Annotated in this window: 199 protein-coding genes, 3 tRNA genes and 4 pseudogenes (1 of these 206 cut by a window edge); 80 read left to right on the forward strand and 126 right to left on the reverse strand. The window is 71.1% G+C overall.

The window, feature by feature from the left end; genetic code table 11:
* Together ACIF83_RS37390 and ACIF83_RS37395 are read left to right on the forward strand one after the other, a co-directional pair.
* A pseudogene (locus tag ACIF83_RS37390) lies at positions 1-103 on the forward strand (ABC transporter); the annotation flags it as partial.
* A complete protein-coding gene (locus tag ACIF83_RS37395; RefSeq protein WP_399733908.1) occupies positions 100-894 on the forward strand; it encodes an ABC transporter permease in 795 nt (264 codons plus the stop codon). The pseudogene ACIF83_RS37390 and the gene ACIF83_RS37395, both read left to right, overlap by 4 nt.
* Here the strand turns inward: ACIF83_RS37395 and ACIF83_RS37400 are convergent.
* From ACIF83_RS37400 to bldG, 12 genes are all read right to left on the reverse strand, one after another.
* On the reverse strand, positions 872-4,009 hold the full coding sequence (locus tag ACIF83_RS37400) for an ATP-binding protein (RefSeq protein WP_399733911.1): 3,138 nt from the start codon (positions 4,007-4,009) through the stop codon (positions 872-874). The genes ACIF83_RS37395 and ACIF83_RS37400 overlap by 23 nt on opposite strands.
* Positions 4,010-4,167: 158 nt before the next feature.
* Positions 4,168-4,244 (reverse strand) — tRNA-Thr (locus tag ACIF83_RS37405).
* A 109-nt stretch (positions 4,245-4,353) separates the two neighbouring features.
* Entirely contained in the window at positions 4,354-5,985 is a 1,632-nt protein-coding gene (locus tag ACIF83_RS37410; RefSeq protein WP_399733914.1) for an alpha/beta hydrolase, read from the reverse strand.
* A gap of 96 nt (positions 5,986-6,081) precedes the next feature.
* Positions 6,082-7,287 (reverse strand): DNA polymerase III subunit delta', encoded by a 1,206-nt coding sequence (locus tag ACIF83_RS37415; RefSeq protein WP_393484977.1) that lies wholly within the window; start codon positions 7,285-7,287, stop codon positions 6,082-6,084.
* A gap of 125 nt (positions 7,288-7,412) precedes the next feature.
* Positions 7,413-10,727, reverse strand: a complete 3,315-nt coding sequence (gene tmk, locus ACIF83_RS37420) for a dTMP kinase (protein ID WP_399733917.1) — start codon at positions 10,725-10,727, stop codon at positions 7,413-7,415.
* A gap of 135 nt (positions 10,728-10,862) precedes the next feature.
* Positions 10,863-13,724: a type I DNA topoisomerase gene (topA, locus tag ACIF83_RS37425; RefSeq protein ID WP_399733920.1), complete on the reverse strand. Its 2,862-nt coding sequence runs from the start codon at positions 13,722-13,724 to the stop codon at positions 10,863-10,865.
* 257 nt (positions 13,725-13,981) lie between these two features.
* Complete coding sequence (locus ACIF83_RS37430; protein ID WP_399733923.1) at positions 13,982-14,179, reverse strand: hypothetical protein; 198 nt, start codon at positions 14,177-14,179, stop codon at positions 13,982-13,984.
* 280 nt (positions 14,180-14,459) lie between these two features.
* On the reverse strand, positions 14,460-15,980 hold the full coding sequence (locus ACIF83_RS37435; protein ID WP_398141509.1) for a methyltransferase: 1,521 nt from the start codon (positions 15,978-15,980) through the stop codon (positions 14,460-14,462).
* 60 nt (positions 15,981-16,040) lie between these two features.
* Entirely contained in the window at positions 16,041-16,661 is a 621-nt protein-coding gene (locus ACIF83_RS37440; RefSeq protein ID WP_399733926.1) for a small secreted protein, read from the reverse strand.
* Positions 16,662-16,855: 194 nt separating this feature from the next.
* On the reverse strand, positions 16,856-19,261 hold the full coding sequence (locus ACIF83_RS37445) for a sodium-translocating pyrophosphatase (RefSeq protein ID WP_393484700.1): 2,406 nt from the start codon (positions 19,259-19,261) through the stop codon (positions 16,856-16,858).
* A gap of 312 nt (positions 19,262-19,573) precedes the next feature.
* The gene (locus tag ACIF83_RS37450) at positions 19,574-20,011 is read right to left on the reverse strand and encodes an ATP-binding protein (RefSeq protein WP_393484699.1); all 438 of its coding nucleotides are present in this window, start codon (positions 20,009-20,011) and stop codon (positions 19,574-19,576) included.
* A 153-nt stretch (positions 20,012-20,164) separates the two neighbouring features.
* Positions 20,165-20,506: an anti-sigma factor antagonist BldG gene (bldG, locus tag ACIF83_RS37455; RefSeq protein ID WP_010986038.1), complete on the reverse strand. Its 342-nt coding sequence runs from the start codon at positions 20,504-20,506 to the stop codon at positions 20,165-20,167.
* A gap of 82 nt (positions 20,507-20,588) precedes the next feature.
* Between bldG and ACIF83_RS37460 the strand changes: the two genes are divergently transcribed.
* Complete coding sequence (locus ACIF83_RS37460) at positions 20,589-23,057, forward strand: DEAD/DEAH box helicase (protein ID WP_398141511.1); 2,469 nt, start codon at positions 20,589-20,591, stop codon at positions 23,055-23,057.
* Here ACIF83_RS37460 and ACIF83_RS37465 read toward each other — a convergent pair.
* From ACIF83_RS37465 to ssd, 7 genes are all read right to left on the reverse strand, one after another.
* Positions 23,008-23,649, reverse strand: a complete 642-nt coding sequence (locus ACIF83_RS37465; protein ID WP_399733931.1) for an Rv3654c family TadE-like protein — start codon at positions 23,647-23,649, stop codon at positions 23,008-23,010. The two genes, ACIF83_RS37460 and ACIF83_RS37465, sit on opposite strands and share 50 nt — an antisense overlap.
* On the reverse strand, positions 23,646-24,008 hold the full coding sequence (locus ACIF83_RS37470) for a TadE family type IV pilus minor pilin (RefSeq protein WP_399733933.1): 363 nt from the start codon (positions 24,006-24,008) through the stop codon (positions 23,646-23,648). The genes ACIF83_RS37465 and ACIF83_RS37470 overlap by 4 nt, the downstream gene beginning before the upstream one ends.
* Before the next feature lie 22 nt (positions 24,009-24,030).
* The gene (locus ACIF83_RS37475; RefSeq protein ID WP_393484695.1) at positions 24,031-24,246 is read right to left on the reverse strand and encodes a DUF4244 domain-containing protein; all 216 of its coding nucleotides are present in this window, start codon (positions 24,244-24,246) and stop codon (positions 24,031-24,033) included.
* Positions 24,247-24,311: 65 nt separating this feature from the next.
* On the reverse strand, positions 24,312-25,097 hold the full coding sequence (locus ACIF83_RS37480) for a type II secretion system F family protein (protein WP_393484694.1): 786 nt from the start codon (positions 25,095-25,097) through the stop codon (positions 24,312-24,314).
* Positions 25,094-25,939 (reverse strand): type II secretion system F family protein, encoded by an 846-nt coding sequence (locus tag ACIF83_RS37485; protein ID WP_399734221.1) that lies wholly within the window; start codon positions 25,937-25,939, stop codon positions 25,094-25,096. The genes ACIF83_RS37480 and ACIF83_RS37485 overlap by 4 nt, the downstream gene beginning before the upstream one ends.
* A gap of 7 nt (positions 25,940-25,946) precedes the next feature.
* Positions 25,947-27,152 (reverse strand): TadA family conjugal transfer-associated ATPase, encoded by a 1,206-nt coding sequence (locus ACIF83_RS37490; protein WP_398141515.1) that lies wholly within the window; start codon positions 27,150-27,152, stop codon positions 25,947-25,949.
* Positions 27,149-28,255 carry a septum site-determining protein Ssd gene (gene ssd, locus ACIF83_RS37495; protein ID WP_393484685.1) on the reverse strand — a complete coding sequence of 369 codons (1,107 nt, stop codon included), beginning with the start codon at positions 28,253-28,255 and terminating at the stop codon, positions 27,149-27,151. The genes ACIF83_RS37490 and ssd overlap by 4 nt, the downstream gene beginning before the upstream one ends.
* A gap of 580 nt (positions 28,256-28,835) precedes the next feature.
* Here ssd and ACIF83_RS37500 point away from each other — a divergent pair.
* Positions 28,836-29,669: an HAD family hydrolase gene (locus ACIF83_RS37500; protein WP_393484684.1), complete on the forward strand. Its 834-nt coding sequence runs from the start codon at positions 28,836-28,838 to the stop codon at positions 29,667-29,669.
* A 326-nt stretch (positions 29,670-29,995) separates the two neighbouring features.
* Here the strand turns inward: ACIF83_RS37500 and ACIF83_RS37505 are convergent, their stop codons facing one another.
* Positions 29,996-30,859: an oxidoreductase gene (locus tag ACIF83_RS37505; RefSeq protein WP_399733939.1), complete on the reverse strand. Its 864-nt coding sequence runs from the start codon at positions 30,857-30,859 to the stop codon at positions 29,996-29,998.
* Positions 30,860-30,959: 100 nt separating this feature from the next.
* Here ACIF83_RS37505 and ACIF83_RS37510 point away from each other — a divergent pair, with 100 nt between their 5' ends.
* Entirely contained in the window at positions 30,960-31,940 is a 981-nt protein-coding gene (locus tag ACIF83_RS37510) for an ATP-binding protein (RefSeq protein WP_393484682.1), read from the forward strand.
* A 3-nt stretch (positions 31,941-31,943) separates the two neighbouring features.
* On the opposite strand, the gene ACIF83_RS37515 is transcribed toward ACIF83_RS37510, so the two are convergent.
* Positions 31,944-33,206 (reverse strand): hypothetical protein, encoded by a 1,263-nt coding sequence (locus tag ACIF83_RS37515; protein WP_398141518.1) that lies wholly within the window; start codon positions 33,204-33,206, stop codon positions 31,944-31,946.
* A gap of 334 nt (positions 33,207-33,540) precedes the next feature.
* Between ACIF83_RS37515 and ACIF83_RS37520 the strand changes: the two genes are divergently transcribed.
* The 6 genes from ACIF83_RS37520 (at position 33,541) to ACIF83_RS37545 (ending at position 41,360) form a co-directional block, all read left to right on the forward strand.
* Positions 33,541-35,856: a SulP family inorganic anion transporter gene (locus ACIF83_RS37520; RefSeq protein ID WP_399733943.1), complete on the forward strand. Its 2,316-nt coding sequence runs from the start codon at positions 33,541-33,543 to the stop codon at positions 35,854-35,856.
* 74 nt (positions 35,857-35,930) lie between these two features.
* Positions 35,931-37,928 (forward strand): acetate--CoA ligase, encoded by a 1,998-nt coding sequence (gene acs / locus ACIF83_RS37525; protein WP_399733946.1) that lies wholly within the window; start codon positions 35,931-35,933, stop codon positions 37,926-37,928.
* A 205-nt stretch (positions 37,929-38,133) separates the two neighbouring features.
* The gene (gene nhaA / locus ACIF83_RS37530; RefSeq protein ID WP_393484704.1) at positions 38,134-39,576 is read left to right on the forward strand and encodes a Na+/H+ antiporter NhaA; all 1,443 of its coding nucleotides are present in this window, start codon (positions 38,134-38,136) and stop codon (positions 39,574-39,576) included.
* 55 nt (positions 39,577-39,631) lie between these two features.
* Complete coding sequence (locus tag ACIF83_RS37535; RefSeq protein WP_393484678.1) at positions 39,632-40,120, forward strand: phage holin family protein; 489 nt, start codon at positions 39,632-39,634, stop codon at positions 40,118-40,120.
* Positions 40,117-41,052: an alpha/beta fold hydrolase gene (locus ACIF83_RS37540; protein ID WP_393484677.1), complete on the forward strand. Its 936-nt coding sequence runs from the start codon at positions 40,117-40,119 to the stop codon at positions 41,050-41,052. The genes ACIF83_RS37535 and ACIF83_RS37540 overlap by 4 nt, the downstream gene beginning before the upstream one ends.
* Positions 41,053-41,180: 128 nt before the next feature.
* Positions 41,181-41,360 (forward strand): hypothetical protein, encoded by a 180-nt coding sequence (locus tag ACIF83_RS37545; RefSeq protein ID WP_145887608.1) that lies wholly within the window; start codon positions 41,181-41,183, stop codon positions 41,358-41,360.
* Between the two features lie 27 nt (positions 41,361-41,387).
* On the opposite strand, the gene ACIF83_RS37550 is transcribed toward ACIF83_RS37545, so the two are convergent.
* Genes ACIF83_RS37550 through nth form a run of 3 tightly spaced genes read right to left on the reverse strand, consistent with a single transcriptional unit; the run spans position 41,388 to position 44,200 of the window.
* Positions 41,388-42,587 carry a MarP family serine protease gene (locus ACIF83_RS37550; RefSeq protein WP_393484676.1) on the reverse strand — a complete coding sequence of 400 codons (1,200 nt, stop codon included), beginning with the start codon at positions 42,585-42,587 and terminating at the stop codon, positions 41,388-41,390.
* A 13-nt stretch (positions 42,588-42,600) separates the two neighbouring features.
* Positions 42,601-43,296, reverse strand: coding sequence for an NUDIX hydrolase (locus tag ACIF83_RS37555; RefSeq protein WP_393484675.1), 696 nt, complete (start codon positions 43,294-43,296; stop codon positions 42,601-42,603).
* A 52-nt stretch (positions 43,297-43,348) separates the two neighbouring features.
* Complete coding sequence (gene nth, locus ACIF83_RS37560; RefSeq protein ID WP_399733951.1) at positions 43,349-44,200, reverse strand: endonuclease III; 852 nt, start codon at positions 44,198-44,200, stop codon at positions 43,349-43,351.
* Positions 44,201-44,476: 276 nt separating this feature from the next.
* Between nth and ACIF83_RS37565 the strand changes: the two genes are divergently transcribed.
* Entirely contained in the window at positions 44,477-45,151 is a 675-nt protein-coding gene (locus tag ACIF83_RS37565) for a Crp/Fnr family transcriptional regulator (protein WP_023547771.1), read from the forward strand.
* Positions 45,152-45,290: 139 nt separating this feature from the next.
* A complete protein-coding gene (locus ACIF83_RS37570) occupies positions 45,291-46,112 on the forward strand; it encodes a nucleotidyltransferase domain-containing protein (protein ID WP_399733954.1) in 822 nt (273 codons plus the stop codon).
* 30 nt (positions 46,113-46,142) lie between these two features.
* Here ACIF83_RS37570 and ACIF83_RS37575 read toward each other — a convergent pair whose 3' ends face one another.
* The 4 genes from ACIF83_RS37575 to ACIF83_RS37590 form a co-directional block, all read right to left on the reverse strand.
* Entirely contained in the window at positions 46,143-46,973 is an 831-nt protein-coding gene (locus ACIF83_RS37575) for an MBL fold metallo-hydrolase (RefSeq protein ID WP_399733957.1), read from the reverse strand.
* Positions 46,970-47,851: an NUDIX hydrolase gene (locus ACIF83_RS37580; RefSeq protein ID WP_398141523.1), complete on the reverse strand. Its 882-nt coding sequence runs from the start codon at positions 47,849-47,851 to the stop codon at positions 46,970-46,972. The genes ACIF83_RS37575 and ACIF83_RS37580 overlap by 4 nt, the downstream gene beginning before the upstream one ends.
* Before the next feature lie 67 nt (positions 47,852-47,918).
* On the reverse strand, positions 47,919-48,383 hold the full coding sequence (locus ACIF83_RS37585) for a RidA family protein (RefSeq protein WP_393484670.1): 465 nt from the start codon (positions 48,381-48,383) through the stop codon (positions 47,919-47,921).
* Positions 48,380-48,541: a DUF4177 domain-containing protein gene (locus ACIF83_RS37590; protein ID WP_003975360.1), complete on the reverse strand. Its 162-nt coding sequence runs from the start codon at positions 48,539-48,541 to the stop codon at positions 48,380-48,382. Before ACIF83_RS37590 ends, ACIF83_RS37585 begins: the two co-directional genes overlap by 4 nt.
* A gap of 106 nt (positions 48,542-48,647) precedes the next feature.
* On the opposite strand from ACIF83_RS37590, the gene ACIF83_RS37595 reads away from it, so the two are divergent.
* Complete coding sequence (locus tag ACIF83_RS37595; RefSeq protein ID WP_399733961.1) at positions 48,648-49,625, forward strand: ArsA family ATPase; 978 nt, start codon at positions 48,648-48,650, stop codon at positions 49,623-49,625.
* Positions 49,622-51,007, forward strand: coding sequence for an ArsA family ATPase (locus tag ACIF83_RS37600; RefSeq protein WP_393484668.1), 1,386 nt, complete (start codon positions 49,622-49,624; stop codon positions 51,005-51,007). The genes ACIF83_RS37595 and ACIF83_RS37600 overlap by 4 nt, the downstream gene beginning before the upstream one ends.
* Positions 51,008-51,232: 225 nt before the next feature.
* Here the strand turns inward: ACIF83_RS37600 and wblA are convergent, their stop codons facing one another.
* Complete coding sequence (gene wblA / locus ACIF83_RS37605; RefSeq protein ID WP_179851885.1) at positions 51,233-51,571, reverse strand: transcriptional regulator WblA; 339 nt, start codon at positions 51,569-51,571, stop codon at positions 51,233-51,235.
* 456 nt (positions 51,572-52,027) lie between these two features.
* Here wblA and ACIF83_RS37610 point away from each other — a divergent pair, with 456 nt between their 5' ends.
* Positions 52,028-54,334 (forward strand): transglycosylase domain-containing protein, encoded by a 2,307-nt coding sequence (locus ACIF83_RS37610; RefSeq protein WP_393484667.1) that lies wholly within the window; start codon positions 52,028-52,030, stop codon positions 54,332-54,334.
* A gap of 95 nt (positions 54,335-54,429) precedes the next feature.
* Here the strand turns inward: ACIF83_RS37610 and ACIF83_RS37615 are convergent, their stop codons facing one another.
* On the reverse strand, positions 54,430-54,897 hold the full coding sequence (locus ACIF83_RS37615) for a GatB/YqeY domain-containing protein (RefSeq protein ID WP_393484666.1): 468 nt from the start codon (positions 54,895-54,897) through the stop codon (positions 54,430-54,432).
* A gap of 133 nt (positions 54,898-55,030) precedes the next feature.
* On the opposite strand from ACIF83_RS37615, the gene ACIF83_RS37620 reads away from it, so the two are divergent.
* The 3 genes from ACIF83_RS37620 (at position 55,031) to ACIF83_RS37630 (ending at position 57,061) form a co-directional block, all read left to right on the forward strand.
* Entirely contained in the window at positions 55,031-55,957 is a 927-nt protein-coding gene (locus ACIF83_RS37620; protein ID WP_399733965.1) for a metallophosphoesterase, read from the forward strand.
* 205 nt (positions 55,958-56,162) lie between these two features.
* Entirely contained in the window at positions 56,163-56,921 is a 759-nt protein-coding gene (locus ACIF83_RS37625) for a Pr6Pr family membrane protein (RefSeq protein ID WP_399733968.1), read from the forward strand.
* Positions 56,922-56,987: 66 nt separating this feature from the next.
* Positions 56,988-57,061: transfer RNA gene (locus tag ACIF83_RS37630), tRNA-Pro, on the forward strand.
* A 128-nt stretch (positions 57,062-57,189) separates the two neighbouring features.
* Here ACIF83_RS37630 and ACIF83_RS37635 read toward each other — a convergent pair.
* The 3 genes and pseudogenes from ACIF83_RS37635 to ACIF83_RS37645 all read right to left on the reverse strand — a co-directional run.
* Positions 57,190-57,888, reverse strand: a pseudogene (locus ACIF83_RS37635) (LacI family DNA-binding transcriptional regulator); the annotation flags it as partial.
* A 34-nt stretch (positions 57,889-57,922) separates the two neighbouring features.
* Positions 57,923-59,085 (reverse strand): IS3 family transposase gene (locus ACIF83_RS37640; protein WP_399733971.1). Its coding sequence is split into 2 segments (ribosomal slippage): positions 57,923-58,798 and positions 58,801-59,085, totalling 1,161 coding nucleotides; the frame shifts between segments, so codons are not numbered across the junction.
* 46 nt (positions 59,086-59,131) lie between these two features.
* Positions 59,132-59,904, reverse strand: a protein-coding gene (locus tag ACIF83_RS37645) for an IS5 family transposase (RefSeq protein ID WP_399733974.1) whose coding sequence is annotated in 2 segments (ribosomal slippage) — positions 59,132-59,565 and positions 59,565-59,904 — 774 coding nt in all. Because the reading frame shifts where the segments join, the coding sequence is not laid out codon by codon here.
* A gap of 207 nt (positions 59,905-60,111) precedes the next feature.
* On the opposite strand from ACIF83_RS37645, the gene ACIF83_RS37650 reads away from it, so the two are divergent.
* The gene (locus tag ACIF83_RS37650; RefSeq protein WP_398141955.1) at positions 60,112-60,507 is read left to right on the forward strand and encodes a VOC family protein; all 396 of its coding nucleotides are present in this window, start codon (positions 60,112-60,114) and stop codon (positions 60,505-60,507) included.
* Between the two features lie 263 nt (positions 60,508-60,770).
* Here the strand turns inward: ACIF83_RS37650 and ACIF83_RS37655 are convergent, their stop codons facing one another.
* The gene (locus tag ACIF83_RS37655; RefSeq protein ID WP_393484661.1) at positions 60,771-61,010 is read right to left on the reverse strand and encodes a hypothetical protein; all 240 of its coding nucleotides are present in this window, start codon (positions 61,008-61,010) and stop codon (positions 60,771-60,773) included.
* Between the two features lie 116 nt (positions 61,011-61,126).
* Between ACIF83_RS37655 and ACIF83_RS37660 the strand changes: the two genes are divergently transcribed.
* The gene (locus tag ACIF83_RS37660) at positions 61,127-61,540 is read left to right on the forward strand and encodes a hypothetical protein (RefSeq protein ID WP_399733977.1); all 414 of its coding nucleotides are present in this window, start codon (positions 61,127-61,129) and stop codon (positions 61,538-61,540) included.
* Between the two features lie 271 nt (positions 61,541-61,811).
* Here the strand turns inward: ACIF83_RS37660 and ACIF83_RS37665 are convergent.
* Positions 61,812-62,620 (reverse strand): IS5 family transposase gene (locus ACIF83_RS37665; protein WP_399733980.1). Its coding sequence is split into 2 segments (ribosomal slippage): positions 61,812-62,281 and positions 62,281-62,620, totalling 810 coding nucleotides; the frame shifts between segments, so codons are not numbered across the junction.
* A gap of 324 nt (positions 62,621-62,944) precedes the next feature.
* Here ACIF83_RS37665 and ACIF83_RS37670 point away from each other — a divergent pair.
* The 3 genes from ACIF83_RS37670 (at position 62,945) to ACIF83_RS37680 (ending at position 64,967) form a co-directional block, all read left to right on the forward strand.
* Positions 62,945-63,796 carry an IS701 family transposase gene (locus tag ACIF83_RS37670; protein ID WP_399734226.1) on the forward strand — a complete coding sequence of 284 codons (852 nt, stop codon included), beginning with the start codon at positions 62,945-62,947 and terminating at the stop codon, positions 63,794-63,796.
* Positions 63,724-64,293: a DUF4232 domain-containing protein gene (locus tag ACIF83_RS37675; RefSeq protein WP_116152629.1), complete on the forward strand. Its 570-nt coding sequence runs from the start codon at positions 63,724-63,726 to the stop codon at positions 64,291-64,293. Before ACIF83_RS37670 ends, ACIF83_RS37675 begins: the two co-directional genes overlap by 73 nt.
* Before the next feature lie 260 nt (positions 64,294-64,553).
* Positions 64,554-64,967, forward strand: coding sequence for a DUF6233 domain-containing protein (locus ACIF83_RS37680; RefSeq protein ID WP_399733983.1), 414 nt, complete (start codon positions 64,554-64,556; stop codon positions 64,965-64,967).
* Here the strand turns inward: ACIF83_RS37680 and ACIF83_RS37685 are convergent.
* The 3 genes from ACIF83_RS37685 to ACIF83_RS37695 all read right to left on the reverse strand — a co-directional run bounded on the left by ACIF83_RS37685 (position 64,964) and on the right by ACIF83_RS37695 (position 68,959).
* A complete protein-coding gene (locus ACIF83_RS37685; protein ID WP_399734228.1) occupies positions 64,964-65,671 on the reverse strand; it encodes a Ku protein in 708 nt (235 codons plus the stop codon). The two genes, ACIF83_RS37680 and ACIF83_RS37685, sit on opposite strands and share 4 nt — an antisense overlap.
* 119 nt (positions 65,672-65,790) lie before the next feature.
* Positions 65,791-66,288: a GNAT family N-acetyltransferase gene (locus tag ACIF83_RS37690; protein ID WP_393484657.1), complete on the reverse strand. Its 498-nt coding sequence runs from the start codon at positions 66,286-66,288 to the stop codon at positions 65,791-65,793.
* Positions 66,289-66,952: 664 nt separating this feature from the next.
* Positions 66,953-68,959 carry an Ig-like domain repeat protein gene (locus ACIF83_RS37695; RefSeq protein ID WP_399733986.1) on the reverse strand — a complete coding sequence of 669 codons (2,007 nt, stop codon included), beginning with the start codon at positions 68,957-68,959 and terminating at the stop codon, positions 66,953-66,955.
* A 589-nt stretch (positions 68,960-69,548) separates the two neighbouring features.
* Here ACIF83_RS37695 and ACIF83_RS37700 point away from each other — a divergent pair.
* Complete coding sequence (locus ACIF83_RS37700; RefSeq protein WP_399733989.1) at positions 69,549-69,686, forward strand: hypothetical protein; 138 nt, start codon at positions 69,549-69,551, stop codon at positions 69,684-69,686.
* A 492-nt stretch (positions 69,687-70,178) separates the two neighbouring features.
* Here ACIF83_RS37700 and ACIF83_RS37705 read toward each other — a convergent pair whose 3' ends face one another.
* Positions 70,179-71,642, reverse strand: a complete 1,464-nt coding sequence (locus tag ACIF83_RS37705; protein ID WP_399734231.1) for a membrane-associated oxidoreductase — start codon at positions 71,640-71,642, stop codon at positions 70,179-70,181.
* A 577-nt stretch (positions 71,643-72,219) separates the two neighbouring features.
* On the opposite strand from ACIF83_RS37705, the gene ACIF83_RS37710 reads away from it, so the two are divergent.
* Positions 72,220-72,441, forward strand: coding sequence for an SHOCT domain-containing protein (locus ACIF83_RS37710; RefSeq protein ID WP_398141904.1), 222 nt, complete (start codon positions 72,220-72,222; stop codon positions 72,439-72,441).
* 24 nt (positions 72,442-72,465) lie between these two features.
* On the opposite strand, the gene ACIF83_RS37715 is transcribed toward ACIF83_RS37710, so the two are convergent.
* The 3 genes from ACIF83_RS37715 to ACIF83_RS37725 are packed head-to-tail and all read right to left on the reverse strand — an operon-like array spanning position 72,466 to position 74,782.
* Positions 72,466-73,317 (reverse strand): phosphatase PAP2 family protein, encoded by an 852-nt coding sequence (locus ACIF83_RS37715; protein ID WP_399733993.1) that lies wholly within the window; start codon positions 73,315-73,317, stop codon positions 72,466-72,468.
* A complete protein-coding gene (locus ACIF83_RS37720) occupies positions 73,314-74,132 on the reverse strand; it encodes a VTC domain-containing protein (protein WP_399733996.1) in 819 nt (272 codons plus the stop codon). Before ACIF83_RS37720 ends, ACIF83_RS37715 begins: the two co-directional genes overlap by 4 nt.
* Positions 74,129-74,782 carry a DUF4956 domain-containing protein gene (locus ACIF83_RS37725; RefSeq protein ID WP_399733999.1) on the reverse strand — a complete coding sequence of 218 codons (654 nt, stop codon included), beginning with the start codon at positions 74,780-74,782 and terminating at the stop codon, positions 74,129-74,131. The genes ACIF83_RS37720 and ACIF83_RS37725 overlap by 4 nt, the downstream gene beginning before the upstream one ends.
* Positions 74,783-74,935: 153 nt before the next feature.
* Between ACIF83_RS37725 and ACIF83_RS37730 the strand changes: the two genes are divergently transcribed.
* On the forward strand, positions 74,936-75,607 hold the full coding sequence (locus ACIF83_RS37730) for a response regulator transcription factor (RefSeq protein WP_393484650.1): 672 nt from the start codon (positions 74,936-74,938) through the stop codon (positions 75,605-75,607).
* Complete coding sequence (locus tag ACIF83_RS37735) at positions 75,604-76,977, forward strand: ATP-binding protein (RefSeq protein WP_399734002.1); 1,374 nt, start codon at positions 75,604-75,606, stop codon at positions 76,975-76,977. The genes ACIF83_RS37730 and ACIF83_RS37735 overlap by 4 nt, the downstream gene beginning before the upstream one ends.
* Before the next feature lie 22 nt (positions 76,978-76,999).
* On the opposite strand, the gene ACIF83_RS37740 is transcribed toward ACIF83_RS37735, so the two are convergent.
* On the reverse strand, positions 77,000-78,124 hold the full coding sequence (locus ACIF83_RS37740) for an MFS transporter (RefSeq protein WP_399734234.1): 1,125 nt from the start codon (positions 78,122-78,124) through the stop codon (positions 77,000-77,002).
* A 220-nt stretch (positions 78,125-78,344) separates the two neighbouring features.
* Between ACIF83_RS37740 and ACIF83_RS37745 the strand changes: the two genes are divergently transcribed.
* The gene (locus ACIF83_RS37745; protein WP_393484648.1) at positions 78,345-78,584 is read left to right on the forward strand and encodes a hypothetical protein; all 240 of its coding nucleotides are present in this window, start codon (positions 78,345-78,347) and stop codon (positions 78,582-78,584) included.
* Positions 78,585-78,704: 120 nt separating this feature from the next.
* Here ACIF83_RS37745 and ACIF83_RS37750 read toward each other — a convergent pair whose 3' ends face one another.
* The 4 genes from ACIF83_RS37750 to ACIF83_RS37765 form a co-directional block, all read right to left on the reverse strand.
* The gene (locus ACIF83_RS37750) at positions 78,705-80,417 is read right to left on the reverse strand and encodes an LCP family protein (RefSeq protein WP_399734005.1); all 1,713 of its coding nucleotides are present in this window, start codon (positions 80,415-80,417) and stop codon (positions 78,705-78,707) included.
* Between the two features lie 96 nt (positions 80,418-80,513).
* Complete coding sequence (gene mgtA, locus ACIF83_RS37755; RefSeq protein WP_399734008.1) at positions 80,514-83,264, reverse strand: magnesium-translocating P-type ATPase; 2,751 nt, start codon at positions 83,262-83,264, stop codon at positions 80,514-80,516.
* The gene (locus tag ACIF83_RS37760; protein WP_393482682.1) at positions 83,257-83,619 is read right to left on the reverse strand and encodes an ArsR/SmtB family transcription factor; all 363 of its coding nucleotides are present in this window, start codon (positions 83,617-83,619) and stop codon (positions 83,257-83,259) included. Before ACIF83_RS37760 ends, mgtA begins: the two co-directional genes overlap by 8 nt.
* A 78-nt stretch (positions 83,620-83,697) precedes the next feature.
* Positions 83,698-84,198 (reverse strand): hypothetical protein, encoded by a 501-nt coding sequence (locus ACIF83_RS37765; RefSeq protein ID WP_393482685.1) that lies wholly within the window; start codon positions 84,196-84,198, stop codon positions 83,698-83,700.
* A gap of 295 nt (positions 84,199-84,493) precedes the next feature.
* On the opposite strand from ACIF83_RS37765, the gene ACIF83_RS37770 reads away from it, so the two are divergent.
* A complete protein-coding gene (locus tag ACIF83_RS37770) occupies positions 84,494-85,855 on the forward strand; it encodes an alkaline phosphatase (protein WP_399734012.1) in 1,362 nt (453 codons plus the stop codon).
* 57 nt (positions 85,856-85,912) lie between these two features.
* On the opposite strand, the gene ACIF83_RS37775 is transcribed toward ACIF83_RS37770, so the two are convergent.
* The 4 genes from ACIF83_RS37775 to ACIF83_RS37790 are packed head-to-tail and all read right to left on the reverse strand — an operon-like array spanning position 85,913 to position 91,746.
* Positions 85,913-87,217, reverse strand: a complete 1,305-nt coding sequence (locus tag ACIF83_RS37775; RefSeq protein ID WP_399734015.1) for an MFS transporter — start codon at positions 87,215-87,217, stop codon at positions 85,913-85,915.
* Positions 87,214-88,425 (reverse strand): type III PLP-dependent enzyme, encoded by a 1,212-nt coding sequence (locus ACIF83_RS37780; RefSeq protein ID WP_393482692.1) that lies wholly within the window; start codon positions 88,423-88,425, stop codon positions 87,214-87,216. Before ACIF83_RS37780 ends, ACIF83_RS37775 begins: the two co-directional genes overlap by 4 nt.
* Positions 88,422-90,134, reverse strand: a complete 1,713-nt coding sequence (locus tag ACIF83_RS37785; RefSeq protein ID WP_399734018.1) for an IucA/IucC family protein — start codon at positions 90,132-90,134, stop codon at positions 88,422-88,424. Before ACIF83_RS37785 ends, ACIF83_RS37780 begins: the two co-directional genes overlap by 4 nt.
* A gap of 37 nt (positions 90,135-90,171) precedes the next feature.
* Positions 90,172-91,746: an IucA/IucC family protein gene (locus tag ACIF83_RS37790; protein WP_399734021.1), complete on the reverse strand. Its 1,575-nt coding sequence runs from the start codon at positions 91,744-91,746 to the stop codon at positions 90,172-90,174.
* A 407-nt stretch (positions 91,747-92,153) separates the two neighbouring features.
* On the opposite strand from ACIF83_RS37790, the gene ACIF83_RS37795 reads away from it, so the two are divergent.
* From ACIF83_RS37795 to ACIF83_RS37810, 4 genes are all read left to right on the forward strand, one after another.
* Positions 92,154-92,915 (forward strand): response regulator transcription factor, encoded by a 762-nt coding sequence (locus ACIF83_RS37795; protein WP_399734024.1) that lies wholly within the window; start codon positions 92,154-92,156, stop codon positions 92,913-92,915.
* A complete protein-coding gene (locus ACIF83_RS37800) occupies positions 92,912-94,402 on the forward strand; it encodes a sensor histidine kinase (RefSeq protein WP_399734027.1) in 1,491 nt (496 codons plus the stop codon). Before ACIF83_RS37795 ends, ACIF83_RS37800 begins: the two co-directional genes overlap by 4 nt.
* A 383-nt stretch (positions 94,403-94,785) precedes the next feature.
* Entirely contained in the window at positions 94,786-95,601 is an 816-nt protein-coding gene (locus tag ACIF83_RS37805; protein ID WP_399734030.1) for a chaplin family protein, read from the forward strand.
* Between the two features lie 183 nt (positions 95,602-95,784).
* Positions 95,785-97,764, forward strand: a complete 1,980-nt coding sequence (locus ACIF83_RS37810) for a hypothetical protein (protein ID WP_399734033.1) — start codon at positions 95,785-95,787, stop codon at positions 97,762-97,764.
* 18 nt (positions 97,765-97,782) lie between these two features.
* Here ACIF83_RS37810 and ACIF83_RS37815 read toward each other — a convergent pair whose 3' ends face one another.
* The 9 genes from ACIF83_RS37815 to ACIF83_RS37855 all read right to left on the reverse strand — a co-directional run bounded on the left by ACIF83_RS37815 (position 97,783) and on the right by ACIF83_RS37855 (position 108,984).
* A complete protein-coding gene (locus ACIF83_RS37815) occupies positions 97,783-98,892 on the reverse strand; it encodes a PH domain-containing protein (protein ID WP_399734036.1) in 1,110 nt (369 codons plus the stop codon).
* Between the two features lie 109 nt (positions 98,893-99,001).
* A complete protein-coding gene (locus ACIF83_RS37820; RefSeq protein ID WP_399734039.1) occupies positions 99,002-101,548 on the reverse strand; it encodes a DUF4118 domain-containing protein in 2,547 nt (848 codons plus the stop codon).
* Positions 101,549-101,550: 2 nt separating this feature from the next.
* The gene (locus ACIF83_RS37825; protein WP_393482716.1) at positions 101,551-102,234 is read right to left on the reverse strand and encodes a response regulator; all 684 of its coding nucleotides are present in this window, start codon (positions 102,232-102,234) and stop codon (positions 101,551-101,553) included.
* 91 nt (positions 102,235-102,325) lie between these two features.
* Positions 102,326-102,994, reverse strand: coding sequence for a potassium-transporting ATPase subunit C (locus ACIF83_RS37830; RefSeq protein ID WP_399734042.1), 669 nt, complete (start codon positions 102,992-102,994; stop codon positions 102,326-102,328).
* Positions 102,995-102,999: 5 nt separating this feature from the next.
* The gene (gene kdpB / locus ACIF83_RS37835) at positions 103,000-105,126 is read right to left on the reverse strand and encodes a potassium-transporting ATPase subunit KdpB (protein WP_399734045.1); all 2,127 of its coding nucleotides are present in this window, start codon (positions 105,124-105,126) and stop codon (positions 103,000-103,002) included.
* Complete coding sequence (kdpA, locus tag ACIF83_RS37840; protein ID WP_393482725.1) at positions 105,126-106,787, reverse strand: potassium-transporting ATPase subunit KdpA; 1,662 nt, start codon at positions 106,785-106,787, stop codon at positions 105,126-105,128. Before kdpA ends, kdpB begins: the two co-directional genes overlap by 1 nt.
* 8 nt (positions 106,788-106,795) lie before the next feature.
* Entirely contained in the window at positions 106,796-106,885 is a 90-nt protein-coding gene (kdpF, locus tag ACIF83_RS37845) for a K(+)-transporting ATPase subunit F (RefSeq protein WP_067057375.1), read from the reverse strand.
* Positions 106,882-107,070, reverse strand: a complete 189-nt coding sequence (locus tag ACIF83_RS37850) for a hypothetical protein (protein ID WP_393482728.1) — start codon at positions 107,068-107,070, stop codon at positions 106,882-106,884. The genes kdpF and ACIF83_RS37850 overlap by 4 nt, the downstream gene beginning before the upstream one ends.
* 72 nt (positions 107,071-107,142) lie before the next feature.
* On the reverse strand, positions 107,143-108,984 hold the full coding sequence (locus ACIF83_RS37855) for an APC family permease (RefSeq protein ID WP_399734050.1): 1,842 nt from the start codon (positions 108,982-108,984) through the stop codon (positions 107,143-107,145).
* 230 nt (positions 108,985-109,214) lie between these two features.
* Between ACIF83_RS37855 and ACIF83_RS37860 the strand changes: the two genes are divergently transcribed.
* Complete coding sequence (locus ACIF83_RS37860; RefSeq protein ID WP_399734053.1) at positions 109,215-109,718, forward strand: hypothetical protein; 504 nt, start codon at positions 109,215-109,217, stop codon at positions 109,716-109,718.
* Position 109,719: 1 nt separating this feature from the next.
* On the opposite strand, the gene ACIF83_RS37865 is transcribed toward ACIF83_RS37860, so the two are convergent.
* Complete coding sequence (locus ACIF83_RS37865) at positions 109,720-110,520, reverse strand: DUF4118 domain-containing protein (protein WP_399734056.1); 801 nt, start codon at positions 110,518-110,520, stop codon at positions 109,720-109,722.
* Positions 110,520-113,012, reverse strand: coding sequence for an ATP-binding protein (locus tag ACIF83_RS37870; RefSeq protein ID WP_399734059.1), 2,493 nt, complete (start codon positions 113,010-113,012; stop codon positions 110,520-110,522). Before ACIF83_RS37870 ends, ACIF83_RS37865 begins: the two co-directional genes overlap by 1 nt.
* Before the next feature lie 235 nt (positions 113,013-113,247).
* On the opposite strand from ACIF83_RS37870, the gene ACIF83_RS37875 reads away from it, so the two are divergent.
* On the forward strand, positions 113,248-114,822 hold the full coding sequence (locus tag ACIF83_RS37875) for a Na+/H+ antiporter (protein ID WP_393482743.1): 1,575 nt from the start codon (positions 113,248-113,250) through the stop codon (positions 114,820-114,822).
* A 14-nt stretch (positions 114,823-114,836) separates the two neighbouring features.
* Here the strand turns inward: ACIF83_RS37875 and ACIF83_RS37880 are convergent, their stop codons facing one another.
* Positions 114,837-116,249: a hypothetical protein gene (locus tag ACIF83_RS37880; protein WP_393482747.1), complete on the reverse strand. Its 1,413-nt coding sequence runs from the start codon at positions 116,247-116,249 to the stop codon at positions 114,837-114,839.
* 687 nt (positions 116,250-116,936) lie between these two features.
* Here ACIF83_RS37880 and ACIF83_RS37885 point away from each other — a divergent pair.
* A complete protein-coding gene (locus ACIF83_RS37885) occupies positions 116,937-117,746 on the forward strand; it encodes an SDR family NAD(P)-dependent oxidoreductase (protein WP_399734063.1) in 810 nt (269 codons plus the stop codon).
* Positions 117,747-117,901: 155 nt separating this feature from the next.
* Here the strand turns inward: ACIF83_RS37885 and ACIF83_RS37890 are convergent, their stop codons facing one another.
* Positions 117,902-119,719, reverse strand: coding sequence for an amino acid permease (locus ACIF83_RS37890; RefSeq protein WP_399734066.1), 1,818 nt, complete (start codon positions 119,717-119,719; stop codon positions 117,902-117,904).
* Positions 119,720-119,958: 239 nt separating this feature from the next.
* Between ACIF83_RS37890 and ACIF83_RS37895 the strand changes: the two genes are divergently transcribed.
* Positions 119,959-120,801 carry a hypothetical protein gene (locus ACIF83_RS37895; RefSeq protein WP_399734069.1) on the forward strand — a complete coding sequence of 281 codons (843 nt, stop codon included), beginning with the start codon at positions 119,959-119,961 and terminating at the stop codon, positions 120,799-120,801.
* Positions 120,802-120,813: 12 nt separating this feature from the next.
* Here the strand turns inward: ACIF83_RS37895 and ACIF83_RS37900 are convergent, their stop codons facing one another.
* Together ACIF83_RS37900 and ACIF83_RS37905 are read right to left on the reverse strand one after the other, a co-directional pair.
* On the reverse strand, positions 120,814-121,548 hold the full coding sequence (locus ACIF83_RS37900) for a TIGR03943 family putative permease subunit (protein WP_399734072.1): 735 nt from the start codon (positions 121,546-121,548) through the stop codon (positions 120,814-120,816).
* Positions 121,545-122,642: a permease gene (locus tag ACIF83_RS37905; protein WP_399734075.1), complete on the reverse strand. Its 1,098-nt coding sequence runs from the start codon at positions 122,640-122,642 to the stop codon at positions 121,545-121,547. The genes ACIF83_RS37900 and ACIF83_RS37905 overlap by 4 nt, the downstream gene beginning before the upstream one ends.
* Before the next feature lie 164 nt (positions 122,643-122,806).
* On the opposite strand from ACIF83_RS37905, the gene ACIF83_RS37910 reads away from it, so the two are divergent.
* Together ACIF83_RS37910 and ACIF83_RS37915 are read left to right on the forward strand one after the other, a co-directional pair.
* Complete coding sequence (locus ACIF83_RS37910) at positions 122,807-124,663, forward strand: NAD-binding protein (RefSeq protein ID WP_393483045.1); 1,857 nt, start codon at positions 122,807-122,809, stop codon at positions 124,661-124,663.
* 240 nt (positions 124,664-124,903) lie between these two features.
* Positions 124,904-125,734: a hypothetical protein gene (locus tag ACIF83_RS37915; protein ID WP_393482765.1), complete on the forward strand. Its 831-nt coding sequence runs from the start codon at positions 124,904-124,906 to the stop codon at positions 125,732-125,734.
* A 55-nt stretch (positions 125,735-125,789) separates the two neighbouring features.
* Here the strand turns inward: ACIF83_RS37915 and ACIF83_RS37920 are convergent, their stop codons facing one another.
* A complete protein-coding gene (locus ACIF83_RS37920) occupies positions 125,790-127,610 on the reverse strand; it encodes a prolyl oligopeptidase family serine peptidase (protein WP_393482768.1) in 1,821 nt (606 codons plus the stop codon).
* 207 nt (positions 127,611-127,817) lie between these two features.
* Here ACIF83_RS37920 and ACIF83_RS37925 point away from each other — a divergent pair, with 207 nt between their 5' ends.
* Positions 127,818-128,615 carry an SURF1 family protein gene (locus ACIF83_RS37925; RefSeq protein ID WP_399734078.1) on the forward strand — a complete coding sequence of 266 codons (798 nt, stop codon included), beginning with the start codon at positions 127,818-127,820 and terminating at the stop codon, positions 128,613-128,615.
* A 41-nt stretch (positions 128,616-128,656) separates the two neighbouring features.
* Here ACIF83_RS37925 and ACIF83_RS37930 read toward each other — a convergent pair whose 3' ends face one another.
* The 12 genes and pseudogenes from ACIF83_RS37930 to ACIF83_RS37985 all read right to left on the reverse strand — a co-directional run bounded on the left by ACIF83_RS37930 (position 128,657) and on the right by ACIF83_RS37985 (position 138,780).
* Entirely contained in the window at positions 128,657-129,733 is a 1,077-nt protein-coding gene (locus tag ACIF83_RS37930; RefSeq protein ID WP_399734081.1) for a hypothetical protein, read from the reverse strand.
* 143 nt (positions 129,734-129,876) lie between these two features.
* Positions 129,877-130,569 (reverse strand): SigE family RNA polymerase sigma factor, encoded by a 693-nt coding sequence (locus tag ACIF83_RS37935; RefSeq protein WP_393482776.1) that lies wholly within the window; start codon positions 130,567-130,569, stop codon positions 129,877-129,879.
* Positions 130,570-130,892: 323 nt separating this feature from the next.
* Entirely contained in the window at positions 130,893-131,972 is a 1,080-nt protein-coding gene (locus ACIF83_RS37940; RefSeq protein ID WP_393482779.1) for an aspartate-semialdehyde dehydrogenase, read from the reverse strand.
* Positions 131,972-133,243, reverse strand: a complete 1,272-nt coding sequence (locus ACIF83_RS37945) for an aspartate kinase (protein WP_393482782.1) — start codon at positions 133,241-133,243, stop codon at positions 131,972-131,974. The genes ACIF83_RS37940 and ACIF83_RS37945 overlap by 1 nt, the downstream gene beginning before the upstream one ends.
* A gap of 253 nt (positions 133,244-133,496) precedes the next feature.
* Entirely contained in the window at positions 133,497-134,651 is a 1,155-nt protein-coding gene (locus ACIF83_RS37950) for an NUDIX domain-containing protein (RefSeq protein WP_393482785.1), read from the reverse strand.
* Entirely contained in the window at positions 134,651-135,229 is a 579-nt protein-coding gene (locus tag ACIF83_RS37955) for a Uma2 family endonuclease (protein WP_393483048.1), read from the reverse strand. Before ACIF83_RS37955 ends, ACIF83_RS37950 begins: the two co-directional genes overlap by 1 nt.
* A gap of 50 nt (positions 135,230-135,279) precedes the next feature.
* Complete coding sequence (locus ACIF83_RS37960; RefSeq protein ID WP_399734086.1) at positions 135,280-136,275, reverse strand: hypothetical protein; 996 nt, start codon at positions 136,273-136,275, stop codon at positions 135,280-135,282.
* 276 nt (positions 136,276-136,551) lie between these two features.
* Positions 136,552-136,650: pseudogene (locus ACIF83_RS37965) on the reverse strand (DUF397 domain-containing protein); the annotation flags it as partial.
* 14 nt (positions 136,651-136,664) lie between these two features.
* The gene (locus ACIF83_RS37970; protein WP_399734089.1) at positions 136,665-137,039 is read right to left on the reverse strand and encodes a Scr1 family TA system antitoxin-like transcriptional regulator; all 375 of its coding nucleotides are present in this window, start codon (positions 137,037-137,039) and stop codon (positions 136,665-136,667) included.
* Positions 137,040-137,119: 80 nt separating this feature from the next.
* Positions 137,120-137,788: a DUF5063 domain-containing protein gene (locus tag ACIF83_RS37975; protein ID WP_393482793.1), complete on the reverse strand. Its 669-nt coding sequence runs from the start codon at positions 137,786-137,788 to the stop codon at positions 137,120-137,122.
* Positions 137,781-138,380 carry a recombination mediator RecR gene (gene recR, locus ACIF83_RS37980; protein ID WP_053664569.1) on the reverse strand — a complete coding sequence of 200 codons (600 nt, stop codon included), beginning with the start codon at positions 138,378-138,380 and terminating at the stop codon, positions 137,781-137,783. The genes ACIF83_RS37975 and recR overlap by 8 nt, the downstream gene beginning before the upstream one ends.
* 55 nt (positions 138,381-138,435) lie before the next feature.
* Positions 138,436-138,780, reverse strand: coding sequence for a YbaB/EbfC family nucleoid-associated protein (locus ACIF83_RS37985; RefSeq protein WP_145886284.1), 345 nt, complete (start codon positions 138,778-138,780; stop codon positions 138,436-138,438).
* 271 nt (positions 138,781-139,051) lie between these two features.
* Between ACIF83_RS37985 and ACIF83_RS37990 the strand changes: the two genes are divergently transcribed.
* Entirely contained in the window at positions 139,052-139,801 is a 750-nt protein-coding gene (locus ACIF83_RS37990) for an SLATT domain-containing protein (protein WP_393482797.1), read from the forward strand.
* A gap of 77 nt (positions 139,802-139,878) precedes the next feature.
* Here ACIF83_RS37990 and ACIF83_RS37995 read toward each other — a convergent pair whose 3' ends face one another.
* Positions 139,879-141,948, reverse strand: coding sequence for a serine/threonine-protein kinase (locus ACIF83_RS37995; protein ID WP_399734094.1), 2,070 nt, complete (start codon positions 141,946-141,948; stop codon positions 139,879-139,881).
* A 278-nt stretch (positions 141,949-142,226) separates the two neighbouring features.
* Between ACIF83_RS37995 and ACIF83_RS38000 the strand changes: the two genes are divergently transcribed.
* From ACIF83_RS38000 to ACIF83_RS38010, 3 genes are all read left to right on the forward strand, one after another.
* Positions 142,227-143,582, forward strand: a complete 1,356-nt coding sequence (locus ACIF83_RS38000; protein ID WP_393482802.1) for an aspartate aminotransferase family protein — start codon at positions 142,227-142,229, stop codon at positions 143,580-143,582.
* Between the two features lie 111 nt (positions 143,583-143,693).
* Positions 143,694-144,389, forward strand: a complete 696-nt coding sequence (locus ACIF83_RS38005) for a GntR family transcriptional regulator (protein WP_393482805.1) — start codon at positions 143,694-143,696, stop codon at positions 144,387-144,389.
* Positions 144,390-144,536: 147 nt separating this feature from the next.
* Complete coding sequence (locus tag ACIF83_RS38010) at positions 144,537-145,187, forward strand: hypothetical protein (protein WP_393482807.1); 651 nt, start codon at positions 144,537-144,539, stop codon at positions 145,185-145,187.
* Here ACIF83_RS38010 and ACIF83_RS38015 read toward each other — a convergent pair.
* Positions 145,180-145,608 carry a hypothetical protein gene (locus ACIF83_RS38015; RefSeq protein WP_393482809.1) on the reverse strand — a complete coding sequence of 143 codons (429 nt, stop codon included), beginning with the start codon at positions 145,606-145,608 and terminating at the stop codon, positions 145,180-145,182. The genes ACIF83_RS38010 and ACIF83_RS38015 overlap by 8 nt on opposite strands.
* Before the next feature lie 125 nt (positions 145,609-145,733).
* On the opposite strand from ACIF83_RS38015, the gene ACIF83_RS38020 reads away from it, so the two are divergent.
* Positions 145,734-146,570, forward strand: coding sequence for a helix-turn-helix transcriptional regulator (locus ACIF83_RS38020; RefSeq protein WP_399734237.1), 837 nt, complete (start codon positions 145,734-145,736; stop codon positions 146,568-146,570).
* Positions 146,567-146,776 (forward strand): DUF397 domain-containing protein, encoded by a 210-nt coding sequence (locus ACIF83_RS38025; protein WP_393482812.1) that lies wholly within the window; start codon positions 146,567-146,569, stop codon positions 146,774-146,776. The genes ACIF83_RS38020 and ACIF83_RS38025 overlap by 4 nt, the downstream gene beginning before the upstream one ends.
* On the opposite strand, the gene ACIF83_RS38030 is transcribed toward ACIF83_RS38025, so the two are convergent.
* From ACIF83_RS38030 to ACIF83_RS38055, 6 genes are all read right to left on the reverse strand, one after another.
* Positions 146,733-148,556 carry a bifunctional metallophosphatase/5'-nucleotidase gene (locus ACIF83_RS38030; protein WP_399734099.1) on the reverse strand — a complete coding sequence of 608 codons (1,824 nt, stop codon included), beginning with the start codon at positions 148,554-148,556 and terminating at the stop codon, positions 146,733-146,735. The genes ACIF83_RS38025 and ACIF83_RS38030 overlap by 44 nt on opposite strands.
* Positions 148,557-148,686: 130 nt before the next feature.
* Positions 148,687-149,181 (reverse strand): DUF6114 domain-containing protein, encoded by a 495-nt coding sequence (locus ACIF83_RS38035; protein ID WP_399734102.1) that lies wholly within the window; start codon positions 149,179-149,181, stop codon positions 148,687-148,689.
* Positions 149,172-149,795, reverse strand: a complete 624-nt coding sequence (locus tag ACIF83_RS38040) for a DUF6230 family protein (protein WP_393482820.1) — start codon at positions 149,793-149,795, stop codon at positions 149,172-149,174. The genes ACIF83_RS38035 and ACIF83_RS38040 overlap by 10 nt, the downstream gene beginning before the upstream one ends.
* Before the next feature lie 220 nt (positions 149,796-150,015).
* Positions 150,016-150,504 (reverse strand): hypothetical protein, encoded by a 489-nt coding sequence (locus ACIF83_RS38045; protein ID WP_393482822.1) that lies wholly within the window; start codon positions 150,502-150,504, stop codon positions 150,016-150,018.
* A 127-nt stretch (positions 150,505-150,631) separates the two neighbouring features.
* The gene (locus ACIF83_RS38050) at positions 150,632-150,844 is read right to left on the reverse strand and encodes a hypothetical protein (RefSeq protein WP_393482824.1); all 213 of its coding nucleotides are present in this window, start codon (positions 150,842-150,844) and stop codon (positions 150,632-150,634) included.
* Positions 150,845-150,937: 93 nt separating this feature from the next.
* Entirely contained in the window at positions 150,938-152,221 is a 1,284-nt protein-coding gene (locus ACIF83_RS38055; RefSeq protein WP_393482827.1) for an adenylosuccinate synthase, read from the reverse strand.
* A 197-nt stretch (positions 152,222-152,418) separates the two neighbouring features.
* Here ACIF83_RS38055 and ACIF83_RS38060 point away from each other — a divergent pair, with 197 nt between their 5' ends.
* Positions 152,419-153,273 (forward strand): diacylglycerol kinase, encoded by an 855-nt coding sequence (locus tag ACIF83_RS38060; RefSeq protein WP_399734107.1) that lies wholly within the window; start codon positions 152,419-152,421, stop codon positions 153,271-153,273.
* A gap of 284 nt (positions 153,274-153,557) precedes the next feature.
* Positions 153,558-155,066, forward strand: coding sequence for an APC family permease (locus tag ACIF83_RS38065; RefSeq protein ID WP_399734110.1), 1,509 nt, complete (start codon positions 153,558-153,560; stop codon positions 155,064-155,066).
* A gap of 130 nt (positions 155,067-155,196) precedes the next feature.
* Here ACIF83_RS38065 and ACIF83_RS38070 read toward each other — a convergent pair whose 3' ends face one another.
* Positions 155,197-155,688, reverse strand: coding sequence for a GbsR/MarR family transcriptional regulator (locus ACIF83_RS38070; protein WP_393482836.1), 492 nt, complete (start codon positions 155,686-155,688; stop codon positions 155,197-155,199).
* Positions 155,689-155,762: 74 nt separating this feature from the next.
* Between ACIF83_RS38070 and ACIF83_RS38075 the strand changes: the two genes are divergently transcribed.
* Positions 155,763-156,665 (forward strand): ATP-binding cassette domain-containing protein, encoded by a 903-nt coding sequence (locus ACIF83_RS38075; protein WP_399734114.1) that lies wholly within the window; start codon positions 155,763-155,765, stop codon positions 156,663-156,665.
* Complete coding sequence (locus ACIF83_RS38080; RefSeq protein ID WP_393482842.1) at positions 156,662-158,230, forward strand: ABC transporter permease; 1,569 nt, start codon at positions 156,662-156,664, stop codon at positions 158,228-158,230. The genes ACIF83_RS38075 and ACIF83_RS38080 overlap by 4 nt, the downstream gene beginning before the upstream one ends.
* An 18-nt stretch (positions 158,231-158,248) precedes the next feature.
* On the opposite strand, the gene ACIF83_RS38085 is transcribed toward ACIF83_RS38080, so the two are convergent.
* The 17 genes from ACIF83_RS38085 to ACIF83_RS38165 form a co-directional block, all read right to left on the reverse strand.
* A complete protein-coding gene (locus tag ACIF83_RS38085; RefSeq protein WP_399734117.1) occupies positions 158,249-159,469 on the reverse strand; it encodes a cytochrome P450 in 1,221 nt (406 codons plus the stop codon).
* Positions 159,470-159,555: 86 nt separating this feature from the next.
* Positions 159,556-160,017 carry a hypothetical protein gene (locus ACIF83_RS38090; protein WP_393482847.1) on the reverse strand — a complete coding sequence of 154 codons (462 nt, stop codon included), beginning with the start codon at positions 160,015-160,017 and terminating at the stop codon, positions 159,556-159,558.
* Between the two features lie 31 nt (positions 160,018-160,048).
* Positions 160,049-164,779, reverse strand: coding sequence for an RHS repeat-associated core domain-containing protein (locus tag ACIF83_RS38095; RefSeq protein ID WP_393482850.1), 4,731 nt, complete (start codon positions 164,777-164,779; stop codon positions 160,049-160,051).
* Positions 164,780-164,888: 109 nt separating this feature from the next.
* The gene (locus ACIF83_RS38100; protein ID WP_393482853.1) at positions 164,889-165,554 is read right to left on the reverse strand and encodes a response regulator; all 666 of its coding nucleotides are present in this window, start codon (positions 165,552-165,554) and stop codon (positions 164,889-164,891) included.
* On the reverse strand, positions 165,551-166,906 hold the full coding sequence (locus tag ACIF83_RS38105) for a sensor histidine kinase (RefSeq protein ID WP_399734122.1): 1,356 nt from the start codon (positions 166,904-166,906) through the stop codon (positions 165,551-165,553). The genes ACIF83_RS38100 and ACIF83_RS38105 overlap by 4 nt, the downstream gene beginning before the upstream one ends.
* A gap of 124 nt (positions 166,907-167,030) precedes the next feature.
* Positions 167,031-167,711 carry a response regulator gene (locus tag ACIF83_RS38110; RefSeq protein ID WP_398141259.1) on the reverse strand — a complete coding sequence of 227 codons (681 nt, stop codon included), beginning with the start codon at positions 167,709-167,711 and terminating at the stop codon, positions 167,031-167,033.
* The gene (locus ACIF83_RS38115) at positions 167,708-169,087 is read right to left on the reverse strand and encodes a sensor histidine kinase (protein ID WP_399734240.1); all 1,380 of its coding nucleotides are present in this window, start codon (positions 169,085-169,087) and stop codon (positions 167,708-167,710) included. Before ACIF83_RS38115 ends, ACIF83_RS38110 begins: the two co-directional genes overlap by 4 nt.
* A 175-nt stretch (positions 169,088-169,262) precedes the next feature.
* Complete coding sequence (locus ACIF83_RS38120) at positions 169,263-170,477, reverse strand: acyltransferase (protein ID WP_399734125.1); 1,215 nt, start codon at positions 170,475-170,477, stop codon at positions 169,263-169,265.
* Positions 170,470-171,570: an alpha/beta hydrolase gene (locus ACIF83_RS38125; RefSeq protein WP_399734128.1), complete on the reverse strand. Its 1,101-nt coding sequence runs from the start codon at positions 171,568-171,570 to the stop codon at positions 170,470-170,472. The genes ACIF83_RS38120 and ACIF83_RS38125 overlap by 8 nt, the downstream gene beginning before the upstream one ends.
* A gap of 147 nt (positions 171,571-171,717) precedes the next feature.
* The gene (locus ACIF83_RS38130; RefSeq protein WP_399734131.1) at positions 171,718-172,620 is read right to left on the reverse strand and encodes an alpha/beta hydrolase; all 903 of its coding nucleotides are present in this window, start codon (positions 172,618-172,620) and stop codon (positions 171,718-171,720) included.
* 195 nt (positions 172,621-172,815) lie between these two features.
* On the reverse strand, positions 172,816-174,000 hold the full coding sequence (gene kynU / locus ACIF83_RS38135; protein WP_398141261.1) for a kynureninase: 1,185 nt from the start codon (positions 173,998-174,000) through the stop codon (positions 172,816-172,818).
* Positions 173,993-174,841: a tryptophan 2,3-dioxygenase family protein gene (locus tag ACIF83_RS38140; RefSeq protein ID WP_399734135.1), complete on the reverse strand. Its 849-nt coding sequence runs from the start codon at positions 174,839-174,841 to the stop codon at positions 173,993-173,995. The genes kynU and ACIF83_RS38140 overlap by 8 nt, the downstream gene beginning before the upstream one ends.
* 152 nt (positions 174,842-174,993) lie before the next feature.
* The gene (locus tag ACIF83_RS38145) at positions 174,994-175,407 is read right to left on the reverse strand and encodes a DUF3151 domain-containing protein (protein WP_393482881.1); all 414 of its coding nucleotides are present in this window, start codon (positions 175,405-175,407) and stop codon (positions 174,994-174,996) included.
* A gap of 56 nt (positions 175,408-175,463) precedes the next feature.
* Entirely contained in the window at positions 175,464-176,927 is a 1,464-nt protein-coding gene (locus ACIF83_RS38150) for an MFS transporter (protein ID WP_398141263.1), read from the reverse strand.
* Positions 176,928-176,993: 66 nt separating this feature from the next.
* Complete coding sequence (gene fbaA / locus ACIF83_RS38155) at positions 176,994-178,025, reverse strand: class II fructose-bisphosphate aldolase (RefSeq protein WP_393482887.1); 1,032 nt, start codon at positions 178,023-178,025, stop codon at positions 176,994-176,996.
* 145 nt (positions 178,026-178,170) lie between these two features.
* Complete coding sequence (gene pyrE, locus ACIF83_RS38160; protein ID WP_399734140.1) at positions 178,171-178,719, reverse strand: orotate phosphoribosyltransferase; 549 nt, start codon at positions 178,717-178,719, stop codon at positions 178,171-178,173.
* A gap of 10 nt (positions 178,720-178,729) precedes the next feature.
* Positions 178,730-179,536: an aldose 1-epimerase gene (locus ACIF83_RS38165; protein ID WP_393482893.1), complete on the reverse strand. Its 807-nt coding sequence runs from the start codon at positions 179,534-179,536 to the stop codon at positions 178,730-178,732.
* Positions 179,537-179,599: 63 nt separating this feature from the next.
* Between ACIF83_RS38165 and ACIF83_RS38170 the strand changes: the two genes are divergently transcribed.
* Complete coding sequence (locus ACIF83_RS38170; RefSeq protein WP_399734144.1) at positions 179,600-179,974, forward strand: YciI family protein; 375 nt, start codon at positions 179,600-179,602, stop codon at positions 179,972-179,974.
* A 12-nt stretch (positions 179,975-179,986) separates the two neighbouring features.
* Here ACIF83_RS38170 and ACIF83_RS38175 read toward each other — a convergent pair whose 3' ends face one another.
* The 3 genes from ACIF83_RS38175 to ACIF83_RS38185 form a co-directional block, all read right to left on the reverse strand.
* Positions 179,987-180,772: an SRPBCC family protein gene (locus ACIF83_RS38175; protein ID WP_399734147.1), complete on the reverse strand. Its 786-nt coding sequence runs from the start codon at positions 180,770-180,772 to the stop codon at positions 179,987-179,989.
* Positions 180,773-180,830: 58 nt separating this feature from the next.
* Positions 180,831-182,471, reverse strand: a complete 1,641-nt coding sequence (locus tag ACIF83_RS38180; protein ID WP_393482901.1) for a polyamine aminopropyltransferase — start codon at positions 182,469-182,471, stop codon at positions 180,831-180,833.
* Between the two features lie 110 nt (positions 182,472-182,581).
* Entirely contained in the window at positions 182,582-183,106 is a 525-nt protein-coding gene (locus ACIF83_RS38185) for a DUF2617 family protein (RefSeq protein ID WP_393482904.1), read from the reverse strand.
* 805 nt (positions 183,107-183,911) lie between these two features.
* Here ACIF83_RS38185 and ACIF83_RS38190 point away from each other — a divergent pair.
* Positions 183,912-185,105, forward strand: coding sequence for a pyridoxal phosphate-dependent aminotransferase (locus ACIF83_RS38190; RefSeq protein WP_393482910.1), 1,194 nt, complete (start codon positions 183,912-183,914; stop codon positions 185,103-185,105).
* A 42-nt stretch (positions 185,106-185,147) separates the two neighbouring features.
* Here the strand turns inward: ACIF83_RS38190 and ACIF83_RS38195 are convergent, their stop codons facing one another.
* Positions 185,148-185,678 (reverse strand): YbjN domain-containing protein, encoded by a 531-nt coding sequence (locus ACIF83_RS38195; protein ID WP_393482913.1) that lies wholly within the window; start codon positions 185,676-185,678, stop codon positions 185,148-185,150.
* A gap of 139 nt (positions 185,679-185,817) precedes the next feature.
* Between ACIF83_RS38195 and ACIF83_RS38200 the strand changes: the two genes are divergently transcribed.
* Positions 185,818-186,288 carry a hypothetical protein gene (locus ACIF83_RS38200; protein ID WP_399734152.1) on the forward strand — a complete coding sequence of 157 codons (471 nt, stop codon included), beginning with the start codon at positions 185,818-185,820 and terminating at the stop codon, positions 186,286-186,288.
* Between the two features lie 149 nt (positions 186,289-186,437).
* On the opposite strand, the gene clpB is transcribed toward ACIF83_RS38200, so the two are convergent.
* Positions 186,438-189,035 (reverse strand): ATP-dependent chaperone ClpB, encoded by a 2,598-nt coding sequence (gene clpB / locus ACIF83_RS38205; protein ID WP_393482919.1) that lies wholly within the window; start codon positions 189,033-189,035, stop codon positions 186,438-186,440.
* 162 nt (positions 189,036-189,197) lie between these two features.
* Between clpB and ACIF83_RS38210 the strand changes: the two genes are divergently transcribed.
* On the forward strand, positions 189,198-189,611 hold the full coding sequence (locus ACIF83_RS38210; protein ID WP_393482921.1) for a pyridoxamine 5'-phosphate oxidase family protein: 414 nt from the start codon (positions 189,198-189,200) through the stop codon (positions 189,609-189,611).
* 156 nt (positions 189,612-189,767) lie between these two features.
* Here ACIF83_RS38210 and ACIF83_RS38215 read toward each other — a convergent pair whose 3' ends face one another.
* Positions 189,768-190,103 carry a hypothetical protein gene (locus ACIF83_RS38215; RefSeq protein WP_393482924.1) on the reverse strand — a complete coding sequence of 112 codons (336 nt, stop codon included), beginning with the start codon at positions 190,101-190,103 and terminating at the stop codon, positions 189,768-189,770.
* A gap of 319 nt (positions 190,104-190,422) precedes the next feature.
* Between ACIF83_RS38215 and ACIF83_RS38220 the strand changes: the two genes are divergently transcribed.
* The 6 genes from ACIF83_RS38220 to ACIF83_RS38245 are packed head-to-tail and all read left to right on the forward strand — an operon-like array spanning position 190,423 to position 196,367.
* Positions 190,423-191,409, forward strand: a complete 987-nt coding sequence (locus ACIF83_RS38220) for a helix-turn-helix transcriptional regulator (RefSeq protein ID WP_399734157.1) — start codon at positions 190,423-190,425, stop codon at positions 191,407-191,409.
* Positions 191,410-191,430: 21 nt separating this feature from the next.
* On the forward strand, positions 191,431-192,408 hold the full coding sequence (locus tag ACIF83_RS38225; RefSeq protein WP_399734160.1) for a helix-turn-helix transcriptional regulator: 978 nt from the start codon (positions 191,431-191,433) through the stop codon (positions 192,406-192,408).
* On the forward strand, positions 192,405-193,403 hold the full coding sequence (locus ACIF83_RS38230) for a LuxR C-terminal-related transcriptional regulator (protein ID WP_399734163.1): 999 nt from the start codon (positions 192,405-192,407) through the stop codon (positions 193,401-193,403). Before ACIF83_RS38225 ends, ACIF83_RS38230 begins: the two co-directional genes overlap by 4 nt.
* Positions 193,400-194,404, forward strand: a complete 1,005-nt coding sequence (locus ACIF83_RS38235; RefSeq protein WP_399734166.1) for a LuxR C-terminal-related transcriptional regulator — start codon at positions 193,400-193,402, stop codon at positions 194,402-194,404. Before ACIF83_RS38230 ends, ACIF83_RS38235 begins: the two co-directional genes overlap by 4 nt.
* On the forward strand, positions 194,401-195,390 hold the full coding sequence (locus ACIF83_RS38240) for a LuxR C-terminal-related transcriptional regulator (protein ID WP_399734169.1): 990 nt from the start codon (positions 194,401-194,403) through the stop codon (positions 195,388-195,390). The genes ACIF83_RS38235 and ACIF83_RS38240 overlap by 4 nt, the downstream gene beginning before the upstream one ends.
* Entirely contained in the window at positions 195,387-196,367 is a 981-nt protein-coding gene (locus ACIF83_RS38245; protein ID WP_393482941.1) for a LuxR C-terminal-related transcriptional regulator, read from the forward strand. Before ACIF83_RS38240 ends, ACIF83_RS38245 begins: the two co-directional genes overlap by 4 nt.
* On the opposite strand, the gene ACIF83_RS38250 is transcribed toward ACIF83_RS38245, so the two are convergent.
* Both ACIF83_RS38250 and ACIF83_RS38255 read right to left on the reverse strand, forming a co-directional pair.
* Positions 196,330-197,373, reverse strand: coding sequence for a LuxR C-terminal-related transcriptional regulator (locus tag ACIF83_RS38250; RefSeq protein WP_393482944.1), 1,044 nt, complete (start codon positions 197,371-197,373; stop codon positions 196,330-196,332). The genes ACIF83_RS38245 and ACIF83_RS38250 overlap by 38 nt on opposite strands.
* 409 nt (positions 197,374-197,782) lie before the next feature.
* Positions 197,783-198,889 carry a sugar ABC transporter substrate-binding protein gene (locus tag ACIF83_RS38255; RefSeq protein WP_399734173.1) on the reverse strand — a complete coding sequence of 369 codons (1,107 nt, stop codon included), beginning with the start codon at positions 198,887-198,889 and terminating at the stop codon, positions 197,783-197,785.
* Positions 198,890-199,185: 296 nt separating this feature from the next.
* Between ACIF83_RS38255 and ACIF83_RS38260 the strand changes: the two genes are divergently transcribed.
* Positions 199,186-200,883: a fibronectin type III domain-containing protein gene (locus tag ACIF83_RS38260; RefSeq protein WP_399734176.1), complete on the forward strand. Its 1,698-nt coding sequence runs from the start codon at positions 199,186-199,188 to the stop codon at positions 200,881-200,883.
* Between the two features lie 59 nt (positions 200,884-200,942).
* Here the strand turns inward: ACIF83_RS38260 and ACIF83_RS38265 are convergent, their stop codons facing one another.
* From ACIF83_RS38265 to ACIF83_RS38285, 5 genes are all read right to left on the reverse strand, one after another.
* Positions 200,943-201,392, reverse strand: coding sequence for a heat shock protein transcriptional repressor HspR (locus tag ACIF83_RS38265; RefSeq protein ID WP_393482953.1), 450 nt, complete (start codon positions 201,390-201,392; stop codon positions 200,943-200,945).
* Positions 201,393-201,397: 5 nt separating this feature from the next.
* Entirely contained in the window at positions 201,398-202,564 is a 1,167-nt protein-coding gene (dnaJ, locus tag ACIF83_RS38270) for a molecular chaperone DnaJ (protein ID WP_393482956.1), read from the reverse strand.
* A gap of 36 nt (positions 202,565-202,600) precedes the next feature.
* On the reverse strand, positions 202,601-203,263 hold the full coding sequence (gene grpE, locus ACIF83_RS38275) for a nucleotide exchange factor GrpE (protein ID WP_398141274.1): 663 nt from the start codon (positions 203,261-203,263) through the stop codon (positions 202,601-202,603).
* Positions 203,260-205,110, reverse strand: coding sequence for a molecular chaperone DnaK (gene dnaK, locus ACIF83_RS38280; RefSeq protein WP_393482960.1), 1,851 nt, complete (start codon positions 205,108-205,110; stop codon positions 203,260-203,262). The genes grpE and dnaK overlap by 4 nt, the downstream gene beginning before the upstream one ends.
* 94 nt (positions 205,111-205,204) lie before the next feature.
* Entirely contained in the window at positions 205,205-206,224 is a 1,020-nt protein-coding gene (locus ACIF83_RS38285) for an MraY family glycosyltransferase (protein WP_399734182.1), read from the reverse strand.
* A gap of 194 nt (positions 206,225-206,418) precedes the next feature.
* On the opposite strand from ACIF83_RS38285, the gene ACIF83_RS38290 reads away from it, so the two are divergent.
* Positions 206,419-208,686, forward strand: coding sequence for a (Fe-S)-binding protein (locus tag ACIF83_RS38290; protein WP_393482963.1), 2,268 nt, complete (start codon positions 206,419-206,421; stop codon positions 208,684-208,686).
* Positions 208,687-208,757: 71 nt separating this feature from the next.
* Here the strand turns inward: ACIF83_RS38290 and ACIF83_RS38295 are convergent, their stop codons facing one another.
* Positions 208,758-209,087, reverse strand: a complete 330-nt coding sequence (locus ACIF83_RS38295) for an antibiotic biosynthesis monooxygenase family protein (RefSeq protein WP_393482965.1) — start codon at positions 209,085-209,087, stop codon at positions 208,758-208,760.
* A 58-nt stretch (positions 209,088-209,145) separates the two neighbouring features.
* On the opposite strand from ACIF83_RS38295, the gene ACIF83_RS38300 reads away from it, so the two are divergent.
* The 7 genes from ACIF83_RS38300 (at position 209,146) to ACIF83_RS38330 (ending at position 218,352) form a co-directional block, all read left to right on the forward strand.
* Positions 209,146-210,009, forward strand: coding sequence for a recombinase family protein (locus tag ACIF83_RS38300; RefSeq protein WP_399734186.1), 864 nt, complete (start codon positions 209,146-209,148; stop codon positions 210,007-210,009).
* 90 nt (positions 210,010-210,099) lie between these two features.
* On the forward strand, positions 210,100-210,768 hold the full coding sequence (locus tag ACIF83_RS38305; protein ID WP_399734243.1) for a zinc ribbon domain-containing protein: 669 nt from the start codon (positions 210,100-210,102) through the stop codon (positions 210,766-210,768).
* Positions 210,769-211,398: 630 nt separating this feature from the next.
* The gene (locus ACIF83_RS38310; RefSeq protein WP_393482970.1) at positions 211,399-212,661 is read left to right on the forward strand and encodes an FG-GAP repeat domain-containing protein; all 1,263 of its coding nucleotides are present in this window, start codon (positions 211,399-211,401) and stop codon (positions 212,659-212,661) included.
* 193 nt (positions 212,662-212,854) lie between these two features.
* Positions 212,855-214,333, forward strand: coding sequence for a VCBS repeat-containing protein (locus ACIF83_RS38315; RefSeq protein ID WP_399734189.1), 1,479 nt, complete (start codon positions 212,855-212,857; stop codon positions 214,331-214,333).
* 66 nt (positions 214,334-214,399) lie between these two features.
* A complete protein-coding gene (locus tag ACIF83_RS38320) occupies positions 214,400-215,770 on the forward strand; it encodes an FG-GAP and VCBS repeat-containing protein (protein ID WP_399734192.1) in 1,371 nt (456 codons plus the stop codon).
* Between the two features lie 43 nt (positions 215,771-215,813).
* Positions 215,814-217,238, forward strand: a complete 1,425-nt coding sequence (locus tag ACIF83_RS38325) for a VCBS repeat-containing protein (protein WP_399734195.1) — start codon at positions 215,814-215,816, stop codon at positions 217,236-217,238.
* A 79-nt stretch (positions 217,239-217,317) separates the two neighbouring features.
* Positions 217,318-218,352, forward strand: a complete 1,035-nt coding sequence (locus tag ACIF83_RS38330; protein WP_399734198.1) for a Yip1 family protein — start codon at positions 217,318-217,320, stop codon at positions 218,350-218,352.
* A 133-nt stretch (positions 218,353-218,485) separates the two neighbouring features.
* Here the strand turns inward: ACIF83_RS38330 and ACIF83_RS38335 are convergent, their stop codons facing one another.
* The 3 genes from ACIF83_RS38335 to dcd all read right to left on the reverse strand — a co-directional run bounded on the left by ACIF83_RS38335 (position 218,486) and on the right by dcd (position 221,289).
* Entirely contained in the window at positions 218,486-219,976 is a 1,491-nt protein-coding gene (locus tag ACIF83_RS38335) for a protein kinase (protein ID WP_399734201.1), read from the reverse strand.
* A gap of 226 nt (positions 219,977-220,202) precedes the next feature.
* Positions 220,203-220,700 (reverse strand): phosphoribosyltransferase, encoded by a 498-nt coding sequence (locus ACIF83_RS38340; RefSeq protein WP_393482986.1) that lies wholly within the window; start codon positions 220,698-220,700, stop codon positions 220,203-220,205.
* A gap of 13 nt (positions 220,701-220,713) precedes the next feature.
* Positions 220,714-221,289, reverse strand: a complete 576-nt coding sequence (dcd, locus tag ACIF83_RS38345; protein ID WP_393482989.1) for a dCTP deaminase — start codon at positions 221,287-221,289, stop codon at positions 220,714-220,716.
* A 544-nt stretch (positions 221,290-221,833) separates the two neighbouring features.
* On the opposite strand from dcd, the gene ACIF83_RS38350 reads away from it, so the two are divergent.
* Positions 221,834-221,907: transfer RNA gene (locus ACIF83_RS38350), tRNA-Gly, on the forward strand.
* A 135-nt stretch (positions 221,908-222,042) separates the two neighbouring features.
* Here the strand turns inward: ACIF83_RS38350 and ACIF83_RS38355 are convergent.
* Positions 222,043-222,201: a hypothetical protein gene (locus ACIF83_RS38355; protein ID WP_393483065.1), complete on the reverse strand. Its 159-nt coding sequence runs from the start codon at positions 222,199-222,201 to the stop codon at positions 222,043-222,045.
* Between ACIF83_RS38355 and ACIF83_RS38360 the strand changes: the two genes are divergently transcribed.
* Positions 222,166-222,450, forward strand: coding sequence for a CAP domain-containing protein (locus ACIF83_RS38360; protein ID WP_399734204.1), 285 nt, complete (start codon positions 222,166-222,168; stop codon positions 222,448-222,450). The two genes, ACIF83_RS38355 and ACIF83_RS38360, sit on opposite strands and share 36 nt — an antisense overlap.
* Before the next feature lie 83 nt (positions 222,451-222,533).
* Here the strand turns inward: ACIF83_RS38360 and ACIF83_RS38365 are convergent, their stop codons facing one another.
* On the reverse strand, positions 222,534-223,412 hold the full coding sequence (locus ACIF83_RS38365; RefSeq protein ID WP_399734207.1) for a serine/threonine-protein kinase: 879 nt from the start codon (positions 223,410-223,412) through the stop codon (positions 222,534-222,536).
* 424 nt (positions 223,413-223,836) lie between these two features.
* Here ACIF83_RS38365 and ACIF83_RS38370 point away from each other — a divergent pair, with 424 nt between their 5' ends.
* From ACIF83_RS38370 to ACIF83_RS38385, 4 genes are all read left to right on the forward strand, one after another.
* Positions 223,837-224,040: a cold-shock protein gene (locus ACIF83_RS38370; RefSeq protein ID WP_028799214.1), complete on the forward strand. Its 204-nt coding sequence runs from the start codon at positions 223,837-223,839 to the stop codon at positions 224,038-224,040.
* Positions 224,041-224,220: 180 nt separating this feature from the next.
* Positions 224,221-225,696: a DEAD/DEAH box helicase gene (locus ACIF83_RS38375; protein WP_399734212.1), complete on the forward strand. Its 1,476-nt coding sequence runs from the start codon at positions 224,221-224,223 to the stop codon at positions 225,694-225,696.
* Positions 225,697-225,810: 114 nt separating this feature from the next.
* Positions 225,811-226,131 (forward strand): CBS domain-containing protein, encoded by a 321-nt coding sequence (locus tag ACIF83_RS38380; protein ID WP_393483053.1) that lies wholly within the window; start codon positions 225,811-225,813, stop codon positions 226,129-226,131.
* 59 nt (positions 226,132-226,190) lie between these two features.
* On the forward strand, positions 226,191-226,505 hold the full coding sequence (locus ACIF83_RS38385) for an SCO5918 family protein (protein ID WP_145879299.1): 315 nt from the start codon (positions 226,191-226,193) through the stop codon (positions 226,503-226,505).
* Positions 226,506-226,637: 132 nt separating this feature from the next.
* Here ACIF83_RS38385 and ACIF83_RS38390 read toward each other — a convergent pair whose 3' ends face one another.
* Entirely contained in the window at positions 226,638-227,012 is a 375-nt protein-coding gene (locus ACIF83_RS38390; protein ID WP_393483017.1) for a hypothetical protein, read from the reverse strand.
* 574 nt (positions 227,013-227,586) lie between these two features.
* On the opposite strand from ACIF83_RS38390, the gene ACIF83_RS38395 reads away from it, so the two are divergent.
* The 3 genes and pseudogenes from ACIF83_RS38395 (at position 227,587) to ACIF83_RS38405 (ending at position 229,023) form a co-directional block, all read left to right on the forward strand.
* Positions 227,587-227,931: a MerR family transcriptional regulator gene (locus tag ACIF83_RS38395; protein ID WP_393483020.1), complete on the forward strand. Its 345-nt coding sequence runs from the start codon at positions 227,587-227,589 to the stop codon at positions 227,929-227,931.
* 457 nt (positions 227,932-228,388) lie between these two features.
* Positions 228,389-228,604: a type II toxin-antitoxin system VapB family antitoxin gene (locus ACIF83_RS38400; RefSeq protein ID WP_399734215.1), complete on the forward strand. Its 216-nt coding sequence runs from the start codon at positions 228,389-228,391 to the stop codon at positions 228,602-228,604.
* Positions 228,601-229,023 (forward strand): annotated as a pseudogene (locus ACIF83_RS38405) (PIN domain nuclease). The gene ACIF83_RS38400 and the pseudogene ACIF83_RS38405 overlap by 4 nt, the downstream one beginning before the upstream one ends.
* A 631-nt stretch (positions 229,024-229,654) precedes the next feature.
* On the opposite strand, the gene ACIF83_RS38410 reads toward ACIF83_RS38405, so the two are convergent.
* Complete coding sequence (locus ACIF83_RS38410; protein WP_399734218.1) at positions 229,655-230,272, reverse strand: PepSY domain-containing protein; 618 nt, start codon at positions 230,270-230,272, stop codon at positions 229,655-229,657.
* Positions 230,273-230,408: 136 nt separating this feature from the next.
* On the opposite strand from ACIF83_RS38410, the gene ACIF83_RS38415 reads away from it, so the two are divergent.
* Positions 230,409-230,686: the start of a response regulator transcription factor gene (locus ACIF83_RS38415; protein WP_393483043.1), read on the forward strand. Its footprint extends 400 nt past the window's final position; the window shows 278 of its 678 coding nt (coding positions 1-278); the start codon lies at positions 230,409-230,411; its stop codon lies beyond the right edge, outside the window.

The following is a 230,686-nucleotide window of genomic DNA, read 5'->3' on the forward strand; positions in this document are numbered from 1 at the left end:
CGACGAACTGACCGTGCACACCCCCGACCTCGACGACGTCTTCTTCGCCCTCACCGGCGGCGGCGCCGGCATCCCCGACCAGTCCAAGGAGTCCCTCCGATGAGCACCCCCGCCCACACCCTCCGCGACAACCTCACGATGCTGCGCCGCAGCCTCCTGCACGCCCGGCGCTACCCGTCGCTCACCCTGAACCTGCTGCTCACCCCGATCATGCTGTTGCTGCTCTTCGTCTACGTCTTCGGCGACGTGATGAGCGCGGGCATGACCGGCGGACACGCGGACCGCTCCGAGTACATCGCCTACATCGTCCCCGGCATCCTCCTCATGACCGTGGGCATGACCTCGCTCGGCACCGCCGTGTCCGTGGCCACCGACATGACCGAGGGCATCATCGCGCGCTTCCGCACCATGGCGATCTCCCGCGCCTCCGTGCTGACCGGCCACGTGATCGGCACCGTGATCCAGACGATGCTGGCCCTGGCGCTGATCCTGGGCATCGGGGTGGCCATGGGCTTCCGGCCCGACGCCACGCCGCTGGAGTGGATCGCGGCGGCCGGCCTGATGGCCCTGGTCAGCCTCGCCCTGACCTGGATCGCGGTCGGCATCGGCCTGGTGAGCCCGAACGCCGAGGGGGCCAGCAACCTCGGCATGCCGCTGACGATGCTGCCGCTGCTGTCCAGCGCGTTCGTGCCGGTGGACGCCATGCCGGACGGGTTCCGCTGGTTCGCCGAGTACCAGCCCTTCTCCCCGGCCATCGAGACCCTGCGCGGACTGCTGCTGGGCAGCGAGATCGGCACGAAGAACGCGGTGCTGGCGGTCGGCTGGTGTCTGGCGCTGACCGTGCTGGGCTACCTGTGGTCCAAGGCGCAGTTCAACCGCGAGCCGCGGCAGTGAGTTCGCGCAGTGCCGCGGCCCGCAACTCCTCCTGGCCCAGGGTGGCGTACGCCGATCTCGCCTCGGCGTAGGCCGCCCTGTCGGCGTTCTCGGCCGCCTGCCGGGACCGCGCCGAGGACAGGGTGGGGAGGTCCCGCATCACCGGCATCCGCTCCGCCAGCGCCATCAGCCGTACCGCTGCCGTCTCGCCACGGGCCAGCCCGGTGAAGCCGAGCGCCAGCAGCACCGTGCCGTACACCGGCAGTTCCGGCAGGTCCCCGGCGCCGGGGGAACCGGACAGCATCCCGAGCAGCCGTACCCGCAGGCGCTCGGCCAGGTGGGTCGCCGGCTCCAGCCGGCCGTGCTGCGCGTGCGCCGCGAGCGCGGCCGCCTGCACCTGAAGCGCCCACGCATCCAGGAAGGGATCACCGGCCACCAGCAGGCTGCTCTCCCGCAGCCCCTCCGCGGCCTGTCGCCACAGACCGAGGCCGACCTCGGTCAGCCCCCGGGCCAGTGCGATCTCCGCCCGTGCCTGCAGCCCTTCGGGAGTGAAGGCCTGCGCGGACTCCGGCTGCCGGTCCGCAGCGGCGAGGCTCAGCCAGTACTCCGCCTCGTCGACCTCCCCGCGCTGCAGACAGGCGGACACCAGCCCGTAGCGGACGCCGATCGCGTCCGACCAGTCCCCGACCTCACCGAGCGCCTCCGCGGCCCGCAGATGGTCGTACGCCTCCGCGCCGCGCTCCGTCTTGAGGCACAACTCGCTGATCCGCCCATGACTGAGCAGCATCATGAACGGATTGCCGAGCGGCTCCACCGCGGTGAGCATCCGGCGGGCGCACTCGAGCGCGCGCTCCGTCTCGTACGTGGATTCCCACACGTAGCTGGCGACGCCCGCCGCGATGCCCGCCAGCATGGGCTCGTCGGCGTCGCACAACTCCTGCAGCCGCGCGTACCGCGGCGGGTGCATGTCCGGGACGGCACCCAGCACGACGGCCAGTGCCCGCGGCACGGTGTCCGGCGGGGCGGGCGGCAGGCGGCGCAGCGTGACGAGCTGGCGCACGGCGTGCGGGCCGTGGCCCATGAAGAGGCCGGCCGCGCACACCACCGCCGCGCTGCGGGCCGCCTCCAGGTCCTCGGGGGCCTCCGGCCCCGGGCGGAAATGGGACAGCGGCCCGCCGGTCTCGGCGGCGAGGGCGGTGAGCCGGGCGTAGTTGTTGCCGGCGGACCACACGCAGGCCAGTGCGGCGGCGACGGCCGGCGCGTCGGCGCGGGCCAGGGCATGCCGCAGCGCCAGGACGAGGTTGTCCTGCTCGGCACGGACGCGGCCGAAGGCGGCCAATGCGCCGGCGTCGAACAGCCCGTCGTGGTGCGCCCGGCCGAAGTCCCGGGCCCAGCGGAGGAACCGGCCGGTCACCGCCTCGCCCTCGCCCGCCTCCTCCCGCCGGGCTGCACTGAACTCCCGCAGCGTCTCCAGCATGTGGAAGCGCACCCCGGAAGGGCTGTCACCCACCTTGATCAGGGACTGGCCGGCCAGCTGCTCCAGCAGATCCAGCGCGCCCCCGGTCTCACCGAGCACGTACTCCGCCGCGTCCACGGTGAAGCCCCCGGGGAACACCGACAGCGCGCGCAACGCCGCCCGGCCGTCGCTCTCCAGCAGGTTCCAGCTCCACTCGACCACGGCCCGCAGCGTGCGATGCCGTTCGGGTGCGTCCCGGGCGCCTCCGCGCAGCAGCGCGAAACGGTCCTGCAGGCGGCGCGCGATGTCGGCCACGGAGAGCACCCGCACCCGGGCCGCGGCGAGTTCCACGGCCAGCGGCAGCCCGTCCAGATGACGGCAGATCTCGGCCACGCGGTCGGCGGGCAGCTCGACGCCGGGCCGGGCCGCCCGCGCCCGCTGCACGAAGAGTTCCACGGAGGTGGCCGGGGACAACTCAGGCAGCGCGTACACGGACTCCGAGGTCAGCCCCAGCGGCGCCCTGCTGGTTGCCAGCACCCGCAGCTCCTTCGACCGCGACACCAGCGCCTGGACGAGACCAGCCGCACCGGCGAGTACGTGCTCGCAGTTGTCCAGCACCAACAGGGCGGGGCCGGGCCCCAGCGCGGCGACGATGCCGCTCACCACGTCCCCGCCGCCGGCGAACTGCCGGACGTCCCCGGTGCCGACCGCCGAGGCCACCTCGTCGGCCACGTCCTCGTCGGCGGTGACACCGGCCAGGGCGACGAAGTGCACCAAGGGCTGCGCGGCCGCCCGGCTCACCGCGTACGAGAGCCGCGTCTTGCCCAGCCCACCGGGGCCCACGACGGTGACCACCCGCGCCGCGCGCAGCAGCCCGGCGACGGCGGCGACGGCGACGTCCCGCCCCAGCAGGGGGTTCGGTTCATGCGGCACGCCGTGGCGGACGGGTGAGGTGTCCGCACGCAGCAACTCCTGGTACACGGACCTGATCCGGGGCCCCGGATCCGCGCCCAGCTCGTCACGCAGCCCACGTCGGTAGGCGTCGTACCGGGTCAGCGCCGCGGCCCGGCCCGCCGTGGCCGCCTCGCAGCGCAGCAGCTCCGCCAACAGCTCCTCGTCGCGCGGCAGTTCGCGGACCAGCTCGGCCAGCGGCGCCGCGGCCTCCTCCTTGCGCCCCAGCCGGGCCAGCGCGAGCGCCCGGTGCCGGACCAGCGAACGGAACGCCCGGACCCGGCCGGCCCGCAGCGCCGTCACCGGATCGTGCCGCTCCTCGCCCTCCCCGGCACCCAGGCTGCCGTCCCACAGCGCCAGCCCCTGCTCGGCCCGCGCCAGGGCACCCTCATGGTCCCCCGCACGCGCGCACTCGGCGCTCGCGGCCTCGTACGACAGCAGCGCCGAGCTGTCGACCTGCGCCTCCTCCAGCGCGAGCCGGTACCCCGTCGGTGTGCTCACGATCAGTCCGGCCCCGAACTGTGCCCGGAGCCGCGACACCAGTACCTGCACCGCCTTGCCCGGCCGCTCGGGCAGCTCCTCCGCCCACAGCCCCTCGACCAGCCGCCCCGTACTGCACCCGGTGCGCAGCTCCTCGGCGAGCAACGCCACCAGTCCACGCAGCCGAGGCGCCGTGATCTCCTGTCCGCGACAGGAGACTCGGGGCAGCAGGGTCAACTCGGTCGTCACGCCTGAAGACTAGCCAGCGGGGCGCCGAACACACTCCCGAATCCGCCGCCCTCACAGGCCACGCCGACGCCCTGGCGGCCGACCGCACAGCGCGTTCGAGAACACCCACCGAGCAACAGAAAAACCCCAGGTCAGAAGCATCTGACCTGGGGTTCCGGTGGAGCCGCTTTCGGGATTCGAACCCGAGACCTACGCATTACGAGTGCGTTGCTCTGGCCATCTGAGCTAAAGCGGCACGCCGTCCGCACTTATGGTGCGATCAGCAACGTCGGTAAGTCTACACAGTTTCCGGGGGTGCTTCGCACACGCCCCGGAGCGCGGGCGTCCGGGGCGGGCCAGAGGGGCTATGAGCAGCGCTTTCCGGCGGGCGGCGGGGTGCCGTGGAGGAGGTAGGTGTCGATCGCCGAGTCGATGCAGGAGCTGCCGCGGCCGTAGGCGGTGTGGCCGTCGCCGACGTAGGTCAGCAGGCGGCCCGAGGAGAGCTGGCGGGCGAGGGACCGGGCCCAGGGATAGGGAGTGGCCGGGTCGCGGGTGGTGCCGACCACGACGATGGGAGCCGCGCCCTTCGCCTCGATGCGGTGCGGCTCACCCGTGGCCCTCACCGGCCAGTACGCGCAGCTCAGGGAGGCCCAGGCCAGGCTCTCGCCGAAGACCGGGGACGCCTTCTCGAACTGCGGGACGGCCTTCTCCACCTGCTCGGGGCCGGTGAAGGCGGGCGGCAGGTCGAGGCAGTTCACGGCGGCGTTGGCCATCATCAGGTTGCTGTAGTGGCCTTTCGCGTCGCGTTCGTAGTAGCTGTCGGAGAGGGCGAGCAGGCCCGCGCCGTCGTTCTTCTGCATTGCCGAGGTCAGCGCGTCGCGCAGCTGCCCCCAGCTCCCCTCGTCGTACATCGCCGCGATCACCCCGGTGATGGCCAGCGGCTCGCCGAGCTTGCGGTGGTCCGCGTCGCCCGCCGGGATGGGGTGGGCGTCCAGCTTGCGGAAGAAGGCCTCCAGATGGTCGCCGACCTGGGCGGGCGTCGTGCCCCTGCCGCCGAGCGGGCAGTCGGGCTGGCGTACACAGTCCTTGGCGAACGCCTGGAACGCCGTCTCGAAGCCCGCCGTCTGGTCCAGGTTGAGCTTCCGGGCGTCCACCGAGGGGTCCATCGCCCCGTCCAGCACCAGACGGCCCACCCGGGCCGGGAACAGTCCGGCGTACGTCGCCCCGAGGAAGGTGCCGTACGACGCCCCCACATAGTTCAGCTTGGGGTCGCCGAGCACCGCCCGCAGGATGTCCATGTCCCGCGCCGCCTCGACGGTGGACACGTGCCGCAACAGCTTCGCCGAGTGCGCCCCGCAGCTGTCGGCGAACGTCCTGTACTCGCCGACCAGCGCGTTCGTCTCCCGTTGGTCGTCGGGCGTGTTGTCCGTCTGCGTGTAGGCGTCCATCCGGCGCCCGTCGAGGCATTCGACGGGCTCGCTGCGGGCGACGCCCCGGGGGTCCATCGCGACCATGTCGTAGCGGGCGCGGATCTCGGCGGGGTAGCCGATGCCCGCGTACTGCTGGAGGTAGTCGATCGCGGAGCCGCCCGGGCCGCCCGGGTTGACCAGCAGCGAGCCGAGCGGCCGGTCCTTGCCGGTGGCCTTCTTGCGGGCGACGGCGAGCCGGATGTCACCCGAGCCGGGCTTGGCGTAGTCCAGCGGCGCCACCATCGTGGCGCACTGGAAGCCGGGGGCACCGCAGCTGCGCCAGTGCAGGTGCTGGTTGTAGTACGACGACAGCGCCGACGGGGTGGACCGCGGCAGCGCGGCCAGCGCCGCCTGAGCCGCACCGCCGGACGACGTGCTCGAGCTGCCGGCGGAACAGGCGGACACGAGCAACGCGGCGGCCGCGAGCAGGCTGCCCGAGACGCGCGCGGTCGACCGGCGGGTCCGGTTTCGGGTCCGGGTTCCGGTCCGGGTGGCGTACTTCCGGCGGGGGGAGGGCCAGGTGTGCATCGAACGAGCGTAACGCTGAGCAACAGGATGGGTGCGGTGCGTTCGGACTGTGGCCTCGTACGGGGGACGCGGTCCGTCAACCACCGTACGCCCGGCTCACCCCGCCCGCAGTGCCATCGTCATCGCCTCCACCGCCAGCAGCGGAGCCACGTTGCGATCCAGGGCCTCGCGGCAGGCGGCGATCGCCTCGATACGGCGCAGCGTGGCCTCCGGGCTGCTGCCGCGGGCCAGCCGCTCCAGGGCGTCCTCGGTGTCGCCGTTGGCGATGGCGACCCGTGAGCCGAGCTGGAGGGCGAGGACGTCGCGGTAGAAGCCGGTGAGGTCGCCGAGGGCCACGTCCAGGCTGTCGCGCTGGGTGCGGGTCCTACGGCGCTTCTGCATGTCCTCGAGGTCCTTCATCACGCCCGCCGTACCGCGCGGCAGCCGGCCGCCCTGGGCCGCGCCGAGCGCCGCCTTCAGCTCCTCGGTCTCCTTGCCGTCCATCTCCTCGGCGAGCTGCTTGGCGTCCTCGGCGGCCGCGTCGACCAGCTCCTGGGCCGCCTTGAGACAGGCGCCCACCTCGTCCAGGCGCAGCGGGAGCCTGAGCACGGCGGCACGGCGCTCTCGGGCCGCCGGGTCGGTGGCCAGCCGGCGGGCCCGGTCGACATGGCCCTGGGTGGCGCGGGCGGCGGTCGCGGCGACCTGGGGTTCGATGCCGTCGCGGCGGACGAGCATGTCGGCGACCGCGTCGACCGTGGGCGTCCGCAGGTTCAGGTGGCGGCAGCGGGAGCGGATCGTGGGCAGGACGTCCTCGATCGAGGGGGCGCACAGCAGCCAGACCGTCCGCGGGGCGGGCTCCTCGACGGCCTTGAGGACGGCGTTGGCCGACTTCTCGTTCAGCCGCTCGGCGTCCTCGACCAGGATGATCTGCCAGCGGCCGTTCGCGGGGGAGGTGAACGACTTGCGGACCGTGTCCCGCATGTCCCTCACCAGGATCTCCGAGCCCACGGCGGCGACCGTGGTGACGTCCGCGTGGGTGCCGAGCAGCGCGGTGTGGCAGCCGTCGCAGAAGCCGCAGCCGGGTGACCCGCCGAGGGCGCGGTCGGGGCTCACGCACTGCAGGGCCGCGGCGAAGGCCCGCGCCGTCTGGTTCCGGCCCGCTCCGGGCGGGCCCGTGAACAGCCAGGCGTGGGTCATCTTCGACGCCTCCGGCGGCGGCTGATCCGCCGCCGCAGCCGTGACCAGGGCGTCGGCGTCCCGGGCGGCGGCGTCGAGCACCGCGCTCACCTTCTCCTGCCCGACGAGGTCGTCCCACACGGTCATGGGTCACGCCGCCCTTCCGTCACATTCCACGTTCCGCCATCCATTGTGCGGGTGGGCACTGACAACGACGGCGGCGCCCGTCGGTGCGCCCGAACGCTCCGACGGGCGCCGCCCGATGTCCTCGCTCAGCCGCGGCGGCCGCGACCCCGGCGGCCCTGGTCCTCGCCCGGCTCCCCGTACTCCTGCTCGTCGTACGACCCCAGCAGCTCGTCCGCCAGGGACGGCAGGTCGTCCAGCGGAGTCTCCTCGGCCCAGTCCGGACGCGGCCGACGGCGCGGCGTGCCGTCGGCGTCGACCTGCGGCATCTCGCGCGTACGGTCCTCGGATCCGTCGGGGCCCCTGCCCGGCCGCTCGTCCCGGAAGAAGCCGGGCGGCATCCGGTCCGCCGGGGCGTCGCCCCGCACGGGCGGCAGTACGGCGGTCTCGTCAGCGGCGCCAGGGGGCACCGGCGGCAGCACGGCCGTCTCGTCGGCGGCCGCGGGCGGCGGTACGGCCTTCTCGCCCGCGGGCACGGGCGGCAGTACGGCCGTCTCGTCCGCCGCACCCGGAGTCACCGGCGGCAGCACCGCGGTCTCGTCGGCGCCCGGAGACGCAACCGGCGGCTGCGGCAGCTCGGCCGTCACCTCGGAGTCGGCCCCGCCCTTCCGGGCTGCTCCGGCCCGCTCCTCGCGCACCGGCCGCAGCACCGTCGTCTCGTCCGCGCCCGGCGAGACCACCGGCGTCGGCACGGTCGCCGCGTCCGGGGTCATACCCGGCACCGCCGGCTGCGGGGTGCTGGGCTTGAGGGCCGCCACGTCGGCCGCAGCCGCGGCCTCGGCCGCCTCGCGGCGGGCCTCCTCCGCGCGCAGCAGGGCCTCCTCGGCCTTGCGCTGCTTCTCCAGGCGGCGCGCTTCCTCCTCGGCGCGCAGCCGGGCCTGCCGGGCCTCTTCCTCGGCGCGCAGCCGGGCTTCCTCCTCGGCCTGCTTGCGCCGCCGCTCCTCCTCGACCCTGCGGCGGGCCTCCTCCTCGGCGCGGGCCTTCTCCTCGGCGAGGAGCCGCTCTCGCTCCTCCTCCGCCCGGCGCCGCGCCTCCTCGGCCCGCTGCCGGGCCTCCTCCGCCTGCCGTTCGGCCTCGCGGCGCTGCGCCTCCTCCAGCTCGCGGCGCTTGCGCTCCTCCTCCTCGGCGCGCAGCTTGGCGAGCTGCTCCTGGCGCTCGCGCTCCAGGCGCTCCTCCTCGGCCTTGCGCGCGGCCTCTTCCTCGGCCTTGCGGCGCGCTTCCTCCTCGGCCTTCTTCCGCGCCTCCTCCTGGGCCTTGATCTCGGCCTCGGAGAGCGGCAGCACGGTGTCGAGCCGGTGCCGGATCACGGTGGTGACGGCCTCGGGCTCCTGCGCTGCGTCCACGATCAGGTAGCGGCCCGGGTCGGAGGCGGCAAGCGTGAGGAAACCGGCCCGCACGCGCGCGTGGAACTCGGCGGGCTCCGACTCCAGCCGGTCGGGCGCCTCGGTGAACCGCTCGCGGGCGGCCTCCGGTGCGACGTCCAGCAGGACGGTGAGGTGCGGGACGAGCCCGTCGGTCGCCCAGCGGTTGATGCGGGCGATCTCGGTCGGGGACAGGTCGCGGCCCGCGCCCTGGTAGGCCACGGACGAGTCGATGTACCGGTCCGAGACGACGACTGCGCCGCGCTCCAGGGCGGGCCGTACGACGGTGTCGACGTGCTCGGCCCGGTCGGCGGCGTACAGCAGCGCCTCCGCGCGGTGCGACAGGCCCGCCGAGGACACGTCCAACAGGATCGAGCGCAGCCGCTTGCCCACGGGGGTGGCGCCCGGCTCGCGGGTGAGGACGACCTCGTGGCCCTTGTCGCGGATCCACTCCGCGAGCGCCTCGGCCTGGGTGGACTTGCCGGCACCGTCGCCGCCCTCCAGGGCGATGAAGAAACCGTTGACCGCCGGGGCCTGGACGGGGTCGTCGCCGCCGAGCAGCGCGTCCTTCAGGTCCTGGCGCAGCGGGACGCCGGAGCGGTCGTCGACCTTGGCGAGCACCAGCGCGGCCACCGGCAGCAGCAGCGCGCCGACCAGCATCAGCGTGAAGGCGGCACCGCCGTGCGCGAAGACGAACCTGCCGTTCTCCAGCCGGTGCGGGCCGATCAGCGCCGCGACCAGCGGGGCGATCAGGGCGCCGAGCGCGATGAAGACCCGTACGACCGCGTGCAGGTGCTCGGTGGTGCGGGCCCTGCGGTACTCCTCGGTCTCCTGGTCGAGCAGGGCGTGCCCGGTGTTCGCGGCCACGCCCGCGGCGACGCCGGCCAGCGTGACGATCAGCAGCACGGTGGTGACGTCCGGGACGAGCCCGGCGGCCAGCAGGGCGATGCCGGTGAAGGCGATCGCGAGGGCCAGGAGCCGGCGGCGCGAGAGCGAGGGCAGCACGGCGGGCGCCGTCCGGATGCCGACGGCGACGCCGCCGGTCAGGCCCAGCACCAGCAGGCCGTACAGGACCGGGCCGCCGCCCAGGTCCTTGGCGTGCAGCACGCACACCGCGACCGCGGCGGCGATGGCTCCGGCCACGGCGGCGCAGGCCGGGACGAGCAGCGGGATGGCGCCCGTACGGCCCTTGTCGACGCCCGTGCCGGTGCGCGGACGGCGCAGGCCCTCCAGCGGGGAGCGCGGGCGCGGGGTGCGCGTGTCCGGCAGCTCCAGGAAGGCGACCACGGACAGGGACGCGGCGAACAGCCCCGCCGCCACGTACGACCCGAGGGCCGCCTGGTGCTGGTCGAACCAGGTCACCACGGTGCCGAGCAGGTTGTTCAGCAGGGCGGCGACGACCAGGGCGGCGGCGGCCAGCGGGACCGCCAGGAAGCTGGTGCGCAGCGCGAGGCGGCGCAGCGCGTCCAGGTGGTCCGGGAGCGGCCGTACCGTCGCCCCCTCCGGGGGCGGGGCGGGCAGCAGGGCGGGGGCCGCGCTCTCCCGGCACACCGTCCACAGCCGCTCGGCGACGCCGGTGACGAAGGCGGTGACCAGCAGGACCGCGAGCGCGTTGTCGGGGCTCCAGTCGATCCACAGGGGCGCGACGATCAGCAGCGCGGCCCGCACGCCGTCGGCGCCGGCCATCGTCCAGCGGCGGTCGAGCGGGCCGTCCTGGGAGGTGAGCGTGGTCAGCGGGCCGAGCAGCACCGCGCCGAAGAGCAGCGCGGCGAGGATGCGTGCCGCGAAGACGGTCGCCACTGCGAACGCCACGCCTCGGTAGCCGCCGCCGAAGGAGCCCTCGACGATGGCTGCCTGGAGAACGAGAAGGACCAGCACGAGCAGCGCGAGGGTGTCGCCGACACCGCTCACGAGCTGCGCGCTCCACAGGCGCCGAAGCTCCGGTCGGCGCAACAGGGAGCGGACGGCACGCTCGCGGGAGTCCGCGACGAGTGCGTCGTCCGGTTCGGTGGTGGGGGCCGTTGGCTGCTCGGCTCGCGTCATGCGTTCAGCCTATCGGCAGCCGCCGACAGCACACCCGGGCCGTGCGGGCATGCGCGCGCCCCGACACCAAAGTGATGCCGGGGCGTTCGTTTCGCGAAGCCGGAGCGGCGCACCGGGCGCCGCTCCGACGGAGCGTCAGTCCTCCGCGCCGGAGGCGGTCGCCTTCGAAGCCGCCGTCTTCTTCGCCGTGGTCTTCTTCGCCGTGGCCTTCTTCGCGGCCGCGGTCGTCTTCTTCGCCGCCGTCTTCTTGGCGGCGGTGGCGGTCTTCTTCGCCGGAGCGGCCTTCTTGGCCGTGGCCTTCTTCGCGGTCTTCTTGGCGGGCCCCTTCGCCCGCTTCTCGGCGAGCAGCTCGAAGCCGCGCTCCGGAGTGATCGTTTCCACACTGTCGCCGGAGCGCAGGGTCGCGTTGGTCTCGCCGTCGGTGACGTACGGACCGAAGCGGCCGTCCTTGACCACGACCGGCTTGCCGGAGACCGGGTCCTCGCCCAGCTCCTTCAGCGGCGGCTTGGCGGCCGCGCGGCCCCGCTGCTTCGGCTGGGCGTAGATCGCCTGCGCCTCCTCCAGCGTGATCGCGAAGATCTGGTCCTCGGACTGCAGCGAGCGCGAGTCCGTGCCCTTCTTCAGGTACGGGCCGTAGCGGCCGTTCTGCGCGGTGATCTCCACGCCGTCGGCGTCGGTGCCGACGACCCGCGGCAGCGACATCAGGTTCAGGGCGTCCTCGAGGGTCACCGTGTCCAGCGCCATGGACTTGAAGAGGGAGGCGGTGCGCGGCTTGACCGCGTTCTTGCCGGTCTTCGGGGTGCCCTCGGGGAGGATCTCCGTGACGTACGGGCCGTAGCGGCCGTCCTTCGCGACGATCATGTTCCCGGTCTCCGGGTGGGCACCCAGCTCGAAGTCGCCGCTCGGCTTGGCCAGCAGTTCCTCGGCCAGCTCGACGCTCAGCTCGTCCGGCGCCAGGTCGTCCGGGATGTCGGCGCGCTGGTGCTGCTCGGTGTCCTTCTCGCCGCGCTCGATGTACGGGCCGTAACGGCCGACGCGCAGCACGATGTCGTTGCCCACGGGGAACGAGGAGACCTCACGCGCGTCGATCGCGCCCAGGTCGGTCACCAGCTCCTTGAGGCCGCCGAGGTGGTCCCCGTCGCCGTTGCCCGCGTCGGCTGCGCCACCGACACCCCCCGCGGCGAAGCCGCTGTCGGACACGGTCTCGCCGAAGTAGAAGCGCTTCAGCCACGGCACGGCCTGGGCCTCGCCGCGGGCGATGCGGTCGAGGTCGTCCTCCATCTTGGCGGTGAAGTCGTAGTCGACGAGCCGACCGAAGTGCTTCTCCAGGAGGTTGACCACGGCGAAGGACAGGAAGGACGGCACCAGGGCCGTGCCCTTCTTGAACACGTAGCCGCGGTCGAGGATCGTGCCGATGATCGACGCATACGTCGACGGACGGCCGATCTCGCGCTCTTCCAGCTCCTTGACCAGGGAGGCCTCGGTGTAGCGGGCCGGGGCCTTGGTGGCGTGGCCGTCGACCGTGATCTCCTCGGCGGACAGCCCGTCGCCCTCGGCGACCTGCGGCAGGCGGCGCTCGCGGTCGTCCAGCTCGGCGTTCGGGTCGTCGGCGCCCTCGACGTAGGCCTTCAGGAAGCCGTGGAAGGTGATCGTCTTGCCGGAGGCGCTGAACTCGACGGCCCGGCCGTCGGCGGCGGTGCCGCCGATCTTCACGGTCACGCTGTTTCCGGTCGCGTCCTTCATCTGGGAGGCGACGGTCCGCTTCCAGATCAGCTCGTAGAGCTTGAACTGGTCGCCGGTCAGGCCGGTCTCCGCCGGGGTGCGGAAACGATCACCCGAGGGGCGGATCGCCTCGTGCGCCTCCTGGGCGTTCTTGACCTTGGCGGCGTAGGTACGCGGCTGCGGGGGCAGGTAGTCGGCGCCGTACAGCTGCGTGACCTGGGCGCGGGCGGCCGAGACCGCGGTGTCGCTCAGCGTCGTGGAGTCCGTACGCATGTACGTGATGTAGCCGTTCTCGTACAGCTTCTGCGCGACCTGCATCGTGGCCTTCGCGCCGAAGCCGAGCTTGCGGCTCGCCTCCTGCTGCAGCGTCGTCGTACGGAACGGGGCGTACGGCGAGCGGCGGTACGGCTTGGACTCGACCGAGCGCACGGAGAAGCGGGTGTTCTCCAGGGCGGCGGCGAGGGCGCGGGCGTTCGCCTCGTCGAGGTGGAGGGTGTTCTCGCTCTTGAGCTGACCCAGGGAGTCGAAGTCGCGGCCCTGCGCGACGCGCCTGCCGTCGACGGTCTGCAGGCGGGCGACCAGCGACGACGGGTCCGACGGATCCCCCGCACGGCCGGTCTCGAAGGTGCCCGTCAGGTCCCAGTACTCGGCCGAACGGAACGCGATGCGCTCGCGTTCCCGCTCCACCACGAGCCGGGTCGCGACCGACTGGACACGGCCGGCCGACAGACGCGGCATGACCTTCTTCCACAGGACCGGCGAGACCTCGTAGCCGTAGAGGCGGTCGAGGATACGGCGGGTCTCCTGGGCGTCGACCATGCGCTGGTTGAGGTCGCGCGGGTTGGCGACGGCCTCGCGGATCGCGTCCTTGGTGATCTCGTGGAACACCATGCGCTTGACCGGGACCTTGGGCTTCAGGACCTCCATGAGGTGCCACGCGATGGCCTCGCCCTCGCGGTCCTCATCGGTGGCGAGGAAGAGCTCGTCGGAGTCCTTCAACAGGTCCTTGAGCTTCTTGACCTGGGCCTTCTTGTCGGCGTTGACGACATAGATCGGCTCGAAGTCGTGCTCGACGTCCACCCCGAGGCGGCGGACCTCGCCGGTGTACTTCTCGGGCACCTCCGCGGCGCCGTTGGGGAGGTCACGGATGTGCCCGACGCTCGCTTCGACTACGTAGCCGGGGCCGAGGTAGCCCTTGATCGTCTTCGCCTTGGCAGGCGACTCGACGATGACGAGTCGGCGGCCGCCCTGTGCGGTCTCGCTGGTCGGGGACAACTTCGCTCTTCTCTCCGGTCGACGCTGTGGCCTCCCCAGGCCTTGGTCCCGGGGTCGCGGCGTGCTTCTGGCTCGTGTGACGCTGCGGAGTGTGACGGTACATCCCGCCCCCGTGTCAAACGGGAAAAGCCCACAACGGCCACTCGAACGGTAACCCGACTACCGGCATTCCTGCCGCCCGGAGTGTCCGGTGACGCCTCGTCCCCTGTCCGGAGCGTGACGCTCCCATTACTCGTACGACAGTACGGCTGCCGACGTCAGAGGCGGGTGAGGCAGTACGCGGCGAGGCCCAACGCGGTGAATCCGGCGGCGCCGGCGAGGGTGGCCGATGCGACCTGGCTCACACCCTGGGCGACTGGTTCACCACGCCGCACCCGAGCCCCGGTCCACACCAGCAGAGCACCCCCGAACAGGGCGAACACCACTCCCGCGAAAATCGCCGGCCCGCTCTCCATGGCCCGCCCGCCCCTTTCGTGCCGTCCGCCCTACCCAGAGCGGGGAGGGTGGCACGCGCGGGAGACGGGCGGGCGACATCGGGGTGAACGGAAGGTCGACGTGACCTCGAACACACACTCGAACAAGGCTGGCCCGGCCCGGCACCCGTAATTTTCCGGCCGTTTTACCGGCACCGGCGCGCCCCGGCCCGTGCCACCGGCATACGACGCCCCTCCGGACGCGGGTACGACGGCTCGGGTAGCCGGGCTACGGCACCCGGCCCGGCCGCCGTAGCCCGGCTCACACCACCGGTTCCAGGAAGCCCTGCTCCACCAGCAGCCGGATCTGCGCGGGCGTGCGGTCACGCAGCAGCACCGGGTCCTCGCCGACGAGCTGGGCGATGGCGTCCAGGATGCGGCCGGCGCTCAGCGTGCCGTCGCACACGCCCGCGAAGCCCGCGCCGACCGTGTCCACCTTCGTGGCGCGGCGCATCCCGCGGTGCTGGCGCAGCACCACGTGCTCCGGGTCCTCGGCGCCGGGCAGCCCGACCTGCTCCTGGACCACTTCGGCGGCCAGCCTGAAGTGACCTTCGAGCAGGGCCGCGTCGTCGTACTCCCGGAGGAAGTCGAGGCGGTCGAAGTGCGCCCGGATCGCCTCCCCGAGCGGCTGCTCGACCGGGTGCGGCCACTCCTCCACGGTGACCGAGGGCTCGGCGGCCCCGGTCCTGCGCAGGGTGATCCAGCCGAAGCCGATCGCCTTGACCTTGCGCGCCTCGAACTCGTCGAGCCAGGCGTCGTACCGCGCCTGGTACTCCGCGGGGTCACCGCGGTGGTCGCCGGCGTCCCTGAGCCACAGCTCGGCGTACTGCGTGATGTCCTGCACCTCGCGCTGCACGATCCAGGCATCGCACCCGCGCGGCACCCATGACCTGAGTCTGTCCTGCCAGTCCTCCCCCGCGACGTGCTGCCAGTTGGCGAGGAACTGCGCGAACCCGCCCTCGTTCAGCCGTTCCCCCGCCTGCTGAACGAGCGAGCGGCACAGATCGTCCCCGCCCATCCCGCCGTCGCGGTACGTCAGTCGGGCGCCCGGCGAGATCACGAACGGCGGGTTGGACACGATCAGATCGAACGTCTCGTCGTTCCGGACCGGCTCGAACAGCGAGCCCTCGCGCAGGTCGGCGGCGGGGGCGCCGGAGAGCGCGAGCGTGAGCGCGGTGATGTGCAGCGCGCGCGGGTTGACGTCGGTGGCCGTCACGCGCGTGGCGTGCTGGGAGGCGTGCAGCGCCTGGATGCCGGAGCCGGTGCCGAGGTCGAGCGCGGAGGCGACAGGGGTACGGACGGTGATGCCGGCGAGGGTCGTGGAGGCGCCGCCGACACCGAGGACGACGGCCTCGTCGCGCCGGCCGATGCCGCCCGCGCCGCCGACCGCGCAGCCCAGGTCGGACACGATGAACCAGTCCTCGCCGTCGGGACCGCCGTAGGGCCGTACGTCCACGGTCGCGGCCACCTCGTCGCCGCCCACGCGCGTGAGCCAACCGCCCTCCAGGGCCTCCTCGACCGGCAGAACGGCCGCCACGCGCGCGTGGGGCGCCGGTTGCTGGAGCAGGAAGAGCCGTACGAGCGTCTCCAGCGGCGTGTCGCCGCGGGTGGCCCGCAGGGCGGGCACGGTCTCGCTGCGGGCCAGCGCCGCGTAGGCGGGGGCACCTAGCAGATCGAGCAGCCCGTCGGCGGTGAAGGAGGCGGCGAGCAGGGCATCGCGCAGGCGCGCGGCGACCTCGGGCCGGTCGATGGCGGGCAGGGGGGCGAGGCCGGAGTCAGTCACGCCCCCATTGTGGCCCGCGGAGACGGCCGGGGCCGCCTCAGCACGGACCGCGGGCCGATGTCAGCCGGTCGTCGCCGAGGCCGATGCCGACGCGGCGACCTGGCAGCTGGGCTGCTTGGCGATGGCCGCCTGGACGTCGCCCTGCTCCAGCCGCTTCAGCGCCTCCGTACCGCTGTTGCTCTGCTTGCCGATCTGCTTCGTCTGGTCGGCGACCTCGTGCAGGCCCTGGGCGAACTTGCCCTGGTCCTTGGTGTCGAGGCCGTCGACCTGCTTCTTCAGGTCGGCGTACGAGGAGGAGAGACCGCTCAGGTTCTTGGCGGCGTCCTGCTGCCGCTTGGCCCCGCCATCGACGCCGGGGGGCGCTCCGGCGCTGCTGATGGCCGCGGCGAGCGCCTTGTAGCCGTCGGCCATGTCCTGGAAGGCCTGCGCGTACGTCGCCTTGGCCGTCTTCGGCGGCAGGTTGCTGTCCGTGGCGATCTTGGCTATCGACGCGTTCGCCGCCCGGATCTTCGCGTCCTGCGCGGGCACCGCGTCGCACACCGTCTTGGCCCAGGCCACCAGCTTGGGGTCGGGTCCGCTGTCCTTGTTGTTGCTGCTGCATCCCGACAACGCCACTACCAGTACCGCACCGCCGGACAGTGCGGCCGCGAGCTTCTTGTTCACCGGATCGGTCCCTTCCATGGCTCTCGGCCCCCGGAATCTACACGCGGACCGGTGTTCTCCACATGCCGAACGCCCTATTAGTCGGCTTTTGTGACTCTTTACGCATGGGAGAGAAGGCTCACGACGTGGGCGAGCCCACACACGAAGGCGGGCGGGTGGCGCGTCAGCACGCGCCACCCGCCCGCCCGTTGTGCAGGCCCGGTCCGGACGGCCTACGAAACCACCGCCGGATCAGCCGAGTTGGAGACCCGCTCGGCACCGTCGTCGTCGCCGACCGCGATGCCGCGCCGCTTGGAGACGTACACCGAGACGACGATCACCACGAGGGCCAGGATCGCGATCGCGATGCGTACACCGATGTTCTTGTCGCTGCCGTAGGAGAACTTGATCACCGCGGGCGCGATGAGCAGCGAGACCAGGTTCATGACCTTCAGCAGCGGGTTGATCGCCGGCCCCGCGGTGTCCTTGAAGGGGTCGCCGACCGTGTCGCCGATCACCGTGGCCGCATGGGCTTCACTGCCCTTGCCGCCGTGATGACCGTCCTCCACCAGCTTCTTGGCGTTGTCCCAGGCGCCACCGGAGTTGGCGAGGAACACCGCCATCAACGTGCCCGCGCCGATCGCGCCCGCGAGGTACGAACCGAGCGCGCCGACGCCGAGGGTGAACCCGATGAAGATCGGCGCCATGACGGCGAGCAGACCCGGCGTGGCCAGCTCCCGCAGGGCGTCCTTGGTGCAGATGTCGACGACGCGCCCGTACTCGGGCTTCTCGGTGTAGTCCATGATCCCGGGGTGCTCGCGGAACTGCCGCCGCACCTCGAACACCACCGAACCCGCCGAGCGTGACACGGCGTTGATGGCGAGTCCGGAGAAGAGGAAGACGACCGCGGCACCCGCGATGAGGCCGACCAGGTTGTTGGGCTGCGAGATGTCCAGCGACAGGCTCAGCGGCGCACCCGGCCCGGTGAGCTTCGCCCCGACGTCCTGCACGTTGGTCGTGATCGCGTCCCGGTACGACCCGAAGAGCGCCGAGGCCGCGAGGACCGCGGTGGCGATGGCGATGCCCTTGGTGATGGCCTTGGTGGTGTTGCCGACCGCGTCCAGGTTGGTGAGCACCTGCGCGCCCGCGCCCTGGACGTCGCCGGACATCTCGGCGATGCCCTGCGCGTTGTCGGAGACCGGCCCGAAGGTGTCCATGGCGACGATCACGCCCACCGTGGTGAGCAGACCGGTGCCGGCCAGCGCGACCGCGAACAGCGCCAGCATGATCGACGTGCCGCCGAGCAGGAACGCGCCGTACACGGCGAGCCCGATGAGCAGGGCGGTGTAGACGGCCGATTCCAGGCCCACCGAGATGCCGGCCAGGATGACGGTGGCCGGGCCCGTGAGGGAGGTCTTGCCGATGTCCCGCACCGGACGGCGGTTGGTCTCGGTGAAGTAGCCGGTCAGCTGCTGGATCACGGCGGCGAGCAGGATGCCGATGGCGACCGCGACCAGCGCGAGGATCCGCGGGTCGCCGTCCTTGCCCCGGATCGCCGCGTCGGTGACGCCGTCGAGGTCGGAGTATTTCGCGGGCAGGTAGACGAAGACCGCGATCGCGACCAGGACGAGGGAGATCGCCGCGGAGATGAAGAAGCCGCGGTTGATCGCCGTCATGCCGCTGCGGTCGGTGCGCCGCGGGGCGACCGCGAAGATGCCGATCATGGCGGTGACCACGCCGATGGCGGGCACGAGCAGCGGGAAGGCGAGCCCGGAGTCGCCGAAGGCGACCTTGCCGAGGATCAGTGCGGCCACCAGGGTGACGGCGTACGACTCGAACAGGTCGGCCGCCATGCCGGCGCAGTCGCCGACGTTGTCGCCCACGTTGTCGGCGATGGTCGCGGCATTGCGCGGATCGTCCTCCGGAATGCCCTGCTCGACCTTGCCGACCAGGTCGGCGCCGACGTCGGCGGCCTTGGTGAAGATGCCGCCGCCCACACGCATGAACATGGCGATCAGGGCGGCACCGAGGCCGAAGCCCTCGAGCACCTTCGGCGCGTCGGCCGCGTACACCAGCACCACACAGGAGGCGCCCAGCAGGCCGAGGCCCACCGTGAACATGCCGACGACGCCGCCGGTGCGAAATGCGATCTTCATCGCGGTGTGTGAAACGGTGGTGAGATCCTTTTGCGGTTCACCCGGGCCCGGAGTCGCTTCCCGGGCCGCCGCGGCGACCCGCACATTGCTGCGCACGGCCAGCCACATGCCGATATAGCCGGTGGCCGCCGAGAACACCGCGCCGATCAGGAAGAACACCGACCGGCCGGCGCGCTGATTCCAGTCGTCCGCGGGCAGCAGCATGAGCAGGAAGAAGACGACGACGGCGAATACGCCGAGCGTGCGCAGCTGCCGGGCGAGATACGCCTTGGCGCCCTCCTGGACCGCCGCGGCGATCTTTTTCATGCTGTCGGTGCCCTCGCCCGCTGCCAGCACCTGGCGCACCAGGACACCCGCGACCACGAGCGCGGCCAGGGCGACGGCCGCGATCACCGCCACGATGATCCGGTTGTCGCCGGTCAGGACCGCTGCTGCGAAGGTTGTGGGTTGGCCCAACTGATGAGGGGTAGAAAGCCCCGCCATTCGTCCTCCTTGACGCTTGGGCTGAGCTCAAGATGTGGACGGATTGTAGGTACTCGACCGTGATCTAAACAGGGCGCGGTAAACGGAATTGGCCTTCTCGTGCTCTTCAGCAAATGATCGAGGTCACGCCAGGGAACCCGAAAGTAGTAATGCCTCAAAGGCATTGACGGCCACATTGATGCTTGATCGAATTATCAGGCTATCGATCGTGAATTTCTTCACGAATTCCAGGGTCGCCGGAAACAGTGCTGGAAGCAACACGAAAGGGCCCTGCTCAGCAGGGCCCTTCGATGCGCTGTGCGCGGGGGTGGTTCAGGCGAGTGCCACGGCCGGCGGGGCAGTGGGCCAGCTCATACGGATCAGCCCACCGTTCTCGCCCGTGGTGACCTCCACGTCGTCCACGAGGCCGCTGATGACGGCGAGGCCCATCTCGTCCTCCTCCGCCTCCACGTCCGCGTCCGCGGCGGCACCGCCGGCCACCCGCTCGGCGGGGGCGGCATGCGGGGCCTCGTCGCCGACCTCGATGGAGAACTGTTTCTCCTCCTCGATCAGCGCGACCTTCACGGGTGCCGTGATGGCATTGCTCTGGTGCAGTCCGACAGCACGCGAGCAGGCCTCACCGACGGCGAGCCGGACCTCGTCCAGGACGGCCTCGTCCACTCCGGCCCTGCGCGCCACCGCGGCCGCCACCAGTCGGGCGGTACGGACGTGCTCGGGCAGCGCGCTGAAGCGGAGTTCGACGGTGGCCATGCATCCCCCTCGCGACGGGCGTGCGATCCGGGGGCGGGGCGCCGAGAGCCCACACCCCCTGATGAACTTCTGGGCCCCGGACACACCGGCCCGGAGCGGGACCGACCGGCGTCCGGACCGATGGGCGGTCCGGACCCGGCGATCGGCCCGGTCTCAGTCGGTGGCCGCCACCGCTTCCTCGACCGAGGTGTGGATCGGGAACACCTTGGTGAGGCCGGTGATGCGGAAGATCTTCAGAATGCGCTCCTGGTTGCAGACCAGGCGCAGCGAGCCCTCATGGGCACGCACCCGCTTCAGGCCGCCAACCAGCACGCCGAGCCCGGTGGAGTCGAGGAAGTCCACGCCCTCCATGTCGACGACGAGGTGGAAATTCCCGTCGTTCACCAGCTCGACCAGCTGCTCGCGCAGCTTGGGCGCGGTGTATACATCGATTTCGCCACCGACCTCGACGACCGTACGATCGCCGACGGTACGGGTCGACAGGGACAGGTCCACGGATCCTCCAGCACCTTGCTATCGAGCGGTCGCCCCTCGGGACACCTCGGCTTGCGGCCCCCGGGACGCAACGCCAGCCGCGATGGCATTCAATCACTTACCGGCAGGCGTGCACGACGCCTTGGCTCCATTGTCCGCTACGCCAGTGACACACTCGGTGCCGATGGCCAAGAATCACCGATCCGATCGACCCCTGGCGGACCCGGCGTCCCGCCCGTCTCCGGGCACCGTCCTGGACCGGCTCGCCTCCGGGCCGAGCCGCTCCGCGCGCATCACTCATACGGAGCACTTGCCCCCGCGCGCGGGTCGGCATGCCGTCTGGCCTGATCGAATTCGCTCGGAAGTGATTGCGGCCGTGCAGGCGTGCGGCATCGAGCACCCCTGGGCCCACCAGGCGCTGGCCGCCGAGCACGCCCTGGACGGCGATTCGGTGGTCGTCGCCACCGGCACCGCCTCCGGCAAGTCCCTCGCCTACCTCGTGCCCGCTCTGTCCGCCCTCCTGGACGGCTCCGAGGCCCCCAACGGCCGTGGCGCCACCACCCTCTACCTCGCGCCCACCAAGGCGCTGGCGGCGGACCAGTGCCGGTCGGTGAAGGAACTTTCACAACCGCTGGGCACTTCGGTACGCCCGGCCGTGTACGACGGCGACACGCCGTTCGAGGAACGCGAGTGGATCCGCCAGTACGCCAACTACGTCCTGACCAACCCCGACATGCTGCACCGGGGCATATTGCCGTCCCACCCCCGCTGGTCCTCCTTCCTGAAGTCGCTCAAGTACGTCGTCATCGACGAGTGCCACACCTACCGGGGCGTCTTCGGGTCGCACGTCGCCCAGGTGTTGCGCCGTCTGCGCCGGCTGTGCGCCCGCTACGGCGCCTCGCCCGTCTTCCTGCTGGCCTCCGCGACCGCCGCCGAGCCCGCCGTCGCCGCCCGCCGGCTGACCGGCCTGCCGGTGGTCGAGGTCGCCGACGACGCCTCCCCGCGCGGGGAACTCGTCTTCGCCCTCTGGGAGCCCCCGCTCACCGAACTGCACGGCGAGAAGGGTGCACCCGTCCGGCGTACCGCCACCGCCGAGACCGCCGACCTGCTCACCGATCTCACCGTGCAGGGCGTGCGCTCGGTCGCCTTCGTGCGCTCCCGGCGCGGCGCCGAGCTGATCTCGGTGATCGCCCAGGAACGGCTCGCCGAGGTGGACCGCTCCCTGGTCCGGCGTGTCGCGGCCTACCGCGGCGGCTACCTCCCCGAGGAGCGCCGCGCCCTGGAACGCGCCCTGCACTCCGGGGAACTCCTCGGCCTCGCCGCCACGACGGCCCTGGAGCTGGGCGTGGACGTCTCCGGCCTGGACGCGGTGGTGATCGCCGGGTACCCGGGCACGCGCGCCTCCCTGTGGCAGCAGGCAGGCCGCGCGGGCCGTTCCGGGCAGGGCGCCCTGGCGGTGCTGGTGGCCCGCGACGACCCGCTGGACACCTTCCTCGTCCACCACCCCGAGGCGCTGTTCGACCAACCGGTCGAATCCACGGTCCTCGACCCCGACAACCCCTACGTCCTCGCCCCGCACCTGTGCGCCGCCGCCGCGGAGATCCCGCTGACCGAGGAGGACCTGGACCTCTTCGGCCCCGCGTGCGAAGAGCTGCTGCCGCAGCTGGAGGCCGCGAAGCTGCTGCGCCGCCGGACGAAGGCCTGGCACTGGACGCGCCGGGAACGGGCCGCCGACCTGACCGACATCCGGGGCGCGGGCGGGCGGCCCGTGCAGGTCGTGGAGGAGGGCACGGGACGCCTGCTCGGCACGGTGGACGCGGGCGCCGCCCACTCCACGGTCCACGAGGGCGCCGTGCACCTGCACCAGGGCCGCACCTACCTCGTCCGCGCCCTCGACCTGGAGGCCTCGGTCGCCCTGGTCGAGCAGGCCGACCCGCCGTACTCGACGGTCGCCCGCGACACCACGTCCATCTCCGTCCTGGAGACGGACATCGAGGTGCCCTGGGGCTCCGGCCGCCTCTGCTACGGCTCCGTCGAAGTCACCAACCAGGTGGTCTCCTTCCTCCGCAGACGACTCATCACGGGCGAAGTGCTGGGCGAGACGAAACTCGACCTCCCTCCTCGTACGCTGCGCACGCGCGCGGTGTGGTGGACGGTCACCGAGGACCAGTTGGACGAGGCCCGGATCAACCCGGAGATCCTCGGCGGCTCCCTGCACGCCGCCGAGCATGCCTCGATCGGCCTGCTGCCCCTCTTCGCGACCTGCGACCGCTGGGACATCGGCGGCGTGTCGGTGCCGCTCCACCCCGACACGCTCCTGCCCACGGTCTTCGTCTACGACGGCCACCCCGGCGGAGCGGGCTTCGCCGAGCGCGCCTTCCACACCGCCCGCGACTGGCTCGCCGCCACTCGGGAGGCCATCGCAGCCTGCGAGTGCGACTCCGGCTGCCCGTCCTGCATCCAGTCCCCCAAGTGCGGCAACGGCAACGATCCGCTGCACAAGAGGGGGGCCGTACGGCTCCTCACCGTGCTGTTGCGGGGGGCGCCGGAGGAGAAGCCGGACGAGGGCTGAGAGGTGCGGCGTCCGGGGCGGCTGCCTCACCCGGCACGGCGGACGGCACCGGCCCTGGCGGCACCGGTCCCGCCGGCCCCGCTCTGGCCCTGACCTCCGCCGCGAACGGCCCCCGTCCCGACGCCGCCGTCACGTCCGAGGTCTCGCCCGCGATCGCGCACCGCACCAACCGGGCCCCCTGAGCGGCCGCCACCCGCTCCGCCCGGGCACAGGCCTCCGCACCGCCCTCGGCCCAATGGTCCGCCGCCGCGAGCGCCGCCAGATCCGCACCGCCCGCCGCCCGATGCCGCACGACAACGGCCTGCCCGAGCGCGAGCACAGCACCGAAGACCACACAGAGCACGGCAATCGCCCCGAGGCTCCAGATGGTGGCGGACCCCCGATCCGAGCCCGAAAGGCCCTGCCGACGGCGCTTCAGGCTCCTGCCTCCGAGGTCCTCACGGCCGGAACAGTGATCCACGGCCTCGGCGTCAGGGTCCACACGGCCATCGCGGGGCCGGCGCCTCACGGCTCCACCTCCTGGGTCCCCGCGGCCAGGGTGGCCCTTCACGCCCCCTCCTCCCCGATCCCCGAGTCCGGGCCAGCCCTTCACGGCCCCACCTCCCCGGTGCCTGCGGCCGTACCCGGGCCCGCTCCGACCGTGTCCTCCGCCGCCGCCACGGCCTCCTCCCGTACCTCGAACGGCAAGCCGGTCAGCAGCGGCGGCTTGGCCACCACCGTCACGTGGACCTGGTCGCCCTCCCGGCCGACCGTCACCCGTGCCCCACGCGGGGCAGCCTCCTGGGTCACCTCCACCACCGCGCCGGGCGGGTCCTGCCGGGCGGCGGCCCGGGCGCCCGTGCGGGCGGCGTCCACGCACTGGATCTGCGCCGCCACCACGAGCAACGCCCAGACCAGCGCCATGGTGAACGCCACCAGCACGCACAGCACAATGGCCGACTCCGCGGTCACGAACCCCCGGTCCGCCCCTCGCTCACATCCGCGCACTGAGGGCTCGTTTCACGATGGCCTGCAACTCCGCCTTGACCTGGCCGCTGGTGACGACCTCGTAGAGCAGCAACGCGAACCCGACCGCCGCGACGATCCCCATCGCGTACTCGGAGGTCACCATTCCCGCGTCCCCGCGGCACCGCTCCCGCAGACGCACCCACAGCCTCACGGCCCTGTCCCGCACCTTGAGGTTCCGCACCTCAAACTCCCTTCGTTCCAGCTCTGTTGTCCGATGTCCGACTCACCTGCAACCTGCGCCACCCGTCAGCCCCCACCTCCTCCCACCACTCCGCCCGCCAGCCCGATCACCACGGGCAGCACACCGATCGCGACGAACGCGGGCAGGAAGCACAGCCCCACCGGCGCGGAGACCATGACGGCCGCCCGACGCGCCCGGGCCGTGGCGTCGCGAGCCCACTCCCCACGCGCGTCCGAGGCGAGGCGGGCGACGGGAGCCGCCGCGGGCAGCCCCGACTCGTCGGCCTGCTCCAGCAGCCGGGCCAGCGCGCCGGCGCCGGGCAGCGCGGCCAACCGTCGCCAGGCATCGGCCGGTTCGCCACCCAGCCGCACCTCCGCCGCACCCCGCGCCAGCGCGTCCCCGACGGGTCCGCCGAGGGCCTCCCCCACCGCCTGCGCGGCGATCACCGGACCGGCGCCGGCCCCGATGCAGGCCGCCAGCAGATCGGCGGCGAGCGGGAGTTGGCGGGCCGCCAGGCCCGTGTCGATCTCCTCCACCGGGGCCTGCTGCGGCTGCCGGCGCCGCCATCGCCACAGCCCCGCGGCGACGCCGAGCCCCACGACCGCACCGGCGACCCCGCCGACCAGCACCCATGCACCGCACACCGCTCCGGCCACGGGCAGCCACCGGCGGACCGCCGCACCGATCTCGAAGGACGGCCCGGACTCGGCCGTCTCCAGGGCCAGAAGTTCGGCCACCCGGCGCCGCGCCCGCCGCCTGCGCCGGGTCATGTCCAACCGCCGGACCGCCCAGCCGAGGGCCAGCAGGGCGGCCGTGCCCGTCCCCAGCCTGTGGACGACGTCCCCGCTCATACCGCCTCAGCTCCCCGTACGATCCGCGCCGCCCACCACATCCCGGCCCCCTCGAACACCGCCCCGGCCACCAGGCAGCCCAGCCCGGCCCCGCTGTGCAGCAGCACCCGCAGCGGGTCGGCGCCCATGGCCGAACCGAGGAGCAGCCCGAGGGCGGGCAGTGCGGCGAGCAGGAGTGCCGTCGCCCGGGCGCCCGCCAGCTGGGCTCGCAGGTCGGCCCGCTGGTCCCGTTCGGCGCGCAGGGCCGCGTCCAGCCGGTCGAGTCCGGCGGCGAGTCCGGCGCCCTGGTCCACGGCCACCCGCCAGCAGGCGGCGAGCCCCAGCAGCCCTTCGGCGCCCGGCCTGCGGGCCGCGACGGCCAGTGCGCCCGGCACGTCCCCGCCGAACCGCGCCGCCGCGACCACGGCGGCCTGCGCGTCCCCCAGCCCGCCGGAGTCCCGCGCGGCCCGCAGCAGTGCCTCAGCGGGTTGCCGTCCCGCACGCACCTCCCCGGCGAGCGCCCCGCACAGGCCGATCACCGCATCAGCGCGCCCCTCCCGGGCCCGCCCGGCCTGCCGGGCCAGCCGCATCCGGCGCAGCACCGGTACCCCGGCCGCCCCCGCGACGGCCGGAATCACCGAGGAACCCAGCACAGCGAGCAGCAGCCCGGCCGCGAGCGACCACCACTCGGCGCCCAACCTCCCGTGCAGTCGCCGCAGTTCGGCCACGGCTTGCTCCCAGGTGGGCGGCCCGGTCGCCACCACTCCGCCGCCGGCCAGCAGCAGCCGCGCCCGCCGCACCCCGTAGTGCCGCCCGCCCAGCAGCCAGGCCGCCGCCCCGACGCAGGCCGCTGCCGCACTCATGGCCATCTCAGTGCTCACTTCCGTCGCCCCTCTCACTCCCGAACTCACCGCGCAGCAGCTCCCGCAGCCGCTCCCAGCCGCGCTCCCGGTCGAAGGCCCGCGCACCCCACCGCAGTGCCGGCACCGTCCGCACCAGCCCCGAGGCATCCCGCTCCAACACGTGCACCTCGGCGATCCGGCGCCGCCCGGACCGGTCCCGTACGAGGTGGAGCACCACCGACAGCGCGGCCGCCAACTGGCTGTGCAGCGCGGCCCGGTCGAGCCCGGCCGCGGTTCCGAGCGCCTCCAGGCGGGCCGGTACGTCGGTGGCCGTGTTGGCGTGCACGGTGCCGCAGCCGCCCTCGTGGCCGGTGTTGAGCGCGGCCAGCAGGTGCACCACCTCGGGGCCGCGCACCTCGCCCACGACCAGCCGGTCGGGTCGCATCCGCAGCGCCTGACGGACGAGGTCCTCCAAAGTGACCAGGCCGGCACCCTCCTGGTTCGCCGGCCGGGTCTCCAGCCGTACGACGTGCGGGTGTTCCGGTCTCAGCTCGGCCGAGTCCTCGGCGAGCACGATCCGTTCGCCGGGCCCGACGAGGCCGAGCAGGGCGCTCAGCAGGGTCGTCTTGCCGCTGCCGGTGCCGCCGCTGACGAGGAAGGACAGCCGGGCCGCCAGCAGCGCCCGCAGGACCCGGTCCCCGCCGGGCGGCACGGTGCCCGCCCCCACCAGTTCCTCGAGGGTGAACGCCCGGGGGCGTACGACCCGCAGCGACAGGCACGTGCAGCCGACGGCCACCGGCGGCAGCACCGCGTGGAGCCGGGTTCCGTCGGGCAGCCGGGCGTCCGCCCAGGGCCGCGCGTCGTCCAGCCGGCGTCCGGCCACGGCGGCCAGCCGCTGCGCGAGGCGTCGTACGGCCGCCGCATCGGGGAAGGTCACCGGGGCCCGCTCCAGGCCGCCGCCGCGGTCCACCCACACCCGGTCCGGTGCGGACACCAGGACGTCGGTGACGTTCGGGTCGGCGAGCAGCGGCTCCAGGGGGCCGGTGCCGACGAGCTCGGACCGTAACTGCTCGGCTGCGCCGAGGACTTCGGCGTCGCCCAGCACCCGGCCCTGTTCGCGCAGTGCCTGGGCCACGCGCGCGGGGGTGGGTTCGGCGCCGCTCTCGGCCAGCCGGCGGCGGACGCCGTCGAGCAGGGCCGCGCCGTCGGCCCGGTCAAGACCGGGGAGCGTCATCGTGCGCCTCCCGCCTCGACCAGCGCCTGCTCCCAGAAGGTGGTGCAGAAGCGGGCCAGGGGGCCGCGTCCGGTCGCGCCCGGCGGTTTCGCGGCACCCCGGGGGCGCAGCAGCGCCGGTTCGACGGGCACCTCGCCGGCCAGGGGCAGCCCGAGCAGCCGGGCCACCTCGCGGTCGTCCAGGCCGGGCGCGTACGGCCCGCGGACCGCCAGGCGCAGGTCCCGGACGACCATGCCGACCGCCGAGGCCACCCGGCCCGCGGCCGCGACCGCGCGCAGTTCGGCCGGGACGACCAGGAGCGCCAGGTCGAGTTGGGCGAGGGCTTCGGCGACTCCGTCGTCCAGGCGGCGCGGTAGGTCGACCACGACCGTGCCGCCGCGCCGCCGGGCGGCGGCGAGCACCGCGCGCACGGCCTGGGGCGGGATCGCGACGCAGTCGCCGCGGTCCCAGCTGAGCACCCGCAGGGAGTGCAGTTCGGGCAGCGACTCCTCCAGGGCGCCGCCGCCGACCCGGCCGCGCGAGGCGGCGAAGGCGGGCCAGCGCAGCCCCTCGGCGCTCTCACCGCCGAGGAGTACATCGAGTCCGCCACCCAGCGGATCGGCGTCCACGAGGAGTGTGCGCAGTCCCTCGCGCGCGGAGGTGACGGCGAGCGCGCAGGCGAGCGTGGAGGCGCCGGCCCCGCCCCGGCCGCCGATGACCCCGACGGTGAGGGCCGGGCGGCCGACCCCTTCGGCGACGTCGGCGATCCGGTCGACCAGCCACTGCTCGCCGTCGGGCAGCATCAGGACGTGGTCGGCGCCGATCTGTACGGCCCTTTTCCACACTCCGGAGTCGTCCTGGTCGCGGCCGACCAGCACCACACCGCGTCGGCGCGCGGTCCCGCGCACCCGGCGGGCGGCATCGTCCCCGACCAGGACGAGCGGGGCCGCTTCCCAGCCACCGCCGTGGTCCGGCACACCGGGGTGGACCTCCGGTGTGGCGCCCGCGGCCGCGCACAGGCGCAGCAGATCGTCGAGCAGTTCGGCGTCCTCGGTGACGATGAGCGGCCGTCCCGGCCGGCCCCCGGTGGCGGGCTGCGGGTCGTGGGTGACGGTTCCGGTCACGCGTGGTCCCCCTTCGCTGTGTCTTCCGCGCAGCCTCTGCGGCCTCGCGATTCCCAAAGATGTGAAGAACCGGCAACCGGCCTCCATATGAACGGCCGATAGGAACCGGCCATACGCACCCCGGCAATCAGAACCGGCCATGAACTCGCCACGGTCGGAGCGCGCAGGAATCACGGTGCAACGAACCGGGAAATCGTGTGGATCTTGGTCAAAAACCGTGGACAACTCAGCGGTTGTGAATATCGCCGTCACCCATACCGGTGACCCCTGTACTGACCCCTGTGTAACTTCCGCAGAGCAGCGCTGTGATTACCCTGAGTAACGGAACGCGGCATGGCGAAGGGCGGCTCAGGCCGCCCGCCACCGGCCTCACGACCGTTGAAGAAGAAAGAAAACCCGCCCGGACATGCGACGACCCCCGCCGGGGGGGAGAGCGGGGGTCGTCCCCACGGCCGACTCGGGGGGGGAGGAGTCGGACCGGGTTAGCACGGTCGCGAACGATCCGTGACTTCCATGGTGTACCCGAGAGCCCTCTCAGGCAAACCCACGCGCCCCACCTTACGCCGAATGGTGGGCGCCTATGCTCAGGGTCGTGGAAAACCACTCCTTGCCCCGCGCGGCAGCCTTCTTTGACCTGGACAAGACGGTCATTGCGAAGTCGAGCACGCTCACCTTCAGCAAGTCGTTCTACCAGGGTGGTCTGATCAACCGCAGGGCCGCACTGCGTACCGCATACGCCCAGTTCCTCTTCCTGGTCGGCGGCCTCGACCACGATCAGATGGAGCGCATGCGCGAGTATCTGTCCGCACTGTGCCGCGGCTGGAACGTCCAGCAGGTGAAGGAGATCGTCGCCGAGACCCTGCACGACCTGATCGACCCGATCATCTACGACGAGGCCGCCTCCCTCATCGAGGAGCACCACACGGCCGGTCGCGACGTCGTCATCGTGTCCACCTCGGGCGCCGAGGTGGTCGAGCCGGTCGGCGAGCTGCTGGGCGCCGACCGGGTGGTGGCCACGCGCATGGTCGTCGGCGACGACGGCTGCTTCACCGGCGAGGTGGAGTACTACGCCTACGGCCCGACCAAGGCCGAGGCGATCAGGGAACTGGCCGCGTCGGAGGGGTACGACCTCGACCGCTGCTACGCCTACAGCGACTCGGTGACCGATCTGCCGATGCTCCAGGCGGTCGGGTACGCGCACGCCGTGAACCCGGACCGCGCGCTGCGCCGCGAGGCCGTCGCGCGCGGATGGCCGGTCCTGGAGTTCCGCCGTCCGGTCCGGCTCAAGCAGCGACTGCCCGCGTTCTCCGTCCCGCCCCGCCCGGCCCTGGTCGCGGCGGCGGCCATAGGAGCGGCGGCCGCCACCGCCGGCCTCGTCTGGTACGCCAGCCGACGCCGCGGCGTCGCATCCTGACCATTCGCCCTGTTTGATACCGAAAGTAAAGAAGTGCAGGCGAGGGTTCCACTTGCTCCCTGCTTGCAGTAGAAAGGATTTAGGCCCGCGAGACCAAGGCCATCCGAGAGGATTCCCTGACGCTACGCACATGGCCCCACGGACCTCTGCATGAGCACTGGGCACCCACGCGACGTCGACCCGTCGATTACGGGCCAGCCACACCAGGTGACGGGCAAAGTTCCCGACCTGATGGGCGACATATCGAGGACGCCTGGTAACCGGGTGAACATGCCAGCGGCGGTACGAGGACTCGTACCGCCGCAACCCGTGTCCGGGAGGATTTCTCAGGCCGCCCCGCGCTGCAGCGCCTCGCACACCGCGGTGGACTCACGCACACCCAGCTCGACCGCCCGGCCGCAGTGGGCGATCCAGGCCGCCATGCCCTCGGGGGTGCCGGAGACATACCCGTCCAGCGCGGCGAGGTAGGAGGCACGTCCCAGTTCGGCGTGGCCCACCTCGGCCGGGCACACCGCCTTCGGGTCGAGACCGCTGCCGATCAGGACGATCCGCTCGGCCGCGCGCGCCACCAGGCCGTTGTGCGAGGTGAAGGGCCGCAGCGCGAGCAGTTCGCCGTGCACCACGGCGGCCGTCACCAGCGCGGGCGCGGAAGTCCCCGCGATGATCAGGTCCGCCAGGCCCTCCAGGCGTCCGGACACCTCCCGGGCGTCCGGCAGCGGCAGCTCGACCAGCGGCTCGTCGACCGGCTCGCCCGCCTGGCGCGGCCGTCCGACCTCGTCACCCTTGTCCGCGGCCGCCACCAGATGCAGCCGGGCCAGCACCCTGAGGGGCGACTGCCGCCAGATGGACAGCAGCTGGCCCGCCTCGGCCGTCAGCCGCAGCGCCGCGCCCATGACGCGCGCCTCGGCGTCGGCGCTGAAGTCGGTGCGCCGCCGCACCTCCTCCAGACCCCAGTCGGCGCCGGACAGTGCGGCCGAACCGCGGGCGCCGCGCAGCGCGGCCTCGGAGGTGATCTCGTTGCTGCGGCGCCGCATGACCCGGTGCCCGTAGACCCGGTCCACGGCCTTGCGCACGGACTCCACGGACTCGGCCACACCGGGCAGCGAGCCCAGGGCCGCAAGGGGGTCCCCCCTGTCCGAGCCCATTCGAGAGCTTGGGGGAGGATCGGCGGTCGCGCCTGTCGTACTCATGAGTACGACACTACGCACCCGAGCCCCCCGCCCCACGAAGGAGTGGTCTTCTTCACTCCGCCCGACACATACAGCTATCAACTGACTACCCTTGGTGAACATGAAAATTGCTTTCGTCGGAAAGGGCGGCAGCGGCAAGACCACGCTCTCCTCCCTCTTCATCCGCCACCTCGTGGCCGCCGGCGCCCCGGTGGTCGCCATCGACGCGGACATCAACCAGCACCTCGGCCCCGCGCTCGGCCTCGAGGAGGCGGAGGCGGCCGCGCTGCCCGCCATGGGCGAACGGCTGTCGCTGATCAAGGACCACCTGCGCGGCTCCAACCCGCGCATCGCCTCGGCCGCGACGATGATCAAGACGACCCCGCCCGGCGAGGGCTCACGGCTGGTCCAGGTGCGGGAGCCCAACCCGGTGTACGACGCCTGCGCGCGCCCGGTGGAACTCGACGGCGGCGCCGCCCGTTTGATGGTCACCGGCCCCTTCACGGACGCCGACCTGGGGGTCGCCTGCTACCACTCCAAGACGGGAGCGGTGGAGCTGTTCCTGAACCACCTCGTCGACGGCCCCGACGAGTACGTCGTGGTCGACATGACCGCGGGCTCGGACTCCTTCGCCTCCGGCATGTTCACCCGCTTCGACATGACGTTCCTCGTCGCCGAGCCGACCCGGAAGGGGGTCTCGGTCTACCGCCAGTACAAGGAGTACGCCCGTGACTTCGGTGTCGCCCTGAAGGTCGTGGGCAACAAGATCCAGGCACCGGACGACGTCGACTTCCTGCGCGCCGAGGTCGGGGACGACCTGCTCGTGGCGGTCGGGCACTCCGACTGGGTGCGCTCCATGGAAAAGGGCCGTCCGCCCCGGTTCGACCTCCTGGAGGAGGCCAACTCCCGTGCCCTGCACACCCTCCGGGCCGCCGCCGACGCCACGTACGAGCTGCGCGACTGGGAGCGCTACACGCGCCAGATGGTGCACTTCCACCTGAAGAACGCCGAGGCGTGGGGCAACGAGCGCACCGGGGTCGACCTGGCCGCGCAGGTCGACCCCGGGTTCGTGCTCGGCGAGAGCGTGGCGACTCCCGTCTGACGCCTACTGCTTGACCGCGGGCGCCCCGGGGACGCCCTTCGGCGCCGGAGCCTGGCGGCCGGAGAGGAAGGACGCCCAGCCCTTCCGGGGCGCCTGGCCCACCTCCAGGGTGCGCAGCTTCGCCAGCGTCTGCGGATCCTGGGCGTCCAGCCAGTCGACGAGCTGGTGGAAGGAGACGCAGCGCACCTCGGACTTGTTGCACACCTCCTTCACCACCTCGTCGACGGCCCGCATGTAGGTGCCGCCGTTCCAGGACTCGAAGTGGTTGCCGATGATCAGGGGCGCGCGGTTGCCGTCGTAGGCCCGGTAGAAGCCCTTGAGCAGGCCGTCGCGCATCTGGTCGCCCCAGTAGTCGTACATGTCCGGGTCGCCCTGGGTCTTTGTGCCGGACTGGTTGACCATGAAGTTGTAGTCCATGGTCAGTTGCTCATAGGTGTGCCCCGGGAAGGGGACCAGCTGCATCGAGACGTCCCACAGCCCCTCCTTCTTCTTGGGCCAGACCTGGTCGTCGACTCCGCTGGAGTCGTAGCGGAAGCCCAGTTGGCGGGCCGCCTTCATGAAGTTCTTCTGCCCTTCCAGGCAGGGGGTGCGGGCGCCGATCAGCTCCTTGTCGTAGTCGAAGGGAAGCGGGGCCGCGTTCTTCATCGCGGTGTTGGTCTTCCAGGTCTTCACGAACTCCTTGGCCTGGGCGATCTCGCTCTTCCACTCCTTCACCGACCACTCGCCGACCCCGCCGTCGGGGCCGCAGAAGTGGCCGTTGAAGTGGGTGCCGATCTCGTTGCCCTCCAGCCAGGCCAGCCGCACCTGCTTGAGGGTGTCGGCGATGCCCTGCTCGTCGTTGAAGCCGATCTCCGAGCTGCCGGGCGAGTGCTGCGGGGGCCGGTAGAGGTCGCGCTTCTCCTCCGGCAGCATGTACACGCCGCTGAGGAAGTACGTCATCGTCGCGTGGTTCTCCTTGGCGACCTTGCGGAAGTGGGAGAACAGCTTCTGGCTGTCCTCCCCCGCTCCGTCCCAGGAGAACACCACGAACTGCGGGGGCTTTTGACCGGGCTTCAGTCGCTCGGGGCTGGGCAGGTGCGGTTGCGCACCGGTGAACGCGGTCGACCCGTCGCCGATCAGCCGGAGCACACTGTTGGGCGCCGGCGCTCCCTTCTGCGGGCCGGACGACCCTTCCTTCGAGCCGCTGGAACTCGCGCAACCGGCGAGCGAGGCGGCACACGCCGCGGCGACCATGGCGCCGGCGGCGATCCTCTGGTTGGCGGCCATGTTCCGCCCACCTTCTTCCTTCTCTCGGACAAACGCTGGCGAGGGCGTTCTGTGGTGATGTGCCGGGTTGTGCCGACAGCGCCGCCAAGGTCGCACGAGGCCGAGAAGGAATTAGTACGACAAGCCGATGAAATGCTCGCTTCACTCGCTGGAGTGGCCAGATGCGCCATTTGCCCCGAAAAGCTATGTAAGTCCTTTACTTCGCATTACGGTTCATTTACCAAGCGTTGATTTCATCCCGCACGCTGCACGCCTCGGCCCCATGGCCGCGAGCGAGCCCCGCCTCGTGGGGCACCCCCAGTCCGCGACCGCGCCGCCCGGAGGAGACGGGACCATGCCAGCCTGCGCACCCCTTCGCACCCACCACCCCCACCCGCCGCACAGCCCCCCACCGGCCCCGCGCCGCCGCTTCCTCGTCGAGGGCGCCGATCTGTCCGCGTCCGTCGCGGTGTTCCTGATCGCCCTTCCCCTGTCTCTCGGTATCGCCCTCGCCACCGGCGCCCCGCTCCAGGCCGGCCTGGTCGCCGCCGCCGTCGGCGGACTCGTCGCCGGCCGGCTCGGCGGGAGCCCGTTGCAGGTCAGCGGCCCCGCCGCCGGACTGACGGTGGTCACCGCGGACCTGATCCACCGCTATGGCTGGCAGGCCACCTGCGGCATCACCGTCCTCGCCGGGCTCGCCCAACTGGGCCTCGGCTGCCTGCGCGTGGCCCGCGGCGCACTCGCCGTCAGCCCCGCCGTGGTGCACGGCATGCTCGCCGGCATCGGCGTCACCATCGCCGTGGCCCAGCTGCACATCGTCCTCGGCGGCAGCCCCGACAGCTCCGTCCTCGCCAACCTGTGGGCCCTGCCCGCCCAGTTGGCCGACCTGCACCCGGCCGCCGTGTCGATGAGCGCACTGACCCTGACCCTGCTGCTGGCCTGGCCGCGCATCCCCGGCCGCGCCGGCCGTCTGCTGCGCAGGGTCCCGGCCGCCCTGGTCGCCGTCGCCGGCGCCACGGCCACCGCCGCGCTGACCGGGCTGGCCCTGCCCCGTGTCGACCTGCCGTCCTGGAGCAGCCACGCCCTGGCCGGGCTGCCCGAGGGCCCGTTGCCCGGCATCGCCGCGGCCGTGCTCACCACCACCCTGGTGTGCAGCGTGCAGTCACTGCTCGGCGCGGTCGCCGTGGACAAGCTGGTCGCCGGCCGGCCCGGGACGCAGGCCCGCGTCGGGCGCTCGGACCTCGACCGCGAGCTGCTCGGCCAGGGCGCCGCCAACATCGTCTCCGGGGCCCTCGGCGGACTGCCCGTCGCGGGGGTGGCCGTGCGGAGTTCGGCGAATGTGAGATCAGGTGCCGTGAGCCGGAACTCCACGATGCTGCACGGCGTTTTCGTAGTAGCCGCCGCGCTGCTGATGGTCCCGCTCCTGGAGCAGATCCCGCTCGCCTCACTCGCCGCCCTGGTGATGGCCGTCGGCATCCAGATGGTGTCCCTGCACCACATCCGCACGGTGACCCGCCACCGCGAAGTGCTGGTGTACGCCGCCACCACACTCGGCGTGGTCTTCCTCGGCGTCCTGGAGGGCGTGGCCCTCGGGGTCGCCGTGGCGGTCGCCCTCGCCCTGCACCGCCTCGCCCACACCCGTATCACGCACGAGGAGAAGGAAGGAGTCCATCACGTCCATGTACGAGGCCAGTTGACGTTCCTCGCGGTACCCCGGCTCAGCAGAGCCCTGCATCTCGTACCCCAAGGCGCCCACGCCGTAGTGGAGTTGGACGGGTCGTTCATGGACCACGCGGCGTACGAGTCACTGCAGGACTGGCGGAGCGCCCACACCGCGCGGGGCGGTTCCGCGGAGCTGGCGGGCCGGCGCAGCGGAGTCACGACCGCCGACCCGACCCCGTCCGCGATGTGCAGGTGCCGGCCCTGGACGCCCTGGCGCAACCACCAGGCCTGCTTCGCCGGAACCCCCTCGGCCCCCGTCGCTCCGGCGGCCCGTGAGCTGGCCCGCGGCATCAGCTCGTTCCAGCGCAACACCGCGCCGCTGGTGCGGGCGGAGCTGGCACGGCTGGCGCGGGAGGGGCAGCGGCCCGCGCAACTCTTCCTCACCTGTGCCGACTCCCGGCTCGTCACGTCGATGATCACCTCCAGTGGTCCCGGCGACCTGTTCGTCGTCCGCAACGTGGGCAACCTGGTGCCGCCGCCGGGCGAGGAGCACGGGGACGACTCGGTGGCGGCCGCGATCGAGTACGCGGTGGACGTGCTCGGGGTCCGGTCCATCACGGTGTGCGGGCACTCCGGGTGCGGGGCGATGCAGGCACTGCTGACCGCCGAGCCCGGGGAGCCGCAGACCCCGCTGAGGCGGTGGCTCAGGCACGGGCTGCCGAGCCTGGCCCTGATGGCGGGCGACCGCCGCGCCCGGCCCCGGCTGGCCGGGCGGGCGCCCGCCGACGCGGTGGAGCAGCTGTGCCTGACCAACGTGGTCCAGCAGCTGGAGCATCTACGGGCGCACGACTCGGTCGCGCGAGCCCTGGCGGCCGGTGTGCTGGAGCTGCACGGGATGTACTTCCACGTGGGCGAGGCACAGTCGTACCTGCTCGGCCGAACCGGGAAGGTGTTCGAAGACGTGAAAGACGACGGGAGCGCAGCGGAGGAGCTGCGCAGTCCGGTGTGACCGGTCACCCTCAGACAGGTCTAAACCAATTTTCCCGTCGACCCTTGTCATCGGCCCCCCGCGTCTGATGAGCTGTGGCCTGGGACACAACGGACACCCTGGGAAAGGGAGATGTCGTGAGCAACGAAAGCCTGGCCAACCTCTTGAAGGAGGAGCGACGCTTCGCGCCGCCGGCTGACCTGGCCGCGCACGCCAACGTCACGGCAGAGGCGTACGAGCAGGCCAAGGCTGACAGGCTCGGCTTCTGGGCCGAGCAGGCCCGCAGGCTGACCTGGGCCAAGGAACCGTCGGAGACGCTGGACTGGTCGAACCCGCCGTTCGCGAAGTGGTTCAAGGACGGCGAACTGAACGTCGCGTACAACTGCGTGGACCGGCACGTCGAGGCCGGGCACGGGGACCGGGTCGCCATCCACTTCGAGGGCGAGCCCGGCGACAGCCGCGCGATCACCTACGCGGAACTGAAGGACGAGGTCTCCAAGGCCGCCAACGCGCTGCTGGAACTCGGCGTCCGGAAGAGCGACCGGGTCGCGATCTACATGCCGATGATCCCCGAGACCGCGATCGCGATGCTGGCCTGCGCCCGCATCGGCGCCGCGCACTCGGTGGTCTTCGGCGGCTTCTCGGCGGACGCGCTCGCCACCCGGATCCAGGACGCGGACGCCAAGGTCGTCATCACCGCCGACGGCGGCTACCGGCGCGGCAAGCCGTCCGCGCTCAAGCCGGCCGTCGACGACGCGATCGACCGGGTGGACAACGTGGAGCACGTGCTCGTCGTCCGCCGCACCGGCCAGGACGTCGCCTGGAACGCCGAGCGGGACGTCTGGTGGCACGAGCTGGTGGAGCGGCAGTCCGTCGAGCACGCCCCGGAGGCGTTCGAGGCGGAGCACCCGCTGTTCATCCTGTACACCTCCGGCACGACGGGGAAGCCGAAGGGCATCCTGCACACCTCCGGCGGCTATCTGACGCAGGCCGCGTACACCCACCATGCGGTGTTCGACCTCAAGCCGGAGACGGACGTCTTCTGGTGCACGGCGGACGTCGGCTGGGTCACCGGGCACTCGTACATCGTGTACGGGCCGCTGGCCAACGGCGCGACGCAGGTGATGTACGAGGGCACCCCGGACACCCCGCACCAGGGCCGGTTCTGGGAGATCGTGGAGAAGTACCGGGTCACGATCCTCTACACCGCGCCGACCGCGATCCGGACGTTCATGAAGTGGGGCGACGACATCCCCGCGCAGTTCGACCTGTCGTCGCTGCGGGTCCTCGGCTCCGTGGGCGAGCCGATCAACCCCGAGGCGTGGGTCTGGTACCGCAAGCACATCGGCGCCGACAGGACGCCGGTCGTGGACACCTGGTGGCAGACCGAGACCGGCGCGATGATGATCTCACCGCTGCCCGGCGTGACCGAGACCAAGCCCGGTTCGGCGCAGCGCGCGCTGCCCGGCATCTCCGCGACCGTCGTCGACGACGAGGCGAACGAGGTGCCCAACGGCGGCGGTGGCTACCTGGTCCTCACCGAGCCGTGGCCGTCGATGCTGCGCACCATCTGGGGCGACGACCAGCGGTTCATCGACACCTACTGGTCGCGCTTCGAGGGCAAGTACTTCGCCGGTGACGGCGCGAAGAAGGACGACGACGGGGACATCTGGCTGCTGGGCCGGGTGGACGACGTCATGCTGGTGTCCGGGCACAACATCTCCACCACCGAGGTGGAGTCGGCGCTCGTCTCGCACCCGTCGGTCGCCGAGGCGGCCGTCGTCGGTGCCGCCGACGAGACCACCGGTCAGGCGATCGTCGCCTTCGTCATCCTGCGCGGTACGGCGTCCGAGGACGACAAGCTGATCAGCGAGCTGCGCGACCACGTCGGCGCCACGCTGGGCCCGATCGCCAAGCCGAAGCGGGTCCTGCCGGTGGCCGAACTGCCGAAGACCCGCTCCGGCAAGATCATGCGCCGGCTCCTGCGGGACGTGGCCGAGAACCGCCAGCTGGGTGACGTCACCACGCTGACCGACTCCACGGTCATGGACCTCATCCAGTCCAAGCTCCCGGCGGGGCCGAGCGAGGACTAGGGCCTACGACCGAAGGGGCGCCCGGCGACAACTCGCCGGGCGCCCTTTTTGCGCGTAACGCGCATATCGTACGGATCACCGGATGCATCCCACGGCAACCTTAGGTAAACTAAGCAAAACCGCAACGCGAAACGATCCTCAAGGTGTGCCGGGAAGTCTGGTCGGCAAGCGCTCCGTCCTGCCCACCGACCCGGAGGTCCCCACCGTGGCCGCGCCCCGCACCCCGAACACCGCCCGCAAGGCTCTCGGACGTCTGTCCCTGCCCGAGCGGACCTTCGTCGCGGACGCGCTGCGCACCGAGACCGTCGGCGGTGTCCTGCTTCTCGTCGCCACGGTGACGGCGCTGCTCTGGGCGAACATCCCCGCGCTGCAGCACAGCTACGAGGCGGTCAGCGACTTCCACTTCGGCCCGAGCGCCCTCGGCCTGAACCTGTCAGTGGCCCACTGGGCCGCCGACGGCCTCCTCGCCGTCTTCTTCTTCGTCGCCGGCATCGAGCTCAAGCGCGAGCTGGTCGCCGGGGACCTGCGCGACCCCAGGGCGGCGGTGCTGCCCGTGGTGGCCGCGCTGTGCGGGATGGCCGTACCGGCACTCGTCTACACCCTCACCAACCTCACCGGGCACGGCTCCACCCAGGGCTGGGCGGTGCCCACCGCCACCGACATCGCCTTCGCGCTCGCCGTCCTCGCGGTCATCGGCACCTCGCTGCCCAGCGCCCTGCGCGCCTTCCTGCTCACCCTCGCGGTGGTCGACGACCTGTTCGCGATCCTGATCATCGCGATCTTCTTCACCGAGCAGATCAACTTCGCGGCGCTCGGCGGGGCCGTCGCCGGGCTGGCGGTCTTCTGGCTGCTGCTGCGCAAGGGCGTACGCGGCTGGTACGTGTACGTGCCGCTGGCCTTCGTCGTCTGGGCGCTGATGTACAACAGCGGCGTGCACTCCACCATCGCGGGCGTGGCGATGGGCCTGATGCTGCGCTGCACCACCCGTGAGGGTGAGGAGCACTCGCCGGGCGAGCACATCGAGCACCTGGTGCGGCCGTTGTCTGCCGGGCTCGCCGTACCGCTGTTCGCGCTGTTCAGTGCCGGGGTGGCGGTCTCCGGCGGGGCGCTCGCGGATGTGTTCACCGAGCCGGAGACGCTCGGGGTGGTGCTCGGGCTGGTCGTCGGCAAGACGCTGGGCATCTTCGGCGGTACCTGGCTGACGGCCCGCTTCACCCATGCGGAGCTCAGCGAGGACCTGGAATGGGCCGACATCTTCGCGGTGGCCTCTCTCGCCGGGATCGGCTTCACCGTCTCGCTGCTCATCGGCGAGCTGGCCTTCGTGGGCGACACGCTGCTGACCGACGAGGTGAAGGCGGCCGTCCTCATCGGATCGCTGATCGCCGCCCTGTGTGCCACGGTGCTGCTGAAGATACGCAACGCCCGCTACCGCGGGCTGTGCGAGGACGAGGAGCGCGACGAGGACCGGGACGGCATCCCGGACGTCTACGAGCAGGACGACCCGGCCTACCACCTGCGGATGGCGGACATCTTCGAGCGCAAGGCCGCCGAGCACCGCCGCATCGCCGCCGAGAAGGCCGCCGCGGCGCGCCACGGGGTTGCGGAAGTGCCGGGCGGGGCAGGCGGGGAGGACGGTCGTCCGGCATGATCTGACGAGACGGTACAAATCAAGACGGCAGATACGACTTCAGAGGGAGAACGCGATGAGCGCACCCGACGGCAGCCCGGTCGGCGCCGAACGCAGCATCGGCCAGCTGGTCGCCTCGGCGACGACCGAAATGTCGGCGCTGGTGCACGACGAGATCGCGCTGGCCAAGGCCCAGCTCAGGCAGGACGTCAAGCGCGGCGCCACGAGCGGCGGCGCGTTCGGGGCGGCCGGCATGGTGCTGCTGTTCTCCCTGCCGATGCTCAACTTCGCTCTGGCGTACGGCATTCGGACCTGGAGCGGCTGGAACCTCGCAGTCTGCTTCTTGCTGTCCTTCGCGGCGAACGTGCTGGTCGCCGGCCTGCTCACGCTCATCGGCATGATGTTCGCGAAGAAGCTCAAGAAGAGCCAGGGCCCGCAGACGGTCGCCGCGTCGATGAAGGAGACGGCGGGCGTCCTGCAGAACGCCAAGCCGCACCCGCGCCCGGAGCTGCCGCAGGACCGGGCGCCCGAGGCCATCGAGGCTGTGGCACGCTCGTCGTCATGACGGAGCCCGCCGCGACATCGGCCGTAAGGATCGACCTCCCCCGCGGGGAGAAGGTGACGCACCGGGACGTCGCCGCCAACGGCGCGCGCTTCCACATCGCCGAACTCGGCGACGGACCCCTGGTGCTGCTGCTGCACGGCTTTCCGCAGTTCTGGTGGACGTGGCGGCACCAGCTGGTCGCGCTCGCCGACGCGGGGTACCGGGCGGTGGCCATGGACCTGCGCGGTGTCGGCGGCAGCGACCGCACCCCGCGCGGGTACGACCCGGCCAACCTCGCCCTGGACGTCACCGGCGTCATCCGCTCGCTCGGCGAGCCGGACGCCGCGCTGGTCGGACACGACCTGGGCGGCTATCTGGCGTGGACGGCGGCGGCGATGCGGCCCAAGCTCGTACGACGGCTCGCGGTCGTGTCGATGCCGCACCCCCGGCGCTGGCGCTCCGCGATGCTGCGGGACGCCCGGCAGACGACCGCCAGCTCCTACATCTGGGGCTTCCAGCGGCCGTGGATCCCGGAGCGTCAGCTGACCGCCGACGACGGCGCGCTGGTGGGCCGGCTGATCCGGGAGTGGTCCGGGCCGCGGCTGCCGGAGGACGCGGACGTGGAGACGTACCAGCGGGCCATGTGCATCCCGTCCACCGCGCACTGCGCGATCGAGCCGTACCGCTGGCTGGTGCGCTCACTCGCCCGCCCGGACGGCATCCAGTTCAACCGCAGGATGAAGCGGCCGGTTCGGGTGCCGACGCTCCATCTGCACGGCTCGCTGGACCCGGTGACCCGGACGCGCAGCGCGGCCGGCTCGGGCGAGTACGTCGAAGCCCCGTACCGCTGGCGCCTGTTCGACGGCCTCGGCCACTTCCCGCACGAAGAGGACCCGGCGGCTTTCTCCACGGAACTCGTCAACTGGCTGAAGGATCCCGAGCCGGACCGGTAAGCGGTTCGGTGAGCGGAGTATCCGGTTCCTGAACAGTTGTCCCTCGAACGGCCACATGCCTGCCGCATAGGCCAATTGGGGGGCGCGGAGGCGGTTATCGACCTTGGGGCAGGGGCACACGTCGGGGTATGGGCTGGACGCACGACTACAGTGACGCACCCCGCAACCGCCGCTCGGCCGCTGGGCCGAGCTCCTCACAGCGAGGCACGCCGCAGCTCGCGGAGGCGGACCTCAGGGTGGGAATTCCGCGCATCCTGCGCCGCCGGGCCCGCTGGGTCTCCGTGCGCCTGCGTCACCCGCGCGGCTGAACCGCGCGGGACGCTTCCCCAACACCCTTACAGGGCGCAGCTGTCGGTGCCCACCTGCTCGTTCGCCGCACGACCCCGGCTGATGTCCTGCCGGATCTCGTCGGCCGTGAGCGCGTAGCCCGTGTCGGCGTCGTCGAGGGACTTGGCGAACACCACGCCGTAGACCTTGCCGTCGGGCGTGAGCAGCGGGCCGCCGGAGTTGCCCTGGCGGACGGTCGCGTACAGGGAGTAGACGTCGCGGCCGACCGTGCCGCGGTGGTAGATGTCCGGGCCGTTGGCCGTGATGCGCCCGCGCACGCGCGCGGCACGGACGTCGTACGAGCCGTTCTCGGGGAAGCCCGCGACGATCGCGCCGTCGCCGCCGGCCGCGTCCTGGGTGGTGAACCGGAGGGCGTTCGCCTTCAGGTCCGGTACGTCGAGGACGGCGATGTCGCGCTTCCAGTCGTACAGGACGACCTTCGCGGCGTACTTGCGGCCCTCGCCGCCGATCTGCACGGAGGGTGCGTCGACGCCGCCGACGACATGCGCGTTGGTCATGACGCGGCGGTCGGCGAAGACGAAGCCGGTGCCCTCCAGGACCTTGCCGCAGCTCTGGGCGGTGCCGGTGACCTTGACGATGGAGCGCTGGGCCCGGGTGGCGACCGGGCTGTTCGCCAGGGCCGGGTCGGGCGGCTCCACGTCCTTGATCGGCTCGTTGGAGAAGGGGCTGAAGACCTGCGGGAAACCGTTCTGCGCGAGGACCGAGGTGAAGTCCTTGAACCAGGTGTCGGCCGCCGCGGGCAGGGCCTGCGACACGCCCAGGAGCACCTTGGAGTTGCGGACCTCCTTGCCCAGGGTCGGCAGCGTGGTCTGGGCGAGCGCGGATCCGATCAGCCAGGCGACGAGCAGCATGGCGACGACGTTGACCAGGGCGCCGCCGGTGGCGTCCAGGGCACGTGCCGGGGACCAGGTGATGTGGCGGCGCAGCTTGTTGCCGAGATGGGTGGTCAGGGCCTGGCCGATGGAGGCGCAGACGATGACGACGACCACGGCGACCACGGCCGCGGTGGTGCCGACCTCCGCGTTGTCGGTCACGGCGTCCCAGATGACGGGCAGCGTGTACACGGCGACGAGACCACCGCCGAGGAACCCGATCACCGACAGGATGCCGACGACGAAGCCCTGGCGATAGCCCACGACCGCGAACCACACGGCGGCGACCAGCAACAAGATGTCCAGCACATTCACGGACGACACCCTGTCATGACCGCCAGTCGAGCGGGACCTCGTTCTCTCTGTTCCAAGGGCGCTCCCAGCCCGCGAAGTGCAGCAGGCGGTCGATCACTCCGGCCGTGAAACCCCAGACCAGAGCCGATTCGACCAGGAATGCCGGACCCCGGTGACCGCTGGGGTGGACGGTGGTGGCGCGGTTGGCGGGGTCCGTGAGATCCGCCACGGGGACGGTGAAGACTCGGGCGGTCTCGTTCGGGTCGACGACGTCGACCGGGCTGGGCTCGCGCCACCAGCCGAGCACGGGCGTGACGACGAAGCCGCTGACCGGGATGTAGAGGGCGGGCAGGACGCCGAAGAGCTGGACGCCGGCGGGGTCGAGGCCGGTCTCCTCCTCGGCCTCGCGCAGCGCGGCCCGCAGCGGCCCGTCGCCGTGCGCGTCGCCGTCCTCCGGGTCGAGGGCGCCACCCGGGAAGGACGGCTGGCCGGCGTGGGAGCGCAGGGAGCCGGCCCGCTCCATGAGCAGCAGCTCGGGGCCGTGCTCGCCCTCGCCGAACAGGATCAGCACGGCCGACTGCCTGCCCGAGCCGTTCTCCGGCGGCAGGAAGCGGCTGAGCTGGAGCGGCTCGACCGTCTCCGCGGCCCGCACCACCGGGTCCAGCCAGCCCGGCAGACCCTCCTTGCTCAGCATGACCGGACCTCTGCGCGTGTCGTGCGTGTACGTCATCGCCACCCCCGTCCTGCCGTGTCCAACGCCCCGGAGCCCCGAGATCGTTCCGTCATGCGGCCCCCAGCGGCGGCGCCGGCTTGCCGCCCGCGTCGAGGTAGGCCTGCGGAGGGTTCAGGCGCTGGCCCGGATAGCCGCCCTTCTCGTACTTCAGGAGCTTCTTCGCCTTCTCCGGGTCCGTCTCGCCCTCGCCGTAGGCCGGGCAGAGCGGGGCGATGGGGCAGGCGCCACAGGCCGGCTTGCGGGCGTGGCAGATGCGGCGGCCGTGCCAGATCACGTGGTGGGACAGGTCGGTCCAGTCGCTCTTCGGGAACAGCGCGCCGACGGCCGCCTCGATCTTGTCGGGGTCGGTCTCGTCGGTCCACTTCCAGCGCCGCACCAGCCGCTGGAAGTGGGTGTCCACGGTGATTCCCGGGCGCCCGAAGGCGTTGCCGAGGACCACGAAGGCGGTCTTGCGGCCGACACCGGGCAGCTTGACCAGGTCCTCCAGCCTTCCGGGGACCTCGCCGCCGAAGTCCTCGGCGAGGGCCTTGGAGAGCCCTGTCACCGACCGGGTCTTGGCCCGGAAGAAGCCGCAGGGGCGCAGGATCTCCTCGACCTCCTCCGGGTTGGCGGCGGCCAGGTCCTCGGGGGTGGGGTACTTCGCGAAGAGCGCCGGGGTGGTCTGGTTGACGCGCAGATCGGTGGTCTGGGCGGACAGCACCGTGGCGACCAGCAGCTGGAAGGGGTTCTCGAAGTCCAGCTCGGGGTGGGCGTACGGGTAGACCTCGGCCAGCTCGCGGTTGATGCGGCGGGCACGGCGGACCAAGGCGGTGCGGGACTCGTTGGCAGCCGGTTTCTTACGAGGTACCTTTTTTCCTGATTTCATACTTTTGTCATTTCCGCCAGAGCCTTGTTCGCCCACAGCGGAATCCCGACGTACAACCACCCGCCCAGCCCCCTTGGCCTGTGCTCTCACCGGCGTTTTGGACACCCGGCCAGCCTAAAGCCAGGCACCGACATCCGCCCCGGACCCGGAAGATCAGCCCCCGATTGGACCCCTGCCGCTTACCTTGGGACACCTGTGCGGCATCCTTGTGACAGATCACACTGTTTGGATCGTCCGGCAAAATGGGGAGCACGGTCCCCTGGTACCAAGGGGGAGCAAGATCCCCTGAGCAGGTCGACAAGGAGAGAACTCGTGGACGACGTTCTGCGGCGCAACCCGCTCTTCGCGGCTCTCGACGACGAGCAGGCCGCGGAGCTGCGCGCCTCCATGAGTGAGGTGACCCTCGCACGCGGCGACTCGCTGTTCCACGAGGGCGACCCCGGCGACCGGCTGTACGTCGTCACCGAGGGCAAGGTCAAGCTTCACCGCACCTCCCCCGACGGCCGCGAGAACATGCTCGCCGTCGTCGGCCCCAGCGAGCTGATCGGCGAGCTGTCGCTGTTCGACCCGGGCCCGCGCACGGCGACCGCGACCGCGCTGACCGAGGTCAAGCTGCTCGGTCTCGGTCACGGCGATCTGCAGCCCTGGCTGAACGCGCGCCCCGAGGTGGCCGGCGCCCTGCTGCGCGCCGTCGCCCGCCGACTGCGCAAGACCAACGACGCCATGTCCGACCTGGTCTTCTCCGACGTGCCCGGCCGGGTGGCGCGCGCCCTGCTGGACCTCTCCCGCCGCTTCGGCGTGCAGTCCGAGGAGGGCATCCACGTCGTCCACGACCTCACGCAGGAAGAACTGGCCCAGCTGGTGGGCGCCTCGCGCGAGACCGTGAACAAGGCGCTGGCGGACTTCGCCCAGCGTGGGTGGCTCCGCCTGGAGGCGCGGGCCGTGATCCTGCTGGACGTCGAGCGGCTGGCCAAGCGGTCGCGCTGAGGTCTCTGGGGGCTGCCGCCCCCAGGCCCCCGCTTTCGGCCCGAACGGCTTCGTCCTCGAACGCCGGACGGGCCGCCCCAGGCTGACCGGCACCGAAAAACAAGCCGCTTCACCGTGCCCCTCAGGGCACAGTGAACGCATGGTCGAACCCCCCGTACCCCACGGTCTCGACGCCCGGGGCTTCATCGAGCGCGAAGGCTCCCTCGCGCGCGTGCCGCACGCCTTCCGTCCGGTCGTGGCAGCCGGGCGCGACCGGCTGCTGGACACCTTCGGGACGCGGCTGCACAGCGCCTACCTCTACGGGTCGGTCCCGCGCGGCACCGCGCGCGTGGGGCGCAGCGACCTGGACCTGCTGGTCGCGCTGCACGAGGAACCCGGCGACGCCGACCGGGAGGCCGTCCGTGCCCTCGGCGAGGCGCTCGACAAGGAGTTCCCGCAGATCGACGGCGTGGGCACGCTGCTGTACGGCCGGGCCCGGCTACTGAGCGACCTGGAGACGTACGACCTGGGCTGGTTCGTGGCCTGCCTGTGCACCCCGATGCTCGGGGACGACCTCGCCGAGTACCTGCCCCGCTACCGACCCGACTCCCTGCTCGCCCGGGAGACCAACGGCGACCTCGCGCTGCTCCTGCCCCGCTGGCGGGAGCGGATCGCCGCCGCCGCGGACCGTGCGGAGGCCCGGCGGCCCCTGGTGCGCTCCATGTCCCGGCACCTGGTCCGCACCGGCTTCACCCTCGTCATGCCCCGCTGGAAGGGCTGGACCAGCGATCTGCGGGAGATGGCCGAGGTGTTCGGCGCGTACTACCCCGAGCGGGCCGCGGAGCTGCGCAGGGCGGCGGAATACGGCTACGAGCCCGTCGGCGACCCGGAGGTCCTGCGGTCGTACGTGGACGACCTCGGACCCTGGCTCGCCGCGGAGTACGCGCGCGTGCACGGCGTCAAAGCCCCGCGGCCGGACTAGGCCCTCGGCCGGGCCGGACCCTCGGCCGGACTAGATCAGCCCGTGCTCGCTGAGGTAATCCATCTGGGCCCGCACGGACAGCTCGGCGGCCGGCCACAGGGAGCGGTCCACGTCGGCGTACACGTGGGCGACGACCTGGGCCGGGGTGCGGTAGCCGTCCTCGACGGCCGTCTCGACCTGGGCGAGGCGATGGGCACGGTGGGCCAGGTAGAACTCGACCGCGCCCTGGGCGTCCTCCAGGACCGGCCCGTGGCCCGGCAGGACCGTGTGCACGCCGTCGTCCACGGTCAGGGACCGCAGACGGCGCAGGGAGTCCAGATAGTCGCCCAGGCGGCCGTCGGGGTGCGCCACGACGGTCGTACCGCGCCCGAGGATGGTGTCGCCGGTCAGCACGGCCCGGTCGGCCGGGACGTGGAAGCACAGGGAGTCCGCGGTGTGCCCGGGGGTCGGTACGACCCGCAGCTCCAGGCCGCCGACGCTGATCACGTCCCCGGCGGCCAGGCCCTCGTCACCGAGCCGCAGCGCCGGGTCCAGGGCACGCACGCGTGTGCCGGTCAGATCGGCGAACCGGGCGGCTCCCTCGGCGTGGTCGGGGTGGCCGTGGGTGAGCAGGGTGAGGGCGATCCGCTTGCCGGCCTTCTCGGCCGTGTCGACGACGCTGTGCAGGTGTGTGTCGTCCAGCGGACCCGGGTCGATCACCACGGCCAGCTCGGAGTCGGGCTCGGCGACGATCCAGGTGTTGGTGCCGTCCAGGGTCATCGCGGAGGCGTTGGGCGCCAGCACGTTGACGGCCCGTTCGGTCGCGGGACCCGAGAGCACACCGCCTCGCGGCTGGCCGGGCAGGGCTGCGGCGTCGGTCATGCGGGGCCTCCACCGGTGCTCGTGGCGGTCGGTATGTGCTTGGTGAACTCGTCGTGCCCCGGCCAGGACAGCACGATCTCGCCGCCCTCCAGGCGGGCGCGCGCCAGTACCGGGGTCATGTCGCGTGCGGGCGCGGCGGCGAGCGCCTCGGCGGCGGTGGCGTGCGGGAGCAGCTGGCGCAGGGTGGCGATGGTCGGCGGCATCATCAGCAGCTCGCCCTTGTCGTACCCGGCCGCGGCCTCCTCGGGGCGGATCCACACCGTGCGGTCGGCCTCCGTGGAGGCGTTGCGGGTGCGCTGGCCCTCGGGCAGGGCGGCGACGAAGAACCAGGTGTCGTAGCGGCGGGACTCGAACTCCGGGGTGATCCAGCGGGTCCAGGCGCCGAGGAGGTCGGAGCGCAGCACCAGGCCGCGGCGGTCCAGGAACTCGGCGAAGGAGAGGTCGCGGGCGACGAGGGCGGCGCGGTCGGTCTCCCACTCGTCCCCGGTGGTGTCGCCGACGACGGAGTCCGGGTCGGGTCCGGCGAGCAGGACGCCCGCCTCCTCGTACGTCTCCCGGACGGCCGCGCAGACGATCGCCTGGGCTCCGGCCTCGTCGACGCCGAGCCGGTCGGCCCACCACGCGCGCGTGGGGCCCGCCCAGCGGACCTGACGGTCGTCGTCGCGCGGGTCGACACCACCGCCGGGGTACGCGTACGCGCCTCCGGCGAAGGCCATGGAGGCGCGTCTGCGCAGCATGTGGACGACCGGGCCGGCCGCGGTGTCCCTCAGGAGCAGCACCGTGGCCGCGCGCCTCGGGGACACCGGGGTGAGGGTGCCGTCCGCGAGCGCGCGGATGCGGTCGGGCCACTCCTCGGGGTACCACTGACCGTTCGCCATGGCCGGAGGCTATCCCGTGTAGGGCGAATGTTCGAGAGGTACCCGAGGTCAGCGGGGCCCAGGGAACTCAGGGAACCAGCTCGACCTGGACCTCGACCTCCACCGGCGCGTCCAGCGGCAGCACCGCGACGCCCACCGCGCTGCGGGCGTGCACGCCCTTGTCGCCGAGCACCTCGCCGAGCAGCTCGCTGGCGCCGTTGACGACACCGGGCTGCCCGGTGAAGTCGGCGGCCGAGGCGACGAAGCCGACGACCTTCACCACGCGCGCGATGCGGTCCAGGTCACCGGTGACGGACTTCACGGCGGCCAGCGCGTTCAGCGCGCAGGTACGGGCCAGCTCCTTGGCCTCCTCCGCGGTGACCTCGGCGCCCACCTTGCCGGTGACCGGGAGCTTGCCGTCCACCATCGGCAGCTGGCCGGAGGTGTAGACGTACACACCGGACTGCACGGCCGGCTGGTACGCGGCCAGCGGCGGGACGACCGACGGCAGGGTCAGGCCCAGTTCGGCCAGCTTGGCCTCGACCGCGCTCACGCCTGCTTCTCCCGCTTCAGGTAGGCCACGAGCTGTTCGGGGTTGTTGGGCCCGGGCACGACCTGGACGAGCTCCCAGCCGTCCTCGCCCCAGGTGTCCAGAATCTGCTTCGTGGCATGGACGAGCAGCGGCACGGTTGCGTATTCCCACTTGGTCATGGGCCGACTGTATCCGCTGTGACCCACGGGACAGGTGGACGGCCTGAGCACCGTTTATCCACAGCCTCCCGCGTGACCGTCGGCCGGACTGGTTAGTCTCGAAGGCGTGAGCAGGCTCCAGGTCGTCAGCGGCAAGGGCGGGACCGGAAAGACGACGGTCGCCGCCGCACTCGCGCTGGCCCTCGCCACCGAGGGGAAGCGGACGCTTCTCGTGGAGGTCGAGGGCCGGCAGGGCATCGCACAGCTCTTCGAGACGGAGGCGCTGCCCTACGAGGAGCGGAAGATCGCGGTCGCTCCGGGCGGCGGGGAGGTGTACGCCCTCGCCATCGACCCCGAACTGGCCCTTCTGGACTATCTCCAGATGTTCTACAAGCTCGGCGGCGCGGGCCGGGCCCTGAAGAAGCTCGGCGCGGTCGACTTCGCCACCACCATCGCGCCGGGTCTCAGGGACGTCCTGCTCACCGGCAAGGCGTGCGAGGCGGTGCGCCGCAAGGACAAGTCCGGGCGGTTCGCGTACGACTACGTCGTCATGGACGCCCCGCCCACCGGGCGCATCACCCGCTTCCTCAACGTCAACGACGAGGTCGCCGGGCTCGCGCGGATCGGCCCGATACACAATCAGGCGCAGGCGGTGATGCGGGTGCTGAAGTCGCCGGAGACGGCGGTGCACCTGGTGGCGCTCCTGGAGGAGATGCCCGTCCAGGAGACCGCCGACGGCATCGCCGAACTGCACGCGGCACGGCTGCCGGTGGGCAGGGTCATCGTGAACATGGTCCGGCCCCAGGTGCTGGACGCGACCGACCTGGAACTCGTACGGACCGTGCCGCGTTCCTCCTTCGCGCGGGCCTTGTCGGCCGCGGGGCTCGGCGGGGCCCGACGGGGCGGGAACGCCGAGCGGCTGGTGGACCCGCTGCTGGAGCAGGCCGCGGAGTACGCCGAGCGGCACGCGCTGGAGCAGGAGCAGCGCGCGGTCCTCGGCGAGCTGGACCTGCGGCTGCACGAACTGCCGCTGCTCGCCGAGGGCATGGATCTCGCGGGCCTGTACGAACTCGCCACCGAGCTGCGGAAGCAGGGGTTGTCATGAGTCCGGACCCGGCCGAGGCGCAGGACGCCGCCCGCCCGCACCTCTCCGCCGCGCGCCTGCTCGACATCGACCCGCTGCTGGACGACCCGAAGACCCGGATCGTGGTGTGCTGCGGCTCGGGCGGGGTCGGCAAGACGACGACCGCGGCGGCGCTGGGTCTCAGGGCGGCCGAGCGGGGCCGCAAGGTGGTCGTCCTCACCATCGACCCGGCCCGCCGACTCGCCCAGTCGATGGGCATCGACTCCCTCGACAACGTGCCCCGGCGGGTGAAGGGCACCGAGGGCGACGGCGAGCTGCACGCCATGATGCTCGACATGAAGCGCACCTTCGACGAGGTCGTCGAGGCGCACGCGGACCCGGAGCGGGCGGCCGCGATCCTGGCCAACCCCTTCTACCAGTCGCTCTCGGCGGGCTTCGCGGGCACGCAGGAGTACATGGCGATGGAGAAGCTGGGCCAGCTGCGGGCCAGGGACGAGTGGGACCTGATCGTGGTCGACACCCCGCCGTCCCGCTCGGCGCTGGACTTCCTGGACGCGCCCAAGCGGCTCGGCTCCTTCCTGGACGGCCGCCTGATCCGGCTGCTGACCGCTCCGGCGAAGCTCGGCGGCCGCGCGGGGATGGCCTTCCTGAACGTCGGCATGTCGATGATGACCGGCACGCTGGGCAAGCTGCTGGGCGGCCAGCTGCTGAAGGACGTACAGACCTTCGTGGCCGCGATGGACACGACGTTCGGTGGTTTCCGCACGCGCGCGGACGCCACGTACAAACTGCTCCAGGCGCCCGGTACGGCGTTCCTGGTGGTGGCGGCCCCGGAGCGGGACGCGCTGCGCGAGGCCGCGTACTTCGTGGAGCGGCTGGCCGCGGAGGACATGCCGCTGGTGGGGCTGGTGCTCAACCGGGTCCATGGCAGCGGCGCCGGCCGGCTGTCGGCCGAGCGGGCGCTCGCCGCCGCGGAAAATCTTGAGGAGCCCCGCATTGTGGATCAGGGGGGCGGGAAAGCTGGACTTCGTAACTCTCCCGACACGTACGGCAGTTCAGAATCTCCCGCTTCCGCAACACCGGCTCCGGACGACGGCTCCCCCGCCTCGGACGACGGTTCACCAGCCGTGGACAGCAACTCACCGGACAACGGCTCCCCGGACGGGGACACGCAAGCGGACACGGAGCGTTCCGTCGACCAGCTGGCCGCAGGCCTGCTGAGGCTGCACGCGGAGCGCATGCAGCTGCTCTCCCGCGAGCAGCGCACGCGTGACCGCTTCACCGCCCGCCACCCCGAGGTGGCGGTCGTCGAGGTCCCCGCACTGCCCGGTGACGTGCACGACCTCACGGGCCTGCGCGACATCGGGGACCGGCTGGCGGCGGGGCGAACGGAGCTGTCGTAGCGCTCGCGGACGGCTCAGCCGCTCGGGCCCCGGCCGTAAACGGACGCACACCTGACCGAGCTGTGCGCCGGACTCGTACACGCCTGCCGAGTGGGCGTCGCCCCGGGGGCACGCCCACGCACAGCAGGTGTTCAGCGGTTGTGCCCCAAGACACACGTCCGACCGTTGCTTCCCATGCCTCATGGCCGGTCGAAGTGGCCCGGGTCTGCGCCGAGGGCGATGCCCTCAGCTCACCGCTGCGTAGTTCTCGTACACCTCGTCACTGTCGAGGGGCACGATGCCGACGCCACGCTCGTACTCCAAGCGGGCGGTTTCCAACAACCTGCGCCAGGAGGTCACGGTGGGCCGCCGGCGCAGCAGTGCGCGGCGCTCCCGCTCCGTCATACCTCCCCACACGCCGAACTCCACGCGGTTGTCCAGCGCATCGGCCAGACATTCGGTGCGTACCGGACATCCGGTGCACACCGCCTTGGCCCTGTTCTGTGCTGCTCCTTGAACGAACAGCTCATCCGGATCGGTAGTGCGGCAGGCAGCCTGCGCACTCCAGTCGGTTACCCAGCCCATACCGGCGCCGTCCTCTCCCGAATCGAGGCTCCCCCACGGCGGCAGCGGCATATTCACCGCCGCCAGTTGAGGACGTTACGGAAGGTGGGGACAGCGCAACACCCCCTTCGGGCCCAATCTTGAATGGCCCGAACGGACTATGGGTAAGCGGCAGATCACCCGCGGGAGTGAGCTGGCGACATGCGTGATCATCCCGGCAAACCGGGACGGCTGTGGTGCGCCACAACGGGCGCCAGGTGACACACGAGGCGGATTCGGACACGCCCCCACCAGAAAATCGGGGTACTTCCGGAACGATTCGGGGTCGCCGGACGTATTGATACGCGGCCGCACCGCTGTGACAGTTGAGAGCAGCTTAGGCCAAGGCCTGCGCACGTGTCCGGCGAATGAGAAGGTACGCGTTCTGCTTTGCCGTGCCGTGATGGAACGCTCATCACAACGGTTTAGGCTGCCCCCATGCCAAAGAAGCGCTCGGGCGGTGGCCTGTCGGCAACTCAGCAGGCCGCCAAGTTCCTCGGTGTCAGTGTGCTCGCGGGAGCCGTGATGGCGGGCATCGCGCTGCCCGCTGCCGGCGCGCTCGGACTCGCGGCCAAGGGCTCGGTCAAGGGCTTCGACGAGATCCCGGCCAACCTCAAGAGCCCCCAGCTCAGCCAGCGCACGACCATACTGGACAGCCGGGGCAACCAGCTCGCGACCGTCTACTCCCGCGACCGTACGGTGGTGGACCTCAAGGACATCTCGCCGTACATGCAGAAGGCGATCGTCGCGATCGAGGACTCCCGCTTCTACAAGCACGGCGCGATCGACCTCAAGGGCGTGCTGCGCGCCCTGAACAAGAACGCGCAGAGCGGCGGGGTCGCCCAGGGCGCCTCCACGCTCACCCAGCAGCTGGTGAAGAACTACTTCATCGAGGAGGCCGGCGACGACCCCACCAAGGTCGCCGAGGCCACCCAGCAGACCCTCGGGCGCAAGGTCCGCGAGCTGAAGTACGCGATCCAGATCGAGGAGAAGCTGGGCAAGAAGAAGATCCTCGAGAACTACCTGAACATCACCTTCTTCGGCGAGCAGGCCTACGGCGTCGAGGCCGCCTCCCAGCGCTACTTCTCCAAGCACGCCAAGGACCTGAACGTGCAGGAGTCGGCGCTGCTGGCCGGCATCGTCCAGTCCCCGAGCCGCTACGACCCGGTGAACGACGAGGCCGAGGCCACCAAGCGCCGCAACACCGTCCTGCAGCGCATGGCCGAGCTCGGCGACATCTCCCAGGCGGAGGCCGACCGGGCCAAGGAGAAGCCGCTCGGCCTGCACGTCCGCCAGCCGAAGAACGGCTGCATCACGGCCACCAAGGGCGCCGCGTTCTTCTGCAAGTACGTCGAGAACGTCTTCCTGACCGACCCGACCTTCGGCAAGACCCGCGAGGAGCGCGCCCAGCTCTGGAACCGCGGCGGCCTCACCATCCGTACGACGATGGACCCGCAGGCGCAGGAGTCCGTGCAGGCCTCCCTGAAGGAGCACGTCTACAAGTCCGACAGCGTCGCCGCGGCGGCCACCCTGGTCGAGCCCGGCACCGGCAAGGTCCTGGCGCTGGGTCAGTCGAAGCCCTACGGCTACGGCAACAACGAGACCGAGTACAACTTCTCGGTCAACCGGGACATGGGCGGCTCCAACTACGGCTTCCCGACCGGTTCGACGTTCAAGCCGTTCGTGGCGGCGGCCGCGATCGAGGGCGGCAAGCCGGCGACGCAGGCGTACTCGTCGCCGTACAAGATGAACTACCCGAGCCCGGTCCAGCGGTGCAGCAGCAACCCCTACGTCAACACCAAGGGCGAGACGGTAGAGAACGAGAACGAGTCCGAGAAGGGCCCGTACCGCATGAAGGAGGCGATGGCGAAGTCCATCAACACCTACTTCGTGCAGCTGATCTCCGACATCGGTCTGTGCCCGGTGGTGAAGATGACCGACGCGCTGCACGTGGTGCAGGGCGACGGCTCGAAGCTCCCGGAGACCCCCTCGATCGCCCTCGGTTCGATCGGCCTCTCCCCGCTGACCATGGCGAACGCGTACGCCACCTTCGCCGCGCGGGGCATGTACTGCACCCCGATCGCCATCGAGTCGATCACCCAGAAGATCGGCAACGAGCAGAAGTCGCTCGAGGTCCCCAGGTCGACCTGCTCGCGCGCGATGAGCGAGAAGACCGCCGACACCGTCAACACCCTGCTGCGCGGCGTGGTCGACTCCGGTACCGGCCAGCAGGCCGGTCTGACCGACCGGGAGAGCGCGGGCAAGACGGGTACGACGGACGAGCGCAAGAACGCCTGGTTCGTCGGCTACACGCCCAACCTGGCCGGTGCGGTCTGGGTCGGCAGCGCCAAGCAGAACGTGAAGATGACCGGGATCAGCATCGGCGGGGTCTACCACGATCTCGTCTACGGCGGTCAGGTCCCCGGCCCGATCTGGAAGGACGCCATGACCGGCGCCCTGGCGGGCAAGGCGGCCCCGGACTTCAACCTGGTCGACATCCCCGACGACGACACCAACGGGAAAGGCCGGGGAAAAGGCCGGGGGAACGACGGCGGCAAGAACGGGGACAACACGGGCGGACTGATCGGCGGGCTGATCGGCGGCCTCACTGACGGGGGCACGACCGGCGGCGCCACGGGCGGCACCGACGGCGGCACCTTCCCCACGCCGACGATCTCCCTCCCCGGCAACTTCATCGAGGGACAGACCAACGGCGGGAACAAGAACGGGGGCACGCGGGGCTAGCCCCGGCGGGCCTCACCCGGCATGACGGCGGGGCCGCACCTCCCGAATGGAGGTGCGGCCCCGCCGTCGTACTCGTACGTCCCTGTTTCCGCTTCTCAGCCCTGGAGGAGCTGCTTCACCACGGCGGCGACGCGGCCGCCCTCGGCCTGGCCGGCCACCTTCGGGTTCACGATCTTCATGACGGCACCCATGGCCCGCGGCCCCTCGGCACCGGCCGCCTTCGCCTCCTCGACGGCCTGGGCGACGATCGCGGTCAGCTCGTCGTCGGACAGCTGCTTGGGCAGGTAGGCGGCAAGAACCTCGCCCTCCGCCTTCTCCCGCTCGGCCTGCTCGGGACGACCACCCTGCGCGAAGGCGTCGGCCGCCTCACGGCGCTTCTTCGCCTCGCGGGTGATCACCTTCTGCACCTCGTCGTCGGAGAGCTCGCGCTTCTCCTTGCCCGCGACCTCCTCCTTGGTGATCGCGGCGAGCGTCAGCCGCAGCGTCGAGGAGCGGAGCTCGTCGCGCTCCTTGATCGCGGCGTTGAGGTCGTCGTGCAGCTTCGACTTGAGCGTGGTGGTCATGCCGTCGATTGTCTCAGGTACGACGGCGGGGGCGCCCGCGTATTTAAGCGGCGCCGGTTCAAGCGGCGCCGGGCCCCTGGGGTCACGCGGCGGCCGGTCTCGAGGGGGCGGCGGGGTCTGACACGATGGGCATATGCGCGCGCGATACGGAGTACCCCTGGGAATCATGGCGGCAGGTGCCGCCGGACTGGCGTACGCGGCGGGCTTCGAGGCCCGCTCCTTCCGCCTCCGACGAGTGACGGTCCCGGTCCTCCCGCCGGGCATGCGCCCGCTGCGCCTGCTCCAGGTGTCCGACATCCACATGGTCGGCGGCCAGCGCAAGAAGCAGCGCTGGCTGCAGTCGCTGGCGGGGCTGCGCCCCGACTTCGTGATCAACACCGGCGACAACCTCTCGGACCCCGAGGGCATCCCCGAGGTCCTCGATGCGCTCGGCCCGCTGATGGAGTTCCCGGGCGCGTACGTCTTCGGCTCCAACGACTACTACGGCCCCAGACTCCGCAACCCCGCCCGCTACTTGCTGGAGAAGACCAGCGGCCGCCACGGCCTCAACGGCAATCCGCCGGTGGTGGGCGCGATCCACAACCCCTGGGAGGACCTCAGGGACGGCTTCGACGCGGCGGGCTGGCTGAACCTGACGAACACGCGCGGCGTGCTGAAGATCGAGGGCGTGTCGATCGAGCTGACCGGCCTGGACGACCCCCACATCAAGCGCGACCGCTACGCCCGGGTGGCGGGCGGCCCCTCCGGCACCCACGACTTCTCGATGGGCGTCGTCCACGCCCCCTACCTGCGCGTCCTGGACTCCTTCACGGCGGACGACTACCCCCTGATCCTGGCTGGCCACACCCACGGCGGCCAGCTGTGCATCCCCTTCTACGGTGCCCTGGTCACCAACTGCGACCTGGACGCGGACCGCGTGAAGGGCCTGTCCACGCACACGGCGGAGGGCCGTACGTCCTACCTCCACGTCTCGGCGGGCTGCGGAACGAACCGCTACACCCCCGTCCGCTTCGCCTGCCCCCCGGAGGCGACGCTGCTGACGTTGGTGGGGCGGGAGTGACGTTGGTGGGGCGGGAGTAAGGGAGCCGGGGCTGTTCCGTCGGGGCACCTGGCGGCACCTGGCGGCACCGGCGGGATCTGACGTCGTTGACGGGATCCGCCTCATTGACGGCATCCGGCGTCAATGACGGGATCTGCGGGACCGACATAACCCGCCCGGACTGCCCCGGATGGCCCCTTTCATCCCCCCTGCTTAGCGTGGGGGCATGACCGCCCCCATACCCAGGGAGATCCCGGACCTGCCCGCGGTCCCGGGCCCGCCCCTCCTGCTGCCCGCCCCGGTTCCGGCCACGGCGGTGGTGGCCCCGGCCCGCCGCCCCCTGGCAGCGATGTTCCGCCTTCTGACCGCCCTGGCCGCGGCGGCCGGCGTCGCCCTGCAACTCCTACTGGGCAGCCCCGCCCGGACCCTGAGCTACTTCAGCGTCCAGACCGGCATCCTGCTGGCAGTGGTCATGCTCATGTCGGCGTCCAGGGCCTGGCGGGCCCGCCGCCCGCTTCCCTCGTCCGTGACAGGCGCCATACTTCTCTACGCCGTGATCACCGCGCTGGTCTACCACCTGCTCCTGGCGCACACGACGCCCCCGTTCTCCATGACGGACGCGAGCGCACCCCCGGCCCGCTGGCACGCCCAGTGGGCGGCCCTTCAGCTCCTCCACACGGTGGTCCCCCTGGCCGCCGTCCTGGACTGGCTCCTGCTCACCCCCGCGGCCCGACTGCACCTCCGCCAGGCGGCGAGCTGGCTCCTCTACCCCCTGGCCTACCTGGCCTTCTCCCTGATCCGGGCCACGTTCGTCCCCCCGACCACCCCTGCCCGCTACCTCTACCCCTTCCTCGACGTCGAGGCCCACGGCTACCGCAGCACCCTGGCGAACGCACTCCTCATCGGGCTCGCGATGTACGCCCTGGCGGTCCTCCTGATCGCCCTGGACCACACCCGCCCGACCCCGGTCCGCCACGGCGGCTAAACCGGATTTCGTCTCCGGCCACCAGTGGGCTAAAGTAAACGACGTCGCCGCGACAAGCAGCGACATCGGGGTGTAGCGCAGCTTGGCAGCGCGCTTCGTTCGGGACGAAGAGGTCGTGGGTTCAAATCCCGCCACCCCGACAGAGAAGTACAAGGTCAGGGCCGGTTCTCCACTGAGGAGACCGGCCCTGACCTGTTCCTTGGTGGCTCTCTGGAGAAATCCTGGAGAAGATCTTGGGATTCGTCTCCAGGACAGGGCGAACGGAGCCCTACTGGCGAGCCTTCAGCAGCGCGTCCAGAGCGACCACCGGCGAGCCGGGGGTCATCGCCCGGCTCGCGTCCAACGCTTCCTCCCACATCTCGGTCAGCGCGGCCATCAGGGCCCGCCGCATCCCGGGCGTGATGTGGTCGTAGCGGGACTGCACCGAGCCGTCCTCGTGGCCCATGCGTTCGTCCATGAGCTTTGGTGGGGTACCCGCCTCTCTCATGAGCGTCTTGTGGGTGTGGCGCAGCCCGTGCGGTGTCAGCCCTGGCGCGATCGGCACCCAGCACGCCTCAGCACGTTTGGAGGCTCCGCGTCCGCGTGCCGGAATCCCCGGCCACGGCTCCGCGACCACGGGCACTGGGTGCTCCTCCTGACTGCCGCGCTTGGGGTGCACCCCCGTGGCCGCCGGCTGGAACAACCTGGTGGCAAATCCGGAGCGCCGCCAGTGCGCGGCCAGCTCCCCCGCTGCTGCGTTACGTACGTAACCAAGTTCGGCGACGGCTTCCAGCACCTTCAACCTGGTCGGCCCTGCTACCGCTTCCGGGCGGTTGAGAACGTTGGACACGGTGCCAGTCGAAACGCCGGCACGACGAGCCACGTCGACTAGCTTCGCTCCCGGACGGCTCGCAGCACCGTTGGCGGTGCCGTGTCCACTGAAGACGTAGGTCAACCCGTGGCACTCGCAAGGCTTCAGTTTCTTCCGGGGGGTCTGCTGCAGGTTTGGGTGACAGGTTCGGTCACGCGATCTGGAGGGCCGGTGCGGTCGTGACGGTCTCGAATTCGATGGGGGTCAGTCGGCCGAGCGAGGCTTGTCTGCGGCGCCTGTGGTAGGTCCTCTCAATCCAGGTCACGATCGCGATCCGCAGTTCCTCGCGGGTGGCCCACGCCCGACGGTCGAGGACGTTCTTCTGCAGCAGACTGAAGAAGGACTCCATAGCCGCGTTGTCGCCTGCCGCCCCGACCCTCCCTATCGAGCCGACGATCCGGTGCCGATCGAGCGCCCGGACGAACTTCCGCGACCGAAACTGCGATCCGCGATCGCTGTGCAGAATGCACCCGGCGACGTGTCCACGCCGGGCAACAGCATTGTTCAGGGCTGTGACGGCCAGGCGGGACTTCATCAGCGCGTCGATCGAGTAGCCGACGATCCTCTTGCTGAAGACGTCTTTGATCGCACAGAGATACAACTTGCCTTCGCTGGTGGCGTGTTCGGTGATATCGGTGAGCCAAAGCCGGTTCGGGCCGGTCGCGGTGAAGTCACGGCGGACGAGGTCGTCGTGCACCGGCGGGCCGGCCTTCTTGATACTGCCGCGCTTCTTGCCGAACACGCTCCACCAGTTGTTGTCCCGGCAGATCCGCCACGCGGTCCGGTCGGCCATGCCGGATCCCGCGCTGCGGGCTTCGTCGGCCAGGAATCGGTAGCCGAACTCCGGATCCTCGCGGTGAGCGTCGAACAACGCGTTCGCTCGTGTGGCCTGCTCGAACTCGGCGTCGGTCAGCGGCCGTTCGAGCCAGCGGTAGTAGGGCTGGCGGGCAAGCTTCAGCACCCTGCACGTGACCGTGACGGGAATTCCGTCCGTGGCCAGCTCTTTCACGAGCGGGTAGATCCTTTTCCCGGCAGATGCGCCTGTGACAGGTAGGCCGCGGCCCGGCGCAGAACCTCGTTCTCCTGCTCCAGCAGCCTGATCCGCCGACGCGCTTCCCGTAGTTCCGCGTTGTCCTGGCTGGTCGTTCCGGGCTTTGTCCCGTCGTCGATGTCCGCGCGGCGCATCCATTTCCACAGCGTCATCGCGTGCACTCCGAAGTCGGCGGCCACCTGCTCGACCGTCACACCCGGACCGCGGTTCCTCGCGACCCGCACGACGTCCTCGCGGAACTCTTCCGGATAAGGCTTGGGCACAGCGGCATCCTTCCCACCCGCCCCACAGGGCAAGCCAGTTCAGATGTCAACCGATCGTGCGGCAGACCCCGAGATGGAGGTCGGCGCGTCGCTCGTAGCGGACGCGGAGCCGCTTGAAGTGGTGCAGCCAGGCGAAGGTGCGCTCGACCACCCACCGCACCCTGCCCAACCCTGAACCGTGGACGACACCGCGCCGGGCGATCATCGGCTTGATGCCGCGCTTCCACAGCAGGCGGCGGTATTTGTCGAAGTCGTAGCCCCGGTCGGCATACAGGCGCCGGGGCTTGCGGCGGGGGCGTCCCCGCAGTCCCCGGATCGATGGGACGGCGTCGAGCAGCGGCAGGAGCTGGGTGACGTCGTGCCGGTTGCCGCCGGTGAGCGTGACGGCGAGCGGGGTTCCGTGGCGGTCGACGATCAGGTGGTGCTTGGAGCCGGGGCGGGCGTGGTCGACGGGTGAGGGGCCGACGTGATCCCCCCTTTGAGTGCCCGGACGCGCGAGCCGTCCACGGCGCAGTCGTCCAGGTCCAGCAGGCCGGCGCGGCGAAGCTCGGTCAGCAGGGCGGCCTGCAGGCGTGGCCAGACGCCGGCCTCGGTCCAGTCCCGCAGTCGGCGCCAGGCCGTCACCCCGGAGCAGCCCACGATCTCGGCTGGCACGTCACGCCAGGCAACGCCGGTCCGCAGCACGTACATGACGCCAGTGAGAGCCACTCGGTCGGAGACACGCAGCCGCCCGGGGTAGCGGTGCCGCCGCTCGGGAGCGGGCGGCAACAGCGGGGCCACCCGCTCCCACAGGTCGTCAGAAACAAGATCAACACGCACCCGGACACCCTGCTGACCAAGATCGACGAGTGCAAGACCCACAGCTCAACTCATTCTGAAACGATCAGTAAGTGCGGGGTTCTACCGGCGGCGGGCCGGCACAACCCCGTCCGCGCATCTTCGATGACCGAGGTGTCGTAGCGATTCCGGACCGGAGGTGGCGCGGCCCCATAGGCTGAGCTCTCGTCCGTACTGTCTGGGGGAGTAATGAGCAGTAGGTTCACCGAGTTGGTTGTCGACTGCCACAATCCGGAGCGGCTCGCGGCCTTCTGGTGCGCGGTCCTGGACTTCAAGGTGATCGACCGGAGCGATGGCAAGGTCGAGATCGGTTCCTGGGAGCCGACCGTCGAGGAGGTCCGGGCCCGCCAGATGCCGCCCACCCTGCTCTTCATCCAGGTGCCCGAGGGCAAGATCGTGAAGAACCGGCTTCACCTGGACGTCAGCCCGATCGACGGCAGTACCGACGACGAGGTGGCCAGACTGCTTGGCCTTGGCGCCGCCAAGGTGGACGTGGGCCAGGGCTCTGGCCGGAGCTGGGGGGTCATGGCCGATCCCGAGGGCAACGAGTTCGACGTCGTGCGCTCCCTGGCACCGTCCAATTAGATGATCACTCCCAAGGGTTAGTGTCGTAGGCGGTCAGCGAACGCAAGACGAGCTGTCCGCCGGTCCGCGGTCTACCAACACCAGAAGCTGGGGGCAGGCACAGTGGTTGGCCTCCCCGTGGTGACCGTCTTCTTGCTCATCATGGAGAGGGACCCATCCTCGGCCACACCGCAGACGGTGGCCCCGTCGACGCCCACGACGGCACCACTCTCCGCCGCTCAGCTTGCACCTGGCGCCTTGCCCGGGTGCGATAGCCTCGGCTTTCAGGACCTCCGCTCGCATGCGCGGGCGATGTGCTCGCGGCACAGGGTGACCCGCCGGCTACAACACCCGCTCACAAGGCCATGGCGCTGCGCGACGCGACGTCTGCTGGTGTGTTCGACGCGGGTCCAGCGGGCATCGTCGCTGTCGCCGTAGCGGTGTTCCTGCCAGTAGCGGCCGCTTTTGGTTGTTTTGGCGCTGCTGTCGGAGACGGTCAAGGTGCCGGGCTCGATCTCGATCACAACACCCTTTAGGTGACTTCGTGCTACGACCGTCGTTGGCGGCCGTGCGTTCCCGGGGGATAGTCTCACGCTCGCTTTGATCACGTTCCGATACTCAACAACGGGGATTGGCAAGCATGTCGACACCTTCGCAGCAGTACCAGAATCAGACGCCGTACGGGCAGCCGCAGCAACCGCAGCGTCCGCAGCCGGGCGGCTTGGGGCGGATGCTGAAGTCCGCCGTTGTCGTCATAGCCGTGTTCGGTGCCGTCGGCTACTGGGTCTGGGACTACAACACCAACCCCAACGGTGGCAAGGCGAAGGAGGAGGCCGAGGTGGCATCGCACAATCCCACCATCGGTGACTGCGTCAAGGTTCAGGATCCTCAGGGCAGTCCGGTACCGACGGTCGTCCACTGCGATTCTCCCGAGGCTGAGTACAAGATGGGCGACTTGGTGGTCGCGGGCCAGCGGTGCGGGTCGGAGTACGACTACGGCATCAAGGTCACCCGTCGGGGCCTGGGCCACACGATGTGCTTCACCAAGCTCTGAGTGTTTTGATCCTAGCGGCCGCCGTTCCCAGGAGCGGGCGGCGGCCGTGTACCTCGGGCGAACCTGCCACAGCATCAGGTGGCGGCCCACGGCCCGGTGTACCGGTCCTGGGATGCTGAGGAGATCGACGGCGTGCGCGTCGATGAGGAGTCGACCGCGACGATCCAGCCGAGGTCGCTTCGGCGTCGGCCTGGGCGAGCAGAGCGGTGAAGACCTTCTCCAGGTGCCTCGGCGGCCCGCTTCCTCAGCACGGACGGCCTTACTGATCGTTTCAGAATGAGGTGCGGAGTCGTCTCAAGCAGATGATGCTGCAGGCGAGTTGGAGCAGGCCGAGATGGAGGTCGGCGCGTATCTCGTAGCGGATGCGAAGGCGTTTGAACTGGTGGAGCCACGCGAAGGTGCGCTCGACGACCCAGCGGGTCTTGCCGAGTCCGGACCCGTGAGGAGCGCCGCGTCGGGCAATCTTGGGTGTGATGCCGCGGGTCCGGAGGATGCGGCGGTACTTGTCGAAGTCGTAGCCGCGGTCGGCGAAGACCCGTCGGGGGCGATTGCGGGGCCGGCCGACCAGCCCGCGGACTGCGGGGATCGCGTCCAGGAGCGGGATGAGCTGGGTGATGTCGTGTCGGTTTCCGCTGGTCAGGGTGATGGCGAGTGGGGTTCCGTGCCGGTCGGTGGCGAGGTGGTGCTTGCTGCCCGGGCGGGCGCGGTCGACCGGCGAAGGTCCGGTGTGAGCCCCCCTTTGAGCGCCCTGAAGTGCGAGGCGTCGACGGCAGCGTCGTCCATGTCCAGCAGGCCGGCGCGGCGCAGCTCGATGAGGAGGGCTGCGTGAAGGCGGGGCCAGACACCGGCTTCGGTCCAATCCCGCAGCCGCCGCCAGGCCGTCACACCGCTGCATCCGATCTGTTCTGCTGGGACGTCTCTCCAGCTCACGCTCTTGCACAGGACGTAAACGATGCCCCTCAGCGCAGCACGGTCATCCGCCGGCAACCGCCCGGGATACCGACGCCGCCTGGGCGGACGAGCAGGCAACAGCGGGGCCACACGTTCCCACAGGCCATCGGGCACAAGATCAGCGGACACCCGACAGATCCTGCCGACACAACACTCAACTGCCAAGCCTCACAACGAACTTCATTCTGAAACGATCACTTAGTACTCCAGTCAGAAATCGTGTCCTGAGCTGGCTGTTCTCGTTGTCCTGTCATGGAGGGGATTGCTGAAGTCGAGGGCTGGGCCGCGGAGTTGGAGTCTGTCTTCGCACGGGTGGCGGGCCGGTTCGGGCGAGCAGATTTGCGGTGGCGGATGCGGGACTATGTCCGCGGCCTGTTGGCGCCAGTGGGCCGGAAGAACGGCTGGTAACTGGCTGAGTACGCAGGACATCGAGACCCCGCTGGACTGCAGCACCTGCTCAATAGTGCCCGCTGGGACGCCAATGCCGTCCGAGACGACCTGAGGGAGTACGTCGGCCAACGGCTGGGTCCGGACGGAGTCCTGATCATCGATGACACCGGGTTCATCAAGAAGGGCACCACGTCGGCCGGGGTATCCCGGCAGTACACCGGCACGTCCGGAAAGATCGACAACTGCCAGATCGGTGTCTTCGCGGCCTACGCCACCGGCCACGGAAGGGCCCTGGTCGACCGCGAGCTCTACCTCCCCAAGAGCTGGACCAACGACCGTGAGCGGTGCCGGGAAGCGAAGATCCCCGACGAGCGCACCTTCGCGACCAAAGGCGAGCTGGCCAGGGGCCTGGTCCGTCGCTGCATCGCCGCAGGCCTGCCCGTCGCATGGGTCACCGCCGATGAAGCCTACGGACAGGACTGGTCCTTCCGCCGCCTGCTCGAACAGCTCGACGTCGGCTATGTCGTGGCAGTGCCGAAGTCCCAGCAGATCAAGTCCCTGGCCGGCATCTGGCGCATCGACCAGCTCATCGAGGAAGCACCCAAGGACGCCTGGCAGACCCTGTCCTGCGGTGACGGGGCCAAGGGACCACGCGTCTACGACTGGGCCGCGGCCAAACTGCCCGCCAACCCCTGTCGTCACCGTTCCGTCACAAGTAGTCGCCGCACGGAACCCTGCCGCTCTCCCGCCCCGTCTGCACTCACGTACCACGACCACACGTACCGCGGGGCAACAACCGACGACCGAAACCCGCGGACGAGACGACTCAGGGGGACGACAGCATGCGGCACAGCAACGGCATTCGCAGGGCGGCTCTGGCGACGACGGCGGTCACGGCCGTCGCGGCGGCGGTGACCGGCATCCTGCCCGGCACCGCCATGGCGGCGAGCACCACCACCTCCACCCCGCCGCCCGCCTGCCCGGCCTCCGCCCTCCAGGTCAGCGCCTGGCAGGCCGTCCACCGGCCCGTCGGGACCGGGACCGGGGCGGCGGTCGTGCAGTTCACCAACGTCTCCCGGAGGACGTGCGTCCTGAAGGGCCATCCGACGGTCGCGGGCGCCGGCAACGGCTCCCCCGCCCACAACACCCCGCTCAAGGTCACCCCCACCGGCAGGGCGGCCACCGTGACGGTCCGGCCGCACGGCAAGGCGTGGGTGAAGCTGACCTTCGTCCAGGTCCAGGGGGAGGCCGACGGCTACTGCGTGTCGGGCAAGGACCCGGTGACATATCCGACGATGGTCATCGGGCTGCCGCACTCCGGGAAGCACCAGGTCGCCCTGAACGACGGGGTGTGGGCCGAGTGCGACAACAAGGTGACCGTCACCCCGGTCTCGGCGGTCAAGCCTTCCTGACCCCACCGTCCCCACAAATCGAGCAGCCTGCACGACGATCGCAACGCTCTGACCTTCACGTTTACGAGGCGCTGCACATAAGTGCAGGTCAGCGACTCAGCGCACCTTCGGTGCGCCGAGTCGCCGACCTGCGGTGATCAAACTCCGATGACACAAAATCGCGTCCGTCAAAGTCCGATGGCACACGGTCAAGATCCAGTGGCACGGGACACCGGCGCCCGGAGTCGACGTGGTGCTGCCGTAGTGCTTGAATCGAACATGTGAGCGAGCTGCCTCCTGATTCTGCGCGCCTGCGCGTGATCCTGGCGCACCTCGACAAGCAGGTGGCCGACCACGAGACCGTCGGCATCTACCTCCGCCTCCAGCGCGAGGCCGTCCAGGAGGCCCTCGGCCGCAGCGAGGCGCCGCCCCCGCGACGCCCGGGCCGGCCGGCCAAGGGAGGAAAGATGCTCCCGCCCCTGGCGCAGGCGAAAACCCGGGGTGGGTTCGTCGTCCAGCAGAAGCGCACCCCGAACGGACCCGAGCCCGCCGTGATCCACGTCGACGACTGCACGATGATCGAGGGCATCCCCCACCCGATCCGCGATCACGAGGCACGCGTCTCACTGACCGATCCGAACATCGAGCCGTGCGCCTTCTGCCGCCCAGACACCGAGCTGGGCGTCCTCGACTAGGCGCTGCGAGGCCGGCGACCAGTCGCCTTCTTCACTGTGGCCTTCTTGGCCGTGGCCGGCTGCTTCTTCGCGGTCGCCTTCTTCTTCGGCTTCGGCATCTCGTGCACCTTGGCCGGCTCGCCGCGGGCGGCCTTCGCCTGCTCGACGCTCGCGTTCAGGGCGGCCATCAGGTCGAGCACGGGGGCGGGCTGCTCCGGCTCCGGTGCCTCGGGGAGCGGCTTGGCCTCTCGCTTCGCCTCGGTGATCTGTGCCATGGCCTCGGTGTAGTGGTCCTGGAACTCCTCCCCTTCCAGGGAGTCGGTGGTCATGGTGTCCATGAGGGCGAGCGCGCCCTCGATCTCCTCGTCGCTCACCTCGACCGGGGGTGGCAGCAGCTCGGCGGGGTCGCGGATCTCGTCCGGCCAGCGCATCGCGTGGAGCACCGGGACGTCGTCCTTCACGCGGAGCAGGCCGAGCCGCTCGCGGCCGGAGCATGCGTACTTCGCGACGGCCACCTTGCCGGAGCGGCCGAGGGCCTGCACGAGCAGCTTGTACGGCTTGGCGGCGACCTGGCTGGACGGCTGCAGGTAGTAGCCCTCTCCGATGCGGATCGGGTCCACCGACTCCAGCGGCACGAACGCGTCGATCTCGATGGCCTTCGCCGTGGGCAGCGGCAGGTTCCTCAGCTCGTCGTCCGTGATGGGTATGACCTGCGTCTTGGTCAGCCGCCCAGCGCAGGGAACGCGCCCGCATCCGCAGCGAGAAGGGCATCCGCTGGGGCGGACGCCCCCTCGCCGCCGCAGCCTGAGCGCGTGGGGAATCCCGCCGTGCCCGGATGTGGAGATCAGACAGCGGCCAGGCTCTTCGCCATGACCCGCTCCCTGCCCACGCCATCGGGCAGAAGATCGCCGGGCTCACCTGTGTCCGTGAAACCGTGCCGCTCATAGAGCGCGGTCGCCTTGCGGTTGTCCGGCATGACGGACAACCGCATCGTCGTGGCACCGCGCTCCGCCGCCCACCGCTCGATCGCCTGGATCAGGTGGTCACCCACGCCCTTGCCCCGAGCCGCGGGGTTGACCCACATCGAGATCAACTCCACGTTCCCTGCTCCCTCGCCCGGCACTCCGCTGGCCATGCCTACCGGGAGGTCGTCGAGGAGTGCGACGAGGTCGTGCGCGCCAGGAATCGACAGACGGGCGCGCCAGCGTTCCTCTCGGTCGCCGGAGCCCTGCCACTGGGCCAGTGTCGATCCGAACGCGTAGGGCGCCTCAGCAAGCGCGGCCAGTCGCAACTCCCGCCACAGGGGCCAGTCGTCTGATTTCAAGGTGCGTAGTTCAAGCATGATCCAGACCCTGCCCGCGCGCCGGGGTGGTCAGCAAGTTGATTACAGCGATGCAAACGAGGTCGTTCCGCCTTGCGACCAGCCAAAACCGGGGAGCAGCGGTCACTCGCGCACCCGCAGACCACGAGACCTCGGTGAACCTATCCGGTCACGGCACTAGGCGTGCGCGAGGAGGATGCCGTCCTTGGCCTTCGCGTTCTTCTCGACGCGCATGCCCGCCTCGGTGAGCCCCTCGATCTCAGTCAACACGTCCTTCTCCTAGTACACGACGGCGTCCATCTCGAAGGGGTACTTCACGTTCCCCGCCTGCGCCACGGTGACACCATGACGGGATGGGCAGCCGGGTGCGTAGGCGTACGCCAGTACCCCGCGACCCATGCGACCAGCCCGTCAGGATCGGGGGCCTCGCGCCCGATGCCCCCTCGCCCGGCTGGTCAGCCGTCGCGTTGCGCTGCCCTCGGACATCCGATCCAGCCCGACCGCCACTTTCCTCTGCCGCTCAAGATCCGAGTGCGGATACATCAGCGCGGCCCGCTCCGAGCAGTGGTCGACGCGCCATCGTGTCCTTGAGCGTGGCACTCGGCTCTATCGCATCCCGTGAGGAAGATGTATCCCAAGGCCCGGCGCGCCATCGGATGCGCCGGGCCTCGGGGGGCGGGCGGCCTCAGCTGGTGAAGGTGAAGTACTTCCAGGAGCCGTGCGTGGTCGAGTTCACGGTGTCGCCCGAGGAGTCGTTGATGTAGGACGACCGCGCGCGCATCGAGTAGCCGGTCTGGTGCGTGCCGCCCAGTTCCACCACCGACTTGCCCGTGGAGTCGAGCTTGAAGTACTGGGACCCCGCCGACCGCCAGGCGCCGTCGTAGTAGATCTGGAACTGCAGCCTCTGCGAGCGGCCGGGGTAGGCCGTCATCGTGGTCGTGAGGAGCGGATTGGTCGTCTTCCGGAAGTAGTACTTGGTGTGCCCGTTGACCGTGGCCGTCTTGTAGTAGCGGCTCAGGCTCAGCGACACCCTGACCTGCGCGCCCACCCAGCTCTTGGCCGTCTTCGGGGCGGTCCGCGCGTCGCCGGAGAAGTACGCGCTCACCGTGGTGTCGCGCTTCAGGGGCAAGGTGACCGACAGGTTGCCCTCGCTGTTGACGGTGCCGGTCTTGACCAGGTACTTGCCCTTGCCGTCGCCCGCGGTGTCCGCGTAGAGCGAGAGCGCCCGGTTCTTGTACGTCGTGCCGAGGTGGGCGGTGAACGTCACGTTACTGGCGTAGGCGTAGATGTTGCCGTTCTTGTTCACTGTCAGGGTCGTGGAGTTCCGGGAGACCTCGACCGTGTCGGAGGCGGAGGCAGTCGTGCGATCGGCGCCGCCGGCATAGGAGACCTTGTACGTGACCTTGCCGCCCGCGGGCGGGGTGTCGGTGAAGGAGAAGGTCCCGTCCGCCTTCACTGTCGCGGCCGGGAGCGCCTTGCCGTTCGGGGAATCCAAGTCCGTTCGGGTGACCGCGACGGTGGTCCCCGCGGGCAGCCCGAGCGTGTTCGTGACCTTGCCGGAGACGGTCAGCGACTTGGCACGGTCGGCCGTCGCCGGGGCGTTCACCGTGATGCTGGTGACGGCCTTGCCGGGGTCGGTGACGACGCGCAGGCGGTACCTGTTGAGGAGGTCGTGTGTGACCGCGAAGAGCCGGCTGCTGTCGGGCGCGAAAGCGAGGTCGCCGTGGTCGAGCAGGGTCTCCTGGGCGACTCCATTCTGGTAGTCGGTGAAGTTGGCGGTCCGCCTCGGGGCCGTGCTACCCGGCTTGTAGACGGACACATGGGGGAGGTTGAAGGAGGCGTAAGTGTCGGTGCCCCCCGCGACGAGGCCGTCCGGCGCGACATCCACCGACCGTTGTTCCCAGTAGCTGCTCGGATACCTGATGGTCTCTGACAGGTCTGAGGTCCGAAAGACCTGCTGGAAGTCGCCTGCTGTGGTGGCCACCACGAGCTCTGTGCCGTCCGGGGTGAGCGCCAGGTCCTCCGCGGTGTTGCCGATGGCGGCGTCCTGCCCGCCGAGGAACGCGGTCCGGCCGGCCGTGCCGGACGACACGTCATAGATGCCGAGGGTGAAGTAGTACTGGCGCGAGCCGGCCGCCAGGGTGTTGGGAGCGCCGGGTGCCGAGTCCAGCAGGGGAGCGTCGTTCCACGTTCCCTCGGCCTCCTGGGCGAGCGAAACCTGCGCCTGCCCGCCGGACAGGTCGAGAGAGCCGATGTTGCCGTGACCGACGCTGCCATAGCCGAACCAAAGTTTGCCGCCCGCGAGCGCCAGGTGCTGCGGATCTGTGCCGTCACCCGTCGCGTACCGCCCAGTCTCGGTGACCGTCGCCGTGTCGATGGCCACGATCTCATCAGTTCCCGGCACGGCGACGTAGACCGTTGCCGAGTCGGCGGAAAGCTCCAGGCCGTCAGCCTGCGGCAGCGAGGTGATCGTCCCGATGACGGTGCCGTTGTAGTCGGTGGCAACGACCTTGCCTCCCGACGGGTCACTGATGAAGACCCGCCGGTGAACGCCGTCCACGATGATGTCGCCGCTGGACGTGATGGGCAGCGCGGCGCTGCTGTCGGCGACAGCAGCGCCCGCGGCCGACCCGATCAGGGCGACAGAACTGAGGGTGACCGCGAGCGCCGTCACGGCCGAAATGCTGCGCACACGCACAGTGATGCAACCCCCACTAGGAAGACAAGACTGCCCACAAGACCCCTGGAGCCCCTTCAGGGTTGTACGGCACAACTGCGCAGGTCTCCGCAGTTGCCACTGGAACTGCGTGACAACGCTGGCGAACAGCCCCAGACAAGCGCGGACGGCGGCGGACCATCGCAGCAGGTCAGCGACACACTCGCCCTACTTAAACCCCCTTCGGGTTGCTTCGAGTCGATCCGAGGGGCTCAGTGTGGTCGATCAGGCAGCCCTGCTCAACGATCATGGAGAAACCCTGGAGATGATCTTGAGATCTAGGGCCCGAAGCACCAACCGAGACCGACGCACTCGGTGATCTTCGGCGAAGACGTCGTCCATCGCTTCGACACCCTCCGTGATCACGGGCCGGAACTTCTTGCGGTAGACCGCCTCGGTGGTCGCCTGGCTGCTGTGACCGACCAGCAGAGCGATCGTCTCCAGCGGGGATGCCGTGGTCGGAAAGCCTCGCCGACGCCCTCACCCTGGCCGCTGCCTGCCAGGTGGTGGGTTGAGGTGGGAGTGTGACAGCCACCGAAATCACTGTTGCGGCAACGCCGCCGGGTTGCGAGACCTGGCCGAACGGCTCGTCGGTCTCGCCGATCCCGAACTCCGGAACGGCTACCACGAGCATCTTGAGAGCGGCATCGACCTCGAAGCCGGCTCGATCAGCTTGATCCTGGAACGCGACGACAAGCTGTAGGACTCACTCGGGCCCGACGTCACGCTGCGCCCAGCCAGGAGCATTGTCCTGCCGGGCAAAGGTGGGCAGCATACGCTCGTACTCAGACATCACCCCGCGATGACAGAGGGCCATCATGGCAGTTGAACCACGGCACGATGTGCGTCGGCTGCGTGTGCGTCTGCGCGGTTACTTCCTCGCCGTGCCAATCCTCGCCGGGTGGGCGGTCATAGGTCACTGGTGGGTGCCTGAACCGTGGTCAGCGACCATAGAGACCGCACTTCTCATACTTGCGGCAAACGTGCTCTACGGCGAGATCCGCGCCCATCGACTCCGTCGTATCGCCCGTATGCCCGATTGAGCGGGAATCAACGGGCAGCAACAGTGCGTATCCAAGTGCGTGACAACGCCGACGAACAGCGGCGGACATGCACGCACGCCCGTGGACACCCCGGCCACCCGCCCTCCCACGTCGAAGGCGGTCCAGATCACCGACTTCGTGCGGCACTGCCCTCACTGGCGGCTGACGGTCCTGGTCACACCGGTGACGACCGTCGTGGCGAGGATCCAGCCGGTGATGATGAGGGCGTAGGACAGCGCCTGGTACCAGCCGTCCGGCGCGAAGGCGTCCTCCTGGCCGAAGGAGATCACGGGTAGCAGCAGGTCGAGGGTGTAGAAGACCGGGTTGAAGTGCGGGGCCTCGGACGCCTTGAGTGGGCGGGGGTGGTGCAGGGCGTACGCGATCGAGCCGACGGCCAGCAGGGACAACAGCCAGGCGCAGGCGCGCAGCGGGCGGAAGCCGTAGCCGACGGTGACGTCCTGGACGTAGCCCCACAGGCGTCCGTACCAGGCCCGGGTGCCGCGCAGGCGGCGCTGCTTGGCGAGTTGGACGAGACGGGCGGCGTGGTCGTCGCCGGCGCGGCGGTAGGCGGCGGTCAACTGTTCGTAGGCGTCGGGGACGTAGCCTTCGCCGTCGCGCTCCAGCATCGGCAGGCGGCGTTCGGCGGGCTCGTGCGGGGTGAGGGCGGTGTAGACGAGGCCGCTGAGAAACACATCGGCCGGCACCGCCTCCGGCTCCAGGACCAGCACCTCGATCTGGGCCCGTCGCAGATTCAGTGCGCCTTCCATGGGCGGACTCTTGCGCAGCCAGAGTTCCCCCACGGTGCAACTGCTCGCGCGCAGTGCCGCGTCGCCGGGATTGGACAGGGACGCGTACGACAGGTCGAGCCGCCCGGTGATGCGGGCACCGCGCAGGCCGATCCAGCCCTCTGTGCGGACGTGCCGCATGCGGAAGTCGCCTTCCACGAGCAGTGTCTGCGCGTCGAGGGCGACGTCGCCCGGATGGCTGAGCCGTGCGTCGTCCAGGCTGGCCGAGCCGGCGATCGAGGTGCTGCTGAGCGTCACCTCCCCGTGCGTTCGCAGTCCGGGAGCCCAGAGGTCGTCGCCAATGGTCGCGTGACTGAGCCCGAGCGCGGGCCGCGCGGTGTCCGGCGGGACGATCTCGGCCCCGCTCAGGAAGAGCGGCCCGCCGATCTCCGTCCCGCCGAGCCGCACCGGGCCGCGGAACCGGCAGCGCGTCAGGTGCAGGATGCCCTCCACCCGCATGGTGGCGGCGGCCAGGCCGGGCATCACAGAGCCGGTGAGGTCCAGTTCGCGGAGCCGGGAGGCGTACAACTGGGGCACGTCCTCGAAGAAGCAGTGGCGCAGGCGCAGGAGATGGTCGATCGAGCCGTACTGCAGGTCGAGTACGCCGGTGATGCGCGCGCCGTCCAGTCTGAGGGCGGCTATCTCCCCGTCATCCTGCGGTCCGTCCAGGAGAAGGGCGCGCAACACCGCTGCCCGGACGGTCCGTTCAGGGCCCCAGCCCTCCCCTTGGGCCGGGTCCTCGTCCTCCGCCGTGCGGAAGTCCACCGCCGCGCCCCGGGAAAAGGCGCGCCAGAGCCTCAGTTCGGCAGGCGCAAGATCGTTCATGTCCATCAGCCGGGACTCTGGCGTCACGCCCCGGCACTGTCAACTCCCTTGAGTGTCAACTTCCTTGAACCTCACCTCCCCCGGGCCTCGGTCCGCGGGCGTGACGACGCGAAGTGGCGGGTATGGACGACACGCGTTCGTCGTTGCCCAGACGGAGTCGGTGCTCTCCTACCGGCCCCGGTGAAGCCTTGGGCCCGCTGTCGCGGTGGCCGGTGCCGGTCGGGGGGCGGACACTTCCGTGGCGTGACCGGCCTGCGGCCTGCCCCAATCGCACGGCGGCGTCCAGGCCGGTGCCCGGGGCCGGGGCCGGGTGCAGGCTGACTCTCCGCCGGAGGCGTGGACGAGGTGGCGGACGACGGGCAGGCCTAGCCCGGTGCCGTCGTTTGCGGGAGTCGGAGGCGCGCCGGAAGCGGTCGAAGGCGCGGGCGCGCTCGGCGGCGGGCGATGAGCAGGGAGGGGCGCCGGGAGCCTGTGCCCCGCTGCGGGGAGCGGCGGGGCGAGGGACAGTGGGAGGAGGAAGCCTCCACGGGAGGTGGGCACAGTGTGGTACTGGCATGGCGGTGGCTGGGCCTTGATGGCCTTCATGCCCATCGTGTGGATCGCGCTGCTCGGTCTCGTCGTGTGGGCGGTGATTCGGCTCACGCAGCACTCCCCGGGGCGGGACAGCGGGCAGGGTCCGGGGTGGCAGCCGCGGGAGACGCCCGAGGAGATCCTCGACCGGCGCTTCGCCTCCGGTGAGATCGACGCGGACACCTATACGGAGGCACGCGAACGCCTCGCCGCCCACAGGCCGAAGCCCCAGTGAGTGCGGCGAGGCGGTGGGCGTGGGTCAGTGGCCGCCGACCGTGAGTTCGTAGTCGCCGATCAGGTCGCCGAGGAGGGTTCCTGCGGTGAGGTCGCTGGAGACGTGGCCGGCCATGTAGAGGCGGGAGTAGAGGACCTCGTCCTGCATCCACCGGTAGTCCTCGGCCCGGTGCGGGGAGAGGGCGCCGAGGAAGGTGACGGCCGCGGCGGCGCGGGTGGCGTGCCGGGAGGGGTAGGAGTACGGGCCCTTGGCTCCGGGCTGAATGTGCTTCTCCGGGCGGAGGCTCGGGTCCAGGACGAACGGGGCCGGCTGCTTGTCGCGGGCGGCGAGCTGGTCGCTGACGGTCTTGGCCAGCTTGAGGGCCGCCTTGAGTTCGGCCTTCTCCGTCGTGCCCTGTCGGGCCGGGATCAGCTCGCGCTGGTCGTGGAGGTAGAGCTTCCAGACGTCCTTCTTGCCGTTGAGCTCCAGCCAGGTGGCCGCCTTCTTCCCGGCGGCCGTACGGGTCTTGGCGAGGGCCTGGACCTGGTGGAGTTCGGCGGTGCGGTCCTTCGCCGTGGGCGGTGCGGGGATCTGCCGGGCGGCCCAGGCGGCGAACGCCTTGTCGTCGCGGGTGGTGCCGTGCGCCTTCTTCCACTGGGCGAAGAGGGCGTCGGCCTTCTCACGCTGGGCGGCGGCCTGCTTGCCGATCGTGGTGATCTCGGCGTCCGTGAAGAGGGTCGGCGGCGGGTTCTGCCTGATGCGGTCGGTCGCCGAGAGCTTCTGCTTCGTCGAGGAGGCCGTGGGCAGCAGCTGCGGTCGCAGCAGGCCGAAAGCGGCGGCGGACACGGCGAGCAGAGCGATGACCGCGTACTGCCATTTGATGCGCAGGGCCTTCATGAGGCGGGGGTCCTTTCGAGGAGCGGTGCGGGCGGGGCCTCGGTGGTGAAGTGCGCGCGGGCGAGACGGCGTACGTCGTTGTCGGGCAGGCCGGGCGTGAGCAGCGACTGACCGACGATGTACTTGCTGAGGGAGACGGGCCGGGCGCCCAGGCGCAGCAGGAGGCGGTCGGCGGGGGCGGGGCGGGTGCCGCCCTTGGTCTCGACGAGGACGTGTCCCGGGTCGAGGCCGACGGTGCGGTCCCCGCGGTGGCAGGTGAGGCCGCCGTCGAGGGTGACGCGCGTTCCGTGGTCCAGGTCGGCGAGGGCCGCACGGACGTAGCGGATCTCCGCGGCGGGGGACAGTGCCGCGGTGGTGACGGGGATGGCCGCGCGGCGCAGTACGTCGTCGATGAACTCGGCCGCGGAGTCGTCCAGCCGGCCGTAGGCGTGGGTGGGGGCCCTGAGAGCGTGTTTGACCGTGGCGCCTCGCCCGTCCTTGGTCTTCACCTCCACCCGGCACAGCCCGTCCTCCGCGTACAGGCGGGTGCGGACCTTCCAGCGTCGGCGGCGCCGCTGCACATGGGCCCGCCAGGCGCCGAGCCGATCGGTGTCGAAGTAGGTGCTGAGGTAGCTCGTCGTCCGGCGTCCGGCCAGGTCGAGGACGTGGTGGCTGTCGGCGAGCCCCTCGACGAGGAGGCGTGCGAGGTCGAGCGGGAGCAGGTACTTGCGGTCGGTGCGGTGCTGGAGCGCGGCCGCCACGTCGACCTCGGCGAGCGTGGCGCCGCGCAGTGCGGACAGGCCGAGGCCGGCGGCGAGCGGGGCGGCCGGGGTCATGAGACGGTCACCTGCTCGCGCGGCCCGGCGTCCTCGGCGGTGGCGGACTCGCCCGGTGCGGCGGGGTAGCGGGCGGAGACCCGGGTGGTCTCGCGGACGTAGTCCACCTCGTCGACGACCACCGACAGCGGTGCCCGGCCGAAGCGGAACGCGACGTCGGCGGCGATCACGGAGGGGTCGTCGTAGACGCGGTCCAGGGTCAGCTTCACCGTGCGGGTCGGGGGCTCGTAGGCGCGGGGATCGTCCACCAGCAGGACCGCCACCAGCACCACCACGTCCACCGCGACGACCAGCCAGGTGTCGCGCTGCGACAGTCCCGTGCACAGGGCTATGACCAGGCTCACGAAGGTGTAGGCGACGTCGCGAAGGGTGAAGGCGGCGCTGCGCAGGCGGACCAGGGAGAGGATGCCGAACAGGCCGAAGCCGACCCCGGCCGGGAACTTGCCCGCGCTGATCGCACTCATCGCCGCGAACAGACCCACGTTCAGCGCGACCAGGACCAGCGGCATCGCCGGCGCGCTGGGGCGGCGCCGGTAGAGCCAGCCGACCAGGATCAGCAGGGCGATGATGTCGAGGCCGCCGCGCGTGGTGAGGTCGGTGGGGGCGATGTGGTGGGTGATGCCCTTGGCGGCGAGCACCAGTGCGTCCATGGCTGTCCCTTTCCGTCCCGGCACGTCGGACGGCGGACCGGTCGCGGTCCGCGGAGCACCGCGACCTGAAGGACGGTAGGGATGTCACATGAACAGACCATGAAGCCTTTCGGGCGGCCGGATCCGGGGGCGCGGGCGGTTAGCCTGGCCGGCATGCACTACCTGGTCGTCGACGACGAGACCCGCCTCACCGACCTCGTCGTCCGCTACCTCACCGAGTCCGGACACACCGCCGAAGGCCGTTACGACGGCCCGTCCGGCCTGGCCGCCGCCCGTGACCCCCGCCTGGACGGGATCGTCCTGGACGTGATGCTGCCGGGCCTGGACGGGGTCGAGGTCTGCCGGACGCTGCGTGGCGAGGGCGTCGACGTACCGGTGATCCTGCTCACCGCGCGCGGCGCGATCAGCGAGCGGGTGGCCGGGCTGGACGCCGGCGCCGACGACTACATGGTGAAGCCGTTCGCCATGGAGGAACTGCTGGCCCGGCTGCGCGCGATATCCCGGCGCCGCCCCGAGTGCTCCGGGCGCCTGCAGATCGGCGACCTCGTCCTCGACCCGGAGCAGCAGCGGGCCTGGCGGGCGGACACCGAGCTGGATCTGTCCCGGCGCGAGTTCGCCGTCCTGCGGGTGCTGATGGAGAACGCCGGGCGGGTGGTGTCCCGCCTGCAGCTGCTGGACGAGGTCTGGGACGGCGAGACCGACCTGCGCAGCAACGCCATCGACGTCCACGTATCCAAGGTGCGCGCGAAGGTCGACCGCGCCTTCGACCGTACGACGATCACGACCCTGCGCGGGCGCGGCTACCGCCTGGAGACAGCCCGGTGAAACCGCAGGGCAGGCTGCACGCGTGGTCCGGGCGGCTGCCCGTCGTCACGCGTCTCGTGCTGGCCGTCGCGGTCACCATGTCCCTCGTCCTGACCGGAACGGCCGGGCTGGTCTACTGGCGGGTCCAGACCGCCCTCGACCGGCAGCTGCACGACGACCTGGCGGCCTACCAGCGCAGCCTCGACCGGTCCGTGCGCGCGGGCACCGCGCTGCCGCCGGGCCCCAGTGGCAGCCTCCACCAGGTCCTCGACCGGCACGGCCGGGTCCTCGACGCCGGCGCCGGCGCGGGCCGTCGGGCCCTGCTCACCCCCGCCGAACTCGACTCGGTGGCACACGGGCACACGCTACGACGTGACATCGGCTCCCTGCTGCCGATCACTCCGGACACGCTGCGTCTGCAGGCCAAGCGCGTCAGGGCCGGAGGAGAGACGCGCATCGTCGTGGCCGCCGTGCGGCGCGGCCACCGTGACGAGGCCCTGCGCGAACTCCTCGCCCAGCTTGCCCTCGCCTCCGGACTGACCCTGATCGCCGCCTCGTACGTCGGCTACCGCACCGCCCGCGCCGCGCTGCGCCCCGTCGAGCGCTACCGCAACGCGGCGGCCACCCTCGCCGACGGCGCCCAGAACCTGCGTCTGGACGTGCCCGCCGACCGCGACGACGAGATCACCCGCCTCGGGCACACCCTCAACCGCATGCTCGACCGGCTGGAGGCGTCCGCCGTCCGCGAGCGCCGGTTCGTCGCGGACGCCAGCCATGAGCTGCGCACCCCGCTGTCCCTGCTGCGGGCCGAGGTCGACGTCGCGCTGCACCGCCCCCGCCCGGCCGAGGAACTCACCGAGACCCTGCGCTCCGTGGACGCCGAGGTCCAGCGCCTGATCGATCTCTCCAACGCCCTGCTGGACCTGGAGGAACTCGGCGGCACCGACCACATCACCCGGGCACCCGTACCACTCACCGAGCTGGTCGGGACCGCCGTGGCCCCGCATCTGCGCACCGCCGAACAGGCCGGGCGCGGCCTGACCAGCGACGCGGCGGACACCATCGTCGACGTCGACGCCCGCTGGCTGGTGCCCGCCATCGGCAACCTCGTCGACAACGCCCTGCGCCACGGACACGGGAACGTCCGCCTCACGGCCGCTGTCCACGAGGGCAGACTACGGCTGTCCGTCACGGACGAGGGGCCAGGCTTCCCGCCCGCGTTCCTGCCCCGGGCGTTCGACCGCTTCGCCCGTGCCGAAGCGAGCCGCACCGGCGAAGGATCCGGCCTGGGGCTCGCCTTCGTGCAGGCGGTGGCCGCGGCGCACGGGGGCACGGTGCGCGCGGAGAACCCGGGGGACGGGGCAGCGGTGACGCTTGACCTGCCTTGCTGAAGCGCCCTTCAGAACGCTGTCCTCAGCCCCGGCGGACGAACGCCAGCACCGCTCCCGCCCCCACGAGGATCCCGAGCGCGCCGAAGCCGTAGGGCAGCGAGGCGCCGGAGGCCACCGCGGCCACCAGCACCGGCCCACCCGCGTCGCCGAGTTCGCGGCCCAGTTCCGCCGCGCCCATGGTCTGGCCCAGCCGCTCCCGGGGCGTCGAGGAGGCCAGCGCGGCGAAGCCCAGCGGGGTGATCAGGCCCGTGCCGAGGCCGATCAGGGTGGCGCCCACGAGGATGCCGGTCAGTCCCGGCAGCATCGCGCAGACCAGGCCGGCCGCGGTGACCGCGAGTCCCACGGCGAGACCGGACCGGGTTCTGAGGCGCCCTTCGTCCAGGGCCCGCCCGGCGCGCGGCTGCACCACCGCGGCGCAGGCGGCGAGCAGCGACACCGCGGCCCCGGTGGCCACCGTGCCCAGCCCGGCGGCGCGGCCGGAGACGGGCAGGAAACCCACACCGGCCGAGAGGGCGGCGGTCGCCGCGGCGAGCGCGCCGGTCGGGGCGAGGAACGCCGGGTCGGCGAGCCGCCGCGCCAGGTCCAGCACCGTCTGCCGGGCCTTGGGCAGCGGGGGTACGACGGGAACGACGAGCGCGGCCCAGACGGCGACCGCCGCGCCGAGCACCGCCAGGACCGCGAACAGCAGCCGCAGGCCCCCGGCCCACACCAGGACACCGCCGAGCAGCGGACCGAGCGTGTAGCCGATGGACTTGTAGAAGCCGTAACTGCCGAAGGCGCGGCCGTGCTTGGCGGCCGGGTTGAGGCGGGCCACCAGGGCGGAGGCGGACGGCGAGAAGGCGGAGGCCGCGGCGCCCTGCCCGAACCGGGCCGCCCACAGCCAGCCGGGGCTGTCCGAGACGACGTACAGCGCGGACGCGCCGGCGAAGCCGACGAGCCCGCCGAGCAGCACGGGGCGGGCGCCTATGCGGTCGGCGAGGGTGCCGAAGACCGGCTTGAGGAGCACCTCGGCACCGTCGTAGAGGGCGAGCAGCCCGCCCAGCACCAGCAGGGAGGTGACCGCGTCCTTGGATTCGGCGCCGAGGCTGGCGGCGACGCCGTGCGCGCCGAAGGCGGTGGTGAACCCGGCCGCGTACAGCGGCCACATCAGCCGGGCCGGGGCCGCCTGTGCGGTCACTGTTCCGCGTCCGGCGTCCGGTGGCGAGCGGCGAGGACCGGCTCGTTCGGCACGAGGCCGAATGTAGCAGCCGTCACATCGGCCGATGGGCCCGGCGATTCGCCATGCGTGTGTGGACGCCCGCCAAGCCCTCTCGGGCAGGAGGGCCGAGACCCATTGCACACCAAGGGTTACTTGCGCGAGGCCTAAAATGTTCTCCGTGGAGATGACCGACGTGACGGGCTGGGAGACCGCGGTGCTCGAGGGCGGGCCCGCGGACGGAGTGCGGATGAAGGTCTCCGGCCGGCCGCGCGTGATCCAGGTGACGTACCCCTGCCAGGTCGAGGCTTCGCCGCCCGGTGTGCGCGCGGAAGCGGTGTACCTCTACCGCCGGGACTACACCGTGCCCGACGAGCCGCTGCGATACGGCTTCGACGTCGCCAGCCCCTGACCGGCGCGGCGGACGAGCCTCAGCGCACCGTGTCGCCGGCGCTGTCGTCGTCCTTCATGGCCTTGGCCTCGCTCTTCTTCATGATTGCCGCCTTGCACGACTGTGCAACCCGGCGGTGGATCAGTTGTCGGAGTCGGGCTTGGTGCGTGCCGCCGCGTAGGCCTGGGCCGGTGTCATGGGGACGCCGTTGAGCTCCACCGTCTTGTAGGGGCTGACCTTGGCGCAGGTTTTGGCCTGGTCGGCGGTCTGGGCGTGGGCGTTGGAGACGGCCGCCTTGGTGTCCGCGGGTGCGGAGGCGCCGCCGGGGTAGGTGGTGCCGCTGGGCCAGTCGCTGCCGATGATCAGGGTCAGGCCGGGGCCGGTGCCCTTCTTCAGGTGCGAGGCGGACAGGCCCAGCGCCTTCGCGGCCGTCTGCGCCTCCCCCTTGTGGCCGGTGCCGTAGGCCAGGGTGGTCGTGGTCGCGGGGCTGGGCGCGTTGGCGGTGGTCGTGTCCGGGCTGAAGCCCTGGCCGGTCAGCGCCGTCGCGACGGCGGAGGCACGGCCGGTGACCGCGGTGCCGTTCTCCACCGTCACCGCGATCCGGGACCTGGGCACGGCCGGGGCCTTCGCGGTCGCCGAGGCCGCCGCCGACTTCCTGCCCGAGCCGGTGGTCAGGGACTGGTCGTTCGCGATGGTCGCGAACAGCGTCCTGGCGCCCGCACCCACCACCACACGGTTGCTGTCGTTCGGGTCGCTGCCGGTCTGCATCGTCGTGAAGGTCATCCGCTTGGTGGGGACCTTGTTCAGATCCGCCGCCAGCGCGATCAGCTTCTTCACCGTGCCCAGCCCGTCGTCCACGGTCAGCGCCTTGGTGGCCGCGTCGGCGAGATCGTAGACCGCGGCGGGATCGGTGAGCGTGCCCGCGCTCTTGAACTTGCGGATCATCGCACTGAGGAAGATGTGCTGCGAGACGGTGCGCCCCAGATCGCTGCCGTCACCGAAACCATGCCGGGAACGCACGAACTCCAAAGCCGCCACCCCCTTGAGCGTGTGACCGCCCTTGGACAGCTTCAGATGCGAGTACGTGTCGTAGACGTCGTCACTGACACACACGGAGACACCGCCCACCGCATCCGACATCTTCACCACACCCGAGAAGTCCAGCTTCACGAAATGGTCGATGGGAATCCCGGTGAGCTGGTGGACGGTGGCCACCTGACAGGCCGGACCGTACTGCAGCGCACTGTTGATCTGCCCGTAGTAACCCGCCGTCGACCGACCCGTCGCACGGTCCTTGCACGCCGGAACCCGGGTCATCGTGTCCCGCGGGATACTCATCACCGTCGCGTTCGAACGGTCCGCGGATATGTGCACCACCATCTGCACATCCGCGTTGCTGCCCGTCTGCACCCCGGTCCGCGAACAACCGCCACCCAGCTTGCAGTCCGCCTTGCTCGTCCGCCCGTCCGACCCCATCACCAGGATGTTGATCGGCGTACGGCCGAACGCATCGGCCTTCTCCGTACCACCCTTGCCGTCCAGCGACACACTCTGGATGTTGCCGTTCAGATGCTGGTAGAACCACCAACCCGCGCCGGCGGTGACCACGACGAGGACGGACAGGCATATCCCGAGGATCTTCAGCGCCCGTTTGCCGCGCCCTGCCGGGCGGGCCCGGCGCCGCGAACGCCTGCTGCCGTGCGACCGTGAGCCGCCCTGCGAGCGGGACGCGGCTCGGGCCGCGGCCCGGCCGCCCGGGCGCGGTCCGTCGGGCTCGCCCGTGCGCTGTCCGGGCACCCGGGCGCTGCGGCTGCGCGTGGCCTGGCCACCCCGGCCGTCCCACGGCTCGCTCATCTACCCACTCCCACGACGGTCGGGCCCATCACCTTGGTTGCGTGATTGCGCAATCTAACAAACCCGTGGCCCGAGCAGCACAGATCCACACACAATTCACAGCTGAGGCACCCCGCGGGCCGGCTGGAGCCTGCGCGAGGCGCGGGAGCCGGCCGCCAGGAGACCGGCGGCGTACACGGCCAGGACGGCGACGAGCAGGACGTAGTACAGCGCAGGGAGGCCGGTCAGGCCAAGTGCCGGGCCGAGCGGTGAGGGCGGAAGCGCCAGGCCGATGACGGCGAGGGCGAGCGCGGCCCAGGTGACGGGGCCCGGCCTGCGGCGGCCGGCGACGGGGGTCCCCACGCTCGAACGAAGTGGAGAGCGGGGAAGGCGGCCGGCCCGGAGCAGCACCATGACCAGGGCCTGGGTGAGGAGGTTCTCGGTGAACCATCCGGAGTGGAACACCGCCTCGTCGTCCCCGGTCCCCGGCCCGTGCAGGGCGAGGGCGAGGACGGCGAAGGTGGCGAGGTCGGCGACCGCGTTGAGCACTCCGAAGCCGGTGATGAAGCGCAGCAGGTCGCGCGGGCGCAGTTCCGTCGGCCGGCGCGGCACCGAGGGGTGCGGCCGGTCGTGGGCAAAGGCGAGCTGGGCGGCGTCGAAGCACAGGTTCTGGGTGAGGACCTGCGCCGGGAGCATCGGCAGGAAGGGCAGGAGCAGGCCGGCGGAGAGCATCGCGATCACGTTGCCGAGGTTGGAGGAGAGCGTGACGCGCAGGTAGGTGGCGATGTTGCCGCCCGCGTGCCGGCCCGCGGCGATGGCGTGGTCGAGCGTGGTGAGGTCCTTCTCGGCGAGTACGACGTCGGCGCCCTCGCGCGTCACGTCGGCGGCGTCGCGCGGGGCGATGCCGACGTCGGCGGCGCGCAGCGCGGGGAGGTCGTTGACGCCGTCGCCGAGGAAGCCGACGGTGTGTCCGGCGGTGCGCAGGGCCCGGGTGATCCGGGCCTTGTGGTCCGGGGTGCAGCGGGCGAAGACGGTCGTACGGCGGGCGAGGGCGGAGAGTTCGGCGTCCGTGAGCGTGTCGATGCGGCCGGCGTCGAGAATCGCGTCTTCGGTGACGGGGATGCCGAGGTCGCGGCAGGCGCGGGCGGCGGTGCCGGGGTGGTCGCCGGTGAGGATCTTCACGGCGACACCGCGGTCGGTGAGGTTCTGCAGCGCCTCGGCGGCGGTGGGCGCGAGTGCGTCGCGCAGGGTGACCAGGCCACGGAAGGTGAGGCCGCGTTCGTCGGCCGGGGTGTAGTCACGGGTGCGCGCCGGGCGTTCGGCGGTGGCGACCGCCAGGACACGCAGGCCGTCGCCGGCCTGAGCGGCGGCACGGCCGGACAGGCTCCGGCGCTCCTCGTCCGTCAGCGCGCAGCGCTCCAGGACGGCCCGGACGTCTCCCTTCACGACCAGGGTGTGCCGACCGAGACGGCCCGGGGTGCGGACGACGGCGGTGGCGAGCCGGCGCACCGGGTCGAACCCGACGGTCGCCACACCGTCGTACGCCATGAGGTCGTCCGCGTCGGCGGCCTCCAGGAGCGCCTCGTCCAGGGCATCGGGTTCCGGCAGGTCGGCGAGGTGCAGGGTCCACCAGGCGTTGACGGCGGCCCAGCGCAGCACCTCGGGGTCGTCCCGGCCGTCGGGGCCGAGGGCGCGGTGCGTCACCGGCCGGTCCTGGGTGAGGGTGCCGGTCTTGTCCAGGCACAGCACGTCGACGGCACCGAGGTCGTGCAGGGCGGGCAGCCGTCTGACGATCACCCCGTGCGTCCGGGCGAGCAGCGAGGCGCCGCGGGCCAGGCAGGTGGTGACGAGGACCGGCAGCATCTCGGGGGTGAGCCCGACGGCCACCGCGACGGCGAACGGCAGCGTCTCCAGGCCGCGTCCGCGCAGAGCCGCGTTGGCCATGAGAACCAGCGGCGGGGTCAGCAGCATGAACCGGATCAGGATCCAGGAGATGCCATGGACGGAGCGGTCGAAGGCGCTCGCTTCCCGGAGACCGGCCGAACGGCTGTGGGCGGCGGCGAACCGGGTCCGCGCGCCGGTCGCGGTGACGACCGCGGTGGCGCTTCCCGAGACGACGCTGCTGCCCTGGAAGCAGCGCTGTCGCTGTTCGAACTCCCCCACTCTCGACGGCGCCCGAGCGGGGGGACCCCCATCGCCGCCGGCGCGGTGCGGGGCGTCCGAGGCGGACTTGGCGACGGGCGCCGACTCCCCCGTCAGCGCGGACTGGTGCACCGTCAGGCCGTGCGCCCGCAGCAGTCGTACGTCCGCCGGCACCAGGTCGCCCGGGCCGAGCCGGACCACGTCCCCGGGGACCAGCTCGTCCAGCGGTAGTTCCCGGCTCGTGGGCGGCGCGTCCTCGTCGGCGCGGCGCACCACCGTGGCGGTGGTGGCGACGAGGTCCCGCAGGGCGGCCGTGGACCGGTCGGCCCGGTGCTCCCCGGTCGCCCTCAGCACGCAGCTCACCACCACCAGGAGGAGGATCACCGAGGCGGTCCCCCAGGCGAAGACGGCCGCCGACACCAGCCCGAGGCAGAGCAGGACCGCGGTGAACGGGTCCCGCAGGCTGCGGACGAACAGCTGTGGCCAGGTGGCTTCCCGCAGGGCCGGGAGCACGTTGTCGCCGAACCGGGCCAGCCGCTGCTGCGCCTCCGTCTCGGTCAGACCCCGGGGACTCGCGTCCAGCTTCCGCAGCACTTCGAGCACGGTCGGCGCGGAGCGCCCGGCACGGGACCGCACGGCGGCCGCCCGGTCGCCGCCGAACGCCGTCGGGGCACCGGCGTCCGGCGCCCTCGCGTCCGGACCCGGGGGCGCGGTGCTCTCAGCCACCGATCCCGCGCAGCCGGTATGCCGGCGCGGAGGCCTGCTGCGAGCGAGCGGTGAGCTGTCCGACCAGCACCCGCACGACGGTCACGATGTCGGGGTCGTCGATGTAGTAGACCTGCCGGCGGCCCTCACGGCGGGAGCTGACGAGCCCGGCGAGCTTCAGCTTGGCCAGGTGCTGGCTGACCGCGGGCAGCGCACCGCCCACCCGGTCGGCGAGGTGCGTCACATCGCACTCGCCCTGCGCCAGCGCCCACATCAGGTGCAGCCGGGCCGACGAGGCGAGCAGCCCGAACGCGGCGGCCGCCGCCGCCAGCACCTCGGCCGACGGGTCCTCGAAGCCACCGGCGCTCTCCGTCACAGTCCTCTCCCGTCCCGCCCGGTTCACAGCCGACGCACATACGCCCGGCCATGGTACGGGTGCGTCCGGAGCCGGCTTCTAACGTGCGGCCCGGTCTCCGCGTTCCCTCATGAGCAGTTCCTCCAGGCGGCCGAGCAGGAAGGGCACGACCGCCCGCTCCAGGAGCGCCAGTTCCCACGTCTCGCGCGCTCGCGTCACGTCCGGGACGTCATCGACCGGGACGTCGTCGGCCGGGACATCGCTCGGGCCTGCGGCGGGGTCACGCTTCGCCGCCGCCCACCGCCAGGCCGCCTTCGCGGCGGACAAGCCCGTCTCGACTGCGGCCGACAGGGACAGGGGCCCGCCCGCACCGCGTGCCGCTGCCTCACCGCTCGCGCCCTCCGCCGCGGACCGGGCGCGGAGGTACTCCTGGTACTCGACGGTCGCCGCCGCGGTGATGGCGGTACGCGCCCGCACCGCCCGGGTGCGCAGCTGCTCCCGGTCGGCCACCCCCTCCGCACGGTCGAGGGCGTCCAGCACCTGCTGGGAGTTCAGAGCCTGGTCGAGCACACGCTCGAAGACGACGGCGGTCTCCGACACCGACGGTCCAGCACGCGTCATATGTCCCCCGATGAAGCCAACTGCGGGTGAGGACTGGCGAGTCTAATAGTTCCCGGATTGCGCAACCATTAAAGACTCACCCCCGGCGGCGATCTGGACGATCTTGAAAGCACTCGGGCCGCACGATTCGGCAGCCCGGTCGGGGCCCTTCTTGTGTCACGTCCCGGATATGCGCACTCGACCATTCGTTTACCCCTGCTTTGCGAACACCTGGTGGTCTGGCCTGCGTTGGTCAACGCATCCGCCCCGTCGGACGCCACAAGGAGTCAGTCACATGCCCGGACCCACCCGTCGTCACCTCACGGTCGCCACCGCGCTGGTCGCCGCCACGGCCGCCGTGGCGGTCGCCACCTCCGCCGGCGCCTTCGACAACGAGAGGCAGGCGAAGGACGCGATCAAGGGCGGGAAGGCGAAGAACGTCATCCTGCTCATCGGCGACGGCATGGGCGACTCGGAGATCACGCTGGCCCGTGACTACACGGTCGGCGCGGGCGGCCGCCTGAACATGGACAAGTTCCCGCTCACCGGCGCCTACACCACGTACGCCGTGCACGCGGACGGCACGCCGGACTACGTCACCGACTCCGCAGCGAGCGGCACCGGCTGGGCCACCGGCATCAAGACGGTCAACGGGCGCATCTCCAAGACCCCCGGCACCGACAAGGCCGTTCCCACCCTGCTGGAGCTGGCGAAGAAGAACGGCTACGCCACCGGCAGCGTCACCACCGCCGAACTCACCGACGCCACCCCGGCCGTCCTCGCCTCGCACGCCACCGACCGCTCCTGCCAGGGCCCGGCCGACATGGCCAAGTGCCCCACCGACACCATCGCGGCCGGCGGCCCCGGCTCGATCGCGGAGCAGTCCGTCAACCACAAGGTCGACGTCCTTCTCGGCGGCGGCAAGCAGCGGTTCGACCAGAAGGTCACCGACGGCAGGTACAAGGGCCTCACGGTCACCGAGCAGGCGCAGAAGCTCGGCTACCAGGTCGTCACCGACAAGGCGGGCCTGAGGAGCGCGAAGGCGGGCAAGCCCGTCCTCGGCCTGTTCGCCACGGGCAACGTGCCCGTCGAGTGGACCGGCAAGGCGGCCGCCGTCGGCGGCACCGACCCGCAGCACTGCGTGACCTCCAACCCCAACCGCCCGGCCGCCACCCCGAGCCTCGCCGACTCCGCCACGAAGGCCATCCAGCTGCTGGAGGCCAAGCAGAAGGCGATCCACTCGAACCAGGGCTTCTTCCTGCAGATCGAGGGCGCCTCGATCGACAAGCAGGACCACGCGGCCGACCCGTGCGGCCAGATCGGTGAGACCGCCGCCTTCGACCGCGCGGTCAAGGTGGCCCGCGCCTACGCCGCCAAGCACCCCGACACCCTGGTCGTCACCACCGCCGACCACGGCCACACCAGCCAGATCGTCCCGCTGGAGGCCACCCCGCCCGGCCTGTCCTCCACGCTCGTCACCGACGAGGGCCAGCAGCTGAAGGTCAACTACTCGACCAACACCCCGGGCCAGTCCCAGGAGCACACCGGAACCCAGGTCCGCATCGCCGCCCAGGGCCCGCAGGCGTTCCGCGTCCTCGGGGTCACCAACCAGACCGACCTGTTCACCACGATCCGCGAGGCCCTGCGCCTGCGCTGACCCAGGTGAGCCGAAGAAGGGGAGGCCGATGACCGGCCTCCCCTTGCGCTGTGTGCGTCAGAGGTCGGCCGACCGGTCCCTTGCCGGCCGGGCCGGCGTGCGGGGTGAACCGGTTACGGAGGCGGCTCTCGTGACTCGGGAGCGCCGCTGGTTCCGGCCTGGGAGCAAGGCGGAGAGCGCGAGCGCGGACGACGCCGAGACGACGCCGCCCAGAAGCAGCGTGGAGCGGGCGCCGAGGACGTCCGACAACAGGCCCACCAGCGGGGCGCCTACGGGGGTGCCGCCGAGGAGGACCAGGAAGTAGACGGACATGACGCGGCCCCGCACGTCCGGGTCGGCATGGAGCTGGGTGAGCGCGTTGGCGGTGGTGGTCACGGTCACCGAGGCGAAACCGGTGGGGACGAGCAGGGCCATGAACGCGCCGTAGCCGGGTATCAGGCCCAGCGTGGCTTCCAGTGCCCCGAAGACCACCGTGGTGGTGATCAGGCGTCGGATGCTGGGGGGCTTCGCGCGGCTCGCCCCGTGGATCGCGCCGATCAGGCTGCCCAGGGCGTAGGCGGCGGACAGGTAGCCGAAGGCGGCGGCGCCCGTGTGGAAGACCGTGACGGCCACGAGCGAGATGGTGACCTGGAAGTTGAGGCCGAAGGTGCCGACGAAGGCGATGAGGCTCATCGGCAGCAGCAGTTCGGGGGTGGAGGTGATGTCGCGCAAGGCGTCGCACAGTCGGGCACGGCCGGGACGCGGCCGGCCGTGATCGCCCGGCTCGTCGGCGCGGATGGTGATCAGGCCGTACAGGACGGCCAGGTACGAGGCGGCGTTCACGAGGAACACCGGGCCTGTGCCGAAGGAGGCGACCGCCAGGCCCGCGAGGGCGGGGCCGAGGATGCGGGCCACGTTGAACTGCGCGGAGTTCAGGCCGACCGCCGTGGCCACGCGCTCCCGGGCGACCAGTTCGGAGATGTACGCGTTACGAGCGGGGCTGTCCACGGCGGTGGCGGCGCCGAGGGCGAAGGCCAGCGCGTAGACGGACAGCAGGTTCACCGCCCCGGTGACGGTCAGCAGTCCGAGCAGGAGCGACTGCACACCCATGGCGGTCTGGGTGAGGAGCAGAAGCCGTCGCTTGCAGCACCGGTCGGCCAGGACGCCTCCGGTCAGACCGAACAGGGTCTGGGGAAGGAACTGCAGTGCGGTCACGATGCCGACCACACGGCCGCTGTCGCCGGTGATGTGCAGGACGAGCAGGTCCTGGGCGGCGCGCTGCATCCACGTGCCGATGTTGGAGACCAGTTGCCCGAGAAGGTAGCGACGGAAGTTCCGGAGAGTGAGTACGGCCGTCACCGGCGCGGGGAAGCCCGCGCTCATGACTGCTGACGGGCGTACGTGCCGGTGACCGGCACCTCCGCGTCGTCGATGTGCTGGAAGGTCGGGTGGGGATGCATGAGGAACGCGTGGTGGGAGATGTTCCAGGCATAGGCGCCGGCCATGGCGAAGGCGACCCGGTCGCCGACGCGCAGCCGGTCGACCATGACCCGGCGGGCCAGGACGTCCTTGGGCGTGCACAACTGTCCGACCAGCGTCACCGGCTCGTCACGGGCCTCCGGCCGCTCCCAGTGCCGCGGCCAGGCGTCGTCGGGAATCACCTCGAAGGGCTGGTCGTGCTGTTTCGCGGCCGGGGTACGCAGATGGTGGGTGCCCCCGCGCAGCACGGCGAACGCCTGCCCGCGGCTGAACTTGATGTCCAGGACCTGGGTGACGTACCAGCCGCAGTAGGCGGTGACCGAGCGGCCGGGCTCGATCCGCAGCGTGAGGCGAGGGTGGCGGGACAGGAGCGGGCGCAGTCCGGCGCCGAAGGCCGGCCAGTCGAACTTCCTCGACGGACGGTCGTAGTCGACGCCCATCCCGCCTCCGACGTTGACCTCGGCCAGACCGGCTCCACGCCGGCGGGCCCAGCCTTCGGCCCAGGTCAGGATCTCCTCGACCAGGGCCAGTTGGGCCGGGGCCCGGAGTCCGCTGGCCAGGTGGAGGTGGAGGCCGCGCAGTCGGACACGCGGGTCGCAGGCGGTGATCTCCAGACAGCGGTCCAGCTGCGCGGGATCCATGCCGAAGGGGCTGGGGTGCCCGCCCATCGCGAGTGCGACCCGCCCGACGTCGACGGGCAGGTTGACGCGCAGCAGGGCGTCCACGGTCCGCTCGCCCAGCAGGGTGGTGACGAGGCGCAGTTCGTGTTCGCTCTCGATGTGCAGGCGCTCCACTCCGGCGTCCAGGGCCTGGCCCAGCTCTGTCACTGTCTTACCGGGGCCTCCGAAGGCGATCGGTGCCTTGGGAGCGATCCGGCGGACGTGGCTCAGTTCACCGCCGGAGGCCACCTCGAACCCGTCGACGCACCCGGCCAGTGTCCGCAGGATCCGGGGATCGGAGTTGGCCTTGGCCGCGTACAGCAGCTCGACACGTTCCGGCAGTGCGGCCCGGATGGCGTGGACGTGCCGGCGCAGGTCCGGCAGGTCGTAGACGTACGCGGGCAGGTCGTCGTCGGGCATCCGGCCGACATGGTCGAGCACCGCGGGCCTCACCGGACCGCCTCCCGGGGGAAGTCCGCACCGAGCGGGCTGGTCAGGGGGACATAGGTGGCGTGCCGGTCGGCCTTGCGGGCCCAGCGCAGCAGGAGGTTGGCCTTCGCGGGCAGTGGCACTCCGGACAGCAGGGCGCGCAGACGCGGCGGTTCGGCGGCGGTGCGGGCGTAGGCGTCGAGCTGGTCGCTCACCAGACCCCAGAGGGCCGGTTCCAACGTCGGGTCGAGGTCGGCCAGGGCGCCGAGCAGTTCGGCGATGTGGTTGACCAGGAGGCAGTACGCGACCCGGTTCCAGCCGTGTTCGGCGTCGTAGGTGAGGGGGCCGCGGACGTCCTCGGGCAGGTCACGGAGGGCGCCCTGGTGATACCCGGGCAGGAGCTTGGTGCCCTCCAGGTCGCGGAAGAACATCTGCGCCGGGGTGCCGTCCGTGTTCACACCGACGACGACGTTCTGCAGATGGGGCTCCAGTACGACGCCGTGCTCGAAGTAGGCGGCCAGCACCGGTGGCAGCAGCAGCCGTAGGTACGCCTCCCACCAGGCCAGGACATCCCCGTCGCCGCGGGCGAGGAGGTGGGAGACATGTGCCGTGCTGGTGGGGTACTCGTCCGCCACCGCGGCGGCGAGCAGGGGTGTCACTCCGGGACGCAGGTGGTGGCGCAGGCCGGAGCGGACGATGACGCCGAGACCCTCCAGGAGGGCGGTGTCGCCCTGCGCGTCGAGGGTGCGATAGCCGGGCTCGGCGAGGAGCGCGCATCCCGGGAAGCGGGCGGCCAGCCCGGCGAAGAGGGGCTGGAGCAGCCGGTTGAGGGCGACGCCGCCGGTCAGTTCGTAACTGGCGTGCTTGCGCACGCAGTTGGTGAGACGGACGTTCAGGCTGAACTTCAGGAAGGTGTCGGTGCCCGGGTGGTAGAGCGTGCGCACCGACGCGGTCGGGACCAGCTCCGGTCCGCTCACTCCGGTGTCGACGACATCGCCGGCGGCCACTGCCTCGCGCAGCCGGTCGTGGCCCTCGAGCAGCCGGTACTGCCAGGGGTGCACCGGCAGTGTCGCGAAGCCCGGCTCGGGCGTCGGATGCAGCGCGTCCATGTCGGACAGCTCGCCCTCCTCGCGTACGAGACGGTGGCGTACGGCCAGGTAGCGCAGGCGGAAGCGCGCGCCTGTCTCGGGGCCGTACGCCAGCCAGTCCACCGGGTCGCCGGTGCGGGCCTTCGGAGTGGGGTGGAACCGATGGCCGAACACCAGGGACTGCTCGGACGCCACGTACGGGTCCGTGTGCGGTGTGACGTAGGCCCGCTCTTCCAACGTGGTGCGGATCGTCTCGCGGCTGTCGGCGACCTGGGCCAGGAACTCCTCGTTGGCGACCCCCGTACGCAGCTCCAGTTCGTCCCGGATGTAACCGGCCAGCTCCCTCCAGCCGACCGTCACCCAGGCGTCCCCGTCGAGCCGCTGCGCAGCGCCCCGGAAGCGGTGGGCTCCGATCAGCGAGACGCGGCGCAGCCGGGCGCGCAGCAGGAGGCCCCGACGGGGCAGACGCAGCAGGAGGTGGCCGTCGTCGACAGTCGCCTGATGCTCGGGGGCGGACACCTCTCGGATCAGGCAGTTGAGCAGCGTGTGGGCGGTGACGGCATCAGCCGTCCGCGTCGGTTCGGCGGCCGGTTCCGTGACGACGGTGGTGGCGGTCCTGTTGTCGGGGGCAGTGCCGATGGTCATACGGTCGCTCCAGTGGGACAGCGGTCGGTGTCGGATTTCAGCGGCACAGCGCGAGGGGGTTGGGAACGGACGTCCACTGCGCCTTGCCCGGGTTCTCGGCCAGGCGCATGGCGACGGTCGCCTTCAGCGGCATCGTGTCGCCGAGGAACGCTGCCGCGTCCTCGTGGTCCGGCAGGCCGGCGTACACCCGGCGGCCGACCTCGGCCACCGCGCCCCACGACGCCCGGAGATCGGCCGCCCGGGTCCGCGTGAGGACGTCGACCAGCTCGCTGAAGACTCCGCTGATCAGACCGCCGAACAGCTTGGTGTGCAGCGCGTCCACGTCGTCGCCCGCACGGGTGCCGAGCAGCGGCGGCAGCGCGAAGCCGCACCGGGCCAGGCGGCGGGGGCTGACTCGCACGCCGTCCAGATCCCGGTAGAGGACCCGCACCGGCCGCCCTTCGCGCAGCACGACCAGGGTGTTCTGGCCGTGCGCTTCCAGGGCCACCCCCATGGACAGCAGGGTGAGCGCGGGCGGCAGGACGAGCTCGGCGAGGTCCGTCAGCCAGCGCACCGGGTCTCCCGACAGCACGGTGGCTCCTGTCGCGTGGACGGCGGTGAGCGGAACCGCGATCTCCCCGGCGTCGAGGTGGCACTCGGTCGACTCCCGGATCATCGCCGCGAGGCTCGCCGAGGGCTGTCCGTCCACGCACACCGCGCCGCCGCCCAGCTCACGCAGGACACGAAGGCTGCTGCCGTACCCCGCCTTGTCGATGACGGCCGAGACCAGGTCGGACAGCGGGGGCCCGTCGGCGACCTCGGGCGGGGAGATGGTGCGCCGGTAATTCGTGACCTGCACGTCGAGCGCCGTCTTGATGTGGCAGCCCGGCAGGACGCCCAGCGGTGCCAGGGTGCGCAACGACAGCAACGGTCGGGCCGGGATCGTCTCCTCCATGACGACCAGGTCGGAGCGGTGCGACAGCACGTGCTCCCGCTGCCAGGGATGCAGCGGGAGCAGGATCGTGTCGCCGTCGCGCAGGTGCCGTGGCCAGACGCCGGCCCCCTGCCAGCGCTCGGCCGGGACACGGAGCAGCGCCAGCTGGACGATGGGGTGGTGCTCGGGAGCGTAGGCGAGCACCTCGGTGATCGACATGCCGGTACGCGTCCGGCAGCAGGGATGCTGGGGATGCCCGTCGACCACCGCCTGCTCGGCGTCCGCCGAGTCGTTCAGGGGGGCGGCCCGGACCGTGTTCGCGGCCCTGGCCAGAGCAAGGTTGACCACGCTGTTGTCGAGCTCGGCCGCCAGTCGCTCCGCCGCGCGGGTACGCAGGCCGAGCTGTGCCAGCAGCTGGGCCGGCTCGCTGATCGGCCCTTCCGGCCCGGACACGGCGAAGTCGTCGGGCACCTCGGCGAACGGACGCGCACAGGACTCGGCGGCGGAGAGTGAGCCGCCTCGTCGCAGCTCGACCACCAGGGTGCCGGATTCGCGGTGGTGGCCGCTCACCCCGGGCACGGGTTCTCGTACGAGGGCTCCCCACAGCCGGCCGAGCACGGTTGCGCGTGCTCCCGGGAGCGCGGTCGTGAAGGGCTCCACCAGGTCCGGTCGTGTGCGGCGTAGTTCGTCCATGGGCATGGGGTGTTCCCGGGTGCGTGTGGGGACGGTGTCGGCCCGAAAAACGCTACGGGAACGCAGTCAAGCGAATTGCCAGAGCGCATACAGGGGCGTCTCGAATTCCGTCGGACAATCGCGTTGTGACGGTTTTCCCGGGCTGATTCCGCTGGGGTTGCCCCGGCCGTTCCGGGCTGACCCTGGATCAGTTTTCGACCGCGTCCGGGGTCGCGCCGGTCTCGGGAACCGCTGGATTCACCCGGCGTTCGAAGTCTTGACTCTTTCCTAACTCCTCGCTGGAGAAATGCTGGATGTCGCCATCACACCGCGTCCGGCAATTACGTCGGACGAGTGGCGAAAGGATCACCGGCTCGGGGGAGGTTCCGGCGTTTGCCCCACACCCTCCGACCGGAGTCTGTGAACCTTTCGGCATGCGTGTCTTGCTGATCGAGGACGACGACCGGGTGGCCGGACCGTTGGTGGAGGGACTGCGCCGTTTCGGGTTCACCGTGGAACACGCCAGAAAGGGTGCCGACGGCCTCGCAGCGCCGGAGGCCGCGATGGTGTTGCTGGACCTGGGGCTGCCGGACATGGACGGCATCGACGTCTGCCGTGCACTCCGGTCCCGCTCGTCGGTGCCGATCATCATGATCACCGCCAGGGACGACGAGGTGGACCGGGTGCTCGGTCTGGAGTTGGGCGCCGACGACTATGTCTCGAAGCCGTTCGGCGTGCGGGAGCTCGTCGCCCGGATCCGCGCCGTCACCCGCCGCACCCGCCCCGCGGTGCTGGACACGCGCCGTGCGGAGCCGGACCCCTCGGATGCCCCACGGCACCCGGGGACGCCCGACGTCCAGCGGATCGGTCCGCTGACCATCGACCGCCGCACCCGGCAGGTCCACCTGCACCAGGCGCTGATCGCCCTCGCGCCCAAGGAGTTCGACCTGCTCGTCTGCCTCGCCGAAGACCCCGGAGCCGTCTGCTCCCGCAGACAGATCCTGGACACGGCATGGGAACCGCACTACTTCGGTCCCACCAAGACCCTGGACGTCCACATCGCCGCACTGCGCCGCAAACTCGGTGACTCCTCCTGGATCGAGAACATCCGCGGAATCGGCTTCCGCCTGGTTCCGCCGGCACACGTCGACGCCTCGTCCGCCGCCGAGTCGGTGCGCGGCGGAGCCCCCCGGTGACGCGTCGCCTCCTGCTCAGCCATCTGAGCCTCATACTGCTCGTCCTGCTCGCGCTCGAAGTGCCGTTCGGCATCTTCTACGCCCGCAGCGAGCTGTCCCGCTTCTCCCACGCGGCCCAGCAGGGGGCGATGACGCTCGCCGAGGTCTGCGAGGACAAGATGGAGCACGGACTGACAGCCGACCTGCCCGAACTGGCACGCGCGTACGGGCGGCGCACCGGCAGCCGCGTGCTCGTCGCCGGCCAGAAGGGCGTTGTCCTCACCGACACCGCTGCCCTCGCACCGGTCGGCAAGGACCTGTCCGCCGAGCCGGACGTCGCCGCCGCACTGCGCGACCGGCCCGCCGTCGGTACCCGGAGCGACCCGTCCACCGGTGGCGAAGTCCTCTTCGTCGCCGTGCCGGGCGGCTCCGGCGCCACCGTCCCCTGTGTGGTGCGGACCGTGTACGTGCTGGGCCCGCTCAGGGCAAGGATCCATGCCACCTGGCTGGCTCTCGCCGTCGTCGGTCTGGGCGTGCTGGCCGCCGTCGCACTGATCGGCTTCGTGCTCGCCCGCTCCATCACCCGCCCCGTCCGGGCCCTGGAACGCGCCACCGCACAACTCGCCGAAGGCCGGATCACCGATCCGCCGGCCACCGATCACGGGCCGCCGGAACTGCGCCGGCTGGCTGCGTCGTTCACGAGGACCGCGACCCGGCTTCAGCATCTGCTCCAAGCACAGGAGGCGTTCGCCTCCGAGGTGTCGCACCAGCTGAAGACCCCCCTGACCTCACTACGCCTGCGCCTGGAGAATTTCGAGCCGCACCTCGCCCCCTGCGCCCAGGACAGCCTCGACAAAGCGCTGGGGGAGATGGAACGGCTCAGTCGGATGGTGCAGGGACTGCTCGCGCTCGCCAGGCTGGAGAACTCCGCCATCAGGCCGGAGGCGGTCGATCTCGACGCCGTCGTCGCGGATCGGGCGGCCATCTGGGCAGCCTTCGCCGACGAACAGCACGTCGACCTCGTCGTCCCCGGAGCCACGGGCGTTCGCGTGTGGGCGGTTCCGGGAGCACTGGAGCAGATCATCGACAACCTGCTCTCCAACGCACTGCGCGTGTCCCCACCGGGAACCGCGATCACGCTGGCCGCTGTGACCGCCCCGAGGGAAGGCGGCCGTACGCCGCCCGTGGCCGAACTGCATGTGCGCGACCAGGGGCCCGGCATGACCGAGACCGAACGGCAAAGAGCCTTCGATCGGTTCTGGCGGGCCGCTGACGCCGACCACGACGGCACGGGCCTCGGCCTGCCGCTGGTCCAGCGACTCACCCGCGCCAGCGGTGGTGAGGTCACCCTCGAGGCGGCCTCAGGTGGTGGGCTCGACGCCGTCGTCCGCCTCCTGTGCGCCGAGAGCCACACGCTCCGGGGACGCCTGGGCACCTCGGCGGACGGTCACTTCGCAGGCTGGGCCGTGGGTCCGCGGTCGACGGCCCGTGCAGGTCGGGGCGGTTGAGCGCGGCGTGGTGGGACCGGATGGGCGGCCGAGCACCGGCTGCCTCGACCGGCCCGGCGGTCTGCGCCGCCGGTTCGGCCAACCGGGTGTCCAGGTCGGCGGCGGAAGCGGAGTCGGACGGGGCCGCCCAGTCCCGCAGGACTGCGTACTGCGCCGCGGTCGGGACCGCCGTGGCCTCCTCACCAGGAGGAACGTACGAGGAGATGCCGACTTGGCGGCACATTCTGTGCGCAGTGCCACCAGCGAGTTGTGCAGATCGGCGGTGCGAAAGGCTGATTCGTCATAACCCGGACGGGTAATCGACCGTTTCATCCTGTGCGGGCGAGTGCCCGCGACCATGTATGGAAGGCAGGGAACCTATGAAGCGGGTTACCCGAAACAGTGTGATCGCCGTCGTGGCCGCCTCGGGCGCGATGGCCATGGCAGCGTCGGCGCACGCCGACTCGACGGCGAACGGCTCCACGGCCGGTTCGCCCGGTGTGCTCTCCGGCAACACCATCCAGCTCCCCGTGCACGTCCCGGTGAACGTCTGCGGGAACACCGTGAACGTCGTGGGGCTGCTGAACCCGGCCGCGGGCAACTCCTGTGCCAACATCGGCGGCGCAGGCGGCAACTCCGCCCAGACGACGGCCCGGGGCACGGCCACGGACTCCCCGGGCGTCATCAGCGGCAACAACGTCCAGCTGCCCGTGCACCTGCCGGTGAACGTCAGCGGCAACACGGTGAACGCGCCCGGGGTTCTCAACCCGGTGTTCGGCAACACGTCCGTGAACGGCGGCTCCAGCGTCACCACCACGCCGCCGGTCAAGACCCCTCCGGTCAAGACCCCGCCGGTCCAGACCCCTCCGGTCAAGACCCCGCCGGTCCAGACCCCTCCGGTCCAGACCCCTCCGGTCCAGACCCCGCCGGTCCAGACCCCTCCGGTCCAGACCCCTCCGGTCCAGACCCCGCCGGTCCAGACCCCTCCGGTTCAGACCCCGCCGGTCCAGACCCCTCCGGTCCAGACCCCTCCGGTGAAGAGGCCGCCCGTCCCCGTTAACCACCCGCAGCCGGGTCACACCATCACCGTGCACCCCGGCACGACCCCGCTCGCGCACACCGGTGCGGACGGCATGCTGCCCGTCGCCGGCGCGAGCGTGGCCCTGCTCCTCGGCGGAACCGTTCTCCGCCGGCGATTCCGCGCCACGGCAGCACGCTGACCCGACCCACGGTGTCCGCGCCCCGGCAATGACGCTCGCCTGCGCATTGCCGGGCAAGCAGCAGCCGGAAATCTTGATCCACTCGAGACTGCCGGTTCCGGGCAATGTAAATCTTGGCCGGATACCGTCATCCTCCAGCCGGCGCCGGGAGCGGTGCCGTCGTCCAGGGGATCAGGAGTCGTCGTGGCAGTGAAGATACGGAGACCGGGAGCCGCCGCTGTCGCACTCGCGGCAGCAGCGGCGGCCGCGGTCGTATGGGGCCCCGCCCTGCCCGCCGCCGCCTCCGGCTACCCGGCCTCGGCCGGTCCGTGGAACACGGCGGCCGCCGTGACCGGCTCGGACGGCCAGCAGAGTCTGATCGACGTCAAGGTGGCCGGTGACGGCACCGCGTTCGCGCTGTGGCGCGACAAGCAGGCCGGGGCCTCCGGCTGGGAGATCCGGGCCGCCGTCCGGGCCGCCGACAGCGACGCGTGGGGCGCGCCCAAGACGCTGCTCACGAACCAGGGCGCGAGCGCCAAGGCCGTGCTGGCGGTGACCGCCGACGGCGGTGCCGTGGTGACCTGGCTGACCGGCAGCGGCGCCGACGGCTCGCTGGCCGCCCGCTTCGCCGCCTGGGACGCGGCGGCGGGCGATTGGTCCGACCCGGGCACGCTCGCGACCCACGACGGCCTGGACATGTCCACTCCGCGTCTCGCCGCGGCGGCCGACGGCACCGTCACCGCCGTGTGGGACCAGGGTGACGGCTCCCTGCACCACCAGGTGTGGACCGCCACCCTCGCCCCCGGCGCGTCCGCCTGGTCCGCGGCCGAGCCGCTGGGCTCCTTCTCCAGTGGCTCGTTCTGGAGCCTCGACCTCGCGGTGGCTCCCGACGGAGCGGCCACCACGGTGTGGGAGACCCGCGACAAGCTCGACGACGACAAGCACGTCGTCTCCACCGTCACCCGCTCCTCCGCCACCGGCGACTGGAGCAGCCCCGCGGTCCTGCCCGGCACCACCGCCACCTCCGGCGACGCGCAGGTGTCGATGGACGCCCACGACCGCACCACCGTGCTGTGGCACGACGCCAACGCCACCACGAACAAGACCGACCTGAAGTCCGCGACCCGGACGTCGCCCACGGGGGACTGGGGTTCCGCGCAGACCGCGGTCGGCTCGATCGACGACGGCGACCGCAGCGGCCCGCTGGCCGCCCCCGACGGAGACGTCACCTACGTGTGGGAGGGCTGGAGCAGCAGCGCCGGCACCCCGGTCGTGCAGACGACCACCCGCAGCGCCGCCACCGGCACCTGGTCCGCGCCGAAGACGCTGTCCACCGGGTACGTCGACCACCAGGTGTCCGCCGCCGTCGGCGCCGACGGCACCGTCCAGGTGGTGTGGCCGCAGACGCCCTCCATCGACAACGGCAACGACCACTACCTGGAGTGGGCGGTCCGGGCCGACGGCACGTGGAGCAAGGCGACCGCCCTCGACAGCACGCCCGTCGCGGACGTCCCCGACACGGACGCGCTGTCCGGCGAGATCGCCGCCGGACCCGACGGCCGGGCCACGCTGGTGTGGCGCAAGGCGGTGTACGTCTCCCCCGCGAGCTACACCTCCCAGCTGTGGGCCCAGTCCCAGACCCTGCTGACCAAACCGGAGATCACCTCCAAGGCCACCGTCAGCGGGACCGCCCGCACCGGCTCCAAGCTCACCTGCAACGCCGCCTGGACCGGCTACCACGCCACGGCCACCTGGTCCTGGCTGCGCGACGGCAGGACGATCTCGGGCGCCACGGCCAAGACCCGCACCCTGACCTCCGACGACTACACCCACAAGGTGTCCTGCAAGGTCACGGTCAGCAACGGTGCCGGGGCGACCGGTTCCACCTCGCCGGCCGTCGCGGTCGCCGTCGGCCCCGCCCTGAAGGTCACCAAGGCCCCGGCCGTCAGCGGCACCGCGAAGGTCGGCGCCAAGCTGACCGCGGCCCACGGCACCTGGTCGCCGGCCGCCACTTCCTACAGCTACTCCTGGAAGCGCAACGGCCACACCATCACCGGCGCCACCAAGTCCACCTACGTGCCGGTGAAGGCCGACCGGGGTCAGAAGATCACGGTCAAGGTCACCACCCACCGCTACGGCTGGACCAACGGATCGGCCACGACCGCGTCCGTGACCGTGCGCTGAGCGGGTCGCGAACCGTCGTCAGGCCCTGGTCGACCCCAGCGCGCGGATGATGCGCGTCAGGTCGGCCGGGGCCGCGGCCAGTCCGATCGGGGCACCGGCGTCGTCGAGTTCGGCGACGTGCCAGCTTCTGGGGACGGTGTCGCCGTCGCTGCCCCGGGCCCGTCGTACGTTCCTGACGGTCAGCCGCTCGACCGGGATGCGCTTCGCCGCGAAGCGGCCCGGGCCGGGAGTCACCGCGGGTGCGCCGTCCCCGAGGGCGATGTGGGTGCCGAAGCCGTGCGGGTTGAAGTCGGTGGGCTCCAGGAACCGGGCGGACACGAACACCTCGCCCCTATTCGGCTGTTCGGCCGTTCCGCCGGCCCCGCCCTCCTCCGGCCGTCCCTCCGCTGCCGCGCCCTCGGGCGTACGAATACGGGTCGCGCGCCAGGCCCCGGTGAGCAGGGCCAGGGTGAGCAGCGAGCCGGCGGCCGCCCAGGTGATCTGCGTGGGCGAGGAGAGCAGGTCGGTGGGGTGCAGGAAGCACAGGGGCAGCAGCCACAGGGCGGTGCCGGCCAGTGCGCCCGCGAACGGCAGGGCCGAGGGAAGGACTTCGTCGTCGGGCAGCCGGCGTGCCCGCAGACACCCCAGCACCTTCGCCGCCGGGTAGCCCGCGGCCAGGGCCAGCAGTGCCGCCACGACGGCCAGGGAGCGGGCGGTGGTGATGTGCTCGTGCCAGCTCTCCCCCGCCCCGGCCACCTTCATCACCTGCCCGCGCCAGACGGTCAGTTCCACGTGGTCACCGGCCTGGAAGTCCTGGGCCGCCTCGGCCGAGACCTCAAGCCGGTGCAGTGGCCGGCTGTCCGTGAAGTACAGCCAGCTGGGCTGCCTCGGCTGGTTGACGTCGGTGCTCGCGATCACCGCCGGGACGGTGGTCAGGCAGTCGTCGCGCCCGGCGGCGGGCGTCTGGGCCGTGCACGCTGTGGCCCTGCGCCAGGCCTGCTCGTCCGACGCGGCGTTCGGGACGAACCACGCGGCCACGCTCGCGGCCACGAGCAGCAGCGCGCACAGGGCCAGCGACCCCGCCCAGCCCCTGCCCGCGGTGCGGTTCGGGTGCGGGTGCGGGCGCGGGTGCGGTCGAACGTTCGTCATGTGTACAGCTTCCGTCCCTGTACGCCGCCGGTTCTTGTGCGGATCCCGGCAGTGTCAGGGCTGCCCACACTGCCGTGTTGCCACCCGCCCCGACCTGCGGAGCAGGCGTTCAGCTGATCGCCGTCTCCCGTGGTCCCGGCGCCGGCCGTGCCGGAACCGCCCCGGACCGCGGCAGGCTGAGGACCATCGTGAGCCCGCCTCCGGGTGTGTCCTCGGCGTTCAGCGTGCCGCCGATCGCCTCCGCGAAGCCGCGGGCCACCGCGAGGCCGAGACCCACTCCGGCGCCGCGGGGTGAGTCGCCGTAGCGCTGGAAGGGTTCGAAGATGCGGGATTTGGCCTCGTCGGGCACGCCCGGGCCTCGGTCGACGACACGGACCTCCACCCGGTCGGCGAGGGCGCTGGCCGCGACCAGGACCGGCTCGCCCGGCGGGCTGTACTTGACCGCGTTCTCCACGACGTTGGCGACCGACCGCTCCAGCAGGCCCCGGTCCACGTCGACCATGGGCAGGCTCTCGGGGATGTCCAGCTCGACGCTGTCCTCGGGTACGCCGCCCAGCGCCATCGGGATCACCTCGTCCAGGTCGGTCTCGCGCAGGAGCGGGGTGACGGTGCCGGTCTGGAGGCGGGACATGTCGAGGAGGTTGCCGACGAGGTGGTCCAGGCGGTCGGCGCCCTCCTCGATGGCCGCGAGGAGTTCGGCCCGGTCGGCCTCCGACCATTCGATGTCGTCCGTGCGCAGCGACGTGACCGCCGCCTTGATGCCGGCGAGCGGGGTGCGCAGGTCGTGGCTGACGGCGGCCAGCAGGGCGGTGCGGATGCGGTTGCCCTCGGCCAGTTCCTTCGCCTGGTCCGCCTCCTCCTGGAGGCGTCGGCGGTCCAGCACCACGACGGCCTGCGCGGCGAAGGCGGCCAGCACCCGCCGGTCCTCGGCGGGCAGGACACGGCCGGTCAGGGCGAGGGACATGTGGTCGCCGGCCGGGACCTCGACGTCCGCGTCCTCGGGGGTGGTGCAGGGGCGCGGGCCCACGCTGCCCGCGCAGGTCCAGGGCGCCACGTCGCTCGCGCGTTCCAGCAGGACGGCGGACTCCATGCCGAAGGTCTCCCGGACCCGTTCCAGCAGCTCCTCCAGGCCGGTCTCGCCGCGCAGCACACTGCCCGCGAGGAAGGAGAGGATCTCCGACTCCGCGCGCAGCCGCGCCGCCTGCTGGGTGCGCCGGGCCGCCAGACCCACCACCGAGGCGACCGACGCGGCCACCCCGACGAAGATCGCGATGGCGACGATGTTCTCCGGGTCGGCGATCGTCAGGGTGTGGACGGGCGGGGTGAAGTACCAGTTCAGCAGGAGGGATCCGGCCACCGCCGAGGCCAGGGCCGGGAAGAGGCCGCCCAGCAGGGCCGCCGCCACCGTCGCCGTCAGGAACAGCAGCATGTCGTTGGCGAGCCCGACGTCCGGGAACGCACTGCTCAGCAGCCAGGTCAGCAGGACGGGCCCGGCGATGCCGACCAGCCAGCCCCAGACGATCCGGGCCCGGCCGAGCCGCGCGCCCCGGGCCACGGGCAGTCCGCGGCCCTTGCCCGCCTCGTCGTGGGTGATGAGGTGCACGTCGAGGTCGGGGCCCGACTCCACGGCCACCGTGGCGCCGACGCCGGGCCCGAAGACGTACTGCCAGGCCTTGCGGCGGGAGACGCCGAGGACGATCTGGGTGGCGTTGACGCCGCGGGCGAAGTCCAGCAGCGCGGCCGGTATGTCGTCGCCGACCACGTGGTGGAAGGTGCCGCCCAGGTCCTCGACCAGGGTGCGCTGGACGGCGAGTTCCTTCGGGGAGGCCGACGTCAGGCCGTCGCTGCGGGAGATGTAGACCACCATCACCTCGCCGCCGGCGCCCTTCTCCGCCAGCCGGGCCGCACGCCTTATCAGGGTGCGTCCCTCGGGCCCGCCGGTCAGGCCGACCACGATCCGCTCGCGCGAGCCCCAGATGGCCGAGACCCGGTGCTCGGTGCGGTACTCCTGCAGATAGGCGTCGACCCGGTCGGCCACCCACAGCAGCGCCAGCTCGCGCAGCGCGGTCAGGTTCCCGGGCCGGAAGTAGTTCGAGAGGGCCGCGTCGACCTTGTCCGGCTTGTAGATGTTGCCGTGCGCCATACGGCGGCGCAGCGCCTCCGGTGACATGTCGACCAGCTCGATCTGGCCGGCCCGCCGTACGACCTCGTCGGGCACCGTCTCCCGCTGCCGCACCCCGGTGATCGACTCCACCACGTCGCCGAGCGACTCCAGGTGCTGGATGTTGACGGTCGAGATCACGTCGATCCCGGCCGCGAGCAGCTCCTCGACATCCTGCCAGCGCTTGGCGTTGCGGGAGCCGGGGACGTTGGTGTGCGCCAGCTCGTCGACGAGGGCCACCTGGGGACGGCGGGCGAGGACCGCGTCGACGTCCATCTCGGTGAAGGAGCTGTCCCGGTACTCGATGTCCTTGCGGGGTATCTGCTCCAGGCCGTGCAGCATCACCTCGGTGCGGGGCCGGTGGTGGTGCTCGACGTAGGCGACCACGCAGTCGGTGCCCCGCTCCACCCGGCGGTGCGCCTCGGACAGCATGGCGTAGGTCTTGCCGACGCCTGGAGCCGCGCCGAGGTAGATACGGAGTTTGCCGCGTGCCATGGTCACCCTTCGAAGCGGTAGCCCATGCCGGGCTCGGTGATGAGATAACGAGGACTCGAGGGATCGGACTCGAGTTTGCGTCGCAACTGGGCCATGTAGACCCGCAGATAGTTGGTCTTGTTGCTCTGGGAGACGCCCCAGACCTCGTGCAGCAGCTGCTTCTGGGTGATCAGGCGGCCCGGGTGGGTGACCAGGATCTCCAGCAGGTGCCATTCGGTCGGGGTGAGGCGTACGTCGTGGCCGTCCCGGACGACCTTCTTCGCGAGCAGGTCGATGGTGAACCCGTCCGTCCGGACCAGCGTGGTCTCCGGGACCAGCGGCAGCTCCTCGGTGCGGCGGACGGCGGCCCGCAGCCGGGCCAGGAGTTCGTCCATGCTGAACGGCTTGGTGATGTAGTCGTCGGCGCCGGCGTCGAGGGCCGAGACCTTCTCGTCGGAGGACTGCCGGGCGGACAGGACCAGGATCGGTACCCGCGTCCAGCCTCGTACGGCCTTGATGACGTCGACGCCGTCCATGTCGGGCAGGCCGAGGTCGAGCAGCACCACGTCCGGCTGGCGGGCCGCCGCCAGCCGCAGCGCGGTGGCGCCGTCGGGGGCCGCGTCGACGCCGTACTTGCGGGCCTGCAGATTGATCACGAGGGCCCTTACGAGCTGCGGGTCGTCCTCCACCACGAGCACCCGGGTCATGGGTGTACGCCTCTCCTGTCATGGCTGCGGGAGCCGGCGGTGCCGGGATGTCTCCCGGGCCGCCGGCTCCCGTGCGGGTCGCGTAAGGCCGTCACTGCTTGGCCGCGAGATCCTTGAGCGCGCTGTTCAGTTCGAGGACGTTCACCCGGGGCTCGCCGATGAAGCCCAGGGTGCGGCCCTCGGTGTGGTCCTTGACCAGCTTCTCGACCGCGGCGACGGACAGGCCGTTCTTCGCGGCGACCCGGTGCACCTGGAGTTCGGCGTACTCCGGGGAGATGGCCGGGTCCAGGCCGGAGCCGGAGGAGGTCACCGCGTCCGCGGGGACGTCCGACGGCTTGACGGTGTAGCCGGGCACCGAGTTGTCCTTGACGACGGCTGCCTTGGCGTCCTCGACCTGCTTGACCAGGTCCTTGTTGTCGGCGGCGAGGTTGGTCGCACCCGAAAGGATCAGCTTGTAGCGGGTGTTGACGCTGTTGGCGCCGAGCCCGTTGGCCGGGCGGCCCTGGAACCACTTCAGGTCCGCGTCCGGCGTGTCCTGACCCTTCTTCAGCGGCAGGTTGTACGACTGCCCGATCAGCGACGAGCCGACGACCTTGCCGTCCGCCTTGATCTCGGAGCCGTTCGCCTTGTCGTGGAACGCCGCCTGGGCGATGCCGGTGACGACCAGCGGATAGATGACGCCCGTGACCAGGGTCAGCACGAGCAGCGCCCGCAGGCCCGCCCCCAGCAACCGGGCCGTGTTCACAAAGGAGTTGTTCATGTCCTTCACCCGATTCCGGGGATCAGAGAGATGAGCAGATCGATGATCTTGATGCCGACGAAGGGGGCGATCAGGCCGCCGATGCCGTAGATCCCGAGGTTGCGCCGGAGCATCTTGTCCGCGCTCACCGGCCGGTACTGCACGCCCTTCAGGGACAGCGGCACCAGCGCGATGATGATCAGCGCGTTGAAGACGACGGCCGACAGGATCGCGGAGTTCGGCGAGGACAGCTGCATGATGTTCAGCTTGTCCAGGCCCGGGTAGACCGCCGCGAACAGCGCCGGGATGATCGCGAAGTACTTCGCGACGTCGTTGGCGATGGAGAACGTGGTCAGCGCACCGCGGGTGATCAGCAGCTGCTTGCCGATCTCGACGATCTCGATGAGCTTGGTGGGGTTGGAGTCGAGGTCGACCATGTTGCCGGCCTCCTTGGCGGCCGACGTACCGGTGTTCATCGCCACGCCGACGTCCGCCTGCGCGAGCGCGGGCGCGTCGTTCGTGCCGTCACCGGTCATGGCGACCAGCTTGCCGCCGGCCTGCTCCCGCTTGATGAGGGCCATCTTGTCCTCGGGAGTGGCCTCCGCGAGGAAGTCGTCGACGCCCGCCTCCTCGGCGATCGCCTTGGCGGTCAGCGGGTTGTCACCCGTGATCATCACCGTCTTGATGCCCATGCGGCGCAGTTCCTCGAACCGCTCCCGCATGCCCTCCTTGACGACGTCCTTCAGATAGATGACGCCCAGGACGCGGGCGCCCTGCTCGTCCTCGATCGCGACGAGCAGCGGGGTGCCGCCGGCCTCGGAGATCCGGTTCGCGACGGTGTCGGCGTCCTTGGCGACCGTGCCGCCCCGCTCCTGAACCCAGGCGATGACCGAGGCGGTGGCGCCCTTGCGGACCTTGCGACCGTCGACGTCCACACCCGACATGCGGGTCTGGGCGGTGAAGGCGATCCACTCGGCCTGCGCCAGCTCGCCCTGGTGGCGTTCGCGCAGCCCGTACTTCTCCTTCGCCAGGACGACGATGGAACGGCCCTCGGGCGTCTCGTCGGCCAGCGACGACAGCTGGGCCGCGTCGGCGACCTCGGCCTCCGTGGTGCCCTTCACCGGCACGAACTCGGCGGCCTGGCGGTTGCCGAGGGTGATGGTGCCGGTCTTGTCGAGCAGCAGCGTGGAGACGTCACCGGCGGCCTCGACCGCACGGCCCGACATCGCGAGCACGTTGCGCTGCACGAGACGGTCCATGCCCGCGATACCGATCGCGGAGAGCAGGGCGCCGATGGTGGTCGGGATCAGGCAGACCAGCAGGGCGACCAGCACGACCATGGTCAGGTGCGTGCCCGCGTAGTTCGCGAACGGCGGCAGGGTGGCCACCGCGAGCAGGAAGACGATGGTCAGCGAGGCGAGCAGGATGTTCAGCGCGATCTCGTTGGGCGTCTTCTGGCGCGCGGCACCCTCGACCAGATTGATCATCCGGTCGATGAAGGTCTCACCGGGCTTCGTCGTGATCTTGATGACGATCCGGTCGGACAGCACCTTCGTACCGCCGGTGACCGCGCTGCGGTCGCCGCCGGACTCACGGATGACCGGAGCGGACTCACCGGTGATCGCGGACTCGTCGACCGAGGCGACGCCCTCGATGACGTCACCGTCACCGGGGATGATGTCGCCGGCCTCGCAGACCACCAGGTCACCGATCTTCAACTCGGTACCGGGCACCCGCTCTTCGGAGTCGCCCACCAGCCGCCGGGCCACCGTGTCGGTCTTGGCCTTGCGCAGGGTGTCGGCCTGCGCCTTGCCGCGGCCCTCGGCGACGGCCTCCGCGAGGTTGGCGAAGATCACGGTCAGCCACAGCCAGGCGCTGATCGTCCAGCCGAACCAGTCGCTCGGGTCCTTGAAGGAGAACACCGTGGTGAGCACGGAGCCGATCCACACCACGAACATCACGGGGGACTTGACCATCACCCGCGGGTCGAGCTTGCGGAATGCCTCCGGCAGCGACTTGATCAGCGCCTTGGGGTCGAACAGGCCCGCACCGACACGGCCTTCGGCGGGCTTGTGCCCAGTGGGGGCGTCCTGATGGGGCGCAAGAGTGGGAGTGGACATCGAGTCCTCGTGCTTCTGTACGTCGGTGCTCATCACGCCAGTCCTTCCGCGAGCGGACCCAGGGCGAGGGCCGGGAAGTAGGTGAGACCGGTGATGATCAGGATCGCGCCCACCAGCAGGCCGGTGAACAGCGGCTTCTCGGTGCGCAGGGTGCCCGCGGTCACCGGGACGGGCTTCTGCTCGGCGAGCGAGCCGGCCAGCGCCAGCACAAACACCATCGGCAGGAAACGGCCCAGCAGCATCGCGAGACCGGTCATGGTGTTGAACCAGTCGGTGTTCGCGTTCAGTCCTGCGAAGGCCGAGCCGTTGTTGTTCGACGCCGACGTGAAGGCGTACAGGACCTCGGAGAAGCCGTGCGCACCGGAGTTGAGCATCGAGTTCGGCGGGGTCGGCAGCGCCATGGAGGCCGCCGAGAAGACGAGAACCAGCGCCGGGGTGATCAGGATGTAGGCGGCCGCCAGCTTCATCTCGCGGGCGCCGATCTTCTTGCCCAGGTACTCGGGCGTACGGCCGACCATCAGGCCGGCGATGAACACCGCGATGACCGCCATGATCAGCATGCCGTAGAGGCCGGAGCCGGTGCCACCGGGCGCGATCTCGCCCAGCATCATGCCGAGCATGGCGATGCCGCCGCCGAGGCCGGTGAAGGAGGAGTGGAAGGAGTCCACCGCACCGGTCGAGGTGAGCGTGGTCGACACCGCGAAGATCGACGAGGAGCCGACCCCGAAGCGGACCTCCTTGCCCTCCATCGCCCCGCCGGCCGCCTGGAGCGCCGGGCCGTGGTGGGCGAACTCGGTCCACATCATCAGGGCGACGAAGCCCAGCCAGATGGTGAACATCGTGGCGAGGATGGCGTAACCCTGCTTCACCGAGCCGACCATCACGCCGAAGGTACGGGTCAGCGAGAACGGGATCACCAGGATCAGGAAGATCTCGAACAGGTTGGTGAAGGGCGTCGGGTTCTCGAAGGGGTGGGCGCTGTTGGCGTTGAAGTAACCACCGCCGTTGGTACCGATCTCCTTGATGGCCTCCTGGGAGGCGACCGCGCCGCCGTTCCACTGCTGCGAGCCGCCCATGAACTGGCCGACCTCGTGGATGCCGGAGAAGTTCTGGATCGCGCCACAGGCGACCAGGATCACCGCGGCGATCGCGGCACCCGGAACCAGGATCCGCAGCGTGCCGCGCACCAGGTCGGCCCAGAAGTTGCCCAGCTCACCGGTGCGCGAGCGGGCGAAGCCGCGCACCAGCGCGACGGCGACGGCGATGCCGACGGCCGCGGAGACGAAGTTCTGCACGGCCAGACCGGCGGTCTGCACGACGTGACCCATGGTCTGCTCGCCGTAGTACGACTGCCAGTTCGTGTTGGTCACGAAGGACACGGCCGTGTTGAACGACTGTGCCGGGTCGACCGAGTCGAAGCCCATCGACCCGGGCAGGAGGCCCTGGAGGCGCTGCAGCAGGTAGAGGAAGAGGACGCTCACGGCCGAGAAGGCGAGGACGCCGCGCAGGTACGCGGGCCAGGTCATCTCGGCGTCGGGGTTGGCTCCGATGGCCTTGTAGGTCCACCTCTCGACACGCAGGTGCTTGTCGGAGGAGTAGACCCGGGCCATGTAGTTGCCAACGGGGACGTAGACGAGCGCCAGCGCGCCTATGAGCGCGAGGAGCTGGAGCACGCCGGCCAGTACGGGACCCATGTCAGCTCTCAGAACCTCTCCGGGAAGATCAGGGCGAGGACGAGATAGCCCAGCAGGGCGACGGCCACGACCAGGCCGACGATGTTCTCGACGGTCACAGCTTCGTCACCCCCTTGGCGACAAGAGCCACCAGCGCGAAACCCGCGAGCACGGTGACGACGAAGGCCAGATCGGCCATCGCGAACTCCTGGAGTGAGGTTCGGTTGAAACGGACGTTTAGAGGAAAGCGCCTGGCTGGCTGGATCTGGTCACCCGTTGACGGCTCCCTTACGGCGGCCCGCACGCCTTTGACGGGACTCTTACGGCCGCTGCTCCGTACCAGCGAGTAGGCCGCCGTAACCGTCGGTGACGCGGCTCACAGCACCCGGAAGCGCAGCCGGCAGATCACCGCGTCCGTCTCCCGCCGCACGGCGTGCGCGACGACGGCGCCCCGCTGGTTCTGCAGCAGCCGCTGCCACAGCCGCTCGGGCTCCGTCTCCGGGATCAGCACGGTGACCCGCGTGGCCGGCTCGCCGGCGGCCACCTCGCGGACGTACGCGGCGATGGGGCGGCCCAGGCTGCGCCGCTCGCAGGACAGCCGCACCAGCGGCACTCCCGGGTCCCACTCGGCCCAGGCGCGCTCCAGGGCGTGCAGCTGGGTGCGGTCCTCCGGGTCCGGGTAGCAGACGGTCACCGCGCGGACCTCGTCGCCCAGGGAGGCGGCGGCGGTCAGTGCCTCGGAGGTGAGCCGGGACAGGGTCGAGACGGGGACGATCACCAGCGAGCGGTCGCGGTGCGGGGCCTCGGGTATGCGGCCCAGACCGAGCCGCTCGCCGATCCGGCCGTAGGCGCGGTGCACGGCGCCGAAGGCGGCGACCAGCAACGGCAACGCGACCACGATCAGCCAGGCGCCCTCCGTGAACTTGCTCGCGGTGACGACGACGGTCGCGACACCGGTGAGCACCGCGCCGAAGCCGTTCAGCAGGGCCTTGCCCAGCCAGCCCTTGCCGCGCTCCAGCCGCCAGTGCCGGACCATGCCCACCTGGGCGATGGTGAAGCCGACGAACACCCCGATGGCGAACAGCGGCACCAGGGTGTTGGTGTCGCCGCCCGAGAAGACCAGCAGGGCCGCGGAGACCAGGGCGAGGGCGAGCACGCCGTGCCGGTGGACCTGACGGTCGGCCTTCAGGGCGAAGACGTGCGGCAGGTAGTTGTCGCGGGCGAGCAGCTTCAGCAGGACCGGCAGGCCGCCGAAGGAGGTGTTCGCGGACAGCGCCAGCAGGATCATCGTCGCGAACTGGATGACGTAGAAGGCCCAGTTGTGGCCGAGCGAGGCGTCCGCGAGCTGGGCGAGGACGGTGACGCCCTCGACCGGCTGGAGGTGGAAGCGGCCGATCAGCACCGACAGGCCGATCAGCATCAGGCCGAGCACGGCGCCGAGCGCGACCTCCGCGCGCTGGGCCCGCCGGGCCCGCGGGACGCGGAAGGAGGGAACGGCGTTGGCGATGGCCTCGACGCCGGTCAGGGCGCTGCACCCGGAGGCGAACGCCTTCAGCAGGAGCAGGGTGCCCACGGTGGTGGCGTTGTCCGCGACGACCGAGGCGTGCCCGGCCGCGGTGACCGTGCTCACGGGGTGGGAGCGGAACAGGCCGACCACGATGAGGACGAAGATCGAGCCGACGAAGACGACGGTAGGCACGATGAACGCCTTCGCCGACTCCACGATGCCTCGCAGGTTGACGCCCGTGATCAGCACCAGCACGGCCAGGCACAGCCACAGCCGGTCGTCGTACAGGCCCGGGAAGGCGGAGGTCAGGGCGGCCACGCCCGCGGTGACCGCGACGGCGACGTTGAGGACGTAGTCCAGGATCAGCGAGGCCGCCGCCACCAGGCTGGTCCGCGCACCCAAGTGCGTCCTGGCCACCGCGTAGGAGCCGCCTCCGTCCGGGAAGGCCGCGATGACCTGCCGGTACGACGCCACCAGCACCGCGAGCAGTCCGGCGATGGCCAGGGTGACCGGCAGGGTGAAGCCGAGGCCGTGGGCGCCCGCGGCGGCCAGGACCAGGACGATCGCCTCCGGCCCGTACGCCACCGACGCCATGGCGTCGAGCGACAGCGCGGCGAGGCCGGTGACGGCGGTGAGGCGGTGCCGTTCGCCGGTATCAGGCGGTTCTTCGTCGGCGGGCGCCGCTCCCGGCTGGAGGGTCAGGACGGACATGGGTGCGTGCTCCTTCGTCGTTCAGCCGCGCACGAGGTCCGAACGGTGCGCGGGTGCACCCAGGTTGTGTCCGTTCACGACCGGGTCCGACTGCTCCTTGCGGCTTCTTCGCGCCCAACCGTCCGACTTTGACGGGATCTTGACGGATGACGTCGGGAATCACCCGATAGCCGTCAAGATCACATCAAAACAGTTCTATCCGGCCGCCCGACTCCCCTACCGTCACCGCCATGGAACAGGCAGCACAGGACCGCCGCCGGCCCAAGGACGTGCGGGATTCCGTCCGTTGCGCCGGGGTCCTGCTCGCCCTGCTCGTGCTCGTCGACTGGGGCTCGGGCCGGTTGACGCCGTGGCGTTGTGCGCTGTGGTTCGCCCTCGCGCTGCTGCTGTTCCTCGTGCTGTGTCCCGCCCGGGTCTCGGCCGGCGAGGACTGGCTGGCCTCGCGGCGGCTGCTGCGCGAACGCCGGGTCCGCATCGACCTGCTGGTGTCCGTCCGCTTCCTGGACGGCGTCGCCCAGCGGCTCGTGCTGAAGGACGCGCTCGGCGGCCGGGTGGAGATCGACCCCGAAGTCCTCCTGAACAACCCGGAGTTGTGGCGCCGCCTGGAGGAGGGCGCACGCAGGGCGGCCGACGACGGCCTGCTGCTGTGCGGGGCGACCGCCCTGCGGCGCCTGGCCCGGCGCATCGACTCCGAGACGGCCCACGCCGTGTTCAGGGCCTCCGGGCTCGACTGAGTCAGGTGACCGGCCCCGAGGTGTCCAGCGCGGCCCCGGTCTGGTCGGCCAGGGTCACCGCGACCAGCCGCGCCTGGAGCGGCGGCACGGGCCCCGGGCCGGGGGTGAGCATGAACCGGCCGAGGTAGTGCCCGTTGCCGTACGCCCGCAGCTCGGTCTCGCCCTCGGGCCAGCCGGCGCCGTCCACGTCCCATGCGTGCCGGCCCACCGTCACGCTGCCGTCCTTCTCCAGCCGCGGCGGGCGCCCGACGAGGGTGCCGTACTCGAAGCGGCAGGCACGCAGGCCCAGCAGCTCGGTCAGCTCGCCGCGCACGTGGTCGACCATGATGTCCGCGGAGTTGGCGGACTGGGCGAGGGCGGCCGTGCGGTGGATCCGGTCCAGGTGGGCCGCGTCGGTCACGGCGACGACTTCCAGACGACGGGCACGGGCGGCGAGCCGGGAGACGATCAGACCGACGACGAGCAGCAGGACCGCCGTCGCCACGTCCCCGGACGCGGTGATGTCGAACGTCTCGTACGGCCGAGTGAAAAAGAAGTCGAACCCGGCCGCCGCCGACAGCGCCGCCACGGTTCCTGCCGTACGACTGCCCAGCGCCGCCACCGCGACGACCACGACGACGAGGACCAGCGCGGCGTTCGTCCGCGACAGATCCGTGCGCAGCGGCACGAGAGCGGCCGCCACCACGAGCGGGGCCACCACGCCCGCCGCCAGGGCCAGCCGGTCCCGCAGTGGCCACGCGGCCCGCGCCGGGCGCGCCCGGCCGGTGCGGTGCAGCCGGAATGTGCTGGTCTCGGTGCTCATCAGGCACCTCCTACGCTCTGCGCATCCTGAGAGTGCGCGTGCTGTTCCGCGAAGGGCAGCGACACGACCATGGTCAGGCCGCCGCCCGGGGTGTCCTCGGGGGTGAGGGTGCCGCTCATGGCCTCGGTCAGGCCGCGGGCGAGGGCCAGCCCGAGGCCGAGGCCGGTGGTGTTGTCGGTGTCGCCGAGCCGCTGGAACGGCTCGAAGAGGCGCTCCCGGCCGGCCTGGGGAAGCCCGGGCCCCCGGTCCACGACCCGCAGCTCCACCCGGCCCGCCAGCGCGCTGGCGGTGACCAGCACCTTCCGGCCGGGCGGGGTGTGCCGGGCGGCGTTGCCGGCGAGGTTGGCGATCACCCGTTCCAGCAGCGGCGGGTCGGCCAGCACCGCGGGGATCGCCTCGGTGTCCGCCACCTCGACGCCGGGGACGTCCGCCAGTGCCGTGGGCAGCACCTCCTCCAGGGAGGTCGCGCGCAGGTTCAGGGGGAGAGCGCCCGCCTCCAGACGGCTCAGGTCGAGGAGGTTCTCCACCAGCCGGTTGAGCTTGGCCATGGACTCGTCGGCGGTGGCGAGGAGTTCCCCGCGGTCGGCGGCGGAGAACTCGACCTCGCTGCTGCGCAGGGAGGTGACCGCGGCCCAGCCGGCGGCCAGCGGGGTGCGCAGGTCGTGGCCGACGGCCCGCAGCAGCGCCGTACGCATCCGGTCGGCGGCCTTGACGGGCTCGACCTCGGCCGCCGCCTCGGCCAGCCGGGCCCGCTCCACCGCGGAGCCGACGTGCGCGGCGAACGCGGCCAGCACCCGCCGCTCGGAGGAGGACAGGGTCCGCCCGCGCAGCACCAGGTGCGCCCCCGAACCAGCCGGTACGGCCGTCACGTCTCCGGCGTCGGGCGGCTCGTCCACCAGCTCCGCCGACTCCATGCCGAAGGTCTCCCGGGTGCGCTCCAGCAGGGCCGGGATGGTCGCGCCGCCGCGCACGATGGTGCCGGCCAGGGAGGACATGGTCTCGGCCTCGGCGGTGGCCCGCGCCGAGCGGCGGGACAGCCTGAGGGAGCGGTCGACGACCCCGGCCACTGTGGCCGCGACGACCATGAACACCGCGAGGGCGAGCAGCGCGTTCGGGTCGCTGAGCGTGAACTGCCCCAGGGGCGGGATGAACCAGTAGTTGAGCAGCAGCGACGCCGTGATCGACGCGATCACCGCCGAGGCGACCCCTCCTATGCAGGCCACGCCCACCACGGCGAGCAGGAACAGCAGCGCCTCGCTGGTCAGGTTCACCGTGCCCCGCACCTGGGCGAGGACGGCGGTCAGCAGCACCGGGAGCACGAGCCCCGCCACGGGTCCGGCGACCAGGCGCCGGGTGGACAGGGTCCGGCGCCGGGAGGGCAGCAGGGTGCCGCGTCCGGCGCGTTCGTGGGTGACGCGGTGGACGTCGATGTCGCCGGACAGCTCGGTGACGGTCTCGCCCGTACCGGGCCCGGTGACGAACCGTTCCAGCCGTCCTCGCCGGCTGGTGCCGAGGACCAGCTGGGTGGCGTTCTCGGCGCGGGCGAACTCCACCAGCGTCGTCGCGATGTCGTCGCCGACCACCGAGTGGTAGCTGCCGCCCAGGTCCTCCACCAGCCGGCGCTGGCGGGCCAGCGAGGCGTGCGAGACACCGGCGGCCAGGCCGTCGCTGCGGGCCACGTGCACGGCGAGCAGGTCGCCCCCGGCCGAGCGGGCGGCGATCCGTGCGGCGCGCCGGACCAGCGTGTCCCCCTCCGGCCCGCCGGTGAGCGCGACGACCACCCGCTCCCGGGTCTCCCACACCCGGCCTATGCCGTGCTCGGTGCGGTACTCCTGCAGCGCCGCGTCGACCCGGTCGGCCACCCACAGCAGCGCCAGCTGGCGCAGCGCGGTCAGGTTGCCGGGCCGGAAGTAGTTGGCGAGGGCCGCGTCGACCTTCTCGGGCGTGTAGATGTTGCCGTGCGCCATCCGGCGGCGCAGCCCCTCCGGAGGCATGTCGACCAGTTCCACCTGGTGAGCACGGCGGACGACGTCGTCGGGCACCGTCTCGTGCTGGGGCACGTGCGTGATCTTCTCGACCACGTCGTTGAGGGATTCCAGGTGCTGGATGTTCAGCGCGGTGATCACGTCGATGCCGGCGTCGAGGAGGGCCTCGATGTCCTGCCAGCGCTTGGCGTTGCGGCCGTCGCCGGGGATGTTGCTGTGGGCGAACTCGTCCACGAGCGCGACCTGCGGGCGGCGCTCGAGCACCGCGGCGAGGTCCATCTCCTCGAAGTCCCCGCCCCGGTAGACGCACCGAGCCCGCGGGACGACCTCCAGGCCGTCCAGCATGGCCTCGGTGCGCGGTCGCCCGTGGCACTCCGCGAACCCCACCACCACGTCCGCCCCGCGGGCGGCACGGCGTCGCCCCTCGTCGAGCATCCGGTAGGTCTTGCCGACCCCCGGAGCCGCCCCGAGGTAGACCTTCATTCGTCCGGGCCGTACGTCACTCATCGCCGCCGAAGCACTCCGCTCACTGGCTCAACTCCCTCGGGAGGGCGGGTCACTGCTCCTAAGGAAGCCCTTTCGGGCGCCGGCCGGTTGCCTTGTTAGCGGTTCCTTGGCACCGGTCCCGGGGACCTTGACACTGTCTTGACGTGCCGTGGCCGGATAGGGTGAAGGCGGTGTGCCGGGAAGTCTGGTCGGCTGGGAGCCAGGGTGGCTCCTGTGAAAGCCCCAGGGGGACGGCATGCGCAGCGTCGGGACGGTTCTCGCACTGGTGGTACTGGCCACCGTCGTAGCGACCTTCGCACGCCGGTGGCGCATACCCGCGCCCTCCCTGCTCGTCGTCGCCGGGCTCACCGTGGCCCTGCTGCCGGGCACCCCGCAGATCGAGATCAGCCCGGAGATCATCGGGCTCGTCGTGCTGCCCCCGCTGCTGTACGCGAGCGCCGAGGAGATGCCCTGGCGGGAGCTGCGGGCGGTGTGGAAGCCGGTCGGGATCCTCGCCATCGGCCTGGTCCTCGCCTCGGCCGCGGCCGTGGGCGCCGTGGCCGCCACGGTGACGCCGCTGTCCTGGCAGATGGCGCTGGTGCTGGGCGCGGTGTTGGCCAGCACCGACCCGGTGGCGGTGACCGCGCTCGGGCGCAGGCTCGCCCTGCCGCCGAGGGTGCAGGTCCTCGTCCAGGCGGAGAGCCTGTTCAACGACGCGACCTCCCTGGTGCTGGTCCGGGTGGCGGCGGGCATCGCGGTCGCGTCGGCGGCGGCGAACTGGGGCTCCGCGGGCGGCAAGTTCCTGCTGCTGGCCGGGGGCGGCACGGTGATCGGTGCCGCGGTGGCCGGGGTCGTGGCCCTGATCCGGCGGCGCACCGAGGAGCCGGTCCTGGAGACGGTGATCGCCCTGGTCACCCCCTATGCCGCGTATCTGCTGGCGGAGGCCGCGCACACCTCCGGGGTGACGTCGTGCGTGGTGGCCGGGGTGGTCCTGGGCGGCCGGGGCGACCGCCTCACCAACGCGCGCATAAGACTGCAACTCCACGCCGTGTACGGCACGGTCGTGTTCCTGCTGGAGAGCGTGGTCTTCTCGCTGATAGGGCTGGCGCTGCCCGCACAGGTGCGGGCGCTGGCCGACGGCGACCGGGCCTGGCCGCTGTACGCCCTCGCCGTCGCCGCCACGCTCATCGCCGTACGCCTGCTGTGGCTCGCGCCGCTGTCGGCCGTCGTCCAGCGCAAGGGCGGGGTCGGCCGTCTGAACTGGCGGGTGCCGATGGTCCTGACCTGGGCCGGCACCCGGGGTGTGATGCCGCTGGCGGCGGCCCTGTCCATCCCGGAGATGACGAAGAACGGCTCCCCTCTCACGGACCGCCCCCTGGTCCTCGTCCTGACCACCTCGGTCGTGGTGGTCACCCTCGTCGTCCAGGGCTTCACACTCGCCCCGGTCGTCCAGCGCTCCGGCATCGCCCTGGAGCCCGCCCACACCGAACGCGAGGAGGTCGAGGCCCGCTCCCGCCTCGCCCACGCCGGACTCGCCCGGCTGGAGGAACTGACCGAGCTGGAGGCCGTTCCGGACGTCGTCCTCGACCGCCTGCGCCGCGGCCTCAACGCCCGTCTGGAGGACGCCCGCGACCGCCTCGCCGAGACCAACGGCACAGCCACGGCCACCGAGTCCGCCGACCTGGTCTACCGCCAGCTGCGCCGCGACCTGATCGTCGTGGAGACACAGGAACTCCAGCGCCTCTACGACGGCCACCGCATAAGCGACACGACACGCCGCCGGCTCCAGCGCTCGCTGGACCTGGAGGAGGCGCGGCTGTCGGACGCGTGAGGGGCGTCCCGGGGTCAGCGGAACTCGGCCAGCCTCGGCCGCAGCCCGAGCACGATCAGCGCCATCGACGCCAGCAGCAGACCGGCCGCCCAGGGCAGGAGCACGTTCACCACCGAGCGGCCCGCACGCACCGACGAGTCGAAGTGGGCCCGGTTGATGTCCGTCACCTTGTCCAGCGCCGCCATCCAGGCGCCGAAGTGGGCGTTGGACGTGCCCGGCTCCCAGCCCATGCAGAACTCGGTGGCCGCCCGCTCCTGCCCGGTCGCCACCAGCGAGCGAATCCTGCGGTCGTCGTGCTCGTAGACGGCGTACGCCCGCACGGTCCGCTCCGCCGCGGAGCGCTCCCCGGGGAAGGTGATGTTGTCCAGCTCGCGCCGGAACTCGCCCGTGAAGCGCAGGTCGTGGTGGTCGGTCTGGTAGGCCTGCCAGGTGTTGGCCAGCTCGCGGTCGTAGGTCGCGAGGGTCGCGTTCCGGATGCCGTACAGCTTCTGGGACTTGGCGAGGAACGCCCGCTCGTACTGGTCCCGGCGCTGCGGGTCGAGCAGGTAGCGGCTTTCGTCGGCGTTGGCGTCGTAGGCGATGGCCCGGGCTCGGGAGAGCGCGACGACGGAGTCGAAGGCGTCGCGTCGCGCGGAGTACAGGTTCCCGTACGACGAGGCGAGCAGCTGGGCGCCGAGGACCACCGCGAGCAGGGCGCACCCGGTGGCGGCGAGGACACCGGGGTTCAGGATCCGGCGGAAGCTGCGGGCCAGGTACCACTGCAGGAGGCCGAGCACGGCGAGCAGAAGGACGCCGAGCGCGACGACGGCGGCGAGCCGGCCGACGAGGGCGGAGCGGGCGGCACCGTACTCCCTGTCGAAGGCCTGGTCGTTCGAGGACACCAGCGTGCGTGACTCGGGCAGCAGCCTGCTCTGCAGGAGGTCCGTGGCCCTGCGGTAGTCGACCAGGGCGGACGCCTTGCCGCCGGAGCGCCCGTCGTTCTCCAGGGCGCGGCCGATCAGCTCCTGGTACTCGGCGAAGTCGTCGGTCAGGCTCTCCACGGTCTTCTCGTCGGACCGGTCCCCCTGTGCCGCGACGGCGAGGGTGCGCAGGTCGTGCCCGATCTCGCGCCGGGCGTCGCCGTAGAAGCCGACCGCCTTCTCGTACGGCGTCCTCAGGCGACCCTTGCCCGCATCGCCGCTGGACAGCAGCACGTTGGCGGCCTGGGCGTCCATGTCGTTCAGGGCGAGGTTGAGGTCGGCGGCGCTGGTGGTGCGCGGTGCGTCGCGTTCGGCCACGCCGTCCCAGGTGCCGTTCGCGGCCAGCCCCGCGACGGTCAGCAGAGCGGCCACGGCGACGGTGAGCAGGAGCGTGGCCGCGCGCAGAAGACGCAGCCGTGCGGGCACGGTGGCCCAAAAACGGCGGCGCAGAGCGGCCCGCGCGGCCACGACCTGCGGCTGAGGGCGCAGCCCCGGACCCGGATCGCCCGTCCGCGACCCCCCTCGTCTCCGTGGTCCGGGGCTGCCCCCTGGTGGGTCCGGTCGTGGCGGAGCACCCCCCTCGGTCCGAGGACCCTGCGCTGTTCCGGCCGTGAGAGTCACGGTCCCTCCAACGTCACGCCACGGACGGTCGCCCGTCCCCCGTTGTCGATCAGTCTGCGACCGGATCCGGCCATGGACGGCTGACGTTGACGCGTTCCTGATGGTTACTCAGCTCGGTTTGACGGCACTTTGACGGCGGCTCCGGAGTCGCCGTATGAGTGCCGCAAATTCCTTCCTGTTCGGGCGGGTTGGTGCCGCGCACGGCGTTAGAGCGTCAAGGACGCGTATGCACGTCAGAGCCCCGTCAGAGAAGGGTGTTCCGCCTTGCCCGGCGGATGCGGGACGGCTTCCATGGAACCTGTGAACAGCGCCTGGCTTCTCTTCGACCGGCCGCCGAGTCCCGCTCGGCCGTCGCGTCGTCCGCCGCGCTGAACGGAAGCGCCCGCGTCCCGCCGACGCGCGTCCGCCGACGCCGCTCTCCGTGACCCGAGGGGCGCCGTGATCGGCTCCGGCGCCCCTCGCTCCTCCTTCCCCACCGCACGCCCACCGCCCCTCGCCGGGCCGTGCCGGCGTGCCCGCAACCCCGGATGGGACATGTCCGACTCCACCCTTTCCTCTCGCACCGTTCTGGTCACCGGCGCCACCTCCGGCATCGGGTACGAGACCGCCCGGCAACTCGCCGAGCGCGGGGCCACTGTGCTGCTGCACGGCCGTACCGCCGAGGAGGCGCGGGCGGCGGCCGACCGCCTGGTCGCCACAGCAGGAGCCCGGGCGACCCGACCACACCCGTACGGCGCGGACTTCACCCACCTGGAAGAGGTGGAGACCCTGGCCGCCGCGATCGTCGCCGCACACCCGCACCTGGACGTCCTGGTCAACAACGCGGGCATGGCGGCCCCCGAGCGGCACACCGTCACCGCGGACGGCAACGAGATCGCCTTCCAGGTCAACTTCCTCGCCCACTACCTGCTCACCTGTCTGCTGGAACCGGCCCTGACCGCAGACCTGGGCGGCCGGGTCGTGAACGTGTCGTCCTCCCTGCACCGCACGGCCTCCATCCAGTGGGGCGACCCCAACCGCGCCCGCCGCTACTCCCGCCTCGCCGCCTACGCCCAGTCCCAGCTCGCCCTCACGGTCTTCGCGGCCGACCCGCGCGTCACCGCCGTGTCGGTCCACCCGGGCGTCTGCGACACCGCCCTGCTTCCCCTCTACGACCACGAGGGCCTCTCCCCCGCCGAGGGAGCCGCGCACGTGGTCCGGCTGTGCGATCCGGCCGTCGAGATCGTCAACGGCGCCTACTACGACCGCGGTGAGCGCGTCGACCCGGCTCCGGCCGCGACCGAGGACCGCACCGTCAGGCGCCTCAACAAGCTGGCGGACCTGCTGGTCGGCCGCACCGTTTGAAGAACCGTTCCGGAACCAGGAGTTGACGTACGTGTCGAAGCGCGCCCGCAAGAAGAAGGCCCGCCGCAAGAAGAAGGCCAACCACGGCTCGAAGGCCGGCCAGAGCTGACGGAGCCCGGCACCGGGTCGGACGGACCACCACCGTCCGCCCCGCCTCACATCCGCAGCCGGTACGGCAGCATGCACACCACCACGTCGGTGCGGGATCGCAGTACGGTCGCCAGCAGCAGGCCCCGCTGGTTCTGCAGGATCTCGTAGCGGCGGTGCCGGGGTTCGACCTCGGGGATCAGCACCGCGATCTGCCGGCCGTCGCGAGCCGCGTGCCGCACGTACTCGACCATCGGCTGGACCAGGGAGCGGTGCGGGCTGTCGATGACGTCGAGGCGCACCCCCGGGTTCCAGCGTGCCCACGCCTCCTGCAGGGCGCGGGTCTTGCCGGGGTCGTTGTGGACGGCGACGGCGACCACCTCGTCGCCCAGCGCCAGGGCGGCGCCGATGGCGTGCCGGGCGAGTCTGCTGACGTCGCCGAGCGGGACGATCACCAGGCTGCCGGAGCGCGGGGCGGGCTGGTCGGGGATGCGGCCCAGGCCGAGTTCCTCGCCGACTTCCGTGTAGTAGCACTGGATGCGGGAGAAGAGCAGCATCAGCAGCGGCACGGCGATCACGACCACCCAGGCGCCCTCGAGGAACTTGGTGAAGAGGAGGATCAGCCCGGCCAGGGTGGTGAGCACCGCACCGGTGCCGTTGATGAGCGCGCGGTGCTTCCAGCCCGGGGGTCGCTCGGTGGCCCAGTGCCGGACGAGACCGAGCTGGCTGAGGGTGAACCCGATGAACACCCCGATCGCGAACAACGGGATCAGCCGGTGGGTGTCGGCGTCGGACGCGATGAGCAGCAGTGCGGCCAGCAGGGCGAGCGCCACCACGCCGTAGCGGTACACGGGCCGTTCGGCGCGCAGCCCGAACAGGTGGGGCAGCCGGTGGTCGCGGGCCAGCAGGCTCATCAGCACCGGCAGCCCGCCGAAACTGGTGTTCGCCGCGAGCAGCAGGACCAGCGTGACGATCAGGTTGGTGGCGTAGTACGCCCAGCCGTCGCCGTAGGCGCGCGCGGTGAGCTGGGCCAGGACGGTGACACCGCCGCGCGGCGCGACGTGGTCGCGGCGGATCAGCACGGCGAGGCCGATCAGCATCAGGCCCAGCAGCCCGCCCAGCATGAACTCGGTGCGCTGGGCGTTCCTGACCCGCGGGGTGCGGAACGTCGGCACGGCGTTGGCGATGGCCTCCACGCCCGTCAGCGCCGAGCAGCCGGAGGAGAACGCCTTGAGGAGGAGAAGGAGACCCAGGGTTTCGTGCGCCTGGACGGGCTGCTCGGTGCCCACCACCGCCGCCGGATGGGAGCGGAGGAGGCCGCCCACGACGACGCCGAGGATGGCCACGACGAACAGCACGGTCGGCAGCATCAGCACCCGGGCGCTGTCCGTGACACCGCGCAGGTTCACGGCCGTCAGCAGCGCGAGGCCCACCAGACACACCAGCAGCTTGTCCCGGGCCAGGTCGGGGAACGCGGAGGCCAGGGCGTCCGCGCCGGCGGTGAGGCTGACGCAGACCGTGAGGACGTAGTCGACGACCAGACTGGCCGCGGCGAGCAGGCTGGAGGTCGCGCCCAGGTCCTTCTTGGCGACCGCGTAGGCGCCTCCGCCGTCCGGGTGTACGGCGATGACCTGGGCGTACGACACGACGAGCGCCGCGAGCAGGAAGGTGATTGCCAGCGTGACCGGCAGGGTGGCGGCCAGCGCCGCGGTCCCGGCCGTGACCAGTACCAGCACGATGGCCTCGGGGCCGTACGCGACCGAGCTGAGCGCGTCCAGCGACAGCGCGGCCAGCCCTTCCATGCTGGTGAGGTGGTGCTTCTCCCCCTCGCCCGGGCGCAGCGGGACCCGCGGTTCCAGCTCACGACGTGCCAGGCCATACGCCATCGGGACCTCACCACGGACGGCAGGACGGTCCGGACCAGTCTCCGCGCGCGACGGTCGTACGGCTCCTCGGGATCGGCCGTCCGCGTGCGCCCCCGTTTCACGAGGGACACGAGTCACCCCATGAATCCCCTGTGAATGTGTGCAGGAGTGCCACAAGGGCCGCACACGCTCCTCGGAAAGCCTCGTTAGCGTTGCCGCTCGATCCCCCGTGCGAACGCGTCGAATCGGAAAGACCTCACATGGACTACTGCTCCTCGTGCCGTCGGCATCTGAACGGCGCCCTGGTGTGTCCCGGCTGCGGCGCGTACGCGCCGGACATAGCCCCGCACACGCCGGCGACCGTCCCCGCGGCGCGAGCGGCCGCCCCCTCCGCCGCCTGGTACGACGACGGTCTCCCCGCCGAGCCCACGCCGTCCGCGATGGACGAGGCCGCGTCCGACGACGTGGAGGACGCACCCGCCGCCTCGCGGGGACGGGCCGCCCGGCGTCGCCAGCTGGCCCGCTGGAAGAAGAACAAGCGCCGGGCCGCGGTCGCGTCGGCCGTCGCGCTCGTCGGCGGCGGGCTCACCCTGGCCTCGATGGACCGCCAGTCCCCCGACCGGGCCCAGGCGGCCTCGGCCCCGGACAACCGGCCCATGGGCGCCACCGACGGGGAGACCGACGCCGGGACCCCTCCGGCGCCGACACCGCCCGGACACCACCGGTCCCCGCACGCCACGGCCCCGGCCCACGCCCAGCAGCCCGCGGTCGCCGTCCCTCACCGGCAGACCGTCGCCACCGCGCCCCGGACCACCCTGCCGGACACCCACCCGGACACCGCGGCCGCTCAGGTCCCGGCGCAGCCGCCGGCCGCACAGCGGCAGCGGCAGACCACCACCCCGGCCTCCGACAGCAGCGGCACCGGCAACAGCAGCGGCAGCGGCACCGGCAGCGGCACCGGCACAGTTGCCCAGCAGCCGTCCGCCCCTGCTCCCGCCCCCTCGGCCGGCAGCGGCACGGACTCGGGCACGCCCCGGACGAGCCCCTCCCCGGCCGCGACCTCCCCGTCCCAGCTCTGCCTGATCGTGGTGTGCCTGGGCTGACCGTCCGGCCCGTCAGTTGTTCCAGGTCTCGTCGTACGGATCCTGTGGCGTCTGCACCGGCTTCGCCGAGGTGACCTTCAGATACGGGATCGGGCCGTTGTTGACGGGGTCGTGGGTCAGCTTGGCGGTGTAGGTGCCCGTGACCTCCAGCCAGGCGTCCGGTTGCAGGACCGGAGGCAGCTTGCCGGTGAGGGCGATCTTCACCGGCTGGGCGTCCGCCGCGCAGCAGTTGAGGGCCATGCGGACGAGGTAGGGCGCGCCGCCGTGGTCCAGGGCCAGGAAGCCGGTGACGCGGACCGGGCGGCCGTTCAGGGAGCGGCCGTGGTCGTAGGCCGCGCGGGACGCGTAGTCGACCACGCTGAGCGGGACGGGGTCGCCTGCGGGCAACTTGCCATAGCCATAAGGCTGTTGCAGTGCGGTGCCGGTGCGCAGGGCGCTGTAGGAGCCCAGGGCCGGCGGGGCGACGAGGATGAGGGAGAGCAGGGGGAGCACGAGGAGCCAGGAGATGCGGGGCTCCGGGTGCGCATGGTCGGCGTGGGCAGTGGCCTTGGCCTTGGCCGCCTTATTGTTCCGCTTGCGCTCGTACCACGCCGTCGCCAGCGCCGCCGCGATCAGGACCGCGCCCGAGGCCAGCAGCATCGGCTGCAGGCCCGCCTTGACGTAACGCAGGTAGAGGTCGGTGGCGCCCGCGTGCAGCAGGGCGGCGCCCAGCAGGAACATCACTGCCGCCTGGGCCTGGCGGTTCACAGCAGCACCGTCCCGGTCACCACGGCCCCCGCGACCGCCAGCGCGAACGTGGCGGGGGCGAAGCGCAGTGCGAAGCCGCGGCCGAAGGTGCCCGCCTGCATCGCGAAGAGCTTGAGGTCGATCATCGGGCCCACCACCAGGAACACCAGCTTGGCCGTCAGGGAGAATTGGGTGAGGGAGGCCGCGACGAACGCGTCCGCCTCCGAGCAGATGGACAGGAGCACGGCCAGTACGGCGAGGGCGAGGACGGAGACCAGGGGGTTGTCGGCCGCCGTGCGCAGCCAGGTCGCCGGGGTCGCCGCCTTCAGCGTGGCCGCGGCCATCGCGCCCAGGACCAGGAAGCCGCCCGCGTGCACGGTGTCGTGCCGGACCGAGTTCCAGAACGTCTCGCCCTTGGTCGCCCCCTCGTGCGCGCCGTGGGCCGGCGGGCGCAGCCAGTCCGTGCGGCCCAGCCGCTGCCACAGCCAGCCCATCGCGCAGGCCACCAGGAGGCTGGCGAGGAACCGGGCCAGGACCATCTCCGGGTTACGGGGAAAGGCGACGGCCGTGGCGGTCAGGACGATCGGGTTGATCGCGGGGGCCGAGAGGAGGAAGGCCAGGGCCGCCGCGGGGGTCACGCCCCGGCGGACCAGCGCGCCCGCCACCGGAACCGAGGCACACTCGCAGCCCGGCAGCACCGCGCCCGCCATCCCGGCGACCGGTACGGCCAGGGCGGGCCGGCTCGGGAGGGCGCGGGCGAAGAAGGACGGGGGTACGAAGACCGCGATCGCCGCCGAGAGGAGGACTCCGAGGACGAGGAAGGGCAGCGCCTGGACCGTCACGGCCACGAACACCGTCATCCAGCTCTGCATCAGCGGGGTGCCGAGGGCCCCGCGGATCGGGGACTGGGCCAGCACCGCCAGCAGCAGGGTCATGGTGAGGATCAGCGGGGAGCTGAGGCGCCGGCTCTCCAGGCCGTCCTGACCTGCCCGGCCCTCGTGGCCTTCCTGCCCCTTCTGGCCTGCCCGGCCCGGCCGTTCGCCCGGCCGTTCGCCGGACGGGCGCGCCGGGTCGCGTTCGGTCGCGCCGGGCGGGGCGTCTTCGGTGATGGCCACGGGCGGGTACCTCCGGCTGTGCGCTGCCTCTCCCTCCCCATCCATACGCGATGGCGGTCCCGGGTGTTCACCTCGTTGCTGGAACCACCTGTCTCCTTGGGGCAGTCTTTTCCCTCGTGGCGAGCGTTCCGTATCAAGGTGGGTCCGGCGCCCCGGCGGCGCACATGGTGGTCTGCGGCGACGACGGGCTCGCGCACCGGCTGGCGGCCGAGTTGCGCGGAGTCCACGGCGAGCAGGTCACCCTCGTCGTGCCACCGAACGAGCGCATGGCACGGCCCCCGGTGGTGGGACGGGCCCGGGCCGCCTCGGCCGCGCTGCTCGACCGCGTGGTCAGCGCCGCTGTCGGACTGGGCGGTGGCAACGGAGGCAACGGGACGACGGGGAGCGGCGGCAACGGCGGTAACGGCGGCAGCGCCCACCGGGCCGACGGCGAGCGGGTGTTGGAGGCCTTCGAGCTGACGGAGGCCGTGCTCGCCGAGGCCGGTGTGGAGCGGGCCACCGCGCTGGCGCTCGTCCATGACGACGACGAGACCAACATCCGGGCGGCGCTGACCGCCCGTCGCCTCAACCCGCGCCTGCGGCTCGTCCTGCGGCTGTACAACCGGCGCCTGGGCCAGCACATCGAGGAACTCCTCGACCAGGCGGCCGCGTTGGCGTCCGGCGCGGCGGAGGCCGATGGCGCGGAGGCGTCCACGACCGTGCTGTCCGACGCCGACACCGCCGCGCCCGCGCTGGCCGCGGCCGCCGTCGCCGGCACGACCAAGGTCGTACAGACCGAGAGTCTGCTGCTGCGGGCCGTGGAGCGGATGCCGTCCGGGGACGGGCAGACCGCCGCTCCGGGGCTGTGCACCCTGGCCCTGCTCTCGGCGCCCGGCACGGATCCCGCCGGGGCGGACGGTTCCGACGGCGGCAGGGAGCAGGAACCCGTGCTGCTGCCGGACGACGAGGAGGTGCGGCAGGCTGCCGGGCGGGCCGCCGTGGTGCTGGAGCAGGTGTCCTCCTTCGGCGGCCCCGAGGCGGGCGCGGCCGGGCGCGGGATGGGGGTCGTACCGCCGCTCGCCTCCCTCTTCTCACGGCGGCTGCGGTGGTCGCTGGCCGGGCTCGTGGGGTGTGTGGTCGCGCTCGCCGTCGCGCTGTGGGTGGTCACCGGGATCCATCCGCTGCGGGCCTTCTACCTGACGCTGCTGGACCTGTTCGCGATCGACGATCCGGCGCTCGGGGCGCCCCTGGGGCGACAGATCCTCCAACTCCTCTCCGGACTGGTCGGGTTGCTGTTGCTTCCGGTGCTGCTGGCGGCGGTGCTCGAGGCGCTGGGCACCTTCCGGACCGCGTCCGCGCTGCGCAAGCCGCCCCGCGGGCTGGGCGGGCATGTGGTGCTGCTGGGCCTCGGGAAGATCGGTACGCGGGTGCTGACCCGGCTGCGGGAGCTGCACATTCCGGTGGTGTGCGTGGAGTCCGACCCGGAGGCGCGGGGGCTCGCGACCGCGCGGCGGCTGCGGGTGCCGGTGGTGCTGGGGGATGTCACCCAGGAGGGGGTGCTGGAGGCCGCGAAGATCCACCGGGCGCATGCGCTGCTCTCGGTGACCAGCGCGGACACGACGAATCTGGAGGCCGTGCTGTACGCGCGGTCCGTGCGGCCGGATCTGCGGGTGGTGCTGCGGCTGTACGACGACGACTTCGCGACCGCGGTGTACCGGACGCTGCGGGCCGCCCACCCGCAGGCGTCCACGCGCAGCCGGAGCGTGTCGCATCTGGCCGCCCCCGCGTTCGCCGGGGCGATGCTGGGGCGGCAGGTGCTCGGGGCGATTCCGGTGGAGCGGCGGGTGCTGCTGCTCGCCGCGGTCGAGGTGGCCGGGCATCCGGAGCTGGAGGGGCGCAGCATGGCGGAGGCGTTCCGGGCAGGGGCGTTCCGGGTGCTGGCGCTGGAGGGCCGCGCCGACGTTCCCGGCGACTACGTGCTGCGCAAGGGGGACCGGGTCGTGGTCGCCGCCACCCGTCGGGGCCTGGCCGAGCTGGGCTGAGCAGGGGTCCGGCGGGTCGCCGCGGGTCCTCTCGAAGCGGCCGGACGGGTGGATCCGGGGCCTGGTCGGACCAGTCCGCTTGGCGCGTCACCTTGACTCCGCCGTTGGCTGGTAGGGCCGCTTCGAGGGCCCTGTGACCGTCGTCCTCGCCGTCCTCGGGCGGACTCCGTCCGCACGCGAACCGAACGCGCGGCGCGCAGACGTCGCGGGCGGCCCACCCGAACCGAGGAGGAGTCCTCCATGACGAGGAAGAACATGTACCGTCCGACAACCCTGGGTGCCGCGGCGGCTCTCGGCCTGAGCCTGGCCGTGCTGCCTCTCGCCCCTGCACACGCGGCGACCTTCGTGCCCTGCGGGAACGTCACCGCTCTCCGGAACGCGATCACCCAGTCCAACACGACCGGCGAGAACATCACGCTGGCGCCGTTCTGTACGTACACCGTCGCCACCAGCGTGGGGGCGAGCAATGGTCTGCCCGCCGTCACCGGCTCCTTCATCGTCAGCGGGTACAACACCACCATCGCCCGCTCCACGGCGGCGGGCACTCCCGACTTCCGGCTCTTCGCGGTCGAGTCCGGCGGCGACCTGACCCTGAACTCCGTCCACGTCCGCTTCGGGAACGTGCCCGGCGACGAGGGCGGCGGCGTGCTGGTCACCGATGCCGGCAGCACCCTCACGGTGAACAGCGGCAGCGTCCGGGACAACACCGCCGGATCCGGCGGTGGCATCCGTCTCCGGAGCGGCGCCTCCGCCTCGCTGAACAACGCCCTGGTCAGCGGGAACCAGGCGAGTGGCAGCGGCGGTGGCATCAGCCACGCCGGCGCCTCGCTGACCGTCAACTACTCCGGGATCACCGGCAACACGGCCGGCGCCGACGGCGGCGGCCTCCAGACCACGGCACCGGCCGTCGCGACGCTGTCGGCCAGCCAGGTGACCGGCAACACCGCCGGCGACGGCGGCGGCATCTTCGAAGGCTCCGGCAGCCAGGTCTCCGTCGTCGCCACCGGCGTCACCGGCAACGTGCCCAACAACTGCCGCCCGACGGGAGCCGTACCCGGCTGCACGAACTGACCGACCGCACCCTCCGGCGGGTGTCCCGCACCCACGCGACGCCCGCCGGCTCGGCTCACTCCCCTGCCAGGTGCCTCGCCGCGAACTCCATCTCCAGTCTCAGCTGCTTGATCCGCTCGTCCACCACCAGTGAGCCGTGCCCGGCGTCGTAGCGGTACACCTCGTGGACCGCGCCGCGGGCCTCCAGGCGCTTGACGTAGTTGTCGATCTGACGGATCGGGCAGCGGGGGTCGTTGACGCCCGCGGAGATGTAGACCGGGGCCTTGACCTGGTCGACGTAGGTCAGCGGGGAGGAGGCCTCGAAGCGTTCCGGGACCTCCTCGGGGGTGCCGCCCAGCAGGGTGCGGTCCATGGCCTTAAGGGCCTCCATCTCGTCGTGGTACGCGGTGACGTAGTCCGCGACCGGCACGACCGCGATACCCACCGCCCACGCCTCAGGCTGGGTGCCGACGCCGAGGAGGGTGAGGTAGCCGCCCCAGGAGCCGCCGGTGAGGACCATGCGCTCGGGGTCGGCGAGGCCGGAGCCGATCGCCCACTCGCGGACGGCGGCCACGTCCTCCAGCTCGATCAGGCCGACCCGGTGCTTCAGGGCGTCCGTCCAGGCGCGGCCGTATCCCGTGGAGCCGCGGTAGTTGATGCGGATCACCGCGTAGCCCCGGTCCACCCAGGCGGCCGGGCCCGCGGCGAAGGAGTCGCTGTCGTGCCAGGTCGGGCCGCCGTGCAGGTCGACGACCGTGGGGAGGGGGCCGGTGGCACCGGCGGGCTTCTGGATCAGGGCGTGGATGCGGCCGCCGGGGCCCTCCACCCACGCGTCCTCGACCGGCACGGACGGCGGGCACTTCATGCCGGGCGGGTCCAGGACGACCTCGCCGGTGGTGGAGCGGACCGCGGGCGGCTGGGCGGCCGACGACCACAGGTACTCCACGCTGCCGTCGGGGCGGGCGGTCGCCCCGGAGACCGTGCCGGGCGGGGTGGGGATGCGGGTCAGCTGGCGCGCCGCCGGGTCGAAGCGGAACAGCTCGCTGCGGGCCTCGAAGCTGTGGGCGATGAGCAGGGCGCTGCCGTCCGGGTACCACTCGGCGGCGACGTCGCCGGGCAGGTCGAGGGCGAGGTCGCTCTCCTCGCCCGTCGCCACGTTCCACACCAGCGGTTCCCAGCGGCCCCGGCGCTGGTGGCCGATGAGGAGGCGGGTGTCGCCCTCCACGGGTGCGAAGCCGAGGATCTCCAGGCCCAGCTCCTCGGCGCCGCCCTTGGTGTCGTCCAGCTCGGCGACGGTCGTGCCGTCCGGGCGCAGCACACGCAGGGCCGCGTGCATGGCGTCGCCGTGCTCGGTGTGCTCGATCGCGATCAGGGAGCCGTCGTAGGAGAGGTCGCCGACACCCGCCGACTCGCGGTGCCGGTAGATCTCGACCGGGTCCTCGCCCTCGCGCGCGAGGTGGATGGTCGTGCCGTCCTCGTCCGTCGAGCGGCCGACCACCGCCGTACGCCCGTCACGGGCGAGGCCCAGGCCGGCCGGGTAGGAGGGCTCCAGGCCCGGCACGGCGGTCTCGTCCGCCCCGCCGGTGAAGGGCTGGCGGCGCCAGATGCCGAACTCGTCGCCGTCCTTGTCGTCGAACCACCAGATCCACGCCCCGTCCGGGGAGAGCACGCCGTCCGTCGTGCCGTTCGGCCGGTCCGTCGCCTGCCGCTGCTCGCCCGTCGCCCGGTCCCAGGCGTACAGCTCGTACGTGCCCGTCGCGTTCGACACGAACAGGGAGCGGTCCGGCGCGTCCTCCGCCCAGTCGGGCAGCGAGACCCGCGGCGCCCGGAAGCGCTTCTCCCAGTCCGGCATGTCCGGTGTGTCCGGCGTCCTGCTCTCACTCTGTGCCCCAGTCATGCGCCCATATTGCCTGGCCCCACCCACAATGCGCTGACCGGTGCACCCAGCCTGTGGATAACTTCCCGACCGCGCCCACCGCCTCCGCACCCCGCGCCCACCGACCGCGCCCACCGCCTACGCACCCCGCGCCCACCGGCTGCGCACACACGTCCGAGCCGAACCCCCGGCCCGAGCCCCCGGACCCGGCGCCGTACCGTTGGGGGCGTGTACCGGTTTCTGCTGACACCCCGCTGGTGGGGCATCAACGTCTTCGTGCTGCTCGCCATCCCGTTCTGCGTGTTCATGGGGTCGTGGCAGCTGAGCCGGTTCGAGGGGCGGGTGCAGGACCACCGTGCCGCGACCGAGCAGGCCGCCTCCGACAGACACGAGGCCGCCCGTCCGCTGGCCGAGATGCTGCCCGTCGACAAGAGCACCTCGGGACGCCGGGTCGCCGCGAGCGGCCGGTACGGCGGGCAGCTGCTCGTGCCGGGCCGGGAGCTGGACGGCAAGCAGGGCTTCTACGTGCTGACGCTGCTGCGCACCGACTCCGGCCGGACGCTGCCCGTGGTGCGGGGCTGGCTGCCCGGCAAGGCTGATCCGGCGAAGGCCCCGGCCGTGCCGGCCGGCGAGGTCACTGTCACCGGCGCGCTGCAGGCCTCCGAGACCCCGGGGGACAACGGGGTCAGTGCCCAGGGCGGGCTGCCCGCCGGGCAGACGGCGGCGATCAGCGCGGCCTCGCTGGTGAACCTGGTGCCGGACAAGCTCTACGACGCCTGGGTCACCCTCGACAAAGCCGACGCGGGGATGAAGGCCGTGCCCGCGACCGCGCCGGCCGGCACCGGTCTCGACCTGAAGGCGTTCCAGAACCTCGGCTACACCGGGGAGTGGTTCGTCTTCGCGGGCTTCGTGGTCTTCATGTGGTTCCGGCTGCTGCGCCGCGAGGTGGAGTTCCAGCGGGACGCGGCGCTCGGCCTGGTGTCGCAGGAGCAGGAGGACACCTCCGCCCCGGCCGCCACCGTCTGACCACGCCCCCCGGCCACGGCCTCGGTCCACACGGCTCCTGACTACGCCCCCGCGAGCACCTCGGTGTAGTACACCGTCCCGGCGCACGCGTTCGGCACGGTCGCCGAGACGGTGGGCGAGCCCGCCTGCGCGGTGTGGGTGACGAGGACGCTGCCGTCGGCCGTCGCGCCGTCCTCGGTGACGAGCTGGGTGGTGGTGCCGGAGGACGTGGTGCCGGTGTCCGTGCTCCCGGTGGCGCCGGCGTCCTGGCTGGGCGTCGGGTCGGGCGAGGGACCGCCGGTGTCCGAGCCGCCGGTGGTGGTGGAGCCGCCGGTGGTGGGGCAGGTCTCGGAGGGTACGAAGGCGAACTTTTCCTCGTAGGCCGCACCCGGCTGCAGGACCAGCGCCGCGACCTCCAGGGAGGGGTCGGGCAGGGAGGCCGCCGCGTCCCCGGCCACATGCCGGGCGCTGAGGACCTTGGCGGGATCCGCGGCCCCCTGCGCCGAGACGCCGATCGCGCCCGGGCCGCCGACGGTGCAGCTGGCGGTGGAGATGTTGGTGACGCGGAAGGTGCCGTAGACGACACCCGCGGTGTCGGGAGCGTCGACGGTCTGGGTGGCGGAGCCGAGCTGGGCCGCCGTGCACACCGGGGCGCCCGTGGCGAGGGTGGCGGACGGGTTGGCGCCGGTGGTCGAGCCGGTGCCGTTGCCGCCGGTCTTGCCCGGCTCACCGCCCTTGGTGCTGTCCTTGTCGTGCCCGGGGGGCTTGCCCTGGGAGCCGCTGACGCTGCTGGAGCCGCCGTCCGGGTTCTTGCCCTGGGTGGCGCCGCCCTGGGCCTGGGAGGTCTGCCCGGCCATGGCGGTGTTGGGGTCGGTGCCGGCGGAGTTCGAGACGTGGATCAGCGCGGGGATCGCTGTGCCCACGAACAGGGCGGCGGCCGCCATGCCGACGGCGGCCTGGCGCTTGCGGGCCCGCCGGGCGGGCACCGCCTTGCGCAGATGGTCCAGCGTGCCGGTGCGCGGTTCCAGGTCGTCGACCGCGGAGTGCAGCAGCCGGCGCAGGTCCAGGTCGTCCGAGCCGAGCCCGTCCGGGCCCGGGCCGAGCCCCTCGGGGCCCTTTTCGTCGGGGCCGTGGTTCACAGTTCCGTTCCCAGCGTGCGATTGCGTGTGCTCTTGCTCATGGTGCTTCGTCGGCTCGCGCCGGGCGTAGGGCTCATGGCGTCCCTCGGAGGGGCCTTCGCGGGAAGGACCTTCATGGGAATCGCCCCCTTGGGCGTGCTCGCTCATGTCGGTGTCTCCATGGCCGTCCGCAGCGCGGCGATGCCCCGCGAGCCGTACGCCTTCACCGAGCCCAGCGAGATGCCGAGCGTCTCGGCGACCTGGGCCTCCGTCATGTCCGCGAAGTAGCGCAGGACGAGGACCTCGCGCTGGCGGCGCTGCAGGCCCTTCATCGCCTTGATGAGGTCGCGCCGCTCCAGCGAGTCGTAGGCGCCCTCCTCCGCGCTCGCCATGTCCGGCATCGGCTTGGACAGGAGCTTCAGGCCGAGGATGCGCCGGCGCAGGGCGGAGCGGGACAGATTGACGACCGTCTGCCGCAGGTAGGCCAGGGTCTTCTCGGGGTCGCGGACGCGTTTGCGAGCCGAGTGGACGCGGATGAAGGCCTCCTGCACGACGTCCTCGCAGGAGGCGGTGTCGTCGAGAAGGAGCGCGGCGAGGCCCAGCAGGGAGCGGTAGTGCGCCCGGTAGGTCTCGGTGAGGTGGTCGACGGTCGTGCCGGCGACCGCGGCGTCCGCGGTGGCGGTGTCGGCCGCCGTGTCGTCGGAGCCGTCACGCTGACTGGGTATGCGGGCGGGCCGCGCTGCGGGCATGGGCGCGATCACCGGCATGCCGCCGGGAATGCGCGGCCGGAGCGCAGCGCGGGGCGGCCGGAGCGCGGCGGTGCCGCGGGCCGCACTGAGTTCGAGTACCTCTGCCACGCCAGTTGGACACGTCTCCCCCCGCCAGGGTTGTACGTGCCGGGCGTCACATGTCCGACAACCGACGGTGTCCCAAGTGCCGTCATGCGTCCCGCTCTTCCCCTATATCCCATTTGAACGGGCGTCCCCACGCCCCGATCACGGCGTCCCCACGCCAGGATCATCACGTCCCACGCCCCGCAAAGGTGACCGCAAAGACGCTCCCCGCCCTTCGCATGGTTGCGAGGAGCGGGGAGGAAAATCCTCTGTCGCCGGGAAGCGCGGATCAAGAGGTTTGGACCACACTCCCGACCACAATTTCTTACTTGGATCCTACAAACATCTTATCCGCGGGCGGGTGCCTCTCCCCTGAATTCCGCGGCGACCAGCTCGGCGATCTGCGCGGTGTTGAGCGCGGCGCCCTTGCGCAGGTTGTCGCCGCAGACGAAGAGTTCGAGCGCGGTCGGGTCGTCGAGGGCCCGGCGCACCCGCCCGACCCAGGTCGGATCGGTGCCCACCACGTCGGCGGGGGTCGGGAACTCACCGGCGGCGGGGTCGTCGCAGAGCACGACACCGGGTGCGGTGGCGAGGATCTCGCGGGCGCCGTCGACGGTCACCTCGCCCTGGAAGCGGGCGTGGACGGTGAGCGAGTGCGTGGTGATCACCGGCACCCGGACACAGGTCACGGCGACCGGCAGCTGCGGCAGTCCGAGGATCTTGCGGGACTCGTCCCGCACCTTCATCTCCTCCGACGACCAGCCGTCCTCCCTGAGCGACCCGGCCCACGGGACGACGTTCAGCGCGACCGGCTCCGGGAAGGGCCCGGTGTCGTCCCCGACGGCCCGCCGTACGTCACCGGGTTTGGTCCCCAGCTCGGTCCCGGCGACCAGGGACAGCTGGGCCCGCAGCGTCTCGACCCCGGCCCGGCCCGCCCCGCTCACCGCCTGGTACGAGGACACCACCAGCTCGCGCAGCCCGAACTCGGCGTGCAGTGCGCCCAGGGCGACGATCATCGACAGGGTCGTGCAGTTGGGGTTGGCGACGATCCCGCGCGGCCGGCTCCGCACCGCGTGCGGATTGACCTCGGGGACGACGAGGGGCACGTCCGGGTCCATCCGGAAGGCGCCCGAGTTGTCGACGACGACCGCACCGCGCGCGGCGGCGATCGGCGCCCACTCGGCGGAGACCTCGTCGGGCACGTCGAACATGGCGATGTCGACCCCGTCGAAGGCGTCCTCCGTCAGGGCCACCACCTCGACCTCCTCCCCGCGCACGGCCAGCTTGCGGCCGGCCGAGCGCGGGGAGGCGATCAGACGGATCTCGCCCCAGATGTCCGCGCGCTGGGACAGGATCTGGAGCATGACCGCGCCGACGGCTCCGGTCGCACCCACGACCGCGAGCGTCGGCTTCCCGGTCGGCGCCATTACCGGCCCGTGCCTCCGTAGACAACGGCCTCGTCGGTGTCGGAGTCGAGCCCGAAGGCGGTGTGCACGGCGCGCACGGCCTCCGGCACGTCGTCGGCACGGGTGACGACCGAGATACGGATCTCCGAGGTCGAGATCAGCTCGATGTTCACACCCGCGTTGCTCAGCGCCTCGAAGAAGGAGGCCGTGACGCCCGGGTTGGTCTTCATGCCGGCGCCGACGAGGGAGATCTTGCCGATCTGGTCGTCGTAGCGCAGCGATTCGAAGCCGATGCCCGCCCGGTTGCGCTCCAGCGCGTCGATGGCCTTGCGGCCCTCGGTCTTCGGCAGCGTGAAGGAGATGTCGGTCAGGCCCGTGGAGGCCGCCGACACGTTCTGCACGACCATGTCGATGTTGATCTCGGCATCGGCGATGGTCCGGAAGATCGCGGCAGCCTCACCCGGCTTGTCCGGCACGCCGACGACCGTGATCTTGGCCTCGGAGGTGTCGTGCGCGACACCGGAGATGATGGCCTGCTCCACCTTCTTGTCCCCAATCGGCTCACTGCTGACCCACGTGCCCTGCAACCCGCTGAAGGAGGAGCGGACGTGGATCGGGATGTTGTAGCGGCGGGCGTACTCCACACAGCGGTGGAGCAGCACCTTGGAGCCGGAGGCCGCGAGCTCCAGCATGTCCTCGAAGGAGATCCAGTCGATCTTCTTCGCCTTCTTCACCACACGCGGGTCGGCGGTGAACACGCCGTCGACGTCGGTGTAGATCTCGCAGACCTCGGCGTCGAGCGCGGCGGCCAGTGCCACGGCCGTGGTGTCGGACCCACCGCGACCCAGCGTGGTGATGTCCTTCTTGTCCTGGCTGACGCCCTGGAACCCGGCGACGATCGCGATGTTGCCCTTGTCCAGGGAGTCCCGGATGCGGCCGGGCGTGACGTCGATGATCCGGGCTTTGTTGTGGACCGAGTCGGTGATGACGCCTGCCTGGCTGCCGGTGAACGACTGGGCCTCGTGGCCCAGGTTTTTGATCGCCATGGCCAGCAGGGCCATGGAGATACGCTCTCCGGCGGTCAGCAGCATGTCGAATTCGCGTCCGGCAGGCATCGGAGAAACCTGCTCGGCGAGATCGATCAGCTCGTCCGTCGTGTCGCCCATCGCGGAAACGACGACAACCACCTGGTTGCCGTTCTTCTTCGCTTCCACGATCCGCTTGGCGACGCGCTTGATGCCTTCGGCATCGGCTACGGAGGAGCCTCCGTACTTCTGCACGACAAGGCCCACGTGCGCTCCTCGCTCGGTTCGTTTGTGTCGGCTCAGTCTAACGAGCGTCCGAAATCCACCGTCCTACTCCCGCATGGTGAGACGTCGGGCGGTGGGGGGTCGACGCGCTCGCGACCGGAACCTGCCCAGCGCACGGCACACCACGCGAAACGTGCCCCGGCTCACAGTCGCCACTGTGAATTAAGTTTCAAGCAAAGCCTTCGGGGTCCGCGAGGTCATCGCTCGAATACGGGCCGTGATGCGCCGTGGGTCGCTACTCCAGGAAAGGGGTGAAGTGGGCCGGCGGGTGGTCGATCGGGAGGTCGGGGCGCCATGCGGTGAGGATCTGGGCGCTGCACTCGAAGAGGCCCGGTGGCAGCGCGTCCAGGGGCCACCAGCGCCAGTCGCCGACGCTCTCGTTCGGCTGGTCGGCCGGTTCGCCGCGCCAAGCGGTGACGATCGCGCCGACGGTGATCCGGACGACCCCGCCGACCTGGTCGACGAGCGTTCCCAGAAGGCGGACGTCGGCCGGGTCGGCGTCCAGACCGGTCTCCTCGGCGAGTTCGCGAACCACCGTCTCCTGCAGTGACTCGCCCGGCTCCACGGTCCCGCCGGGCAGCTCGAACGTCTCGCGCCGGTGCCGGCCCAGCAGCACGCCACGGGGACCCAGCAGCACGGCGCCGACACCGACCGCCGCATGTGCGACGGGCGGCTTGGCGGTACGCGGGCGGGAGGTGACACGGGCTGGCCGACGGACCTGGAAGAGCCGGTAGGAAGCGTGGTTGCCCTCTTCCGGAGCGTCGAGGACGACGACCTCCTCGACCCGCAGCCCGTGCTGCACGAGCAGGTCTTCCCAGAGTTCCGGGGTGAGGACCCACATCTGGCCGGTCAGCTCTCCGCCACCGGCCAGCCGCAGGATCTCGGGGCGGGGACGAGCAGCCGAATCAGGGCCGCTGCCATGGGAGTTGGTGTGCAGCACGGTGAAGCACAGCCGGCCACCTGGCCTGAGGGCCGGGGCCAGGGCGGGCAGCAGTCGGTGGGGGTCGAGGAAGTGGAGGGCGCTGAGGGAGTAGATGACGTCGTACGACGCCGCCGTGCGCAGGTGCTCGACGGCGTCCGCGTGGATCAGCCGGAGTCCGGGCAGATCCGGGTAGCGGGTGCGGGCTCGCTCGATCTGGCTGGGCGAGGCGTCGACCGCGTCCAGCACCGCCCCGTAGCTGCGCACGAGATGTGCGGCATGCCGAGCCGTCCCGCAGCCGAGGTCCAGCACTCGCCGCCCCGTCAGCTCCCCGAGCGCCTCGTCTCCCGGCCCGGTTGCCCCGGGGCCCCAGGCGATCCGGTCCACGTCGGGCAGGGGTGTACCGCGCCGGATGTGGTGCGTCCCGTAGGAGCGCCAGACCTCAGCATTGATCTCTTCGGCACCGAGCATCAGTCGGCGAACTCCTTCAGAGGCTCGGTGTCCAAGGTGATGTCCACCGGGTCCGGGAGCTTGACAGTCGCCCCGAAGGGCAGCTTTTCCTCTCGGCGGTAGCGGCCCTCCTCCGGCTGGCTGAACACGATGACAGAGCAGTCGTCACGGTCGATGAGGAGGTAGACGGGGATACCGGCGGCTGCGTAGCCCTCGGGTTTCTCCACTCGATCGCGCTGGTGCGTGTCGGAGTCGTGCGAGGTGACCTCTACGGCCATGAGGACGCCTTCAACCTCGGACCAGTCCGCATGCCCCACCGGGAAACCGAACGGCGCGAGAACGCCGTCCGGGCGAGCCCGTCCGTTGCGGTAACGCTCGACCTTCATGCCACGGTCGCCATACAGCCACAGCTCGGGACGATGCTGCATGCACAGCCTCTGCAACCAGGCGATGATCTGGTCGTGGTTGCCATCGGTCACTGGCTTGACCTGGACCTTTCCCCTGATGAACTCCAGCCGCACGCTCTCCGGGGCGTGGCGTTCCAGCTCCTCGAACTCCTCGACGGACATCTGCGGCCGGTGCTCGGTCCTAGGGATCATGGCGTCGCCTCCTCGACTCCATGGTGCCCTGACCGGCACGTCCTGCACGCTCATACGCCCTCCCAGAGCGCCTGGCCCCTGGAGGAACCCAGACCGCCTGCCGCCCGCACCCGGGAGGCCCACTCGTGCACCTCCAGGGCACTGGGGGTCGGACCGACCAGAAACGTCTCCGGTACCAGCGGGATCGGCTCCCCCTCGGGCGTGTCCAGCCCGAGCTCCACCCGGCACTCCCGGCACACACCCCCGACGATCTCCACGGTCCGCTCGTCCGCGTCACAAGTGATGCAGGCCAGAAGCACCCGGTCGACACGGGCGCGGAGGGCACCCTTCTTCTGGCGCACCTTCGCCTTCTTCGGTGGCATGTTCTTCTCCAGTCGCTTGCGGGCGAATCCGCCCGGGTTGGATACGGCGGACGGGAGTCCGTCGGTGAGGGCGCGGGTGATGTCCTCGGATGTCGAGCCACGCGACAGCCACTCCGCGGCGAGGGCTTCGAGGGACTGGCAGTCCTCTTCGGACAGCGGCATACGGGGGTCCGCGTCACGGACTTCGGCGAGGGCCTGGTAGGCGGCACTGTGCTGCGGCTCGCCGGCCTCCGCCCGACCCGATTCGGCCGGCTCGGCCTCCTCCGGTACGGCCTCCTCCTCTACGGCGTTCTCGGGACGGGCCAGCCCCGGCTGGTATCCATCGGTCACGATCCGGCCGTTGCGCGCCCGCGCGAACTCCTCCCACCAGGCCCTCGACCTGCGGGTACGCGACCAGTAGGTCCGCGTGACCCACCGCATCGAGTTGTCCTCGACAGTGATGTGCTCCCGGATCTGGTGCAGATGCCCGACAAGGCCCAGGCGCCCCATCGAAACCCGCACCGCTTGCTGGCCGTACAACGGGTGCTCTGCGGCGACCGCCTTGTAGCCCATCGCATGACCGTCTGCGAGGTGGTCGATGAAGACGGCGAGGTCGCGTTCACGGTCGCCCAGATGTGCGAAGTCCGCGTCGGCGTCCGGGTCTTCGTCACCTGCGGAGCGCTTTCCGTACCCCGTTTTGGCCATGGGGTGGTCCGCGGACGGCAGGGCAGGGCTAGGGTAGGAGCAAGCCACGATCGAGCCTCATTCGATCCGTAGGTCCAGGCCCCGGAGCCGGTGTTGGCGCACCGACCGGGGCCGATCTATTTGCCGCGAACCTAGAGTCGTTTTACGTTCCGACGCAAGCCGCTCACGGAACGTCACTCTTTCGAGGTACGCCGCCTCAACTCACGTACAGACTTGGTTGGTTGGGTTGGTTTTCAATCAGCCCAGAAACCCATGGAGGCGCTCGAAGCCCGAGGCTCAAGCCCCGGGCTGAACTGCGGAGATGAACGCCGCCCAGGTGGGGGCGGCGACGCGGAGTTCGGGGCCTGCGGAGACCTTGGAGTCGCGGACGTGGACGGCGTCGGAGAGGGCTACTTCGACGCAGTTGCCACCCTCGTTGTCGCTGTAGCTCGACTTGACCGCTCGGTGACCCGGCTGACAACCCCTGGATCGGCCGAAAGCTCGCTGGCGAACTGGCCCTCCATGAAGGCGAACCGCTCGTGGTCACGGGTCTCCAACAGGACCACGGACCCCAGGAGCCCTGCAGGGATGGCCCGTTCGAAGGGAAGTACCTGAAGCACGACGTTCCGCAGAGGCGCCGCCTCCAGCAGCCGGTGCAGTTGCCCGGCGTCCACCTGCGGGGCACGTAGCACCGCCTCGTACAGCACGAAGCTCAGCCCCACCGACTGTTTCCGTGCAGTGAGGATGGACTGCCGCTCCATGCGGGCCGTGACACGCTCCTCCACCGTCTCTGAAGTCCTGGGCCAGCGCAGGGAACCGCTCCCGTGAGTGAAACGAGCCCCAGTGGGCGTCGCGAAACTCGCCCCTACTTCTGCTTCGCCGACCGCATCCCCAGTGGCCCCGCGATCTCCTGCGCCATGACCCGGCCCGCCTCGAACTCCAGGGTCTCGTCGCCCATGGTGGCCTGGTCGGTGTCGAGGCCGTCGAGCTCTTCCAGGGGCTGGTTGAGGCGGACGTGCGCCACCAGCGACTGGAGGGCGCGGAGCGTGGCGGAGGCGGTGCCGCCCCAGTTGGAGAAGTAGGAGAACTGCCACCACCACAGGGCCTCCGTGATGCGGCCCGCGCGGTAGTGGGCCATGCCGTGGCGGAGGTCGGTGACGACGTCGGCGAGGTCGTCGGAGATACGGGCCGGGACGGGGGCCGTGCGGGGCTCGTAGGGGTCGAAGACCTCGGAGTAGACGTCGATGGGGTCCAGGAGCCGGGCGAGGTTCTCGCGGAGTGCGTCCACGTCCGCCTCGGGCCCGAGGTCGGGCTCGTAGCGCTCGTCGGGCACGATGTCCTCGTGCGCGCCGAGGCGACCGCCGGCCAGGAGGAGCTGGGAGACCTCCAGAAGCAGGAAGGGGACGGCCGAGTCGGGTTCGTCGCCCTTCGCCACCTCCGTGACGGCCACCAGGAAGCTCTCGACCTGGTCCGCGATCTGGACCGCGAAGTCGTCCGGGTTGTGACCGGTCGCGTGCAGCGTGGCGTCAGACATCTAGGAGTCGTCTCCCCTCGAAGGCGCGGCCGAGGGTGACCTCGTCCGCGTATTCCAGGTCGCCACCCACCGGGAGGCCGCTGGCCAGGCGGGTGACCTTGAGGCCCATGGGCTTGATCATGCGGGCGAGGTACGTGGCCGTGGCCTCGCCTTCCAGATTCGGGTCCGTGGCCAGGATCAGCTCCGTGACCGTCCCGTCGGCCAACCGCGCGAGAAGTTCTCGTATACGCAGGTCGTCGGGGCCGACGCCCTCGATCGGGCTGATCGCGCCGCCGAGCACGTGGTAACGGCCGCGGAACTCGCGGGTGCGCTCGATGGCGACGACGTCCTTGGGCTCCTCCACGACACAGATGACCGAGGGGTCGCGGCGAGGATCGCGGCAGATGTTGCACAGCTCCTCCTGTGCCACGTTGCCGCAGGTCGCGCAGAAGCGGACCTTCGCCTTCACCTCGAGGAGGGCCTGGGCGAGCCGACGGACGTCCGTCGGCTCCGCCTGCAGGATGTGGAAGGCGATCCGCTGCGCGCTCTTGGGACCGACGCCGGGCAGCCGTCCCAGCTCGTCGATGAGGTCCTGAACCACGCCTTCGTACAACGGACTGCCCTTCCTGGAGTCTTTCAGTACGTACGGTAGTTGGCCACGGCCGGTCTTAGAAAGGCAGGCCGGGGATGCCGCTGCCGCCGCCCAGGCCCTGCGCCAGGGGGCCGAGCTTCTGCTGCTGGAGCGTCTGCGCGTTCTCGTTGGCCGCCTGGACGGCCGCCACGATCAGGTCGGCGAGGGTCTCGGTGTCCTCCGGGTCCACCGCCTTCGGGTCGATCTTCAGGCCGCGCAGCTCGCCGGAACCGGTGACGGTGGCCCGTACCAGTCCGCCGCCCGCCTGCCCGTCGACCTCCGTGTTCGCCAGTTCCTCCTGCGCCCGCTGCAGGTCCTGCTGCATCTTCTGGGCCTGCTGGAGCAACTGCTGCATGTTGGGCTGGCCACCACCGGGGATCACGATCAGCTCCTGGTTCCTCGTTCGCCGCCTGCGGCGTCGTTTCTCCGTTGTGCACGAGCCTACGTGGTCTACGCGACCATCGCCCCGCCACTCTTTCGAGTGACAGCAGTGGCAGGCCTATACCTGATCAAGGCCCTCTTCCGGGCGGAAAAGAGGGGAAAGCTACGCCCCCGCCACCCATTGGGCGGTAGGAAGGACGACGCGCGTCGGCATGCAATGTCACGCAGTGTGACAGGCCGTGTTCAGTGTCGTGTTCAGTTGGGAGTGCCGGGTGGCTCAGCCGGAGATGCAGCCCGAGGGTCCGCCTCAGGACGGGTGGGGCGAGGGTGCGGCCGGGCTGCGGCCGGGCGATCTGACCGGGCGGTCGTTCCCGCTCGGGGACTGGGGGGAGCCCGCCGAGCGGCTCGACGAGCTGTACCGGTGGGTGGAGCGGGGAGCACTGCAGACGGCGTCCTGGTATCTCGCGGACCGGGTGTGGAAGCGGCGCGGGGCGCGGGCGCTGCGGGCCGGGGCGGCGACGGGGGCGGTGTGCGGGGCCGCGCTGCCGTTGCTGGATCTGACCGGGGTGGTCGGCGGGGTGGCGCCCTGGGGGTACCTGGCGCTGATGCTCGCGGTGGCGTGTGTCGCGGTGGACCGCTTCTTCGGGGTCACGTCCGGGTGGATAAGGGACGTGGCGACCGCGCAGGCTGTGCAGCGGCGGTTGCAGGCGTTGCAGTTCGACTGGGCGTCGGAGAGCGTACGGGAGGTTCTGGGGCCGGCGGAGGGGACGGCCAGCGAGGCGGCCGAGCGGTGCCTGGGCGTTCTTCGGCGGTTCTCCGAGGACGTGATGGAGCTGGTGCGCACGGAGACGGCCGACTGGATGGTGGAGTTCCGCACGGGTTCGGCACCGCTGGGCATCCAGGCGGCGGTGGCGTCCGGGGCACGCGTGGACTCGGGCAGCCCTGTGGGACGGTTTCCGCTGCCGCCGGCGAACGGGACGCGCCCGAACATGCCCCGGCAGCGACCGCCTGAGCCCCGATAGGCACCCGACCCTTCAACGGGCTACGCGCCCGGCTTCATGCCTTCCGGGGCCGGCAAGGGACGTGGCCGGAGTTCGCCTCACTGCTTGGTGTAGGTCAGGCTCTCCCCGCCGCTCTTCTTCACCCGCTTCAGCCGCCCGTCCGACAGCAGTGTGACCTCGGTGGCCTCGCCCGGCGAGCAGGAGGACAGCGGCTCACCGGAGCTGACGCTCGACGGCCCGATCTCCAACGGCCCGTCGCTGCCCGGCTGTTCGGTGAGCTGCGCCTCGAACACGCAGTGGTACGTCCCGCCGCCCGCGGTGGGCCCGTCCGCGACGAGCGTGAGGACGGTGTCCCCCACCTTCCCCTGCTGGATGGTCAGTTGACGGGTGTTGGTCCCGCTGGAGTTGTCGATCGTGGTCTGCCAGGTGCCGAGGTACCCGGTCGGGATCACCCCGTCCGCGGGCGCGGAGGAGGACGGCGCCGAGGTCGTGGGAGTGGGCGCCGGCGAGGTACCGCCCGGCACGGTGGTGGTGACGGTAGGCGCAGGACTGACCGTCCCCCCGGCCTTGCCGTCGTCACCACCATGATTCATCAGCGCATACACCGACCCGCCCGCGCCCAGCGCGACCACCAACGCGATCACGACGAGCAACGCGGTGGACCGCCCGTTCCTCCGCTCGGGCTCGTGCGGAACCCCGACCGGCGGCGGCCCGTAGGGCGGGGTGGAACCGAGCCCGCCACCGCCGTAGGGGTTGTACGGCTGCTGCGGGTAGCCGTAGGCGGGGGCATGGGGCTGAGGATGCTGCTGGGGCTGCTGCGGATACCCGTACTGCCCCGGCGGGGCGTACGGCCCGGCCGCCGCGCCGTACCCGGGAGCGGCGGGAGGCGGTCCGGGCGGCGGGGTCTGTCCCGAAACCACAGTCGGAAGGTGATTGACGGCCGCACCAATCCCCTTGGCCGGGGGCGCAGCGGAAACATCATCGGCGGCAGAAGCATGCTCGGGCGACCCGCCACCCCCTTGCTGATGCACCCAAGCAGGAGCAGGCACCCCCGCACCCGGACCGCCGGGCGCTCCCGGCCCCTCCGGCGCACCCGCACCCGACGACGATTGCTGTACGGGTGGTGCGGGTGGGAACCCGGACCCGGCCGAAGGCCGGGTGCCCCCCGACGCACCCGCACCAGCACCCGCACCGGCACCCGCCCCCGGCAACGAATCGGACGCCGGATCCTCCGCATCCAACAGCTGCACCGCATGCCGCCCCAGCTGCGCCACCAGCGCCCCCGGCAGCCAGGGATCCCGGGACCGGCCCCCGGACACCGTGTCCTCCGCCCCCGTCCGCTCCAGAATCCGATCCAGCGAAGGCCGAGCGGCGGGATCCTTCTTCAAGCAGTCCCGCACCAGATCCGCGATGCCCTCAGGCACCCCCTCCAGATCCGGCTCCTCCTGAGCGATCCGGAACATCAGGGCATGCACCCCACTGTTGGCGCCCCCGAAGGGCAGCACACCGGTGGAGGCATAGGCGAGCACGGACCCCAGGCAGAAGACATCGCACGCGGGTGTGATCCGGTCCCCCCGCACCTGCTCGGGCGCCATGAACCCGGGCGACCCCACCAGCGACCCGGTACGGGTCAGCCCGTCCCCCGCCATGGTCTCCATCGCCCGCGCGATCCCGAAGTCGATCACCCGCGGCCCGTCGATGGTGACGAGCACGTTGGACGGCTTCAGATCCCGGTGCACGATCCCCGCCGCATGGATGTCCTTGAGCGCGTGCGCGAGCCCCGCCGCGAGGATCCGTACCGACCGCTCGGGCAGCGCTCCGTGATCGTGCGAGACGACCTGCTGCAGGCTGGGCCCGGCGACGTACCCGGTGGCCACCCAGGGCACCGCGGCCTCGGTGTCCGCGTCCAGCACGGGCGCGGTCCAGTGCCCGCCGACCCGCCGTGCGGCCGTCACCTCCTGCCTGAACCGCGCCCGGAACTCCTCCTGCTCGGCCAGTTCCTCGCGGACCAGCTTCACGGCGACGGTACGGCCCCGGTCCGACCGGGCCAGGTACACATGCCCCATACCGCCCGCGCCGAGCCGCGCGAGCAGCCGGTACGCCCCGATCCTCCCCCAGCCTCCGGCCGGGGGGACCCCCAGCGGATCCCCCGGTCCCAGCTTGTCCATCCCCGCGCCGCCTTCCCCCCATAGGTCTGCAACAGACCGAGAATAGTGCGGTCGCACGGGGAGCCGCGCGGACCTGGGTCTACGGTTCCGTAACAGCGCTGCCGGAAGGGCCCGGCTCGTCGCGGTACCCACGGGGTACGCGGCCATGCGCCCCCCTCTCCCGTTCGGCCGGGCCGTCGTGGACCGCCCCACCGTCGACAACCTGTCGCGGAATCGCCCCGCCCACGGAACAAGACGCCGATGTCGCGTCCGCATCCCGGACATTTACGCTCGCCCGCATGACCCCTCAGCTCAGCCCCGAAGCCGGCGCCGCGGTGAAGGCCGCGGACCGTGCGCATGTCTTCCACTCCTGGTCCGCCCAGGACCTCATCGACCCGCTCGCCGTCGCCGGCGCCGAGGGGTCGTACTTCTGGGACTACGACGGCAGGCGGTACCTGGACTTCACCAGCGGGCTCGTCTTCACCAACATCGGCTACCAGCACCCCAAGGTCGTCGCCGCGATCCAGGAGCAGGCGGCGAAGATGACGACGTTCGCGCCCGCGTTCGCCGTCGAGGCGCGCTCGGAGGCGGCCCGGCTGATCGCCGAGCGGACCCCCGGCGACCTGGACAAGATCTTCTTCACCAACGGCGGCGCGGACGCCGTCGAGCACGCCATTCGCATGGCCCGGCTGCACACGGGCCGCGCGAAGGTGCTCTCGGCGTACCGCTCGTACCACGGCGGCACCCAGCAGGCGGTCAACGTCACCGGTGACCCGCGCCGCTGGCCCTCCGACAGCGGCACCGCCGGTGTCGTCCACTTCTGGGCGCCCTACCTCTACCGCTCCCGCTTCTACTCCGAGACCGAGGAGCAGGAGACCGCGCGGGCGCTGGAGCACCTGGAGACGACGATCGCCTTCGAGGGTCCGGGGACGGTCGCGGCGATCATCCTGGAGACCGTGCCCGGCACCGCCGGGATCATGGTCCCGCCGCCGGGCTACCTGGCCGGGGTCCGGGAGATCTGTGACAAGTACGGGATCGTGTTCATCCTGGACGAGGTCATGGCCGGGTTCGGGCGGACCGGCGAGTGGTTCGCGGCGGACCTGTTCGGTGTCGTGCCGGACCTGATGACCTTCGCCAAGGGCGTGAACTCGGGTTACGTGCCCCTCGGCGGTGTGGCCATCTCCGAGAAGATCGCCGAGACCTTCGGCAAGCGGCCCTACCCGGGCGGGCTCACCTACTCCGGGCACCCGCTGGCCTGCGCCGCCGCCGTCGCCACGATCAACGTGATGGCGGAGGAGGGCGTCGTCGAGAACGCCAAGCGGCTCGGCGAGAGCGTCGTCGGTCCCGCCCTGGCCGAGCTGGCCGAGCGGCACCCGAGCGTCGGCGAGGTCCGCGGCGTCGGCATGTTCTGGGCGCTGGACCTGGTGAAGAACCGGGAGACCCGGGAGCCGCTGGTGCCCTACAACGCGGCCGGCGAGGCGAACGCCCCCATGGCCGCGTTCGGTGCCGCCGCCAAGCAGCACGGACTGTGGCCGTTCATCAACATGAACCGGACCCACGTCGTCCCGCCCTGCAACGTGTCCGAGGCCGAGCTCAAGGAGGGCCTGGCGGCCCTGGACGCGGCGCTGAGCGTCGCCGACGAGTACACGGCGTAACCGAACCGGAGCTGCCGCCGGGGCGATCCGAACGCGTAAGGTGACGTGCTCGTAAGAGATGGCGAGCACCTACGAGTACGTCACCCATACGTGTGAGGAGAGGCACGGACGATGCCCGGCAACGGCGCCGTGACGCGCAGCACCCTGCGCCAGCAGATCGCGGACGCGCTGCGTGACGAGGTGTTGGCGGGGCGGCTGCAACCGGGCCGGGCGGTCACCGTGAAGGAGATCGCCGACCAGTACGGCGTCTCGGCGACCCCGGTCCGCGAGGCGCTGGTCGACCTGTCCGCGCAGGGCATCCTGGAGGCCGACCAGCACCGCGGCTTCCGCGTCCCCGAGTACTCGCTGGCCGACTACCGGGGCATGATCGAGGCCCGCAGCCTGGTCACCGACGGCATGTTCCGGGCCCTCACCACCCACCACCCGGCCTTCGCCGCCGCGGAGGACCCGCGGACGGCGGCGGCCCTGGCGGCGGTGCGCCGGCGCGGCGAGGAGGCCCAGCGGGCCGCGGCGGCCGGTGACCTCACCGTGCTGATCGGCTACGACCTGCGCTTCTGGCGCGAGCTGAGCGGCCTGTTCGGCAACCCCTACCTGGCCGACTTCCTGCACCGTCTGCGGGTCCAGTCCTGGGTCTGCGCGGTCCAGCACCTGCGCCGCCTCCCCGACGTGCGCCACCACCTGTGGGCCGGTCACACCGAACTGGTCGACGCCCTGGCCCGCCGCGACGCCGAGGCGGCCCGCGCCATCGTGACCGCGGCCAACACCCACTCCCTCGCGCTCATCGAGCGCCTGGCCGAGCAGCCCTGATCAGCTACGTCACGTGCCGTGCGAACAAGCCGGGCAGAGGGTAGAAGTCGCACCGGGGGGCCTCGACACGGCCTGTAGCGATTACCCTTCCTGAACGCCCTGCCCGCGGAGTGCGGCCTCTGATCGACCCACACTAGGAGCTGTCCTTTGGCCTGTGACCTGTGGCTGGTCCCGCTCGTCGACGTGTTGTGCCACACCCCGGACAACCCGTTCGCCGAGGAACTCGCGCACTACAACGACGCGCTGGCCGCGGCCGGTCTCCCACCGGTGCCGGTGTACCAGTACATGCCGGGCCTGTCCGGCGAGGTCGCCCCGGTGGCCGGCTTCGACTACGACGCACTGCACTTCCTGCGCCGGGCCTACCTGCTCCAGGTGTGCGGGCTGCCCGTGACCCCGGTGGACGAACTGGGCGGTGACTACGAGCAGTTGCTGGAGATGTTCGAGTCGACGGCCCAGCAGTCCCACCTGGTGTGGCACTACGACCACGCGGGCGCCTACGTCCCGGTCGATTTCCCGCACCCGCTGTCCAGCGACGAACTGCTCGCCGGCGGCGGCCCCTTGGGCTCCTCCCAGTCCCTGCTCAGGGAACTGGAACTCGTGGCCCCGACGATCGGCATCGACCCGGCCAACCCGCCGGCGGCGCCGGCACCGCCGGCGGCTCCCACCGAACTGGAGGAGCCCGCGGTACCGGCGCCCTACGACCCCAGCCCCTTCGCCCGCGAGCGCCACGTGTGGCTCGGCCTGCACGCGGCGGCGACGCGGTCCCTGGCGCAGGGGTCGATGATCGTGTTCAGCTGACGGAGCCGGCGGCGCCGATGTGAACCGAGTCCTGGAGTGCCGTGCGCAGTAACAGGGTGTGCACGAGCCGGTCGGGCGCGGTGGGCGGATAGCGCCAGGCCAGCGGCCAGGTCATGCCCCCCAGCGCGGGCACCGGGATGTAGCAGATCCGGTACGGGCCACTCGTCAGCCGGGTCACCTCCTCCGGCCAGCTGTGGCGGGCGGTGCTTCCGGCCGCGACGAGGAAGTAGACACACCGCCGCCCGCTTCCGGACTCCACGACCGGCCCCGGATCACCCCCGGTCATCCGCGCGAGCCGGTCGGCGACCGCCCGCCCGTGGTCCCCGTCGAGCCGTACGGCGTCGAATTGGACCCCTGCTTTGCGGAGTTGGATGCCGGTGGCGGGAATCCACTCATGGGTGAGGTGACTTTGCGTATCCATGGGGCCAGTGTCAGTGCCGGGCGCTACCTTCTTCCATAACTCTCCGTCAACTTCCGTGAACGGTGTGGAGTCGACGTGGAGTACCGATGTCCGGTTGAGTTCGGTTGAGTCCGGGGGTGACCGCAATGGCGCGGGTCGAGAACAAAGTGGAGGCGGGCGGTACGGCACACCTTGTCGCCGCTCTGGCGAAGGCCCTGCGGGACCAGCAGGGGCTGACGCAGGAGGAGCTGGGCAAGAAGATCGGCTACACCGCGTCCGCCATCAGCGCCATGGAGACGTGTGCGCAGCCCGCGAGCGACAAGATGCTGGCCGGGCTGGAGGAACAGATCGGGGCTGGACTGGGGGTGTTCCAGGAGGCCCGCAGGTGGATGCTGCTGGAGAAGTACCCGGCTCGGTTCCGGGGTTTCTCGGAGATGGAGGCCGGGGCGTTCACGATCAGCTCGTACGAGACGCTGGTGGTCGATGGTCTCTTTCAGACGGAGGACTACGCACGGGCGTTGATCGGAGGCAGCTACCCCTCGGTCTCCGAGCAGAAGCGCGAGGAGCTGGTCGAGGCACGGCTGCTCCGCAGGGCCCTCTTCGATCGGGATCCGGCCCCGATGATCGAGCTGATCCTCGAAGAGAGCGTGCTGAGGCGTCCGTTCGGCTCATGGGAGGTGCTCCGGGGGCAGCTGCGCTCGCTCATCGAGGATGGGCAGAGGGACAATGTCTGCCTGCAAGTGCTTCCGCTGGACCGAGGGCTGCGAGGCACGTACGCGGGCGACCGAGGCGCTATGAAGCTCGTCGTGACCAAGGACCACGAACACGTCGTCTACATGGAGATCGAGGACCAGGGCATCCTGATCAGCGACCCGCCAGACGTGTCCCAACTCGCCCACCGGTATGCGAAGATCCGCGCACAGGCCATGAGTCCCGACGACTCGATGAACCTCATCGAACGGTTGGCAGGGGAGACACAATGACCGACACCGGCGCCCTTCGGTGGTTCAAGTCCAGCTACAGCGACGGCGGCGGCGGCAACTGTATCGAAATAGCCCCCTGCCCCCACACCATCCACGTCCGGGACTCCAAGAACCCGGACGGCCCCCAGCTCACTGTCTCGCCGGAGGCCTGGGCGGGCTTCCTCAGAACACCGGCGTTCCGGCCTGCGTCAGCTTCCAGTTGGTGACCGCGAAGTCGGCCGGGTCGAGCGCCTTCTTCGCCGTCACGTAGTCGATCATCAGCTGACGGATCTCGTTGGTGGAGCTGTAGGCGATCGGTGCCGAGGCGATGTGCGGGTAGCCCGAACCGCCGTTCGCCCGGTAGTTGTTGACCGCGACGACGAAGACCTGGTCGTCGGCGACCGGGGCTCCGTTGTAGGTGAGGTTCTTGATCCGGGAGCCCTCGGCCTGCGCGATGTCGATCTCGTAGTCGACGCCCGCCGCCGTGTCGTACATGTAGTCCCAGAACTTGTTGGCGTTGGTGAGGGTCGCGGTGTCGACCTTCGTGCCGGCCGGGACCTGGTAGTAGTACTTCGCCCCGAACTCCAGGTACTCCTTGAGCTGGGCACCCGTCAGCTTCTTGCCGTACAGGGTGTTGTCGTAGATGTAGAGCCCGGCGATGTCCTTGATGGTGACGTTGCCCTGGGGGATGTCGGCCGTGCGGCTGAAGGGCGCGGCGACCGAGATCAGCGGGAGCGCCGCGTCCGACGCCGAGAGCCCGGCCTTCACCGTCTCCATCTGGACCTTGTGGATGAAGTCCATGATCGGCACGTCCTTCCAGCAGGACTCCGCCGCGGAGAGGTCCTGCGTGCAGGTGCCGACCGCCGTGTTCACGTACTTCACGACCAGCTCGTGGTCGGCCTCCAGGAGCTTCTTGATCTCCGGGTCCTCGTCCACGTCCTTGGGGTTGAGGGTCTGCGCCGTCTTGCTCGTCACCTTCCACCGGCCGTGGTGGAGTTCGAGTTCGAAGTCGAAGACGCTCAGGCGGTAGCCCCAGCAGTACGGCTCGGAGAGGAGGACCTCCTCGCCGGTCTCCGCGTTCTTCACCGTGTACGAGGGCACCTCGACGTGCGTGTGGCCCACCAGGATCGCGTCGATGCCCGGCACCTGCTCGGCCACCAGGTTCGAGGCGTTCTCGACGTACGGGAGCGAGTCGCCCCAGGACGAGGAGCCGTCCAGGCCCGAGTGGTCCGTCAGGAACACCACGTCACAGCCGAGCGCGCGCATCCGCGGCACGTACTTCTTCGCCTGCTCGACCAGGCCCGGGAAGACCATCTTGCCGCTGACGTTGTCCTTGTCCCACAGCGCGATACCGGGGTTGGTGAGGCCCAGGATGCCGACCTTGATGTCCGGGGCGCCCGGCACACAGATCCGCTTCACGGTGTACGGCTGGAAGGCGGGGCGCAGCGTCTTCGCGTCCAGCGCGTTGGCGCCGAGCAGCGGGAAGTGACACTGGCTCTCGAACTTGCGCAGCGTGTCGATGCCGTAGTTGAACTCGTGGTTGCCGAGGGCGGCGGCGTCGTAGCGCATGTGGTTCATGGCCACGGCCATCGGGTGCTTGGGGCCGCGCTTGCCGTCGGTCCCGGTGATCGGGTCGACCCGGGCGAAGTAGTAGGCCAGGGAGGTGCCCTGGATGATGTCACCGGCGTCGACCAGGAGGGTGCGGTGCTCGCCCTTCGCCTCCCGCTGCTGCTTGATCAGGGTGGCCACCCGGGCCACACCCACGGAGTTGCCCGCCTTGTCGGTGTAGGCGGCGTCCTTGTAGTAGTCCCAGTCGAAGACGTGGCTGTGCAGGTCGGTGGTGCCCAGAATGGAGAACGACCAGGTGAGCGGCGTCTTTTCGGGCCGGTGACCGGCTTCCGCGGCCTCGGCGGTGCCGGTGCCGACCGCACCCGCGGCGGCGACGGCGGCGCCGGTGACGGCCGACTTCTGCAGGAAGGTGCGGCGGTTGAGGGGCTGGGCGGGCATGACAGGCTCCCGAGAGGCTGGAGTTGACGCGAGCAGAGGGGCGTACCGTGCGGGGGCTACCCGCGTAGATCGTGCTCGTGCCCGCCAGTGGCGGGAACCAGGAACAGGCCATGTCCAGGTCAAGGATGGGTCAGTTGTCGCCTCGGTCGTCTCCTGCCGGAACGGCCGTGGACGCGTGGTTCGGCTCCGCTGCCGGGGGTTCGTCGGCGACGGGCGGAATCCAGGAACAGGCCAGGGAGCCGCCGATCAGGCCGGTGAACACGCCGAGGAAGAGGCCGCCGAGGTTCGCGACGGGGAAGGAGGCGAGGGCGAGCAGGAGGGTGGCGACCCCGGCGAACAGGCGAAGGTGGGGTTGGTACCAGAGGCTGAGCCCCAGGGTGATGAGCAGGACTCCGATGATCAGGGACCCGGCACCGGGGGTGGTCGACATGGCCAGCGGAAGGGAGCCCATGTCCAGGTTCACGTACGGCCAGTACAGGATGGGCAGCCCCGCCGCCAGGGTGAAGAGCCCGGCCCAGAAGGGGCGTTCACCACGCCAGGCGCGGAACCTGCGGCGGGCGTGCGCCGCTGTCGCACGGATGCGGGGGCGTACGGAGGATTCGCCCCGCCCAGGGGTCAGGAGCATTCGTGGTGGCCCTGCTCGATCCGCACGCGCAGGCCGGGGACGTTGAACGTACCGGCGGTGAGCGCGACCGCGGTCACGCGCACGTCGGTCAGGGTGACCGACGTGGCCTGCTGCCCGAAGCCGCTGGGGTCGAAGAAGCGCGAGTCCCTGTCGCCCGGATTGACCGGCCCCTTGGTGATCTCCCCCTGCGCGACACCCATGTCGAAGTTCCGGAAATCCGCCTGCCCGGCCGACTGGAACGTCGTGTCGAGGAACAGGTTCGACGCCTGGACCGGGCGTTCGTTCCCGCCGGTGATCTTCAGGGTCTGCGGGCCCAGCACCGGGACGTCGATCAGTACGGACTGGCACAGTCCGCTGATCGTCGCGCGCCGGGATCCGACGACCTGGACCGGCACCAGCTCGCCCTGCTTGGTCACGTCCACCATGCCGTAGCTGCTGAGTCCGCGAGAGACCAGCGTGTCCGCGGTGACCTGGAACCTCTTGCCGGAAATGAGGAACGACGCTGCCAGTGCCCCCTCTCCCATGACGATGCCGAGGGCCGCGCAGGCCGCGACGCCGGGCACCAGGACCACCGCGAAGCGTCGCCAATGGGTCCTGCCGACGCGGTGCGACATCCCGGCTCCTTCGGTCATGGAGGGGATCGACCCTCAACCCGTCAAGGCGGACATTTCCCCTCCCCGGTGACGGATCCTAGGCTTCCAGCCGCAGCAACCGGCCACACGCCGGGCCCGCCGTACGGGTGACGCACCTGACACACACCGCGGCACGCACCACGTGCAGGGGCGCTTCCTCGTGCCCCTGCACGTGGTGGTCGACGGGCTGTTGTCGCAGCCGTCAGACCTGGATGTGGAGCGTCCGCGAGATCGGGTCGGGCGTGGCCCCCAGCGAGTTGCCGGCCGCATCGCTGACGCGGGTGTTGGAGTAGGACACGCTCTCCAGGAACAGCTTCTGCCCCGCCGGGCACTTGAAGTCACCCGGGCCGAGCGGACCCACCGTCAAGGTCCCGGTGGTCTGCCCGTTGCGCACAGGGAAGTTGCCGGAGGCGATCACGTCGCTCTGCAGGGTCTCCTTGTTTCCGGCCTTGGGGTGCTTGCCGCCGTTGTTGAAGCACTGGTAGACAGCGGTCGCGCTCGCCGTGAGCGTGATCCTGACGCTGGTCGTACCGGTACCCAGGCCGACCTCCTTGAACGAGGTCGAGAGGGTCCCGTTGCTGTTCACCGAGTTGTTTGCGAACAGGAAGTGCGGGTTCTGGGCGAGTGCCGGCGTGGCGACCAGCACGGTGGTGCACGCAGCCGAGACGAGTCCGAGCGCGATGCGTCGCATATTTTCTTCCTCTTGTCTGCCAGGTTCCTCGAATGGATCGAGGAAGCCGTTCTTTGCGAGAGGAGTCCTACCGCGCGTCGCCGATAAATCACGAAATATAATCTGAATGGATCAATGTAGAGAGCGGTCAGGGGCGGCCGATGAGCCGGATCTCCGGCGGCCACAGGATCCTGCTCGCCACCAGCAGCGAGGGCCCGAGGTGGATCGGGCACACCAGGAGCGCCGGCAGGCCCTGGCGGGCGACCTCGAAAACGGCGGGATCGGAGCAGTCCGTACCGGCAGCCTGGTCACCTTCACCGCCGTACGGCCCCCGGCACCGTACCTTCCGGTGGATGCTCATACTCCGATTGCATCGCGCAGAACGCGGGACCGCCCGCCGATCACGCCTGAGGGCGGATCGGCGGGCGGTCCTGTGGCGGTCCGTGCCCGCGGTCTACAGGAACGAGTTGATCTCGATCGTCTCGTCCCGGCCCGGGCCCACGCCGATCGCGGAGATCGGGGCGCCGGACATCTCCTCCAGCGCCTTGACGTAGTTCTGGGCGTTCTTCGGGAGGTCGGAGAAGGACTTCGCCTTGGTGATGTCCTCGGACCAGCCCGGCAGGGTCTCGTAGACCGGCTTCGCGTGGTGGAAGTCGGTCTGCGAGTACGGGAGCTCCTCGACGCGCTTGCCGTCGATCTCGTACGCCACGCAGACCGGGATCTCCTCCCAGCCGGTCAGGACGTCCAGCTTGGTGAGGAAGAAGTCGGTCAGGCCGTTCACGCGGGTCGCGTAGCGGGCGATGACCGCGTCGAACCAGCCGCAGCGGCGGTCACGGCCGGTCGTCACGCCCCGCTCGCCACCGATGCGGCGCAGCGCCTCGCCGTCCTTGTCGAACAGCTCGGTCGGGAAGGGACCGGCGCCGACACGGGTCGTGTAGGCCTTGAGGATGCCGATCACACGGCTGATCTTCGTCGGGCCCACGCCGGCGCCGGTGCAGGCACCGCCCGCGGTCGGGTTCGAGGAGGTGACGAAGGGGTACGTGCCGTGGTCGATGTCGAGCAGGGTGCCCTGACCGCCCTCGAACAGGACGACCTTGTTCTCCTCCAGCGCCTGGTTGAGGACCAGCACGGTGTCGGTGACGTACGGCTTGATCTGCTCGGCGTAGCCCAGCAGCTCCTCGACCACCTGGTCGGCGGAGATGACCCGCCGGTTGTACAGCTTGGTGAGCAGCTGGTTCTTGACGTCGAGGGCCGCCTCGACCTTCTGCTGCAGGATCGACTCGTCGTACAGGTCCTGGACCCGGATGCCGACGCGGTTGATCTTGTCGGCGTAGGTCGGGCCGATGCCGCGGCCGGTCGTACCGATCTTGCGCTTGCCGAGGAAGCGTTCCGTCACCTTGTCGACGGTCACGTTGTACGGCGTGATGATGTGCGCGTTACCGCTGATCAGGAGCTTGGACGTGTCGACGCCACGCTCGTTCAGACCGCTCAGCTCGGAGAGCAGGACCGACGGGTCGACGACGACACCGTTACCGATGACCGGCGTACAACCGGGAGAGAGGATTCCGGAAGGGAGGAGGTGGAGTGCATACTTCTGGTCGCCGACGACCACCGTGTGGCCGGCGTTGTTGCCGCCCTGGTAGCGCACTACATAGTCCACCGAGCCACCGAGCAGGTCGGTGGCCTTCCCCTTGCCTTCGTCACCCCACTGAGCACCGAGCAGCACAAGTGCGGGCACGCGCGTACACCCCTTCCGGGCGGGGCATGTCCAAGGTCGGGGGCAGGGGCGTAAGGTTCACCGCCGCGTACCACCGCGACCGCCTTTGGTCGCACAACCGTCGGACCGGATGCCCCGGAATAGACGAAGCCCCTGGCGCAATAGCGCAAGGGGCTCTTGCACAAAGATGCTACCCGAGGAAGCGAGGCAGGACCGAGGTGGCGACCTTCGCGACGTCCGATCAGCTGCTGGTGATCATCGATCCGGCGGCACGGCAGACGGACGGGGAGTCCGTCCGGATCGCGAAAGACGTGCTCAGCGCGGGTGCGACCACCAAGGTGTGCCTGCCGGACAGCCCCGAGGAATTCGCCCGGGCGCTCGGCCGGCGAGGGTCCCGGCGCCCGGTCGTGGTCGGCGACGACCGGGCGTTGGTCCGCGCGGTGACCCTGCTGCACCGCCATCGCGAGCTGGCCGGATGTGCACTGTCGATGGTCCCGGTCGGGGGTGCCGCCCTGGCGGAGTCCCTCGGCGTGCCCGCCGGTGCGGTCGCGGCCGCGCGGGCCGTGCTGGACGGCGCGGAGCGGCGCCTGGACCTGCTCGTGGACGACAGCGACGGGGTCGTCCTGGGCGCGCTGGGCATCCCGTCGGCGCCGGTGCGGGCCTCGGCCTCCACCGAGCCGGTGGGCGTCCCCTCCGGGCGTCCCTGGCTGCGGACGACGTACCGCTCCCTGGTGCGCACCCTGGCCCCGCGCCCGACCCGCCTGGCGGGCGTTCCGGCCCCGGGCCCCTCCCGGCTCCGGGTCGAGCTGGACGGCGAGACGCTCGTGGACCTGGACCAGCCCGTGGAGGCGGTGTCGGTGACGCCGGGTTCCCGCGGGATGGCCGAGGTGGAGGTCCGGCCGCTGTCGGTGGGCGCCGAGGCGACGCCGCTGCGGGCCCGTGGCCGCGCGGTGACGGTGATCGGGTCGGACTTCCGCTACCGGGCCGACGCGCAGGTCTCGGGGCCCGTACGACGCCGGACGTGGACCGTGCGCGAGGCGGCCTGGGCGCTGACGCTGCCTACCGATCACTGACCCCCGACCCCGCCCATCACTGACCCCGAGCCCGCCCATCACTGACCCCGAGCCCGCCCATCACTGACCCCGAGCCCGCCCGTCGCTCACCCTCGCGCCCGCCCATGGGTGGCCCCCGGGCCCGCCCGCCGATGCCCTCCTGCGGGCTCCCCGGACCGGCTCTAAAGGTCTGGTGACAAATATTTAACCGTGCCGACCCCTTGAGGGACCGGTTCTCCCTCCACCATCCTGCTCCATCAAGGCGTGGTGCGTCCGCGCGTGGCGATCAGGAGAGGGGCCACCCGATGGCAGTGGACGAGGGCGTCGCCCCGGCGGCGAAGACGGACGACGACGGAGTGGTTCATCGGCTGAAACCCAACGCAGTCGGCCTGCTCGGTGTGGTGTTCATGGCCGTCGCCACGGCCGCGCCGATCACCGCGATGACCGGCAACGTGCCCTTCATGGTGTCCGCCGGCAACGGCATCGGGGCGCCCGCAAGCTATCTCGTCGCAATGGTCGTCCTGGCAATCTTTTCCGTGGGTTTCACATCCATGGCGAAGCACATCACGTCCACGGGAGCCTTCTACGGCTTCATCTCCTACGGCCTCGGCCGCACCATCGGCCTCGCCTCGGGACTCCTCGCGACCTTCGCGTACGTCGTCTTCGAGCCCGCGCTGATCGGGATCTTCTCCACCTTCGCCACGACCACCCTCAAGGACCAGTCGGGGCTCGACGTCCCGTGGTGGACCTTCGCGATCCTGATGCTGGCGATCAACGCCACCGGCACCTGGTTCGGCGTGAGCGTCGCCGAGAAGCTGCTGGTGGTGCTGCTGGCGACCGAGGTGACCGTGCTGGCCGCGATGGCCGTCTCGGTCGCCTTCCACGGCGGCGGGCCGCACGGCTTCACCTTCGCGCCGGTCAACCCGGTCAACGCCTTCAAGGGCACGTCCGCCGGGCTCGGGCTCTTCTTCGCCTTCTGGTCCTGGGTCGGCTTCGAGTCGACGGCGATGTACGGCGAGGAGTCCCGCGACCCGAAGAAGATCATCCCCAAGGCGACGATGATCAGCGTTCTGGGCGTCGGCGTCTTCTACGTCTTCGTCTCCTGGATGGCCATCTCGGGCACCGGCGCGGGAAGCGCCGTGGAGGTGGCGACCAAGGACCCGATGGGCCTCTTCTTCAACCCCACCGAGCGCTACGTCGGCCACTGGGCGGTCGACGTCATGCAGTGGCTGATGATCACCGGCTCGCTGGCCTGCGGCATGGCCTTCCACAACTGCGCCGCCCGCTACATGTACGCGCTGGGCCGCGAGGGTGTCCTGCCGTCCCTGAAGAACACCGTCGGCCGCACCCACGCCCGGCACGGCTCCCCGCACATCGCGGGCCTGGTGCAGACGGTGGTGAGCGGGCTGCTGGTGGGCGCGTTCTGGGCCGCGGGCAAGGACCCGTACAGCGGCACGTACGTGCTGCTCGCCATCCTCGGCACCATGGCGATCCTCGTCGTCCAGGCCGTGTGCTCGTTCGCGGTGCTGGTCTACTTCCGCGGCCACCACCCGGAGAGCCGGCACTGGTTCCGGACCACCGCCGCCCCGCTGATCGGCGGGATCGCGATGCTCGCGGTGGTCGCGCTGCTGGTGTCCAACATGGGCGCGGCGGCCGGCTCGGAGTCCGGCTCGATGGTCCTGAAGGCGACACCGTGGCTGGTCGCGCTGATCGCGGCGGCGGGGATCGGCTACGCGCAGTACCTCAAGCGGCGCTCGCCCGAGCGGTACGCGCTGCTGGGGCGGACGGTGCTGGAGGAGACGAAGGAGCGGTAACGCTCCGCCGGCGGTGCCGCGGTGTGTCGTTGGCCGGCTGCGGCGCCGTCGCGGCCGGTCGCGCCCACGCGGCGGCAGCCGCATGCCGGACACTGCCCCGCACCCCAGGGGAGTTGCGGTGACCCCGGCCTCAGCTCCCGAACCTCTCCTCGCGGTACGCCCGCCAGCGTTCCATCATCTCGGCGACGTCCCGCTCGATGAACTCGAAGAAGGCGAGCGTCTCGGCCAGCCTGCGCCCGGCCGGTGTGTCGGGGCCCAGGCCGGCCACGCCGTCCCTGAGGGCGTCCTCCCAGCGCTTGATGATCGCCTCGCGGTTGGTGAGCGCCTCGTACCACTGGTCGCTGTGCACCCGGTACCGCTCCCGGCGCGAGCCGGGCTCCCGCTCGCGGGACACCATGTGCACCTGGGCGAGGTAGCGCACGGCACCGGAGACGGCCGCGGGGCTGATCCTCAGCTGTTCGCCCAGCTCGGCCGAGGTCAGGGTGCCGGTGTCGGAGGCGAGCAGCGCGGCGAAGACCCGGGAGGGCATGCGCGGCATGCCGGCCTCGACCAGCTGCGCCGCGAAGTGCTCCACGAACCTCGAGACCGACTCCGGGTCCCGCTCAGTACTCGGCTCCGTCATGCCCCTCACCCTATCCGGGGTTCATGCAGTTCCTTAACTTCACAAATTTCTGAAGTAAGCGTACGTTCGGAGGCATGACCAAGGCAATCACGGTCTCCGGACTCCACAAGTCCTTCGGCCGTACCCATGCGCTGGACGGTCTCGACCTCGATGTCGAGACCGGCGAGGTCCACGGCTTCCTCGGCCCCAACGGTTCCGGCAAGTCGACCACCATCCGGGTCCTGCTCGGCCTGCTGCGCGCGGACTCGGGCGCGGCGCAGGTGCTGGGCCGCGACCCGTGGAAGGACGCGGTCGAGGTGCACCGCCGGATCGCCTACGTCCCCGGCGACGTGACCCTGTGGCGCAATCTCTCCGGCGGCGAGGTCATCGACCTGTACGGCAGGCTGCGCGGGGGGCTGGACGCGCGGCGTCGCGCGGACCTGATCGACCGCTTCGAGCTGGACCCCACCAAGAAGGGCCGCACCTACTCCAAGGGCAACCGGCAGAAGGTCGCCCTGGTCGCCGCCTTCGCCTCGGACGTGGACCTGCTGATCCTCGACGAGCCGACCTCGGGCCTGGACCCGCTGATGGAGGAGGTCTTCCAGCGCTGCGTGGAGGAGGAGCGGGACCGCGGCCGGACGATCCTGCTGTCCTCCCACATCCTCAGCGAGGTCGAGGAGCTGTGCGACCGCGTCAGCATCATCCGCAGGGGCCGGACCGTGGAGGCCGGCTCCCTGGCCGACCTGCGCCACCTGACGAGGACGAGCGTGAGCGCCGAACTCGCGGGCCCGCCCAACGGGTTGGCGCACCTGCCCGGCGTCCACGACCTGGACGTCCAGGGCCACCGGGTCCACCTCCAGGTGGAGACCGACCATCTGGACGCGGTCCTGCGCCAGTTGAGCGAGTCGGGCGTACGGTCCCTGACCTCGACCCCGCCGACGCTTGAGGAGCTGTTCCTGCGCCACTACCAGGATCTCGACGAGGCGGCGGCGCGATGACGACCTTCACGGGAACGGGAGTGCTGCTGCGTTTCTCGCTGCGCCGCGACCGCTTGCTGATCCCGGTGTGGATCGCGGTGAACGCGCTGATGGTCCTCTCCATGCCGAACACCCTGAAGACCCTGTACGGCACCGCGGCCGAACGCGCCGACCTGGTGAGCCAGTTGCAGACCAACGCCTCGTTCCGCGCCCTGATCGGCCCGGTCTTCGACACCTCGCTCGGCGCGCTGACGGCCTGGCGCGTGGGCGTGTACGCCGCCGCGCTCGCGGCCACGATGAGCCTGCTGATCGTCGTGCGGCACACCCGGGACGAGGAGGAGAGCGGCCGCCAGGAACTGGTGGCGTCCGGGATGGTGGGCCGCCGGGCCTCCCTCACCGCGGCCCTGCTGGCGGCGGCGACCGCCAACGCCGTACTGGCCCTGCTGATCACGGCGGGCCTGTCCGCGCAGGGAGCCACGGGCGCACTGTCCTTCGGCCTCGGTCTCGCCGGGGTCGGCATGGTCTTCGCCACGACGACGGCGATCGTCGCCCAGCTGACCCAGAGCGCGCGCCTCGCCCGCGGCCTGACGGCGGCGGTCCTCGGCGCGGCCTTCGTCCTGCGCGCGGCCGGCGACTCGACAACGAACGACGGCTCCTCCCTCCTGACCTGGCTGTCCCCCCTGGGCTGGCTGGAGAACCAGCGCTCCTTCGCCGCCGAACGCTGGTGGGTGCTGCTGCTGTTCGCGGCGGCGGTGGCCGTGCAGGCCCTGATCGCCTACGAGCTGGCGGGCCGCCGCGACGTCGGCATGAGCTTCCTGCCCACCCTCCCGGGCCCGCCCACGGGCCGCCTCGGCACAGCAGCCGCCCTGGCCTGGCGCCTGCAACGCGGCAGCGTCCTCGGCTGGTCCCTCGGCTTCTTCCTCGCCGGGGTCGTCTACGGCGGTCTCACGGACGGCGCGGCCGACCTGGTCCGCGACAACGAACGGGCCCGGCAGATCTTCGAGCGGATGGGCGGCCAGAGCGGTCTCACGGACGCGTTCCTGGCGTCGATGGTCGGCATGCTGGGCCTGATCGCGGCGCTCTACGTCGTCGGGTCGGTCCTGCGCCTGCACGGCGAGGAGACCTCCGGCCGCGCCGAACCGGTACTGGCCTGCGCGGTCGGCCGCCTCCGCTGGGCCGCGAGCCACCTGACGATCGCCTTCGCCGGCTCGGCCCTGATCATGCTCCTGGCAGGCCTGGGCTTCGCGGTGGGCTACGGCAAGGAGATCGGACCGGTTCTGGGCGCCTGCCTGGTCCAGCTCCCGGCGGTCTGGGTGATCGGCGCGCTGACCCTCCTGCTCTACGGCCTGGCCCCGCGCCTGGCCCCGGCCGCCTGGGGCATCGCCGTGGCGACCCTCCTGATCGGCTGGGTGGGCCCGGCCCTGAACGCCCCCCGGATCGTGCTGGACCTGTCCCCGTTCGGCCACCTGCCCAAGCTGCCGGGTGGGGGGATGGAGTGGGAGCCGGTGCTGGTCCTGACGGGGCTCGCGGTGGCGCTCGTGGGAGCGGGGCTGGCGGGGCTGCGCAGGCGTGACCTGACCTCGTGAACCCAGCCGTCCCGGCGGTCAGGCGATCAGTACGTCCAGCCCCTCCAACCCCCGGATCACGAAGTTCGGCTTGCGCTGGGGCTCTGCGGCCGGGGTCAGGGTGGGGGCCTTCTCCAGCAGCGCAGTCATCGAAGCCGCCAGCTCGATGCGGGCCAGGGGGGCGCCGATGCAGTAGTGGATGCCTGCGCTGAAGGAGATGTGGGGGTTGTCCCTGCGGGTGAGGTCGAGGTTCTCGGGGTTCTGGAAGACCTCGGGGTCGTGGTTGGCGGAGCCGAAGAGCATGGCGATCTCCGAACCCCTGGGGATCGTCGTGCCGTCGATCTCGATGTCGTCCAGGACCCAGCGCTCGAAGAGCTGGAGCGGGGTGTCGTAGCGCATCAGCTCCTCGATCGCCGAGGGGATCAGGGAGTGGTCGGCGCGGAGGGCGGCCAGCTGAGAGGGGTTGCGGAAGAGGGCGTGCCAGCCGTTCACCGTGGCGTTGACGGTCGCCTCGTGCCCCGCGTTCAGCAGCAGCACGGCCGTGGAGATCATCTCCTGCTCGGTCAGGCGGTCACCCTCGTCGTGCGCGGCGATGAGCCCGGAGATCAGGTCGTCACCCGGCTCCTTGCGGCGCTCGGCGATCAGCTCGCGGAGGTAGTCCGAGAACTCGGTCGATGCCTGGACGGCCCGCGCTGCCGTCTCCTTCGACGGGTTCAGCTCGTACATCCCGCAGATGTCCGCCGACCAGGGGCGCAGCGGGGCCCGGTCGGACTCCGGGATGCCCAGCATCTCGGCGATGACGGCCACGGGGAGCGGCTCGGCGACGTCCGTGAGCAGATCTCCGCCGCCCGCCGCGACCAGCCGGTCCACCAGCACGCCGGCGAGGTTCGCCACGTACGGCTTCAGCTGCTCGACCGTGCGCGGGGTGAACGCCTTCGACACCAGCCGCCGGATGCGGGTGTGGTCCGGCGGTTCGAGGTCGAGCATGCCGTGGTCGTTGAGCGTGTGGAACGGCTCGTGCTCCGGCGGGGGTGCGGTACGCCCGAAGTCCTCGTGCGTGAACCTGTGCTGGTACGTCCGGCCGAGGCGCCGGTCCCGCAGCAGCGCCGAGACGTCGGCGTGGTGCGGGACCAGCCACTGGTCGGTCGGCTCGTACCGGATCACCCGGCCGCGGGCGCGCAGCTCGGCGTAGGCCGGGTACGGGTCGGCGAGGAACGCGGGGTCCCAGGGGTCGAACGCGAGGTCGGTAGGGCCTGCCATGCGGGGACGCTAACGCCTCGGACCGGCGCCTGACCAGGGGTGTCCGCCCCTGACACGCTCGGCCGCGGTCCTCGGCTGCCCGCCGCTCAGATCTGGTTGGCGACCAGGACGTAGTCGTAGTAGATCGGGTCGCCCTCTTCGTCCATCGGGTACTCGTAGCTGCTCTGGTTCGCGAGGATCACCTTCAGCTCCGGCAGGGCGTCGAAGCCCAGGTCGTTCTCCTCGACGGTGTGGCCCCGTTCCGCGAGCTGTTCGAAGAGGTCCTCGCTCGGCGTGCGGAAGACGTCGAGCCCGTCGAGCAGCACCCGCACGTCGGCGTCCTCGTTCTGGAACCGGAACAGCTCCACACCGCTCAGCGCGCCCTTGGTGAACCCGAGCACGACGCCCAGCCGGGACGCGTCGTGCGTGAGCGTGATCTGTCCCGGCTCCGCGTCACTCGCGACGACCCGGAAAAGCCCCCACTCGTCCAACGCGCCGCGCGCTTCCTCGACCGACATGCCGAGCCGGAAACGCGCGACGCCGACATGCGGCAGCAGTTCCAGTTCCATACTCACTCCCTCGATTACGTGCCCCGGACCCTCACGCCAGCAGGGCGTTCTCGTCGATGCTCCATCCTCGTTTCTTGAGCATCGCCTGGAGGGGCTTGTTGTGCTTCAGGCTGGCCACCATGTCCTTGATGTGCTGATCGTACTTGTCGGGGAATCGCCGCTTGATGTCGTCGATGTCCATGCGCATGGCTTCGGTGATGCGGCCCTGATTGATCAGCTCGCGCTGCCACTGCTGCCACGCCTGGGACTCGTGCGAGTACCCCGTGCTGTAGAGCTGCTCGTGGTCCGCCTGCTCCATGCGAATGGCCGGACCGTTGTTGACCTTCTGCTTCTTGTGGGGCTTGTTCGCGATGTAGAACCCGGGCTCGATGACGTCCTTGTACGCCGACTTGGCCGGGATGTGGTTGACCTCCATCGGCTGCGGATACCGCTTCCCGTCCGCCTGCCGGTTCGAGGGCAGCAGTCCGCCGTACCAGCCGCCGATCTGCGTGCACCCCTTGGCGACCAGACCCTCGGGGTCCATCCACGTGAAGGGGTTGACGACGTACGCGGCGGCGTTGGGCGCGGGCACCAGTCCCAGCGGGTCCGACGACACATAGCGGGCCGTCTCGGGGTCGTAGTGCCGGTTCAGGTTGTAGTGCAGGCCCGTCTCCGGGTCCGCGTACTGGCCGGGGAAGCGCAGCGGCGTATGGGCCCGGGCGTCCCGGTTGCGGGTGGTGATGCCCCAGACCGTGGAACGCTTGTACCAGGCGATGTCGCCCTGTTCGTCGACGAGTTCGGTCGGGGTGCCGATGACGTCGGTGACGATGGCGAAGAACCGGCTGTCCACCTCGCGCTGTTCGGCGTCGGGCGGCAGTCTGCGTTCCAGTTGGGCCATCGGCTGCAGGCCCTCGTATTCCCAGGTCAGCGTGACACCCGTGGCCGTGTCGGTCTCCTCGGCCAGCTGGGTGCCGTCCCATGCGAAGCGGACCGTGGCCGCCACGCCGTGCCCGTCGGCACTCATGCGGTGCTTGGCGGTGCGGCGGCCCAGCGCGTCGTAGGTGTAGCGCCACACGGTGCCGTCGGGGGTGGTGCAGGAGACCAGGCGGTCCTCGGCGTCCCAGGTGTAGCGCCAGGTGTCGGGCTTGCGGGACAGACGCCGCTTCTGGCGCAGCACGACCCGTCCGGCGTCGTCGTACTCGTAGCGCACGCCGTCCGCGCCGAGCAGCCGGCTTCCGTCGTAGGTCCGCTCGCCACGGCTCTCGGTGTGCCGGGCCTGGTCGGGCCAGTGGGCGTCGGTCTGGTTCCCGGTGGCGTCGTAGGCGTAGCGCTCCGACCAGTCGCCGGCGGTGACGCCGAGCGGGCGGCCCGCCACGTCGAGCTCGAACTGCCAGTCCACTCCGGCCTGCCGGTCCGTGAGACGCGTCAGGAAGCCGTCGGCGCGGTAGCCGTAGGAGCGGTCCCGAACGATGCCGCCCGGCGTGCTCAGCGACCGGGCCGAAAGGCGGCCGATCGTGTCCCACTGCGAGTCGAGCGTCACCGGCGCGTGCGCGGGGCCCAGCGTGCGCCGTGTCTCGCGCCCCAGCTCGTCGTGGGCGAACCCGAGCGCGTGACCGGCGCAGTCGACGCGCACCCGGTTGCCCGCGGCGTCGTACGCGTACGAGGTGGCGGCGCCGGTCGGTGTCGTGCGCGAGACCAGTTCGCCGTGCGGGTCGTAGCCGTAGCGCATGCTGCGGCCGTCGACCGTCTCCGCGGTCAGCCGCCCCATGGCGTCGCGTTCCAGGACGAGCGAGGAGGTCGGCGAGACGGCCGCGACGAGCCGGTCGTCGCTGTCGTACGTGTAGCGGGTGAGCACGCCGTCGGCGTCCTTCTCCAGCACGTTGCCCACCGCGTCGAACGTGAAGGCGATGCGCTGCCCGAGCGGGGTCGTCCGGGCGACGAGGCGGCCGGCGGCGTCGTACTCGTAGCGCGTGGTGCGCCCGTCGAAGTCGGTCTCGGAGTCGGTCAGGCCGGACGGGCCGTACCGGTAACTCCACGTCCTCCCCTGCGGGTTGAGCACGCCGCTGATCCGCAGTTCGGTGTCGTACGTGAACTCGTAGCGGGCCCCGTCCTTGCCCGTACGGGCGGCCAGCAGGTCGAACCACGTGTACTCGAAACGGGTCACACCGCCCAGCGGGCCGGTGTGGGTGAGACAGTTTCCCTCCTCGTCGTACGTCCACCGCTCGCTCGCCCCGTCGGGTGCGGTGCGCCGGGTGAGCCAGCCGTCCGCCGTCCACTCCAGACGGGTCACTGATCCGGCGGGGTCGACGGACTCGCAGGGCCGTCCGAACGCGTCGCGGCGCACCGTGTACGTGGCACCGTGCCCGTCGGAGACCGAAAGGACCAGACCCGCCTGGTCGTTGGTGCGCGTCTCCGTCTCGCCGGCCGGGAACGTGACCGTGACCGGGGCGCCCGTCGCGTCGTAGGTGAACGTGGTCGAGGTGCCGTCCGGCGCGACCATCCCGGTGCGGTTGCCCCGCTCGTCGAAGGTCTGCCGCCAAACGGTGCCGTCCGGGCCGGTCATCGTCTCCGGCAGATGCAGCGCGTTGTATGTGGTCGAGGCCTGCCGCCCGTCCGGGTAGTGCACGGTCGTGAGGTTGCCCGCGTCGTCGTACGTGAACCGGGAGGTGTGCCCCAACTCGTCGGTGCGTGACAGCAGGTTGTCGTAGCGGTCCCACTCGAAGCGCACGGTGTTGCCGAGCGGGTCGGTCTCGCCGATCGTCTGGCCGAGCTGGTTGAAGCGGGTGACGGTGACCGCGCCGGTGGAGTCGGTGAAGCGGGTCTCGCGGGCGGCGGTGTCGTAGGCGAAGCGCGAGGAGAGCGCACCGTCGGGGCCGGTCGTCTCCACGACCCGGCCGGCCGCGTCGTACCCGTAGCCGTAGGTGTGGCCGTTGCGGTCGGTCCACGAGGTGACGCGGTGCTCGTCGTCGTAGGTGAACCGCAGAGGCACCCCACGCGCGCCCGACGCTCCCACCAGGTCGTGCCTCTCGTCGTAGGCGAACGAGGCGACCCGGACCGGGCCTTCGGGGGTCTCCAGGTCGAGGGCCGTGACCCGACCGAGGCCGGCGTCCCGGGCGACGCTCACTCGGTAGCCGCCCTCGTGCAGGAGCGTCGAGGGGATGCCCTCGTCGTCGCGTGCGATCTGTATGGCGTTGCCGTTGCGGTCCTCGAGGTCCTCCAGCCAGTACAGACTGCCGGAGGTGTACGGGTTGCCGGTGAACCGCCGGGTCAGGCCGGAGCGGACGTCGAACGTGGCGTACGTGACCTCGCCGAGGGCCGATCGGTCGACGTACGTGAGGGGGATGCGCTCGCCTTCCAGGGGCATCACCTCTTCGCCCGCCTCGCGCGGCAGGTGCGGGTACTGGAGCAGGGATCCGTCCTCGCGCGCCCAGATCGCTCCGCTGCCCGTCATCTCCAGGCGCTCGTCGAGCGTGGAGGCCCAGCTCGTCCCGAAGCAGTGGCCGTAGCGGTAGCCGGATATGTGGGTGCGCCGCAGCACCAGCGGGAGAACACCCGGCAGGGCCAGGTCCGTCTGGGACAGCACCATCTCGCCGCTCGCCACGTCGACCGGGTCGGTCTTGCAGCGGCGCTGCGTCAGGGCCACGGCCTTCTCACGGGCGCTGTCCAGAGTCGTACGCAGCGACTGGGGAATCCTTCGCCGGGCCCCGCCGTCACCGCCCTTCTTGCCGCCGGTGATGGCGTTGACCCGGTCGCGGACGTCGAGGTCGTTGCCCTTGTGCAGGCGGGAGGTGGCCTTCACCCGGTCCGGGATGGTCTCGGTGACATGCTTGGCGATCTTGCCCAGGGCTTTCTCGGAGCCCTTCAGAGCGCCTTCGAGGACGGAGTCGAACGCCTGGGTGAAGGGGTCCCTGCCGCGGGTGCGGCCGAAGGCACCCTTCGCCTTCGACAGCGAGCCCGTGCCGGACAGATGCAGTTCCCCGCCGTGGGCGGAGACCTTGCCGGCGCCGTCCTCGAACTCGATGTGGTCGATGACGGTCCGCTTGCCCGAGCCGCCGGCGGAGGCCAACTGCATCCCGTCGCCGCCTCCGCCACCGGCGGAGGCCAGGTGCATCGCTCCGCCGTGCTTGCCGCCCGAGGCGCCCGAACCACCCGAGCCGCCCGAGGCGCCCGAGCCGCCCGACTGTCCGTCGCCCGGAGCGGGGGGCAGCTGGAAGGCTCCCTCCACCAGGTCGAAGACCATGTCTTCGACCATGGACTCGAGCTTCGCCGTGACGGGCGCGGTCACCCGTGCCATCAGCTCGTCCACGATCCGGTCGACGGCCTCGTCGATGATCCGCTTGACCGCCTGCCGTATCGCCGCGGTCTCGGCCGCCCCGATCACCGCCGACAGACCACCGGTGACGAAGGCAAGTCCCACCGAGATGCCCAACGAGGCTGCCATCGCCCCGAGTTCGATCTCGGCCTTGGTCTTCATCCCGAAGATGACGTCCGCGACCACGTCGCACGCATCCGCGAACAGCCGGGCTATCTCCGGGACCTTCTCCAGATGCCCCGCCTTGACGTGGGACCAGTGTTTCTCCATCGCATCGACGGCCCACCCCTGCGAGGAGGACAGGATGCGCGACACCGCCTTGTGCGCATCGGCGCCATGGCCCTCGAACTTGTCGGCGAAGTCCCGCATGGCGTCGGCCATTTCGCGGTAGTCGTCCTCGTCGACGTTCGGCCAGTTGATTCCGATGAAGTCCAGAATCTCATCGGCCCATCCGGGCAGAACGTAGCCCATCCCCCGTGTAACCCCCGTCACCTGAAGTCTTCGCACGTGCGCATCCGCAGATGCACATTGTCGAACACTAGTTGGCAACGGGGACGTTCGCGCAAGATGGCACGCGCTGTCAGCCCGGTGTCACCAACCGCGCCTCGTACGCGAACACCGCCGCCTGGGTGCGGTCGCGCAGCCCCAGCTTCACCAGGATCCGGCTCACGTGGGTCTTGATCGTCGACTCCGCCACCACCAGCCGCTCGGCGATCTCCGCGTTCGACAGGCCCTGTGCGATCAGGACCAGCACCTCCGTCTCCCGCTCCGTCAGCTCCCCGTACGCCGCCTGCGCCGACGGCATCATGCGCGGCGTCTGCGACAGCCGGGAGAACTCGGTTATCAGCCGCCTGGTCACCGAGGGGGCGAGCAGTGCCTCGCCGGAGGCCACCACCCGTACGCCGTCGGCGAGCTGGCGGGCCGAGGCGTCCTTCAGGAGGAAGCCGGAGGCTCCCGCACGCAGCGCCTGGTACACGTACTCGTCCAGGTCGAACGTGGTCAGTACCAGCACCTTCGCCGTGTCGTCAGCCGCGACGATCTCCCGCGTCGCCTCGATGCCGTTCAGCTCCGGCATGCGGATGTCCATCAGCACCACGTCCGGCGCGAGTTCCCGCACCCGCTCGACCGCCTGACGGCCGTTGACCGCCTCGCCGACGACCTCGATGTCCGGCATCGCGTTCAGCAGGACCGAGAAGCCCTCGCGCACCATCATCTGGTCGTCCGCGATCAGTACGCGGATCGTCATGCCTCACCCTCGCTCGCGGTGTCCGCCGCCGGCACCGGCAGGAACACGGTCACCTCATGTCCTCCGTCGGCCGTCGGGCCCGTCGTCATCTCCCCGTTCAGCATCGAGACGCGCTCCCGCATCCCTGTGATGCCGTGCCCGGCGCCCGGCGAGGGACTCAGCTGGGCCGAGGCGGGCGGCGGGCCGTTGACTATGCGCAGGCCCAGGCCGCCGAGCACGTACCCGATCTCGACCCGTGCCCCGGCACCCGGTGCGTGCCGCAGCGTGTTGCTCAGCGCCTCCTGCACGATCCGGTACGCCGACAGCTCGACGCCCTGCGGCATTTCACGCACCGCGCCGGTCACTACCTTCTCCACCTCCAGCCCGGCCTCCCGCACATTGGCGAGCAGCCCGTCCAGGTCGGCGAGGGTGGGTTGCGGGGCGTCCGGCGCCTCGTAGTCCTCCGCTCGGACCACGCCCAGGACCCGGCGCAGCTCGGTCAGGGCCGCCACCGCGTTCTCCCGGATGGTGGCGAACGCCTTCTCCAGCTCCGGCGGCGGGTTCTCCACCCGGTAGGGCGCCGCCTCCGCCTGGATGGCGACCACCGACATGTGGTGGGCGACCACGTCGTGCAGCTCGCGGGCGATGGTCGTGCGCTCCTCCAGCAGCGTTCGCCGCGAACGCTCCACGGCGGTCACCGTCTGCTGGGCGGTCACCTCCTGCTGAGCCTCCCTGCGTATCTGCCGGACGGAGACGACCAGCAGGATCAGCGCGGAGAGAATCAGCATCGGGCCGATGTTGGTGTCGTAGTGGCCCCAGCCGAAGCCGCTCTCGGCGACGAAGCCGTAGGCCGCCGTCAGCACCCACATCCACGCCGCCGTGCGCGGGCGGGTGCGGAGCGCGACGACCGTGAGCACCACCAGGTGGGACAGGAAGCTGCCCGGCAGCCACGGCCAGTCGCTCCAGCCGCTGCCTATCAGGGTGGCGGTGGCCGTGGTCGCGGCGAGCGAGAACCAGAACGCTCCCACCGGACGCGCCAGGGTCAGCAGGACCGGCCCCAGGGCCAGCAGCCCGCACAGCAGCGGCAGCAGTCCGGAGTCGTCCGTGCTCGCCACGCCGAGGAATCCCGCCAGCGTGCCGAGGACGGCGACGACCGTGTGCGGTGTCCAGGCCGCGTACTCCTTCATCCGGCCGCCGCGGCGGGCGAGCCGGCCGTCGGCGCCCCTGCGGGGCAGCGGGCGGTAGGCGAAGGCATCGTGGAACAGGTCCTGCCGCAGCCCGCGCAGGGCGTCCGCGGCGAGCCGGAACTCCGGGCTGCGCGGCCTCGCGGCTCCGCCCGGCGGTGTCGGCTGGGTGTGCGTCGTCTCGGTCACGTGGAAAACGGTAGGCCCCGGGCGGGATGACGGTCGTCCCCTCGGAGGGGGGTCCTCGGGAATCCTTCTCAGGTACTACAGGTAGGGGGCGGGACGGTACCTACGGGTGCCGGTCGGACGGGGGTCAGTGACCGCCGGGGCGGACCAGGCCGGACTCGTAGGCGAAGATCGCCGCCTGGGTGCGGTCACGCAGGCCCAGCTTCACCAGGATGCGGCCCACGTGGGTCTTCACGGTCTGCTCGGCGACGACCAGGTGCTCGGCGATCTCGGCGTTCGACAGACCCTGCGCGATCAGTGCGAGCACCTCCGTCTCACGCTCCGTCAGGTCGCCCACGCGCTGCTTGAGCGGGGCCCGGGGTGAGCCGTCCAAGCGGGCGAACTCGGCGATCAGGCGGCGGGTGATGCCCGGGGCGAGCAGCGCGTCCCCGGCCGCCACCACGCGCACCGCCTCGGCGAGCTGGTCGGCGGAGGCGTCCTTGAGCAGGAACCCGGAGGCCCCGGCGCGCAGCGCGTCGTACACGTACTCGTCCAGGTCGAAGGTGGTGAGGACCAGGACCTTCACGCCCGGGTGGTCGGCGGTGATGCGGTCGGTCGCCTCGATGCCGCCGAGTTCGGGCATCCGGATGTCCATCAGGACCACGTCCGGGGTCAGTTCGGCGGCCTTCGCGATCGCGTCGCGTCCGTGCACCGCCTGTCCGATCACCTCGATGTCGGGCTTGGTGTTGAGCAGCACGGTGAAGCCCTGGCGGACCATCTGCTGGTCGTCGGCGATGAGTACGCGGATGGTGCCGGCGCCGCTCGTCATGGGGTCGGTCCTCCTGTCGGGGGCTGGGGGTGGTGCGGGTCGTCGTCGGACAGGGGCGGGAAGTAGATCTCGGGGCGGGGGAAGTCCGGGCGCAGCGGCCGGGGCGGACGGCGGGTGCCCGTCTTGGGGAGGAACGCCGTCACCATGAAGCCGCCGTGCAGGTTCGGGGTCGCGGTGAGGTGCCCGCCGAGCATCGCCGCGCGCTCCCGCATGCCCAGCAGGCCGTGGCCGGAGCCCGGGGAGGGCTGGACCGGGCGGCGGGGGCGGGAGTTGGTCACGCACAGGAAGATGCCGTCGGACTGATGGTCGACCTCCACCCGGACCCGCGAACCCGGGGCGTGCCGCAGGGCGTTGCTGAGCGCCTCCTGGACGATCCTGTACGCCGACAGTTCCACACCCTGTGGATAGGTGCGGGACGTGCCGCGGTAGTCGATGACGACGTCCAGGCCGGCCGCCCTGGTGTTCTCGATCAGGGCGCCCAGACGGGCGAGGTTCGGCTGCGGGGCGTCGGGGGCCGGGCCGGTGCCGGGGGCCGTCAGCCGGTACGGGTCCTCGGCCGCCTCGGGGCCGTCGGGGGACTCGGAGCGCAGGACGCCGAGGACACGGCGCAGCTCGGTGAGGGCCTCCAGGGCGTTGTTGCGGATCCCGGCGAGGTTCTCCTGCAACTCCTCCGAGGGGTTCTCCACCAGGTGGGGGGCCACCTGGGCCTGGATGGAGATCACCGACATGTGATGGGCGACCACGTCGTGCAGCTCGCGGGCGATACGGCTGCGCTCCTCCAGGAGGGTGCGGCGGGCGCGTTCCTCCGCGGTGATCGTCGTCTGCTCGATCAGCTGGGTGCGGGCCTCGCTGCGGCCGCGCAGGGCGGTGCCGATGAGGACGGAGACCGCGAAGAGGGCTACGGCCACGACGCCGGTCGAGGAGTAGTTCTGGGCGCCGATCGGGTCCTGCAGGACGTACGTCGCCAGGGTCGTCACCGCCAGGGCGGCGAGGGTCAGGCGTATGCGGACGCGCAGGGCGAGGAGGAGGAGCACGGCCATGTGGGCGAGCAGAGTGGGCGTGGTCCAGGGCCAGTTGGGGCCCGGGACGGAGCCCGGCTCCAGGTGGGGGCGGGCCAGCAGTGCGGTGAGGGTGGCGGCGGCCAGGGAGAGGGCCCAGGCGGGGGTGGGGCGCCACAGGGCCAGGACGACGGCGGCGGCCTGGAGGAACGTGGTGAGGAGGGCTACGGCTGCGGTGAGGCCGTAGGAGGTGTGCAGTTCGTCGCCGCCGGCCAGGGCGATGCCGAGGGCCGTGTAGGCGGTGAGGAGGTAGGTGAGGAGGCGGAGCCCGCGGTACTTGGAGAAGGGGGGTGAGTGGGGGGAGGGGGTTTCTCCCAGCCAGGTGCGCAGGCGGGACTTGGGGGGTGCGGATTCGGGTGCGGGTGCGGTTATGGGTGCGGGTGCCTCTTCGGGTGCGGGTGGCCCCGGTGGAGCGGAAGCGCCGTCGGCGGCCTCGGGTTGGCCCTGGGGGGCCGAGTTGCCGTTGGGGGCCTCTGGGGTCACTTGGTCAACTTTAGGCATTGTGTGGGGTCTTTGCTCGGGGGGTGTGGTGGTGGATGAGGCGGGAGGGGCGCTTTCGGGGGCGACGGGGGCCCTGTTCGTGGTGGCGGAACGTCAGCCAGAAGAGAGCCAGGGCCAGGGCGAAGAGGGGGAGGCAGGCCAGGCGGGACGCCACCCAGGTCAGGGAGTCGGGGCGGGTGTGGAGGCCGGGGAGACGGCCGGCCAGGAGGGCGGTGGCCGTGGTGGCCATCAGTGCCGTCTGGTGCCAGAGGAAGATCGTCATCGCCGAGAGGTTGGTCAGGGTGACTGCCGACCAGGCGAGGGGGCGGGTCATCGCCCGGTGCAGGCGGTCTCGGAGGAGCAACGCCAGGCCGCATTGGGCCAGGCCGAAGGTGACGGCCGCCAGGGTCGGGGGGTTGAGGTTGGAGGTCGGGGTGCCGGGGACTCCGACCATCGAGGCCGGGTAGCCCGCCCAGAGGATCAGGACCGCCGTCGCCGTCGTACCGGATATGAGCAGGACCCAGGCTGCTCGGCGGCTCTCCAGTTCGCCTCGGGTCCAGGCCGCGCCCAGGGTGTATGGGACCAGCCAGCCCGCCGCCAGGTTCACCCAGCCGAGCCAGGACGGCCCGACGTGCAGGCCGAAGCGCAGGACGTCCACATGCAGGACGACGGCCAGGGGCCAGAGGGGGTTGAGTCGGGTGAGGAGGGGGGTCGCGGCCGTCAGGGCCGCGAAGACCAGGAGGAACCAGAGGGGGGACAGGGCGAGTTTGACGAGGGCGTGGAGGGTCGGGAGCGGGGCGCCGGTGAGGAGGAGGGCGAGTGCGGCCACCGTCCACAGGACGAGCAGGGCTGCCACCGGGCGCAGGAGGCGGGTGAGACGGGTGCGGAGCCAGTCGCGGTACGTCGTGCCGCGGGCCTGTGCCGAGGCCAGGCTGCGGGTCGCCACGTGGCCGCCCACCAGGAAGAACACCGCCAGGGTCTGGAAGACCCAGGAGACCGGGGCCAGCCAGGGCATGTGCTGCAGCGGGCTCGCCGTGTGCAGGCCGCCGTCCTGCGCGACCAGTGCCGTGACCAGCCAGTGGCCGAGGACGACACCGAGGATCGCGAAGGCGCGCAGGGCGTCCACCGCTCGGTCCCGGGAGGCGGGTGTGGCGGCGTCCACGCGGTGGGCGCCCTGACGGATCGCGTGCAGTGCGCGGCGGGGAGCGCGCAGGGTCGACTCAGCCACGGGTCACCTCCGAGGTCTCGCCGAGGGTGATCCGGGCCAGGTTGGCGAGGGAGACCGAGCCCGGGGTGAAGTAGCCGCTGTGGTCGGCGTCGGCCGCACCGAAGACCCGGGCGCCGAAGGCGCGGGAGACGGGGTCGGTGCCGAAGCCGAGGGTGGCGAGGAGAAGGCCGGCGCGGACGTGGGGCACGTGCGCGACCCAGTCCCTGCTGCCACGGGCCGCCCAGAGCCGGGCGCGGGTGTGCAGGCCGGCGACGGTGTCCGCGGCTGTACCGGGGCTGCCGAGCAGGACCATGTCGTCCACGGGCAGGGCGGGGGCGGAACGGGCGCAGACGACGGAGCCGTAGGAGTGGCAGAGGAGGGAGATGTGGGCGCGGTGGGGGGTGAGGGTGCGCAACTCCCTTATGAACGCGTGGAGACGGGGGGCCGCTTCGTCGGCCCGGGTGGTGGTCGTGACCGTGGTGCTGATCGTGGCGGGAGCCTTGTAGCCGAGCCAGGCGACGACTGCTGTGCGCGGGTTGGTGCGGTGCGCCTCCTGGTAGAGGGCCGCTGCGGTTCTGTGGAAGCGGGCGTAGGTGTCGAGGGTGGTGTCGGAGCCGGGGACCAGGACGGCGATGTGGTCCGCACGGGTCGGGTCGCCGAGGACTTCTACGGCCTGGCCCGAGCCCCTGCCGTCGAAGGTGAGGAGGTTGCGGACGGCGAGGGTTCGGTCGGCTGCGGCTCGGTGGAGGTCCCCGTGGGCGGCGGCCATGTCGGCTGCGTGGGTGGCGTTCTCGCGGTTCGCCTGGTAGGTCGACCGGAGGGTGGCTGCGGTGGGGGCGGGGAGCGTGGGAGGGGTGGGGGCCGGGATCTGGGGGTGCGCGGCTGCGATGAGGGCTGCGACCGTGGTGGCCGTGAGGAGGGCCTGACGCCAGATGCGGTGCGATTTCGGGTGCGGGTGCGTGGGTGGGCACCCGGCCTTCGGCCGGGTCCGGGTTCCCACCCGCACCACTCGCGCTGCTTGTGCCGTCGGGTGCGGGTGGCCCTCGTGGGGCGAAGGCGCCGTCGGCGGCTGCAGCTTGTCGGTCCGGAGCGGCAGCGGCGGGTTGTGCCCCATGATGCGGTTCCTCTCGGAGTGCCCGGCCATCGGGCTTGTCCCAGAGGGAAGTTAGGAATCAGGGGGCGTCGTCGGCGTCCCGCCAGGGAGCCGTTCTGCGAGGTAGCTCTCAGGTACTACGGGTATGACGGGGGCCGTGGGCAGGGGTCACCACGCCAGTTGGGCGATCTCCTCCGCCACCACCGCGCACGCGTCCGCCGCCGGGTCGATCAGCGGGAAGTGGCCGACGTCCTCCAGCAGCGTCAGGCCCACCACCTCGCCCGCCTTCGCCGCCGCGTCCGCGTAGGACTCGGCGACCGCCTGCGGTACGACGAGGTCCGCGCGGCCCTGGACGAGGGTCGTCGCGATGCCCGTCGGGAGCAGGAGCGCGGGGTCGGCGTACGGCCGGCGCTCGGCGAAGTTGTCCTGGCCGCCGAGGAGTTGCAGGGCGGCGTTGCCGCAGACGTCCAGCTTCTCCGACACCGCGAAGTCCGCGATGGGGGCGAGAGCCACCACGCCCCGCAGCGGGGCCGGGCGGTCCGTGCGCCACGGGGCGTCGGCGGGCAGGACGTGGCGGGCCGCTGCCCACAGGGCGAGGTGGCCGCCCGCCGAGTGGCCGGTGAGGACCGTGCGGCGCGGGTCGGCCTGCGGGAGTGCCCCGTGGACCAGGGAGGGTAGGACGTCCATGGCGGCGGCCACGTCGTCGAAGGTGTCGGGCCAGCGGCCTGCCAGGGGTGCGGGCGGGGCTCCGGCGCCGGGTCCGGTGTTCTGTGCCGGGATCTGGGGGTCGCCGCCGCGCCGGTACTCCACGTTGGCCACGGCGAAACCCTTACGGGCCAGGTAGTCCACGAAGGGGGTGACATGGCGGCGGTCGTAGGGGGCGCGCCAGGCCCCGCCGTGCAGGACGACGACCAGGGGGGCGAGGGTCGTGTCGGTCCGCGGGGCGTAGAAGTCGATCACCTGGTCGGGGTGGTCGCCGTATACGGCGGTGACGTCGGGATCGACCGCGGGGTGCGAGAAGACCGACTCCTCTTCGGCGGCGGCGCGGGCTGCGGCGGCGTCGTCCGGCATGCTCCAACCTCTCAGCGACGATGGGGGACCTCCCGGGCTTCAGGCACTGGGGGAGGGTTCGGCGGACCAGGCGGCGATTCTTCGTCGACCGTTGGCGGGGACGGTATCAGGCCGGTGACGTGCGCGGACATGGGGATGTCACGCACGGTGAGGGCGGGGCGCAACCGCACCCCGCCCCAGCTTGCCGCAACTCGTCTAGCCGAGCACCTCCGCCAGCACCCGCGCGGCCCGCTCCGCCTCGGCGAAGCTCACGTACAGCGGGCTGAAGCCGAAGCGGAGGACGTCGGGGTTACGGAAGTCGCCCACCACGCCCCGCTCGATGAGCTGTTTCATCACGTCACCCGCGTCGGGGCAGCGCAGGGCGATCTGGCTGCCGCGCTCCTCGTGGAGGTCCGGGGTCACGGAGGTGACCCGGCCCGGCTCGGTGTACGCCGCGACGCACTCCAGGAAGAAGTCCGTCAGGGCCAGGGACTTGGCGCGGACCGCGGCGACGGAGACGTCGTCCCAGATCTCCAGGGCCGCCTCCAGGGCCAGCATGGACAGGATGTCCGGGGTGCCGACGCGGCCGCGCAGGGCGCCCGGTGCCGGGTCGTAGGACTGACTCATGCCGAACGGCTCGGCGTGCGAGTTCCAGCCGGGCAGCGGGGAGTCGAAGCGGTCCTGCAGGTCGCGGCGGACGTAGAGGAACGCGGGTGAACCCGGGCCGCCGTTCAGGTACTTGTAGGTGCAGCCGACCGCCAGGTCGACCCCGTGCTCGTCCAGGCCCACCGGCAGCGCGCCCGCACTGTGGCACAGGTCCCAGACCGCGAGCGCGCCCGACGCGTGGATCGCGGCGGTCAGCGACGGCAGGTCGTGCAGCCGGCCGCTGCGGTAGTCCACGTGGTTCAGCAGCACCACCGCCGTACGGTCGCCCAGCGCCGCGGGCACCTCCGCAGGGGTCACCGGGCGCAGGGTGCGGCCGGTCAGGCGAGCCGCCGACTCGGCGATGTAGCCGTCCGTGGGGAACGTCGTCGCGTCGACCAGGATCTCGTCGCGGGCCGGGTCCACCATGCGTACCGCCGCCACAAGTGCCTTGAAGACGTTGACACTTGTGGAGTCCCCCACCACGATCTGGCCCGGCTCCGCGCCGACCAGCGGGGCGATGCGGTCACCGATCCGCTCGGGGGCCGTCCACCAGCCGCTCTCGTCCCAGGAGCGGATGCGCAGCTCGCCCCACTGCCGGCGGACGACGTCCTCGATCCGGGCCGGCACGTTCGCCGGCAGGGCGCCGAGGGAGTTGCCGTCCAGGTAGACCACGTCGTCGAGGACGAAACGGGAGCGCAGCGGGGCCAGTGCGTCGGCCGCGTCCAGCTGCTTCGCGCGCAGGGTCAGCTCAGACATGGGACCTCGCCGTCCACAGCTCCGGGAACACGTTCTTGCCGGCGCGCTTCTCCAGCCAGGCCACGCCCGCGGAGCCGCCCGTGCCGGGCTTGGCGCCCATCGCGCGGCGGGTGGCGACCAGGTGGTCGTTGCGCCAGCGCCAGACCAGTTCGGCGACGTCGGACAGCGCCTCGCCGAGGCGGGCGAGTTCGGCGTTCTGGTCGCCGGAGTAGATCTCCGTCCAGGCCGCCTCGACGGCGTCGGAGGTCTCGTAGCGCTGGGCGACGTCCCGGTGCAGGACGGACTCGGGGATCGCGTGGCCACGGCGCGCGAGGAGCCGTACGACCTCGTCGTACAGGCTCGGCTCGTGCAGCGCCTTCTCCAGTTCCGCGTGGACGCGCGGGGCGCCGCGGTGCGGGACGAGCATGGACGCGGACTTCTCGCCGAGCAGGAACTCCATGCGGCGGTACATCGCCGACTGGAAACCGGAGCCCTCGCCGAGGGCGGAGCGGTACGAGTTGAACTGGGCCGGGGTCAGCTGGCCGAGCGGCTTCCAGGAGGCGTTCAGGGCCTCCAGCTCCCGCACGGAACGCTTCAGCGCGGCGACGGCGGTCGGGACGTCGTCCGAGCGGAGGGCCTTCGCGGCGGTCTCCCACTCGTGCACGATCACCGTGAACCACAGCTCCATGACCTGGGTGGTGACCAGGAAGACCATCTCTCCGGGGTCGTCGGAGAGGGTGTGCTGGAGGTGGGTGAGCACGTCCGCCCTGACGTAGTCCTCGTACGGCGTCGTGCCGGCGAAGTCGAGATGCGGGGTCTCGGGCTCAGCGGCCTCGGAAAGGGGGTGACCCTTTGGGGACATCGCTGTCTCCTGTTGTTACTCCGGGTAGCGGTCCGCCCCTGCCGATGCCGGCACGGGGGCCCCGGTCCCCAAGCGAAATCCTCCGCAATCCCATCGGATACGGCAAGGCCCGTCTGCTGCCAGACGGGCCACACCGGGAACTCCCGTAGCGGTCAGCCCAGGGTCTGGGCGGCCGTCGGGGAGGAGTCCTTCAGGAACTGCGAGCAGCGCTCGTACTCCTCCTGCTCACCGATGGACTGGGCGGCGCGGGCGAGGGCGTGCAGGGCGCGCAGGAAGCCGCGATTCGGCTCGTGCTCCCACGGGACCGGGCCGTGGCCCTTCCAGCCGTTGCGGCGCAGGGCGTCCAGGCCGCGGTGGTAGCCCGTACGGGCGTAGGCGTACGACTCCACGACCGCGCCCCGCTCGAACGCATCGTCGGCCAGCTGGGCCCAGGCGAGCGAGGAGGTCGGGTACTTGGCGGCGACGTCCGCCGGCGCGGTGCCCTGAGCGAGCAGCTCGCGGGGCTCCGGGTCGTCGGGGAGGTGAGTGGGGGGCGGGCCGCCGAGGAGGTTCTCGTGAATCGTCATGTGTTCAGTTTGACGCACCGTGACCGGGACAGCTCAGCCGACGGTGCTGCAGCCCCCTAGAGGCGCCCGGGCTCCTGCTCCGGCTCCAGTGGCGGAGACATGACGGAGCCGTGTCGCTTGCACTCGGGGTGGAGGCAGTTCGGAGGGGGCCGGCGGATCAGGGTGAAGGCCAGGATCGCGCCCAGGACCAGCGCACCCGCGCAGATCGGCATCGCGCGGTCGAAGGCCGCGTCGAACGCCGCGGCGGAACGGTACGCCTCCGGACCCATGCCCGCCAGAAGGGGGAGCCCGGCCACGGCCAACAGGCCCGCCGCCCGCGCCGCCGCGTTGTTGATCCCGCTGGCCAGGCCCGCCCGGGCGGTGTCGACGGAGGCGAGGACCGTGGCGGTCAGCGGGGCGACCAGGACGACCATGCCCGTGCCCATCACGAGGAGGGGCGGGAGAACGTCCGTGAGGTAGTTCGCGCCGGGCCCCACCCGGAGCATCAGCAGCATCGCCGCGGCGCACAGCAGAGGACCGACGGTGAGCGGCAGGCGTGGGCCCGTGCGGTCGGCCAGCGCGCCGGAGCGAGCCGAGAACAGCAGCATCATGGCCGTCGTGGGGAGCAGGGCCGTACCGGCCTGCAGGGCGGAGTAGCCGGCCACCACCTGCAGCTGGAGCGCGGTGAGGAAGAAGAACCCGCCGAAGGCCGCGTACACGCACAGCGTGACCAGGTTGACCGCCGTGAACTGGCGCGAGGCGAAGATGTCCGGCGGCAGCATGGGGTCGGGGCGGTGCCTCTCCACGTGGACGAAGGCGACGGCCGTGGCCACGCCCGCGACCGCGCTCAGCACCACGCCCGGGGAGCCGCCCGGGGCCTCGATGAGCGCGTACGTGAGCAGGGCGAGTGCCAGGGCGCCCAGCGTCGCGCCGAGGACGTCGAAGCGGCCGTGAGGGCGTGCGTCGGCCGACTCGGGGACGTGGCGGACGGCGACGGGGACGCAGAGGAGGGCCAGCGGCACGTTGAGGAGGAACACCCAGCGCCAGCCGGGGCCGTCCACCAGCCAGCCGCCCAGGAACGGGCCGACGGCCGCGCCGATGCCACCGAAGCCGGACCAGAGGCCGACCGCCCGACTCCGGTCGTCCGGGTGGAAGGAGGCCTGGATGAGGGCGAGGGAGCCGGGGGTGAGGAGCGCGCCGCCGACGCCCTGCAGGGCCCGGGCGGCGATGAGGACGCCGGAGGTGGGGGACAGACCGCACAGCAGGGACGCCGACGCGAACCAGACGACCCCCAGCACGAAGATCTTCCGGCGGCCGTAGCGGTCCCCGAGCGAGCCGCCCAGCAGGATCAGGCCGGCCAGCGTGACCATGTACGCGTTCACCGTCCACTGCAGGGCGGCGAGGCTCGCGCCGAGGTCGCGGCCGATGGTCGGGAGCGCCACGTTGACGACGGTGGAGTCCAGCATGGCCATGCTGGAGCCGAGGACCGTGGTGAACAGGATCCACCTGCCCCGGGACGAGGCGATCCGGACGTCGGGCATGCCTCCAGATATACAGCGGACCCGGTGCCGAGGCACCGGGTCCGCCGAAGACGTCGTCAGACGCGCTTACTTGATCTTGTTGCCCGCCGAGCGCAGGTTCTGCGTGGCCTCGAGGACACGGGCCGCCATCGACGCCTCGGCCAGCTTGCCCCAGGTGCGCGGGTCGTAGGCCTTCTTGTTGCCGACCTCGCCGTCGATCTTCAGGACGCCGTCGTAGTTCTGGAACATGTGAGCGGCGACCGGACGGGTGAAGGCGTACTGGGTGTCCGTGTCCAGGTTCATCTTCACGACGCCGTTCTCCAGCGCGGTCAGGATCTCCTGCTCGGTGGAGCCGGAGCCGCCGTGGAAGACGAAGTCGAAGGGGCCAGAAGAAGCAGCCTTGCCGAACTTGGCGGCGACGCCCTCGTTCAGCTCCTTCAGCAGCTCGGGACGGAGCACGACGTTGCCCGGCTTGTACACGCCGTGCACGTTGCCGAAGGAGGCGGCCAGCAGGTAGCGGCCCTTCTCGCCCAGGCCCAGGGCCTCGGCGGTGCGGATCGCGTCCTCGACCGTGGTGTACAGGGAGTCGTTGATCTCGTGGGAGACGCCGTCCTCCTCGCCACCGGTCGGGGTGATCTCGACCTCGAGGATGATGTTGGCGCGGCGGGCCTGCTCCAGCAGCTCCTGCGCGATGGCCAGGTTGTCGGCCAGGGTCTCGGCGGAGCCGTCCCACATGTGGGACTGGAACAGCGGGTTGCGGCCGGCCTTGACGCGCTCCTCGGAGATCGCGAGCAGCGGACGTACGTACCCGTCGAGCTTGTCCTTCGGGCAGTGGTCGGTGTGCAGCGCGATGTTGACCGGGTACTTCTCGGCGACGATGTGCGCGAACTCGGCGAGCGCGACCGCGCCGCTCACCATGTCCTTGCTGTACTGGCCGCCCAGGAACTCGGCGCCGCCCGTGGAGATCTGGACGATGCCGTCGCTCTCCGCCTCCGCGAAGCCGCGCAGCGCCGCGTGCAGGGTCTGGGTCGAGGTGACGTTGATGGCCGGGTAGGCGAACTTGCCTGCCTTCGCCCGGTCGAGCATCTCGTTGTAGACCTCGGGGGTTGCGATGGGCATCTGTCCGCTCCTTGGGTGTGCGGGTTGGCGATCTGCGTACTACGGCCCTGACCTAGACCTTGGGGGCGACGTCATCGTCGTCCCCATCTTTCCAGACATGACGTGATGGTCGGCGCCCCGGTCAAGTCCAGGTCAAACCGGCGCGTCAGTCCAGACCCAGTTCATCCTTCGAGAAGGCGAAGAAGTACGGAACCCCGGCCTGCTCGGCGATCGCCTCGGCCGCGCCGGTCGCCCGGTCCACGATCGTGGCGACGGCGACGACCTCCGCTCCGGCCTCGCGCAGCGCCTCCACGGCGGTCAGCACGGAGCCGCCGGTGGTGGAGGTGTCCTCGACGGCGAGGACACGCCGGCTCTTGACCTCGGCGCCCTCGATACGGCGCTGCAGGCCGTGCGCCTTGCCCGCCTTGCGGACCACGAAGGCGTCCAGGACCTTCCCGCGCGCGGCGGAGGCGTGCAGCATCGCGGTGGCCACCGGGTCGGCGCCCAGGGTCAGGCCGCCGACGGCCTCGAAGTCCAGCTCGGCGGTCAGGTCGAGCATGACCTGACCGACCAGCGGCGCGGCCTCGCCGTCCAGCGTGATCCGGCGAAGGTCGATGTAGTAGTCGGCTTCCTTGCCCGACGACAGGGTCACCTTGCCGTGCACCACGGCCTTGTCCTTGATCTGCTGCAGCAGCGCGCCACGTACGTCCGTCATGCCGAACAGCTTAGAGGCGCCGCCAGCTCCAGGTGGTCGTCGCCTCCAGCGGCTCCAGCGGCGTGACCAGGCGGGGCAGCGTGTTCAGGCCGTTGGGCGGACCGGTCTGCGGCTCCACGCAGACGGCCTCCGCCTGCTCGTCGTAGACGACGACCCACTCCTCGCGGCTGGTGATCTTCAGCTCCAGCTGTCCGGGCCAGGTGAGGGTGACGTCGACACCTCCGGGCATGCCGAAGCAGTCGTCCCAGGGGCCGGGCTTGCGGTCGATGCGGTTGCCGGTCGGCAGGTGGTCGGCGCCACGCTCCTCCTGCCAGGCGGGGGTGAAGTCCAGCCGGACGTCCTCGCCGACTGCACCGTCCTCGCCCACCAGGGTCCGGTGGAACCAGGGGTGCCAGCCGATCTGCGCCGGGAAGGAGTCGTCGTACGCCTCCACGGACATCGTCAGCGTCAGGCTGTCCTCGGTCAGCGTGACGACGTGGGTGACGCGGCCGCGGTGCGGCCAGGGGTCGGTCAGGTCGTGCGTGATGACGGCCTCGTGCCCGTCGACGCGGGCCGTGCGCCAGGCGCCGTCGCGCGCGGTGCCGTGGATGGCGTGCGGCGGCGAGTTCAGGGGCATCTGGCGGACGGTGGCGCCGTCCAGGAAGCGGCCCTCGCGGATCCGGCCGCACCAGGGCACCATCGGGAAGCAGCCGAAGCGCTCGCCCTGGCGCAGCAGCTCCACGCCGCCGATCCGGAGCCCACCGATACGGCCGCCGTTGCCGGGCCGCACGACCACTTCCGCGTCGCCCGCGGTCAGCGTGATGTCTTCGTTACTCACGGGACGACCCTACTGGGGCGATCAAGAGGGCGTGCGCCGTCCGCGCGGTGCCAGGGTGGGGGCATGAAGTACATGGTGCTGATGTACGCCGACCCGGCGGCGACCGAGGCCATGACCGCCGAGCAGCGCGCCGAGGTGTTCCGCAGGCACGAAGCGCTCCACGAGGACCTGGCGGAGACCGGCGAGATGCTGAACGGCGCGGGGCTGGGCTACCCGAGGGACACGGCGACCCTCTGCTGGGCCGGGCAGGGGTCGGTCGCGGCGGACGGGCCGCTCACGGACACGGCCGAGCAGCTCACCGCCTACTACGTCATCGAGTGCGCGAGCCCGGAGCGGGCACGCGAGATCGCCGAGCGCGTCCTCGACTTCCATGTCGTGGCGGTCGAGGTACGGCCGATCCACGACTGGTTCGGCATGGGCGAGACACCGGATCGCTAGGGCCTGTCGGCGCTAGCGGCGCTTGCGCAGGGCGCGGCCCAGGACGATCGCCGAGGCCAGGGCCAGGGCCGCCGCGGGGGCCGCCCAGCGCAGGGCCGGGTTCCCGGCGACGTTCTGGGGAGCCGGTACGGGGGCGTAGCGGCCGCGCGGCGGGGCGTGGTCGACCTCCTCCGCGCTGCGGCCGATCATGGTGCGGCGCGCGTGCGCGGCCTCGGCGGGGGGCTCGCCGAGGTCGGCGAAGTCCTCGCCGAAGCGGTCGTCGGAGGTCTGGGCCTCGTGTGCGTCCGCCTCGGTGTCCTCGGTGTCCAGGGAGGGCGGGGGGACCTCGGTGTCGAAGATCGAGGTGTGTTCCGGCTCGGGCTCCGGTTCCTTCTCCTCCGGGGCCTCCGCCAGGCTCTCCACGAAACGGTTCAGCAGCCGGGTCACCGCCGAGGCCACCGCGTCCGCCGGCAGTTCCGCGATGCGGCCGTCCGCGTCCGCCGTGCCCTCGACCGTGACGGTGGTGCCGTCCTCGGTGCCGGTGAGACGCAGGGTGAGGGCGAGCTTGACGGCGCCGGTGCCGCGGGCCTCGGTGGCGTCGCCCTCGACGGCGTAGGTGCCGTTCTCGCGGGGCGTGACGCGAAGCGCTCCGCGGTAGGTGACGGAGTGCCCGCCCACGCGCAACTTCAGGCGTCCTGCGACGGGTTCGGCGCCGGCGTCCTGCTGGAGTCCGGGGACCGCCCGCGCCACCCGTGTGGGGTCGGCAAGGGCCTCTCCGAGCCGCTCGGCCGGAACCGGGACGAAGACCTGGTGCTCCATGTCGGCTGAGCCTACCCAGGAGTGAGCGGAACGTACCCTCCCCTGAGCAGGTGCCTCATCAATAGCGCGGATGCACCAGCGTCGACGCCGACAGCCCCTCGATCCTCGTGCGGGCAGCCGCCCGCGCATCGGCCATCAGCTCGGCCCGGGACAGGGTCCGTGGGTTCGGACCCCCCGGGCCCGAGGTCAGCCGAGGAGCCGAGCCCCCCGGCGCCGCCAGCAGGAACCCCCAGTCGTGCGGTGCCCGCGACGCCCCCGCCGAGCGGTCCGGGCCCGCCGGGAAGCCGGAGTCGTGGCCCAGGACGCGGTAGGGGGAGATGCCGAAGCCGGCTGCCCGGAGGGTCGACGCCACCGTCCAGAAGGCGCGGGGGCGAGCCGTGACGGGGCCGGCGTGCACCACCAGGCGGCCGCCGGGGGCCAGGACGCGGCCGACCAGGCCGTAGAACTCCTGGGAGTACAGCTTGGTGCTGGCCGTGATGCCGGGGTCGGGCAGGTCCGCGATCACGACGTCGTACACCGGCCGCCGCTCCCCGCGCAGCCAGTTGAGCGCGTCCGCGGTCGTGACGCGGACGCGGGGGTCGTCGAAGGCGTGGCCGTTGAGGGCGGACAGGCCGGGGTCTTTGCGGGCCAGACCGATCAGGCCGGAGTCGAGCTCGACGACGTCGACGCGGCGCACGCCGCCGTACCGCAGGACCTCGCGGGCGGCCAGGCCGTCGCCGCCGCCGAGGATCAGCACGCGCGCGTGCGGGCCGCTCATCGCCGGGTGGACCAGCGCCTCGTGGTAGCGGCGTTCGTCGCGGCCACCGACCCGCAGTCGGCCGTCCAGGAAGAGGTCGAGGGGGTGGCCGTGGGTGCCGCCGGCGAGGACGACCTCCTGGACGTTTGTCTGCAGGGCGACCCGGACGTCCTTGCCGTACACCGCGTGCCGGGCGGCGCGTTCGAACTCGTCGGCGAGGGCGGCGGCGGAGGCGAGGACGGCGAGGACGGCGAGGCCGACGAGCAGCAGGGTCCAGCGGGCGCGGCGGGACAGGTCGCGGCGGAACAGGCCGAGGACCAGGGCACCGCCCGCGACGACGTTGACGGTGCCGGTGAGCAGGGCGCCGGTCAACTGGCCCAGGAACGGCAGAAGCAGGAAGGGGAAGGCGAGGCCGCCGACCAGGGCGCCGACGTAGTCCGCCGCGAACAGGTCGGCGACCGCGCCGCCCGCGTCCTGGCGGCGGATGCGCTGGATCAGCTCCATCAGCAAGGGGACTTCGGCGCCCACGAGCAGACCGATGGCGAGGGAGAAGGCGACCAGGAGGCAGCGCGGGCCGTCGGCCCACACCCCGCCCCAGCCGCCGGTCCAGGCGAAGACGGCGTACAACGCCATCGCGCTGCAGCCGCCGACCAGGGCGAGGGCGGTCTCGATCGCCCCGAAGCCGGCGGCCGCGTGCCAGCGCAGCCGCTTGGCGGCGAGGGAGCCGATACCCATCGCGAAGACCATCACGGACAGCACGACGGACGCCTGGGTGACCGAGTCTCCGATCAAGTACGAGGCGAAGGCGACGAGTTCGAGTTCGTACACCAGGCCGCAGGCCGCGCAGACGAAGACGCACACGAGGACCAGGAACCGCCCGGTGCCGGGCCGGACGGGTAGCCGTGCGGGGCCGGGCTGCCAGGGCGAGGTGCCCGGGCGCGCGGGGGCGTGCGGTTCGATCACGTTGCGACGTTACGTCACATGCTCGGTACGCTTCGTCACCCACACGTGTGGAACTCGGGGCAGTTGACGCATTGCCGGTTTATGTCGGCCGAGAGCGTGTCCACCGCCGTCTAGCCCGACTGGGCCACCGGCGTCCGTGACCCGACCCGGGTCCGTGTCGCCACCAACTGCCCGTCCTGCGGGTAGGCGTGCCAGGTGCGCCAGTGCACCTGACCCCCGTGCCGCTGGGCCAGCATCGCGGTGAAGGCGTGCGGGCTGCCGGGGAAGACACCGGCGAGGCCGTGCGGGTGCTCGGATACGAGGGCCAGCAACTCCTGGGCGCGGCCCGCGAACGAGCCCGGCGTGAGCACCTCGACGCGCGCCGCGAACTCGTACTCCCAGTCGCCGACCCGCTTGGCGACGCCCAGCGGCAGCGGGGTGCTGGACCCGGGGATGCACGCGACCGTCTCCGAGCAACTGCCCCGCTCCTCCTCCAGAAGTACCTGGTGGGATGCGCCCAGCAGTCTCAACTGGAGCTTCACCCCGGTCAGTTCCAGATCGAGGGTGGCCAGGGCGGGCAGCGGCTCACGCCCCAGGGCCCAGGCGAGATCGGCAGCGCGGGTGTCGCTGTAGGAGGTGTTGAGGGTCGTGAGCATGGATCGGCTCCGCTGAAGCGCACAGAAGAAGAGGGGGAGATCGGCCATGTCAGCCCGGTCAGCCCGGCCGGCCCGGCCGGGGAGGGGAGTCTGCAGGACGTCCGCGGGGCTGCGCTGGTGATTTAGAGGGAATCATGAAGAGTGGCTCCGCCACAGCGTTTTTACCCAACTTCGTGGGGTTTCCATCCCTCAGAGGGCTCCACAGTTCAACTGTTCAACCACGGCGTGCGCCGGGGCGCACGGGCAAAACGGGCAGGCGCCCGCGGAATGCCTTCGTCCGACGGGCGCCCGGGGGCGGGGAAGCTCGGCTGCCCCGTGTCAGCTGCCTCCCCCGCATCCGCCCCCGCCGCAGGAGGAGCCGCCACCGCAGGAGGAGCCCCCGCCGCAGGACGAGTGACCGCCGCACGACGAGTGACCGCCCCCGCAGGAGTGGTGGCCACCGTGATGGCCACCCGAGTGATGGCCGCCGGACGACGAGCCACCGCCCCCGTCACCGGCCCACCAGCTGGCGCCCGCGCTGGACGACGACGAGCCGTACGCCCGGTTCCGCCCGCGTCCCTTGCGGAGCGACGGTCCGGCATGCCGCTTCCGACGGATCTTGCTCGCCAGGGTCAGCACAACCACGCCCGCCGCCAGCATGATGAGTTCGATCGCGGTGTCACTCATGGCGTCGCCCTCCTTCCGTTCCCCCGAAGCGGCCCCCGTGGACGCCTCGTCCTTACCGCCTGTAGTGCGGTGACGGGGGGATGCCCGACCCTCCTGTGCCTCAAAGCAGAGTTGAGGAAGTCCAGAGCTAGGGCGCAGGATGGCCGGCATGACGTCCAGCGCGCGCCCGCACCTCAACCGCCGTCTCGCCGAGTTCGGGACGACGATCTTCGCGGAGATGTCCGCCCTCGCCGTGGCGACCGGGTCGATCAACCTGGGCCAGGGCTTTCCCGACACCGACGGCCCCGAGGAGGTCCGGGAGGCCGCCGTACGCGCACTGCGCGACGGGCGCGGCAACCAGTACCCGCCGGGCCCGGGCGTCCCCGAGCTGCGCACTGCGATCGCCGCGCACCAGCAGCGCCGCTACGGGCTGTCGTACGACCCCGACACCGAGGTACTGGTCACGGCGGGCGCGACGGAGGCGATCGCGGCCTCGCTGCTGGCGCTGCTGGAGCCGGGCGACGAGGTCGTGGCCCTGGAGCCGTACTACGACTCCTACGCGGCGAGCATCGCGATGGCGGGCGGCCGGCGGGTGCCGGTGACGCTGCGGCCGTCCTTCGACGAGGGGGCGCGTTTCCGGCTGGACCTGGACGAGCTGCGCGCGGCGGTCACGGACCGCACCCGGCTGCTGCTGATCAACACCCCGCACAACCCGACCGGTACGGTCCTCACGCGTGCGGAGCTGGCCGCGGTCGCCGAGCTGGCGGTGGAGCGGGACCTGCTGGTGGTGACGGACGAGGTCTACGAACACCTGGTCTTCGACGACGCCGAGCACCTGCCGCTGGCCGCGTTCCCCGGGATGCGCGAGCGGACGGTGACGATCGGCTCGGCCGGCAAGACCTTCTCCTTCACCGGCTGGAAGGTCGGCTGGGTGACAGCGGCTCCGGAGCTGGTGACCGCGGTCCGCTCGGCGAAGCAGTTCCTGACCTACGTCTCCTCGGGCCCCTTCCAGTACGCGGTGGCGGAGGCCCTGGCTCTCCCGGACACGTACTTCGAGGCGTTCCGCGCCGGCATGCTGGCCAAGCGGGACGTCCTGGCGGCCGGCCTGACGGAGGCCGGCTTCGAGGTCTTCAAGCCCGCCGGCACCTACTTCATCACGACCGACATCCGCCCCCTCGGCGAGAAGGACGGCTTCGCCTTCTGCCGCGCCCTGCCGGAGCGGGCGGGCGTGGTGGCCATCCCCAACGCGGTCTTCTACGACGACCGCGAGGCGGGAGCGCCCTTCGTGCGGTTCGCGTTCTGCAAGCGCGAGGAGGTCCTGCAGGAGGCGGCGGAGCGACTGCGGCACATGTGACCCCTGCCCGGGGGCTGTGGCCCCCGGGCCTGGCCGACTTGGTTACTCCCCGTCTTCCTCGGGCTTCTCCGCGTCGTCGATCTCCTGCTCCAGACCCAGCTGCTCGACCAGCCACTTGTCGAACTCGATCGCGGCCCGCACCCAGCTGACCGTGGACGAGACCCAGTGGTTGATGTCGACGCCGGTGCCGATCAGCATCTGGGCCTCACCGATGAGGCGGACGGTGCCGTCGTCGTGGGTGTGCGTGTAAACCTTGGGCCACAGCGTGCGGCGGTTCCAGTCGTCGATGGACTCCAGCAGCTGCGGCCTCTCGTCGATCTTGTGCGGGCGGTCGTAGAAGGTCCGCACCGAGAAGACCGCCTGTTCGGCCTCCCCGCGGAACATGAAGTACGTGCGGAACAGCTCCCACGGCGCCGCGAGGTCTCCCTCCTCGTCGACGACGTACTTCAGCTCCATCTGGTCCAGGAGCTGCTTCACGAGGTCCTGATCCGGGACGACGGGGCCACCCGGTCCCTGGGGCTGCGGTTCGGGCTGGCCCCCGAAGTTCGGAATCGAGGACGGGTCGATGCTCACCGTGATTTTCCCTTCATGCGGATTCCGTCATCCTCCCCCATGCGGGGAGGGGGGTGGCAAGCCCCGACGGGGCCTGTCAGCCGTGGGCTGACATGATCCGTCCGGTCGGGTGGAGGGTCGGCGGGCTGCGGGGGTCGGTGTGGCGGCAGGAGGATGGACCAGATGGGGCCTTTTCGCGCTGGTCGGGGCGCTTCCCGCCCTGGTCGTGGTGTGGCTGGCCGTGGCCGTGGTGCGGTTCGCCACCTCGGACTATCCGCTGGGCGGGGGCCCGGAGAAGGTGCCGTGCGCCGAGGCGCTGGACTTCGGCGGGGCGAAGCTGCCGAAGGGGGCGTACGACACCGAGTGCACCGTGCAGGCCTGGCTGGACACCGACTACGACGCCAGCTTCCGGATGCCGCGGGCGGACGTCCGCGACTGGCTGAAGGCCACCTACCCGAAGGGGCCGACGCCCGGCACGGAGTACTGCGACGAGGGGGCGGACCTGTGTCTGAACCTGGACTCCGAGGAGCACGAGCCCCCGGCCGGCGTCGATGCGAACGCGGTCGTCGTGAACGTGACCTACGAGGGCCCCGACACGGCGAGGGTGACCTTCTCCGCGTTCACCGTGTGACGCCCACCGGCCGACTGCCGTGGTCTGGTTCTTCTGGACGCTGTACGTCGCCATGAGCAGCGTCTGAGCCGACCGCCGAAACGCGTCGGCCCCCTCCTCCGGCCACCCGAAGGAAGGGGCCGGAGGAAGGGACCGCACGCCGACGCGTCCTACAGGGTCTTGCCCGTCGCCGGGCCCACGATCAGCCCCTCGCCGAAGCGGTCCACGCGGACCGTGTCGCCGTCCTTGACCTCGCCGGAGAGGATCTCCTTGGCGAGGCGGTCGCCGATCGCGGTCTGGACGAGGCGGCGCAGCGGGCGGGCGCCGTAGGCCGGGTCGTTGCCCTCGTCCGCCAGCCAGGCCAGCGCCTCGGGGGTGATGTCCAGGGTGAGCCGGCGTTCGGCCAGCCGCTTGGCCAGGCGGTCGATCTGCAGCCGGGCGATCCGGGCCAGCTCGTCCTTGTTCAGGGCCGAGAAGACCACCAGGTCGTCGAGCCGGTTGAGGAACTCCGGCTTGAAGGAGGTGCGCACGACCTCCAGGACCTGCTCCTTCTTCTCCGCCTCGCCGAGCACCGGGTCGACCAGGTACTGGCTGCCCAGGTTGGAGGTGAGCACCAGGATGGTGTTGCGGAAGTCGACCGTACGTCCCTGACCGTCCGTCAGGCGGCCGTCGTCCAGCACCTGCAGGAGGATGTCGAAGACCTCGGGGTGGGCCTTCTCCACCTCGTCCAGCAGCACGACGGTGTAGGGGCGGCGGCGGACGGCCTCGGTGAGCTGGCCGCCCTCCTCGTAGCCGACGTACCCGGGGGGCGCGCCGACCAGGCGGGCCACGCTGTGCTTCTCGCCGTACTCCGACATGTCGATGCGGACCATGGCCCGCTCGTCGTCGAAGAGGAAGTCGGCGAGCGCCTTGGCGAGTTCGGTCTTGCCGACGCCCGTCGGGCCGAGGAAGAGGAAGGAACCGGTGGGCCTGTCGGGGTCGGCGATGCCGGCCCGCGCGCGTCGTACGGCGTCGCTGACCGCCCGGACGGCCTCGGTCTGGCCGATGAGGCGCTTGCCCAGCTCGTCCTCCATGCGCAGCAGCTTCTGCGTCTCGCCCTCCAGCAGGCGGCCGGCCGGGATGCCGGTCCAGGCGGCGACGACGTCGGCGATGTCGTCGGAGCCGACCTCCTCCTTGACCATCGTGCCCTTGGCGACCTCCTCCTCGGCCTCCGAGGCCTCCTCCAGCTCCTTCTCCAGCTGCGGGATCTCGCCGTACAGCAGCTTGGCCGCGGTGTCGAAGTCGCCGTCGCGCTGGGCGCGTTCGGCCTGGCCGCGCAGGTCGTCGAGACGCTCCTTCAGCTCACCGACCCGGTTGAGGGACTGCTTCTCCTTCTCCCAGCGGGCGGTGAGGCCGCGCAGCTCCTCCTCCTTGTCGGCGAGGTCGCGGCGCAGCTTCTCCAGGCGTTCGAGGGAGGCCGGGTCGGTCTCCTTGGCGATCGCCAGCTCCTCCATCTTCAACCGGTCTACGGAGCGCTGGAGTTCGTCGATCTCGACGGGGGACGAGTCGATCTCCATGCGCAGGCGGGAGGCCGCCTCGTCGACCAGGTCGATGGCCTTGTCGGGGAGGAAGCGGGAGGTGATGTAGCGGTCGGAGAGGGTGGCCGCGGCCACCAGCGCGCTGTCCGCGATCTGCACCTTGTGGTGAGCCTCGTACCGGCCCTTCAGACCGCGGAGGATGGCGATCGTGTCCTCGACGGTCGGTTCCGCCACCAGCACCTGCTGGAAGCGGCGCTCCAGGGCGGGGTCCTTCTCGATCCGCTCCCGGTACTCGTCGAGGGTGGTCGCGCCGACCATGCGCAGCTCGCCGCGGGCCAGCATCGGCTTGAGCATGTTGCCCGCGTCCATGGCGGAGTCCCCGCCGGCGCCGGCGCCCACGACGGTGTGCAGCTCGTCGATGAACGTGATGATCCGCCCGTCGGAGTCCTTGATCTCGGCGAGCACGGACTTCAGCCGCTCCTCGAACTCCCCGCGGTACTTGGCGCCGGCCACCATCGCGCCGAGGTCGAGGGAGACCAGCCGCTTGTCCTTCAGCGACTCGGGGACGTCCCCCTTCACGATCCGCTGGGCGAGGCCCTCGACCACGGCGGTCTTGCCGACGCCGGGCTCGCCGATGAGGACGGGGTTGTTCTTCGTACGACGCGACAGCACCTGCACGACCCGGCGGATCTCCTGGTCCCGCCCGATGACCGGGTCGAGCCGGCCCTCGCGGGCGGCGGCGGTGAAGTCGGTGCCGAACTTCTCCAGGGCCTTGTACTGGCCCTCGGGGTCGGCGGTGGTCACGCGGCGTCCTCCCCTGGCCTTCTGAAAGGCCTCCTGCAGCTTCTTCGCGTCGGCTCCCTGCCCCTGGAGCACCTCACCGGCCGCGCCGCCCTTCGCGGCGATGCCGATCAGCAGGTGCTCGGTGGACAGGTACTCGTCACCGAGTGCCTTCGCCCGCTCGTCGGCGTCCGCGAGGACCGCCAGCAGCTCACGGTTGGGCTGCGGGGGCGCGACGGTGGAGCCGGTCACGCTGGGCAGCGCGGCGAGCACCCGCTCGGCTCCGGAGCGTACCGCCACCTGGTCGGCCTCCACGGCGGCCAGCAGGTCGGTGATGTTCTCGTTGTCCTGCCCCGCGAGCAGCGCGAGGAGCAGGTGGGCGGGCATGAGGTCCGGGTGCCCCTCGGTCACGGCCCGGTTGCCGGCCGCTTTGATCGCGTCCCGGCTCCTGTTGGTCAGCTCGGCGTCCACGTTCGCGTTCTCCTCCTCGGCGTCGGCTCGCAGGCCGTGTCTCCGCTGTCACTCTCCCACTGCTGACTTAACCAGCGTACACAAAGTTGAGTCTATTCCACTCAAGGTGCGGAGGTGCGGCTCCCTTGGGGATTGCAGCTTCCTGCAATTAGGTTTCGACCCATGCCCACCTACTCCCAGGACCCGGCCACGCCGGACGAGCCGTACCTCGCCTTCTGGCGGGAACGGCACCTGTGCACCCTGACCACGCTGCGCCCCGACGGCAGCCCGCACGTGGTGCCGGTCGGGGTGACCTACGACCCCGAGGCCCGGCTGGCCAGGGTGATCGCGAACAAGACGAGCGCGAAGGTGTCCCACGTCCTCGCGGCCGGACCCGAGGGCGCCCGGGTCGCCGTGTGCCAGGTGGACGGCCGGCGCTGGGCCACGCTGGAGGGCCGGGCGCATGTGCACACCGAGCGGGAGCGGGTGGCCGAGGCGGAGCGGCGGTACGCCGAGCGGTACCACCGGGAGCCCGGCGAGAACCCCTCCCGAGTGGTGATCGAGATCGAGTTGGAGCGGGCGCTCGGGAGGGGTTGAGGCGAGGCGGTCAACCGGTCGGTTTCAGCCACCTGGGATCGCTCCCATACCTCGAAATGTCGGCACAAACTGCAGCGGCGTCACCGTGTTCAGGTCACGGTGACGCCGCTGCGGGGGGAAGCACCTGAGCGATCTTTTTACGACGGGGGAATCGCGTCAGGCACTGCGGGGGGTGGCCGAAATGGTCCTCAAGTCCGCGACCTCCGGTTCTGCCAGCCGGTGGTCACGTTGGTCCAGGTTCACAAAGATCATGCCGTAGCGGATGGCACACCGGACCGGCTGCGGCGCCCCACGGGGCTTGCGCAGACACCGGTACGCCCGTACGTCCTCGTCCTCGTCACGGGTGACGACGACCGGCTCTCCGAACACGGTCACCATCAGCGAGTCACCGCTGTGCGGGATCGCCGTGACCAGGTCGATGAAGTGCCAGCCCGAGCGGTAGGCGGTGGCCATCTCGCGTCGGAAGGAGCGGTCGTCCGGTGGAATAGTCATAGTCAGTCCCAGACACTGTCGTCCATGCTGACCGGAGTCTCGACGCCGACAGCCACCGTTCCCGTGGTCCGAGTACCACTCGCCTTGTGGCCGTCCCCCTGCGCACCGGAGAGGCCGGCCAGCGTTCCGAAGGCCACAACGGCGGAGAAGGCGGCGACAAGCACCGAGCGAAGCATTCTCTTACGCATAGTCGGCTTCGTCCTCACTTGAAGGTCCCCTCTTCCCCCGTCGAGTAAGACGATGGCTCATTCGGGCACGTCATGACCACACGATCGGTGCATCATGTTCCTGCACGTTCAGGACCCTGGGGGGTGGAGATTTGGCAACAAATGGGACTAAGGCGACACATCCCCATGCGGTGACCGAGCTGTGTGACGAAGGCGACCGGCTCTATGCGACGGCACTGCGCACCGGTCGCATCGCGCGGGCGGATGCCGAAGCTGCTCCATGTCTGATGGAGTTCGCCCTCCTTCACCCGGATCCGGACGATGCGAACTGGCTGCGCCCCGTCCCGCCGACGGTGGCCCTGGCCCAGCGCCTCCACCCCCTGGAGCGGGAGATCAGCGACCGGCGGCGGATGTCCGTGGCCCTCGCCGACGCCTTCGAGCCGTTCATGGCACTCAGTGCCCAGGAGAGCGCGCCGACCCACTCGATCACCGTCCTGGAGGGGCTCGACCGGATCAACGCGGCGCTGGATCTGGCCACGGCCCAGTGCCGTACGGAGATGCTCACGGTGCAGCCCAGCGGTCGGCGCCGCCCCGAACACCGGCTCATCGAGGGCCTCGAACGCGACAAACCACTGATCGAACGCGGAGTGCGGATCCGGACCCTCTACCAGCACACGGCCAGGTACAGTCCGGACCGGCTGGCGTACGTGGACCAGTTCACCAATGGCAAGGTGGAGTACCGCACCATCGACGAACTGGTGGAGCGGCTCATCATCTGCGACGACACCGTGGCGTTCATCCCCATCCGGGACGACCGTCAGGTGGCCCTGGAACTCCGTCACCCCGGACTGGTGCGCTACCTGATCAAAGTGTTCGAGTTCATGTGGAACCGGGCGGTACCGCTGAGCGCCGGAGCGCCCTACGAAACCGCCCCCGACGGAATCACCGACATCCAGCACTCCATCGCCAAGCTCCTGGTCGAGGGCCATGTCGACGAGGCCATCGCCCGCCGCCTGGGCATGAACGTCCGTACCTGCCGCGCCCACATCGCCAAGCTCGCCCAGGCCCTGGGCAGCGGAAGCCGGGCCCAGCTCGGATTCCTCATCGCCCAGTCCGGAATCCTGAAGCAGGAGCCCTGAACCACAGGGGGAGAGCCGTCCTTGACCGCAAGAGCGCACGACCACGGACCGGAGGAACTGTGCGAGGCGGGTCTGGAGCTCTACACCCGTGCGCTGCGTGAGGGCCAGGTCCCGGCCCAGGACGCCGACGCGCTGCCCTGTCTCCTCGACACCGGACTCCTGCAGCCGGACGTGACGGACCCGCGGCGCCTGCGACCGGTGGCACCCGCCGTCGCCCTCCCCCGGCTGCTGCGCACCGTGGACGAGGACATCGCCCACCGGCGCCGGCAAGGCGACCGCCTCGCCGAGGCGTTCGAACCGCTGCTCGCCCTCGCGGCCCCGGCCCCGGCGGACGCCGCCGGCATCCGGATGCTGAGCGGACTCGACCGGATCAACGCCGCCATCTCCGAGGCCATGGAGCACGCCTCCGAAGAGATCCTCGCCATCCAGCCGCACAGCCGCGGGAACGAAGCCGCACACAACGCCGCCCTGATGCGCGACCAGGCAGTGCTCGACCGCGGCGGCCGTCTGCGCACCCTCTACCACCACACCCGTCGCCACGTGCCGCTGATCACCTCCCGCTACGACTGTCTGCGCGGCGACGTGGAGGCCCGCACCCTGGACGAGGTCACCGAGCGGCTGCTCGTCATCGACCGCCAGGTGGCCTTCATCCCCGCGAACAAGGAGCGCACCCTCGCCCTGGAGATCCGCAACCCGGCGCTGCTCGACTACTTCGCGATCACCTTCGACCGCCTCTGGCACCTGGCCAGCCCGATGTTCCCCGAGGTCGCCCAGCGCCCGTCCCTGAACGGCGTCACCGCGCGCCAGCGCGCCATCGCCCGGCTGCTGATCGAGGGCCACACCGACACCGTGATCGCCGACCGCCTCGGCATGAACGTCCGCACCGCCCGCCTCCACATCGCCAAGCTCGCCGCCACCCTCGGCAGCGAGAGCCGGGCCCAACTGGGCTACCTCATCGGGCAGTCGGGGATACTCGACCTGGAGGAGGAACACGAGTGAGCGCGGCCCCGCACCCTGAGCACGGCCTGGAGGCGCTGTGCCCGGCGGGGACGAGTCTGTACCAACACGCCCTGCGCGAGGGGCGGATCAGCGGCGCGGAGGCCGCGGCGGCGCCCTGCCTGCTGCGGTTGGGGCTGCTGCAGCCTACCGTCACGGACATGGACGTGCTGGAGCCCGTCGCCGCCGCCGTCGCCCTGCAACAGCTGCTGCGCACCTCCGCGGAGCGGGTCGCCGAGGAACGGCGGCACGAAGCCCGCCTCGCCCGGGCCTTCGAGCCGCTGCTGCGGGCGAGCGCCGGCCTCGTCCAGGCCACCGGCGAAACTCCGACGCTGCGGGTGCACAGCGGCAACGACCGGATCAACCAGGCCATCTCGCACGTCATGGCGGACGCCATGACCGAGTGCCTCGCGATCCACCCCCACCACACCCACACCCGTACGCCGCCCGAGATCCACCAGCTCGCGTACGACCGCGACCAGGCGCTGCTGGACCGCGGCGGCCGTATCCGCACCCTCTACCAGCACACGCTGCGGCACGCCCCCACCGTGCAGTCCCGCTACGAACGGCTGCACGGCGACGTGGAGGCGCGCACGCTGAACGAGGTCACCGAGCGGCTGCTCGTCTTCGACCGGGCCGTGGCCTTCATCCCCGCGAACAAGGAACGCACGCTCGCCCTGGAGATCCGCCACCCCGCGATGCTCGACTACCTCGTCACGGTCTTCGACCGGCTCTGGCACCTGGCCACGCCCATGTACCCCGAGGTCGCCCAGCCGCCGGCGCCGGGCGACATCACCCCGCGCCAGCGCGCCATCGCCGCCCTGCTCGTCGAGGGTCACACCGACACGGCCATCGCCGACCGCCTGGGCATGAACGTCCGCACCGCCCGCCTCCACATCGCCAAGCTCGCCGCCACCCTCGGCAGCGAGAGCCGGGCCCAACTGGGCTATCTGATCGGCGAGTCGGGGATCCTGAAGCAGGAGGAGATATCGGAGTGACCGCGGCACCACACCGGGACCACGGAGCCGAAGAGCTGTGCGCCGCCGGGGTGAAGCTGTACGAACAGGCCCTGCGCGACGGCTGGTTGTGCGCGGAGCAGACCGTCGAGGCGCCCTGCCTCACCCGCTTCGGGCTGCTGCACCCGGCCCGCGACGCCCCTGCCCGCCTCGAACCCGTGGCACCCGCCGCCGCCCTGGTCCGGATGCTGCACGGCTCCCGGGCCCGGATCGCGGACGAGTACCGGCGCGAGGACCGGCTGGTGGAGCGGTTCGAGCCGCTGATGCGGACGGACGGGGCGCGAGCCCCCGACACCGGAGCCGACACCCCGCTGCTGCGGCTGCACAGCGGCACCCAGCGGATCAACCAGGCCCTCACCGAGGCCATGGAGGAGGCGTGCAAGGAGGTCCTGTGCATCCAGCCGCACACCGGCCTCGCCGGTCCGCGCGGCGAGGCCGCCCATGACATCGCCTACCACCGCGACCAGCGGCTGCTCGACCGCGGCGGCCGTATCCGCACCCTCTTCCAGCACACCGTGGTCCATCTGCCGGCCGTCCACGCCTACAACGAGCGGCTCGTCGGCGACATCGAGGGCCGCTGCCTGGACGAACTGACCGACCGGCTCATCGTCATGGACCGCACGGTGGCCTTCCTCCCCGCGGACGACGACGGCGCCCTCGCGCTGGAGGTCCGCCACCCCGCGCTGGTCGCGTACTTCGTGACCACCTTCGAGCGGCTGTGGCGGCTGGCCACGCCCGTGTACCCGCAACCGGTCCGGCGCCCCACCCTCAACGGCGTCACCCCGCGCCAGCGCGCCATCGCCCGGCTGCTGACCGAGGGCCACACCGACGCCGCGATCGCCGAGCGGCTCGGCATGAACGTCCGCACCACCCGGGACCACATCGCCAAGCTCGCCACCACCCTCGGCAGCGAGAACCGGGCCCAACTCGGCTACCTGATAGCGACGTCCGGGATACTCGAGCTGGAGGAGGCGGTCCGGTGACCCACCTTGAGCACGGGATCGACGAGCTGTGCGGCGCGGGCGCCGCGCTGTACGAGCGGGCCCTGCGGGCCGGCCACATCCGCACCGCGGAGGCGGCGGACGCCCCCTGTCTGACCGACCTCGGGCTGCTGCACCCGTCCGTCGACGACCTCGGCCGGCTCGAACCCGTCGCACCCGCCGCTCTGCTGAACCATCTGCTGCGCGGCTCCCGCGCCCGTATCGCCGAGGAACGCCGCCGCGAGGAGCGGCTGACGAAGCTGTTCGAGCCGCTGATGCGCGTCGAGCCCCGGCACGGGACGCACACCGACACCCCCACCCTGCGCATCCTCAGCGGCACGGAACGCATCAACGGCGCCATCAGCGACGCCATGGCCCAGGCGGCCGACGAAGTGCTCTGCATCCAGCCCAACGTGCACTACAACACCGCCCGCGGCCGGGTCGCGCAGACGGTGGCCATGGACCGCGACCAGGCACTGCTCGACCGGGGCGGCCGTATCCGCACCCTCTACCAGCACACCCAGCGCCATGTGCCGCTCGTCCTCGCGCGCTACGAGGAGCTGCGCGGGGAGGCGGAGGCGCGCACGCTGGACGAGCTGCCGGACCGGCTCATCGTCGTCGACCGCACAGTGGCGTTCATCCCCGCGGGCGACGACGGCCGGCTCGCCCTGGAGGTGCGCCACCCGGCCCTGCTCCGCTTCTTCGTGACCGCCTTCGACCGCCTCTGGCGGCTGGCCACCCCCATGTACCCCGAGGCCGTCCAGCGCCCCACACTCAACGGCGTCACCCCGCGCCAGCGCGCCATCGCGGCCCTGCTCGTGGAGGGCCACACCGACGCCGTCATCGCCGACCGCCTCGGCATGAACGTCCGCACCGCCCGCGTCCACATCGCCAAACTCGCCACCACCCTCGGCAGCGACAGCCGCGCCCAGCTCGGCTACCTCATCGCACGCTCGGGAATCCTGGAGCGGGAGGAGGCCGTCCGATGACCCACCTCGAGCACGGGGTGGAGGAGCTGTGCGCCGTCGGCGCCAAGCTGTACGAACAGGCCCTGCTGGACGGCCACGTACGGGCCGTGGACGCGGCGGACGCCCCCTGTCTGACCGGCCTCGGGCTGCTGCACCCGGTCCAGGACGACCCGGAGCTGCTGGAGCCGGTCTCCCCGGCCGCGGCCCTGCACCGGCTGCTGAGCACCTCGGCGGCACGCGTCGCCGACGAACGGCGGCGGGAGGAAAGGCTGGTGGAGCAGTTCGCGTCGCTGATGCGGATCGACACCCCGCACGCCACCGGCCCCGGCACCCCCCAGCTGCGGCTGCACAGCGGCACCGAGCGGATCAACCGGGCCATCACCGAGACGATGGCCGAGGCCACCGAGGAGGTGCTCTGCATCCAGTCGCACGCCGGGCTGAGCGGCCCGCGCGGCGAGGCCGCCAGCGTGGCCGCCTACTCCCGCGACCAGGCGCTGCTCGACCGGGGCGGCCGTATCCGCGCCCTCTACCAGCACACCCTGCGCCATCTGCCCAGCGTGCACGCCGGTTTCGAGCGGCTGCGGGGCGACACCAGGGCGCGCGGTCTCGACGAGCTGCCGGACCGGCTCATCGTCGTCGACCGCACAGTGGCGTTCATCCCCGCGGGCGACGACGGCCGGCTCGCCCTGGAGGTGCGCCACCCGGCCCTGCTGACGTACTTCGTCACGACCTTCGAGCGGCTGTGGCGGCTGGCCACCCCCATGTACCCCGAGGCCGTCCAGCGCCCCTCCCTCAACGGCGTCACCCCGCGCCAACGGGCCATCGCGGCTCTGCTCGTGGAGGGCCACACCGACGCCGTCATCGCCGACCGCCTCGGCATGAACGTCCGCACCGCCCGCGTCCACATCGCCAAACTCGCCACCACCCTCGGCAGCGACAGCCGCGCCCAGCTCGGCTACCTCATCGCACGCTCGGGGATCCTTGATCAGGAACCGTGAGCGCGGCGGGCGGGCCGGCGTGCGGGGGACCGTTCAGGCCGACCTGGGCGATGCGCACGCCCAGTTGGGTACGGCTGGCCGCGCCGAGGGTGTCCGACAGGCGGGCGATGTGGGCCCGGCAGGTGCGGACGCTTATGCCGAGCCGCTCGGCGATCACCGCGTCCTGGTGGCCCTCGGCGAGCAGCGCGGCGATGGAGCGCTCGCGGTGCGAGATGCCCTCGATGCCGGTGTCGGGAAGGGGAGCCGTCAGCGGCAGGGCGAGCCGCCACAGCCGCTCGAAGACGGTGACGAAGTACTCCACCAGCGCCGGGTGGCGCAGCTCCAGGGCCATCGTGCGCTCGGCGTTGGCGGGGATGAAGGCGACGGTGCGGTCGAAGAGGATCAGCCGGTCGATGACCTCGTCGAGGGTGCGGGCCTCCACCGTGTCACCCATCAGCTCCAGGTAGTTGAGCAGCCCCTGCCCGTGCCGGGCCACATGCGTGTACAGGTCGCGCATGCGCACGCCCCGGCCGCGCAGGGCCAGCGCCCGGTGCAGTCCCTCGGTCAGCTCGGCCTCGCGCCGGATGCCGCCGGGCTGCACGGTGAGCACCTCGGTGGTGCACGCCTCGGTCGCCTCGTCCATCGCGGCCTGGATGCGGGAGAGCCCGTCCAGCACGCGGATGGCGGTGCCCTCGCCCGGTGCGGCCAGCGCCTGCAGCTGCCGGCCCAGACCGGCGTACCGCTCGACCGCGGCCACCGCCGAACCCACCCGCTGCTGGCTCTCCCTGACCTCGTCGTAGACCCCGCGCAGCAGCCGGGTCATGACCTCCTGCGGGGAGGTCGGCACCAGCCAGTCCATGTCGTCCGGATCGGGGTGCAGCAGGGCCAGCTCCAGCAGGCAGGGCACCTGTTCCGCGTCCGTGCGCGGCACCCGTCCCCGACGTACGGCCCGGGAATACACGCGATCCCCGGCCTCGCACAGTCGGTCGGCACCGTGTGGATGCTTCTCCGTCCCGTGCCTGGCCATCGCCCATTCCACCCCCGGCTTGCTGCCTCTTCCGCAGCGCAACTATGCGCGGCCCGGACCGGGTCCGCAACACGGCTCCACGCACCACGGGCGGCAAAAACCGACGTTACGACCCGTTTTCAACCGGCCTCCGCCCGTCGCATTGCAACAAGATGATGGTGGTGGGGCGCACGCCACCGGGGCATCGTTGACCTTGCTTCCCCCGGGTGCAGCAGCACCCGGAGCGGTCCCGGTCGGACTCCCCCCGTTCGGCCGGGACCGTCGTATCGCGCCCACGGGGGTGGCGCGATACGGGAGGGCCGCTCAGCACGTGCCGCGGCGGGCACCGAAGACCTTCCGGCGCCCGCCGCGGCACGTGCGAGCCCACTGCCCCGGCCCCGCTCCGGGCCGACGGGCTGCTGCCCCGGGCCTACTTCAGGCCGACGGCCGCGCAGGCCGCCTTGTACTTGGGGGTGCAGATCTCGTCGATCGTGTAGATCCCGTCGGCGATGACCGTGTCCTTGATGCTGCTCTTGACCAGGGGGCTCACCTGGACCAGCTTGGACGGGATGGCCTTGCTGGTGGGGCTGTCCACCTTGTCCTGGGTGAGGGCGTCGAACTGGATGTCCTTGCCCTGCACCTTGGTGACGGCCATCTGGGCCGCGGCCTCGGCCTCGTCCGGGTAGGACTTGTAGACGCTCATGTACTGCTCGCCGGCGATGACCCGCTGCACCGCGTCCAGTTCGGCGTCCTGGCCGGTGATCGGGGGCAGGTTGGTGACACCGGCCGCCTTCAGCGCCTTGATGACACCGCCCGCCATACCGTCGTTGGCGGCGTAGACCCCGGCGATGTTGTTCTTGCCGATCTTGTTGATCGCCTCGGTCATTTCGGTCGCGGCGTTCTCCGGCTTCCAGTCCGGGGTGTCGAAGGTGTCCGCGATCGTGACCTTGCCGTTCAGCTCGGAGAGCGCCCCCTGCTTGAACTGCTTGGCGTTCGGGTCGGTGGGCGAGCCGTTCACCATGACGACCTTGTCGGAGGTGTCGGCGTTCGAGCCCAGCGCCTCCAGCAGCGTGCGGCCCTGCACCTCGCCGACCAGCTCGTTGTCGAAGGAGATGTAGGCGTCGATCGGGCCCTCGGCCAGCCGGTCGTAGGCGATGACCGGGATGCCCGCGTCCTTGGCCTTCTTCACCTGGCCCGCGATGGCGTGCGAGTCGACCGCGTCGACCAGGATGATGTCGACCTTGTCGTCGATCATCGACTGCATCTGGCCGGCCTGCCGGGCGGCGTCCGCGTCGGCGTTGGCGTACTCGACCTTGCCCTTCTTGTCGGTCAGCTCCTCGACCTTGTTCTTGATGATGGGGTAGTCGAACTTGTCGTAGCGGCTGTTCGCCTTCTCCGGCAGCAGCAGCCCGATGGTGACGTCGTCACCCTTCGTCGGGCTCGCGCTCGCACTGTCCCCCGTCGCGTCCAGCATGCCGCAGCCGGCAAGCGAAAGGGTCATCGTGGATGCAGCCACGGCTATGGAGATACGACGCATTCGAGGGCTCACTTCAGGTGCGTTCCGGACGTGGGTGCTGCTTTACGACCCAGGTGTCTGAAAAGCCAACGCGGAGCCGCTACCCGGCGTCAAGCGGAACTACTTAACGAGTCCGCAACACCACGCTCCGCTGCGCCTGTGAAGGAAGAACGGAATCACCTCCAAACACCCTTTACGGACCCTCCATCCAAACGGACTCCATGGGACGGCAAAGATCCGCACAACCAATGGCAATCCTCGCGAGTCGTGATCACCGGCGGCCGCGCGCCGTCTCTCCGACTCGAGCAGAGGACCGAATGAACCCAGCCAGACGTACGGCGGCCGCGGCCGTCGTGCTCTCCGCCACCGGCGCCCTGCTGAGCGCGGTCACCACCACCGCCTCCGCCGCCCCGAGTTGCGCATCACCTTCGTACACCCGGATGTTCTACGCGAACACCACCTTCTCCGGCACCCCGAAGAAAACGGACTGCGACTCAGGGATCTCCGAGAACTGGGGCACGGGCGCCCCGGCCGCGGGTCTGCCCAAGGACAACTTCGGCGTGCGCTGGAGCGTGACGCGGGACTTCGGATCCGGTGGGCCGTTCTCGCTGCCGGTCAGCACCCAGGACGGGGTACGGGTGTACCTGGACGGCGTACGCAAGGTGGACATCTGGAAGAACGTCTCGACCAACCGGAGCAAGTCCGTCGACGTCACGATCCCGTCCGGCAAGCACACCCTGCGCGTCGACTACGTCAACTGGACCGGCACCGCCAACGTCGCCTTCTCGTACCTGCCACGGCTCTCGGCCGACGCCGACAAGGTCAAGCCCCTGGTCCCGACGGGGACTTCGGTGTCGTACGACGCCGCGACCGGCAAGGCGAAGCTGAGCTGGAGCAGCAACAAGGAGATGGACCTCGCGGGGTACCGCGTCTACCGGCGTCTGAAGGGCACGTCGTTCGGCAGCAAGCCGCTCACGACGACGACCTCCACCTCGTCCACCGACGCCACCCTCCCGAAGACGGGCGAGACCTACTACTACGAGGTCCGCGCCTACGACCGGGCCGGCAACGAGTCGACGGGCACCGCGGACCAGGCGGTGACCACCGTCGACCGGGTGGCGCCCGACGCTCCGGCCAATGTGAGCGCGGGGGGCCATTTCGGTCCGACCGACAGTACGGGCGGGCTGAAGGTCGCCTGGGACAAGGTGGCGGGCGCGGTGTCGTACCGCGTCTTCCGGGCCGCGAGCGAGAACGGCACGTACACCGCGCTCGGCACCACGGACCAGCTCTCCTACCTGGACACCTCGGCCGCCGAGAAGGTCACCTACTACTACCGCGTCTCGGCCGTCGACGCGGCGGGCAACGAGTCCGCCCGGTCCGAGACCCAGTACGGCAAGATCTGGGACAACGACCCGCCCGCCCTCGTCACCGGGCTGAACGTCACCCCGACCGAGTACGGCTTCCATCTGGACTGGGACAAGAACCCGGCCACGGACCTGAAGTACTACGAGATCCACTGGGGCGAGGTGATGGGCGATCCGGGCGACCAGATCTGCTGGGGCGGCACGGCGGACTACGTCTCGCCCGACACGACGTCCTACGACTACACCACGCTCCCGGACGGCGACGAGGTCTGCTTCTTCGTCGACGCCGTGGACGACGAGGGCAACTCCGCGATCAAGTGGAACGGCCCGGCCGAGGCCGTGTCCGTCACCGAGCTGGACATGACGCCGAGCGAGCCGACGCCCGATGGCTCGCCGGTCCGGCTGTCGGCGTCCGCCGCGGGGACGGGCGTCGCGCTGTCCTGGAACGCCGTGGCCGACGCCACCGGCTACCAGGTCTACCGCTGGAACCCGGGCACCAGGGCGTACGAGAAGCTGGCGGCCACGACGGACACCTCCTACCAGGACACCGGCGCCGCCAAGGGCACCACCCACTTCTACCGGGTGACCGCCCTGCAGCCCGACGGCACCGAGTCCGCACCCGGCGCCGACTGGGCCTCCCTCGCGCCCTGAACACCCTGAGCACGTGAAAGGGGCCCGGAATCCGGGCCCCTTTCAGCTGTCACAGACGCTCAGTCGTTCTGCTGCCGCTTCGGCCGCCACACCACCAGCGCACTGGTCTGCTGGACCTCCTGGTACGGGACCAGGTCGCGGCGGTAGGAGGCGTGGACGGCCGCCTCGCGCTGCTGCATCGCGGCCGCCGCACCGTCCAGGGCCGCCTCCAGCTCCGCGACGCGGGACTGGAGCGCGGCGACCTGGTTCTCCAGTTCGATGATCCGCTTGATGCCGGCCAGGTTGATGCCCTCGTCCTGCGACAGCGCCTGCACCTGGCGGAGCAGTTCGATGTCACGGGCCGAGTAGCGACGGCCCCGGCCGGCGGTGCGGTCGGGGGAGACCAGACCCAGACGGTCGTACTGGCGCAGCGTCTGCGGGTGGAGTCCGGAGAGCTGGGCCGCGACCGAGATGACGTAGACCGGGGTCTCCTCGGTCAGTTCGTACGGGTTACGCCGACGGCCGTCCATCACTCTCAATCTCCCTTCGCGGCCTCGAACAGCTCCGCCCGCGGGTCCTCGTCCGCGGTCGCCTCGCGATACGCCTCCAGTGCGTCACGAGCCTTCCCCGAGACGTCCTTCGGGACACTCACCTCGACGGTGACCAGGAGGTCGCCGCGGGTGCCGTCCTTGCGGACCGCGCCCTTGCCGCGGGCGCGCATGGTGCGGCCGTTGGGGGTGCCGGGCGGCAGCTTCAGGGTGACGGTGGGGCCGCCGAGGGTGGGGACCCGCACCTCGCCGCCGAGGGCCGCCTCGGCGAACGTGACCGGCACGGTGACGGTGAGGTTGTCGCCCTTGCGCCCGAACACCGGGTGCTCGCCGACATGGACCATCACGTACAGATCACCCGCCGGTCCGCCCCGCTCGCCGGGCGCGCCCTTGCCGCGCAGCCGGATCCGCTGCCCGTCGGTGACGCCCGCCGGGATGCGGACCTGCATCGTGCGCGACGACTTGGCGCGGCCGCTGCCCTTGCACTCCAGGCAGGGGTGCTCGGCGATCAGGCCACGGCCCTTGCAGTCGGGGCAGGGGTCGGTCAGCGAGAAGCCGCCGCCCGAGCCGCGGGCGACCTGCCCGGTGCCGACGCAGGTCGGGCACACACGCGGTGTGCCGTTCTTGTCGCCGGTGCCGGAACAGGCCTTGCACGGCGCCTGGGAGGACATCCTGAGGGGCACCGTGGCGCCCTCGATGGCCTCCGTGAAGCTCAGCGTGACCTCGGACTCGATGTCCTGGCCGCGCCGCGGCTGGGTACGGGTGCCCGTGGTCCCGCCGCGGTTGAACAGGCCCCCGAAGACGTCACCGATGCCGCCGCCGAAGCCGCCCCCGCTCTGTGCGTTGCCCCCGAAGAGGTCGCCCAGGTCGAAGTTGAAGGAGCCGCCGGCGCCCGGCCCGGGGCGGAAGCCGCCGTTGCCGAACAGGGCGCGTGCCTCGTCGTACTCCTTGCGCTTCTTGGGGTCACCGAGGATGTCGTTCGCCTCGGAGATCTCCTTGAAGCGCTCCTCGGCCTTGGCGTTGCCCTTGTTGGCGTCCGGGTGGAACTCGCGGGCGAGCTTCCGGTACGCCTTCTTGATCTCGGCCTCGGTGGCGTCCTTGGGGACGCCGAGGACCTTGTAGTAGTCCTTCTCGATGAAGTCCTTGGTGCTCATCCCCGACGCCCCTCCTTCCTGTCTTCAGTGATTACGTCAGCCCTCCTCCGGGCCACCGTTCTCCTTGTCGTCGGCCGCGGGCGCCTCGGTGGTCTCCTCGGTGCCCTCCGCCTTGACGGCCTGCGCGCCGGGCTGCGGCTCGGCGACGGCCACCCGCGCGGGGCGGATGGTGCGCTCGCCGATGCGATACCCGGGCTGCAGGATGGCCACGCACGTCGTCTCGGTGACGTCCGGTGCGTAGCTGTGCATCAGGGCCTCGTGGATCGTCGGGTCGAAGGGCTCGCCCTCCTTGCCGAACTGCTGCAGGCCCATCTTGGCCGCGACGGTCTCCAGCGACTCGGCCACCGACTTGAAGCCGCCGACCAGTTCGCCGTGTTCCCGCGCGCGGCCGATGTCGTCGAGCACGGGCAGGAGTTCGGTCAGGAGGTTCGCGATGGCGATCTCCCGGACCGCGACCCGGTCGCGCTCCACTCGGCGGCGGTAGTTCTGGTACTCGGCCTGGAGCCGCTGGAGGTCCAGCGTGCGCTCGTTCAGTGCCGTGCGCACCTGGTCCAGCTGAGCCACCAGACCCGCGTCTGCTGCTACGTCCCCGGCCGGGGCCGCCCCCTCCTCGGGGGCGGCCTTCGACGCGGCGTCTTCGGGGGTCGCGCCGGAGGGGACGTCGGGCTTCTCCTCGAAGCCCGGGGTCTCCTCCGTCACGCGGCACCGTCCTTGCGCTCGTCGTCCACGATCTCGGCGTCGACCACGTCGTCGTCGGCGGCCTTGGCGCCACCGGCGGCGGCACCCTCGGGACCGCCCGCGGCCTGCGCGGCCTGGGCGTCGGCGTACATGGCCTGGCCCAGCTTCTGCGAGACGGCCGCGACCTTCTCCGTGGCGGTACGGATCTCGGCGGTGTCCTCGCCCTTGAGCTTCTCCTTCAGCTCGGCGACGGCGGCCTCGACCTCGGTCTTGATCTCGCCCGGGACCTTGTCCTCGTTGTCCTTGAGGAACTTCTCGGTCTGGTAGACGAGCTGCTCGCCCTGGTTGCGGGTCTCGGCGGCCTCGCGGCGGCGGTGGTCCTCCTCCGCGTACTGCTCGGCCTCCTGACGCATGCGGTCGACCTCGTCCTTCGGCAGCGAGGAGCCGCCGGTGACGGTCATCTTCTGCTCCTTGCCCGTGCCCAGGTCCTTGGCGGTCACGTGCATGATGCCGTTGGCGTCGATGTCGAAGGAGACCTCGATCTGCGGGACGCCACGCGGGGCCGGCGGCAGACCGGTCAGCTCGAACATGCCGAGCTTCTTGTTGTACGCCGCGATCTCGCGCTCACCCTGGTAGACCTGGATCTGCACGGACGGCTGGTTGTCCTCGGCCGTCGTGAAGATCTCGGAGCGCTTGGTCGGGATCGTGGTGTTGCGCTCGATGAGCTTGGTCATGATGCCGCCCTTGGTCTCGATACCGAGGGACAGCGGGGTGACGTCGAGGAGCAGGACGTCCTTGACCTCGCCCTTGAGGACGCCGGCCTGGAGCGAGGCGCCGATGGCGACGACCTCGTCCGGGTTCACACCCTTGTTGGCCTCCTTGCCGCCGGTCAGCTCCTTGACGAGCTCGGCGACGGCGGGCATACGGGTGGAGCCACCGACGAGGACGACGTGGTCGATCTCGCCGAGGGAGATGCCGGCGTCCTTGATGACGTTGTGGAACGGCGTCTTGCAGCGCTCCAGCAGGTCGGCCGTCAGCTGCTGGAACTGAGCCCGGGTGAGCTTCTCGTCCAGGTGCAGCGGGCCCTCGGCGGACGCGGTGATGTAAGGCAGGTTGATCGAGGTCTCGGTGGACGAGGACAGCTCGATCTTCGCCTTCTCGGCAGCCTCGCGCAGACGCTGCAGAGCCATCTTGTCCTTGGCGAGGTCCACGCCGTGGCCGGCCTTGAACTGCTGCACCAGGTAGTCGACGACGCGCTGGTCCCAGTCGTCACCACCGAGGTGGTTGTCACCGTTGGTGGCCTTCACCTCGACGACACCGTCGCCGATCTCCAGCAGCGAGACGTCGAACGTGCCGCCACCGAGGTCGAAGACCAGGATGATCTGCTCGTCCTTGTCGAGGCCGTAGGCGAGCGCGGCCGCGGTGGGCTCGTTGACGATACGGAGGACGTTCAGACCGGCGATCTCGCCGGCCTCCTTCGTCGCCTGACGCTCGGAGTCGTTGAAGTAGGCCGGGACGGTGATGACCGCGTCGGTCACCTTCTCGCCCAGGTACGCCTCGGCGTCCCGCTTCAGCTTCTGCAGGATGAACGCGGAGATCTGCTGCGGGTTGAAGTCCTTCCCGTCCAGCTGGATCTTCCAGTCGGTGCCCATGTGGCGCTTCACGGACCGGATGGTCCGGTCGACGTTGGTGACCGCCTGGCGCTTGGCGACCTCTCCGACGAGCACCTCGCCGTTCTTGGCGAAGGCGACGACGGACGGCGTGGTCCTGGCGCCCTCGGCGTTGGTGATGACGGTGGGCTCGCCGCCCTCCAGAACGCTGACGACGGAGTTAGTCGTGCCCAGGTCGATGCCGACCGCACGTGCCATGGTTGATTCCTCCAGCTGACTTGAGTGCAACAGGCTCAAGTGTGCACGAGCGGATCCTTCGGGTCAACAGACCTGAGCCAGCCAGACTCAACTCTTATCCGTTCCTTATGCGCAACTGCCCTCTGACCTGCGTCGATTCCGTCCGCCGGGGCGGCTGGACTGGGATGCGAAGGAGTACGAGAACGGCGAGGGCCACCCCACCGGCCACCCACAGCACGGCTCCTTCCCCCGTCCACCCGGCATGCACGAGCACCCCCACGAGCACCGTGGAGAAGGATCCGGCACCGAGCAGCACGACGGCCCCCGGCGGAGTGAGCCCGAGCCGCCGCAGCCGGTGCGCGAGATGGTCCGGGCCGCGCCTGAGCAGCGACCGGCGGCTCGTCCCGCGCGCGAGGACCACGAGCAGGAAGTCGGCGGCGGCCACGGCACCGAGGCACAGCAGCACGCCCGCGGTCGGCCCGAGCGCGTAGCCCGCGCGCGTGAAGACGGCGGCCGAGGAAAGCAGGAACCCGGTGAACAGCGAGCCACAGGCCCCCATTCCCACCCGCGCGGGATGCCAGTTGTGCATCAGGAAGCCGGTGAGGGCGGCCGCGAAGACGCTCAGCAGCACCGCGAGCCCGTCCATCACCTCGGCGGCGGCGCAGGCGCCCGCCCCGAAGGCGGTGACCACTCCGACCGTGCCCGCCAGCCCGTCGGCGTGGTCGAGTCCCTTGAAGGCGAGGGAGGCGAAGACGATCCAGCCCACGGCCAGGATCCCGCCCCAGAGGCCCGTCTCGTCGTACGGCACCACGCAGGCCGCCGCCACGGCCGTACCGGCGACCAGCACCCGTGGGCGCAGCCGCCACACGTCGGCGACGAGCCCCAGTACGGCGACCCCGGCGCCGGCGACGAGCAGCTCGCCGACCCCCTGCCCCAACGGGGCGACCTTCGTCCACACCCCCGCCCATGCCACCAGACAGGTGACGACCACGACGGCCACCCCTCCGGGCACCGGCAGGGGCCGCTGCCGCCGCCGGTCGACGATGCCCGCACGCAGGGCGGGCACCCGGAGCAGCGCCGCGAGCACGGCGGTGAGGAGGAGGGCGGCGGAGGCCGCGGCGATCCCGTATAGCACGGATCTAAGTTAGGCGCGAATGTAGCAATTCGGTATGAATAACACGATCCGATTGCCGTGCCCTCTCAGGCTCCCCTCAGCGACCCAGATCACCTCGCTCCTGGCTACAGTGCGAGTAAAGATGCGGGTAGTCTCGAACGGACTGCATAAGTTACCGCTTAGTAATGTCCCTCGCAGGCCCGAGGAGCCCCGAAATGCAACTCGCCGCGATCATCGTGTCGCTGGTTCTGATCGTGGTCGGCGTGGCCCTGTTCGCCCGCGCCGTCCTCCAGATCTACAACTTCATGCGACTCGGTCAGAGCGTGCCCGCGGGTACCCGCACCGACGAGCCCGTGCAGCGCACCCTCACCGTGGCCAGGGAGTTCCTCGGCCACACCCGGATGAACCGCTGGGGCATCGTCGGCGTGGCGCACTGGTTCGTCGCCGTGGGCTTCTTGACCCTGCTGCTCACGATCGTCAACGCCATCGGCCAGCTGTTCCAGGCCGACTGGATCCTGCCGGTCATCGGCGAGTGGGCGCCGTACAACATCTACGTCGAGTTCATCGGCACGATGACGGTGGTCGGCATCCTCGCCCTGATCGTCGTCCGCCAGCTGAGCCACCCGCGCAACCCGGGCCGCAAGTCCCGCTTCGCCGGCTCCAACTTCGGCCAGGCGTACTTCGTCGAGGCCGTCATCCTCATCGTCGGCATCTGCATCTTCATGCTGCACGCGCTCGAGGGCGCACAGCACCACGTCGACAGCTACGAGGCGTCCTTCTTCCTCTCGTACCCGGTGGTGTCGTGGCTGAAGGGCATGGACGTCTCCACGCTCCAGAACCTCACCTACTTCTTCGCGGGCCTGAAGATCGCGACCTCCTTCATCTGGATGATCACGGTCGCCCTGAAGACCGACATGGGTGTCGCCTGGCACCGCTTCCTGGCCTTCCCGAACATCTGGTTCAAGCGGAACGCCACCGGTGAGACCTCCCTGGGCGCCCTGCTCCCGATGACCTCCGGCGGCAAGGCGATCGACTTCACCGACCCCGGTGACGACGACGTCTTCGGTGTCTCGCAGGTCGAGCAGTTCTCCTGGAAGGGCCTGCTGGACTTCTCCACCTGCACCGAGTGCGGCCGCTGCCAGTCGCAGTGCCCGGCCTGGAACACCGGCAAGCCCCTCTCCCCCAAGCTGCTGATCATGTCCCTGCGGGACAACGCGCACGCCAAGGCGCCGTACCTGCTGGCCGGCGGCGGCAAGACCGTGGAGGGCGAGGAGAAGGCCTCGGCCGAGGCCCTGAAGGACGTCCCGGCGTCCGCGCTGGCGGAGGCCGAGCGCCCGCTGATCGGCACCGCCGAGGAGAACGGCGTCATCGACCCGGACGTCCTGTGGTCCTGCACCACCTGCGGTGCCTGCGTCGAGCAGTGCCCGGTGGACATCGAGCACGTCGACCACATCGTCGACATGCGCCGCTACCAGGTCATGATCGAGTCCGCGTTCCCGTCCGAGGCGGGCACGATGCTCAAGAACCTGGAGAAGAAGGGCAACCCCTGGGGCCTGGCCAAGAAGCAGCGCCTGGAGTGGACCAAGGAGGTCGACTTCGAGGTCCCGGTCGTCGGCAAGGACATCGAGGACCTCACCGAGGTCGAGTACCTGTACTGGGTCGGCTGCGCCGGCGCCCTCGAGGACCGCGCCAAGAAGACCACGAAGGCCTTCGCCGAGCTGCTCCACATCGCGGGCGTGAAGTTCGCGATCATGGGCGGCGACGAGAAGTGCACCGGTGACTCCGCCCGCCGCCTCGGCAACGAGCCCCTGTTCCAGGAGCTCGGCATGGAGAACGTCGCGGCACTGAATATGGCCTTCGGCGAGGACGACGATGACGAGTCGACCAAGAAGCCGAAGAGCGCGAAGAAGATCGTCGCGACCTGCCCGCACTGCCTCAACACGCTCGGCAACGAGTACCCGCAGCTCGGCGGCGACTACGAGGTCATCCACCACACCCAGCTGCTGCAGCACCTGGTGGACGAGGGCAAGCTGATCCCGGTGACCCCGGTCGAGGGCATCATCACCTACCACGACCCGTGCTACCTGGGCCGCCACAACAAGATCTACACGCCCCCGCGCGAGATCATCGGCAAGGTCCCGGGCCTGCGCAACGAGGAGATGCACCGCCACAAGGAGCGCGGCTTCTGCTGTGGCGCCGGCGGCGCGCGGATGTGGATGGAGGAGCGGATCGGCAAGCGCATCAACAACGAGCGCGTCGACGAGGCCCTCTCCCTCAACCCCGACATCGTCTCGACCGCCTGCCCGTTCTGCCTCGTCATGCTGACCGACTCGGTCAACGGCAAGAAGAACGAGGGCAAGGCCAAGGAGTCCATCCAGGTCGTGGACGTGGCCCAGCTGCTCCTGGAGTCCGTCAAGACGCCGGTCGACCCGGCGGGCGAGCCGGAGACCGAGAGCGAGCCGGAGCCGGAGCCGGTGAAGTAACACCGGCTGTACGACACGACGGCGCCCCCTGACCCGCACAGGCAGGGGGCGCCGTCGTGTCCGCGGCTCGCTCAGGCGCCCTTCGGACCCGCCTGCTGCACGACCTCGAAGGACCACAGGGTGGAGCCGGAGGCAGCGGGCTTGGGCCGCTCGGCGCCCTCCCCGCCACCCTGGTGCGCGGCCTTCATCGGCCCCTCCATCCACGCCTGGAACGACTCATCGTCCCGCCAGCGCGTGTACACGAGGTACGTGTCGGTCCCCTCGACGGGCCGCAGCAGCTCGAACCACTCGAACCCGTCGGAGTTCTCCACGGCGTGGGCCCGCGAGGCGAACCGCTTCTCCAGCACCTCCCGCTGCTCGGGGGGAACGGTCAGAACGTTGATTTTTACTACGCTAGGCACATGACACCTCTCGTCAAACGGGGCCCCGACTGGACCTGATCTGGACCATGTGCGCGCAGTGTCCTACATCCGACAGTCAAGGAAGCGTGAGGACGACTCCGCGTCGTCCCCCGAAGCACAGCGGACCAAGTGCGAGGCGCTGATCACGGCCAAAGGCTGGGACAACGCGGGCCACTTCGCCGACGTCGGCAAATCCGGCTGGGACCCCAACGTTGTCCGGCCGGAGTTCGAGGAGATGATGTCCGCCGTTCGCGCCGGGCACGTAGACGCAGTGGTCGTGTTCTCGCTGTCCCGCCTCACTCGACAGGGTGCCCTTGAGGCCATGCTGATCAATGAGGAGTTGACCGAACACGGCGTGCTGCTCGTCAGCGTGGAAGAGCCTTACCTGGACACGTCCACCCCCATGGGCGTCGCGATCTTCGGCCTTATCGCCGCGTTGGCCCAGCAAGAGTCCGACATGAGGTCGGCGTGCATCACCGCGACGAAAGAGACGCTGAGGGCAGCGGGTAGCCACGTGTCCGGCATGGCCCCCTACGGCTTCCGGTCGACGCGTGAGCCGCGCGGGGAACCGGTGGTGGTCAGGCTGGTCCCCGATCCCGCTGAGGCCCCGTACGTGCGCGACATGGTGTCCTGGGCACTGGGCGGCATGACCGCATCGGCCATGGCTCGCAAGCTGAACACCGAGGGCGTACCGACCAAAGCAGCGGACATGTCAGCGCGTGTGACCGCCCGCCGGGCCCGAGGCGTAAGCCAGCCGCTGGAGCGTACGACGTGGGTGTCGTCCACTGTGCTCCGCATCCTCCGTGACCCGCGCCTTGCCGGCTACGCCGCCGAACGCCAAGGGACCAAGCGCGTCATCCTGCGCGACGACTCAGGGGCCCCGCTGGCTGCGCATGAGCCGATCATTCCGCCGGATGACTGATGGCGCCTTCAAGACGTACTCGACGGCCGTGCGCCCCAGGTGGTCCGCCAGGGTGAGCGCTCCGTGCCGTCGCTGTTGGGTGGCGCCGGGATGCTCTTCTGTGGCGTCTGCGAGTCCTCCATGGTGACCGACCGGAGGAACGGCAAGCAGCTCTACCGGTGCAACCGGGCCCAGTCCGGCGCCGTACCGGGACACGGTGGTCTGGCCATCAATATGGACGCCGCTGACGACGTGGTGGCCCGTACCGTGTGGTCCCGCCTGACAGCGCTGGACCCCGAAGATCCCGAAGATCTCGAATGGCTCGCCGAGGCCGCACGCCGGTTTGCAGCGCAAGCGGACACGGGCGAGCGACAGGCCGAACTAGCAGCCGCATGGGCCGAGTTGGAGCACGTACGGGAAGCGCTCCGTACGCTGTATGTCGACCGGCAGGCAGGCTTGTACGCGGGTGCCGTGGGTGACCAGATGTTCCGTGAGTCCGTGGAGCGGTTGACAGCGCACGAGGCGCGAACGGCCGGACGCGTGGAAGAACTGGGGACCGCCGGGGCCGGCACGGTCGCGATCCCCTCGGAGTGGACGGACCCGGAGGGAGACCCGCTGGGGCCGGAGTCGACGTGGGGCAGCTGGGGCCTTTCCGAACGACGGGAGTTCCTTGCGCTGTTCGTTGACCGTGTGAGCGTGGCACGCAGTGTCGGCAGGGGCCGAAACGCGAACACGACGGAACGGGTGGCAGTGCACTGGGCGGAGGCACCAACTACGTAGACGCCTGAGCGCCGTTCATGGCCCGTTACTGGATGTCCCTCCGGTGGCGGCCGTGGGCGTTCCTGTGGGCATTGTGGCCCTGCGGATGGTGTCGGCATGACGAATGACGATGGTGACGGCCTTCCCGGTTTGCCCTACAGCGGTGGATGTTTACGTTGGCCTCGCACTTCCACGCCTCACGGCAGCGATCACGCGTTGCGCATCATCCGCCCCTCGCGAACCCGCTGTCCCACGGCCCGGCAGCCCGGCACGACCTCGGCCCGGCCGTGGATCCGCGAGCCCCCGACGCACGTGCCGCAGCGGCGTTCCCGGCACGGCCGACGGCCGCTGCGGCAGCGACCGGGCCCGCGGCGGACGGGCAGGCGCTGGTGGGCATGCAGACGCGGTCGCGACCGCGACGCCGGCCCGGACGCCGTCGACGGCAACTCCTGCTTCTACGGCTTCCTGACCCTGTGGGAGGCGGCCCGCAGATGACCGCGACGGCGCCCCCGCCCTCCCCGGCGGGGGTGCCGTCGCGTGACCGATCCCGCATCCCCCGCCCCTTACCCCGTCCCTCGAACACGTGCATCATTGCGAGGTTGTCGGGCGACGGTGCTGACGAGGTGAACGGTGCGCGTGCGAAGAGGCGGGATGTCCACGGCGGCCCTCTGCGTCACCCTGCTCCTCGCCGGCTGCGACCCCACCGCCCCGGACGCCGGCCACGACACCCCCACCCGCATCGCCGACGCCCGCGCCCGGCTCCCCGTCCCGCACGGCAAGGGCAGCAGGACCCCCGACGACTTCAACGGCGACGGTCACCGCGACCTCGTCCTCAACGACCTGGTCAAGGAGCAGAGTCACGCCGACGACGCCGGCATCGGGATCGTCTTCGGCGGCCCGCACGGACTCGCGCCCGGCGCCCGGCAGTTGCTCAGCCCGAAGAAGCAGGCGGCGCCCACCGAGGGACAACTCCCGGCCGTCTTCGACGCGGAGGAGAGCTGCGACCTGGACGGCGACGGCTTCACCGACCTCGTCGTGTCGACCGACCCGCCGTACGACGGCCAGGGCCGGCCCCCGGTGCCGTTGCAGATCCTCTTCGGCTCCCCCGCCGGCCTGACCGGCCACGCCGTGAAGCTGACCGTCCCGGACGCGGCCCGCTTCGGCAACGACTGGCCGGACCAGCCGGTGTGCGGCGACTTCGACGGGGACGGGAAGCAGGACCTGGTGCTGCACGCGTCCGGCGGCAGGCTGTCGTACCTGCGCGGCCCGTTCAGCCGCAAGGGCGCTCCCCGGGCGGCCGGTGCACCGCTCACCTCCCCCGGCGAGGTGCCCGCCGGTCCCGCGGCCGACGTCGACGGCGACGGCTACGACGACCTGATCGTCCGTACGGCGGCAGGCACCGCGGCGTCCGCGCTGGTCCTCGGCGGCCCCGGCGGCCCGACGCGCACCGGAGCCGTCCTTCCCTCCGGCGCCGACGTCGCCCTCGGCCGGTTCGGCAGGGGCAGGGCGCTGGACGCGGCGGTCGGCAGCACCGGGGAAACGTCCCTGCGCTACGACCTCCCGGCAGCCACCCGGGCCGGCCTCGCCGCCCCGGGTTCGATGCTCGACGCCGCCGACTTCGACGGCGACGGCCGCGACGAACTCGTCTCCAGCGCCTCCCGGCTGCGCCTCTTCCGCGCCGGCACGGCCGGCCTGTCGGCGAAGGACGCGGTCACCGTCGTACCGCCCGCGCCCGGCACGACCCGTGTCCTCGCGGCCGCCGACTTCGACGGGGACGGGCGGGCGGACCTGGTGGTGCGGACGTACCGGGGCGAGACGCAGGACACGGTCGCCGTGTACCGGGGGTCGAAGCGGGGGCTGCTGGAGGCCGAGCCGGCCGTGACCTTCTCCAGCTCGGAGTTCCTCACGCCGTAGCCGTGACCACTCAGGTCACAGCAGCATCAAAAAGTTACCGAACTCCTGTACAACCCTTACGCTTCGACGCCGGTCTCCTGATCGCCGAACGCTCCGTGAACCCCAGGACAACCTGCGACGAACACGGACGTCCGCACCCCATCGACTGGGGATGCCCCGCCAGGCATTCCCGCATGCCGCAGGAGAATCACGCATGCACAAGCCTCTGCGACTCGCCCTCGCGACGGCCACTGCCGCCGCGCTGACGGGCGGTCTGCTCACGTTCTCTGCCGTGACCGCCACAGCCGCTGACTCCACAAGCGTCCCGCAGGCCGACTTCAACGGCGACGGGATCGGCGACACGGCCTTCTCCGCCGACGGCGCCTACGTGGGCGGCAAGAAGGCGGCCGGCCAGGTGGTCGTCCTCTACGGCTCCGCCACCGGCGTCTCGTCCGCCAAGCGCTCCACGATCAGCCAGGACACCACCGGCAGCCCCGGCACCGCCGAGACCGGCGACCACTTCGGCGCGGAGACCGCGTACGCCGACTTCAACGGCGACGGCTACGACGACCTCGCGGTCGGCTCCCCCGGCGAGGACGTGGGCAGCGACACCGACGGCGGCACCATCGCCATCCTGTGGGGCTCGGCCTCCGGCATCACCGGCAAGGGCGTCACGGTCGCCGACCCGGCCCCCACCGCGCACGACTACTGGGGCAAGAACCTCGCCGCCGGTGACTTCGACGGCGACGGCAAGGCCGACCTGGCCGTCGGCAGCTCCGCCGCCACCATCTACGTCCTCAAGGGCGGCATCAACGCCTCGGGCACCCCCGGCGGCAAGTACACGATCAAGCCCCCGATCATGGGCACCGACGCGAACGGCCCGCTCAACCTGACCGCCGGCAACATCAACGGCGGCCAGGAGACGGACCTGGTGGTCGACGGCTTCGAGACCGACACCGCCGACGGCTGGAACCGCAACTACTACATCCCCGGCGGGGTGAACGGCCTCCACATGTCCGAGGCCATGACCCTCAAGCCCGGCGTGATCACCGCGATCGGCGACATCGACCACGACGGCTACGGCGACGTCGTCAGCGGCGCCTACTGGAACACCACCACCGATGACGGCACCTCCGTGCCCGACTCCGGCAAGGGCGGCAAGGTCTGGGTGACGTACGGCTCCGACGGCGGCCCCCTCACCCCCAGCGCCACCGGCATCACCCAGGACACGGGCAACGTCCCCGGCACGGCCGAGGGCAACGACTTCTTCGGCTACGAGCTCGACCTGGGCGACGTCAACGGCGACGGCTTCCTCGACCTCGCGATCGGCGTGGCGGGCGAGAACATCGGCAGTGCGACGAACACCGGCGCGGTCACCGTCCTCTACGGCACCGCGAACGGCCTGAACACCGACTCCGGCGCCCAGTCCTTCGCCCAGTCCACCGCGGGCGTGCCCGGCAACGACGAGGACGACGACTACTTCGGCCAGGACGTCAAGCTCGACGACGTCACCGGCGACGGTAAGGCCGACCTGCTCGTCGGCTCCCAGGAGAACGCCGCCAACGGCGCGGTGACCTACCTGCCCTCCGACGGCACGAAGATCATCACCTCCGGCTCCCGCACCGTCTCCCCGAGCACCTCGGGCGTCTCCACGACGGGCACGCCGTACTTCGGCGCCAACTTCGCCGACTGAGCAACCCGTCCGCAGGCCGGGCCCGCCCCGTGGGCCCGGCCCCCTCCTTCGTCCCGGAGCCCCGCCTTGCGCACCCGCACCCGCGCCCTCCTCGTGGCCGCCACCCTGACCACAGGCCTGGTCACCGCTCTGCCCGCCGCCCCGGCCTCCGCCGCAGTCGCCAAGCAGTACGACGACTTCAACGGCGACGGCCACCGCGACCTCGCGTACCTCGGCTACAACCAGGGCGACCACCGGGGCGGCGCCGTCACCGTCGTCTACGGCGGCACGAACGGCCTCGACACCTCGCACCCCCAGGTCATCGACCAGGACAGCGCCGGTGTGCCCGGCACGGGCGAGGAGGACGACATGTTCGGCGAGTCGCTCACCAGCGCCGACCTGAACAAGGACGGATACGCCGACCTCGTCGTCGGCAACCAGACCGAGCACGTGGGCAGCGCGCAGTACCGCGGCTCGGTCACCATCGTCTGGGGCTCCCGCTCGGGTCTGTCCGGCGGCACCAACCTGGCGCCGAAGGGCAGCGCGGGCGGCTCGCAGGCCCACTTCGGCTCCGACCTCGCCACCGGCGACTTCACCGGCGACGGCTCGCCCGACCTCGCGGTCATCGGCGGCGGGGAGGCCTGGCTGTACCGGGGGCCGTTCACCAAGGCGGGGGGCACCGGAACCGTCAGCAAGATCGACAAGGAAGGCGCCGGCTGGTACTCGTACGGGCTCGCGGCCGGCAAGGTCAACGGCGACGGCAAGGCGGACCTCGTGGTCCTCGGCGATCAGTTCACCGGCACGAACAACACCCCCGCCATGCGCGCCTGGTTCCTGAAGGGCGCCTCCTCCGGCCTGACCTCGGGCGCCTCCAAGACCCTGGAGTCCGCCTGGCACGGCGGCCTCGGCGCGAACGCCGTCATCGCCGACTTCGACAAGGACGGCTACGGCGACATCGCCATCGGGCAGCCCGACAAGGACAAGGGCAAGGGCGCGGTGACCGTCTGGCGCGGCACCTCCGCCGGCCCGAGCGGCTCCACGACCCTCACCCAGGCCACCACGGGCGTCTCCGGCAGCCCGGAGACGGACGACAACTTCGGCTACGACGTCTCGGCCGCCGACACCAACGGCGACGGCTACGCGGACCTCGCGGTCGGCGTGCCCCATGAGGACGTCGACGGCAAGCAGGACCAGGGCGGCGTGCACGTCTTCCGCGGCGGCTCCGGCGGCCTGACCGGCACCCGCTCCACCTGGATCCCGCAGACCGTCGCCGGCCCGGCCGACTCCGACACCGCGTTCGGGTACAGCGTCCGCCTGCGCGACCTAACCGGCGACGGCAAGGCCGACCTGGCGATCGCCCTGAGCGGCGGCGGAGTCCTGCTGCGCGGCACCGGCACCACACCGACGGCGAGCGGGGCGGTCACCCTGCCGGACGTCGGCGGCGCCTTCCAGGACTGACGCCCGCTCCTTTCCCTTCCCCCACCTTTTCGAACGGATCGGAATGCGTATCCGCACCCTCCTGCTGGCAACGGCCCTGACCACAGGCCTGCTCACCGTCCTGCCGGCCACGGCGGCCACCGCCGCCCCGGCCCGCTTCTCGGACGACTTCAACGGCGACGGCTACCGCGACCTGGTCACCGCCGCCCCGTCGGCCACGGTCGGCGGAAAGGCCCGGGCGGGTGCGGTGGTCGTGAACTACGGCTCCAAGTCCGGGATCAGCGCCTCCCGGCACACGGTGATCACCCAGAACACCGCGGGCATCCCGGGCACCGCCGAGACGAACGACGAGTTCGGCGCGGCCCTCGCCTCCGGCGACCTCAACCGCGACGGCTACGCCGACCTCGTCGTCGGCACCCCGGACGAGAACGACGGTGCCGGCACCGCGGTCGTCGTCTGGGGCGGGAAGAACGGCCTCTCCGGCGCCTGGACCGTCCCCGGCCCCGGGTCCTCGGCACACGACGAGTACGGCCTGACCCTGGCGGTCGGCGACTTCACCGGCGACGGCCGCGCCGACCTCGCCGTCGGCAGCCTCGGCAAGGACGTCTGGATCCTCAAGGGCGGCTTCACCAAGGCCGCCGGCGCCGCGTCCCGGTTCGTGCTGCGGACCGAGCTGGAGGCCGGTGTCATCCACGGCGCCCAGGGCCTGGCCGCCGCCGACGTCAACGGGGACCACATCGACGACCTGGTGATCAGCGGCACCGACGAGCGGACGTACGACGACGGGCAGCTGGTCTACACGGGCTCCGCCGACCCCGTCACGCCGCTGTCCCTGCAGGCCTTCGTGCCCAGCGGCGCCTGGCGCACGGCCGCCGTGGGCGACCTCAACGGCGACGGCTACGACGACGTGGTCGCGGCCACCGCCCCCGGCTCGGTCTCCGCGGACGACGGCGGCTCGGTCCGCGCCTACCTGGGCAGCGCGAGCGGCCTGCGCACCACCCCCCAGGCGACGATCACCCAGAACAGCCCCGGCGTCCCCGGCAGCGACGAGCCCGAGGACTGGTTCGGCCACTCCCTCTCCGTCGGCGACGTCAACGGCGACGGGTACGCGGACGTGGCCGTCGGCTCGATCTACGAGGCCATCGGTCCCGACTGGCAGACCGGCGCCGTCACCGTGCTGCGCGGCTCGGCCGCGGGCCTGACCGGCACCGGCGCGCAGTCCTTCTCCCAGGACACGGCCGGCGTCCCCGGCACCGCCGAGGACAACGACTTCTTCGGCTCGGCGGTCCGGCTGTCCGACCTGAACGGCGACGGCAAGGCGGACCTGTCCGTCGGCGCCCACGGGGAGAACGACTCCGACGGCGCGCTCTGGAGCCTGCGCGGCTCGGCCTCCGGCATCCGGACCACGGGCGCGGTGTCCTTCGGCCCGGCGGCGACCGGGGTCCCGGCCACGGGCTACCCGCATCTGGGCCGCCTGATGGGCCAGTGAAGGGTTCGGCGAAGGGCTCGGCGAAGAGCCGGTGAAACCGGGGGAATCCCTGGCGCGTCCCCTGACGGTCCCTTAGGGGATGTCACAGGTCGGCCGCAAAGCCGGGTCCGTACCCCCGGGCCCGGCACGTCACTCTCCGGGACCAGGTACGTTCGATGACGTGGCTGGATTCAGGATCGGACGTGGGGGCCGGGACAACCGCACCCCGCAGGGACAACAGGCTCAGCAGGGACCGTCGCACGGGCACGGACAGGGACGCGGACCCGGCGGCCGGGGACAGGGCTACGGACAGCCCGGAGGCCGGCCCCAGGGCCCGTCGTACGGCTACCCGTCGGCGCCGCAGCCGTCGTACCCGCCGCAGGGGCAGTCGTACGGCTACCCGGGCCAGGCCGACGACGGACCGGAGTACTTCGGCGACGGCGGCTACCCGGGCCAGTCGCACGGCGGCGGCCACGATCCGTACGCGGCGAACAACCCGGGCCACACCCAGGCCTTCTCGGTCGACGAGGCCGCCGGCTACACCCAGGGCGCGACCTACCACGCCGGCTCGGCCGCCCCGTCCGGACCGACCGGCCCGCCGCTGCACTGGAAGGAACTGCTGAAGGGGATCTTCTTCTCCCCCGACCAGACCTTCCTGCGGATGCGGGACTACACGATGTGGGCCCCCGCCCTGATCGTCACGTTCCTCTACGGCCTGCTCGCCGTCTTCGGCTTCGACGGCGCCCGCTCGGACGCGATCAACGCGACGCTCGCCAACGCGATCCCGATCGTCCTGATCACCGCCATCGCGCTGGTCGTGAGCGCCTTCATCCTGGGCGTGGTCACCCACACCCTGGCCCGCCAGCTCGGCGGCGACGGCGCCTGGCAGCCCACGGTCGGCCTGTCCATGCTGATCATGTCCCTCACGGACGCCCCCCGTCTGGTCTTCGCCATGTTCTTCGGCGGTGACGCGGGCTTCGTCCAGCTGCTCGGCTGGGCCACCTGGATCGGCGCGGGCGCCCTGCTGACCCTGATGGTCTCCCGCTCCCACGACCTGCCCTGGCCGAAGGCGCTGGGCGCGTCGGCGATCCAGCTGATCGCGCTGCTGTCGATAGTGAAGCTGGGCACGTTCTAGAAGCAGTGATGCGGAAGGGCCCCCGGCACAGTGCCGGGGGCCCTTCGGCGCGTCGGCGCGGATGAGGGCGCCGTCGGTCGGGGGCGAGGGTTCGGCGGCCGGACGGAAGCCGGGCCTGGGGGCCAGGACCGACTCAGCGGGCGGGCTGCCCCGGCTCCGGGGCCGCGACGGCGGGGCCGCGGGACTGGGCGAGACGGGTCTTCAGAGTCTGGGCGCCGAGGGCGAGGCAGACCCCGAGCAGCAGGACGTAGAACACGCCGATCTTGCGCAGGTCGTCGAGGAAGTACCACACCGACGTCAGCCCCGTGAACCAGAACGCCACCAGCGCGAACCCGCCCGAGCGCTCGTCCCGGTAGGCGGCGGTCAGACACAGCCCGGCGACGAGCCCCAGCAGCAGGGCGATGACGACGTACCGCGTCTCCCAGCCCGTGTTGGCGCGGGAGAACGCCGACCACACCGCCACGGCCTCCGCCACCGGAGCCCAGGCCACGGCACACGCCAGGCGCGCCGACCACAGCAGCAGCACACACCCGGCGAGGCCACTGAGCAGCGCGACCAGAGGGAAGTGCTCCGTGTCGATCATCTCGGACCGCGACACCACCACCGCGAGGGCGCTGCCGAGGAGCGCGACCATCCCCTCCGGCGTGGGCTGGAACACCACCCGGCCCAGGGATCTGATCCGGTCCGGTCCCGTCGCAGCCCGGACGTGTCGCGGGGGCTCCGCCGGCTCGGGCCGGACCGCCTGAGCACGGGGATCCACGGCGGTCGGGGTCGGCATCGCGGGCGCCGTGGGTATCTGCGCGGCCCGGTCCAGTTCCGCCTTCATCTCCGCCGCGTCGGCGAACCGGTCCCCCCGGCGCTTGCACAGCGCCCGCAGCACGACCGCGTCCACGCCCGGCGGCAGTCCCGGGCGCAGCCGAGACGGCGGCACCGGCTCCTGCACCAAGTGCTGGTGCATCACCGAGAACGGCGACTCCCCGGTGTACGGCGGGCGGCCGGTCAGCAACTCGTACAGCAGGCAGCCCACCGCGTACAGGTCCGTCCGGTGGTCCGAGTCGCGGCCTTCGATCTGCTCCGGCGCCAGATAGGCGGGCGTACCGACCGCCACGCCCGTCCCGGTCAGCCGGGTCGCCGTCTCGCTGAGCGCCTTCGCGATGCCGAAGTCGAGGACCTTGGCCGTCCCGGCCCGGGTGAGCATGACGTTCGCCGGCTTGATGTCCCGGTGCACTATGCCGTGGCCGTGGCTGTGCCGCAGGGCCTCGAGCACCTGCCCCGCCGCGTCCACCGCCTGCTCGGCCGACAGCGGTCCGTCCCCCAGCGCCTGGGCGAGGGTCCGGCCCTCGACGTACTCCATGACCAGGTACGGCACGGCGAAGCCGTCCACCGCGTCCTCGCCCACGTCGTACACGGTCGCCACGCCCGGGTGGTTGAGCGCGGCGGCCGCGTGGGCCTCGCGCTGGAACCGGGCGAGGAACTGCGGCTGCTGCACCAGCTCGGCGGAGAGCGTCTTGACCGCGACGGTACGGCGCAGGCGGTGGTCGACGGCCCGGTACACCGTGCCCATCCCACCGTGGCCAAGCTGCTCCACCAGCTCGTACCGCTGCCCCAGCGTCCTGTGCTCCACCGCGTTCCCCCAACGGGCCGTCCACGTCCTCGTACGTGTCGACGCCGGCAGTCCGCGGTTCGCAGATCGCGTTCGACACACGGAAGGAGACCCTAGACGCCGGGCACCGTTCCCCTCGGGTGACGTGATCAGAGCCTCATACGCATGCGACCACGAGGCAGGCGGCACAGACCACGGGAAGGGCCCCCGGCGCAGTGCCGGGGGCCCTTCTTGCGGTCGTGCCGGACTAGGCGTCGAGGACCTGTCCCTCGCGCTTCACCACGGGCGGCTCGACACTCCACGGGAAGTTGATCCACTCGTCGGTGCGCTTCCAGACGTACTCGCACTGCACGAGGGAGTGGGACTTCTCGTAGATCACGGCGGAGCGCACCTCGGCGACGGTGTCGAGGCAGAAGTCGCGCACGAGCTTGAGCGTCTTGCCGGTGTCCGCGACGTCGTCGGTGATGAGCACCTTCTTGTCGGAGAAGTCGATGACGTTGGGGACGGGCGCCAGCATGACGGGCATCTCGAGCGTGGTCCCGACGCCCGTGTAGAACTCGACGTTCACGAGGTGGATGTTCTTGCAGTCGAGGGCGTAGGCGAGCCCGCCGGCGACGAAGACACCCCCGCGCGCGATGCTGAGCACGATGTCGGGCTCGTACCCGTCGTCGGCGATGGTCTGCGCCAGCTCACGGATGGCGGTACCGAACCGCTCGTAGGTCAGGTTCTCCCGTACGTCGCTCATGTCGTCGTCGCTCTCACACCTGGGTCCGATGGAAGTTCTGGAAGGACCGCGAGGCGGTCGGCCCGCGCTGCCCCTGGTACCGGGAGCCGTAGCGCTCGCTGCCGTACGGGAACTCGGCGGGCGAACTGAGCCGGAACATGCACAGCTGGCCGATCTTCATCCCCGGCCAGAGCTTGATCGGCAGGGTGGCGAGGTTGGACAGCTCCAGGGTCACGTGACCGCTGAACCCCGGGTCGATGAACCCGGCGGTGGAGTGCGTGACGAGCCCCAGCCGCCCGAGCGAGCTCTTTCCCTCGAGCCGCGAGGCGAGATCGTCCGGCAGCGTGATGACCTCGTACGTGCTGGCCAGCACGAACTCACCGGGATGCAGGATGAACGGCTCGTCGCCCTCGGGCTCGACCAGCCGCGTCAGGTCGGCCTGCTCGATGGCCGGGTCGATGTGGGGGTACCGGTGATTCTCGAACACCCGGAAAAAACGGTCGAGACGCACGTCGATGCTCGACGGCTGCACCATGGATTCGTCGTAGGGATCGATGCGCACCCGCCCGGCGTCGATCTCGGCCCGGATGTCCTTGTCTGAGAGAAGCACGTCCCGAGGATACGCAAGGCGCGCGGAGCCGTGACAATCGTGACGGCTCCGCGCGCCTTCCGATCTTGCTGCGCCCGGCCCGCTACCGCTTCTGCAGGGCGACCGGCACCGCACTGCGGAGCCGGGCACACCGCGGACACCTCACCAGCCGACCGGGGCCGAGCCGCTCGGCCTGCTGCATCGGGAACGAAGCGGTGCTGAACACGTGCCCGTCCGCACAGCGAACGACGGTGCGTTCCATCAAGTCCCTCAAGTCCCTTCCCCAAGAGCCGCATCCGGCTTACTGCCCTGACGACAAAAGCCACATTACGGGATCAAAGAGACGACTCTCCAGGCGGCACTCCGGCCCTACCCGGACCCTCTCCCACCCCTCCACGGTACGCCCCAACTCGCGTGCCCCGCACCGGGATCCCACCCCTCTAACCCACCTGCAACACCCCCTAACGCACACGGACCCCGCGGTCCGAGCACCGGGGGTCTGCGATGAGGTACAGTGAGCGAGCGTTCGGACAACGGCTTCACCGAGCCGCCCCGTCCGTCTTACGCGGGTGTAGTTTAATGGTAGAACATCAGCTTCCCAAGCTGAGAGCGCGAGTTCGATTCTCGTCACCCGCTCCATGATGAAACCCCAGGTCAGTGGCCTGGGGTTTTTGTTGTCCAGTCTCGGCGGGCCGAGTCGCGCCGCCCCGCCGGGGGGCGCTGACCCAGTGAGCCGGGGCTCCCTTCGCCCCGGCTTCCGGCCCGTCGGCGGAGTTACAGGCCGTCACGCACCATCGCGGCGACGATCTGGACGTGGCGGTCGGTCGCCGTGTTCGAGTACTCGTTGTCGTGGTCCAGGCCGTACGGCCAGAAGCGCCCGGCTCCGACGGCTCGACCATGAGCGACCGGCTCTCCCGTGTCGGGTGCGAGCACAGGTCGGCTGGCGAGAACGTCGCCTACGGGTACAACTCTCCCGAGAGCGTCATGGACGGCTGGATGAACAGCTCCGGCCACAGGGCGAACATCCTCAGCTGCGGCTTCAAGGAGATCCGCAAGCGGGCGTACTCGTCACCAGTACGTCGCGCTGCGGGCGCGGCCGGTGCAGTGCGTCCGCTCGCCCGGCAGTGCACCGCGGACAGCAATGTCTCCCCAGCGAACCGAAGGCACCGAGGCGGACCATGAGCCGCGGCGAGCGTCGTGCCGGAACCTGCTGCGGCGCTCGCGAACAGGCGGCACCTCCTGTATGGGACGCGGTACCCGCAAGTTCAGCGGGACAACCAGGTCAGCACCGCTGTCATCAGGAACACGACGACCGCCGCAAGCCAGACCATCAGGCGCGTCGGCCCCGAAGACCTGACCGACGCCCACTCCTCTTCCTCTCGTGACAGCAGCGCATCCGCGAACGCCTGTGCGGTCTGCGGTCGTTCGTCAGGTTCAACGGACAGCGCAGCGCGAAGCAGTGTTTCGATGCCGTCCGGAACCCCCAACTCTCTGGGAAGGGCCGGCAACGACGTCGTCGACGCCTGCTGCGTCACGAGGACTGTGCGGCCGCCCGACCCGAACGGCTTGCGGCCGGTCAACAACTCGAACGCGACGACACCGAGGGCGTACACATCGGCTCGGCCGTCGAACCCGCCCGTCTGGAAGGCCTGTTCGGGTGTCAGCCCCGACGCATCGGCCAGTTGCTTCGCGCTGCCGAGGTCCGCGACAAGTACGGCGGCAGGCGTGCGGCCGGCGTCGAGCAGGAGGTTCGACGGCTTGATGTCGCGGTGGATGACGCCCGCGTCATGGAGCACCTGAACTGCGTACCCGGCCTCGGCCGCGAGCCGGAGCGCCTCCGCAGGCCGGCAGTGCCCTGTCTTCTCGGCCAGCGTGCCGCCTCGGACGTAGTCCATGACGAAGTACGGCCGGTCGTCCTGGACGCCGACGTCGTGAACGCGCACGACACGTGGGCTGGAGATCCTGCGGAGCAGCCTCGCCTCCGCCAGGAAGCGCTGTCGTACATCGGCGTTCGACGCCCAGTTGTCGGCCAGCACCTTGACCGCGACATCAGTGTCGAGCTCAGGATCGTATGCCTTCCAGACGGTGGCGAACGAACCGGCTCCCAGCCTGTCCTCAAGGAGATAACGACCTAGCTTCTGCATGGCCCGACTCTTCTTCGGACACAGGGCGCCTCGGTCGCCCCGCCGGAATCGCCATGTGGCCTTCGTCTCGCTTCGGGGGTCTCGGTGCTTTCGTCGACATCTCGTCCGCCGATGACGACAGCGGCCGCGCACGAGCTGCCGAAGGAGGTCACAGCACTGTGAGCGGAGACGCTCGGCGGCAATACCGCAGCCCGGAAGACAATATCTGTGGCCGCAAAGTGAGAAATAGACGCGGCGCACGAGAAATATTCCTGAGGCGACAGGCCGCGCGGAATTATTTATCGAGCGGGGCCGATGTCGACGTGCTACTGTCGACGTCAGTTGCAGGTGTGGTTGCCAGAAGGTTTTCCGACGGCTGATCATCACGGCGACACGGAATCCGCACAGGGCGTATTCCTGACACCGTCTCCGAAGGAGAAACAAAATGGCTACTGGCACTGTGAAGTGGTTCAACGCGGAAAAGGGCTTCGGCTTCATCGAGCAGGACGGCGGCGGCGCCGACGTCTTCGCCCACTACTCGAACATCGCCACCCAGGGCTTCCGTGAGCTGCTGGAAGGCCAGAAGGTGTCGTTCGACATCGCGCAGGGCCAGAAGGGCCCGACGGCCGAGAACATCGTTCCCGCCTGACGCACCGGCACTGACGCAGACTTCGCCGCCGGGACCCGCACCTTGGGGTGCGGGTCCCGGCGTGCTTTATTTTCAGGGTGATTCGACCCTGTCATTTTCGGCTCGTTCTCGCGATTCTCTGCGCCGCTCATTTCGCTGCGGAAATTCCTTGATACGTGCCCACGTCGAGGAAGGTTCCGCATGAACCACGCACGCACAACTCGCACGTACGACCGCTTCGGAGGAAGTGCTGCCGCAGGCCGCTCCGGCGTTCCGCGCCGTTCCAGCGGTCGCGGAACCCGGCGGCCCGCGCAGGGCGAGTTCGCGCTACCGAAGACGGTCACGCCGGCGTTGCCCGCTGTCGAGTCGTTCGCCGATCTCGTCATGCCGGCGCCGTTGCTGACCACGCTCGGCCAGGAAGGCGTGACCGTACCGTTTCCGATCCAGGCGGCGACTCTGCCGAACTCCCTGGCCGGCCGTGACGTACTCGGCCGCGGCCGCACCGGGTCGGGCAAGACCCTCGCCTTCGGCCTTGCCGTGCTGGCCCTTACGGCGGGCCGGCGCGCCGAGCCGCGCCGGCCACTCGCCCTCGTCCTCGTCCCCACCCGTGAGCTGGCCCAGCAGGTCACCGACGCGCTCACTCCCTACGCCCGCTCCGTGCGCCTGCGGCTCGCCACCGTCGTCGGCGGAATGTCCATCGGCAGGCAGGCCGGGGCGCTGCGCGCCGGTGCGGAGGTGGTCGTCGCGACGCCCGGTCGGCTCAAGGACCTCATCGACCGGGGCGACTGCCGGCTCGCCGACGTCGGCATCACGGTTCTCGACGAAGCCGACCAGATGGCCGACATGGGTTTCATGCCCCAGGTCACCGCCCTGCTCGACCAGGTGCGCCCCGAGGGCCAGCGGTTGCTCTTCTCAGCCACTCTGGACCGCAACGTCGACCTGCTGGTCCGCCGCTACCTGACCGACCCGGTGGTCCACTCCGTCGACCCGTCGGCCGGTGCCGTCACCACGATGAAGCACCACGTACTCCATGTGCATGACGCCGACAAGCACCGCACGACCACCGAAATCGCGGCCCGGGACGGCCGGGTCATCATGTTCCTGGACACCAAGCACGCCGTGGACCGGCTGACCAAGCACCTGCTGAACAGCGGTGTCCGCGCCGCGGCCTTGCACGGTGGCAGGTCCCAGCCGCAGCGCACCCGGACCCTGGCACAGTTCAAGGACGGTCACGTCACGGTCCTGGTGGCCACCAATGTCGCGGCCCGCGGCATCCACGTCGACAGCCTCGACCTGGTCGTCAACGTGGATCCGCCCAGCGACCACAAGGACTACCTGCACCGTGGCGGCCGTACGGCCCGCGCCGGCGAGTCCGGCAGCGTCGTCACCCTCGTGACCCCCGACCAGCGCCGCGGCATGAGCCGGCTGATGGCTTCGGCCGGCATCACCCCGCACATCACCCCGGTCCGCTCGGGCGAGGCGGAACTGAGCCGCATCACGGGTGCCCAGGCGCCCTCCGGCGTCCCGGTGGTCATCACCGCTCCGGTCCTGGAACGCCCCCGCCGCGTGTCTTCGCCGTCCGGGGGCCGCCGGGGCCGCACCGGCCAGGGCCGAACCGCCGACGCGGGGACGCGCCGCAGGGCACAGCTGCGGCCCGGCAGCGAATCGGCTGCCTAGTGCCCCGGCGCGGTGCCCGGACCACTGTGGTCTCCCTGGGACCGCAATGGTCACGAAACCGAGCAACTCTTACCGCAGGAGGCACCGTTGACGTCAATTCAGACGCAGTACCGCATGCAGGACCCCGCCCCCGTGCCCCTGGCCGACGACATCGAAGCGTACGGGCCTCGGGTGTGTGACGACATGACCGTCGAGGTGGCTCTGGCCGTCATGGCGGGCGCCCGTGTCGAGTACCTGACCGTGTGCGACGGGGACGACCAGAGCACGGACTTGATCACTCGGGTCCGGCTCGCCGTTGTCCGCGACAGTCCCACGTACACGGACCGGATCCGGCTGCGGGACGTCCTCGAGGGATCGCCGCCCTCGCCCGGCGCCCGCCCCGGCGACGCCGGTGGGTACGTCCGAGTCCCGGGCGTCCTCGCCTTCTCCCGCTGATCCGCCTCCCCCGGACAGCCCGGTTTCCTTCCCCCGCGACTTCTCCCCTGGAAGGCATCATGCGCTGCGTCATCGCCCGGTACCCGTTCGACCTCAGCAGGACCGGGGTGCTGGCCTCTATGAAGAGTGTCAGGCCCGAGATCGTCACGGGTGAGTCCGTGACGATCGGCCGCCGCCGCTACCCCGTCAAGCAGGTGGGTCAGGTCATCACGCGACAGGACCGCCGTGACTTCACCGCCGGCGAAGTCACCCGGGCCATGGTGCGCCTCGGCTTCACCTGCCACGACCGCCCCGAGGCCGCGCCCGTGGGCGTTCCCACTCCGCTCCGGACCGCGTCGGCACTGCTCGGCGGCGCCGGCCCCATGGACGTATGAGCAAAGGCGCCAAACCGATCTGAGGATCCCGGTGGGGGCCCTGCCGACACGTGTCGGCAGGGCCCCCACCGCTGTCTCGTCGTCCGCTGGAAAACTCCTGGCCGGGCCGGGACACGGGGCGGAGACAACGTCTCACCCGTCGAAGTAGCTGAGATCACCCACGGTCCATGCGCTGACGTCCTTGATCGCGACTCGGTACATGCCGCCCGTCTCCGGGATCCCGAGGCTGCCCTGCAGGATCCGGGCGAGATGGAAGTGCAGATGCGTGGGTGCCTCGCCGCGACCGGCCCGGTTCGCTCGCTGCCCGCGGGCGAAGACGTCCGAGAACGGGCCGAGACGGTCCGAGTCCTTCAGGACCTCCGCCACCCGCTCTCGCCACACGGCCTCAGGAGCCAGCCGACCGGTGATGACGGCACCGCCGACGACCACGGTCAGCGACATCTGATTGCTTCGCTCGGACTCCACCGCGGCAGAGATGGCGACGAGCAGCTCATCAGGGTTCGACATGACAGCAGAGCTTACGACTTGTGGGAGCCATTTTCGCAGGTGGCAGGTTTCTTCCTCCGCTGGAAGGGTGAAATCTACCTTTGACAGAGTAGACATTCCTTCCTGGCGTGGTTACGCTTCAACTTGTAGAGACGGTCGAACAAGACCCGCCAGACACGAACTGGCGAGTGGATGAAACGAAGTTCGCAGGCAGTGCGGCTCTCGAGCCTCGAAGCCAAGGTGTTCCCAGGACGGTGACGGGACTGGGAGCCGCACTGGGCGGCTCGCACGTCGAGGAGCTGCCAACAGCGGTACCAGTTCCCACAGTGGTTGGTTCAGAGAGGAACGGAGGAGCAGACGCCATCAGGATCGCCCGGGCCCGAGAAGCACTCGGCCCGGGTACCGCAAGACCCCGGAATGGATGGTGGTCCCCGGTCACGCAGCTGCGATCCCCCCGCTCCGCCCCTGCCGGGCCGGGTAGCGGAAACAGAAGGTCGGCACAGCAGTAGGGCCGACAGATGGTGTTGAATTTCCTTCGGGGCCCTGGTGCCGTACGGCACCAGGGCCCCTCGACTGCGTTGCACAGCGAGGTGACATGACAGCAGAGAACCCTCTTGATGATCGTCTGGATGACGACGACTACCCCGCATACACGATGGGCCGGGCAGCCGAGATGCTCGGAACCACCCCAGGCTTCCTCCGAGCCATCGGTGAGGCTCGCCTGATCACTCCGCTCCGCTCGGAGGGAGGACATCGCCGATACTCCCGCTACCAACTGCGGATTGCCGCTCGTGCCCGCGAGCTCGTCGACAGGGGGACTCCGATCGAGGCTGCCTGCCGCATCGTCATCCTTGAGGACCAGCTCGAGGAAGCTCAGCGCATCAACGAGGAGTACCGTCGCGCCACGAGTGAGGCGGCGGGCAGTTCCGGTTCCGGCTGATCACGCGGGCGCGGGCCGTATTCGCCCGCACCGCGAGGAACCGGTCCACGCTCGCCGGCATCAGCGTCTGCCACTCGTCCGCGCGGAACGCGGCGAAGAGACCCGCCTCAGTTCCTGCGAACCAGGCCCTCGTCCGTGCTCTGCGCCTTGCGACGCCGAACGCGAGAGTCCCGGGCAATCGCGGCAGTCGTTCGCGTCGCAGGGGCACACTCCACCGGAAGGGCTGTGCACTTGCGGTGGTCCCCTCGGGCTGGTCGGCGTAAACAGCGGTGGCAAACGCAGAGCCCGTGCACGCAAGCGCTTCGGCCGACGTCCTTCGAAGCCACGCCCACCGAGCTGTGCCATGCGCCGGATCCTTGCGCGCGTCCCAGACCTCAGTGCTCCGTCGTCGCGACCGCTGGTGGCAAGGTGGCGAATCCCGTCTGTCCATGTCGTGCATCAAGAGGAGGTGTAGTCGATGAGCAGGACTGTGATCGACCTCGACGATCAGCTGGTCGCGGACGTGGCCAAGGCCCTCGGCACCAGCACCAAGAAGGACACGGTGCACACCGCGCTGCGCGAGGTGCTGGAGAACCGGCGGTGCGCTCTGGCGCTTACCCGCCTGCGGTCGGCGGCAGCCGAAGGCGCCTTAGACCTGGACCTCTTCGAGGACAAGGAGAACTACCGCTGGTGAAGGCCGCGCAGTACCTGATCGACACCAAAGCGCACTCGCCCGCCTGTTGCGCGGAGATGCCGAGCGGTTCGGATGGGACCAGGCGGCAGCCGCCGGGCTGATCGCCACCTGCCCCATCACTGAGCTGGAGTTCTTCTACAACGCACGTTCCGCCGCCGACCACGTGCAAGGCATCGAAGACGTGCGTCTGCTCTTCGGTTGGGGGCCGGTCGACGAGCGGGCCTACGACCGCGCCTGGCAGTCCAGGAGATCCTCACCCAGCGTGGACACACCGCAGCGCCGGGGCCGTCGACCTCGTGGTGGCCGCCACGGCCGAGCTGCAGGGACTGACCTTCCTGCACCGCGACCGGGACTTCGAGTGCATCGCTGCCGTCACCGGCCAGGCGCTCCAGTGGTACGGCCCAGAAGCCGGCAAATGAGCCGAGGGGCCGGCGTCGGCTGTCCTGAGGAAGCCGCGGCCATCGGCCTTACGGCGGGAAATGGTCTTCACCCGTGGGTCAGTGCACGCGCGAAGGCTCTCCCGACTGGACCGTCGACCGACCTCAGCCGAGCACAGTGCCGTTCGTGCACGTGCTCTGCCCACCGGTCATCGCGGCCCGGGCCCACAGCGTGCCCGTAAGAGCGGACAACCACGGTCAGCAGCGGTGCGATCGGACCCGCACGACCACCCGAGCACACGACATCTGTGCACGTCAGAGGCATATGGTCCGCCCGAGCGCCGTCGCTTCCCAAGCTGAGGGCGCGAGTTCGATTCTCGTCACCCGCTCCAGATTTGAGGCCCAGGTCGGAGACCTGGGCCTTGTTGTTGTCTCTGGCGGTCAGTCGCCGCGTGCCAGATCACCAGCCCGCGCCGGACTCAAGTCCCGTGCGTGCGCTGCCGATGCCCAGAGGCGAAGATCACAGCCTGCGCGCGGTCAGTTGGTCGAGGAGCGCGCCCGCGGTGTCGCGGTGGGGCCAGGGTGCGATCTGGACGCAGCGGTCGACGCGGCCGCGGACTGTGTGCGAGCCGAGGGTGTGCCGCGCCGCACCCTCGGGTCGGGGGCTGGGCCGTCAGCTCGCCGTGTCCGAGGTGGCCGGCGCGACGGTGTTACCGGTCACCGTGCCGGTGGCACCGTCGACGGTGACCAGGTGCAGGACGCCGTCGGTGCCCAGCACCTCGACCTCCCACGCGCTTCCGCCACCCTGCTCCGCGATCACGCGCAGCGCCTTCGTCTTGCCACCGGAAACCGCCTTGCCGGACGCTGAGATCGCCGCCGTGGCCGAAACCGCCGGCAGCGGCGCGGGCGCGAGGGTCCCCGCAGTGCTCTGACCGCTCTGGGTGCCCTGGCTGCCACCGAGCCTGGATTCGTCGTACTCCCCGTCGCCACCGCCTCGCCCCTGTCTGTACGCGCCCTGCCGGCCCTCGCCGCCCTCCACCCGCCTGTGCTCTGCCGCGAACCGGCCCTGGTCGCCCCTTTCACCGTGGTCGTGGTGAACGACCGCAACGACGCCGGTCGCGGCCGCAGCCGCCAGGAGAACCGTGACGCCGAGGACGGTCCCACGACGCCGGCTCACCCGGGGGAGGCGTGCCCGGAAGGTCCTGGCCGACTTGGCTGACTTCGGCAGCGCGACCGGTGAGTCCGGCGTCGACTCGGGCTGCGGCTGCTGCGGCGGTTCGGGTTGGGGCATGCTCGGGCTCCTGATCGCCTCGACCGGCCCGGTGCCGGCGGCTGCGATCAGCTTGGAATGGGGTTGCTGAAGCCAGGCTGAAGGTGGCTGAAGGCGTCTTCAGCCACCGCCCGTCCGGCGTGCGAGGCTGTGTGCCGTGCGCGTACTGGTGGTCGAGGACGAGAAGCGGCTGGCCGCCGCTCTGCAGCGAGGTCTCAGGGCCGAGGGGTTCACCGTCGATGTCGCCCACGACGGGAACCAGGGACTGTGGCTCGCCCTGGAGCACAGCTACGACGTGGTCGTGCTCGACATCATGCTGCCCGGCCTCAACGGCTACCGGGTCTGCGCCAGGCTGCGTTCGGCAGGAAGCGACACACCGATCCTGATGCTCACTGCCAAGGACGGGGAGTACGACGAGGCTGAGGCGCTGGACAC

It is taken from the genome of Streptomyces sp. NPDC085866, from assembly GCF_044541035.1.
Lineage (GTDB): Bacteria > Actinomycetota > Actinomycetes > Streptomycetales > Streptomycetaceae > Streptomyces.

Coding starts and splice junctions, on each gene's coding strand:
- ACIF83_RS37395 (WP_399733908.1), top strand. CDS start 100: ATGAGCACCCCCGCCCACACCCTCCGCGACAACCTCACGATGCTGCGC.
- ACIF83_RS37410 (WP_399733914.1), bottom strand. CDS start 5,985: ATGCACACCTGGCCCTCCCCCCGCCGGAAGTACGCCACCCGGACCGGA.
- ACIF83_RS37415 (WP_393484977.1), bottom strand. CDS start 7,287: ATGACCGTGTGGGACGACCTCGTCGGGCAGGAGAAGGTGAGCGCGGTG.
- tmk (WP_399733917.1), bottom strand. CDS start 10,727: ATGACGCGAGCCGAGCAGCCAACGGCCCCCACCACCGAACCGGACGAC.
- ACIF83_RS37430 (WP_399733923.1), bottom strand. CDS start 14,179: ATGGAGAGCGGGCCGGCGATTTTCGCGGGAGTGGTGTTCGCCCTGTTC.
- ACIF83_RS37440 (WP_399733926.1), bottom strand. CDS start 16,661: ATGGAAGGGACCGATCCGGTGAACAAGAAGCTCGCGGCCGCACTGTCC.
- ACIF83_RS37445 (WP_393484700.1), bottom strand. CDS start 19,261: ATGGCGGGGCTTTCTACCCCTCATCAGTTGGGCCAACCCACAACCTTC.
- ACIF83_RS37450 (WP_393484699.1), bottom strand. CDS start 20,011: ATGGCCACCGTCGAACTCCGCTTCAGCGCGCTGCCCGAGCACGTCCGT.
- ACIF83_RS37460 (WP_398141511.1), top strand. CDS start 20,589: ATGGCATTCAATCACTTACCGGCAGGCGTGCACGACGCCTTGGCTCCA.
- ACIF83_RS37480 (WP_393484694.1), bottom strand. CDS start 25,097: ATGAGCGGGGACGTCGTCCACAGGCTGGGGACGGGCACGGCCGCCCTG.
- ACIF83_RS37485 (WP_399734221.1), bottom strand. CDS start 25,939: ATGAGTGCGGCAGCGGCCTGCGTCGGGGCGGCGGCCTGGCTGCTGGGC.
- ACIF83_RS37490 (WP_398141515.1), bottom strand. CDS start 27,152: ATGACGCTCCCCGGTCTTGACCGGGCCGACGGCGCGGCCCTGCTCGAC.
- ACIF83_RS37500 (WP_393484684.1), top strand. CDS start 28,836: ATGCTCAGGGTCGTGGAAAACCACTCCTTGCCCCGCGCGGCAGCCTTC.
- ACIF83_RS37505 (WP_399733939.1), bottom strand. CDS start 30,859: ATGAGTACGACAGGCGCGACCGCCGATCCTCCCCCAAGCTCTCGAATG.
- ACIF83_RS37510 (WP_393484682.1), top strand. CDS start 30,960: ATGAAAATTGCTTTCGTCGGAAAGGGCGGCAGCGGCAAGACCACGCTC.
- ACIF83_RS37515 (WP_398141518.1), bottom strand. CDS start 33,206: ATGGCCGCCAACCAGAGGATCGCCGCCGGCGCCATGGTCGCCGCGGCG.
- ACIF83_RS37520 (WP_399733943.1), top strand. CDS start 33,541: ATGCCAGCCTGCGCACCCCTTCGCACCCACCACCCCCACCCGCCGCAC.
- ACIF83_RS37535 (WP_393484678.1), top strand. CDS start 39,632: ATGAGCGCACCCGACGGCAGCCCGGTCGGCGCCGAACGCAGCATCGGC.
- ACIF83_RS37540 (WP_393484677.1), top strand. CDS start 40,117: ATGACGGAGCCCGCCGCGACATCGGCCGTAAGGATCGACCTCCCCCGC.
- ACIF83_RS37545 (WP_145887608.1), top strand. CDS start 41,181: ATGGGCTGGACGCACGACTACAGTGACGCACCCCGCAACCGCCGCTCG.
- ACIF83_RS37555 (WP_393484675.1), bottom strand. CDS start 43,296: ATGACGTACACGCACGACACGCGCAGAGGTCCGGTCATGCTGAGCAAG.
- ACIF83_RS37570 (WP_399733954.1), top strand. CDS start 45,291: ATGGTCGAACCCCCCGTACCCCACGGTCTCGACGCCCGGGGCTTCATC.
- ACIF83_RS37575 (WP_399733957.1), bottom strand. CDS start 46,973: ATGACCGACGCCGCAGCCCTGCCCGGCCAGCCGCGAGGCGGTGTGCTC.
- ACIF83_RS37580 (WP_398141523.1), bottom strand. CDS start 47,851: ATGGCGAACGGTCAGTGGTACCCCGAGGAGTGGCCCGACCGCATCCGC.
- ACIF83_RS37590 (WP_003975360.1), bottom strand. CDS start 48,541: ATGACCAAGTGGGAATACGCAACCGTGCCGCTGCTCGTCCATGCCACG.
- ACIF83_RS37600 (WP_393484668.1), top strand. CDS start 49,622: ATGAGTCCGGACCCGGCCGAGGCGCAGGACGCCGCCCGCCCGCACCTC.
- wblA (WP_179851885.1), bottom strand. CDS start 51,571: ATGGGCTGGGTAACCGACTGGAGTGCGCAGGCTGCCTGCCGCACTACC.
- ACIF83_RS37610 (WP_393484667.1), top strand. CDS start 52,028: ATGCCAAAGAAGCGCTCGGGCGGTGGCCTGTCGGCAACTCAGCAGGCC.
- ACIF83_RS37615 (WP_393484666.1), bottom strand. CDS start 54,897: ATGACCACCACGCTCAAGTCGAAGCTGCACGACGACCTCAACGCCGCG.
- ACIF83_RS37620 (WP_399733965.1), top strand. CDS start 55,031: ATGCGCGCGCGATACGGAGTACCCCTGGGAATCATGGCGGCAGGTGCC.
- ACIF83_RS37625 (WP_399733968.1), top strand. CDS start 56,163: ATGACCGCCCCCATACCCAGGGAGATCCCGGACCTGCCCGCGGTCCCG.
- ACIF83_RS37650 (WP_398141955.1), top strand. CDS start 60,112: ATGAGCAGTAGGTTCACCGAGTTGGTTGTCGACTGCCACAATCCGGAG.
- ACIF83_RS37660 (WP_399733977.1), top strand. CDS start 61,127: ATGTCGACACCTTCGCAGCAGTACCAGAATCAGACGCCGTACGGGCAG.
- ACIF83_RS37675 (WP_116152629.1), top strand. CDS start 63,724: ATGCGGCACAGCAACGGCATTCGCAGGGCGGCTCTGGCGACGACGGCG.
- ACIF83_RS37690 (WP_393484657.1), bottom strand. CDS start 66,288: ATGCTTGAACTACGCACCTTGAAATCAGACGACTGGCCCCTGTGGCGG.
- ACIF83_RS37705 (WP_399734231.1), bottom strand. CDS start 71,642: ATGGACATGAACGATCTTGCGCCTGCCGAACTGAGGCTCTGGCGCGCC.
- ACIF83_RS37710 (WP_398141904.1), top strand. CDS start 72,220: ATGCCCATCGTGTGGATCGCGCTGCTCGGTCTCGTCGTGTGGGCGGTG.
- ACIF83_RS37715 (WP_399733993.1), bottom strand. CDS start 73,317: ATGAAGGCCCTGCGCATCAAATGGCAGTACGCGGTCATCGCTCTGCTC.
- ACIF83_RS37720 (WP_399733996.1), bottom strand. CDS start 74,132: ATGACCCCGGCCGCCCCGCTCGCCGCCGGCCTCGGCCTGTCCGCACTG.
- ACIF83_RS37725 (WP_399733999.1), bottom strand. CDS start 74,782: ATGGACGCACTGGTGCTCGCCGCCAAGGGCATCACCCACCACATCGCC.
- ACIF83_RS37730 (WP_393484650.1), top strand. CDS start 74,936: ATGCACTACCTGGTCGTCGACGACGAGACCCGCCTCACCGACCTCGTC.
- ACIF83_RS37740 (WP_399734234.1), bottom strand. CDS start 78,124: ATGTGGCCGCTGTACGCGGCCGGGTTCACCACCGCCTTCGGCGCGCAC.
- ACIF83_RS37745 (WP_393484648.1), top strand. CDS start 78,345: ATGTTCTCCGTGGAGATGACCGACGTGACGGGCTGGGAGACCGCGGTG.
- ACIF83_RS37750 (WP_399734005.1), bottom strand. CDS start 80,417: ATGAGCGAGCCGTGGGACGGCCGGGGTGGCCAGGCCACGCGCAGCCGC.
- ACIF83_RS37770 (WP_399734012.1), top strand. CDS start 84,494: ATGCCCGGACCCACCCGTCGTCACCTCACGGTCGCCACCGCGCTGGTC.
- ACIF83_RS37775 (WP_399734015.1), bottom strand. CDS start 87,217: ATGAGCGCGGGCTTCCCCGCGCCGGTGACGGCCGTACTCACTCTCCGG.
- ACIF83_RS37785 (WP_399734018.1), bottom strand. CDS start 90,134: ATGACCATCGGCACTGCCCCCGACAACAGGACCGCCACCACCGTCGTC.
- ACIF83_RS37790 (WP_399734021.1), bottom strand. CDS start 91,746: ATGCCCATGGACGAACTACGCCGCACACGACCGGACCTGGTGGAGCCC.
- ACIF83_RS37795 (WP_399734024.1), top strand. CDS start 92,154: ATGCGTGTCTTGCTGATCGAGGACGACGACCGGGTGGCCGGACCGTTG.
- ACIF83_RS37815 (WP_399734036.1), bottom strand. CDS start 98,892: ATGACGAACGTTCGACCGCACCCGCGCCCGCACCCGCACCCGAACCGC.
- ACIF83_RS37820 (WP_399734039.1), bottom strand. CDS start 101,548: ATGGCACGCGGCAAACTCCGTATCTACCTCGGCGCGGCTCCAGGCGTC.
- ACIF83_RS37825 (WP_393482716.1), bottom strand. CDS start 102,234: ATGACCCGGGTGCTCGTGGTGGAGGACGACCCGCAGCTCGTAAGGGCC.
- ACIF83_RS37830 (WP_399734042.1), bottom strand. CDS start 102,994: ATGAACAACTCCTTTGTGAACACGGCCCGGTTGCTGGGGGCGGGCCTG.
- kdpB (WP_399734045.1), bottom strand. CDS start 105,126: ATGAGCACCGACGTACAGAAGCACGAGGACTCGATGTCCACTCCCACT.
- kdpA (WP_393482725.1), bottom strand. CDS start 106,787: ATGGGTCCCGTACTGGCCGGCGTGCTCCAGCTCCTCGCGCTCATAGGC.
- ACIF83_RS37855 (WP_399734050.1), bottom strand. CDS start 108,984: ATGTCCGTCCTGACCCTCCAGCCGGGAGCGGCGCCCGCCGACGAAGAA.
- ACIF83_RS37860 (WP_399734053.1), top strand. CDS start 109,215: ATGGAACAGGCAGCACAGGACCGCCGCCGGCCCAAGGACGTGCGGGAT.
- ACIF83_RS37865 (WP_399734056.1), bottom strand. CDS start 110,520: ATGAGCACCGAGACCAGCACATTCCGGCTGCACCGCACCGGCCGGGCG.
- ACIF83_RS37870 (WP_399734059.1), bottom strand. CDS start 113,012: ATGAGTGACGTACGGCCCGGACGAATGAAGGTCTACCTCGGGGCGGCT.
- ACIF83_RS37875 (WP_393482743.1), top strand. CDS start 113,248: ATGCGCAGCGTCGGGACGGTTCTCGCACTGGTGGTACTGGCCACCGTC.
- ACIF83_RS37885 (WP_399734063.1), top strand. CDS start 116,937: ATGTCCGACTCCACCCTTTCCTCTCGCACCGTTCTGGTCACCGGCGCC.
- ACIF83_RS37890 (WP_399734066.1), bottom strand. CDS start 119,719: ATGGCGTATGGCCTGGCACGTCGTGAGCTGGAACCGCGGGTCCCGCTG.
- ACIF83_RS37895 (WP_399734069.1), top strand. CDS start 119,959: ATGGACTACTGCTCCTCGTGCCGTCGGCATCTGAACGGCGCCCTGGTG.
- ACIF83_RS37910 (WP_393483045.1), top strand. CDS start 122,807: ATGGTGGTCTGCGGCGACGACGGGCTCGCGCACCGGCTGGCGGCCGAG.
- ACIF83_RS37915 (WP_393482765.1), top strand. CDS start 124,904: ATGACGAGGAAGAACATGTACCGTCCGACAACCCTGGGTGCCGCGGCG.
- ACIF83_RS37920 (WP_393482768.1), bottom strand. CDS start 127,610: ATGACTGGGGCACAGAGTGAGAGCAGGACGCCGGACACACCGGACATG.
- ACIF83_RS37940 (WP_393482779.1), bottom strand. CDS start 131,972: ATGGCGCCGACCGGGAAGCCGACGCTCGCGGTCGTGGGTGCGACCGGA.
- ACIF83_RS37950 (WP_393482785.1), bottom strand. CDS start 134,651: ATGCTCGGTGCCGAAGAGATCAATGCTGAGGTCTGGCGCTCCTACGGG.
- ACIF83_RS37955 (WP_393483048.1), bottom strand. CDS start 135,229: ATGATCCCTAGGACCGAGCACCGGCCGCAGATGTCCGTCGAGGAGTTC.
- ACIF83_RS37960 (WP_399734086.1), bottom strand. CDS start 136,275: ATGGCCAAAACGGGGTACGGAAAGCGCTCCGCAGGTGACGAAGACCCG.
- ACIF83_RS37975 (WP_393482793.1), bottom strand. CDS start 137,788: ATGTCTGACGCCACGCTGCACGCGACCGGTCACAACCCGGACGACTTC.
- ACIF83_RS37995 (WP_399734094.1), bottom strand. CDS start 141,948: ATGGACAAGCTGGGACCGGGGGATCCGCTGGGGGTCCCCCCGGCCGGA.
- ACIF83_RS38000 (WP_393482802.1), top strand. CDS start 142,227: ATGACCCCTCAGCTCAGCCCCGAAGCCGGCGCCGCGGTGAAGGCCGCG.
- ACIF83_RS38005 (WP_393482805.1), top strand. CDS start 143,694: ATGCCCGGCAACGGCGCCGTGACGCGCAGCACCCTGCGCCAGCAGATC.
- ACIF83_RS38015 (WP_393482809.1), bottom strand. CDS start 145,608: ATGGATACGCAAAGTCACCTCACCCATGAGTGGATTCCCGCCACCGGC.
- ACIF83_RS38020 (WP_399734237.1), top strand. CDS start 145,734: ATGGCGCGGGTCGAGAACAAAGTGGAGGCGGGCGGTACGGCACACCTT.
- ACIF83_RS38025 (WP_393482812.1), top strand. CDS start 146,567: ATGACCGACACCGGCGCCCTTCGGTGGTTCAAGTCCAGCTACAGCGAC.
- ACIF83_RS38030 (WP_399734099.1), bottom strand. CDS start 148,556: ATGCCCGCCCAGCCCCTCAACCGCCGCACCTTCCTGCAGAAGTCGGCC.
- ACIF83_RS38035 (WP_399734102.1), bottom strand. CDS start 149,181: ATGCTCCTGACCCCTGGGCGGGGCGAATCCTCCGTACGCCCCCGCATC.
- ACIF83_RS38040 (WP_393482820.1), bottom strand. CDS start 149,795: ATGTCGCACCGCGTCGGCAGGACCCATTGGCGACGCTTCGCGGTGGTC.
- ACIF83_RS38045 (WP_393482822.1), bottom strand. CDS start 150,504: ATGCGACGCATCGCGCTCGGACTCGTCTCGGCTGCGTGCACCACCGTG.
- ACIF83_RS38050 (WP_393482824.1), bottom strand. CDS start 150,844: ATGAGCATCCACCGGAAGGTACGGTGCCGGGGGCCGTACGGCGGTGAA.
- ACIF83_RS38065 (WP_399734110.1), top strand. CDS start 153,558: ATGGCAGTGGACGAGGGCGTCGCCCCGGCGGCGAAGACGGACGACGAC.
- ACIF83_RS38070 (WP_393482836.1), bottom strand. CDS start 155,688: ATGACGGAGCCGAGTACTGAGCGGGACCCGGAGTCGGTCTCGAGGTTC.
- ACIF83_RS38075 (WP_399734114.1), top strand. CDS start 155,763: ATGACCAAGGCAATCACGGTCTCCGGACTCCACAAGTCCTTCGGCCGT.
- ACIF83_RS38080 (WP_393482842.1), top strand. CDS start 156,662: ATGACGACCTTCACGGGAACGGGAGTGCTGCTGCGTTTCTCGCTGCGC.
- ACIF83_RS38085 (WP_399734117.1), bottom strand. CDS start 159,469: ATGGCAGGCCCTACCGACCTCGCGTTCGACCCCTGGGACCCCGCGTTC.
- ACIF83_RS38090 (WP_393482847.1), bottom strand. CDS start 160,017: ATGGAACTGGAACTGCTGCCGCATGTCGGCGTCGCGCGTTTCCGGCTC.
- ACIF83_RS38095 (WP_393482850.1), bottom strand. CDS start 164,779: ATGGGCTACGTTCTGCCCGGATGGGCCGATGAGATTCTGGACTTCATC.
- ACIF83_RS38100 (WP_393482853.1), bottom strand. CDS start 165,554: ATGACGATCCGCGTACTGATCGCGGACGACCAGATGATGGTGCGCGAG.
- ACIF83_RS38110 (WP_398141259.1), bottom strand. CDS start 167,711: ATGACGAGCGGCGCCGGCACCATCCGCGTACTCATCGCCGACGACCAG.
- ACIF83_RS38125 (WP_399734128.1), bottom strand. CDS start 171,570: ATGGGGCACAACCCGCCGCTGCCGCTCCGGACCGACAAGCTGCAGCCG.
- ACIF83_RS38130 (WP_399734131.1), bottom strand. CDS start 172,620: ATGCCGGACGACGCCGCCGCAGCCCGCGCCGCCGCCGAAGAGGAGTCG.
- kynU (WP_398141261.1), bottom strand. CDS start 174,000: ATGTCTGAGCTGACCCTGCGCGCGAAGCAGCTGGACGCGGCCGACGCA.
- ACIF83_RS38140 (WP_399734135.1), bottom strand. CDS start 174,841: ATGTCCCCAAAGGGTCACCCCCTTTCCGAGGCCGCTGAGCCCGAGACC.
- ACIF83_RS38145 (WP_393482881.1), bottom strand. CDS start 175,407: ATGACGATTCACGAGAACCTCCTCGGCGGCCCGCCCCCCACTCACCTC.
- ACIF83_RS38150 (WP_398141263.1), bottom strand. CDS start 176,927: ATGCCCGACGTCCGGATCGCCTCGTCCCGGGGCAGGTGGATCCTGTTC.
- fbaA (WP_393482887.1), bottom strand. CDS start 178,025: ATGCCCATCGCAACCCCCGAGGTCTACAACGAGATGCTCGACCGGGCG.
- pyrE (WP_399734140.1), bottom strand. CDS start 178,719: ATGACGGACGTACGTGGCGCGCTGCTGCAGCAGATCAAGGACAAGGCC.
- ACIF83_RS38170 (WP_399734144.1), top strand. CDS start 179,600: ATGAAGTACATGGTGCTGATGTACGCCGACCCGGCGGCGACCGAGGCC.
- ACIF83_RS38175 (WP_399734147.1), bottom strand. CDS start 180,772: ATGGAGCACCAGGTCTTCGTCCCGGTTCCGGCCGAGCGGCTCGGAGAG.
- ACIF83_RS38185 (WP_393482904.1), bottom strand. CDS start 183,106: ATGCTCACGACCCTCAACACCTCCTACAGCGACACCCGCGCTGCCGAT.
- ACIF83_RS38190 (WP_393482910.1), top strand. CDS start 183,912: ATGGCCGGCATGACGTCCAGCGCGCGCCCGCACCTCAACCGCCGTCTC.
- ACIF83_RS38210 (WP_393482921.1), top strand. CDS start 189,198: ATGCCCACCTACTCCCAGGACCCGGCCACGCCGGACGAGCCGTACCTC.
- ACIF83_RS38215 (WP_393482924.1), bottom strand. CDS start 190,103: ATGACTATTCCACCGGACGACCGCTCCTTCCGACGCGAGATGGCCACC.
- ACIF83_RS38245 (WP_393482941.1), top strand. CDS start 195,387: ATGACCCACCTCGAGCACGGGGTGGAGGAGCTGTGCGCCGTCGGCGCC.
- ACIF83_RS38250 (WP_393482944.1), bottom strand. CDS start 197,373: ATGGCCAGGCACGGGACGGAGAAGCATCCACACGGTGCCGACCGACTG.
- ACIF83_RS38255 (WP_399734173.1), bottom strand. CDS start 198,889: ATGCGTCGTATCTCCATAGCCGTGGCTGCATCCACGATGACCCTTTCG.
- ACIF83_RS38260 (WP_399734176.1), top strand. CDS start 199,186: ATGAACCCAGCCAGACGTACGGCGGCCGCGGCCGTCGTGCTCTCCGCC.
- ACIF83_RS38265 (WP_393482953.1), bottom strand. CDS start 201,392: ATGGACGGCCGTCGGCGTAACCCGTACGAACTGACCGAGGAGACCCCG.
- dnaJ (WP_393482956.1), bottom strand. CDS start 202,564: ATGAGCACCAAGGACTTCATCGAGAAGGACTACTACAAGGTCCTCGGC.
- dnaK (WP_393482960.1), bottom strand. CDS start 205,110: ATGGCACGTGCGGTCGGCATCGACCTGGGCACGACTAACTCCGTCGTC.
- ACIF83_RS38290 (WP_393482963.1), top strand. CDS start 206,419: ATGCAACTCGCCGCGATCATCGTGTCGCTGGTTCTGATCGTGGTCGGC.
- ACIF83_RS38305 (WP_399734243.1), top strand. CDS start 210,100: ATGCTCTTCTGTGGCGTCTGCGAGTCCTCCATGGTGACCGACCGGAGG.
- ACIF83_RS38310 (WP_393482970.1), top strand. CDS start 211,399: ATGTCCACGGCGGCCCTCTGCGTCACCCTGCTCCTCGCCGGCTGCGAC.
- ACIF83_RS38315 (WP_399734189.1), top strand. CDS start 212,855: ATGCACAAGCCTCTGCGACTCGCCCTCGCGACGGCCACTGCCGCCGCG.
- ACIF83_RS38325 (WP_399734195.1), top strand. CDS start 215,814: ATGCGTATCCGCACCCTCCTGCTGGCAACGGCCCTGACCACAGGCCTG.
- ACIF83_RS38330 (WP_399734198.1), top strand. CDS start 217,318: ATGTCACAGGTCGGCCGCAAAGCCGGGTCCGTACCCCCGGGCCCGGCA.
- ACIF83_RS38340 (WP_393482986.1), bottom strand. CDS start 220,700: ATGAGCGACGTACGGGAGAACCTGACCTACGAGCGGTTCGGTACCGCC.
- ACIF83_RS38360 (WP_399734204.1), top strand. CDS start 222,166: ATGAGCGACCGGCTCTCCCGTGTCGGGTGCGAGCACAGGTCGGCTGGC.
- ACIF83_RS38365 (WP_399734207.1), bottom strand. CDS start 223,412: ATGCAGAAGCTAGGTCGTTATCTCCTTGAGGACAGGCTGGGAGCCGGT.
- ACIF83_RS38370 (WP_028799214.1), top strand. CDS start 223,837: ATGGCTACTGGCACTGTGAAGTGGTTCAACGCGGAAAAGGGCTTCGGC.
- ACIF83_RS38375 (WP_399734212.1), top strand. CDS start 224,221: ATGAACCACGCACGCACAACTCGCACGTACGACCGCTTCGGAGGAAGT.
- ACIF83_RS38380 (WP_393483053.1), top strand. CDS start 225,811: ATGCAGGACCCCGCCCCCGTGCCCCTGGCCGACGACATCGAAGCGTAC.
- ACIF83_RS38385 (WP_145879299.1), top strand. CDS start 226,191: ATGCGCTGCGTCATCGCCCGGTACCCGTTCGACCTCAGCAGGACCGGG.
- ACIF83_RS38390 (WP_393483017.1), bottom strand. CDS start 227,012: ATGTCGAACCCTGATGAGCTGCTCGTCGCCATCTCTGCCGCGGTGGAG.
- ACIF83_RS38395 (WP_393483020.1), top strand. CDS start 227,587: ATGACAGCAGAGAACCCTCTTGATGATCGTCTGGATGACGACGACTAC.
- ACIF83_RS38400 (WP_399734215.1), top strand. CDS start 228,389: ATGAGCAGGACTGTGATCGACCTCGACGATCAGCTGGTCGCGGACGTG.
- ACIF83_RS38410 (WP_399734218.1), bottom strand. CDS start 230,272: ATGCCCCAACCCGAACCGCCGCAGCAGCCGCAGCCCGAGTCGACGCCG.